Source organism: Martinezella sp. CNPSo 3795, assembly GCF_057784475.1.
The window spans coordinates 56,630-283,308 of record NZ_JBXSOQ010000001.1; the positions used below are offsets into that span (position 1 = coordinate 56,630).

The following is a 226,679-nucleotide window of genomic DNA, read 5'->3' on the forward strand; positions in this document are numbered from 1 at the left end:
TCTGTTTTGCATCTTTTGCATGTTCGCTTCGATTACGGCCCTCACTGATTAACATGAGAATCATTCAAAGCAAGGCGATCGCATGATATCGATCAAAGCCGACAACAAGGATCGTCGCCGCGCGGCGCGCTTTCTCGCAACGGATTACGGCACCTGTACCAGGCGGCCGCTGCCTCTGATTTCGGAACGCCGCAGCACCGGATGTCCGTAGAGTTCGATATTGCCGCTTCCGCTGATCGAGATGTCTGCATCCGCCGCAGCGGCGACTTCCGCATCGCCGCTGCCATGAATTCTGATCTTCACGGATTGAGCGGCCAGGTCCTTGAGACGTGCAGTGCCCGAACCCGATACATCCAGATCCACCGAGCGCGCGCTTCCCGTGGCCATGACGCTGCCGCTTCCGGATATCCTCAGGCGCAGATCTGCCTGATCGAGCTGCGACAGAGCGAGATCGCCGCTGCCCCGCACCCTCCAATTAGTGACGAGCGGCCCCGACAGGCTGACATCGAATTTGGCGTTGGACCAACCCGGATTGCAATCCATGCTCAGCCTTCCGCCATCGAGCCGCACATGATCGAGAAGCGCGGGATCGCCGGTGATGACGGCCTCCGCCTTTCCGCCCGGCTGATAGTGAACGGAGGCCGGGATATCGATCGTCAGGCTGCCACTGGAGCTGAAAGGCAGGATAACCTGCTGCCGGCCGGATACCGCAGATCCGCAGCTGGATTGCATGCCACCCCACCAATGCGCTGCGTTTGCCCAATCCGGCCCGGAAAGTCCGATGCCGAGCGCAAGAAAGACGGATGCACAAATCAGTCCGGTCGTCGCGACAGTCGCCAGCTTCCCGTTCATTGTCCTTTTCCTCCAACGATGTGCAGTCCGGCGCTCAAGCTCGACCTTCGTCCACTTGCGCCAGGCGGAAATGCAGGCGGGCATATTGCCCGAGCATGCGGATACCCAAACTCAAACCCATCAGCAGCAAAGCGCCGCCACCGATGAAGCAGCTCACCAGCCCGGCACCGACAAGCAGGCGGGCCAGCATGCCGACGGAAGGCAGGCCGATATGGAACAACACGGTCGTGACGATGATCTTCAGGCCAACGGCGCCGACGGCCACCAATGCGATCGCAAGGCCGAGCGTGACGAATATCGCCGCAAACAGCAAAGGCAGCAGGAAGAAGATATCGACGATGGCAAGGCCAGCCAGCGCCATCATGGCAGCCAGCAGGTTCGGCACGCTCCAATGCGCCTCGAAACGGCGCAGTCCGACATCCGCGCGCAGCTCTCGCGCAATCCTGGCGGGATCACCGAGAGCGGCGGAAACCTCCTCCTCGCTTCGGCCAGAGGCCTCGGATTCGGAAAAATGGGCGGCATAGTCGGCCACGATATCGTCGACCTCGTGAGGAGGCAGGCCTGCAAGTCCCAATCTCAGCGTGCGCAAAAAGGCTTCCCTGGTCATGGCAAATCCTCGAGTAGCTTGTCGACGGAGCCTGCTAGCGAGCGCCAGTCGCGGCGATGCGCTTCAAAAATCGAGCGCCCCAGCGGCGTGAGCCGATAATATTTACGCGGCGGCCCGTTGCTCGACTCGACGATGCGGGTCGCAACCAGTCCGTCATTCTGCATCCTGCGCATCAGCGGGTAGATCGTTCCTTCGCCCATGCCGACCGCAGCAACCAGCGTACTCGCAATTTCATAGCCGTAGCTTTCGCCCCGCGAGAGCACGGCTAGGACGCAAAGATCGAGCACGCCCTTCCGCAATTGAACTTGGATGGAGTCAGTCATGAACGCCTCAGCTTTACAGAACGAATATAACAAGCTATCTGTTTATGCAAGGTAGCTCGATGGCTTTCATAGCCGACATATGCCGCCTTCGCGTCAACTGACCTACCGACCGGCGCGCCTTGCCATCACAGCCCATCGCGCAGCGTATATTTCTGGTTAAATGGAGCAGTTGTCATGATCCGCTTTAGCCTTGCCCTCGCGGCCGCGCTCTTTCTTGTCGCGTCATCGGGATATGCGGCAGGTTTGAAATTCATTCGCATCTCCGGAGATACGGATAACCCGGCGATCGACGCCGCCATATGGTCTCCTTGCGCTACCCCTCCGACAGAAGTGAAGATCGGTGCTCTCGCAATACCGGCAACGCCGGATTGTCCAATTGCAGGCGAGGAGCTGCCGCTCATCATCTTCTCGCACGGCTATGGCGGCTGGTATCTCGGCCATCACGATACCGCCGAAGCGCTTGCCGACGCTGGCTTCATTGTCGTTGCCATCAATCATCCGCACGCCAATCATGCCGACATGAGCCGGGCAAACGGTCTTGGCGTATTGATCGAGCGACCTGCCGATATCAAGCGGATCGTCGATTTCATGCTTGGTGCCTCCCCCGATGCTGCGAGGATCGATCCGCAGCGGATCGGCTTCTACGGATTTTCCCAGGGCGGATATACCGGTCTCGTCGTTGCGGGAGCCAATCCGGATTTTACCAAGCGGCCTCCACGCTGTTCAGATCCAAAAGCAGCCGGCTGCCCGCCAGCGGACCATGCTCAGCCTCCGCGGCGACAACCGCTACCACAATCATTGACCCATGACCCCCGTATCAAGGCAGTCGTTGTAGCTGACCCGCTGAGCATCGTCTTCCAGACTGTGGACAGCGTGAAAGATGTCAGAGTTCCGCTTCAGCTTTGGGGCTCGGAACTTGGAGGGGGTGGTGGAGCATCTCCCGAAAATGTCGCGACGCTTGCGCGCCTATTGCCGGAAAAGCCTGATTTTCGGATCGTCCCCAATGCCGTGCATTTGTCGTTTCTGACACCCTGCCCGGAAATGCACCCATCGTCCGATGCCTGCATCGACGCGCCGGGGTTCGATCGCATCGCGTTTCATAGGCAGTTCAACGCCGCGGTCGTCGCATTTTTCCGCCAGCACCTGGTGAAACCGTAACAGCGAAGGTGCCCGCGTGTCGAACGCCGTCGAATTGTGCGCAGACATTATCAGTGTTGAAACTCGTCCGCGAATCCGATCAGATCAAGACATGACGAAAACGATACGCATTGCGGCGGCTCTGGTGTTGCGCCCGGACGGGAAGACATTGCTCGTGCGCAAGCGCGGTACCGCTGCCTTCATGCAACCCGGCGGCAAGATGGAGCCGCAGGAGACGCCGGAGACGGCGCTGATCAGGGAACTCTTCGAAGAGCTGGGGCTTACCGCGGAGGCTAAGGATCTGATTTTTCTTGGCGGTTTCCAGGCGCCAGCTGCCAACGAGCCGGACCATACCGTCGTTGCAGATATATTCCGGCTGCATGTGGGCGATACGGCAATCACGGCAGCGGCAGAGATCGAAGAGATCCGCTGGGTATCACCCCAAGATCCGGGAGATATCACCATGGCGCCGCTGACCGAACATCATGTCCTGCCATTCCACCGGCAACAGTCACATTCACGATGTGACTGACATCCAACCCAGGCACGGCGAAAGCCGGCAGGTCCCGCACCGTTCTTGGCAAACAGATATTTGAACGCCGGCACCTCGCATCTCCTGAAGGCGCGCAATCTGAATATTGTGGTAAAATGAGAATATAACAGTTCTAAACTTCTATCGCCTGATATTTACTATGAAAATAAACCAAGGACAAAGAATATCCAAAGTCACGTCAATTTTTATTGAAAGCAAAAACAACATTGGATACATAAATAAAAAACATTGCGTGAGGCCGAAAATGAAAAGGGAAAATACTGCCAGCCATGAAAGGTATATTGAGCTCACGAGCAAGATTGTCTCTGCCTACGTACTTCGCAATGCGACAACGCCGGAAGACTTACCCAGGCTCATCACGGAGACTTATTCTGCACTGACAGGCTCTCAGCAGGCCGCCTCAACAACGACGGCGATGGAAAAGCTGCTGAAGCCGGCCGTGCCGATCAAAAAATCCATAACAGACGACTATCTGATCTGCCTCGAAGACGGCGGAAAATACAAGTCGCTCAAACGGCACCTGAACAGCAAATACGGTCTGACGCCCGAAGAATATCGAAGGAAATGGGGCTTGCCCGCGGATTATCCGATGGTCTCGGCGTCCTATGCAGCCACAAGATCGACGTTGGCAAAGCAGGCTCTCCTGGGCCATACGAAAAACCTGAGCGACATTCCTCCGGCGGTCGAACCACCACGGCGCCAGCGGAAGGCCGGCTAATCCGGATCGTTTCGTCACGCACCATAACCATGCCGCCCGTTTTTTTGAACGGGCGGTTTGCTTTTTGCATGAACAAAATTGATCACGGGCTGGGGTATAAATTCAGGACCGCCCCTTGGCAGTGGGCTGGCACCTCATGATTTCGCTCGCCAGCCTGGATGCGATCCGCTCGCAGCCGTTAAGACGTTTCGATCGTCCTGGCATTGACCGTGATGGCGCGGCCGGCGAACCAACCGTTGATCGCGGCACCGAGGCCAAGCAGCAGGAATAGGACGGAGCTCCATGCGAAGCTTCCAGTCCAACCATGGATCATGCCGACCACCAGCGGACCGATCGCAGCAAGCAGGTAACCCACGAATTGCGCCATGCCGGAGAGATGCGCGGCAACATGCGCATCGGGCGATCGCAATACGATGACAGTCAGCGCCACCGCGATCAATCCGCCCTGCCCGATGCCCTGAAGCACGGCCCAGAACCAGACCGTCCAGAGCGGAGCAAAGAGCAGCCCCAGCAAGGCGACGACGGCAATTGTGCAGAGGATGACATTGATCGCGCGCTGATCTCTACCCTTGACGGCGATATGAGGCGCCACCAAGCAGGCGGCCGCCTGCACCATGACCGAGGCAGATACGATGACGCCAGCCGTCACGCCGTCGAGACCACGTTCACGCAGAATGGGCACCAGCCAACCAAAGACGCAATAGGCGAGCGCCGATTGCAGTCCCATGAAAAGCGTTACCTGCCAGGCGATGCGGTCGCTCCACAAACCGGTAACACGAAAGCCGGCGCGCCGCGCCTGGCTGCGCGCCCCGATTACCTGCGGCAGCCAGAGAAGTCCGACGGCAAAGGCAGGCAAGGCCCAGACGGCCAGCGCGCCGCCGAGCGAACCGCCGAGAGCATGCTCGACAGGAAGCGTAAAGCCGGCCGCACTCGCAGCTCCCGCGCATAGCGCCATCGTATAGCAACCGGTCATAAGCGCCGCCTTATCGGGAAAATCGCGCTTAACCACGCCCGGCAACAGGACATTGCCGATAGCAATGCAGGCGCCGGCCAATGCGGTGCCCAAGAACAGCAGCGAAATCGAAGAAAAGCCTCGCAGCGCCGTGCCCAGCGCGAGCAGGAGAATGACACCGAGCAGGACGCGCTCGGTCCCCACGCGCTGTGCCAGCCTTGGCGCAAGCGGTGAAAACAGCCCCATGCAAATGACGGGCAAGGTCGTAAGAATACTGGTGCCGAAGGCGGAGAGGCCAAGACCGGTCCGTATCTCCGGCAAGAGCGCCGATGCGCTGGAAAAAACCGGCCGCAGATTGAAAGCGATGAGCACAAGGCTCGCACCCAGCAAAAACCTGCCGATCGGCGACTTGCCTCCATGCGGCAGCGGTGCGGGAACTTCATCAGCCTCGGCATCGATCAATTCGACGGAGGCGAGATTTTGCGAGGACATGGTCATGACATAAGCAACCGATCAAGTGTAGCGACGATAGGGGCCATGAAGCGGCGCACAGCTCTATCGGCCGCTTCGGGGCTGCCGGTTTCGATGGCGTCGACGATAGCGATATGCGCCTGCATATCCGGCTCGGGGATATCCTCGCCGAGCGTCGCCTCGATGGTCTCGGCAATCGAGAGGGAGAAGAACTCATAGATTTCGATCATCGCCCTGTTCTGCGAGGCCGCGACGACAGCCTTGTGAAAGGCAAGATCACGCTCGACGAACGCCGCCTTGTCGCCGCCGGCATAGTTGCCGCGAGCAACCAGCAAGGCGCGCAATTGCGAAACGGCTTCAGGGGAATGACGTAAGGCTGCAAGCCTTGCTGCCTCGACCTCCAGCGCAAGCCGGGCCTCGAACTGGTCTCTCAATCCGGCGCGGCGGGCCATGTCCAGTGGCCGACCAACATCTGTGTTCGACCGGACATAGGTCCCGGACCCCTGCCGTGTCTCGAGATAGCCCTGAGATACCAGGACCCTCACCGCCTCACGAACCGTGCCGCGGCTGACGGACAGCATGGACGAGAGGGAGGCCTCGTTGGGCAGCTTTTCGCCAACGAGCCAGCGGCGGCTGGTAATCTCGCTGCGAATTGCCTCCACGGCCGTATCCGCAAGCGTCGTTTTGGTCAGAGCGCGCATGGTTGGATTTCATTAAGTCATCGGATGACTTTATCACTTAGTCAATCGATCGTCTTCAGTCAATCGTATTTTCAGCAAGGCGAACAATCGGTTGGCTACGGCGATGTGGCGGCGATGGCGAAACCGAAGGCGGGGATGCAAGTCATAGGCGGATCCGGGATCTGGCAGAGCACCCGAAATCATGGCGAAGGGCTTGCAGCAGATTTGACGCTGGCTGGAGCTTCTCGGAATGAAATAATGCCTGTCCTATGGCATGAAATCCCTATTTGATGGCGCCCGAACGAGCCATGGCCGCCAGGCCGATCGCCGCTACCAGAGAGAATGCCGCCGGGAGGTAGAAAACGTTCGGAAGCCCGAGATAGGCAACGCCGACACCTCCCACACCGCCGCCAAGGGCGCTGGCGAGCGCCGAGGAGCTCATGAAGATCGCCGAAGCCGTCGCGACTGCATTCGGGAGCAATCTTTGAGCAACGATCAGTCCGAGGACCATGTAGAGGCCCCAGACTCCGCCCATCAGAATCTGGCCGGCAAACATGCCCATGGCCGTTGGCCAGGCAGCAAAACAGAGGTTGGCCATGACGCCGCAAATCGCGGCGACACACATCATCCATAAGATGCCGATCCGTCGCGCCAGCACGACACTGAAGGGCATAAGGATGAGTTCGATGAATGGCTGCGTTCCTATCACCGAGCCTTGAATGGAGGGATCAAGCTTGAGCTGGTCCTGCATATAGAGCAGCAGGAATCCGTATTTGATCGGCTCGCCGGCATAGACGAGGACGTAGAGACCTGTAAAGGCCAGCAGCGGCAGCATCTCGGACCAGTCGACGTGACCAATGGCATCGGTCTTCTTGTCGGCTCGCTGCCCCGGACCAACAAGCGCATGTAGTGTTCCGAGCGGCAGGATCTGCGCGAAGAAACAGATCGCCGTTCCCCACAACATGGCGCGAAGCCCGATTTCGACAGCAAACCAGGCGCCAAGAAACGGCCCGATGACCCAGCCCGCGGTCAAAGCCATGCGGATGATGGCCACGACGCTGTCATTCGCACCGGCACCCTTGACTTTGAGATCGTCATGGATGGCGGTGAAGAGCTGCGAGGTGGCAGATCCGGAAAAACCCAGAATGACGGTGCCGATCACGAACGGCATCCATGGTTGCATCGAAAGGGCGATCCCCGCCCAACCAACAGCGCCGGCAACGGCACAAAGCCGAAAAAGACCAAGACGCCTTCCAGTTCTGTCGGAATAGCTGCCAACAAGATAGCCGGCAATCGGTGCGGTGAGACCGGTCAGATAATAGAGCCCCGCCACTGGCAAAGACGTCCCAAGTTCCTTGACGAGGAAAAGAACGATCTGCGGCAGCGAGGCGGATGTTGCAAGCCCGGAGAGAAACAGCGCAAGCGTCGCGCCGCGATACAGCGGCGAAACCCATACCTGCTGGATCGCCGTGGCCCTGCTGGAGGTCGTCGGGGATTGCGCGTCCATAGCCCCATCCGTCTTAACGGTTGTCGAAACGAGTTTGCCGGTTGATCGGCGGGACGCCCTGATCGATTGCAGCAAAAGCGAATTCTGCTGTCCGATGAACCTCACGCCTACGTCCGGGGTGTTGCATATCCTTCGATCAAAGCGGATCGGGAGGCAAATGGTTACATGGAGCTTGGACCCATCTCGCAGAGATTGTCCACACCATTCATCATATCAATTATAGTAACCGGACTCAGCCCGGCATTGCTCTCGAATAGGCTGCCAGAATGAAGCGTTCGGCCTGGAACAGATATTTCTCCAGCGCGTCGGCAGCACTCGCCGGCGCCCCCTCCTCCAGATGCGCAAGAATAGTCGCGTTTTGGCCGACATAGGGAGCATGCAGATATTCGGGATCGCGGATCAGCCCGAAGACAAGGCGCAGTTCAAGCGAGATCTGCGCATAGAAGGCTGAAAGCCGAGGACTATCAGCAAGCTCGACGATCGCGGCATGAAAGGCGATATCAGCGCTGCCGACCTCCAGCCATTCGCCACGATCACGATGCTGCACGGCAGCCTCGATGGCAGCACGCATCTTGTCGACGCTTGGATGGCGGTGATGCGCATTGGCAAGCGCCGAACACTCAATCAGGCGGCGAATATGGAAGATATCCATGATCGTGGAGATGCTCGGAGTGGACACGAAGACGCCGCGATTGGCTTCATGACGCAGCACGCCCTCTTTCGTCAGCAGCCGGAAGACTTCGCGCAGCGTGTTGCGCGAGACCTGTAGCTCCTCGCAAAGAGCTGCTTCGGACAGGTGGCTACCCGGCGATAGCATACCGCTGATCACGCGCTCACGAATGCGGGCAGCTGTCAGTTCCGCCAGCGTCTGCCCCGCCTCAGCGACCGATGTCGGCTCGATGCTCGCAAGATTTGTCTGCTTCATTTGCTCTCCCGGCGCCTGCACTCAATCGTCTTCGATGTCCGGCCATATCAGGCGTTTGCTGAGAAGCGTACAGCGTTCTCATGCTTGTCTGCAGCAGTCGCACCACCCCAACGGCAAGTCCGCTGGACGATTTTATGCAGATTTGTCCCCATTTTTGATTGGCAACACGAAAATTGTTGAACAATATAGACCAGATTGTTGTTTGATGCTATCTCATGCCTAACAAATATAATGGGAACGCGGATACAGATGTTCATAAGACGCCTGTTTTGTAGAAAAACATCGCCAGCCTTTGCCAGGCCGCAACGGGTGTCCGCATGAGCATGCTACTATCCGGCTGTGGCGGCGATCCCGGTGAGCGCACCTGCATCATCGACGCAAAGTGTGACACGGCAATCGTCTCCGATGTCATGAACGACCTGCCCAATATCGAGGTAAGCGCATGACGGCTGCTACAGGCGACAACAAACCGCTTCTGTCTGTAGCGGATCTGACTGTGCGGTTCGGCGAAAACCGCGTCGTCGAAGGACTTTCCTTTTCGGTCGAGCCGGGGCGAACGCTCGCCGTCGTCGGCGAATCCGGCTCCGGCAAATCAGTGACCTCGCTTTCGGTCATGCGGCTTGCCGATATGATGGGCGCGCGCTTCGAGACTGGCAGCATCCTCTTCAACGGCAAGGATCTGCTGAAGCTTTCGCAGAAGGAGATGCGCGCAGTTCGCGGCAAGGAGATCGCCATGATCTTCCAGGAGCCCATGACCTCGCTCAACCCTGTCTTCACCGTCGGCGACCAGATCTGCGAGGTCCTTCTCCTTCACGAGAAGATCGGCAAGTCCGCCGCAATGGCGGAAGCGCAGCGCCTGCTGGAGATGGTGCGTCTGCCGGATGCGCAGGCACTGTTGAACCGCTATCCGCATCAGCTTTCCGGCGGCATGCGCCAGCGCGTGATGATCGCCATGGCGCTTGCCTGCCGCCCGAAGCTGCTGATCGCCGACGAGCCGACGACTGCCCTTGACGTGACGATCCAGGCGCAGATCCTCAACATCATGCGGGACCTGCAGAAGGATCTCGGCATGGGCATGATCTTCATCACCCATGACATGGGCGTGGTGGCCGAAATGGCCGACGATGTCGTAGTCATGTGGAAGGGCAAGAAGGTCGAGGAAGGCCCGGTTCGCGAGATATTCGCCAATCCCAGGCACCCTTATACGAAGGCGCTTCTCGCCGCAGTGCCGAAGCTTGGCAGCATGACCGGTCAGGATTTTCCAAAGCGCATGCCGCTGACTGTCCTCGACGGCGGCGAGCCGAAGATTGTCGGTGAGGAACGGGTCCAGAATACTGCCCGCTACGACCAGCAGCCGCTCCTGTCCGTGCGCGACCTCTTCGTGCGCTTCGATATCAAGAAGAATATATTCGGCCAGGTCACGCATCGCTGCAGTGCCGTCCAGAAGGTCGCTTTCGATATTCATCCCGGTGAAACCCTGGCCCTCGTCGGCGAGTCCGGCTCCGGCAAGTCGACGATCGGCCGCACCATCCAGCAATTGCAGAAAGCGCGTTCGGGCGAAATCACCTTCAACGGCAAGAGTTTTGCCGCCATGTCGGCGCTGGAGCGATTCCGCCTGCGGCGCGACGTGCAATATATTTTCCAGGATCCGTTCGCCTCGCTCGACCCGCGCAAGACGGTGGGTTTCTCGATTGCGGAGCCGATCAACACCCATGGCATCATATCCGGATCGAAGGAGGTTCGCCGCCGAGTGGACGAACTTCTTGAGCGCGTCGGACTGACGCCGGCTCATGCCGATCGCTATCCGCACGAGTTTTCCGGCGGGCAGCGCCAGCGCGTCTGTATTGCCCGTGCCCTGGCCTCCGATCCCAAGCTCATCATCGCCGACGAGGCGCTTTCCGCGCTCGACGTGTCGATCCAGGCGCAGATCATCAATCTCTTGATGGATCTCCAGGCGGAACGCGGGCTCGCCTATCTGTTCATCAGCCACGACATGGCCGTCGTGGAAAAGATCAGCCATCGCGTTGCCGTCCTCTATCTCGGCCAGATCATGGAGATCGGCAGCCGCCGCCAGGTCTTCGAAACACCGATGCATGCCTATACGCAACGCCTTCTCTCGGCCGTGCCGATCGCCGATCCAACGCAGGAGCGCAGAACCACCTTGCTGGAGGGCGAGATCCCCAATCCCGTCCGCCGCGTCGGCGACGAGCCGCCGATCCTGGTTCACGAGGAAATCACCTCAGGCCACTTCATCGCCAAGTGCGCCTGAACGACCACCAACCACTGCATCGATCTGAAGAGGAAACAGGTTCAATGAAAACAATAAAATGGGGATTGAAGACCGCTCTGACGGCACTTGTCATGTCAGGCGTCGCGATCAGCGCCGCTCCGGCCTTCGCGGCCGGCAAGCTGACGGTTTCGTCGTCGCAGGATCCCGGCAGCTGGGACCCGATCGACACGTTCCTCGTGGCATGGGCTGCCGTTTCGACCAACATTTTCGACGGCCTTACCTATCGTGGCCCCGATCTCAAGCTGGTACCGGGTCTTGCCGAATCCTGGGAAGAGCTGGATCAGGGCAAGCGTATCCGCTTCAAGCTCCGCCATAACGTGAAATTCCATGACGGCGAGCCCTTCAATGCCGAAGCGGTGAAGTTCACCTTCGACCGCCTGCTCGGCGAACAGGGCGCCAAGGGACCGCAGCGCTCGAACTACACGGCTATCGAAAGCGTTGATATCATCGACGACTACACGGTCGATATGAAGCTGAAAACGCCCGATCCGGTGCTTTTGACGAAGCTTGCCGGCTATGGCGCGATGATCGTGCCGCCGAAATATATCAAGGAAAAGGGGGAGGATTACTTCAACCTCAATCCGGTCGGCACCGGCGCCTTCAAATTCGTTTCCTATACGCCGAAGGTGAACATCAAGCTCGAAGCCAACCCGGATTATTGGGGCGGCGCACCGAAGCTCTCCGAACTGGAATATCGCTTCATCAGCGAGCCGGCGACCGCCGTTGCCGAGCTTCAGGCCGGCCGCGTCGATATCGTCATCCCGCCGACCATCCCGATCGGCATGCTGCCGGTCATTCAGGGTGACTCCAAGCTGGAAATCGCCAGCGTTCCCGGCCCGACGGTCGATGCACTGCGCTTCAACACCCGCGACGGCATCACGGCCGATCCGCGCGTGCGCAAGGCGATCATCATGGCAGTCGACCGCGACACGATTGTCAAGTCGATCCTTGCAGGCCAAGGCACCGAGATCGTCAGCTTCCAGAATTCGCTTTCCTTCGGCTACGATGCCGATCTGAAGCCGCTTCCCTATGATCCGGCAGGCGCCAAGAAGCTGCTCGCCGAAGCCGGTGTGAAGCCGGGCGCGGCATTGCAGATCGACATTCGCGGCAACGACGCGACCATGAACGAGGTGGCGCAGGTCGTGGCAAGCTATCTGCAGATGGTCGGCCTCACCGCCACCATCAAGCCGTATGAAACCAACGTTCTGCTGAACGACATCATCCCGCAGGGCAAGACCGGCGCGATGTTCCAGCAGAAGTGGGGTGGCTGGACCTTCGACTACGACAACACTGCCTATTCCATGTATCACTCCGGCGAAAAGTGGAACCCTTACGAAAAAGATGCCGCTCTGGACAAGCTCTTGGAATCGCAGCGCCCGCTCACCGATCGCGCCGAGCGCGAAAAGGTGCTGAAGGACATCGGCAAATACGTCGCTGATAAGGCGCTCGAACTGCCGCTCTACAACAGCAATGCGATCTACGGCGTCAGCAAGCGCGTCAAGGGCTTCGTGCCCGCTCCGGATACCCGCATCAAGCTGAACGAAGTCACCGTCGACTAATCATCAAGCATGACGCCGCCGGCACGGCCGGCGGCGTCATCCGAAAGCTCTCGGGGTAAGAACGTGGCCGGTTTTCTCATCAAGCGATTGCTGCAGGCGATTTTCGTCGTAATCGCCATCACCCTTCTCGTCTCATTCGCCATCCGCCTCACCGGCGACCCGGCCGTGATGATGTTTCAGGGCGGCGGCAGCATGACCGAAGACGACCTGGCCCGTATCCGCACAGCCCTTGGCACGGATCAACCTTTCCTCGTGCAGTATTTCACCTTCCTGAAGGGGCTGCTGACGCTCAATTTCGGCCGCAGCTTCACCGGCGGTACACCGGTCTCGCAACTGATCGCCAATGCTCTGCCCGCCACGCTGCTGCTCGCCTTCATCTCGATGGTGGTATCGATCGCGCTCTCCATCCCACTCGGCATCAAGGCGGCGACGGCACGCGGCAAGACGGCGGACCAGGTGATCCGCGTTCTCTCGCTCCTCGGCCTCTCCTTCCCGAACTTCTGGCTGGCGCTGATGATGGTGCTATTGTTTTCCATCACGCTCGGCTGGCTGCCGCCGAGTGGCATGGTCGGCATTTCGAGCTACGTCATGCCGGCCGTGACGATGGGCGTCATCCTGACGGCGACCAATGTGCGCCTGGTGCGGACCGCCATGCTGGAGACGCTGCAATCGCAATATATCATGGTCGCGCGCGCCAAGGGCCTTAGCGAAAGCAAGGTGCTCTACAAGCATGCGCTGCGCAATTGCGCGATACCGCTCATCACCTATTTCGGCATTCAGTTCGGCGGGCTGCTCGGCGGCATCGTCGTCATCGAGCGCGTCTTCAACTGGCCCGGCCTCGGCACGCTGGCATTCGACGCCGTCGGCGCCCGCGACTACCCGGTCTTGCAGGGCGTAATCACCGTGCTGGCGCTCTTCATCATCGGCGTCAATCTCCTCGTCGACATCGCCTATGGCCTCGTCGATCCCCGTATCCGCACGGAGTAACGCTGATGGCCGCCACAGTTTCTCACCGTTCGCGCTTCTACAGCTTCGAATTCATATTCGGTGTATTGCTCACGGCTGTCATTTGCCTTGCCGTGCTGCTCTCTGACGTGCTTTTTCCAGGCGGCGCGGAAAAGATCGATCTGATGGCAAGGCTTGCAAGGCCCTTCGCCAGCCTCGCCCATCCTTTTGGCACTGATCCCCTCGGCCGCGATGTGCTAGCCCGCGTTGTCGCAGGCGGCAAGATATCGCTGACCGTCGGCCTGACTTCGGTCCTTGGCGGCGTTGTGCTTGGCGTGCTTGTGGGGCTTGCCGCAGGCTACTATCGTGGCATCTGGGATATGCTGCTGATGCGCTTTGCCGACGTCCAGCTTGCCATGCCCTTCATCCTGCTGGCGATCACCTTCATCGCCATTGTCGGCGGCAGTCTCACCAACACGATCATCCTGCTGATCGTATCGCAATGGGTGCAATATGCGCGCCTCGTGCGCGGTTCCGTGCTCAGCCTACGCGAGCGGGAATTCATCCTCTCGGCACGCGCGATCGGCGTCAAAGACTGGCGCATCATCTTCCAGCACCTGCTGCCGAACCTCATCGGACCGGTGATCGTATTGATGACGCTGAACATCGCCACCAACATTCTCCTGGAAAGCAGCCTGACCTTCCTCGGACTGGGCGTCGACCCGACAATTCCGAGCTGGGGCGGCATGCTGGCCGATGGCCGCACCTATCTGCAGACGGCGTGGTGGGTGAGCCTTTTCCCGGGCGTCGCAATCCTTTTGACCGTGCTCGGTCTCAATCTCCTCGGCGATTGGCTGCGCGACAGCCTCGACCCAACAGGCAGAACGACAAGGTAGATATCATGACCGTGATTTTCGAGAGACGTTTTGAGCGCACGCTATCGCGCCTTGTTGCCGATGCGAAGCCTGGCCAGAACTTCGAGGCATGGACTTTCGATGATCGTCAGAGCCGCCAGCAGGCTGAGCGTACGCTCGCGGAAAAAGGTATAAACGCTCGCATTCGCAGCGCCTACAAGCCGCTGATCAATGCCTTCATCGAGGAAATCGACCTGCATGATGTGAATGCGATCGAGATCCGCTACCCGGTTCATCCCAACGCACCTGACAATCGCTTCCGCCTAGAAGCCTATCCGCTCGCGGCAATGGTGGGAAATCGCAAGATCACCTTTACCGCGCGAGCCGACAGCGACTTTCATTACGACGTTCTGCTGAAAGGCAATGCCGGCCAAGAACGGCAATTGAAGGTGCTGACGCCCAATCGCGTCCATATCGATGCCGCCGGCGAAACGAGCGTTTCTCTGACCGGCTGGCTAGTGCGGGATGGCAATGCGACGGGCAACCGGCTCGCCACCGATTATGAACAACTCTTTGAGGAGAGCATTGCCGCGGTCACACACTTCGACTGGGGCACAAGCGAACCCTATTTCGAGGAACTGAACATTCGCGTTGCCCTGCCGGCGCTGGACGAGGCCTTGCCCGTCGGCGACGAAGTCATGAGCCTTCGCGAGGCGCTGCATGAAGACTTCTATTTCTCGCTGCTCGAATTCTTCCAGAAGAAATCCGGCCGCCCCCTCGGCGACCGTGGCTTGAAGCCGGGGCAGATCGTTCCGCAGATCCTGCAGTCCTCTGGCGAGATTTCCGTCCAAGTGGAAACGCAACCACTGACGTCTCGCTATTGGGATGGCCCGGAACAGCAGATCGAGATGGCAACGGAACCACTTGCTGTGCAGCAGATCGAGGCCGAGCTTGACAAGATCGGAGGCGAAGCATTCGAGGCCGTTACTCGCTCTGGCCGCACAGTTCGAGCGCGCTACATCAAGGGCAGCGACGCGGCCGTGATGATCAGCGGCGGGCAGCACGCCAACGAGACGACTGGCGGCGCGGGCGCGCTGCGGGCAGCGCGGCGGCTGGCAGGGGTCGAAGGCGCGCATTTCACCATCTCGCCGCTGGAAAATCCGGATGGCTACGCCCTTCATCAGCGTCTGCGCCAAGACAGCCCGCGCCACATGTATCATGCTGCCCGCTACACCGCGCTTGGCGACGATCTCGAATATCGGACCGAAGAGACTGCCGGCCCCTATCTCTTTGAAAAGAAAATCCGCTTCCAGGCGGAAAGGCTGAGCGGCGCGCGGCTGCACGTCAACCTGCATGGCTATCCGGCGCATGAATGGACGCGGCCGCTCTCCGGTTATGTCCCGCGCAACTTCGCCATGTGGACGCTGCCGAAGGGCTTTTTCCTGATTACCCGTTATCATTCCGGCTGGGCGGCTCAGGCAGAGCACCTTCTGGACAAGGTCACCAGGCACCTCGGCGCCATCCCGGCGCTGCTGGATTATAACAACCGCCAGATCGCACTCTATGAAATCCATGCCGGCGAAACCGGCTTCCGCATCATCAACGGCTTCCCGTGCCTTGCCAATATCGACGACCGCCACACGGTGCCCATGACCTTGATCACTGAATATCCGGACGAGACCATTTACGGCGACGCATTCATCGCGGGCCACACCGCGCAGATGGAAACCGTGCTTTCGGCCTATCGCGCCTGGCAGGAGATCATGGCTTCGAGTTAATCGGATGGGCTGATCGCAGCATGTCGAGAAGCGCGGTCATCGCACTGGACGTATAGGCGTCCTTCCGGCGCACGAAGAGCGTATCCACCAGCGACCGCTCCGGCGGGAGCTCGTGAATTGCAACCCTACCCTCCCGGACAGCGGCAGCGACGACGCCTTTCGGAAGGAGAGTGATGCCGACGCCGGCCGACACACAGCTGACGATCGTATCGAGAGAGCCGAACTCCAGCGGCTTCGAGGTGACGATCCCCATATCGGCAAGAAGCGACTCCAGCCGCTGCCGATAAGAACATCCGATCTGGAAGACGATGGTCTTGAGATCGACAATGCCGGCCAAATCTTCCATTCCGCGAATGGCGGGCGATGTCACGAGGACGAGCTCTTCCTTAAAGACCACCTCCTGCTCGAGATCGGGATGGCTGACGGGACCCGCGACAAAGGCACCCTCGACCCGACATGAAACGACATCGTCGATCAGTCGGCGGGTCGTACCGGTCGCGACGACGAGGCGCACCTGTGGATAGGTCTTGGCGAATTGGCCGAGGAGCGGCGACAATCGCAGCGCCGTGGTCGTCTCCAGGCTGCCGAGGGAAAGCGTCCCGCCCGGCTCACCATCATCCCTAGCGGCAGTACGGGCATCGGCCAGAAGCTTGGTGATGCGCCCGACAAATGGCAGAATTCGTTGCCCCGCCGGCGTGGTCGACACGCCCCTGGCATGCCGCTGGAACAAGCTGACGCCCAGCTCTTCTTCCAATGCCCGGATCCGCGCTGTCACATTCGATTGAACGGTATGCAGCTCCTGTGCTGCCCGGTTCATGCTGCCGTGCCGCGATACTGCTTCGAATACCCTAAGATCGGATAGGTCCATCTTCCTCTTATCTCCAATAGAGATAACTGCTCTCATAATAATTCATTTTTTATGATATAACGCGCGGCGTATTCTCTCAAGCACAGATAGTTGAGAGAGTTCCCATGACCGAAACCACCACGCACGAAACCGACAGGAACCATCATGATGCTCATATGGCATGGCGTGCCATCCTGTCGGCATTCTGCGCTTGCCTGATCGGCATCGGTCTTGCCCGTTTCGCCTATACGCCGCTCCTGCCCGCCATCGTCGATAACAATTGGTTCGAAGCCTCGGCGGCCGCCTATCTGGGTGCCGCAAATCTTTCCGGCTATCTGGTCGGCGCATTGCTCGGGCGGACGGTCGCCGCCCGTGCCTCCACGGTCCTGACGCTCAGGATCATGATGCTTGCCGCAACGACAGCCTTCTTCGCCTGCGCCTTTCCTGTCAACTTTCCATGGTTCTTTGTGTGGCGTTTTGCAGCCGGCCTTGCCGGCGGCGCCCTGATGGTTCTGGCAGCGCCGACCGTCCTGCCGCTGATCGCACCGTCTCGCCGAGGGCTTGCCAGCGGTATAATCTTCATGGGCATCGGCGCTGGCATCGCACTATCGGGCACATTGGTGCCCCTGCTGCTGCGACAGGGCTTGCGTGAGACATGGCTCGGCCTCGGCGCCTTATCGCTGCTGCTTACGATCATCGCCTGGACCGGATGGCCGCGCGAAATCGCCGGCCACACCGCCGCGAGCCATCATGCCACGCATGTCCCGAAACGCTGGACGCTGCGCGCGCTCTACATCGAATATGCTTTGAATGCCGCCGGCTGGGTTCCGCATATGATCTTCCTCGTGGATTTCGTTGCCCGCGGCTTGGGAGAGGGCTTGCAGGTCGGCGCGGAATACTGGGTGCTGTTTGGCCTCGGCGCGACCATCGGCCCCATCCTCGCCGGCCATTTGGCCGATCGCACGGGTTTTGCCGCAGCGCTGCGGTTTGCCTTCCTTCTCGAGGCCGTCGCAGTCGCCATTCCCACCTTTGGTCTCGGGCAGGCTTGGCTCATCGCGTCAAGCCTGATCGTCGGCGCCTTCGTAACCGGTACGGTTCCCCTGATGCTCGGGAGGATCGCGGAATTGCTGCCGCACCATCCGGCGCAGCAGAAGGTCGCATGGAGCCTGGCAACCGTATTCTTTGCCCTGTTTCAGGCGGCCGCGGCTTATGGACTTTCCTTCATCTTCGCCCGAACCGGCGGAAACTACAGGGTCCTCTTCTTGATCGGAGCCGGCGCAATGGTTCTCGCTTTGGCGATCGACCTCACCATTGCGGTGTTGGTCCGCGCTCCTCAGGAGAATGCCCAAGGTCCCGACGCCTAACAATAGGAGAACATGGCATGACAAAGCTTTTGACTGAAATTACCGGCAGCGAAAACATGATGGGGAATGGTGGTGCACTCGATGCGCTCATCGGCTTTTATCGCGCCTTCAACGCCGGTGACCTGGAAGCACTGGCCGCCAACTGGGCCGATGGCGGCAAGCCAAGCATGGACAATCCGATCGGCGGCATCCGGCGTGGATGGCCGTCGATCCGTGAAGGCTATGCAAAGCTGTTTGGTGGAAAGGCGAAAGTCCAAGTCGCATTCCATGATTTTACCAGCCAGGGCGGTGATGACTGGCATCTGTTCGTTGGCCGGGAGCGGGGAAGTTGCGTCACCGCCGACAGGAATATCGAGCTTCGCATCCGCACGACACGCTGGTTCACCCGGATCGACGGCGTCTGGCGTCAGCTCCACCATCACGGCTCCATTGAGGAACCTGCCCTGCTTGCTGCCTATCAGGAAATCATCTTCGGTGAGCCATTGGAGCGACCGGCGTAGATATTGGCACGAGATTTTGGCCCTCTGCGCGCTACCTTGCCCACATGGCGCCAAAGTTTCACGCGAGTTGGGATTCATGAGGCATTTTCTGCTGCTGTTCGCCAGCCTGTCCATTCTCTGCCTGGGGTCTTTTGCACCGCCGGCACAGGCCGAGGGATTCGTTCGCGCCGATCATCATTGGATCGTCGACGGCAAGGGCAATCCCCTCATCCTGCGCGGTCTCGGCCTCGGCGGCTGGATGGTGCAGGAAGGCTATATGATGGGGCTTTCCAATCTGAAGGCGCAGCACATCATTCGCCGCCGCATTTCCGAAGTCATCGGCGAGAAAAGGACCGAGCAATTCTATCGATCTTGGCGCGAGAATGCGGTAACGAAAGCCGATATCGACGCGATGGCCAAATGGGGCTTCAACAGCGTACGCCTGCCGATGCACTGGAACCTGTTCATCGAGGACAAGCACGGCAAGAACACCTCCAAGAACATTGTCTGGAACGAGGAGGGCTTTCGGCGGATCGACCTTTTGATCCGCTGGCTGAAAGCCAATGACATGTACCTGATCCTCGACCTGCATGCGGCACCTGGCGGCCAGGGTCACGACATCGCCATTTCCGATCGCAATCCGAATAAGCCGTCGCTCTGGGATAGCGACGAAAACCAGGCAATGATGATCGCGCTGTGGAGCGAGATCGCCCGTCGCTACAGGGACGAGCCGACGATCGCGGGCTATGATCTGCTCAACGAGCCGAACTGGGGTTTTCAGGACAAGAAAGACAAGGGCGGCTGCCGCGAGACCGAAAACCGGCCGCTGCGTGACATCTATCAGCGCACCATCCGCGCCATCCGCGCGATCGACACCAACCATATGCTTATCATCGAGGGCAATTGCTGGGGCAATAACTATGCCGGCATATTGCCGATCGACGATCGCAATACGGCGCTCAGCTTCCACAAATACTGGACACCGACGACGCAGGAATCGATCGAACCCTTCCTGAAACTGCGCGAACAATATGACATGCCGCTCTGGAACGGCGAATCCGGCGAAAACAACAATGAGTGGTACGCGCGCGCCGTCGCATTGCAGGAAAAGAACGGCATCGGCTGGTCATGGTGGCCATTGAAGAAAATAGGCGCCGGCAATCCGCTGGAGATCGAGACGAATGCAAACTATCGCCGCCTGACCGCCTATCTCCGCGGCAAGGGCAAGAAACCTTCCGCCAAGAGCGCCTTTGCCGGCTTGATGCAGCTTGCGACCGACAGCCGCTATGACAGGAATATCCATCATCAAGCCGTGCTCGACGCCTTGATGGGACCTTCGCGCAAATCAGGCATTGCCAAGTAGGATCACGGTCGATCCATTGGCGCGAGATGCCCCATATCTCCCGGAATCCAGCTATCCCATTGCATGCCTGATGGTCTTCGAGAGACGCAGGAGAAACGGAGGCCGGGATGAGGCCACAAGCTTCCACAAGAGGATGGTCTTTGCCATATCCCGAGGCAGGACACCGATCGAAAGAAACCATCCGGCCAGCATCAGGCGACGCTTTCGCGACGCATTCATCTTGAGACTGGCAACCGCGCCGGCCACGGCAAGAGAGAGCCTGGAATCATTCGCAACAGGATGTTGGTCCCTGTCGATGCAAAGCGATGCCAGACGCTCCTCCAGATGGACGGGATCGCGCAGGCCGGCATCATCGGGCATGTCCAATCCGATCTCCGTTGCCTGATCCGACAGGGCCTCCAACCGGCGGAAATCATGCGCTATGCGCCAGCGTGCGCGCTGACCGAGCTTTTCGGCAAAGACGGAATGATTGGCGCCATGTATGCGATAGGCGCCGAGGCAATCTTCGATGGAGGTCACTTCGCCATGGAGCGGCGCAACCGTGGCAAGATATCCATCGGCGCCCTGGCGAAACTCCGGTTCCGGGACCGGCATGACCTTGTCCAGCACCGAACGCTTGAACGCAAGACCGCTGGTGACCGTCGTCTGATAGCGGCCTTTCCGCAGTAACTCCGGAGTGACATCGCCGGAATCGAAGGGCAGTTCTACCGGCGGAAATACATCCTTTACATGCATCTGTTCATCAACGATATGCAGCCTGAACTGCACCTGGGCTGTCTTCTCTTCAAAGGCTTCAACAACCTCTGATACAGCATTCGGATAGAGATAATCATCCGCATCGAGAAACAGCACGATCTCGCCGTGGCTGGATGCGAAGCCGGTGTTGAATGCTGCAGCATGTCCACCGTTCACCTCACGCAGACATGTCTTTATTCGAGAGCCATAGGAGGCGATGACGTCAACCGTCGCATCCGTCGATGCATCATCGACTACAATGACCTCGGCATCGTCGTAATCCTGATCCAACGCGCTGTCGATACTGCGCCTCAGAAAATGCGCGTAGTTGTAGTTCGCAATGACGATGGAGACGGGAGTGCGGTCTTGGATGGAATACATCGCATTGAACCTCGCAGATCTGCTTTGGTCGCGGCGAACCTTCTCATTCAGGTCCTAATGAATGACGTCGATACTGGCCGGGATAGATCCTGACGCATAAGTGGTATTACGTGATATCCTATGCAGCCGATGCTTGGATCCTGTTGATCCGTCTTGCCTTTCCGAGCCTCACCAGTTTTATGGCTTTTGAATGACCGGCCGGCACGATGTGAATGCCGGCCACGCTATTCATTCGATAGATTCTTACTTCACTTGATAACGTCGAGCTGCGGTAGAGCGCGAAAGATTAGGCTTCAAGGCCTGCCGTGCATCTTCATAAGCCTTCTGCAAATCGACGTCTTCGAGAGCAGGGATCGTCGCAAGCTCGCCCCGATCAAAGCCAACCAGCGCTGCATCGACCATATCCTCGGTCGACATGACGATCTCCGATGGCAGATGTTCGACGGGGACACCGGCGACCGCCCAGAATTCCGTTGCAGTCGCGCCGGGCAGAACTGCCTGTACGCGAATATTCTTATCCGCCAGCTCATGCTTGAGGGACTGGCTGAAGGCAAGGACGAAGGCTTTCGTGCCGCCATAAACGCCATTCAGCAATTCCGGTGCGATTGCGACGATCGACGCAATATTGATGAGGGAGCCGCCACCACGCTGAACAAAGCCTGGCACCGCTGCATAGGTCAGCCGCATGAGCGCCGTGACATTCAGATCGATCATCTGCTGCATCTTGTCGACATCGGCCTCCAGCAAAGGTGCCGCCCCGCCAAAGCCGGCATTATTGACGAGAAGCGTAATCGCTTCATCCGTCTTCAGCACATGCTCGATACGCCGCAGCCCATTCGCCGAGCCGAGATCTGCGGCGATCACTTCGACCTTGCATCCCGTCTCTGTACGCAGCCGATCCGCAATCGCCGAAAGCCGGTCTTCATTGCGCGCCACCAGAATAAGGTCGTAGCCCCGGTGGGCGAGCCGGTGCGCATAGACGGCGCCAATGCCCGAAGAAGCGCCCGTTACCAATGCCTTGCCCGATGAATTTGTCATTGTTTCCATTCCTTGTCCTGCGGCGTCACTATTCCGCTGCAATAACAATACGCGCGGATGCCGATGACCTAAATGTCATATTCACCACGTTTTCAGACATTTCAGAACGGTAAATAATGGCTCGAATCGTAGAAAATTGATGCCGTTCGCGACCGATAAATGCTATAAGCACCTTTTCCAGCCGTGAGCTTTGCCATGCATTCCATCGGATTTCTCGTCTTCCCCGGCTTTCAGGTCATGGGATTTACCGCAGTGACCGCCTTCGAGGTTGCAAATCTGGCGAGCGAGAGGGAGCTCTATCGTGTAACGCTGCTATCGGAAACAGGAGGGCCTGTACGCTCATCGGCGGGGTTCTGTGTCGAAACGGAGGCATTTGGCGACGCTGCCTTTGATTCTCTTTTCATAGGCGCGGCGACGGAAGTTTCATCGACATCTCCGGCGATCCTCGACTATATCCGTCGGGCAGCAAAATCCGCCCGGCGCGTCGCGGCTCCATGCACCGGCGCCTTTGCTCTGGCTGAAGCCGGCCTGCTCGATGGTCGCCGCGCAACGACACATTGGGTCTTTGCGCGAGAGCTGCGGGATCGCTTCCCCGCGCTGAAGGTCGATGAAGACAAAATCTTCATCATCGATGGGTCCATCTGGACATCGGCGGGCATGACCGCCACCATCGACCTCGCCCTTGCGATGATCGAGAAGGATCACGGCGAGGAGCTGGCACGAGCAGTGGCCCGAAAGCTCGTCGTCTATCACCGCCGCGCCGGCGGGCAATCGCAATTTTCCACGCTTCTCGAGCTGGAGCCGAAGTCCGACCGTGTTCAACGCGCGCTCGACTTTGCCGGACGAAATCTGCGCAAAATCGTATCGGTCGAGGAGCTGGCAGAGGCGGCAAGCCTCAGCCCGCGCCAGTTCAACCGCGTCTTCCGCAGCGAGACCGGCCAATCCCCCGCCAAGGCGATCGAGAACATGCGGGTGGAGGCTGCGAGATTGATGATCGAAGACGGCCGCCATTCGATGGACGAAATCGCCACCGAAGTCGGCTTTGCCGATCGCGAGCGCATGCGTCGCGCATTCCTGCGCGTGCTGGGCCAGCCGCCGCAGACGATCCGCCGCAACGTACGCGCTTTCGGGTAGATGTAGCCGGCGAAGAACGAAGTCGCGGCCGCCATCAAGGCCCATAGCGAGAAGAGGTGAGATCGACCGAAAGGGGCGGCTTGTACCCGCTCCTTTCGGATTGCTGCACGGCATGGAATGAACCTTCTCCGAGCGGAGCGTCATTGCCCACTCGCCACGATCGCTCAGTTCAAGGAGAAGTCCTGCTCAACACATTTGGCCGTAGCGATCTTATGCCGCTGCCTCGAAGCATTCACTACAACGATTGCTGCATGGTCTGTCGGCCACATCACCGACCATCGGCAGGTTGATCCGATGCGCTAGGAGCTCCAATCAATATGTCAGCACCAATAGCCGCATAGTCCCTCATTGAGCGCGCGTCTCTCTTCCGGTTCAGTTTAACTCCTGGGGCCGGCAATGTCGAAGATACATCCGCCATGATGCTTGTTCGATGGCGCAACTACACACCCTCGATGACATCAGCATATCTCAGGCAAGAAAAAGCCCGCATGAAGCGGGCTTCTTAGTCTTATTCTGCTGCGCCTGCAGCTTTCGTCTTGCGCGTGCGCTTCGGCTTTGCTGCCTCTGCAGCAGCCGGTGCGGGAGCGGCAACCGAAGCGGCCTTTGTCCGGGTAGCTTTGGGTGCCGCAGCTTTTGGTGCTGCCTTGGTAGCAGCAGGCTTGGCGGCGGCCGACTTTACCGTTGCCGCGGGCTTGGCAGCCTTCGCCTTCGTCTTCGAAGCCGTTGCCTTGCCTCCAGTCTTTGCCGCGTTCAGGAGTGCGACGCGACGTTGGCGGTTCTGCTCGAGAGCCTGCTGGAAGCCGACATCATTCTCCGCATGAAAGGCCAGATCATCGAGAAACTCAGCCACGTCCTTGACCGTGTCGACAACGACGTAGCTCAATCCACGACCGGCATTGATGGAGTCGCGGCCGACCGTCACGCCAAAGCCACCGGGGACACGCTGGAACCAAGTAGAGCGCCACTTCTTGAAGCCTGCAGCGTCTCGCTCGTACTCCTCCAGATATGCCTTCTGTTCCGCTACTCGAGCACGAAATGTATCGACAACATTGCGTGCGCCAGCCTTCGGCTTATCAGCCTTTTTTGAAGTCCATTTCTCAAGAAAGTTTGCCATTGATCCGATCTCTTCAGGTTAGCGTTCTTTGTCAAGCCGCCGTTGCTTAGGAAGCGATGACGAAGCTCCTCCGCATGGATGCCCGCATATATGTAAAGGATAGATGTATAATGGCAACATAATACGTCATTATTGTCGACAATCTGGCCTTTGCAGCCGCCTTTGGAGAGCAAAGACGCTCAATTTTCGCAAATTTTCCGACCCGATTGGCCATTTCCGGACATGATCTGAAAACTTCGGCAAGGCGTGCTGCGGTGCATCCTTGCTTGGAAATGCTCTATGGCGATGCACAAACCTTGCGGGCGTGTCGAGGGGTAGTTGATGCCGTCTCTGGCTCTTGCCGCCACTTTGTTGTCCGGCAAACTCCTATGCATTCGCCTCTACGAGACCGAGGCCCGAGATAGCAACCTCTGCGCTCGGTCCGTATGCACCTCGGGATCACTCCATGATCCTGTGAGTTTTTCCTCTCTACACTGCCTTCGTCAGCTCGCCATACGGATCCAGCACGAACTTCGTTGCAGCACCTCGATTGAAATTCTCATATCCTTGTGCAGCATCTTCGAGCGAAATGATCCTGGAGTTGACAATATCTGCAATCGGCAGCCTGTCCTGCAGGATCGCCTGCTTGAGCTGGCGATTGTATTTCAACACCGGCGTCTGTCCCGTATGAAAGGATAGTACCTTTGCCTTGCCGAGACCGAAGCGCAGAGACAGGCTGCCCTGTTTCGCGGCACTGTCTACGGCACCGGGATCTTTCGTTACATACAGTCGGGGAATACCGATCGAACCGGCGGCTCCTGTCGTCTCCATCATTTGATTGAGCATGATCACCGGCTGCTCGCCGCTGAATGACCAGGCACCTCGGAGCCGACTGCATCGATCGCACTATCCACCTTATGGGTGCCGATGACTTCAGCGATCATATCGCCCAGACGATCGCTCCTGGAAAGATCGATGGTTCGAAGCCAACCTTGCATGTGCAGGGCGATCCTTGTCGAGCCTGACCGACGCTGTCCGCGCCGGTCAGGTCCGGAAATTATCAGACCGCCCGCTTCAACGCATCGCCAAGCATGGAGACGATCGTTTCGATCTCTGCGCGCTCGATGATGAGTGGCGGAGAAAGAGCGATAATATCGCCGGTTACGCGGATCAACAGGCCCTTCTGGAAGCAATCGACGAAGACGTCGTAGGCCCGCGTGCCCGGGGCGCCATCACGCGGCGCGAGTTCTACAGCGCCGACTAGGCCGAGATTGCGGATATCGACTACATGCGGCAGGCTCTTCAGTGAATGCAGCGCATTCTGCCAGTCCTCGGCCAGTTCGGCTGCACGCGTCAGCAGACCTTCCTCCTCGTAGATTTCCATGGTCGCAAGCCCCGCGGCGCAGGCGACCGGATGGCCGGAATAGGTATAGCCGTGGAAGAGCTCGATCTGGTTTTCCGGGCCGGTCATCAGGCCATCATAGATCTTGCGGCTGGCAAAAACGGCGCCCATCGGTATCGTGCCGTTGGTGATGCCTTTTGCCGTCGTGACAAGATCGGGAACAACGCCGAAATATTCGGTTGCAAACGGGGTGCCCAAGCGGCCGAAGCCGGTGATCACTTCATCGAAAATCAGCAGGATGCCATATTTGTCGGCGATGGCGCGCAGCCGCTCCAGATAGCCCTTCGGCGGCAGAACGACGCCGGCAGAACCGGACATCGGCTCGACGATGACGGCGGCGATCGTTTCAGCCCCGTGCAACGCGACCAGCCGTTCGAGGTCTTCCGCAAGCTCGATGCCATGGGCCGGCAGGCCCTTGCTGAAGGCATTGCGCTCGATATCGAGAGTGTGACGCATGTGATCGGCAGGGATCTGCGGGAAGACGCGGCGGTTGTTGACGAGGCCGCCGACGGAAATTCCACCGAAGCCGACGCCGTGATAGCCCTTTTCGCGGCCGATGATGCGGGTGCGCGTGCCCTGGCCGATAGCGCGCTGATAAGCGATGGCGATCTTCAGCGCGGTGTCGACCGACTCGGATCCGGAGCCTGTGAAGAAGACGCGGTCGAGCCCGGCCTCCGGACCGCCCGGCGCATGCGCAGCGAGCTTTGCCGCAAAGTCGAAGGCGATCGGGTGGCCCATCTGGAAGGTCGGCGCATAGTCCATGGTGGAGAGCTGGCGCTCGACCGCCTGTGCGATCTTCCTGCGGCCATGGCCGGCATTGACGCACCAGAGGCCTGCCGTCCCATCAAGCACCTTCTTGCCGTCGACATCGGTGTAATACATGCCGTCGGCGGCTGCGAGCAGACGCGGAGCCGCCTTGAACTGCCGGTTTGCCGTGAACGGCATCCAGAAATTTTCGAGAACAGGGGTGTTGGAATGCGTGATCTTGTCCATGGTCGCCTCCATTGCATTATCCCTGACATCAGCGATTTTCCTGTTTCGAACAAGACCTTTTCTTGCTGAATTTAACCCATTGATTTTGCTTATATCACATGAGATGTTTTCGATATTTCGAACATCTGAAACCCGAGACCGTCATGTCCGTCGATATCGGCAATCGCCTGCGTCATCTGCGCCTTGCGCACAATCTTTCTCAACGCGAACTCGCCAAGCGCGCGGGCGTTACCAATTCGACGGTCTCGCTGATCGAATCCAATTCGGCTAATCCATCCGTCGGTGCGCTGAAACGCATCCTCGACGGCATCCCGATCGGCCTTGCCGAATTCTTCGCCTTCGAACCGGAAGCACCGAAAAAGGCTTTCTACGCGGCTGAGGAGTTGGTCGAAATCGGCAAAGGCCCGATTTCCTATCGGCAGATCGGCGAAAACCTCTTCGGCCGCAGCCTTCAGATCTTGAAGGAGTGCTATCAGCCGGGCGCCGATACCGGCAAGGTACCACTGGTGCACGAGGGAGAGGAAGGCGGCATCGTGCTCACCGGCCGCCTGGAGGTGACGGTGGATGACGAACGCCGCATTCTCGGCCCAGGCGATGCCTACTACTTCGAAAGTCGCCGCCCGCATCGCTTCCGCTGTGTCGGGCCATATCCCTGTGAAGTCATCAGCGCCTGCACGCCGCCCAGCTTCTAGTGGACGGGTAGGCCGGATGGCCTGCGCTTACCATCGGCATCGATCACGACGTCGGCTACGAACGCCCGCACCCTGTTCTTGTCCGCAGTACCGATCGTCCTGATGAGATTGGCGATGTCCAGGCGATCTGGATGGAGGAAGACAACATCGGCAGCCGAGGCCACGGATGGGTTCTCGCCATGACGATACGCTGTCGCGACCACGGGCTGTCCCTGCGGCGGGCGCGGCGTGATCGAAGGACCGAGAACTTGAAAGCCACTGCCCTTGAAATTGATGTAATGCAGCTTCGAGCCATCCAGAAAGCGCTGACTTTCCTTATCTCGAATGACCGCTCCATCTTCCCAGCTGTCCCATAACCCCCGCACGACATCGACGACATCAAGCGCGTCCTGACGCAAGGCGGCGCTTCCCGCTGCAGGAAAGCCATTGAGGGCGCCAATAGCTTGCCGGGCATGCACGGCCCTCGATCCATCATAATGCTGAACCAGAAAACCCGCCCTGCCCTCGCTTACGAAATCCAGCGTCGCGATGGCGGTCGAGACATGAAACGGCTCGAGGAAATTGACCGCTGCGCCGGGGATGATTCTGATATTGCTGCTGCTCGCGGCAAGCCAGTTTGCAAGCAGCACGGCATCCAGCCCGTCGCCGTCAAGACGGGCAAAGCCGTCTTCCAGCGTCACAAAATCGACCACCGTGTCGAAACGCGCAACAAGCGCCCGCCAGAATTTCTTCTGAGCGTCGCGCGAATTGCGGTTTGCGCGGCAACATCTAATCCGATGCCGACCCTGAGACCATTTGGATGCGTCATGTGAAGTCCTGTTTCGCGATATTGTGGAACTCGAAGGCAGATCCGATTTCTTGTCAGGATCTGCCGATAGCCATCGGAGACGCCATGCCCGTCACGCAGCGGAGGTTTCGTGAGCCGCCAGGCGGGCGATAATCTGCTGCTCCTGCCCGGCCTTGAGCGCAGTCACGCGCGCCGTAGCCTCCTCAAAGGAGGCGGCAGGCGGATAGATCGGTGTCAGACCGGGTGCTCCCGCCTTTTTACCGATATGCTTTTCGAACGGCAGGGAGCGATAGAGGCTCGGGTCGACGGTCGGGTCGAAAAGAGGGCGATAACCGAGCGACAGATAGAAGGCCACGGCCTCCGGTTGGCGAAAGCCGGTGCTAAGGTAGGCCCTGTTATAGCCGAGTTGCCCGGCACTCTCCTCGAGCGCGATCATGATGCGGCGTGCCAGTCCCTGACGCCGGAGATCCGGATGCGCCCATATCCGCTTGAACTCAGCGGTTTCGTCGTCGTGGCTCATAAAGGCGCCGCCGGCAATGGTCTGACCGTCGCGCTGCAGCAGGAGAAAATCGCCAAGCGGCGGGGCGAACAGCGCACTCGGATAACGCATGATTTCCGCTCGCGCGCCGCCCGGGCGGCTGACGGCGCCATATCTGCTATCATACTCGCTGGCAAGACCATCGATCAGCGGTTCCGCCGCCGGGTCCAGCAATGACGACCGGACTATGATATCGTTCATGCATATGCCTCCAAACAATGTTCTGAAGGCTGCCCGGGATCGATCGTGAGGATCGCCGATCTTGCCGACCACTCTGCAAACTCCGCTCAGCGCTTCGCAGGCAGAGCATGCATGATCGATGGTGCGCTTCGCACGGCACGATCTTTCATTGTGCGGTCGATGATTGAAACATCGTTGCCCGATTCTTTTGTCTATTAAAATTATAGATTATATTGTCAAATTTATGCAACCAAAGAGCCGCACAAGCGCACCAGCTCACCGCCCTGTTTCGCGGCATACAAGAGAACATCGGGAGATCGAGCCACAGACGCCTGGATATTCGCGACCCGTTTATTCGCACCAAACCTAGTCAGCAGAAGATTGCTCCGCACCTCGAAAATGAAGTAACCGATGAAGAATAGCGATGCCCAGGAACGTAGGCATATTCGCTCTGAATGAAATGAGTTAGTGGCTCTCGCGCGGAACCTTGGCGCCGCGTCCGCCGACCAGGAAATCTAGGTCGGCGCCGGTATTGGCCTGCATGACCGTTCGAACGTAAAGGCCTTGGTATCCTGAGGTCATTTCCGGCACCGGTTCCTTCCAGGCCACGCGCCGCCGTGCAAGCTCATGGTCCGGAACGTCGAGAACCAATGTGCGGGCCTCGACGTCGAGTGCGATGAAATCCCCTTGCTCGACGAGTGCCAGCGGACCGCCGGCGGCGGCTTCCGGCGATACATGCAGCACCACGGTTCCGTAGGCCGTGCCGCTCATGCGGCCATCGGAAACGCGCACCATGTCGCGTACGCCTTTCTCCAGCAGTTTGCTTGGCAAAGCCATGTTGCCGACCTCGGCCATGCCGGGATAGCCGCGCGGACCGGCCCCCTTCAGCACGAGAACGGAATTCTCATCGACATCGAGGTTCGGATCGTCGATCCTGGCATGGAAATCCTCGATAGTCTCGAAGACGACGGCGCGGCCGCGATGACGCATCAGATGCGGCGATGCGGCCGATGGTTTGAGCACCGCCCCATCAGGCGCAAGATTGCCCTTGAGGACGGCAATTCCCCCGCTGTCGACGAGCGGATTTGACCGGCTGCGGATGACGTCCGGATTGCGGTTGACGACATCGGCAATATTATCTCCGACGCTCCCCCCCGATACGGTGAGTGCATCGAGATGGAGGAGGTCGGAAATTTCCTTCATCACGGCGGGAATGCCGCCGGCATAACAGAAATCCTCCATGAGGTATTTGCCCGACGGCATGAGGTCGACGATCGTCGGCACGTCGCGCCCGAGCCTGTCCCAATCCTCCAGTGACAGGTCGACGCCGATACGCCCGGCGATGGCGAGCAGATGAACGACGGCATTGGTCGATCCGCCGATCGCGCCATTGATCTTGATGGCATTCTCGAACGCCTGCCTCGTGAGAACCTTCGAAAGCCGCATATCTTCCTTGACCATCGCGACGGCGCGGCGCCCGGTCATCCGGGCAAGCCGCGCCCGTCGGGCATCGACGGCAGGCCATGCCGCATTGGTCGGCAGGGCAACGCCGAGGGCTTCGACCATCGACGCCATGGTCGAGGCCGTTCCCATTGTCATGCAGTGGCCGGGCGAGCGTGACATGGCACTTTCCGCATCCATGAACTCCTGCCGGCTCATGGTGCCTGCCCTCACTTCCTCGGAGAATTTCCAGACGTCCGTGCCGGAGCCGATCGGCTTGCCGCGAAAATTACCATTCAACATCGGCCCGCCTGAAATGACGATCGTCGGCAGATCGCAGCTTGCCGCACCCATCAGCAGCGATGGTGTGGTCTTGTCGCAGCCGGCCATCAGGATGACGCCGTCCATGGGATTGCCGCGGATCGCCTCTTCGACATCCATGGAAGCGAGATTCCTGAAGAGCATCGCAGTCGGCCGCAGATTGGACTCGCCGCAGGAGAAGACCGGAAATTCAAGCGGCAATCCGCCGGCTTCCAGGACGCCGGCCTTGATATGCGTGACCAGTTCGCGGAAATGCGCGTTGCAGGGCGTAAATTCCGAAAACGTATTGCAGATGCCGATGACGGGGCGGCCGTCGAACACATCATCGGGCAGGCCACCATTCTTCATCCACGAGCGATGGATGAAGCCATCCTTGTCCACTCCGCTGAACCACGCCTGCGACCGCCGCTTTGGATCCTTGGTCATGATTGCCTCTTTTGTATTATAATTTATTTTTTTGTTATACAAATAAGCCATAGCGGTCAAGCGCGGTAGCGCTTGTGACCACAGGCTGAAGACGCTAGACATGTCTCGATTTTTGGGAAAGGCAGATGGCCGGAATGACTTCGGACGCCGATGATGCAAGCCTCGGCACCAACAAGAGATACCACGACGCGATCGTGCACGCGCTGGGTGAGCGGATCGTCGGTGGCGCACTTGCGGCCGGAGCCTCCATCGGAACGGAACAGGAGCTCTGCGATCATTTCGGGACATCGCGTACCGTCATCCGGGAAGCCATCAAGATCCTGTCGGCCAAGGGCCTTCTCGAAAGCCGCCCGAGAAGCGGCACCAGAGTGACCGATCACTCGGAATGGCTGCTGCTTGACCCGCAGGTCCTCGCATGGAGGCTCGGCGCGGAAAACGGCAGCGAGAGGGCACGTATCGATCTCTATGAACTCAGGCAATCCTTCGAGCCGGCCGCGGCGGAGCTTGCCGCCGCGCGTGCGACGCCGCAGACGCTACAGAAAATGAAACATGCCTTGCTCGGCATGACCCTCGCCTCGACCGCGGACGAAAAGATCGAGCACGATCTCGCATTTCACACCGCCATTTTGGCAGCGACCGGCAATGCCTTCTATCTGGCATTGGGGTCGCTGATCTCAGTGGGGCTGAAGCATGTGTTCAAGGCGGGGCTGCAACGGACTGCAAAGGAGGACGAACGCTGGATACGCCGTCACCAGAATGTCTATGAAGCCATTGCCGGCGCCGATGGTCCGGGCGCTGCCGAGCAGATGAAGAACCTCCTGCGCGAGGCGCTGGAGGTCCAGAAGCTGGAATTGCCGCAATCCGAAAATTAGAAGCAGATCGGCTTCAGAAAGATCCGAGCCTCTTAGCATGCAAGGCGACAAGTTCCTCGCCGAACGGTGTCGGACGCATGGCAGGCGCGCGATCGCGAACCGTGAGCCCCGCCCGCTCGGCAAACAGCCGCTTGCCGTAGCACATCAGGTGCTCGATCCCCTGCATGACGGCAACGGCGGATGGGAGCATGGCACGATAGATTTCCTCGGCACGGACCTCATTCCCAGCGCGAAAGGCGGTGTATGCGTCGACCGCATAGTCGATGAGATCGGGAGCGAGAATGTAGCCGGCACAGCCTGCCCGCAGCCCGTCAAGCAATTCCAGGCCACCTCGACCGTTGAAAACAGGCACGCCCTCGCCGATCGCCTTCATCAACGCCTTGATCTCGATGGCCGAGCCCTCCGCCTTCAACACCTTTACATTGGGATGGGCAGCGCGCAATGCCGCGAGATCCGGTCCCGTCAGGCCGCGTCCGAGAAAGGCAGGGGCATTCTGGATCGCCACCGGCAGGTTCGTCGCATCCACGACGCGGCCGAAGAAGCCAATATATTCGCCCACGCCGAAAGTGCCGACCGGTGGCGGCTGGAGGATCACCCAGTCAGCGCCAACGGCTTCGGCGTGCCGCACCTGCTCGACCTGCTCGGCAACCGAAGTGCCGAAGATGGTGAAGGCGAGCGGCAGGCGGCCGGCATTGTCCTCGGCAAGCCATTCCATCACGGTCCGGCGCTCGGCGGCCGTCAATTTGAAGACCTCCGTAGCAAGGCCGAGCGCGGCAAGCCCATGCACGCCTGCCGCCACGCAAATCTCGGTCTGCCGCTTCATCGCCGACCTGTCGAGCTTTTCCTCCTTATCGAAGAGCGCGTAGAGGATCGCATGAATACCGTGCAGTTTCTCAGGTTCGAACGCCATCTCGTTTCGCCTTATTGTTTAGAAAGCCGAAGGGCCGGCGCACCTTTGCGGGCGATTGCGATGCCGAGGAGGCCACCCGCGATCAAGGCGGCAGCCACCAGCGTCAGCGCCACATCATAGTTTCCGGTCGAATCCTTGATCCAGCCGATCACCGGCGGCAGGGCGAGGCCTGCGACATTCGCCAGTGCATTGATGAGCGCGATCGATACGGCCGCCGCAATCCCCGAGACGAACTCGGTGGTGACAGCCCAGAAGATCGGAATAACCGCCCAGTTGAGTGCCACCGAAAGGACGAGCAGCAAGTAGGACAGCCGTGGATCGCCGGCATGGGTCGCACCGAGAAGGCAGACACCGGCCAGGGCGAGCGGAAGCCCGAGATGAAACGCGCGCTCGCCGGTTCGATCGGAATGCCTGCCATTGAAGAACATGAAGGTACAGGCAGCCAGAAACGGCACCGCCGAAAGCAGGCTTACCGCCAGATTGCCGCCGCCGGACAGGCTCTTGACGATCAGCGGCATGAAAAGCGTGATGCCGATCGTCCCGAAGGCCTGAAGCAGCCAAAAGACGGCAAGCATCCAGACGCGAGTGTTGGAAAAGGCGGCACTCCAGGATGCATGATGCGGGACAGGCGCCTTCTCCTCCTCGGCGGCGATGGTTCGCTCGAGGCCATCCTGCTGCTTGGTCGTGAGCCATGTTGCGTCTCGCGGGCGATCGGGCAGGAACTTCAACACGACGAAGCCCAACAGGATGGCGGGAATGCCTTCGATCAGAAACACCCAGCGCCATCCCGATAGGCCGAGAATACCGTGCGCATTGAGCAGCAGGCCGGAGAGCGGCAAGCCGATGACCGATGCGAACGCTGCGCCGATATAGAAGAAGGACATGGCGTTCGCCCTGTCGCGCGACGGATACCATTTCGCGAGATAGTAGATGATGCCCGGCGTGAAGCCGGCCTCGGCCGCCCCGAGAAGGAGGCGCATTCCATAGAGCTGATAGGCGCTGGAAATGAATGCCATGCCGGCAGCAATGATGCCCCAGCTGATCATGATGCGGGCAATCCAGCGGCGTGCGCCGAACCGGGCCAGCAGCAGCTGCTCGGTATTTCGAAGACGATATAGGTCGCGAAGAATATGCCGGCCGCCAGCCCGTACATCTGGCTCGTCAGGCCCAGCTCCTCATTCATTCCGAGCGCGGCGACGGAGATATTCGACCGGTCGATGTAAGCGACGAGATAAAGCAGCATCAGGAACGGCAGGATGCGCAGATTGATGCGTCGGACCGCCTCCGCATTGGTATCGAAATTCATTTCCCCCTCCACGACACTCATCGGCACCCTACAAACATCATACCTTTAACATATGATGTTTGTAGGGTGCAACAAGCTATTTGCTTTTGTCACCGCATTCTGGTTGGTCTCGTTGGCGATGGAGGCGAAGGACCGACGCATGACGAAGACAAAGCCGAACAGGACGACAGCCCTCGTGGAGGCCCTCGGCATCCGCATCGCGTCCGGACAGATCCTCCCCGGCGCCTATCTTCCCTCGGAAGGCGAACTGGAGCAGGAATTTGGCGTCAGTCGCACGGTCGTACGTGAAGCGGCGAAGATATTGTCGGCCAAGGGTCTCGTGACCGTCAGGCAGCGCACGGGCACGCGAGTAGAGCCGCGAGAGCGATGGCAATGGCTCGATGGGGAATTGATCGCATGGCTGTCGCGCGGACGGATCTCGCACGATGAGCTTATGGCTTTTGCCGAGGCCCGCAAGATCATCGAGCCTGGGGCCGCCGCGCTGGCGGCATTGCGGGCAACCGATCTGGAACGTCAGGCGATCCTCGACATCTATCGCCGCATGGAACGGGACCAGAAGGACCCGATCGCAGCCGTCGCCGCCGACAAGGCCTTTCACATGTCGATCCTTGCAGCAACGCATAATCCGGTGCTGCAAAGCCTGCGCCAGGCGATCGAATCCATTCTCGATGCCGTTTTCCCGCATACGGTCGGTGCATTTGCGGCCAATCTCGAAAACCACGCCGCAGTTGCCGAGGCAATCGCCGCAGGCGACAGTATCGCCGCCAGACACGCGATGGAGGCTGTTCTCGACCAGACGTCAGGCTTCCTTGGGCACGCGCGGGAGCGGGCGGCATCATAGCCATCAAGATTTGCTCGCCAAAGCGAGGACTGTGAGGACATGGATGACGGGGGAAGGACCGGACCGCGAAAGGGGGTTCGCCCCTCGTAAACGGAACGCTCTCACGGCCGGTCCCATATTTCCTGCAGGCCAGGCCCGCAAGAGGCGGCGCTTTTGCGCGCCCATTGCGGCAATATATTGTCTAACGCTAAAAAATGGAGACCAGACAAAATAGCGCGATATCGGTTCCCATTATCGCCTCGTGCGTAGATAGTGCCCTCGGGCGCCGCCTGTCGTTATCTCTCATTCGGCAAGACACCTCATATGATGACCGCAAGATCGATCCATCGCTCCTCCATAGAGACAGCACGCCTCCGTCTGCGGCCGACATCGGCCGCAGATACGAAACGCGCATCCGAAATTCAGAGCGATTGGGCTGTGACGCGCATGCTGAGCAACGCCTCATACCCGCCGAACGAAAACGATATCAAAGATTGGTTTTCCAGCCATGAGCGCGAATGGGCCGAAGGCTCCGCCTATCGCTTCGCCATCGAACAAGGGGAAAGAATGATCGGTGTCGTCGATGTCGATGGCATTGTCGGCAGCGCGGGCAGTCTTGGATATTGGCTGGAAAGGCAAGCCTGGGGAAAGGGCTATGCCTTCGAGGCGGCGCAGGCACTGATCGGCTTCATCTTCCACGAAGTCGGTCTCTTCAGCCTCGAATCCGGTCACGCATCCGACAACCCGGCCTCTGGACGGGTGCTGACCAAACTTGGCTTCCGCCAAGTCGGCAGCAGGGAGCTTTTCTCGCGGGCGCGCAGCGAAACCATCGTTCAATGCTGCTATGTGCTCGAGCGACAAATACCGTGAACCCACAGCGCGGTGCTAAGCCGCAGTGTCCTTAGAGCTCGATTTCGTAGACCCGCTCATGCGTCGCGACGAAACCCTTGCCTTCCGGCGTCACCCAGCCACGAAACATTCCCGGCGTATTGTAGGGCGCGACGGCAATACCCTGAGCATCTATAGCCACCAGGCCGGCGCCGATCTGATGCGGCGCCAGATCGTGGTTGATCAACCCCTCGGTCGCGGTCGCGATATCCTGCTTCAGATAGGCCATGCGGGAGGCAATCTCGTGTCCAACCACATAGCGGATGAAGAACTCGCCCTTACCCGTTCCAGACACCGCGCAGACGCCGTCGCGTGCATAGGTGCCCGCACCGATGACCGGGCTGTCGCCCACGCGCCCGTCAGGCTTGTTGTTGTAGCCGCCCGTCGAGGTGGCGGCGGCAAGATGGCCGGCGGCATCGAGCGCCACCGCCCCGACCGTACCATGCTTTTCGTTCTCGGTTCCTTCGGTGCCGTCAGCGGCATGGCGCTTCATCGCCTCCAGCGCCTCGACCCGCTTCAGTGTAGTAAAATAGGATTGCGGCTCGATCTGCAGCCCCTTGGCTTCGGCAAAACGATCGGCAGCCGGGCCGGTCAGATAGACGGCACGGCCATCCTCCATCAATGCGCGGGCAGCCTTGATCGGGTTGCGGATCGCGCGAGAGGCGCTGATGGCGCCCGCCTCCAGCGTCGTCCCATCCATGATCGAGGCATCGAGCTCGTGCACGCCGTTTTCGTTGAGCGCTGCGCCATGGCCAGCGTTGAAATGCGGGCTGTCCTCCATGATCACGACAGCTGCCTCGACGGCATCGACCGCACTGTCACCGGCCTGCAACCGTGTATAGCCTGCACGCAAAGCGGCAGCTAGGTCGCGGAGCGCGCCCTCCCATTCCTCTGGCGTCATGCTGTCTTCGGGCATGACACCGCAGCCACCGTGAATAGCCAGCGCAATCTTCGTCATTTTCCACTCCGATCCGGCGCCGGTGCAACCTTTATGCCCAACACCGCTCTCCTCACCAACGCCCGATCACCCTGATCGGGACGCCATTTCAGTTGAAGGCGATATCGCCGATGACCCTTACTCTTACGCGGCGCGCTCCGCCGGGAAGATAGGCAATCGGAATATCCTCGACTTCGAGCGTCTTCACGCTTTCCTGGCTCGCACCGGAAGCAACGGCTGCATCCTGCGCCTCCGCTTCTGCCTTGGCGATGGCTTCGTCGCGGCTCAACCCCGAAAACACCTGGTCGACTTCGCCCGACACCTGCGCCATCGCGGCGCCGAGCGCATTGGCAACGCCTGCATTTTCGACACGCAGAACTTCGGAAGCTCCCGCGATCTTTTCCGGGATCAGGAAGGCGCCGCCGCCGACGGCGATCAGCGGTACGTCCTCTGCCGACGTCTTCATCTGGTCGAAGCTGTCCGTCACCATATCGCGGATTCGTTCAAGGCTTGCCTTAACGAAGGCCGGATCGAGATCGCGAACGCGATCCCTGTCTCCCATCTCGATCAGACCGGCGGCGACGGCGACGTCCGAGGTGGTCAGGGTGTTCCCGCCAAAGACGCGTGCCTCCGTCAGGATGCGATAGCCGACCGAACGCGGGCCGATCTTGCCAGTTTCCGGATCGATGATCGTTCCGCCGCCAAGGGCGATCGGCAGAAGATCGGGCATGCGGAATAGGGTGCGCACGCCGCCGATGTGGACGATATTGTTGGCCTCGCGCGGAAAGCCGCCGACGAGGCAGCCGATATCCGAAGTGGTACCGCCGACATCGACCACCATGGCGTCGCTCAAGCCGGTCAGGAAGGCGGCACCCCGCATCGAATTCGTCGGACCGGAGGCAAAGCTGTGAACCGGATTGGCGGCCGCGACATCTGCCAGCGCCACCGTACCGTCGTTCTGCGTCAGGTAAAAGGGTGCGGCAACACCTGCTTCGCGCAGCGCGTCCGAAAACGCCTGCACCGTGGTCCTGCCGAGCGACTGCAGCGCCGCATTGAGAAGTGCAACATTCTCGCGCTCGAGCAGACCGATCCGACCGAGAGTATGAGACAGCGTGATCCTCGCATCCGGGATCACCGACCGAACGATCTCAGCCGCCTTGACCTCGCATTCGGTGGTCAGCGGCGAGAAGGTCGCGGATATCGCGATCGACGTGATGCCGGCATCGCGGATCTGCATCGCGGCTTCGCGGATCTCGTCGGGGATCATCGGCACGAGCGGGCTGCCGTCATATTCATGACCGCCATGAACCATGAAGATGAGCGGATCGACTGCCGCGCGCAGGTCGTTTGGCCAATCGCACATCGGCGGCAGGGAAGCGCCGGTCGGGAGTGCAATGCGGATCGCAGCCACCCTTTCCAGTCGCGCCCGTTCGACAACCGCGTTGGTAAAGTGCGTGGTGCCGATCATGACGGCATCGATCGGCCGGCTGGACGCGCCGGCATGGCCGGCGACATGGCTCAAGGCCGACTTCACGCCTGACATGACGTCCTGCGTGGTGGGAACCTTGATGGAAGCGATGATCGTCTCACCGTCGATCAGAACGGCATCCGTATTAGTGCCGCCAACGTCAATACCGATGCGTTTCATGCGAATACCGATCTGAATTCAATGTCGTAACCGAAGGCACGAGGACCGACCGCAGCGATCCCGGCAGGCGAGGTCAGGAGTTCGGGTGCCGGAAGAGCCACCACGGTCACGCGCTGGCCGTAACGCACGGATTCCGTGCCGATGGCACTGCCGGAAATCGTGTCGAGCAGGCAAAGGAGATCCGGCGTCATTGCCACCGGCTCGCCATCGCGGAAAGCGACCGCCCATTCATTCTGGAAAGCGAGCTCCATTCGGGAGCCCTTGTCGGTGTCAATGCCCTCGATCACGGTTCGCCCACGAAGGAAGCCGCCTGTGGTTTCGCGCGCCACGTCGATCACCTTGCCGCGAAACAATTGCTTGCCGCCCTCATGATCGAGAACTGCCTTTACCGGATCGTCATGACGGGCACGCGCCTCGATGACGGCGCGGCCAAGCTCTGTAGCCTTCGTTATGGTGTAATGAATGCCCCATTCCTTCACCTCGCGGCCGGTGCGCGGCGCCTTGCAGGTGGCGGCAGTCGAGCCAACCTCCGTGCAGACCTTGCGCGAAATTCGCTCCATCCATTTCCAGGATGCGGCCTTCGTGACGATAACCTCATTCTCGCGTACGTCGACGAGGGAAAGCGGATACATTGGCAGATTGCCAATGGCGAAGGAGGTCATCTGCGCCTCGGGATAGGCGCGTCCCATCGCATCGGCATTGACGACCGGCCGGCCCAGCATCGCGGCGGCGAGAAAAGAGGAGAGCGCATTCGAACCACCGATCTCCACGCTCATGATCGCGCGAAAGGGCTTGCCGAGATAATCCTCCATGACCTCGACGGCGCGCGCCAGATGCACGGGATCGCTGAGACGCTCCTGCCCGACCAGCGGCGCGCCCATCTTCGAGACGACCGCAACCATATCGTCGTCATCGAGCGCCATCGGATCCATCACCTGCACGCGACGCCCCTCGGCATAGAGTCTTCGAAGGTTAAGAGTCGAGATATAGGGATTGCCACCGCCGCCGGTTCCCAGAATCCAGGCTCCCGTTGCGAGCGGCTCGATATTGTCTTCGGAAAATTCCTGAAGCATGTTTCACCTTCGGCAGTAGCTCCCCCGACCCCGAATGGGGCCGGGTCTATGTCATGTGCAGGCGAAGGTCAGTTCGCCTTGCAGTCCCAATGAAAGTTCGAGAAGTTCAGATCCCAGCTCTGCATGGGAATGAACTCATAGCCCTGAAGGCACTTGTTCGCCGCATAGCGCCGGTTTGGCGACACCGCCCATACGTCGGGTTGCAGCTCGGCGAGCTTGACCTGCAGCTCCTTGTAGGTCGCGTTCTGCTCCTTGATATCGGTGGTCGACCTCGCCTTGTCGATCAGCGCATCGACCTCGGGATTCTGCAGCCATTCCATCGACATCCACGTGCCGGAAGCCTTGGAATGATACTGATTATAAAAAATCGCATCCGGCGACGGGTAGTTGGGCGAGATGTTGACCTGTGTCGAGGCCGGCGTGGTCTCGGGTTTGGAGGAGAGCTCGACGATGCGGTTCCAAGGCTCGGGCTTGATGTCGAGCGTGATGCCGATCTGTTCGAGATTGGCCTGCATCAGCAGCGCCACTTCGGATTCGAAAGCGAGCGAGGCGACATAGCTGTTAACCAGCGTGATCTTCTGACCGGCATATTTGGATTTGGCGAGCTCTTCCTTCGCCTTTTCGAGGTCGAAGACGCCGGGCTGGATATCGTCGTTGTGCGCATCCTTGAACACGGTCGAGAGCGGGCCGGTCATGTCGAAGCCCGGATAGATCGCTTCCTGAATGGTCTTGTAGTCGGTGGCATAGGCGATTGCCCGGCGCACATGCACGTCGTCGGTCGGATAGACCTTGCTGTTCAGCTTGATGACGAAGCCGCCGGCCGTCGTCGACTGGAGCAGCTTGTAGCCCGGCATCTTGCCGATGGTTTCATAGGTGTCGTTGCCGAGACCATGCGAAGAAAGTCCGAGCTCACCCTTTTCGGCAAGCGCCTTGACGGTGGCGTCGTCGCTCGTCTGGACGAAGCGCACCTCGTCGATCGGCGTTCCCTTGGTCCAGCCTAGGAAGTAATCGGGATTGCGCGCGATCACCATATCGGCGGAACGATTGTAGCTAACAAGCTTGTAGGGACCCGAGCCGGCCGAATGCTCGCCCACATAGGCTTCGCCCCATTTGTCGTCCGGCTTGGAATTGGCTTCGATCAGCTTCTCGTTCAGCGCCATCATCAGCGGCGTCACGGCCATGAACGGCGAGAACTGGCGATCGAGCCTGACGACGACGGTCTTGTCATCGGACGCGGTGACATTGTCGGGCTGCACGAGGCCGACGACGAGGTTCGATGGCCCCTTATTGATGCCGATCAGGCGCCGGATAGACCAGACGAAGTCGGAGGCCTTGACCGGCGTGCCATCCTGGAACTTGGCGTCATCGCGAATATGGAAGGTGTAGGTCAGCCCATCCTGGGAGATATCCCAGGATTTTGCCAGATGGGGCACGATCTCGCCCGAAGGGCTGACGGTCGTCAGCGCGTCATACATGTTCACGATCGCCATATAGCCTGTGTAGTCTGTGACCTTGGCCGGATCGAGCGAGCTGAAAATCTGCATCGTGTTGACGGCAATCGACACCTTGTCGGCCGCCGATGCAGCAACCGAAGTTAGCGGCAACGCCAAGGCGCTCGCAAGCAGAAGCGTGGAAAGACGCAGATTTCTGGAACCCATCTTCATTCTAGTTCTCCTCTTTGATGCGGGAACTGCCCCGCTTATGGTTAGGCTGCCTTCCGGCCCGGAGCCGGCAGCGGCGAATAGGTGATGTCCGGATAGCCGAAGGCGGCAGGACCGACGACCTCAAGCGCGCGAACGCTGCGCAGCAGCTCGTGGCAGGGAATGGCGACGACGGCGACGCGCTGGCCGTAGCGCAGCATTTCGGTTGTGATCGGATAGCCGGTATCGACATCGAGCAGCACGATCAGATCCGGCACGCAAACCTCGATCACGTCATCGCGGCGGAAGACCAGAAATTCGTTCTGGATCGCCACGTTCGCTGTCTGGCCGTTGCAATCATCGAAGCCGGCGAGCTCCATGTCGCCGACGACGAAGCCGCCGCGCAGATGGCGTTTGAGATCAGTGATCTTGCCGTTGAACACCCGCCGTCCGCCTTCCAGCGCGCAGACGGCAGCAATGGGATCTTCCTGCGCCTTGCGGGCACGGATCACGGCTTCGCCCAGCGCGATCGCCTTGGTGAAGCTTTTTGGAATACCATACTGATGGACATAGTGAGCCTGCATCGGCGCCGTCGCCAGCATGGCGCCGCCGCCCTGCGCGACCACGCAAGCGCGCGCCATGCGCTCATGCCAGACTTCCGATACGGCATGGCTGAAAATCACCGCATTGCCATGCAGGTCGCACATGACGGAAGGCGTCGAGCTGTGACCATAGATCGAAAAGGTCGTCATCTGCATTTCGGGGAATGCCCGACCCATGCCGTCGCAATCGAGGATGGGAAGACCGCCGAGAGCCGCCGTCACAAGCGGGTTCATCGAATTCGCGCCGCCGATCTCCTCGCAGACGATCGCATCGATCGGCGTGCGGATGAGTTCTTCCATGGCACGCAGGCAGCGCAGCCCTTCGCGTCCCTCACGGATGCGTTCGACGCCGACGACCGGTGCGCCGATACCGCCGATCGACATGCAGAGCGCGTCCGTTTCGATGGCGTCGGTCGCCAGAACCTTCATCTCGTAACCGGCCTTCATCGCCTCCAGAGCCAGAAGCTTGCCCTGGTAGGGATTACCGCCGCCGCCGGTGCCTAGGATGCCCGCTCCGATTTCCAAAGCATCGAGATCCTCTGATGTCAGCCGGCGCAGAGCGGCATCATCATATTTCTGCTTGCGCGTCTCAGGCATTATGGCCTCCCATTTCACCGACGACTTTGACGTGAATGCGCGTGGCGTTGCCTGGCAGATAGGCAAGAGGCGTATCCTCGCGCTCGATAACTTCCAGGGTTTCCGCGAGAGCGCCGGCTGCGATCGCCTTTTCGCGCGCCTCCGCTTCGGCTTCCGCAAGCGCGCTCTCGCGCGTGCGGCCATTGACGAGCGAGAAGACGCGATCCGTTTCGCCGCTGATCTGGGCGATGGCGGCGCCGACCGCGTTTGCGACGGCAAAATTCTCAGGCATGATCACTTCGAGATCGCCGATACGGTCGGGCATGAGAATTGAACCGCCACCAACAGCGATGACCGGCACCGGCGTCGAGGAAATTCGACTGCGTTCGACGCAGGCTTCGAGCATGGCGTTGATCTTTGCCACGGCCGCATCGATCAGACCCTTGTCGAGATTGGCAACCAAGGCGCAGTCACCGACGTCGGCCTTGCCGGAGGCAACCGCGATATCGGTTGCGGTCAGTATCGATCCGCCGAAGCAGAGCGCCTCCTTGCGCACCCGATAGCCGACCGACTTCGGTCCGATTGTAATGCCCGCTTCACCCCTGACGACGAGCGAACCGCCGCCGAGACCGATCGAAAAGACATCGGGCATGCGGAAATTGGTGCGAACCTCGCCGATATCGACGGTCGTGGAAGCCTGGCGTGGAAAACCGTGCGAGAGAGCCCCGACATCCGAAGTCGTGCCGCCGACATCGACGACGACGGCGTCCTTGAGCCCGGTCAGAAACGCGGCGCCGCGCATGGAATTGGTCGGGCCAGAGGCAAAGGTCAGCACCGGAAAGGCACGCACGACATCGGCGGCCATCAGTGTACCGTCGTTCTGGGTGATGTAGAACGGGCATGGTATACCAGCCGCCGCTAGCGCCTTGCCGAAGGCTGCAACGGTGCGATCCGCCAGCGACAGCAGGCTCGCATTCATGATCGCCGCACTTTCCCGCGCCAGCAGGCCGTGACGGCCGATGTCCTTCGACATCACCACAGGCAGGCCGGGGCAATGCTGCTGCAGGATTTCCTTGGCCCGCACCTCCATGGCATCGTTGATGCCGCTGAAGACGCAGGTCACGGCGGCAGCCTTTAAACCCTTTGCACGGATTTCACCTGCGATGCGCACGATGGCGTCTTCATCGAGCGGCGAAAGCTCGCGCCCATCGAACTCGTAGCCGCCTTTGACCTGATAGCCGTGATTGCCGACGATCTCGCGCAGATCGTCGGGCCAATCGACCATCGGCGGCAGACCGGCGCCGGACGGCAGGCTCAAGCGGATGGCTGCGACCTCATCCATGTGGCGGCGCTCGATGACCGCATTGGTGAAATGCGTCGTGCCGATCATGACGGCGGCAATACGGGCCCGATCGATGCCCGAGGCATCGATAACCTTCTCCAGCGCCTCGATCACGCCCGAAGTCACATCTTCGGTCGTCGAGGCCTTGACCCCAGCAAGAACGGTCTTTCCCTCCAGGACGACGGCATCCGTATTGGTGCCGCCGACGTCAATTCCAACGCGATACACGTCAGGCTCCTCTTCGATCAATCTGTGGTTTTGACGAGGAAGCGCATGCGCTCCTCCTCGGTCACGACGGGCTTCAGGCGTTCCTCTTCGTCGGTAACGACGGGGATCGCCGCGATCAGCGCGCGCGTGTATGGATGATTGGGGGCGGCGAAGACCTCTGGCGTCGGCCCTTCCTCGACGATCTCGCCGCGCAGCATGATGGCGATGCGCGAGCAGAAATTGCGCATCAGCGAAAGGTCATGCGAGATCATCAGATAGGTGAGACCCAGTTCCTCGCGCAGCTGCAGCAATAGCTCGATCACGGTTTTCTGCACCGACACGTCGAGCGCCGCAGTCGGTTCGTCGAGGATCAGGATCTTCGGCTCGGCCGCGAGCGCGCGCGCAATCGCCACACGCTGCTTCTGACCGCCGGAAAGCTCGTGCGGATACTTTGCCAGATAGGATTGCGGCAGCCGCACGAGATCCATCAGTTGCTTCATCCGTGCCTCGCGGGCCGGCCCATCCATACCTATGGATCTTAGGGGCAAGGCAAGAGTCTCCTGGACATTGCGCTTCGGATTGAGCGATGTGCCGGGGTTCTGGTAGACGATCTGCGTCAGCCGCCTGCCACGCCCTGGTGCCGGCGCATCGATGGTGACGCTGCCTGAGGTCGGACGTGACAGGCCCATGATGATGCGTGCAACCGAGGTCTTGCCCGAACCGGACTCGCCGGCCAATCCGAAGATTTCGCCCTGATGCAACGTCAGGTTCACGTCGCGAACCGCATGGAAGCCTGGCTTCCGGCCATAGATCTTGTTCAGGCCCTCGACCCTGACGATGGGCGCGCCGTCGCTCTGCGACAGATCGGTCACGCGCTCGCCGTAAAGCGGCGGCACGGCGTCGAGGAGCGCCTTCGTGTAGGGTTGATGCGGGGCAGTGAGTATCTCACGGCAAGGTCCCGCCTCGACGATATCGCCGTGATGCATGACCACCACCCGGTCGGCAACTTTGCGCACGACACCGAGATTGTGGGTGATCATCAGAAGAGCCATGTTCTCCTCGATCACCAACTGATTGATCAGATTGAGAATCTCATCCTGGGTCGTCACGTCGAGCGCAGTGCCCGGCTCATCGGCGATCAGAAGCTTCGGCTGGTGCAACAGCGCAAGCCCGATCAGAACGCGCTGACGCATGCCGCCCGAAAGCTCGGACGGATAGGCGTTCATCACTCTCTCAGCGTCAGCAAGCTGCACCCTCCGCAAGACCGCGGCAATTCGCGTCCGCCGCTCGGCCTTCGACGAGCGAATGCCATCACGCTTGTCCGCAAAACGCATGATATCATCGAGATGCGTGCCGATCTTGAAGACCGGGTTGAAGGACGAGAGCGGGTCCTGCATGATCAGGGAAAAGGCGGTGCCTTTCAGCGCCTCGCGTTCCCTTCGCTGCATTTTCAGAACGTCACGTCCTGCGACGGAAATGACGCCGGAGTTGATGGCGGCATTCTTCGGCAAGGTGCCGATGATTGCCTTTGCTGTCACGGACTTGCCCGACCCCGTCTCGCCAATCAGTGCGACGCGCTCCCCAGCAGCGACGGTGAGGGAAATGTCACGGAGCACCTGCCGGGTGCGGCCGTAGGTCGTGAACGAGACGTTCAGAGCCTCGATCTTGAGAAGCGGCTCGCTCATCGCTTAGCTCTCCACATCAAACATGTCACGCAAGCCGTCGCCCAGGAGATTGAAGCCGAGCGTCACGTAGAAGACCGCAGCACCAGGGCATACGACCTCCCACCAGTAATCGGGCATGAACTGGCGACCGTCGGCGACCATGGAGCCAAGATCCGGAATGGGTGGCTTCACACCGAAGCCGAGGAAGCTGAGCGTGGCACCGAACAGGATGACGAAGGCCGCATCCAGCGTTGTCTTGACGGAGATGACCGCCACGCAATTCGGCAGGATTTCGCGAAACAGGATGTGCATCGGCCCGGCGCCGGCAAGGCGGGCGGCCTCGATATAGTCTTCCGACGCGATAGACTTGGAAACGGAGTAGATCAGCCGCGCATGCCAGGTCCACCAAAGCAGCGTGATGGCGATCATCGCGTTCGTCAGGTTCGGCTCGAGCAGGTTCGACACGGCAAGCGCCATGACCAGCGGCGGCATTGCCAGCATCACATTTGTCAGGCCGGTTATGATTTTTTCGACCCAACCGCCGAAGTAGCCGGCGATAAGGCCGAGCACGGTACCGATCGGCACCGAAATGCCAAGCACGCCGATGACCAGAAGCAGTGAAACGCGCATGCCGAAGACCGTGCGGGAAAAGATATCCCGACCGACTTTGTCGGTTCCGAACCAATGAGCGGCATCCGGCGACACGTGCCGAGCGCGGAAATCGACCACGGCGCCGACATGTTTCGGATAGGGAGTAAGCCACGGTGCGAACACAGCCAGCACGAAGACCGAAATCAGGATCAGCGTGCCGATTACCGCGGCCGGATTGCGGCTGAAGCGATACCACATCATGTAACCGGTGCTCAGCGCGCGATCGGATGCATCCAGCATCTTCATATCGGCCATCAGCGTGCCTCCTTGCGGCGTTGGCGCGGGTCGATCATCGAGATCAAGACATCCACCACCAGGTTCGCAACGATGAAAAACAGGCCGGCGACCAGCACCACGGCGGTCACGGCATTGAGGTCCTTTTGCAGGATGGCGTTCAGCCCGTAGGAGGCGAAACCGCCCCATGCGAACACCATCTCGATGACGAAGGCATTGCCGATCAGCGACGCGAATTCGAGGCCCATGATCGTCAACGGCGCGATCGACGACAGCTTGAGAAGGTAGCGGAAAATGATGACCCGCTCCGGCACACCGAAACTCTGCAGGGTCAGAACGTGATCCTTGCGCTGGTTCTCCAGCATGGAGGAACGAGTGATGCGGGTAATCTGGCCGATGCCGGCCATGGCAAGCGCGAAAGCCGGCAGCACAAGATGCTGAAGCGCATCGACAAACACATCCAGACGTCCCGCCAGCAGGCCGTCGATCAACAGAAATCCGGTCGGTCCGGGCTGAAAGCTCAGAGAATGATCAAGCCGGCCGATGATCGGCCAATTCGGCAGACAGCGTGCGGCAAGCAATTGCAGGCTTATCGCAAACAGGAAACTCGGAATGGTCACACCGGTCAAGGACAGGATGCGGCCGATATGATCCAGCGCACGATCCCTAAAATGTGCGGTGACGACACCGAGCGGAATGGCCACCACGAACATGAAGACCACGGAGACGAGAACCAGTTCCACGGTGGCGGGCACCGTCTGTTCCAGATCGGTCGTGACGGGACGTTGCGAGACCAGCGACATGCCCAGATCGCCTTGCAGCGCCTTGCCGACATAGTCGACGTATTGAACCAGAAGCGGCTTGTCCAACCCCATCTGCACACGCAATGCATCGACCTGCCCCTGCGTTGCCGCCGGGCCGAGAGCCATGCGCGCGGGGTCTCCCGGCACGACGCGCGCCAGCGCGAAAATCATGATGGAAAGCGCGATCATGACCAGAACGAAGGTGCCAAGCCGCGTCAGGATCGCGACTAACGGATGTTGCTGCATCGACGGGAGTTTCCTTGTTCGTCAGCTAACTGACAAACAACAATCCTCATCTGCGGACGATGAACAACTGGCTGTGGGTATAGTTTTTTAGCCTTATGGTATAGGTTATTTTTCAGTACTCGCTTACGAACCCCCGCATGCACAGACTGATTGCCCGACCCCATCTTTGCCATCGCATCGCGACGGAACACGCCGGCGTCATCTTCCTGCGTGCCCCCGCGGGCGCCGGAAAGAGCACAGTCCTGTCCATGACTGCAAAGGCGATGGGCAAGGAGGTTTGCAACCTGCAGCAACCGCGCATGAGCGACGTGAGGGATGGATGGCTCTTATGGGATATACCGGTTTCCGCTCGATCGGCTCGTCTTTCCGCTCAGCTCATAGAGACCGTCGAGGTTCTGGTCATCGCCTGCCGTCCCGATCAGCGCATCAGCGGGCTGGCGCGGCTCATCCTGCATCGAGGTGCGGTGACGCTCGACGCCGCCGATCTGACATTTTCCGTTGAGGAATTGGGGGAACTGCCAGGCGAAGAAGCCAACAGGTTGATCAGGGATTATGCCGGCTGGCCGGTTTTCCTGCCGCTGACACGCCAAAAGGATCCTCGCCTATCCATCGACTATCTGCGCGAGAATTTTCTCGGCCACCTTTCGCCGGGACAGACCGCGCTGCTTTCCATCTGGCTCGAAACGCAATCTCCTGTCACCGTCGAGGAGTGGACGGGCCTTTTGCCACCACGCCTGATCGAGGCACCGGACGAACATCAGGAACTGCTGACACTCTTGACGGGCGCCGTCAGCGAACGCCTGGCAACCTTCGAAACCACCGTCGCCGTGATCGAGGTAGCCTCCGCTTACGAGCAGGCGGGACGTGCGCTTGCCGCCATGTCGCTGCTCCTCGACCATGGGCACGAGGCCCATGCGGCGCAGATTCTGGAGCGTGCCCGGGGTCTGGAGCTGATCTATCGAAACAGCCTCGGGACCTTTCGCGATATCATCATGCGCTTTTCCCACGAGATGATCGCGACCAATGAAGTCGTGCTTTTTGCCATGGCTCGCACGCTCCTGAAGCTCGGAGAATTGCAACGCGTGCGCCACCTCGTCGGCAAACATCTGGGTTCGGATTATCTCGATCCGCTGAAGGTCCTGCTGCGCGGATCGCGCTTTTCCTTCGCGGCGCGAACGTTCCGGCTCAACCTCATGATTTCCGAGGACCTGATGCCGACGGACGCAATGATTACCCGCCTCGGCGAGTTCATGGCGGATTATCCGATGGGCGATTACGGCAAGTGGGCCGCCTACTACAACGCGCTGCTGGAATTCGAGATTCGCCGCAGGAATTTCCGAGAAGCGGAAGCCGCCGCAGCCCGCGCCTTGATCTATCTCGGCCATATGGGCGGCCAGCCGCTGCTGGAATTCTTCATCCATCTGCATCAGACAGTGCTTCGACTGATGAGCGGCGATGCCCTTTTCGCGCGTCGTGCCGCCCAGGAAGCACGGCAGAAACTGGAACAGGTGCCGCACGCAGCAGAGGCTGAATTCCGTATGCTGCGGCTCGCCGAAGCCTGTATCTCCTACGAAGCCGGCCAGCCGCGCGATCTTCTCCAATTCGTTCAAAACGAATTCGATGATTTTGCCGCCGCAGAAATCTGGCCGAGCCTGATGCAGTTCGCTCTTCACTATGCATCGCAGGTGCTGGCCGACCATTTTCCGATGGTGATCAGGCCCGGCTTTCTCGACGGGCTCTGGATTCATCTGTCGGAGGGCCTGCAGTTTCACGCCATGATGGAGATCCGCACCGCCGTCGCCTACCAGAATGCCAATCGCTGGAGCGACGCGGCGGCAACGCTGTCCGCCGTCCGAATGCGTATCGGCCGTAACTGGGTGGAAAGCGCCAACGAGGAGCTGACGCGCCTGACCCGCCGGGACGAAATTTCCTACGCCATGGCATGGCTGCGCGACAGCGTGCGCCTCTCGACGCCGCGGCCCTATTTGTCGCGCCAGATCGACGCGCTGATCGCAAACCCGAAAGTCACCAACCGCGAGAAAGTCGCCCTGCAGCTATGGCAAAGCTATACCGCTTACCAGCGTCGCGACAATGCTGCGACGCGCGCGCATCTTCTATCCGCGCTTGAAGGCGCAACGCGCCTTGGCTGCAACGGCGTGCTCTCCGAGGAGCGGATCTTTCTCTCGCCGCTTCTCAAGAACCAGCGCATTCGCAGCTTCATCGAAACCTCATCCGAGGTCCGCACCGCACTTTCGCTCTTTGCAAGCTCCGTGAACTCGCCACAGGCGAAAGCCCTCCAGGGCGGTCTCTCGCAGCGTGAGGTCCAGATGATTCAGCTGATCGCGAGCGGCATGTCGAACAAGCGCATTGCTCATACCCTTAATGTCTCCGAGGTGACGGTGAAGTTTCACCTCGGAAATCTGTTCCGCAAGCTGGGCTGTCATCGCCGCGCCGAAGCAATCCGGGCGGCAACCGCACTCGGCTGGCTGTGAGCATCGAGCGGATGGGTTGAACGTTACGACGGGCGCCTTTCGACCGATGTCTCCTCGGGCGGCTGCTTGGGCGGAACGTTGCCGTTCTGCTCGGCGCGATCGCGATGCAGCGCGGCGCGGGCGAGGAGCATGAAGGTGATCGGCGTCGTCACCGTGATGAAAATACCGATCAGCAATTCATGAATGACGAGCGTCCGTGTCGCGGTCGAAAAGAAGATCATCGACGCGATCATGATTGCCCCGATGCCGCCGCTCGTTCCCAATGTCGGCGCATGAATGCGCTCGTAGAATGTTCCAAGCCTTAGAAAACCGATGGCGCCGATGAGCGTCAGGAAAGCGCCGATCATGAGAAGCGCACCGACGGGGATAGCGGCCCACAGAGGTATGTTTTCAAACGGCGTGCTCATTCGATCACCTCTCCGCGCATCAGGAATTTCGCCAATGCAACGGTTGCAACGAAGCCAAGCATGCCGATGACGAGCGCCGCCTCGAAATAGACGACGCGACCTGTGCCTATGCCGAAGGTCAACAACAACAGCATCGCATTCACATAAAGCGTGTCGAGCGCGATGATGCGATCCTGCGCGCGAGGGCCGCGAAACATGCGGATTGAAGCGATCGCCATGGCCGCTACGATCATCAGCTGCGCGACCGCCACGGATATCTGGATGATCATGGCGCTCATGCGAATATCTCCATCAGCAAGCTCTCGTAGCGATTGGCGACCGTATCGCGCCATTGTGCCTCGTTTTCGAGATCGAGGACATGAAGCAGCACGGTGTTGTCGTTGGAATCATATTCCAGCCACGCGGACCCCGGCGTGCTGGTCAGGATAACCGCGAGCAGCGCCAGCGGGATCTGATCCCGCACCCTGAGCTCAAGGACAACGAAGCCCGGCGTCGTCTTGCGCGAGCGTCCCCTCAGGATGATCCAGGCCACCTGAGCATTTGATTTCAAGACGTCGAAAACGACTCGGAAGAAGAGCTTGGGCAGCAAATACCATTTCCACAGCCTCGGTTTTTCGGGCCGCAGCGATGCCATGCCCCAGGAGGCGAAAACCGCGACGATGATGCCGAGGATAAGCTGACCAAGCGTGAAGCCGTTCAGCAGCAGCCACATCAGGATCAGGCTCAACGCCAGGAGCGGATAAGGCAGCATCACAGGCCTCCCGCTTTTGCGGGCGCAACGACCGCATTGCGAACCGCATCGACATAGATATTGGGGTCGCTGAGCGTGCGAATGGTCGCGTCCATATATTGCATGACGGGGCCTGCCCAAATGGTCAATGCGAGCGTCAAGGCGAGCAGGCCCATGACCGGGACTATCTCGATGACGAGCACACGGGGAACCGTGCCCTCCAGCGAGCTCCAGAATGTGCGTATGCCGGCCCGTGTCATGGCAATCAGCGCGGCTATGCCGGAGAGAATGACGAGCAGGATCAACGTCCAGACGGCTGTACTTGGCGGAATGCCGATCGCGCCGGTTCCCATCATGGCCGAGAGCATGGCGAATTTCGCGACGAAGCCGGAAAGCGGCGGCAGGCCGGCAAGTAGGATGCCGCAGGCGGCAAAGCAGATGCCGAGCATCGCCATGGTGCCGGGCATGGTCACCCCCTCTTCTTCCTCCGGCTCGCCGTCCTCGGCATCGCCATAGGCTTCCATCGTGACGGCCAGAACGCTGGCGCCGGCATCCTGCCCGCGCTCCACGAGCTCGATCAGCATGAAGAAGGCACTGATCGTCAGGGTCGAACTGACGAGATACATCAGCGCGCCGGACGAGATGGAGCCGTCATTGATGCCGATCACCATCAGCAATGTGCCCGATGAGACGAGCACTGAAAAGCCAGCCAGACGGCCGAGCGCCTGCGAGGCGAGCACGCCGACAATGCCGAAAATCAGCGTCGCCATGCCGCCATAGAGGAGCACCGTCGCGCCGAAGCCGGCGGACGGGCCGGTGCTGAACAGGAGCATCGTCAGTCGCAGGATGACATAGATGCCTAGCTTGCTGAGGATCGCGAATATGCCGGCGACTGGCGCCGAAGCCGCGCTATAGGCCGTCGGCAGCCAGAAGCAAAGCGGCCACATACCGGCCTTGATCAGGAACGCAATGCCGAGTACGCCGGCGCCTGCCTGCATCAGCATGCGGCGATCGGCGGACATTTCCGGGATGCGCACGGCGAGATCCGCCATGTTCAGCGTTCCCGCCGTGCCGTAGATCAGGCTGACGCCGATGAGAAAAAGCAGCGCGGCAGCGAGATTGACGGCAATGTAATGCATGCCAGCCTTGACGCGGAGCGGACCGGAGCCGTGCAGAAGCAAGCCATAGGACGCCGCCAGCATGATCTCGAAGAAGACGAAGAGATTGAAGAGATCGCCGGTCAGGAAGGCGCCATTGACACCCATCAACAGCAGCTGGAACATGGTGTGGAAATGCGCGCCAACCGCATGCCAGCGCGCCAGCGAGAATATCAGCGCGGCGGCGGCAACGATGGATGTCAGCAGCAGCATGAGGGCCGAAAGTCCATCGAGCACGAGCACGATACCGAAGGGCGCGCTCCAGTTTCCGAGGAGATAGGCACGCTCCAGCCCCGGTGATCCATCCTCCGCGCGGAAGAGCGCAAGTGCAATGCCTGCCAGCAGGAGCGTAGCCGCCAGACTAATGAATGCCTTCAGCGTGCGCGAACGCTCGTCGATGAACACGAGCAGCGCGCCCGCAATCAGCGGAACGAGGATCGGCGCGATGATGAGATGATGCAACCAGCCCGTCATTTCCGATCGCTCCTTCCATCGACATGGTCCGTGCCGGTCAAGCCGCGCGAGGCAAGCAGCACGACAAGAAACAGCGCCGTGGTCGCAAAACCGATGACGATCGCCGTCAGCACCAAGGCTTGCGGAACGGGGTCCGCCAGCGCATGCGTCGCAGTGCCGTCATCCAGCAGCGGCGGCACATTCGTCTTCACGCCGCCGACGCCGAAGATGAAGAGATTGACCGCATAGGAGAGCAGCGACAGCCCTATGATGACCTGATAGGTGCGTGGACGTAGTATCAACCAGACACCACAGGCCGTCATGACGCCGATCGCAATGGACAAGATGAGTTCCATCAATCCCCCTTCGCCTTGTCGGCATCGAGCGCGCGCAGACGGTTGATGCGGAGCGACTGGTGCGCCAGTGCAACGAGGATCAGGACCGTGGAACCGACGACCAGCAGGAAGACACCGAGATCGAAGAGCAATGCGCTTGCCGCCGGCACTTTGCCGATCAATGGCACGTCCAGATACTGGAAATGCGATGTCAGGAACGGATAGCCGAAGAACCAGGCGCCGATGCCGGTCGCCGTAGCGATCAGAAGCCCGGCGCTCATCCATCGCAGCGGCAGGATGCGGATGCGATCCTCCGCCCAGCGTGTACCGCCGGCCAGATATTGCAGCAGGAAGGCAATCGAAAGCGTCAAGCCAGCCGAGAAGCCGCCGCCGGGAGCATCATGCCCGCGCATGAAAATATAGACCGACAGGGCGATGACGAAGGGGAACATCCACTGCATGATGACGGAGGGCACCAGCAGATAATCCCGCACGGTATCACCGGCCGAACGCTCCGGCCGTTCCTCGTCGAAACGGTTCTGGATCTGCTGCTGCTCCGGCATCTCCATGCTGTCGGGCGCGGGGCGGAAGCGACGCAGCAGCGCATAGACCGTCAGAGCGACGACGCCGAGAACAGCGATTTCGCCCAGCGTATCGAAGCCACGGAAATCTACCAGGATGACGTTGACGACGTTACGCCCGCCACCCTTCGAATAGGCATTTTCGAGGAAGTAATTCGCGATGGCGTCAGGCACCGGCATGGTCATGACGGCATAGGAGACGAACATCATGCCGACACCACAGATGACGGCGAGCGCCAGATCGCGGAAGCGGCGGAAACGGGCGCGCAAATCGACCGTATCGTCGATCCCTTCCGTCCGCTTCGGCAGCCAGCGCAAACCCAACAGGATGAGAACCGTCGTGACGATCTCAACGAGAAGTTGGGTAATCGCAAGGTCCGGTGCCGACAGCCATATGAACGTCATGCAGACGATCAACCCGACACCGCCCAGCATCACCAAAGCGGCAAGCCGATGATATTTGGCAAAGAAGGCGGTGCCGATCGCCAGACAAATACCGATCGCCCAGACCGCGGCGAAGACCGGATCAGCACCCAGAAAGGAAAAATGCTTCGCTTCGAAACCGGACAGGTAAAGCGGCAGCAGGCCGGCGGCAAACCCTGTCACGACGACCCAGCGAAGCTGCGGCTGGAGCTTGCGCGTGCCGATCCGCTTTTCGGCCGTTCTCGCCCAATGCCAGGAGACTTCGACCAGCACCCGCTCGAAAATTCGCTGCCCTTTCAGGCGGCGGAAGATGGGTGGACCGTCGTCACATCGCGACAGATAATCCTTGAAGGCGAAATAGAACACCGTGCCGCCAACCAATGCGACAATGCTCATGATAACGGGCAGATTGAAGCCGTGCCAGAGCGAGAGGCTGTATTGCGGCGTATCGGCGTTAAGAACGCTGACAACGGCCGCATGCAGGAAGGGTGCCACCGAAAGCGCCGGAACGATGCCGACGACCAAGCATACCACGACCAGAAGCTCGATCGGGAAGCGCATCCAGCGCGGCGGCTCGTGCGGCTTGGCGATCGGCAGATCGGTCGGCGCGGGACCAAAGAAAACGGTTTGAATGAAGCGCAACGAATAGGCAACGCTGAAGGCGCTCGCCAGCGTCGCCACATAGGGAAGCATTCGATCGAGGATGGAATCCGCATGGGTTTCGATCGCTTCGGCGAAGAACATTTCCTTCGACAGGAAGCCATTGAGCAGCGGAACACCAGCCATGGCAGCACTCGCGACGATCGCAAGCGCGCCGGTGAACGGCATATAGCGGAACAGACCGCTAAGACGGCGCATGTCGCGCGTGCCGGTCTCGTGATCGATGATGCCGGCCGCCATGAACAGCGACGCCTTGAAGGTCGCATGGTTCAGCATGTGGAAGATGGCGGCAACCGTCGCAAGCGGGCTGCCGAGGCTGAGCAAGGTGGTGATGAGACCGAGATGACTGATCGTCGAATAGGCCAGCAGCCCTTTGAGATCCTGCTGGAACATTGCGAAGTAGGCGCCGAGCAGCAGCGTGATGATACCGGCGGCTCCGACGATGTAGAACCACTCATTGGTACCGGCGAGAACCGGCCAGAAGCGTGCAAGCAGGAAAACGCCGGCCTTCACCAGCGTCGCCGAATGGAGATAGGCGGAGACGGGCGTCGGCGCCGCCATTGCGTTCGGAAGCCAGAAATGGAAGGGAAACTGCGCGCTCTTCGTCAGCGCGCCGAGCAGGATCAGTATCAGCGCAGGCAGATAGAGCGGATGGTTACGGATGATATCGCCCGATGCCAGGATCTTGTCCAGATCGTAGCTGCCGACGATATGGCCGAGCAGGATCAGCCCGATCAGCAGGCAGAACCCACCGATCCCCGTGATCGTCAGCGCCATGCGGGCGCCGTCGCGGGCGGCGGCGGTATTGTGCCAATAGCTGATCAGCAGGAAGGAGAAGATGCTGGTCAGCTCCCAGAAGATCGAGAGCAGAATGACATTGCCCGAAAGCACGATGCCAAGCATCGCCCCCATGAAGGCGAGCAGGAAAGAGAAGAAGCGAGGAACCGGGTCTTCTTCCGACATGTAGTAGCGGGCATAGACGATGACGAGAAAGCCGATGGCGGTGATGACAAGCGAAAACAGCCAGGCAAAACCATCCAGCCTGAGGCTGAAATCAAGCCCGAGCTGCGGTAGCCATTCTATGCTATAGTGGACGATGCCGCCGTCCTTGACGGCAGGATAGAAGCTTGCGGAAATCAACAGCGCCAGAAATGTGACAGTCCCGGCGATCCAGGCCGGGCCACGCCGCGACTGTGTGCGCAAGAGGCATACGGAAAGAAGACTTCCGATAAACGGCAGAGCCAAAAGTGCTAGAATAAAAACAGGCTCGCCAGTTATCCCAAAACGTCATTCCTTCGCTTGGCCGGATCACGCCCAGACTGCCACGACGGCAAAACCCCTAGAAATCCGGTGTATTATGTCCTATATGATAGATATTGCCCAATATGGGCAGCTTCGAACCCTGCGTCAAGGTAAGATGGCGATGATTTTGACACCAGCACTCTGCCGGGCAGCCCGCGGCTTCCTCGATTGGACGCAGACGGATCTTGCCGACCGCTCCGGCGTATCGCGCAGCACGATCCGTGACTATGAAGGCAATCGCCATAGCTTGCATCGGGCGACGGAGGCGCAGTTGCGCCTGGCGCTCGAGACGGGGGGCATCGCCTTCTTCCGGATCGAAGGACATGAGATCGGCATTTGTACGAAGGCCCTGGTCGCCGAAGCGCCAGCGCCGACGCATACGGAAAGCTGCGAGATCCTTTCCAGCGCCGGCGAAAGAAACCGGACGCCGCCTAAGCCGGAACAATAGTGCCGGATAGCGCTGGACGCGGCCGGCACAATTTCCGACCATAAAGTCGCTTATGCAAGCCGAAGCCTTTCGCCGGCGTTACCTCGCGCGTAGCCGATAGAAGTCCGCTCGCGAGAAGGTGAACGGAAAGGTCCTCAATTCAGCCATATTCCAACCGATTACCGCATCCGCGCCGTACCCCCCAAGACGACCGGAGAAACCCATGCCCAATACGACAGCGACCACAGCAGAAACATCTACCGCCCGCTACCGATCGTCGCAACGGCTCCTGCATTGGCTTATGGCCATCGTCATCATTTCAGCGCTCGTCATCGGCCTTTATTGTTCCTACCTCACCCCGGGCATACCCCTGCGTCGCGCCCTCCTCGACATACACAAATCCCTCGGCATGACGGCGCTTTTTCTCATCGCCATCCGCCTGCCGCTCAGGCTTTCGCTGGGTGAACCTGCCTATCAACGGCCGCTTGGCGTCTTCAATCACTATGCCGCCCGCGGCGCGCATATCCTGCTCTACATCTTGATGATCCTGATGCCGCTTGCAGGCTACGCCACATCTGCTGCCGGCGGCCATGATCTGCCATGGTTCGGCCTCTTCCAATGGCCCAACCTGCTGCCACACGACAAGGGCCTGGAGCGAGCCGCCGCCGAGATCCACGAATATGGTGCTTATTGCCTGTATGCTATCGTCAGCCTGCATATCCTTGCAGCGCTCTGGCACCATTTCGTCCGCAAGGATGAGGTCCTGAAGAGAATGTTGTTCTGAATCGATCTTTGTAACGCAAGCAGCGCGCCGGCTTTGCAGTGGATGGCTCAGATCTTCGCCGTCCCCACCATATGCGGTTTTTATGCAGTTTCCGCAGCCTTCGGTTTGTCAGTGATGGCATTCCGACTGCTGATGCTCGCAAGACCCGCCAATCGCCTTAAAAGGCAGTTCTGCGCAGCAGCGACGGGGAACCGCCTGCAACATATTGTAATATTTTCTAACACGCCGCTATAATTCCTTCTGCTATGGACGGCCGAGGATATGATCTGCGAGATTTTCCTTCGAAAGTCATCGATCGCTGGTTGCTCTCGGCCCATCTTTCAGCCCTTTCAGGCAGCGTAAGGTTTACTCCGGCACGCGGATAACGGGCGAAGGATCAGGATCTACAAACATGGTTGCGCGCATGAGGACGGTTGAGCCTTCACATCATATTCTCGTCGTCGAAGACGATAACGAGATTGCAACCATGTTAGTCGAGCTGATCAAGGATCATGGCTTGCGCGCTTCCCCCGTACGAAGCGGCGCGGAGATGGACAGGATATTGCAAAGGCACCCGTTCGATCTCATCATTCTCGACGCCATGCTGCCCGGAGAAGATGGGTTCAGCATCTGCCGGCGCCTGAGATCGGCTGGAACGATCCCGATCCTGATGCTGACCGCGCTCACGGAGGATATCGACCGCATCATCGGCCTTGAGCTTGGGGCAGACGACTATGTCACCAAGCCGTTCAACCCGCGGGAACTCGTCGCCAGGATCAAAGCGCTTCTTCGCAGAGCTTCGTATGGTGCGGAGACATCGGAGCGGAAGCCGCTTACGAAGATGACCTTTTCAGGCTGGATGATCGACCCAAGAAGCAGGCGGATCGTGGACCCCGAGGGGGCCGAGGTGCTGATGACAACATCCGAATTCGATCTGCTGCTTGCCTTCTGTCACAATCCGAACCAGATCCTGACCCGTGAACAGCTGCTGTCGATGACACATGCGGGAACGGCCGGGCCGGTCGAGCGCAGCGTTGACGCGCAAATCAGCCGTCTTCGGCAGAAGATAGAACCAAATCTGAAGGAGCCGATCTTCATCAAGACCGTGCGGCTTGGGGGCTATCTTTTCGCCGCGAATGTCGAGTATCTGCCGTGAAGTGGCTATCCCGATCATCAGTCCGCACCCAGATCGCCATTCTCACCATTTTGCTTGCTACCATCGTCACGACCATAACGGCCGGCACCGAACCATTCGTTCGCGGCCGGTTCGACAAAGGTGTCGAAGTCGGACTTTTTGCAGGCCGCATCGAAACCATCGCAAAGGAGTTCGCGCTTTCGGCAGATGAAGCGCAAGGAGACGCCATCCTTTCAAGGTTCAGGGCGCAAGGCGTCAATGTCTGGAGGGCGACCGGTGAACAGACCGAAGGTTTGCCAATCACGACACAGGATATCGCCGCCGCCGTGCGCCGGCTGCTCGATTACAATCTCTTTCTCGATCCTTATGGCTTCATGGGCTGGAACAATCCGAAGACTTTGACGGTCAAAGCCGGAGATGGCAGCCTGGTATTTGCCTTGCCAGAATTTTCCACGACACGATGGGTCCTCCCCGCCGTGGTCGGCAATCTTGTGCTGATCGTTGCCCCCGCAGCCATTCTGGCAATCCTGACCGCATGGCTGATCGGAAGACCAATCGTCAATCTGGCAAAGGCAGCCGAAGGTGTGCGCTCCGATGACGAGCTTGACGAACCTTTCGACGTTCGTGGCTCGGCCGAGCTGCGGAGTCTCGCAACGTCGCTCAACCTCATGCGCAAACGCATCCGCGAGCTGGTGGCTGGGCGCACCCGCATGCTGACATCCATTAGCCACGACCTGCGCACACCGTTGACGCGGCTGAGAATGCGCACCGAGCGTTGCGAGCAAGCGGATTTGCGGCAACAAATGTTGAGAGACATCGATGTGCTTTCCGGCATGATCAACGAAAGCCTCGCTTATCTCGGCGGCGAGCTTGAGGCTTTGAAGAAAGTCGAGCTGTCCAGCCTTCTGCAAACCGTGACCGATGACTTTGCCGATACCGGCATCGAGGTCACTTTCGCCGGACCGCGGCGCTTGCCCTATATCTGCCGGCCGCGGGCGCTATCGAGAGCCATATCGAACCTGATCGACAACGCTTCCCGCCATGCCGGCCGCATCAATCTCACGCTTGCCGAGGACGAAGACGGTTCGGTCGTCATCACGGTTGCCGATGATGGCCCCGGCATCGCCGACGACTTGAAGCCGAAGGTCCTGGAGCCCTTCTTCAAGGCCGACAAGGCACGTTCGCCGAGCGGGAATGGCGGTGGTTTCGGCCTCGGGCTTTCCATTGCACATGGAATCATCACCATCGGCCATCGAGGCAGTTTCGAATTGCGCGACAGCAAGCCGAGCGGCTTGGCCGTCGTGATACGCCTGCCTGCCAATTCCGGCATCGGCAATGCCGCAACATTTTCATAAAAATCCGAACACAACCCAACAAGGGCAAACTTTACAAGGAGATCGCAAAAACACTCCAGGAGCTCTCCATGAAGTCCCTTCCCGCATGCCTTGCATTGGCGGCCATTTCCCTTGCTGCAGCAGGCTGCGCCACTTCCGAACCCATGGTCTATCAAGGCCTCGCATCAGCGGCGCAATTGAGACCTGATCCGAGCGACAGTTCCGGCCGGGCACCGTTCAGCTACAAGGTGGTCGTGAACTGGAACCATTATGACAAGATCATCGTCGAGCCTGTCTCCATCTATAGAGGCAAGGACAGCCAGTTCGCAAACATGCCCGAAGAGGACAAGCAGAACCTCGCGCGCTATATGCATGACAAGTTCAGCAGTGTACTTGCCCAACGCTATTCGATGACCGCCATTCCTGGCCCTAGCACGCTGCGTCTGCGCTTGACGCTTGCCGGTGCGGAGGCGACCAATACCGTGCTTGGCCCAGCCTCGCATCTCGATATCGCCGGCGGCGTCTACAATACCGTCCAGGCGGCGCGCGGAAAACAGGGATCGATGACCGGCTCGGCGACCTATGCGGTCGAGATCTTTGATTCGACATCCAACCGCCTGTTGCTTGCCTATGTCTCCAAGCAATATCCGGGCGCGCTCAATCTTGGAGCGTCGTTCGGAAATCTGAAGGCCTCCTATGTTGCAATAGACAAGGGCGCTGCAGATCTTCTGACCCGAACGAGGTAGACGGATGCAGGGTCGCAGGATGTGTATGATCCAATGAGATAGGAGCGAAAGGCAATGCATCTGCACTGCCTTTCGCCCGTCATAGACGTCCTCAGCCGCGGTCGTGAACCACGCCGACGATCTCGCCGGAACGCGAAACGCTCACCAACAAGTCGTCTCCGTCTCTCCATGCTCGAACCAGATAGCGTGGTCCGACGTCTTGCACATCCTTGACCCGATATCCCCGACGCACCAGGAGACGAATGACATCAGACGGGCCGAAATCGTCGGAGTTCTGCCCCCATTCGCGACGTTCTTCGTGGCGGCGGTTCCATCGCTGCAGAAAATCGGCTTCCGGCTGACCTTCTCCCGGAGAATAGGTTGACGATTGGTCCTCATGGAATACGACCTGGGCATAACAGGAGCTGACAGTTCCAATGGCAGCAGCCGATGCCGCCATCATTGTCAGTGCCGCGTAGTAGATCTTCATTGCTTGATCCTCTTGCTTCGCCGCCGCAAGCACAACGCCATGCAAGCCTCCTGCGAACGACCTCGCCAGTATGGCCAGTTCCAGTTTCGGCGGTGCATTTTTTTGTTGAGAAATATTGCGGCCGGCCAAACGGGCCATCGCATCGCTTGGCCGGCCGACCGCCGTGCCATTGCAGATGCCACCACGGCGCCACAGGCGCCTGGGAACTGGTCTATATCGGCCTCAAGGATGAAATTGCCTCAGACCGAAACATGACTGCTGACGAGATGACCATGTCTCAGATCATGAATCATCAAGGCGGGAGGGTCCGCTGCTTGCGGCACGCGAGATGCGTCGAGCATCAGCGGATTGGCCGGGCATATGGAACCGCAAGTATAGGCCGGAATGCCCGCAAACAGGCTCGACATGCTCCGATGAACATGGCCGCTACAAATGGCGGCCGGCGGTCTAATGCCGCTCTTCAGCAGACCCGCCAAGGCTTGCGTACCCTTGCACATGACCGCATCCAACGGGGGAATACCGCAAGGGAACACATGATGGTGGGTGAAAAGCAACGCCGTGCCATTCGGGCTACCCGCCAATGCCCGCCGCAACCAGGAAAGATGTTGCGTGACGTCGCCATAGGCTTCGCCATCCACGCAGGTATCGACCCCGATTATGACAGACCCGCCGCAGGGTTCGATAAAATGCATTGCCGGCCGGTCGTGCCAATAATCCGGTTGCGGCATGATCGTCCGCATGACGGCCCGATCGTCCGAATTGCCCGGAAGGATCAATGAGCGACAGGCAAGGCGATGGAGCGATGTCGATATAAGGCCGTAGCCTTCGAGCCATTTCCCATCAACCAGGTCGCCGGAGACCACCAGCAGATCTGGCTGAAGGACCGCTAACCAGGATACGGCACGGTCAAGCCGCGCCATGCTATCATTCGTCGGGCTGGCGTGAATGTCGCTAATCTGGGCGATAAGCATGAGATCCGTTTCATGATGATGTGATATGTCAAACAACGATCGGTGCGACGCAGACCATACATTCCCTTGACTTCGCGTGCAGCCAAACCGGCTCGCATTGGAGAACATGCTGCGATCGCATTTCCATTCTCCGTCGCTTCAGGTTAACGGCAGCAAGGATCAACCGGCCTTCAGGTCCCGCTGCGGTTCGCCGATCTCCACCGCATGACCGTCAGGATCATAGAAGCGGAATACGCGCTGCCCCCATTCCTGCCTTTCGACGGGATGAATGAGATTGACATGCGGCGCTATCGCCTCGAAGGCAGCATCCACGTCCTCATGTTCGAAATAGAGAAGGATGTTTCGCCGCCCATAGGGTTCGGATGCTTCGCTGCTTTCCCTCCAGACCGTTTGCTCCAGCGATTTTCCATCATGAATCGCAAAGCCGGTTTCAAACAGCACGAAGCTGCCAAAGTCATTCAAAACCCTGAGGCCCAACAGCTCACAGTAGAACGCCTTCGAACGCTCGATATCGCTGACGAAGGGAATTGGATTTACGAAACGCACCGCCAGGACCTGCTCGATTAGGGGAAACGAAGCAAACGAAAAACAACCTTCAAACTGCTTCACTATATCTGAGAACCGGATGCTGGTATCTGGCAAATGATTTCCATCTCGTCTCGCAATCGGAGGCCGCCCGTGGCAGAAACCGCACGAACCATGATCGTCATGGATTCGGGAGAATCCCGCTTTCAGTTGAGCGCCGGCGCATTGATCCGCCACGGCGATCATATCCTAATTCACCGCGCACTCACGGACAACTTCTGGTCTTTGCCCGGCGGCCGGGTGGAGTTTCATGAGGCAGGCGCCGAGACACTTGCCCGCGAGATCGAAGAGGAAATCGGCTGCAAGGCGACCATCGGACCTTTACGCTTCATCATCGAAAATTTCTTCGAATTTGCCGGACGACGTGTTCACGAAGTTAGCGTCTATTACGAGGCGGAGCTGCTGCAGCCATTTCCGTTTCACGAAACGGAAATCGTCCATCGGGTGAAGGATGGCAATGCCGACCTCGAATTTCGCTGGGCACCTTCCACGCTGGTCGGGCTCGACCGGTTCGACCTGGTGCCAACTCCCATACGCAACCTCATCGTCACCAATCCCGCTGGCATTCAGCATTTCGTGCGGCGCGACGCAGCCTGAGTCTCCTGCCGTCTGCATCAATTGCAACAACAAGGAAATAACTTCATAAAAGCTCCGGCATGTTTGCCGAGTTTCCGATAGGCCCGAATCGTCAGGTCGTCATCCAATGTCGCGCATCGCCATTTTGGGAAATGCAGGCGGTGGGAAATCCACCCTCGCCCGCAAATTGAGCGAGCGCCACGCGATTCCCCATTTCGAGATCGACAGGCTGCTTTGGCAGGAAGGCTGGATTCCCACACCGATCGAGACTTATGCCGAGCGGCATGAACGGATCCTATCGGGTGAGAATTGGGTCATCGATGGCCTGGGGCACAAGAATTCGATCCCGGCACGGATAGATCGCGCGACCGAGATCATCCTCATCGATATGCCGCTCTGGATGCATTTCTGGCTCGCGGCCGAGCGGCAGATCGCCTGGCAGTCGGGCACGATCGAAAACGCGCCCGGCGGACTTTCGGCCATGCCACCGACGCGAGATCTGTTCCGGACCATATGGGAAATCGAGCAAGACTGGATGCCCGGCATTCGCCGCCTGTGCACGGAAGCGCAAAATGCCGGCAAGGCGCTGACACGGATAGGCAGTGTCGATGAGCTGGATGCGCTTACGAAGGAATTGGGGTGAACTGCGGCCTTGATGACTATTCAGATAAGCGGCAGTCGCGAGAACGACGACCGTAAAACCATTCCAAAAGATCCGCGATCTTTGAGATTATCTTCTTTGCTTTGATAACGAAGGGCTTTTAGCCTTGTCTAAGCCCATAAGAGCCATTTGCAGGCTCGGACACGGCAGGCGATGGCATTGCGGTCCGAAAACAAAGACGAGCTTCGAAGAGGAAACCTCATTGCCCCGCCATACCACGCCGACTGGCTCCGATGCATCGCTTCCAACGCTTGATCTCCAGCGCCTCTATGCTTCGCCGGCAGAACATCAGGCCTTTATCGCAGAGCTTCGCACGGTGCTCTACGATCACGGCTTCTTCTATCTGACGGGGCACGGCGTCGATCCCAAGCTGATTGCCGATGTGGTCGCAACGGCCAAGCGTTTCTTCGCGCTGCCCATGGAAGAAAAGCTCAAGATCGAGATGGTCAAGTCACCGCACTTCCGCGGCTACAATCGCGCCGGCCAGGAGCGTACCCGCGGCGAACAGGATTGGCGCGAGCAGCTCGACATCAACACCGAAAGTACACCCTTCGAGATCGGTCCGGACACGCCGGCTTGGCGGCGCCTCCAGGGACCGAACCAGTGGCCGGAGGCGTTGCCGGAACTCAAGCCTCTGCTGCTTGCCTATCAGGCCGAGGTGACGCGCATCGGCATCGACGTGCTGAAGGCGATCGCCGCAGCTCTCGGCCAGCAGGAAAACGTCTTCGCCGATATTTATGAGCCGCAGGCCTCGCAGCTTCTGAAGATCATCCGCTATCCCGGCCGCGACGTCGCCGAAACGGACCAGGGTGTCGGCGCTCACAAGGATGGCGGCTTCGTCACCGTGCTGCTCCAGGACACCACGCCCGGCCTGCGCGTGCGCACGGAAGACGGCGTCTGGATCGACGCACCGCCGGTGCCGGGCACCTTCGTCATCAATACCGGCGAGTTGCTTGAGCTTGCGACGAACGGCTTCGTGCGCGCCGACGTGCATGACGTCATCGCACCGCCTGCCGGCGTCGAACGTTTCTCCGTCGCCTTCTTCCTCGGTTCCCGACCGGATGCGACGATCCCCGTCATCGAGTTGCCGGAAGAGCTGAAACGATCGGAGCGCGGCATCTCGGTCGACCCCTTGAACCCGATCTTCCGCGAAGTTGGTCAGAACCAGCTGAAGAGCCGCTTGCGTTCCCACCCGGATGTCGCTCGCGCCCACTATGCCGATCTCCTGGCATCGGAACAGCCGGTTTAGGCCGGATACTCTGAAAATTCGAACGAGGTCGCTAGCTCAGACATCTCGTCTGAAGGCCAGCTCCGAGAGCAATTCCAGGAAAAGTGCGCAGTGGTTTTCCGTCCGGAATTGCGCGAAACCAAAGAGATAGAGCGGTTCAGAGATTCCGTGAAAAACTGAACCGTCCCTAGTGCTGACTATCCGGCACGACGACACGCATGCCGTCGACGACGCTGCTTGCGAGAATCTGACAGCTCAAGCGGCTGTTCGGCGCCGGCTCCATCACGAATTCGATCATCGTCGCCTCTTCTTCGGAAGGCGGCGGCAGAAGATCGAGATGAGGTTGCTCGATGTAGCAATGACAGGTACCGCAGGCCAAGGCGCCGCCGCATTGTGCCACGATGCCATCGATGCCGCTCCTGACGGCCACAGCCATCAGAGTTTCACCCTCCTGTGCCTTAACACGCGTCTCACGACCAGCGGAATCGATGAACACGATTTCACACATTGCATTCTCCATATTTTTCGGTAAGCCCGTTCACGCGGCAATAAGACGAACATCCAGACGTTGCGGACCGCGCACCGAGAGCCCGCGCTTGTAGGCGGGACTGTCATCCAGCAGTTCTATCGCGCGGGTGCGTCGCAGGAGCGTCGAGAAAATGATCTCCATGTCCAGCCGCGCGAGATGATTGCCGAGACAGAAATGCGCGCCGCCGCCGAAGGCCAGATGGCGGTTGGGGGTGCGCTCGACATTGAACACATCGGGTGAGTCAAATTGCTCCGGATCACGATTGGCAGCGCCATAGAGCAGGCCGATCTTCGTGCCCTTAGGCAGCGGCGTGCCGGCAATCGTCTTTTCTTCCGTCAGGTAGCGATGAAAGAATGGCAGCGGTGACTCGAAGCGGAACATTTCCTGGATGGCAGTCGGCATCACGGCCTGGGTTTCCCGCAGCTTGCTCAGAGCATCGGGATATTGCATCAAAGCATGCATGCCGCTACCCAGCACATCGATGGTCGAGCCATGTCCGGCCATGAGGATCAGCATGCAGGTGGACACGAGTTCGTCTTCGGTCAGCTCGCCGGCAACATGCGCCTCGGTCAGCCGACAGAGAAGATCGTCGCGCGGATTGCGTACACGCTCGGCGATGAGTTCCTTGAGGAGTTCGTAGAATTCCGTCGTCGCGCGTTCGGCGATCGCCTTGCGCTCGGCGCTGCGATCGACATCGAAATACTGCACGACCTCTTCCGACCACTTGCGCAGCTGCCCGGCATATTCCTCCGGCACACCCAGCACGGAGCCGATGATGTGGCCCGGAACCTGTGAGGCAAGATCTTCGACGAAATCGATCGTACCTGCCTGTAGGAGACGGTCGAGCAGGCGGTCGACGAAATCCTGTATCATGCCGCGCTGGCGCGCAACGAGTGCCGGGGTAAATTCACGGAACACCTTGCGGCGCAGCCGGTCATGGGTTTCACCATCGGAATCCAGAAGGCTGAATTGCACGAAGCGCGAATGGTTCGGCATGTCGTGCCAATTCTGCCGAACCTTCTGCTCCTGTATCTCCTCCGGGGAAAGAAAGAATTCGAGCGAGCGCACGAGCGTCTTGTCAGCGGCGGCAACGGCCACATCCTGATAGCGCGACAGCAGCCATATGTCGAAATGCTCGTAATAGACGGGACCGGGAGTGGCGCGCAGCTCACGGTAGGCGACATAGGGATCGTCAGTGAACGCTTGGCTGAGCGGATCGAATGCTGGGGTTGCCGTCGGCATAATCAGGACCTTTGTCCATTCTGGTTTATCACCGTAGAATACAGCGGCACGGCATGAAAAGACATGGATGCCAACCGCAGCCATATGGATAAAACTCTCATTCCCCAATAGGGTTAGGTCGCCATGACCGATAAAGCGACTTCACCAGCAACCCTCCCCCTTGACGACGTCTTCTTTCAGACTCCGGGCAAGTTGTCCCGCGCCTTTCCCTACACGCTTCTCGCCGCCGGACGCCGGATCTGCACGCCAGCGGAAATGCCGATAGCCCACCGCTTCAACCATCACACTTTGATCCTTACTCTCAGCGGAAAAGGCCTGTTGCAGGTCAACGGAGTCTCCAGCCTGCTGCATGAGGGGACGATCGCCTGGCTGGACTCCTCAATGTTGTATTCGCATCGCTGCGAGCCACGCCATGCGCACTGGTCCTATCTATGGGTGGGCTTCGTCGGATACGGGCTCGATACCCTGTTTGACAGCCTTGGCGTGGTCGCCAATCCGGTTTTCGACATGAAGGCTGTGCACAATCTACAAGGCATCTTTGAGGGAATCCTCGGTGAAGTGGAAGGAAGAGGCTTCTTTGCAGAGAGCCAGTGCTTCGCCTTGCTCGCCCAGTTGATCTCTTCATTGGTATCGGAGCGGGCCTACAATAGTGACGTTGGCGGCGCCGTTCAGCGCCTGCAGCGGGTCATGGAGACGGTTCGAGCCGATCTGTCACGCGCCTGGACGGTGGCAGAGCTCGCGCCCGCCGCCAATCTGAGCCAAGCCCAACTGTTCCGACGCTTCCGTCAGAGAACGGGAACGACGCCTATCGACTGGCTACGGCACGAGCGCGTAAACGCCGCCAAGCGGCTACTGGTGGTAACGGATGAGCAGATCGGCAAGATCGCCGCCAGATGCGGCTACCCTGATCCATTCCACTTTGCCCGTGACTTCAAGAAGCTAGTGGGCGTCACGCCGAGCGAGTTTAGACGGCAGGGCGAGAACGACAGACCACGCCGATCCTAAGGTGATTGAGTGCCTCTCAGCTTACGCTTGAAGAGTATTTCATGACAGAACCATCTCGATTGGCTTGGGACATATGACGCGATAGAAGTCTGTCGTGCATGCCAGATTATTCGAAATGCATGCCGCGCTTTAGCTGGGGATTAAGAAGTGACGACCGAACAAAGCGTCCTGCGCATTTCCATCATCGTGACATTCGTTCTGGCCGTCGCCGGTATCGTCTTCGGCATTCTCTCCGGCTCCTATGCGATCGTCTTTGACGGCGTCTACGCGCTTACCGATGCGAGCATGACGATCGTGGCGCTGATCGTTTCCAATCTGATCATATCCTCCGCGACGAACACGACACCCGCCGGCAAATTCGCCAAGCATTTCACCATGGGCTTCTGGCACCTCGAGCCGATGGTGCTTGGCCTCAATGGCGTCCTCCTGATGGGAGCCGCGGTCTATGCCCTGATCAACGCCATCGGCAGCATCATGGCCGGCGGCCGTCATCTCTCTTTCGATCAAGCCATCATCTACGCGGTGCTGACCATGTTCATCGCCTTCCTGATGGCGGCTTATGGCAACCGCGCGAACAAGACGCTCAGATCCAATTTCATCGCACTGGACGCCAAGGCCTGGATCATGACCGGCAGCCTCAGCGGCGCATTGCTCCTCGCCTTCATCTTCGGCTTTTTCATTCAGGGAACGAAGCTGCAGTGGATGTCGCCTTATGTCGATCCGGTCGCTCTGGCTCTCGTCTGCCTCATCGTCATTCCCATGCCGATCGGAACGATCAAGCAGGCATTCGCCGACATCCTGCTCGTGACACCTGCGGATCTTCGGGAACATGTCGATCGCGTCGCGACCGACATAGTTCGACGCTACAATTTCTTATCCTACCGCTCCTATGTCGCGCGGGTCGGCCGCGGCAAGCAGATCGAACTCTACTTCATCGTTCCACCGGATGGACCGACGAAGAAGCTGGAGGAATGGGACCATATCCGCGACGAAATCGGTGAAGCGATCGGCGACGAAGGGCCGGACCGCTGGCTGACGATCGCTTTTACGACGGATCCGGAATGGGCGGATTGAGCAGCCGCTACCCCCGCCAATCCTTGAACACTTCGGCGAGAAAATCGACGAAACTGCGCACCTTTCGATCCGACGTAGCGCGTCTTGGAAAGAGTGCGTTGAGCTCGATATCATCGGCTCGCTGCCATTGCGGGAGAACCGCTTCGAGTTCGCCGCGCGCAAAGTGCTGCGCGGCCAGTTGAGGCGATACCAGCGCTATGCCTGCACCGGCAACGGCCTGGCGGATGATGGTGGTTACCTCGTTCGACATCAGGATCGGCTTGACGATGACCTCGGCCACATTGCTGGCTTCGTCGAGCAAGCGCACCGTCGCCAAAGATGTGCCGGCGCCCATCATCATCACGGCATGCTCTCTGAGATCCTGTGGACGTTCCGGTCGGCCGAACCTGTCGAGATAGGCGGGGCTTGCGGCTAGGTGGGCGCGAGACCGACCGAGCGTGCGCACAGAATAGCCGGAATCGGAGAGCGGCCCCGTTCGCAATGCCACGTCGAAGCCGTGCTCGATGAGGTCGAGGGGATAGTTATCGTAAGTCAGGGCCAGCTGCACCTTTTGATAGTTCTGCCGAAACTCGCCCAGTCTTGGCTCCACGACACTCAGGCCGAGGGTATAGGGCATGAGGACGCGCAGCATACCCTGCGGCTCGATGCGCACAGCGCGTGCTGTCTGGTCCGCCTCCTCCAGGATCTCCTCTGCCCTGATGCAGCGCTCGTAATAGTCGCGCCCGGCATCCGTGACCGATACACGCCGGGTCGTGCGATACAACAATTGAACGCCGAGATCGTCCTCGAGCTGTTTTACGCGGCGGCTGACGCTCGTCAAAGGCAGCCGCAGTTGTGTCGCGGCGGCGGTGAAACTGCCGCGTTCCGCAACGCGCAGAAAAATCCGAATGCTCTCGAGGTCTCTGGCCATATTCTACCGTTTTCAGCAACAATATATCCTGAATTTACGCCATTATCCTTATTCGTCCATACCGTTATGGCTACGCGCATGACCGTGGCACCTCTCAACTCAGCACGACTATTCAGCTCCTTGGCACATGGGCTTGCGTTGCCACCGTGGTTGACGCGACCGGCAGTGGGTTTCGCGCTACGAACGACCGCAGCCTCGCTCGTAGCGCTCTACATCGCCTTCCTGCTCAATCTCGACGATCCGAAATGGGCGCCGATGACGGTCTGGATCGTTGCTCAATCCAACCGCGGCATGAGCCTTTCAAAAGGCCAATACAGAATTTTGGGCACGATCATCGGGGCCGTTGCCGCGGTGGCCATGGTCGCGCTTTTCATGCAGGCGCCGGAGCTGTTCATTCTGTCGCTCGCCCTATGGCTGGGACTGTGCACGGCGCTCGCCACCGGCTTGCGCAATTTTCGCGCCTACGGTGCCGTGTTGGCAGGATACACCGCGGCTATCGTCGCATTCGATTCCATCGGTTCGCCGCTGGAGGTCTTCGACATTGCGGTGGCACGGGTAATCTACATCGCCCTGGGGATCATGACGGAAGCGGTTTTCACCACCGTCTTCGCGCCTGGCACGCCGCTGCAGGAGACCCAGAACCGCCTGACAACATATCTCCGCCAGGTCTCCGATCTCTGCGCGCGCGCATTGCGCGGCCAGAGCAACACTTCGGGTTTCCGAGGGCTACTGACGGGCGCGTTGGAACTGGATGCCGCTGCAGAATATGCCGCCGCAAGCTCCCGTTCCGTACGCAGCCGTTTGGGCCATCTACGCGGCGCCGCAGTCGCAATGCTGACCCAGATGGCGATCGCCCAGTCTCTGCGCGAGCATCTCGCGGAGCGACCGGATCTCGATGAACCTCTCGTCGAGAAAGCAGCTATGGCACTCGACGCTATCGGCTCGGCATCACCGGTCGCTCCCAATATCATTGCCGCATTGCGGGCAGATGTTCAGATTGCACTCTCCGAAACTACTGTTGACTCCGATCATGCGATCCCGCCTCGGCTTCTGATCCTGGATCACCTCGACAGGCTGCTTGAAGCCGCCCATGGCGCACTCACGCGCCAGGCCCTGTTTTCGGACGAGAAAGCCCCCTCCTCAAGGCTAAGGCTCTCCTTCCACGTCGATCATCGCGACGCAGTTCAAAACGGTATTCGCACCTTCGTCGCCATCGTCATCGGATCCTGGTTCTGGATCGCAACCGCCTGGCCATCCGGCCCGAGCTTCATTGTCATTCTCGGTGTCATCTGCGCCCTGTTTGCCACCCGGCCCAATCCGGTGGTCGGCGGAATGGGTTTCCTCAAGGGCGGGCTCGTCGCGGTGATTGCGGCAGCGATCTGCAATTTCGCCATCCTGCCGATGCTGTCGGACTTTACCGAACTGGCCATGGTCATCGGCATCATCATGTTTGCAACCGGGCTTGCCATGCGCAACGTCCGCACTGCCGCCCTGGCAACGAGCTTTGCCTTTCTGTTTCTGGATCTGGTCGGCCCAGATAATACCAGCCGTGCCGATGCGGCTTCTTTCATGAACGGTGCCCTAGCGCTGATCCTTGGTGTGGGATCGGGCGTACTCGTCTTCACGCTGCTCTTTCCATCCAACCTGCCGGCAAAGCGGCAGCGCCTGCAACGCGCCACGCTGCGCGATCTGGCGGATATCGGCCGGTCTCCGGGCCATTGGACGAGAGAGCATTGGCTGAGCAGGACGGCCGACCGCCTGGCGGGCCAGGCCGCAGCGAATGCCGGCGTTCCCGAGAAACAGGCGGAAGACGACCTAAGGGGAATGCTTGCCGCGCTTGCGATCGGCGAGGCTGCGATCACGCTCGCCGAACTGGCAAGAGAGCACCCTCATCTTGCCAAACCACTGAACGTCGTGCTGCGTCAGCTCGGCCGCGGCGATCCGGCTCGTCTTGCAAAAGTCTCGCGCGCGGCCGCCCAACATCTTTCCTACTGGATCAGCAAGCCCGACATCTCGACCCGCCACACGCTGATCCGTGCTGCGACCCAGCTCGACACGATCGCCTCGGCGGCATTGAACCACGTCGATTACCTTCGCCAAAAGCGAACCGCCTGAAAGCGTCAGGCACTCTCGGTATCCGCTGCCGGGAGCGCCCCAGCCGATATCCGCTTGCGCCGTGCCGAGCCGAGCACGACGCTCTGCACGCGGCGCGTAAGCGGCTTCTCGATACCTCTGAAGAGCGCCAGGGCAAGCAGGGCAGCAGCGAGCGTCGAGAAGCCAGCGAACAAACCAAGCGGCAGAGCCCCTCCGATCACTTTCGCCCAAATGGCTCGCATGGGTCGCAGGATAAAGGGATGGGCGAGGTAGAGGCTATAGGAGGCATCTCCCAAAGCGACACTCCAGAGTACAGGTCTCTTATGAGGCAAAACAGGACCGATTGCGGCCGCAAGAACGAACAGAGCCGCAGGCAAACCGCTTCGCAGGAATTGCGGCAAGGCCGCATCGTTCCAAAGCGTGGAGACATGAACGAAGCCAAGAAGCCCTATGGCCACGAGCCCGAACGCAATACCCTTGCCGATCCTCACGCCGCTGCGGAAAATCAGAGCGACATAGACGCCAAACAGGAACTCCAGAATGATCGGGCTCGTCCAGAATGCTATCTGGACATGGCTGGGGTCAACGAGATTTCCGACGAGCGCCATGCCGACCATGAGCACCGACAGCCAGATGACCCCCACCCTTATCGGCAAAAGGAGCGCCAGTGCGAAGAACACATAGAACAGCATCTCGTAATTCAGAGTCCAGCCAAGCGCGAGCACCGGCCTGATCTCCCCCACGCCACGCCCGGACGGAATGAAGAAATAGGAGGCGAGAACATGGGATATGGAGCCGACGGGAACGACGAGCAGCGAGGGTGCCGCGAGCGCGCCAAGCAGCATGATACTCGTCAAAAGCCAATAGAGGGGGACGACACGAGCGCAACGCCGTAAAAAAAAATGCAGCGGAGCGCCGCTCTTGCCGAACTCCGATGCTGCAGTGTGGGTCATGATGAAGCCGGAAAGAACGAAGAAGATGTCGACGCCGAAACCGAGATTCCAGGCAGAGCCATCGACCGCTGCACGTCCTGTCGCTGCTGCAAGGATCTCTGTTTCGTGCAGAGCATGGGCGATGACCACGGAAGAGGCTGCGAGCGCGCGCAGCACCTGAAGGTTCAAGAGCATATGAGCGGATTTGCCGGCGTTGCCGCCCGCATCTCGTCCCTCAGGTATTTCCTTATAAAACCTCACCGGAAAGCTCAGCGAATATTGCCCTGGATCTCCATTTGGTATCCACGACAATATAATAACTCGTCGCCGCATGCATAAATCGGCAGCCCTGCTTTAGATTATAGTTATTCTTCAGTTAATATTTCAGACGTTAGGCAGGATAAGCCGTCGCCAGGATGATATGTGCCTGAATTTTAGCAGCAACTTCGCCGCTACCGTGTCTGGCTTCGATTGCGGCGGCGACATAGTCGGTCGCAGCCTGCAGCTTCTCCGCTTCTCTGGCTTCGATTTCGTTACGGAGCAGAGTTCCCTGACAATAAGCTACGGCCGGAAGACGCGGCGAAGATGCCCGGCTTTGCTCGGCCCTCGTTTCAATCGCAATTTCGGAGAAACCAGCGTTCTCGAGATCGCCGCGAATCCGATCCACATCGTGATAGCCATGCGGAGTGCGCGCCAGAAAGCGTGGCGGATCGTTGGGAAAAATCCGGGCAAGCGCGTTCGTGACATCATCCGCGAATATGTTCTCTTCGATGCGGTCCCAGACGTTGAAGAGGAAATGCCCACCGGGCTTCAGAACGCGCTTTGCCTGGCGGTAGGCCGAGATACGGTCCGGAAAAAACATGGCGCCGAACTGGCAAAAGACGAGATCGAAGGATGCATTTTCGAAGGGCAACGACTGGGCATCCGCCTGCTGCCATGTGATGCGGCTGTCGGGAGCCTGCCGCGAAGCGGCGTAATCGAGCATCGGCTGGTTGAGGTCGGTGACGACGTAGTTTGCACCGGGGGATAATTTCGGCGCCAATGCGCGGGTGACAACGCCGGTGCCTGCAGCGATTTCCAACACTGCGTCGGGCCGCAAGGACGCTGCTCGCTGGGCTATATCTGCCGCATAAGGCTCGAAAATCAACGGCACCATATGGCGGTCGTAATTTTCCGGAATCGAGCCAGCGAATAGCTTGTCTGCTTCCAACATCGCATCACCCGCTGCGCGCCTGAGAAAGCCCGATACTAGCATATCGCAGCAGACGCGTCATTCAGCTCTGAAGAGACCCAATCGCACAGAACCGGTCTATTCAGCCCGCGTCACCGCGCGCAAGCACGTCCAGAAGCTGGCTGGTGTTGTCGATGGAGAATTGCACGCGCTCGCCCGGCCAGACGGATTCCGAATAGGAAATCGGCGTGCCCTTGAGATCGACATCCACCTTTCTCGACACAGCCACCGGCTGAGACATGGACTGGCAGAGCTGTTTCGCCTCTTCGCTTGTCGGCAGACGGACGACGATATCCGTGCGCAGGCGGATATAGTCGGGGATGCCGTATTCGGCCAGAATGACGGTGACGCTTCGCCCGCTGCGCCGCGCCTCGTCGAAACCTGGAAAACGGCGCACCGGATAGTAAGCATGCGAATAGTTGATCGGCTCCTCGTCGGCAAAGCCGCGGCGGACAATATGATAAACCGGCTCACCAAGTGGAAGCCGCAAAGCCTCTGCGATCAATTCCGAAGCCGGGACAACCTCCTCATGAATGGCCTGACCGAGCGGTTCTCTGCCTTGATCGAGCAGGTTCTGGGAAAAGCGCGTGCGTTCGGACAGGCGATAGTCGAGGCGACTATCCCTGACGAAGGTTCCGCGCCCCTGCTCGACCAGCACGAGCCCCCGGCTTTCGAGACGGGAAATGGCGCGCCGTATGGTGTGCCGTCCGACGCCGAAACGTTCCATCAGGTCGGATTCCGTCGGAAGCTGCGCCTTTGGTGACAGGCGACCGGTCAGGATATCCTCCGCAATATCGCTCTCGACCTGTTGCCATTGCCCGTGCAGCAATTTCTTCTCCATGCCTGCCTTCCGAATTCAACCATGTCATTCGAATGTCATATATCGGCTACAGCATCGATTTTCAATCTGTGCCCGATATCGGAAATCCAACAAACAGCAGCCAAAGTCAATTTTACCCTCGAGCTTTAGCGCTTAGCCACGCTTTCCTTCATATGGGTGTCACTCGCCATCGTTAGGTAAATATCCGAATGTTTTATTAATCATTCGGATATTGAGGATAAGATGGTAAGACTTGATCGTCGTCAATTTATCGCGGGCACGACCGCAGTCATCGGCACATCAATCGCTATGACCGGCAAGGCCCGGTCCGCCGACGCGGCTATCGAGATTTCGAGCACCTGGGGCTCCGACAAGCCGTTCCAGAAGGTTGTCGACGCTTTCAATGCTAAGCAGCTCGGCATAACCGTTACCAACCGTTTCGACGGCGACTATGAGGCCGTGACCGCCAAGGCGGTCGCGAGCGTCGCCGCTGGCCGTCCGCCGGCCATGATGATCACCGGCTGGAAGTTCGGCTATTTCGCCAAGCGCACGCTCGGCGCCCGCGACCTTCGCGAGATCAATTCCGCAAAGGCAGAGGCAATCCTCGCCAATTTCCGCCCGTCGGTCCTACCACTGGTCAGCATCGACGGCGCCGTCATCGGTCTTCCCTGGGCGATGTCAACGCCGATAACCTATATCAACAGCGACATGTGGAAGGCTGCCGGCCTCGATCCCAATCTGCCGGAAACGCCTGATACCAAGTGGCTCTACGAAGGCGCCCGCAAGCTCGATGCGGCCCTGAAAGGCAAGCATCCGACCTATCGCTCACCGATCTCCCTCTCCAACAACGAATGGACGAGCCAGTCCTTCATCCAGAATGCCGGCGGCTTCATCATCGATCCCGATGGCAAGTTGGCCCTAAACAGCGCGGAAGCCATCGCCGGCATGACCGAATATTGCGCCCCGGCCCATGAAGGGCTTTGGCTTCCCGTCAGCGACAAGGAGCAGACGGCCGCGTTTCAGTCCGGCGCACTTGCGATTTGCACAACCAGCTCGACCGCCGCCGTCACCTTCCCCTTCGGTGCGGCAAAGGCTGTCACGACCAAATTCCCGGGGCTTCCGGGACATCAGCGCAAGATGAACAGCGGCGGCAATTTCCTTGCCATTTACACGCGTAACAAGGAACAGGCGGAGGCCGCTCTAGCCTTCCTCGAATTCTGCGCATCGAAGGAAGGCCAGACGCTTTGGTCTCAGACCGGCTACCTCAACACCTCGACGCACGACATTCCGCTCATCAACGAGTTCATGAAGCCGGCGGCGGCTCAGCTCGGCGATGGCCTGACCGCAGAGACGATCTGGCCCGGCAAGCGCGGCCTCGAAGGACAGGCCGTGTGGCGCAAGTGGGTCTCGCGTATGCTGCTCAAGGAAACGACGGTTGCCGACGGTATCAAGGGTGCTCATGACGAGCTTGCTGGGCTGATTTCGGCATAGGTTCGCATCATGCCATTTCGTCTTCGATCGCTGGCCCCCTACCTCTTCGTGGGGCCAGCCGTTTTTTCCGTGGCGATATTCCTCTATGGCCCGCTGATAGCGTCGATGTTGTTATCGGTGGTCGACTGGAATCTGCTGTCGGCAGACATCCGCTTTGTCGGCGTCGATAACTACGCGTCCATCTTCGACAATCCAGATTTCCGCATGGCGGCCTGGAATACGCTGCTTTACTGCACCGTCCTCATCCCGGCCGAGATCGTCATCCCACTGATCTTTGCGGTCATGCTGCATTCGGTGCGCAAGAATCCGCTGCAAGGGCTCTATCGCGGCAGCCTGTTCCTGCCGACGATCGTCGCCTATTCAGTGGCAGGCGTTGCCTGGTCCTGGCTTTTCAATCCAGTCAACGGTCTCTTCAACGAGGTGCTCGGCCATTTCGGCTTTCCGCCGTCGCGCTGGCACACGGATCCGAACCTTGCGCTCCTCTGTGTCAGCCTCGTCACCTTCTGGAAGACCTTCGGCCTCAACATGCTTTTGTGGCTGGCAGCGCTCGCGAACCTGCCGCATCAGCTGCGTGAGGCGTCTGAGCTCGACGGTGCAGGTTCGACGCGGCATTTCTTCGACATAAGCCTGCCGCTGATGACGCCGACGGCCTTTTTCATCAGCGTCACGACCTTCTTCCATGTGCTTGACGACATTGTCGGCGTCATCGATGTGCTGACCCATGGCGGACCGGCGGGCAGAAGCTCGAGCCTTCTCTATTTCCTGTGGCAGCAGGGTCTGTTGTTCTTCCAGTTCGGGCCGGCAAGCGCCGTTGCCGTCATCATCATCGTTCTCGTGCTCGCCATCACCTGGCTGCAGTTCCGCGTCAGCGAGAAGCGGGTGCACTACAGATGAGCGATATCGGTCACAAGCTTCACAGGTTGCTGCTCCATGTCGTGCTCATGGCAATCTGCATCGTCACCGTGTTTCCGCTCGTCTGGATGGTGACGGCGGCCTTCACGCCAAACGACATGATCATGGCGAGAGCCGTGCGTTTCTGGCCGGAAAATCCGACGCTTTCGAATTTCGCCATCGCCGCAAGCCGTCATCCGATCTGGATGTGGCTTTGGAATTCCATGCTGACCGCCACCCTGATCACCGCCGGAAAGCTCGCTCTCTCCGTGCCGGCCGGCTTTGCCTTCGGGCGACTCGAATTCAAGGGGAGGCAGCCGCTGTTCTGGTTCGTTATCGCCACCATGTCCTTTCCAAACGTGCTGGCGATCATTCCGACCTATATCGCCGTGGTGAAACTCCAGGCCTTCAACACCTATGGCGCGATGATCATCCCATCGATCCCCTATATCGGCTTCTATGTCTTCTACATGCGGCAGGCTTTCCGGTCGCTTCCCGCTTCGATATTCGAGGCGGCACGCATGGATGGAAGCGGATTGTGGCGGCAATTCATCGAGATCGGCATCCCCAATGTCATTCCGGCAATATCCGCCCTTTCGGTGATTTCCTTCATGGGGGCCTGGAACATCTATCTCTGGGGTCAGCTTGTACTCGATGATGCCTTCAAGAAGACGCTGACGACGGGCATTGCCGCCTTCGCCGATTTGGAGGGTGCAGAGCGGGCCTGGGGACCGCTGATGGCAACAAGTCTGTTGTCGATCGTCCCCGTTCTCTTGATCTTCCTGCTGGCGCAGCGTTTCATCGTCGATGCGCTGGCACCAGGCATTGATGACAGATAGGCGGATGCATGCCCCGAGTAATCGTAATCGGATCGGTAAACCACGATCGCATATGGCAGCTGGATGCACCGCTGGTTCCGGGCGGACGCATACAATTTTCGTCCCGCACGACCCGCCTTGGCGGCGGCGCATTCTATACAGGCCTGCAATTGCTGGAATTGGGAGCGGACGTCGCGATCGTTTCGAGGCTGATGCAGGACGAACAAGGGCAAACCGCATTGCGATCCCTTTCCTCGGCCGGCTTCCATACCGACTACATCATGATGGCGCCTGGAAAGACGGCACCGCTGGAAATTTTCCTTGAGCCGAGTGGAGAGCGGACGATCCTCGCACCGACCGGGCGATCTCAGCAGCTGACGGCAGCCGGCAAACTGTCGGGTGCAGGCGTCTATATCAATGCCCTCGCGCTCGACGAAAGCCTCGTCGAACAGATTAGCGCGCAGCCGCTCGTCCTCTCGCAATTTCCGCTGCGGCCGGCAACGCCGCGACCGGCGGACTATGTCATCTCCTCGCGCGACGATGTTCCGGATGATCTCAATCTCGCCTGGCAGAGGGCCGGCCAAATCGCCGGTTCGCGCCTGAAGATGCTCGTGCTCACCGACGGCACGCGCCCGATTACGCTGTTTGACGGCTTGCAGGCGGTAGAAGTCGAACCGGCTACAAAGGTCGACACGACCGATACCATTGGTGCCGGCGACCGTTTCGCCGGTTCTTTTCTGTTCGCCTTGCTGCAGGGGCAGGCACCGGCGGCCGCTGCACGGGAAGCAAGCCGCATCACGGCGGAATGGCTGCGCCGGCGCAGCGCCTAGGGAATTCGCGGCACTCCGAAAATCTCTTCGAGCAAGACAAAATGCCATAGACAATTCATTCGAATGACTATAGTAATCATTCGAATATTTTAGAGCCCATTCCCCGAACAAATCCTGATGCCCGAGGAAAAGATGATGACTGAGGAGAAGACTGGTAACCCGGTCAACGCATCCTATACGCATGCGCAGGCTCTGGACATTCTCGCCGCAAGCCGCCCGGCGCACATCAAGGCTGCGGCCGAAAAGGTGCTCGACACCCTCGGCGAGGTCGATGTCGTCGTGAACCGTACCGGTCTTGCCATGCTGCCGCTGATCGATACCGTTCGCAGCACCGCCTTCCATCTCGGCGAAGTTCTGGTGTCCGAAGCGCATATCCGCGTGCCGGATCGCGCCGTGGAAGGCTATGGCGCACTGGTCGGCCGGGATCTCGAACACGCCATGGGAATGGCTGTGATCGACGCAGCGATCGCTGCCAATCATCAGGCCGCTCTCATCCTTGAGCTCCTGAATGCCGAACGGCGCCATCAGGAAGAGGAAGACCGGCAGCTCCTACAAAAAGTCGAGGCGACCCGCGTGCAGATGGAGACATTCTGACCATGGCCAACAATCTCCTGCCCACCCTCGACGATACCCGCACCAACGCCACCTTCGAAGAACTCATGTGGGCGCTGAGCCGACCCGGTCATCCGCGTGAACTACCCGCTGAAGGCTTCTGGCCGCTCGCCGAAAGCCTGCTCGATCGCGAATGCAGCTTCCATGTGACAAGCGATCCGGCGCTGGACCTAAAGATGACCTCAACCGGTGCGAGACGAATGCCGCTTGCCGATGCGGATTATGTCTTTACTGCTATCGGCTCCTCCGAAGCTGTCGAAGCCTTGTCGACATTGCGCATCGGCAGCCTACTGTATCCCGATGATGCTGCAACGCTGTTTGCGCCCGCGCGATTTGGTTCCGGACAGAGACTGCGTCTTACCGGCCCCGGCATTAAGGACAGCGTGACGATCGAGATCGACGGTATCGATCGTGCCTTCTGGCACATGCGCACCAAAGCAATCCGTTATCCGCTCGGCTGGGATCTCTATCTCATCGATGGAAGACGCCTGCTTGGTATTCCCCGTTCCACGACAATCGAGGTGCTCTGATGGCCTATGTAGCAACCCGCGGCGGCGAATATGCCATCGAGCAGGCGGAACGGCTTTTCCGCGCCGATCTCGGCCCGATCACGCGCGAGCGCGTCGAGGCGGTTCGAAACGGCCTCCCCTATCTCATCGACCGGCTGATGGGCGAAGCCTCGCTTTATGAGCCAGACCTTGCGGCGCTGGCGCTCGCCCAGGCCGGCGGCGATCTCTACGAAGCGATCCTGCTGCTGCGCGCCTACCGCACGACGCAGCCACGCATCGCCGTCGCCGAACCCGTCAATCAGCCGGATCTTCTGACGGTCCGCCGCATCTCAGCCGCCTTCAAGGATATTCCAGGCGGCCAGATATTGGGGCCGACGCTGGACTACTCCCACCGCCTGCTTCAGGTCGACGTGTTGCAGGGCAATGATTATGTCCCGGAACCGGTGATCCCGGCTGCCAAGCCGGCGCCGGCGACGCAACCGTCGCTCACCAGCTGGCAGAAAGCGCAAGGGCTTATTCCGGACCATCCGGTCGAAACCGTCGCGCCTGAGGAAATCCCCGATCTGACGCGCGAGCCGCTGCTGTTCCCGGCAGCGCGCGCCCACAAACTCCAGAGCTTGGCCCGCGCCGACACCGGCGGCACGCTGGCGCTCGGCTATGCCACCATGCGCGGCTACAGCGCTGTGCATCCGACCGTCAACGAGCTGCGTCTGACCTATGCGCCAGTTCGCCTGCGCCATCCCTCGGGTACAATCTTCAGCGCCGGCCGCGTTCGTGTGAGCCAGACCGAAGTCATTTCCAAGGCGAAGGAATTGCAGCTGGGCTTTTCGGCGACCTTTGGCTGGAACGAGGTAAAGGTGATCGCGGCGGCAACGCTCGACCTTGCCTCCAACCAGCCCGACCCGCACCCGGCTGCCAATGAGGAATTCGTACTCTATCACACCGAGCCGGTCGAAAGCTCCGGCTTCTGCATTCACTTCAAGCTTCCGCATTACGTTACGTTCCAATCGACCCTCGACGCGCTGCGCCGCGTCAAGACGGACGAGGACGCTGCCGCCGCAAAGCCAGCCGTGACAGAAAAGCTCGCCCCGCAACAGGAGGAGGCTGCGCTATGAAACTTCAGGAATTGACCAAGCCCTGGATGGCCTTCAACTACGGTTTCCTCGATGAATCCGCCAAGCGCGAAATGCGCCGCCGCATCCTGAAGGCGATTGCCGTTCCCGGCTACCAGGTGCCCTATGCGAGCCGCGAAGTGCCGATCGCCCGCGGCTGGGGAACCGGCGGACTGCAGGTGACGCTGACGCTGCTCAAGCCCACATCCGTCGTCAAAGTTATCGACCAGGGATCAGACGATTCAGTGAATGCGAGCAGCATCCGCAAGTTCGTGGCGCGGGTCGGTGGTGCCGTCGAGACGGAAGACACGATGGCCGCAACCATCATCCAGTCCCGCCACCGCATTCCGGAGGAAAAGCTGCGCGAGGATCAGGTCCTGGTGCTGCAGGTTCCGAACCCCGAACCACTGCGCCCTGTTCAGCCGGATATGTCCGTCGCCCGCGAAATGCATGGGGATGCCGATTATGGGCAGCTGTGGCTGGTGCTCTACGAACAGCTCGTCAAATCGGGACGGATCATGCAAGGGTCGAGCTATCCGAGCATGGTCAACGGCCGGCATGTGATGACGCCATCGCCGATCCCGCGCTGGGACGTGCCCAAGCTCAATCAGGCCGACCACCTGACAATCCTATCCGCTGGCCGCGAGAAGCGCATCTTCGCCGTGCCGCCCTATACGCGCGTCGAGCCGCTCGTTTTCGATGACGTGCCGTACCGCGTCGAAGATCACCAGGACAAAACCTGCTACCGCAGCAATGTCACCGGCTTCTTCATGAACGAGCTTCCGCAGGAAGACGGTTCCTCGCAATACGAATTGTCCGACAGCCATTTCGGCGTGAAGCACATCCGCAAGTCGGAAGCGGAAGCGGTCGAGATCGGCGAGACCTGGTACAAGAATGGAAGGATGGACTGATGGCCGCGCTTGACCCCACTCAAACGGCAGAGCTGACCCGCCAGCCGCCGCGGCTGATGCTGGCCGAGCCTATCCTGACCATGCGCGGCATTGCGCGCAACTATGGCGACGTCACCGCGCTCGGCGGCGTCGATGTGACTGTTTATCCGGGCGAAGTGCTCGGCATTGTCGGCGAATCCGGCTCCGGCAAGTCGACGCTTCTGAGGATGATGAACCTTGAGGATACGCCCGACACAGGCACCTATAATCTTGCTCTTCCCGGGCACGAGAGCCGCGACCTCTTTACGCTCGACCGCTTCGAGCGGCGAATGCTGCGGGCGCATCACATCGGCATCGTCTATCAGAACCCGCATCTCGGCTTGCTGATGAACCACACGAGCAGCGGCAACGTCGCCGAACGCCTGCTGATTTCAGGCAATCGCAATTTTGCCGAGCTGCGCGAACGGGCGCGCCAATCGCTCGACGCGTCGGAATTTCCGATCGAACGCATGGATGCCCGACCGAACGAGCTTTCGGGCGGCATGCAGCAGCGCGTGCAGCTCGCCAAGGCAATCGCGCTCGAGCCGGCCGTCCTGCTGCTCGACGAGCCGACGACCGGCCTCGACGTCAGCGTTCAGGCGCTGGTCCTCGATACGCTGAAGCGGTTGCAGCGCGAGCGTTCGATCACCATGGTTCTGGTCTCGCACGATCTCGGCGTCATACGCACGATGGCAGACCGGGTTATGGTCATGCGACGCGGCAAGGTTGTGGAACAGGGTCTGGCCGACCAGATCTTCCAGGATCCGCAGCACGCCTATACGCAGCAGCTCGTTCACGCCAAGCTTTGAGGAAACGCGAGAGATGAACATTCAGGTTTCCGCCCGGCAAACCACCCCCCCGGTGCTGCGCGTCCAGGGCCTTTCGAAGCAATTCGAAATGCACCATCTCAAGCGCACGCTGTTTGCCTTCGAGAATATCGATTTCGACCTTCACACAGGCGAATTCATTCTGCTGAAGGGCGAGAACGGCGCCGGCAAATCGACGTTGCTGCGCACGCTCTATCGCTCCTACCTGCCGCGGGCCGGCCACGTCTATTATCACACGCAGGAAGGGATCATAGATCTCGCGACAGCCGCCGATGTCGACATTGCCGTGCTGCGCCGCCGAGAAATTGGCTTCGTCACGCAGTTCCTCAATGCTCGCCCGCGCGTTGCCGCCGAAGAGATCGTGGCCGAGCCGCTGAGGCTTGCCGGCACGTCGCATTCCGAAGCCTTGGCCGAGGCGCGGCGTTGGCTCGATGCCTTCGGCGTCAAGAAGCAGCTCTGGTCGGCTTATCCTTCGACCTTCTCCGGTGGCGAGCAACAGAAGGTCAATCTGGCTCGCGCGCTCATCCTGCCGCAGCGTCTGCTGCTGCTCGACGAGCCAACCGCATCGCTCGATCATGCCGCCCGCAAGGCGCTGGTCGAAAGATTGGCGCAGCTCAAAACGTCCGGTGTTGCAATGATCGGTGTCTTTCACCATCCCGAAGATGTAAGGGCATTGATCGACCGGGAACTTCATCTGGAAGCCATCAAGATCGAGGACGAGCAAGACGATGTGGCTGAGTAATTTCGAAATTATATTGCAGGATCGCGTGATAGAGCGCGGTGCCATCAGGATCGAAGATGGGCTGATCGCTGAAATCAGCGAGCGGCCTGTCGACGGGGCTGAAATAGACGGCCACGGCCGGTTTCTATTGCCCGGTTTTGTCGACATGCATGGCGATATGATCGAAAAATGTGTGGAGCCGCGCGTCAATGTCCGCATGCCGCTCGAACTCGGCGTCTACGACCTCGACAAGATGCTCGCCGCCAACGGCGTGACGACAGCCTATGCTGCGGTCGCCTTCACACCGGCAACTTACGGCCATATCCGCTCCATCGAGCATACCCACGCCATGATCGAAAAGCTTGCATCGATGCGCGAAGAGCTTTTGATCGACCACCGCGTCCATGGCCGCTTCGAGGTGACCTTCCTGCCTGCGCTGAAAGAGGCAAAGACCCTAATCGATGCCGGCGCACTGCACCTGATTTCGCTGATGGATCACACGCCGGGCCAGGGACAATATCGCGATATCGAGCTGCATATCGCCAACACGGCAAAGGCCAAGAAGATCAGCGAAGCACAGGCGGCAGAACTCGTGAAACAGCGCATGGCGGCCCGCTCCGAGCATGGCGACAGCATGGACATCATCAACGGCTTGGCGGAACTGGCGCGCGAACATGGCGTCGTCCTTGCATCTCATGATGACGACACCATCGAGAAGGCAGTGCTGCTACACAGCCTCGGCGCGGCAATCAGCGAGTTTCCGATCAATATTGCGACGGCCACCGAAGCAAGGCGGCTGGGATTGGCGACGGCCATGGGCGCGCCGAATGCGCTGCGCGGCCTTTCCTATTCCGGCAATCTTTCCGCACGAGAAGCCTATGAAGCCGGCGTACTCGATATCCTTGCGAGCGACTATCATCCGTCGGCCATTCTGCCGGCCGTGATCGCGCTCGCGGAAATCGGTAAGGGCGGCCTTCCCGCCTCCGTTGCGCTGGCAAGCGCCAACCCTGCAAGGGCGCTGGGCCTGAATGATCGCGGCCGCATCGCCGAAGGATTGCGCGCCGATCTGGTCATCGCAGAACGCGGCCGGATACCGCGGGTGCGCGGCACGATCCGCGGCGGCAAGATGGTCTGGTCGGACGGAACCATTAAGAGCTTTTGAGGCACTGAGGATGCCTGTTGGCATTTCGCGCCAGCACGCAACCTGCCCATTGGCGGAAGGGTATTTCCCTCCCGCCAATCCGCGTGGCTTACATCGCTTTCTCCGGATGCGGCGAGCTCTCATAGGCGCCCCAGATCGATTGATCGAAATTGATCGTGGCGCCGGTCATCAGACCGGATTCGTCCGATGATAGGAAGGCGACGGCGCGTGCGACCTCGGCCGGATCGACCAGCCGGCCGAACGGCTGTTCGGCGGCGGCCTTTTCCAGCCAGTCTTCGGCGGCACCGTGATATTCGCGCTGGATGCGATCCTCGCCATCGCTCGACATCCAGCCGATATTGAGCGCGTTGACCCTGATGCGGTTCCTGAGCAACCCGAAGGCCGTATTTCGGGTCAGCGTATCGAGCGCGCCTTTGGAAGAGCAATAGGCGCTGATGAAAGGCTGCCCGGCCATCGCCGACATCGAAGAGATATTGACGATCGTGCCTTCGATGCCGTTGGCGATCATGTTCTTGATCGCGTCCTGCATCAGGAAGAACGGGGCACGCACGTTGACGGCGAACATCCGATCGAACAGATCCGGATCGGTATCGAGAATGGTGCCGCGATCGGTGATGGCGGCGACATTGACGAGCGCATCGATGCGGCCGAATTTTTCCACGGCGGTCGCGATGACCTTGCGGCAATCGTCCACCTTACCGAGATCGGCTGAAACGAAAGCGACCGGTATTTTATAGCGGTCACTTATCTCACGCGCCTTGGCCTCGCCCTTGGCGGTGCTGCGGCCACAGATCGTCAGGCCGGCGGCGCCGCGTTCGGCAAACAGCCGGGCAACTTCCGCGCCTAAGCCTTGCGTGCCGCCGGTCACGACGGCGAATTTTCCATCCAGTCGGCTCATACGATCTCAAGCCTCCCTGCGTGCGGCATGGGCGGCGATGAGTTCGGCAAATCGCTTCGCATCCGTCCCGGCATTGATCGCCTCCGCCATGATGGCCGCTTGCGTTTTCGGTGCCAAACCGCCAACGGGCGGATCGCTGTCGAGATTGGTCGGGAAGGCATAGCCCTCTGCCGTCGATGCGATCACGTTCGCAGCTTCTGCGCGGCTCAGCGCACCGGCATCGAGAGCGGCGACCAGCGCCGGATAGACTGCGACAGACATGCGGCTGCGGTTGACGCTCTCCATCGCCCGCCCGAAGGCCGAGGACACCTGCAGGAGGTTGGCCATGCGGTAGATGTCTTTTGAGACATTGTCGCCGGCCCCATGCATGACTGCCGGATTGAAGAAGACGGCATCGCCCTTCTTCAGCGGTAATTGCACGTAATGTTCGGCGAAATAGGCCTGAAATTCCGGCCGGCCGAAGGCGATATAGCCTTCGAAGAAGGTCTGCGAATAGGGTAGGAACAGCGTCGGCCCGCTTTCGAGCGGCATATCGCAATGCGCGACCGCGCCCTGCAGCGTCAACAGCGGCGAAACGGCATGGATGTGGCCCGGATAGGCCTGCATCTGCTGCGGCGACATGAAGCCGAGGTGATAGTCGCGGTGCGGCTTCTGCGCAGTGCCGCCCGGATTGACCCGGTTCATCTGCGCGGTCATCTGATAGCCGACGCCGAGCCAGGCCTCCGACACCATGGCGACCGCCGTCGAGGCGTAATAGCGAGCAAAATTCTCCGGGTCCGCCAGGCAATGCTTTTCCAGTGCGTTCCAGATGCGGTCGTTGGCGCCGGGTTTGGCAAAATGATCGCCGGCGCCCTTGCCCTTCTCTTTCTCCTCGCGGACGATGGCTTCGAATACGGTGGTTGCGCGATCGACAACCGCCGTATCCGGCATGGCGTTCTTGATGACGACGACGCCTGGGCCTGAGGTAAAGGCTTCCACCCACTCGGCCATCAGGGCGCGACGTTCGTCTTCATCCTCGGCGGCGCTGCGAACCTTGTCGCCATCATAGATGAGGATGTTTTTCTCGATCCCCGCCGCCAATGGCCAGTCGGCCGGATCGGCGGTCTTTTCCACCAGGCCTTTGAAAGTATCGAAATTGCCGCAATCGGCCGAAAGCCAGACCTTCCGGCTGCGCCGGCTGGCGAGCGTCTGAGCGTCCATGGTGTTCTCCTCCCAAAATGACGTTGGACTATGAGGTTGATCGTAGTCCCGCACCGGCCTATGAGAAAGACGGAAAACACCTCAAAAACACCTCAGAAAGAGTGACCGTGAAATCGCGCTTTCCCTTGAAAGATATTGCGCTACAGGCTGGGCTCAGCCTCGCGACCGTCGATCGTGTCATGCATGAACGCGAGGGCGTCCGTGCTGTGACCCGCACGCGGGTTGCAGCCGCGATTGCCGAGCTGGAGCGGCAATATGTGCAATCGGGCTTAGCAGGGCGGCGGCTCGTCATCGATGTCGTCATGGATACGCCGCAGCGCTTCTCGTCGGCCGTCCGCGAAGCCTTCGAGGCGGAATTGCCCGGCATGCGGCCCGCATCATTTTTCGCGCGCTTTCATGTGGCCGAGACGATGAGCGAGGCCGAGCTTTTATCCATCCTGCGCGCCATACGCCGGCGCGGCAGCCACGGTGTGGTGCTCAAGGCCGCGTCAACGCCGGCCATTGCCGATTTCGCTGCCCAACTCATGGCAGCAAGGATCCCGGTTGTTACGCTGGTGACTGACCTGCCTGAAAATTCCCGTATCGGCTACGTCGGCATGGACAATCGTATGGCTGGGGCGACCGCCGCCTATCTGCTCGGCCGCATGGCCGGCGAACGAGCGGGCAAAGTGTTGGTGACGCTCTCGAGCAGCCTTTTTACCGGCGAGGACGAGCGTGAGCGCGGATTTCGCGATACTCTTGCGGAGCGATTCCCCCATCTTTCGGTCGTTCGAATTTCCGAAGGGTTCGGCGTCGACCGCACGACGGAACTGCTCGTCCGCGATGCGTTGGAACGCGAGCCGGACATCCGCGCGGTCTACTCCGCTGGCGGCGGCAATCGTGCCATCCTGAAAGCCTTTACCGAGGCCCGGCGCGAATGCACGGTCTTTGCAGCCCACGATCTCGATCAAGATAATATCGGGCTGCTCGCCGCCGGCGAGATCACTCTCGTCATTCACCACGATCTGCGCCATGACGCCCGTAGCGCCTGTCAGCTCATGCTCGCCTATCACCGGATGCTGCCGGCAGATTTTCAGGTGGCACCATCGAGGGTCGCGATCGCAACGCCGTTCGAACCGGCGCATTGATCGAAAACCGCAGGCGTGCGCAGAAAGAGGGCGCGCGGAAAGACCGCTATTCGATCGCCGTGATCTCCAGCTCCTCCTTGCCAAGGGTCAGGATATCGCCAACCGTCTTTCCCATCAGCAATCTTGCGACGGGCGAGACGTAGGAAATCGATCCCGCCTTGGGATCGGCCTCGTCCTCCCCGACGATGCGATATTTTTGCACGCGGCCATCCTCACGGCTGTAGGTGACCGTGCTTCCGAAAACGACGACCTCGGACGAGGCCGGCGCCGGCATGACTTCGGCGGTTCGGACCCTTTCCGCGAAATAGCGCGCATCGCGCAATGGAATAGCTGTCTGCCGCCGGCGTTCGTTGATATCCTCGATCGCGCTTGCTGCTTCGTAGGCTTTGCGCGCATCCTGAAGCTGCAATTCCAGAGCCTTCAGTCCCGCCTCGGTGACGCGGTTCGGATGCGGAGAAATCGGCCGGTCGGGCAACACGGTTTCGGCGGCCGTTTCAGCGCTTTCTTCCTTCATGAACGCAGTGCTCAATTTCAAACTCCATTGCGAAGCGCTAAACCTTGAAATCCCGTCGGGATCTTTTTCCATGAACAATTTCGACGACCTGTCTTTAACCACAGGAAGCAAATCGACCCCGTACTATAGACCAGATGGCAATGCTGGAGGAATAGAACAGCCGATAGAAAGCCGAGATCACCGAAGAGGCCGGGTTCCCGCCAGCGGACATCGCCAACATGTTCGTTGCAACGATCTCTAAAACGACTAGTCTTCAAGCCAGCTAACAACGGCGGATACAAAGTTCCATGTCGCGGGGACTTTGAAACGGCACTCAACTTTAGAGAGATCGATGATCAGCCTCGGTGTATTGACGACTTATATATTGGTGGTGCTTGGTCTGATGGTCATTCCAGGACCTGCCACGTTACTCACGCTCGCCAGGGCAGTCAGTGGCGGCAAGCGCGTGGGATTGGCAACGGGCGTTGGAATAGCCGCCGGCGATCTCTTCCATACGATGATGGCGACCTTCGGATTGTCGGCATTGCTGGCCACATCCGCGCTGGCCTTCGAGATCGTCAAATATGCCGGCGTCATCTATCTGATCTATCTGGGTTTCAAGGCTTTTATCGAGAAAAGCGGCAGCATCGATCTGCCGACTGCGCAGGCTATTACCCCCATGCGCGCATTCCGGCAGGGTTTCTTCACGGAGATACTCAACCCGAAGACTGCGCTTTTCTTCCTGGCCTTCCTGCCGCAGTTCATCCATCCGGAAAGCGGATCCGTCATTGCGCAATTCGCGCTTCTGGGAGCCATTTTCGTGACCCTCAGCATCGGCGTGACCTCGCTTCTGGCGGTCGGTGCCGGCTCGATTGATGGCTGGCTGCGGCGCAACCGCACCATCGGCCGATGGCAGGGAAAGGTCATCGGCACAATCTATATGGCATTGGGCCTGAGGCTCGCGCTGCAACAGCAGTGACCGCCTTTACGGCAACAAAGGAAAATCAAACCTGCTGCCGTTTGACGACGCTGAAATTCATCTCCGAACGGATGCGGAAGCCCATCGCTTCGTATAGAGCGATGGCCGGCGTGTTTGTGGTATAAGCATGCAGATAGGCAGTCTCGCCGCGGGCCGCGATTTCACCAGCCACGAAACGGAAGAGCAAGGTGCCGAGGCCGCGCCCCTGAAAATCGGGATGAGTGCAGAGGCCGCTAAGTTCGGCAAATCCTGTCTGGCGCATGCGCTGACCTGCCATGGCGACAAGGCGCCCATCGATCTTCACGCCCCAGAAGGAGCCGAGGCTTTGGGCCTGCAAGGTGAAGGGGCCTGGCTTCGTCAGCGTAGCAAGCGCTAGCATATCCGCAGCATCGGCCTCCGTCAGCGGCACGACCCGACCGTCCGAGACTCGCTCGGAAGGGCGCTCCGCCATCATCTGCACGAGCCTGGCACTGGAAAGGGTCACCAACCCTTCAGGAACGATGATTGGCTCCGCCTCGACGATCGCCATGACCTCCTCTCCCGAAGGCAGCCTCGCCAGGGCCTCGAGACTTTCGGGCGAATTGTCCGCGGACGCCGCAAAGGGCACGATGGACGGTGGATAGCGGCGGGCAAGCGCATTGCCCTCCGCCAGTGATGCATGGGCAGTTTCAAGAGCACTCCAAATCGGACGATCGAGAATATGGCTCATCATTGCTGCTCCTTGCTGAGGGTGCCGCGTCGCCTGAGCGGAGCTTCCGCAAGTCCGTCCTCGATCGCGGCGAGTTGTTGCAATAGCGGCCCTGAAAGGTCACCGCAGAGCTCTCGGACCGCCTGTTCTATGCGCGGCCAGACGAATTTTTTCGAATAGTCGACGAGCTCCTGCCCCCTGGAAGTCAGCGAGATCAGACGGCGGCGCTGGTCTTCGATCGAGGCCTGCATGTCGACATAGCCCGCTTCCAGAAGCTGCGAGACAGTGCGTGTCGCGCCCGGCTGAGTGATGCCGACGGCCTGGGCAAGTTCGCCGATCGTCAGCGGCCCGGCGCGATCGATGGCGGCGAGAAACGGAAATTGGGCGGACTGCAAAGAAACGTCCAGCTCCTCCATGATCTGCTGCGTATCGGCCTGCAGACGCTCGCCGATCCGGCGAAACCGGCTGCCAAGACAGAGGAACCCCATCGCCCTCACAATATCTTCAGTCAAATCGACCCCCATTCCTCCATTTACATAAATTGTTATATAATGTGTTATTCAATTGCAATCAAGCCCGCTGGCGGTCACTTAGAGGATACGGATATACGATCTCAATGATTGTACTCATCGAGCAGTCCCGGCCTTTACACATCGCTGCCATTCGAAGGCAGACTAACGCTAAGGTCGTACACTGTTTGAATCTGGAACGCGCGACATAACCCTTCAAGGGAGAGGAATAGCTGACGCGCTCCTCCGTCTATGAGCTAGCCGCTGCGATACTTCCGATGTCCCACGCGAACGGGATTATTCAGCAACTAATTAACATATTGAAATACTTCTGAAATACTCGTTGTGTGACGAGAGATTTAACTTCACATTAAGTTCAGTTTATGCGCATATTATTTATTTAGAAATTTACATATTAACTGAATACTAATAAACGCCTTAACTTTCCAACTCATATTAGCTAACCATTACGCAAGCGGAGGTAATGGTTGTGCAAGATATTGGTACAGACTCTCAAAGATATTCAGGAAGAGCTTACTCAACCAAGAATGGCGTTCAAAAACCCGGCCACAACGGGTCGGACGCTACTGGTGCGCATCTTGTTTCCGAAGAGCAGATCTTAAATCAGGAGAGCCAAATGCAGCCGGCAGACGCGCCTGAACATGGAGCCGCCATTCCTGCGCAAGACTATCCGCCCACGCTTCCAAGCGTGTTGATCGGCGGGTTGCCCATCACTGTCGTCAATCGACGCAATGCTGCTTCCTTCATGATCGATGTCGCGCGCAGACGCCGCCGCGACAGCCGGCCCTATTATTTTACGTCAGCCAATGGCGAGGTCGTCGCACGCGTTCATGCCGATGCCAATATCGCCAAACTCTTCCAGCAGGCGGATCAGATCTTGGCCGACGGTCAACCCCTCGTGATGGCTTCACGCTTACTCTGCAGGGTGCAGCTTCCCGAGCGCGTGGCAACAACGGATCTCTTTCACGATGTCGCCAAACTGGCCGAAAGGGAAGGCATAAGCTTCTATCTCCTGGGAGCGACCGAGACGGCAAACCGCGAAGCCGTCGCCGCCGTGCAAACCCGCTATCCCGGCTTACGCATCGTGGGCCATTGCCACGGCTACCTTGCCGGAGAAGCCCTGGAACGGAAGCTTGACGAGATCAACACACTCGCCCCCGACATATTGTGGATCGGCCTTGGCGTGCCGCGCGAGCAGATTTTCGTGCACGATTTCGCCGCGCGACTTGCCAATGTCGGCATCATCAAGACATCAGGCGGCCTCTTCGACCATCTGGCGGAGAGAACGAAGAGGGCGCCCATCTGGATCCAGAGAGCCGGTTTCGAATGGTTCTGGCGGATGCTGATGGAACCTCGCCGCCTGTTCTGGCGCTACCTGACCACCAACCCCTACGCCATCTATGCGATCCTGAGGTATTCGAAATGATGAATAGGCGATATTCCGAACTGCCGACGAGCGAAACGGACACAGACATAGCCATTGTCGGCGGCGGGCTTTCCGGCACGCTAGCAGCCTGCCTGCTCGGCCGAGCGGGATATCGGGTGACACTCATCGATCGTCATCGCGTCTTTCCCCAGGAATTCCGCGTTGAAAGAATAGCCGGCGAGGCGATCGAAAAACTTCAGCGACTTCAGCTATTTGCACCTCTGTCGACTGCCGCCGTACCCTTCGATGAAATCGTCAACATGCACAAGGGGCGCGTGGTGGACCGGACATACGGCCAGCACTATGGATTTTTCTACAACAGGCTCGTCATGGCGATGCGGAGCGCGCTGCCTGAAACGGTGAATTTCGTCGTCGGCCAGGTCCGCGCTTTGCGGATCGGAGCAGCGCACCAACGGATATCGATCCTTGGTCAGGACGAAATCACCACGCGATTGCTGGTGGTCGCGACGGGCATGGGCGATACCCTGCGCCGGGATCTCGGGATTCTGCACCGACAGATTAGCGATAGACGCCCGCTGGCATTCGGCTTCAACATTCGTCCGCTGCGATCCAATAGATTTCGCCATACGGCCCTGACCTATCATGGCGACGGCGACGGAATCGCCCATCTCAATCTATTTCCGGTCCCTGGAACGACACGAGCCAATCTCTTTCTGTTCCGAGACCCGCGAGATCCATGGGTCAAGTCGCTGCATGACGATCCGAAAGGGATGCTCACGGCCGCCTTCCCGTCACTTGTCGATACCTTTGGCGATTTTGAAATCAGCAGCCGCGTCGATAGCTGGTTGACCGATATAACAGCTGCCGACAATTGCCGGCAGGATGGCGTCGTGCTGATCGGAGATGCCTATCTGACCTCCTGTCCGGCAAGCGGACTCGGCGTCAGCCGGCTTCTGACCGATGTAGAGCGTCTATGCTGCACATATATCCCGCAATGGATGACAGAAACTGCCATCGATCACACCAAGATCGCCGCTTATTATGACGACCCAGAAAAGCTTGATATGGACATCAGTTCGGTGCAAATGGCCGATCACCACTTCAATCTGACGGCGAAGACCGATGTCGGGTGGCATCTGCGCCGCCAGTTCCATTTCACGCGGCGGCGCATCCTATACGGCATCGAAAACATAAGCCCCGCTCTTGCAACAAAGCTTCATCAGCTGAAGGCGAAGGCGATACGCGCCAAGTCTGCACTGCGATCCGCTGCACTGAACTCGGAACCGATGGCATAGCCAGGCTCGCAAGTGCGAAATGCGGTCTCGGGAAACATTCACAAATAGTGCATGTTTCCAACATGTGAAAAACGCAATCCTATATCGATAATATTACGGAGTTGATCATGGCAGTTTTAGGCGCATTTCCTCCTGGACTTACTTGCCGACCAATCGAAGAGAGCGATTGGGATGGCATCATCGATTGTCTTCGCAGAAATTTTCCGACGCGCGATCGAAGCTATTGGGAGCGCGCTGTCGCGCGCATGGAAAAGCGGCCTTTCGTGCCCGACCTGCCGAAATACGGCTTCGTTCTGGATATGTCCGGACGCATTGTCGGTGTTCTGCTGGCGCTTTATTTTCGGCACGAGGGATTGGAAGGAGAAGAGCTCCGCTGCAATTTGTCGAGCTGGTCTGTCGATCCCGAATATCGCGCTTTCGCCGGCAAGATGGTGATTGCGGCGCTCAGACGAAAGAACGTCACCTTCATCAACGTTTCTCCGGCACCAGGGACTATAAAGGTCAATGAAGCGCTCGGCTTTCGCCGTTATGCGGACGGGCAGCTCGCCTTTCTGCCGATGCTGAGTGCTGTGAGGCGGACTTATCGTGTGCTTGAAGCCCGCTCCGATCTTCCGGAAATGTCGATGCTCTCGGAAGGCGATAGGGAGATCCTTCTCCAGCATGCGGCACTGGAATGCCTGTCGTTCATTTGTGTCGCCGGTGACGAAGCCTTTCCCTTCGTGTTCAAGACACGCCGTATCTTCCACGGCATCGTTCCAAGTGCCCAGGTGATTTACAGCCGCATCCCTGAGGAGCTTAGCCGGTGCGCCGGCGCGCTCGGGCGCCATCTTCTGCGAAAAGGCATATTTCTCTGCGTCGTCGATGCGAACGGGCCGGTGCCCGGTCTCATCGGGCGTTATTTCGCCGGAAGCGGGACGAAATATTTCAAAGGTCCGAAACCGCCATCGCTTGGTGACCTGACATTCACGGAACTCGTCATCTTCGGCTCCTGATCCCTGATAATGAGCTGTCGGCGGCTTTTTGGAGTTTACCGCTGGCTCAGTCCGATTGAAGATTAACCGCATTACGGCGAGGGCGATGGCATGTGTTCGCCCGACTGGCTGACCGTTCTTCGCGAAATGCCGAGCGAGCGCCAGCGCGTTCCAAAAGAAACACCAACAAGCAGGAGGCAGAAGCCGAGCGCAAGCGGAGAGAAGAATGCCTCCTCCTGCAATACGGCATTGGACGCGATCGTGACGACCGCGACGAAAGCGAAGAGAAAATCCGGATCGCCGGTAGCAATCAGCTGCTTGCGCGCCGATAGGGCCAGCGCGGCAAGAAAGCCGAAGAAGACAAAGCTGCCCACACCCATCTGATAGAGCATGACGCCGACCGCGCTTTCGACGGGCACGGAGGCAACGCCTTCATCCTGTGCCCGGTCCCAATCCAGATTGAGGCTCGTACTCGAAAGATTGCCGCCGATGCCGAGGCCCTGTCCGAACGGATTGTGCAGGAATTCGCGAACGCCCGCGATCAGGCCGAGAACATGGTAATCGCCATGGGTGGCGCCGAAGAGGATAGCGGCGGCCGTCCAGACGACGGCAAGCGCGATGACGGCAAGAAGCGTCAGTTCCGCGCGCGATGGATGATAGATCAGCCGGGCACCGATCGCCACCAGCAACATGAACGTCGCTCCTTTCGAGCCTATGACAAGCAATAGTGGCAGGGCAGCAATCGGCAGCAGCCAACGGCCTCTGAAGAGGAGCCAGGCAGACATGATGCTCAAGCCGTAGGCGTAGCTGATGGGGTGAAAGTTCGGGCCGCCATTGCGGAAGATCGGCGGAAACAGGTCACTGAACAGCTTGATGTTGAAGAAGGTCGTCATCATCGTGTCTTCGATGCCGCGAAGCACGAAGCCAGTCTCTCGCAGCTTCTTTTCCCATACACCGGCCTCGATCTGAGCCTTCAGGCCACGATGAATATAGAGATCGCCGTGAAACAGGCTCAGGAAATCCATCCGAAAGATCTGTTCCAGATAGCCGTATATGATGGCAATGGCGCAGAGCCAAAAGATGCCCTTGCGCAGATCAATTGGATAGAGACTGGCTGCCAGAATTGCGATGTGGAAGCATGCAAGCGGCGTGATCGTATTGCGGAAATAGATAACGGCATCCTTCGGTCCGCCGTGAACAGCCCCAAGCGCTAGATAGAAACAAACGATGCCGCACAGCATGAAGCTGAACATCAGCCAAGGCCGCAATTCCGTCAGAGCCCGCACGCGGTATTGGAAAGAGGCCATAATGAAGGCGCCAAACGCAGTCATGAGAATGACGAAATTGGCGCCGCGCAGCGCATCGAACGTATTGTGATCCGGCACGAAAGGCGTGAACCAGGCGACCACGAGGTTCTGGTAGAGAAAGGAGCAGGCAATGACGATCGGGATGCAGCCGGGCTGAGCAACAGACAGGACGAGCGTCAATGCGAATGTCGCGGCAACCCCAAAAGGCGTCCAGACGGCGAAGGCTGAAACGGAAGCAATGACCGCGAGAATGGCGATGCAGAGGTGGAAGACCGCATCTGAGCGCAGCGAACTAACGCCTCCCGCCGCGAAGCCGGCGCGATGTCCCGTAATGCTCATCGCCAAACTCCATTCGTCCGCATCAGTTGTCGTTCCTCACTGCCATATTCCTCAGCATTTCAGCCTCCGCCACGGCCATCCAGAAGTGCCGCGATCATGCCGACGTCAAAACCTTCGGCGCTGCGCCGGCTCTCGATGATGCCAAAACCCTGATCGAGCTCCCAATAGGCCCAGCCGACCTGATTGGCCTCTGCCGCTTGCCGCACGGCCCGAACCCAGAATTTGCGGCTTTCGGCATCGACACAGAAGTTGAGCACGCCGAACTCATTCATCATGACAGGGCAGTCATGCGTCTCGGACCAGCGCCTCAGCCTCACAAATTCGGAAGCGATCGCCGCTTCTGTCCAGGGCGTCGCCAATTGCTCCTCAATGAGGTTTGCGGCCTGCTCATCCCCGTTGGCGCGCAGCTTGCCGATGCTCTCCTGCACGAGAGGCGTTTCGATGGTAGCCGGAAAAGGCAAATTCGAAATCCGCGCAAGCGGAGACGCATCCCACGTCTCGCATTGATGAGTGAAGGCCGTGGGCGCATAGAAATGAATGGCGGCGATCTGGTTATCGTCGGCGAGCGGCGGCGTCTCGCCTATTTCCCAGATGCCCTGAGAGGGCGATGGCCCCCAGATCAGCGTATGGCTCGGGCATTTGGATCGTACGACCTCGGCAAGCCTATCCCGCAGTTGCAGCCACGCGTCACTCCGCATGGGCGGCTCATTCAAGAGCTCCGGATAGACCTTATCATCCGGGAGGTTCGCGACAACGCTGCTTAACGCCATCCAGGCTGCGGCCGCCCTTTGCGAGCCGGCCTCGAAATCTTGACGAAGAGCCTTGTGCAGACTTTCAGAGGGATGCATGTCCACAAGGATGGAAAAACCCAGCCGATTAAGGTCGGTCACGCCGGCCTCGATGCGACGGAGCGCGGCCGCATCAGTTGCCGTCAAGAGATCGCCATTGATCGGCAAGCGGATCGTCTCGAATCCCGCTTGGCGAAGCTTTTCGAGGACCGGCTCGCTGGGCGCTACTCCATCGCTGTTATCGAACCATCCGGGCAGATTGATGCCACGCGAGGGTACGATGGGCCTGGCCGCCGCACGCGCCGCGCCGGCAGCCGGGAGAGCAGCCAGAATGGAGCCGCCTGCCAGCTTGAGAGCGCTTCGGCGTGATATCATCGTCGATCGCGAGCCGCGTCCCTCGTTCATCCCCTTGCAGAGACTCGATCACCCTGCCCTCCATCGTCAGTCGAGCGGATGGGTCGCACCATCTGGCTACGGCGCGTATCGATGTTCTCCGGCGCAATTGTCAGCGTGGCGCTGCGCCCAATCTGATCGGCGTCGAGCCGTTGACGAAGCATATTGGCGATTTCCGCCGCTTCCTCGGCAGGGTTGAGCGCAAAAAGCATGAGATCCGCTTCAGCGAAAAGCGCTGGATCCCAATTGTCATCGACGATGGAAGGCCCCATCAGAAGCACGAAGTCGAACGAGCCGGCGGTGGTCAATATATCATCGAGGCCAAGGCGCACCCACGGTTCCGAATTCTCGGCCACGGGCCTGTTGTACACGACGGTCCGCAGGCCGCTCGCCCCGCTGATGAAGACGCTGTTACCGCTGCGCGCCGGCGCTCCCAAGCCAGGCAGGTCTCCGAACTCGACGACGAGCACATTCTGTTCGGCCTGTTGGAGGCCAAGGCCGACCATAGCACCCGCAAGTCTCGCCGCCAGCGGCGTGTGCAGCGAGGAGACCAGCAGCACATAGGGCTTCGGATGCTCTCTCAGATGCAGAATGATGCGCCGCATGAGCTGCAGCACATCCCGCGAAAAAGCTTCGTTTCCGGCCTGGAAAAAGCGTCTTCGCATCGCGCGGATGCTGAGATAGGCACCGATGCCGGCAACGCCCGGAAGCCGATATTCACCAAGATGGACCGGCGCCGGCTCCGTCTTTGCGATTTCCGACGAAAGGTCTTTGTGGGGCTCGACGTCAAGGAGGCTACGTCTTATGGGGCCTGTCGGATCCTGTTCCGGCTGATGTTTGGGTCCGCGCACCAGGGCAAGACCGCAGCCGATGATAAGACCGAGCGCGGCGCTGACCGGCAACAGGAGCAGCGGCTTCGGCCAGGTCGGCTGTACCGGCGGAGCGGCGGCGCTGATCACCCGGGCCTCCTGCAGCTGCAGGCCCTGCATCTGCGATGTTTCCTCGGCGCGTTTCAGGAAATCGTCGAGGACCGTGCGTGCCGCTTTCGTCTTCGCCTCCAGCTGCCGCAACTGCACCTGCGCAGCATTCGAACTATCCAGCTTCTGGCGGAGATCATCGAGCTTTGCCTGGAGTGCTGCGACGTTCTGTCCAGCGAGGTCGGACATTGCCTTCAATTCCCGAGTAATCCGCTGCGCCTCGACGGCCATAAGACCCTGCATCCTGTCCAACTCGGATCGCAATCTTTTAACGATCGGATGACGCGGCTGATACATGGCCTCGTAATTGGCGAGATCGGCGGCCCGTTGATTGTAGTTCTCGCGGAGTTTAACCGTGGCTTCGGAGGAAAGGATTTCCGAAAGCTTGGCAAGTCCGGCCGGCGAGGTGCCTGCGGCGACTGCCTGAGCATATTTATCCTTGGCCTGATCGGCCTCACTTCGTGCTCCGATCAGCTGATCCGTAAGCTTGTCGATCTGAGATTGCAGCGTGCCGCCCGCGGAAGCATCGAGGATCTGATGCGAGACCTTGAAATCTCCGACCTCCTGCTCGGCATCGCTGACGTTCTTCTGAAGATTGCCGATCCGGCTCGCAAGCAGGGAATTCACATCGCTGTTTGCAGTCTCCCGCTCACCCGACAGACCGGCCCTATAACGATTGACGATGGCGTTGGCGATCCGCGCCGCCTTGTCGGAATAGCGGGATGCGAAACTGACATCGATGACATAGGTAAGCCCGGCACGCTCTACGGTGACGGCGCGTTGGAAATTCTTGAAGATCGAATCCTTCGTGGGATGTGAAGCGAGACCAATACGCGACAGGAGGCCGCCTGCCGAAAATTCAGGGTCGTTCTCGATGTTCTCGCTCTCAAAAACCTTCATCAGAAGGTCACGCGATTCAATGACGAACACCTGGCTTGCGATGGCCGCGCTATCGCTGCCGATGCCGGGCAGGACATTGTTGAGATTCGTCGCGCGCGGATCACGCGGATCGATCATGACGGAAGCTGTCGCGGTATAGCTCGGCTTTGCCACGGCAAGGTAAGCCAGCGTCAGTAGAAGCACGGCAACGGTGCACGTCAACACGATCAGCCAGCGCTGCCAAAGGATGGTCCACACGGCACCGACATCGAACAGCGGCGGAAGCGAGCGCTCGTCAATGTTAAACGGCTTCATCCTGTTCCTCTCCGCGGGCCGCGGGTCTCCGGCTCATCGCACATCACTAAATTCAGTATTAGTGAATAATGTTAATCATCCGTTGAATTTACACCAGAGCGTGTGATCGACTTGAGACATCGCAAGTAACCATGTTGCGACTTCATTCTGGCGTAAGCATCAGTACTTACGATATTAGAGATACATTCTATTTCAGGCATTGCAGACCATTCGGTCGACAGCAATCAACACAGGATCAGGGCGTTGGGTGAGAAAGCTGGCAGCAGCGATACGATATCAGCCGAAACGCCGCCGCCTGCGAGCAACCTGCGCTTGTCGATCGGCGCGCTTGCCAGGAGCGGCGCCGTTGCCGGTGCCATCAAGCTCGCCAGTGCCGGCCTTTCGTTCCTGATGTTCGTCGCCGTCGCCATGACGACCGATGAGCGGCAGTTCGGTCTTTATAGCGCCGCCTATGCCGGAGCGAGCCTGGTCTCCTTCTTCGCCATCGTCGGCCAGCAAAGCGCAGTGCTCAGGTTCTGGCCGCAATATGCCGGCAATAACGATCTGAATTCGGCAAACGGCATGATGGCCCGTTCCATCCTTGTCGCACTGATGGGGCTCGCGAGCTTCAGCCTGCTCATTCTCGTCATCGGCTTTTTGCCATTCGCCGGCAGACAGACGCCCGAATGGCTGGCGATCTGCGTGGCGACCATGGTGTTGGCCTTCGCGCTCGGCTGGTCGGAATTCGTCGCCTGCGCCCTTCGCGCCAAGAATGCGCTCATCTTCGCCCTGCTGCCACGCGATGTCATTTGGCGGGCAGTAGCAATCCCCGTCTTCGTGCTTGCCCATTTCATGCAGATGAGGATGAGCGCGGTTACCGCAACCTACCTGACAGCCGGGTTGCTGCTCCTCATGATCGCGCCGCAAACATTCGTGCTTTTTCGCGATACGATGCGCGCGCAGCGCGGCCCGCTTACGACAGAACAGAAGGATGAATTCAAGACGGTGACGTTCGGGCTCTGGGGCGTCACGGCGCTGCCGCCTGCGCTCAGCCAGGCGAGCACCTTGCTTGTCGCGGCCATTCTAGGCCCAGGGGCCGCTGGCGCGATTTTCGTCGCGGATCGAACGATGCGGCTGGTCGTCCTCGCACTCAACGGCATCAACCAGGCGCTGGCGCCGCAGATCTCGGCCGCCTTCTACACTGGGGACAGGGCACATGTGCAGCGTATCACCAGTCTCGCAGCTCTGGGCGGCTTCATCATCGCCTTATGCGTACTGGTATCCTTCCTGGTCTTCGGCAACCTGATCCTGTCGATCTTCAATCACGCCTATGCCACGCCGACGATGCAGGTGACGCTGATTATCTTCGGCATCGGCGCGACCATCGGCACCGCCTGCGGGCCGACCGAAATCCTCATGCAGTTGACGGGCCTCCAGCACGCGCTTTTCAAGCTGCTTGTTATCGTCAACACCTTCGGGCTCTGTGCAACGGCGGTGCTGACCTATTGGCTCGGCCCGATCGGCGCAGCGCTCGCCATCGCCGGTACGATCATCGTTTGGTGCGTGACCGCCGTGTTCATCGCGCGCCGCACCATCGGCATCAACCCGTCAATCCTCGGCTTTCTTGCCGGCGAAGACGCGCTTGCCGCTCGCTCCTTCCTGAAAGGCCGCTCATGAAAATCATCCAGGTCCAGACCCAGGCAGAAGCGGGTGGCGCACAGCGGATTTCCGATATGGTCGGCGAGGGACTGCGCGCGCGTGGCCATGATGTGCGGACAGTCTTCATGTATAGGAAAACCGAAGTCTACGACGGCGATCCGCACGCTGATTTCATCCTCACCACGCCACCGCGCGGCGTGCTCGGCCAGATGCGGGCCACCATCGGACTTGCCGGTTATCTGCGCAAGACTCGGCCGGATGTGGTCATCACCTTCCAGCACTACGGCAATATTTTCGGCACCATCGGCGCGCGGTTCGCCGGTGCAGACCTCATCATCGCAAACCAGAGCGGCGCCCCCCAGACCCGAGGCGTCAGGGGGATCCTGACGCAGATTGACAAGTTGATGGGCACGCTCGGCGCCTATCATGCCAACGTCGTCAATTCGCGCTGGACGGAGGCACAGTTCGACACCTTCCCGAAAGCCTATCGGCGGCGGACATTACGCATCGACCATGGCGTTTCCGCACCCTCGGCCGCCTTCGACAAGGGAGCGGCGCGCGCCGCCTTTGACCTTCCCCGAGAGGCATGGCTCGCCGTCTCTTCTGGCCGCATGGCGCCATCGAAAAACCAGATCGCGCTCGTCGGTGCCCTCGCCCATCTGCCCGACATTCATATCGCTATCGCCGGCACCGGCCCCGAGCAGGATGCGATCGTCGCTTTTGCTAAGGACAATGGCATCGCCGACAGGCTGCATCTCGTCGGCGAGGTGCCTCCCTCGCGTATCTTCGAATTCCTCGCAACGGGAGACGCCTATGCTTTTTCGTCCTTGACGGAAACCTTTGGCCTTGCCGCCGTCGAGGCAGCCATTTCCGGACTGCCGGTGGTCACCAGCAAGCTCGATGTCCTGCGGGAAGTGCTGACCACGGATGATGGCGAAGCTGCAGCGCTCTTCGTCGAAGCCGATGCCAAGGGCATGGCTGATGGACTTGCTGAACTTATCGCCAGGCCCGAGCTTGCAGCTCGGCTTGCCGCTGCCGGACGGCAGCTGAAGGAACAATATTCGCCGGCGCGCATGTGCGCCGGCTACGAAGCGCTGCTTCCTTCCCGCTCACTTCCGCACGGCTGCAATCCCGTCGATAACCTCCAGTCGGCCTGAGCGATTGAGCGTATGGATTTTCGGATAGGGCCAATCACCATGCGCCGCGATGGGTCGGGGCGAGGACAGTCGAACCGTCTTTTCATCCAGCTCCAGCAATTGCGAGATACCGAGCCCGCCGCCGTAGCCGAGCGTTCCGTCTTGGACCGGCAGATAGATGCCATCCCACTCGCGGACAAAGGCGCCGCCCGGGCGCGCCATGCGACGATCGATGAGAACCGGGTTCAACATATGCGGTGTCCAGGGGCCGGCAAGCCGGTGTGCATGGAAGACCGCGAGCGTATCGGAGGTGCTGCCATAACCATCGCGGTCAGTCGCAAACAGCCAGAGTCGGCCACCATGCTCGAGGAGTGTCGCATCGGAAATCTCGCCTTCGATGAGTACGGCTTCGGGGGCCCAGCGATCCGGAAATTGGATGGAGCGATAGAGGACGAGCTTTCCGCCCGAACTTGCTTCAGGCAGCATCCAGATTGCGCCGTCGCGTTCGAAGACTTGCGGATAAGAGAGATGATAAGGCTCTTCCAGCACGCATCGCGGCTCTCCGGGCTTCCCGGCAGCATCGAACGGCACGACCGAGATGACTGCCTTGCCGGTCGCGTGCGGATAATCCTCCACGAACAGGAAGAAACGATCCTGCCATTGAAAGGGAAAGGGATCGGCATAGAAACGGTCTCCCGCATCCGGCAGCACCGACCAGCCTTCGCCGAGTCCACAGGTGCTTGCCACACCCGGCCCGTCGGTAAAGCGATAGCCGACGCGCCAATGCGCATGACGAAAACGTGCGCGCCGTATCACCTCCCGACCCAGGCGTGGCAGGGCGCGGGCCGTATATGAAGATGCAAACTCCAGCATTCCAGCAGCGGGATTTTCAGGCGCTGTGGACACGGGTTCGTTCATAGCGAGGCGGTTTTCGGCAAGGGCACGAACGGTGGAAACGGCAAGCGTGATAGCACGCGCCAAGACATCTTCGACGCCAAGCGAGGCGGATTCCCGCTTGTCGATCATCGGCCGCGCTCGGCCTATCACCCTCTTTCCATCCAGGACGGTTTCGATGACGGGCAAGGCGCCGGCGGCGACGGATATCGGGACCGAGAGGTCCGACCGCGATCCGTCGAACTGCAACGTGATGGTCGGAATATCCGATGGCGCAGCATTGCCGGCAAGATCCAGCCGAAATGCAGCAGGGCGAATGCGAATACTCGTGGGAATTTCCGATAGAGGAGCGGCAAGCGCCGGATCGCGCCGGCGGAAGATCGTTCGCTCGAGAGCCAAAGCGGCATTGACCGCTGCCGGCCACACTTCCGGCCCGGCTGCGTGCGAGACGGCAATGTCGTGGCCGTCTGCCTGCAGGCGCCGGATCACGATCTCCTGCCAGCGGCGAGGCGCGGACTTCGGCACGATGATATCGATCGATGGCATGACGCTCCCATCCGCCGCAGCATCGGCGAAGCTTCTGAGGCCTGGGAACTACATTTATTCGGGAAAGCTTACTTTCCCGTTATTCTAAGGTTGTATTGGAGAATTGCACGTCAGTACCGGTCAAGAAAAATTTCCGTAAGTAAATTCGGACGACCGCAGCACCCATGGTGGAACGTCGCGATCTTTCAGAGTCGTTTCCCGCGCTTTAGGCCTTTGATTTTGTGCATGTCGTTGTCGCAAAACCGCTGCACACTTTTGCGCGACATGCTTCAGTTTCACTTCCGCTCCGGCGCCAGCACGAAATCGTGCTCGACCTGCCAGAACGCGCCCCGGAAACCCAGGTCTTTGGCGCGGGTGGGATCTTCGGTGAGCTTGAACTCGGCAAGCAGGCTCTCCTTGACACCGAACACCGCATCGGAATGGATGTGCGGCCGCTGATCACCATGTCCTCGCCCTTCTGGTCGAGGCAGATATTGGCGCCCATCGGCAATTCCGGGGCATCTGCGGCATGGAAGGGGCCAAGGACAGTGCTTTCCGATGCACCCGACGGCTTGCGGTTGTTGATCGCGTCGACCAGCATCGAGACGCCGAGCACATCCGATAGCAGGATGAATTCCTGCCGCCAGTCGGTGCAGGTATGGCCGGTGCGGGTGGGGAAGAAGATTGCCTCCATCCACTCGTCCTGTGTCGGCTCCAGCTCCTTCACCGCCGATGCCGGTCAACACCGTGAAGATACCGTGGCCTGTCAGATCTGGGGATCTGTGACGACGGCGGCCAACATGCCGAAGACAAAGCTGCCTTGGAATTGTCTTTGGATGGCAAGGACCTTTTCAGGCCCACTCTTCCGTCAATTCTCCATCCGCGATCACCACCGATTTTTCGGAGGTAGGCACCAGAGCCGACAAGGCATTGGTAAACGCGTCATCGAGAATGAGCAGCTTGCGGGCGTGCGCGTGCGCATACTCCTCATAAAAGCCGCGCGAGATCCACAGCCGAGAGCGACCACGCCGGCCACTCCAGCCGACGCCTCCGATCGATTCCGCCGCGGCAAGCTTGCGGCTGGTATGGGCTCGCGACAAACCGAATGATTGAGCCAGATAGGAAATCGAGCTCACATCCGTCAGGAGCTTGTCTTGTCCCGCCAGCATCTCAGGCTCTATTCCGGCGATCAGCCGGTCCATCAGCAGCCCGCCGGCATCCGCCCAGGTGAAGATCGTATAGAGCGGACCGGGGCTGCGTATTGCGGGACTCGTCAGAAGTGCGTGCGCCGCAATCGGCTGCACCAATGCCAGCAGGCTTTCCGGCTCGGCGTGGAATCTGGCCGTCCTGCCGCCGCCGCCGATGAGGTCGAGAGCTTGAAAATGTACGCTATACCAGTGGGCCAGCATCTCCAGTATGAACGGCGCCGGCGCTACCTGCTCCGATGGCAGACCATTGGCAGCGACGATCGGGCGAACGACATCATATTGCAAGGCTTCGTCAAAGAAAGCATAGGCCGTATTGCGGCTGGCGATCGCATATTGCAGAGCGAGATTTCCTAGACCCCGCCGGGTTAGTCCTGCTCCGGACTCGCGAATTGTTCGAAAGTAATTTCCCAGTGCTGCATGGCAGAGGAGCCAGCGTTGCTGTGTTGCGAAAAGTGCTGCAGTTCGCGGCGAAGCCTCGTGAACCGCAACGAAACTACGGGCCAACAGTAAGACTGCTTGGGAAAATACCACCGGCTCGAACAGACCGTCCGCCTCACCTGCCGGCCGCTGCACCAGAAAATCAAGCACCTTTCCCATGGAAAGCTCTCTCAAGATTGCCGACTGGCTGGCGTCCAGGCCATTGCTATGCCGTTCCGGGACAATCATGCTTGTGAGGAATGCGCAATCGGAAGAAGCGCGGGTTGCAACAAAGAATATCCCCACAGTTCTTGCCGATATTGAGCACTTCCTCTCACATCATGAATAACCGCCGTAATTTTTCATTATCTATTCAAATAATAGTCGGAGCAGGCGGCGAGGTCCTGATAAGGCCATGCCAAGGTTCTGATATTTTCTGATATTTTTCTGATATTGATGATTTTGTTGCAAAAACTGGCACTTAGCCAATTCCGTTTGAACTTGCCGCGCGACGAAGCAAGCGGCGTCATCCCTTTCTCGATAGCGGCGTCGGCACGTTGACTGTCGAGCAAAGCTCTCTTTATATTGCGTCATATTTTAAATGGTACAATTGAGGATCATTGGGAGCAGGTGTTTTATTTTGCTGGATTCGGTCTCGATCCAGATCGTGCCGAGCTTCACAGGCCTGACGGTTCCGCGATCCGGCTGCGCCCAAAGACCTTTGAACTGCTGAAACTCCTCGTCGCGAATAACGGGCGCGTTGTCGGTAAACAGGAACTGATGGAAGCTGTCTGGCCCGGGATCTATGTAGGGGAAAACAGCCTGTTTCAATGCATTCGTGAAATCCGCACGGCGCTCGGTGATACTGAGCGGCATATGATCAAGCTTGTATCTGGTCGTGGTTATCTATTCACCGCTCAGGTAACCACAAGGCAGGAGAGTTCGGCACCGCAGCCTGCGGAACCGGATATGCCGGTCTCCGATACAAGTGTCATGGCGAATGGTGCTGGGACACCCGGTCGACGCGGGTCGCGCAAGGTTTTGGCGCTCGGCGCGTTGGCAATGCTTTGCATGATCGCCGTCGTCATTGGCCTCGCTTTGTTTTCCTCTCGCCTTGGCAAGGTCTTGGGAGCGGGGCCATCGGTCATCGAAGTTCTGCCTGTTATCGATACTGTTGGCGATGCGCAGAGCGCCGTTTTGGCGCAGGGCATCGCTGCGGAGATGATCAACGGCCTCGCCGCCATCGACAATATCCGTCTGATAGCGCCGAAGGAACAGAGCCCGGCGGCAGCCGCCAAACCCACATCCGGAGTTGGCGGCGAAACCGATTTTCTCTTGCAGAGTGAGCTGCAAAGAAGCCCGGAATCCTGGATCCTTCAAACACGGCTCATCAAGGTGAGCAGCCGCGAGATCGAATCGGTCGCCGAAGTGACGCTGGATGCCACCGAAGCCGACGGGCAGCGCCTTGCCTCACGGCTCGCTGCGGGAGCCGGCTACGATGTTGCCAACCGTCTCAACAAACTCGAAGAAGCAGGTAGCCCTGCAGCCCAAGCCGGCGCCGCCAATGTCGCGATCCAACAGGCAACCGCGTCAATCAATCAGACGACGAAGGAACGCTTCGCGACGGCACGATCGATTCTTGAAAAATATCTGCGCGATCAGCCTGATAATGCCGATCTGCAGATCGCGCTTGCCACGCTGCATCTGCGCGGCATTCAGCTCGACTGGTATGATCCGGCCGAGAGCAGGTCAGCAGAGAACGAGGCAAGATTCCTGATCGAGCACGCGCTACGAACAAGACCGAACTCTCTGCCGGTGCTCGACACCTATTGCCGTTTCCTGACCGCAACCAACCAGTTTTCCGAAAGCCTTGTGACTTGCGCAAGAGCGCTGAGCCTCAACCCGTGGGATGGCGCGGCGCTCTTCCAGCTGGGCCTGACGCAGATCCAGCTCGGGCGTTTCGAAGATGCGCTTGCGACATTCGAGCTGGCGGACCGCTTCGACACGCCGGCAGTGTCTCGCTGGACCTGGCTGCTGGGCGCGGGATGGGCGGATATCCTTCTCAATCGCAATGAAGATGCCATTGGATGGCTGCAACGCTCCATCGCGATCACCTCCGGGACGGGCCGGGCGCATATGCTTTTGGCGACCGCTTATCAACGATTGGGCCGAACGGACGAAGCCAGACTAGCTCTGGCGAAGGGGTTGGAACTAAGGCCAGGCTCGACAGCCGCGAATATCGCCCTGCCCGCTCGCAATACCAGCCCGATCTACCTCGCAGCGCGCCGGGACATCAGCCAAACGCTGATCGATCTCGGCCTGCCGGCTGACGACGAAGCGCAAAAACCAGACGACCCGAATTGACGAGAATGTATGGCGAATGCGTGCCGCAGATTGCCGAGATGCTCAATATCTACCCTAGATAAATCCCCGTAGACACAGCATCATCAAAGTATCAGAAAGTCTTTTCCACCTGAACATCAGCATAAAAATGCTGCCTATGGCTACAACTTGAGTCTCCTTCTAAACCACGTCTTTATATATTTTGCCCATTCTCCGACCAAAGTTCAGGCTTTTTTCTGGTAGGAATAATGAGCACTCGCTTTTTGCGGCGATTTGACCGCCTGACAAAGGATCGTGCTGGCAATTTCGCGACATTGACGGCGTTGATCGCAGTCCCGCTGGCTGCAGCTGCAGGCTTGGCAGTGGATTACGCATCTGCGGTACATCAGCGAACGAATTTGCAGGAAATCGCCGATGGTGCCGCTCTGGCCGGCGGCAAGATCTTCGATGGTACCAACCTTGCCGCGGCGCAGGCAGAAGCCACACGCTTCATCACCGCCTACGCGGACACGACACCTGCCAACCTTAGCTATACTATCACGGCAAACGGACGCATCCTTTCGGTGAATTTGACCGGAGCGGTGCCGACAAATCTGATGCGCATCGTCAATATCAACAGCGTCGACATCGGCGTGAACTCCCAAGCCACGGCGCCGGCAAAGCCTGACATCGTGACCATCACCCCGACACAGGCGCAAGGATGGTACTACAAAGTCATCACGATCCGTGTCGTCAGACCCAATGCAACGGCCGAAACCGTGGTCGGCACCGTAACCTATCAGCCGACAACCCATAACAACGGTGGCCAGGGCACCATGACGGCCGTCCCGTCCGGCCCGATTACGCTGGGCCAATATACCAAGCTCGTACTGCAGATGGACGTCAAAGATGATGGCTGTCCACCTGGCCAGGCCGCGACCATCTCGAACAACAACGCCGTGAACTGCAACAGCAAGAACTCGGCCGGCACAAAATACGATCTGACCCTGCGGACAGATGATCCGAATACGTCGAATTATCTCTTCGTCGACGGCAGCCAACTTCCCAAAGGCGTCACCTTGCCGATCGAGAATTATTTCGGCTGCCAGGCCGCACAAAAGCACGCCTGGGAAGATGGCGGCGGTTGGGATCGACAGGACTTTTTCTATACGATCTCGTCGCAATGTTCCTCGGCCGACGGCGATGCCGTGCGCCTCACGAACTGATGCGACGGCAAGCTGACGACCGGCCGCATCGATGACCCTAAGCCGGCGCCATGGGCGCCGAGCTTGTCGCAAAACCGCATGGCTTAACGGCGCGCGCCGAAGGGACGAAGCGCCATATGGCGATTGACGTCCTTATAGAGCAGATAGCGGAACGGACCTGGACCGCCGGCATAGCACGCCTGCGGGCAAAAGGCGCGCAACCACATGAAGTCGCCGGCCTCGACTTCGACCCAATCCTGGTTCAAGCGATAGACGGCCTTGCCTTCCAGCACATAGAGGCCGTGCTCCATGACATGGGTCTCCGCGAAGGGAATGACAGCACCGGGTTGGAGAGTGACGATCGTCACGTGCATGTCATGCCGCAGGTCGGACGGATCGACGAAGCGGGTCGTTGCCCAGCGCCCCTCCGTGCCCGGCATGGCGGACGGCGTAATATCCTTCTCGTTCAAGATGAGCGGTTCAGGATGAGCCAGCCCCTCGACTGTCTCATATGCCTTGCGCACCCAGTGGAAACGGGCATGAGCGCCGGAGCGGTTGTGCAGCGACCATTTCAGGCCCGGTGGCAGGAAGGCATAGCCGCCCGGCTGGAGAACATGCTTGCCGGAGGGCAAGGTGAGTTCGATCTCGCCGTCGACAACGAACAACACGCCTTCGGCCTCGGCATCCTGCTCCGGCCGGTCGCTGCCGCCGCCCGGCGCCACTTCCATGACATACTGCGAAAAGGTCTCGGCAAAACCCGAAAGCGGCCTTGCGATCACCCAGCAGCGCGTATCGTTCCAGAAGGGCAAATAGCTGGTGACGATATCCTGCATCACTCCCTTGGGGATGACCGCATAGGCCTCCGTGAATACGGCCCGCCCCGTCAGCAGATCGCTCTGCGGCGGATGGCCGCCAAGAGAGGAATAGTATTTTCTTTCCATTGTCCAAGCCCTTCATTCTCATCGTTTCGGGAGACCGAGGCATGTGCCTCCCCGTGGTATTGCATAGTGCCGGAAGTCGGAACGTCTCGTTACGTCGCCCCCGCCACCTCCAATAATTTCACGATCCCATCATACCCGCGACTACGAGCATGATGCAGCGGCGTCACGCCGTCATTGTCGGCCAGATTGACGTTTGCGCCTGCATCTATCAACAGCCTGACGATCTCAACATGACGCGAACCGCCATTGCCGAGAATGATAGCCTCGATCAGGGCAGTCCACCCCAGCCGGTTGACGTGATCGACGTTGACACCCGCCTTGATCAACGTGTCGACGGCTTCGACGTGACCGCGTTCGGAGGCGGGAATAAGCGCCGTGCCGCCATAGCGGTTGATGCTCTCGAGATCCGCCCCATGCGCGAGCGTCAGCTTGAGAATATCCAGATGGCCGCGAGCGCCGGCATAGAGATAGGGACTGTCTTGAATATCGTCCTTGGCATTGACGTCGGCACCCGCCTCGATCAATGCTCGCGCGGCGTCCACCCTGTTGGCGTGCGTCGCGACCAACAGCGGCGTTGCGCCCTTTGCATCCCGAGCCTCGATGGCGGCACCGCTATCGAGCAATTGTTGGATGGCCGCGACGTCACCGGTTGCGGCAGCCTTATGCAGTCGAAGATCCATCGTGTCGCCGAAGGCAAGAAAAGAAGTGCAGGCAGCCGTCAGGAAGAACAAAGCCGACAATAAAAGTTTCAACATGCCTTATCCCGGTGGTGCCTCTCCCCGAAACCTAGCAGGGAACCCGGCGTCGGAAAATCAAATATCCGAGCCCTGACCGCTGAGAAAATAAAAACAGTTTCAGGATTTTGCGCTGCAATAGCCGGCATCCGCGATTTAGGATCGACATTTAGCGCTGTTGTCGCCAGCCCATGTCCGCCACCACGACCGACGGCGGTATGGAGCCGATCTGCAGCCGCACGCAAAAACCATGGCCGGTGTCTAGAAACGAAACCCGTCCACCATGCAGTTCGGCGGCCTTCTTGACCAGATTCAACCCCAGCCCCGCGCCGGATGAACTGGCATTGATGCGGCGAAACGGCTCGAAGACGCGACCGCGCTCCGCCAGCGGTATGCCGGGACCTTCGTCGCAGACATCGATGGTGCCGCCGGCGCCGACGCGAACGACGATCGAGCCCTTCCCTCCGGCATGGTCGATCGCATTCCGGATCAGATTGACCACAGCCATTTCTATCGTCGAGGTCTGGATCACGAAGACCGCTTCCTCGGGGCTCGGCTCGAAGTCGAAATCATAGCCGGCGTCCATCGCAATCGGCGCAAGATCGGCGGCGATGGTTTCGACCAGCACATTCAGATCCTTCTTCTCTGCACGCAATTCGACCACGCCGATCGCCTGCATCTCCAGGAGTTGATGGGCGACGCGGGACAGCCGGTCGATATCGTCCCGAAGCTGGTGACTGATTTCGGCATCGGGCAGAAGGTCCGCCCGTGTCCGTGCAATCGCGATCGGCGTCCGCAGCTCATGGGCGGCATCGGCAAGAAAGCGATTGTGCCTGTTATACCCTTCATCCAGCTTCGAGAGGGCATGGTTGAACGCGTCGACCAGAGGGATGATCTCGGTCGGCACCTTCGAGCGCTCGAGGCGGGCCGAACGGCTGTCGAAATCGATCGCCTGCGCCTGCGTTGCCGTCTCCACCAGCCCGCTCAACGACCGGCCGACGGCACGTGGCGTGACGAGCAGCGTCGCGACGCCCGTCAATGCCAGTATGGGAACGACGCCGATCAAGGTGACGAATGCAAGCGCCGGCAATACTTTGAGCCATTCGATTTCGCCATGGGGTCCCCTGGCCATCTCGACACGCATGTTGATCCACACATTCAAGCCATCATTGTCAAAGCCGCGTTCGGTAGCCGCCATGATCTGCAGCTGGCCGATGGACGTCTCCCGGTTTTCGACCGTGGCATGCACGCCGTTGGCGGCTTCGACCCTGATTCGCTCGATCGTCCACGGAAAGCTCTCGTTGAGAGCGGCGGCCGGCATCTCTCCATATTGGAAGAGTACTCCCTTATGGTCGCGGATCATGAACCAGAGGTCCGGATAGCGCTGCTTCAGCTCTATCACCTCCTGCGTCTCGGCCACCTGCAACTGCCCGTCATCATCCCTTGTAATCTGCTGAGCGACAACGCGAACGGCCTCTTCATTGGCATCTTCCAGCTCCGGATTGATGATCCAGAGCCAGGCAACGAGAAGGACGAAGAAAAGAACAAGAAGAAAGGCCTGCAGGACGATCAGGCGTTTTATCAGTCCCCAGCGTAGCGATCGGCTGCGTTCCGGGTTCATGCCTTCGCCCGGATCAGATAGCCGATGTTCCGCACCGCTCTTATCTCGACCGTGGCTTCGGCCAGAAGCAGCTTCTTTCGAATGCGCGAGATATGCGCATCCAGAGCGTTCGATCCGATTTCGTCCTCAAGGGCGTAAACCGCTTCGATCAGGTTCGGTCTCGTCACGATGCGATTCGGACGGCGCATCAGCGTCTCCAGCACCAGATATTCGCGTCGCGGGAACTCGACGAGCGCGCTGCCGACGACGATCTCATTGGTGCGCGGATCGACGCTCAGATTGCCGAAAGTCAGATATCTGTCGGAAACCGTCGGCCCTCGTCTCTGGAGAGCTCTCAAGCGCGCCAGCAATTCCTCGATCGCGAAAGGCTTTGCAAGATAGTCGTCGGCACCGCTGTCGAGCCCGTCGACGCGGTGATCGACGCTGCCAAGCGCCGTCAGCACGAGGATCGGGACGGGATGCTTGCGCTGACGCAGCGCCGCCACGAGATCCAGTCCTTCGCCGTCAGGCAGGCGACGATCCAGCACGAGGACGTCATAGGTTCCAACGCGGGCCATGGCATCGGCATCCGCAATCGTTCGGACATGGTCGGCGAGCACATCGCGACGCCGCAACGCTTCAAGCAGCGCGCGGGCCATTTCGGGCTCATCCTCAAGCAGCAGAATTCGCAATGACTTTTCCCCAAAGGACGGCGATTGCCATCCTTCGCCCCCACTGACAGCCAAAGATTGCGGCTACATTACACGCAGATTGCGGAAGTGGCATCAGGATGGAGCCAATGGGTCGCAACCAATAAGAAATGACCCTGCTCGAAGCCGGAAACCCCATTCGAGCAGACAATTGAAGCCTTATCGCTGCAGCATGCGCGCCAGCATCCGCCTGATATGATCCTGACCGCCAAAAAAAATCGCCGCAACAACGATCGTTTTGCGTTCCTCGATCGGCAGAAACCAGACGGCTGCCTTGTCGCGCCGCAGGAAACGGATGCCAGGATAGATATCCGGCCGCAATGTTCCGATATATGGGGTCTCGACCAACCGATCGATTTCCCGACGGAGTTCACGAATACGGCTGGCCGCGCGCTCTAGAGCTTCCCCAGACGAGTCTCCAAGATCGAGATAGGCCGCAAACAGATGATCGAAGGTCAGTTCGAAATCGAGATCGGCATCCCTGGAATATTCAAGGCTCCACACGAAGAGCTCGCCGTTTGCGTTCGATCATGCTCTCGATCCGCTCTTCCATGTCCTGAGCCGGAATCTTCGGTCCGTCGACGCGGCGCTGAATGAGCCTGCGCAGCCCTTCCGTCTCGGCCGCTTCCGCTTCCGTTTTCTGTCGCAGCAGTTCCAGGCCCTGCTGGAGAACCGAACTCAGGCTGGAATAGCGGCCCGTCTCGACAAGCGAGCGAGCAAATGCATCCTGCTGATCGGTTAACGATATCGACGACTTGACGCTCACGGGATAATCTCCTTCAGGAGCCTAAGGTGCTACTCAGTCGCACACATGTCAAGACTTCGCGGCGAGACGATTGAAGGCGGCGAGGGATTATTGCCGCCGCTTTGCCACATCGTTGACCCCATCCAAATCCGGCGCCTGTCCATAGCTCATGTTCTTCATCTGCTGGATGACGCGCGCCATTTCCTCGTCGTCAAGAATGGGCGGCTCGCCAAGTGTCAGCGCCTGCACATAAAGGCGGGAGAGGGTTTCGACCTCGATGGCAAGCGCAAGGGCGGCGGCCGGCGTCTTCCCGAGCGAGATCTGTCCGTGCTGACCGAGCAGGCAGGCTAGCCTATCCTGCAGCGCTTCGATCGCAGCATCCGAAAGCGCCTGGGTGCCGAAGGTGGCGTAGCGAGCGCAGCGGATCGTCGTGCCGCCCGCTACACCGGTCATATAGTGAAAGCTCGGAATGGTCTTATGGTGTACGGCGAGCGTGGTCGCATAAACCGAGTGGCAATGGAGCACGCAATCGATATCCTCGCGGGACGCGAGAATATCGCGATGGAATCGCCACTCGGACGATGGCCGGCGCTCGCCCTCGTAGCTGCCATCGAAATACATCTGCACCAGGTCTTTTGGCTGCATCATGTCATAGGGCAGAGAGGTTGGCGTGACCAGAAATCCCTTGGGATTCCGCACCGAAACGTTGCCGGCCGTTCCCTGGTTGATGCCGGATGCGTTCATCCGGCGGCAGATCGCCACCATGTCTTCGCGCAGGGCATTGTCGTCATAAGTCGTCACGATCTCACTCCATTGTCTTGATCTGGGTTTGCCAGCGGTGCCGGTAGGATGAAAGTTCGGGAAGGCTGGAGATATCGGGTGCTTCGGCCGTCAGCGCTGCAGGTGAGGCACGCTTTTCATGGGATGCCAGCATGGCGGCGCCAGTCGCCGTTCCGGTCGTACTGCGGCTGACGAGCACGCGTCGATTATGCAGGAAGGCCGCGACGATGGCGCCATAAAGGGGATCGACGACGAAATTGCCGTCCAGCACGACCGTCTCCGTGGGCGGAAGGTCCTGAATGCAGGCGGCTGTCAGCAGCGCCGAATAGAGCACTGCGAGCGTGAACCGGACGCCTTCCTCCTCCGCAAGCGGGCCTTCGAGACGGCCGCGGTGGGCCGTGCCGGGAAAGAGCCCGTCGTCCAAGCCGAATGTCGGAAGTGCAAAGGTACCTGAAGCCACGATCCTCCGAAGGGCCTGCAACGAGGCGGGACCCGAAGCCTTTGCGGCGACGGTCGAAAATTCCCGACCGCCCATGGTCAGCATACCGGGCGTCGGGTTTCCGAAGACATCGGCATTGCAGGAATGGCCGGGTCGCTCGACGCTGAAATCGACATCGCCGCGATCGCTCAATGCAACGATCCAGGTGCCTGTGGAGACAACGGTAAAATCAGACAGACCGGCCGCCTGATAACGGTATAGATTGGCCGAGGAATCATGCACGCCGCATAGGATACGCGTCGTCGCTTTCAGGCCGCATCGCTCAGCAAGCTCAGGCTTCAACGGGCCGAGCGTTTCCCATGCCCGCCGCATCGGCGGCATGAGACGCTGCCATCCGCGGCTTGCGACGAGCGATGCCGGCCGGCCATCGGCCGATGCCCACAGATGAGATTGCGCCGCCAGACTCGTCACCTCGCTTGCCAGCACGCCGGACAGGCGAAACGCCCAATATTGCGGCGTGGCGAGATAGGCGCTGGCCGCGCCAAAGGTCTCCGGCCAATACATTTCCTGCCACAACATCTGCCGCGCGAGATGCGCCGCGCCCAGCATGATGGCGCTTGCCCTCTCGCGATAGGAGCCGGCAATTGACCTGTACCGCGCATCGACATCTGCGGGGATCGGCTGCTCATAGTCGATCATCGGCATTGCAGCACCCTGTCCGTCGACCAGCACGCCGCCGGACCCATGTGCGCAGGTAACGATCGCGCCTATATCGTGCCTGCGTCCCAGCTCCGTCAGGCTATCGATGAGCCAGTCTTCCAGACTGTCGAGATCGTGATGGCGGTAGGGCGGACCATCCTTCACGATATTCGGCGTCGACAGCGTTTCTAATACGCGGCCGTCATCCGTTGCCGCCGACAGCTTCACATTCGTCTTGCCGATGTCGAAAACCGCAACGATGCTCATTTTGGACCGAAGAAACGTGTCGGCAGCAGCCACATCAGGTAGGGCCGAGCCGTCTGAACCGCAGCGACGAAGATGAGAATGCCGCCCCATATCGCAACAGTCAGGTAATTGCTGAGGCCGAACTGGTTGAAACCAGAGGAGATGACCTGCAGGATCGCCAGCGCCAGCATCAACCCGCCGGCCGTGCCGAAGCCGCCGAAGGGATCGACGCCGCCAAGCACAGCCGCAAGGATCGTTACCAGCAGATAGGATTGCGCATAATCCGCGCTTGCCGAATTGAAGGTTGCCAGCATGACCAGGGCGGCGAAGAAGCAGATCAGGCTCGACATGGCATAGACGCCAACCAGAACCCGGCGCGTATCGATCGCCGAATAGCGCGCCGCCTCAATATTGGAACCTATCATGGCGCAGGCGATGCCGAAGGCGGTACGTCGCAATATGAGGCTGACGATGACAGCAACCACGATCAGCAGCAGGAAGATCAGCGGCACTCCTACTATCGTCGTCGTCCCGATGCGGCTGAAGCCCTCCGGTATGCCAGACAGTGCCATGCCGCGGGTCAGATAGATGCTGATACCGTCGATCAGCGATTTCGTGCCGAGCGTGATGAGGATGGGGTGAACGCCGGTATAGGCAATGAGCGTGCCGGTGATAAGGCCGATGAGCAGGCAGAGCACAAGGCCGACCAGAAGCGCCAGTATGATCACGGCGAGCGCCGCTCCCGTGCCGCTATCAGACGTGATCAGGCTCTGCATGATGAAGGCCATCAGCAGCGCGCATTGGTTGGTCGTCGCGATGATCGCCAGATTGAGGCCGCCCGTAATCAACGGCGCCATCATCGCCAGGGACAGAAGGCCCAGCAGCGGCAGCTGGTACATGAAGGATTGCAGCGTGCCGAGTGAGGCAAAATTCGGAATGAACAGGGAGAAGCCGGCAACCAGAAAGACCAGAAGGACGACAAGCCCGGTGTGGGCACCGGGAATGCCTGTCCGCATACGCGTCATCAGGTCTGCCAGGCTGTTGTTGATGTTATAGAGAAGCGGAGGCTCAGCCATTGGACGACGCTCCCGCGATGATGCGATGGCGGCGGCCCGGTCGCGAGCTGATGACGGTGATCGAGGTCGAGACCAGAATGGTGATGCCGATGACGATCTGGAAGAAATAGGAGGAGACGCCGAGCAGATTGAGCCCATTCTGCAGCACGGCCAGAAGCACGATGCCGAGCAGCACGCCGGGCACGGTGCCGATGCCGCCGGTTAGACTGGCACCTCCAAGGACAGCGGCGGACAGTACCGCAAGTTCCGTATTGTACATGGCGTTGGGCACGCTTTCGCCGACCCGATGGGCCTGCAGCAGGCCGGCAACCGCCGCCATCAGCCCGAGATAGCCATAGGCGACGAATTGCAGCCGGCCGATGTTCATGCCGATGCGCCGTGCAGCCTCCGCATTACCGCCCATTGCGTAGAGCTGCCGCCCGACCGATGAGCGCGTCATCCATGCCCAGGTGAACAGGGTCACCACCACCATGGCGACGATCGGCAACGTCACGCGGACGATATCGCCCGATGCCGTTTCCATGCGCCAGAAGACGATGCGGTTCGTCCACCAATCCGGCAACGTATAAATCGACTTGCCACCGGAAAAATACATCAGCAGCGAGAAACTGACACTCATCATGGCGATCGTGGCGATGATCGATGTGATGCGTACATAATGAACCAGAAGTGCATTCAGGCAGCCCAGGCCAACGCCGATCGCCAGGCCAAAACCAATAACGATGGGCGCGGAGAAGCCGAACTGCGTTGCCAGCAGTGCCGCACAATATTGCGCTACGGAGGCGGTCGCCGCGAAGGATATGTCGATACCGCCCGAAACCAGCACGACGAAGAGGCCCATCGCCATGATCGCCTGCACGGAATAGGTTTCGAGCAGATCGATAATATTGGCGAGCGTCAGGAAATCGCGCGCCGTCAGGGAAAAGACGATCACGACCCCGGCAATGACGGCCAGAAGCCACGCTTCGGGACGCCGCTTCAATTGCACGATAAAGGATGGTCCAGCCGTTTGACTGTGCTCACGCATAGATGCGCTCCTTCATGTTGGCCTCGCTGACGTCACCCGGCACCGCTTCGCCGACGATGCGGCCGGCGCGCATGTGCAGGATGCGATCGCAGGTCGCAAAGAGCTCGGAGACCTCGTCGGAAATGAGGATGATGGCGACGCCCTGGCGCGCCAGTTCGGCCACCACATCATAGATGCCCTGCTTGTTCTTGATGTCGACGCCGACTGTCGGAGAATCGAGGATCAGCACCTTCGGCCGCGTCGCAAGCCACTTCGCCAGCACGACACGTTGCTGATTGCCGCCCGAAAGGGTCTGCACGGCACGATCGGCCGAGGGAACCTTGATGGCGAGCCGCTTGATCCAATCCTCAGCGAGTTGCCTGCGGGATTTATCGGGAATGAGCCCCAGCCGGTTTGCCATGCCCCGCATGATCGCGAGCATGATGTTGTCGCCGATCGACTGCTGCAGGATGACGCCGAGGCTCAGACGATCCTCGGAGACATAGGCGATACCCGCGCGTACGGCATCACGATTGGAGCGAAGCACAAGCTCCCTGCCCTCAAGACGAATGCTGCCGCTTTCGGCCCGATGCATGCCGAACAGCGTCAGTGCAAGCTCGGTGCGGCCCGATCCCAGCAATCCAGAGATGCCGAGCACCTCGCCGCGGCGCAGAGTGAAATCGATATCGGCAAACTCACCACGGCGCGACAGACCATGGACTTCCAGAATAGGCGCCGCCTCACCCATATTGCGGGCAACGATCGCGTGATCGATATCGAGCCCCGTCATCAGATGAGCGATCTTCTTTTCATTCATTTGATCGGCGGGCCAGGTGCCGACCTTGCGGCCGTCGCGCATGACAGTGACCCGCTCGGCGATCTCGACGACTTCGTCGAGCCGGTGGGAAACGAAGACGACGGCGATACCGTCCGCCTTGAGCCGTCCGACGATCCCCAAGAGGCGGTCGACCTCGGCCCGCGTCAGCGACGCTGTCGGTTCGTCCATGAAAATCAATCGCGCCTCGGCTGCCAGGCCGCGTGCGATCGCGACGATCTGACGCTCGGCCACCGAAAGATCGGAAACCACGAGATCGAGGTTGAGCGCAAAACCAAGCCTGGTAAGGACAGCGCTTGCCTTCTCCCGCATTCGCTTCCAGTTGACCGGTTTTACCAGCCGGTCGAGATGACTTTCGATGGCGATATTTTCAACAACGGACAGGTTGGGAAACAGAGACAGGTCCTGGAAAATCACCTGAATTCCCAGAGCCTTGGCGCGTGCTGGATCAAGCGGAAGAACCGGCCTTCCCTCGATCTCGATCATACCCGCCGAAGGCGGATGCACGCCGGCTACGGCCTTGATGAGGGTCGACTTGCCGCAGCCGTTTTCGCCGACCAGGCAATGAATCTCGCCGGACCGCACGTCCCAGTCGATCTCTTCCAATGCCCGCACGCCGCCGAACCGTTTGGACAGTCCGGTCAAACGCAGAAACGGAATTTCATCGCTCATCGATCCACTCCGATTGCCATGAATCGGCCGGCGGCGGCTTGAAGCCTGCCGCCGGCCCTCGGGAGGAACTGTCAGAACTTTTCCGCTTCTCTTCTCATCGCGGAAAAGCTCTATCCTCTTGGTTCCTTACGCATTCCGGACGGAAAACCGCTGCGCACTTTTCCTGGAAATGCTTTAGAGACCAAGCGCTACGAGCCGGTCGATATTTTCCTTATCGAGCGACTCGAGCTTCTGGGCCTGGATGAGTTTCTTGTCTGGATAGACACGCACCTTCCCGACGCCGGTCAGCTCCATATTGTCGGTGGGCTCCTTGCCAGCCGCCAGCAGGGAGGCGAGCTGAACGAAGATTTCGCCCGCCGTCATCGGATTCCAGATGAAGCCACCGCGGATGGTGCCGGACTTGACGTATTTGACGCCCTGCCCCGGAGAGAAGCCACCGACGAGCGCGATCGACTTCGCCTTTTCGCGATCGTCGAGAACGCGCGCCGCACCGATCGGACCTTGCGAGCCGAATGTCAGGATGCCCTTAAGATCCGGATGAGCGCGAAGCTGGTCCTGCGTGGTCTTGATGCTGTCATCCAGGCTCTCGGCCACGCCGAAGCGGTCGCCGAGCATTTCCATCTTCGGGTACTTCTGCTTCTGATAGGCGATCGCGGCATCGGCCCAGGCATTATGCAGGGGAACCGTCAGCGATCCGACATAGACGATATATTTGCCTTCTTCGCCCATCTGCTTGGCAAGCAGGTCCATATGGGCCTGGCCATAGCCTTCGATGGTTGTCAGCTCGAAGTCCCAATCGGCTTCCTTCTGGTTCGGCCCTTCATGGGCCAGCACCTTGATGCCTGCGGCCCGCGCGCGGCCGAGAACGGGATCGAGGGCAGCGGAGTCGTTCGGCACGATGCCGATGACAGCGACCTTGCGGGCGATCAGATCTTCGATCGCACGCACCTGCTGGGCGGCATCGGCCTGCGTCGGCCCGACCATCCAGGCATTGGCCTTGTATTCCGGTGCCGCCTTCTTGATGCCGACTTCCATGGCATTGAACCATGGAATGCCGCCAATCTTGACCACGACGCCGACTTGCGGCTCGGCCGCCTGTGCGACGCCGATCGTGCCGCCCAGAGTGCCGGCGACGACAGCTCCACCTATTCCGACGAGTAGGGTTCGTCTTGTAACTTCCATTTTTCTCCTCCCAGTTTCGTGTTACCCGCCTCCTCAAGCGGGCTCCGCGGCGTCGAACCGCGGATCTCGACGGCGCAGCGCAGGCGCCGCGTAACCGGCTTTCCTCCGGAGCCGGTCATACGTCGCAACAACAGCGCCCAGGCCTGCTCGGCCATTTCCTCAACGGGCTGGCGCACCGCCGTAATGCCGGGTGCGACCAGCCTCATCCATTCCATCTCGTCGAAGCTCGCAAAGGCGAGATCGCCAGGCACCGAAAGCCCGATCTCCGCCATGGTGCGGTACGTCAGAAGCGTCGTGCCGTGGTCGAGCGAAAACAGCGCGCCAGGCAAAGGGCGCTGACGCAGACGCCCCTCAAGGCGCTGCGCGCCATTGGCATCGTCTATGCCGATTTCCAGCATTTCGACATGCATACGGCCGGCCGCAGCGCGCACGCCCTCCCAGCGTTCGCGAACATTGGTGATCGAAAGGCTGCTGCCCAGAACCAGGCAATCACCATAACCCTGCCTGTCGAGATGGGCGGCGATCGCGCCGGCAGCCGGGCCATTGTCGACTGCGATCAAATCGAAGCCGGCCGCGTCGGGTATACGGTCGGCCAATACGACCGGCGCAAAGAAGCCGTTCGGCAAGCGTTCCGCAAAGGCGCCATCACAGGGGATGACAATCAGGCCGGCCGGACGCCATGAGCGGATCTTGCGCAGCCGGTCGGCCTCTTCCTCGGCATTGTTGCGCGCGGAGACGACCACCAGATCGTAATCGTCGAGGCGCGCCAGATGCTCCAGCGTGGAAACGAAGGAGGCAAACATCGGATTGGTGAGATCCGGCACCACGACACCGGCAAGCTGTGCCTTGCGCGAGCGCAGCCGCGATGCGCCGAGATCGACGACATAGCCAAGCTCACGCACCGCGTCGTTCACGCGCCTGGCGAAATCCGGAGAGACCGTGGGTTTGCCATTGAGGACGTTCGAAACGGTCGCTACCGAGACGCCTGCTTTGTCGGCCACCATCTTGATGGAAGGGGTTCGCGATTTCGACATTCTGCCCTCCCTTCAACAATCTCAGATTGATAATACGAAAATCCTGGTGAAACGTTTTATTGTAAGCTATACCAGCATAGATGCGGTGTCAACGTGAGCGTTTCTAAGTATAAAACGATTCATGTCTTTCGCATTGCAGCAATGTTTTTTTTGCATCCACGAAATCGGGAGGACGAGCATGAACAAACTGGGAGTTCACGCGCTGGTATGGGAGGCCGGCTGGAGCCGCGACGAATGCGCCCGCGCAATCGCAAACAGCGCCGAGGTGGGTTACGATTTCATCGAGGCACCAGCGCTCGACCCAAGCCTGATCGATCCGGAATTCACCCGCCGGCAGCTGGAGAAAAACGGCATCGGTATTAACTTCTCGCTTGGTCTCGATTTTGAAACCGATATCTCAAGCGGCGACAAGGAGAAGGGTCGGCGCGGCAAGGAAAGGCTGGAACAGGCGATCGCCGTCTGCCGCGATTGCGGCGGCGAATATATCGGCGGCATTCTGCATTCCGCTTTCGGCAAATATAGCGAGCCGACGACAGCTGCCGGCGTCGCGCAATCGGTCGACATCCTGCGAGAGGTGGCCGAGACGGCGGCGAAAAGCAACATCACGCTGGTTCTGGAGGTGGTAAACCGCTACGAATCCAACGTGCTGAACACGGCCGCCCAGGCCGTGGAGATGTGCAAGCGCATCGGCATGCCGAACGTGAAGGTGCATCTCGATGTCTATCACATGAATATCGAGGAATCCGATATTCAGGCCGCCATTCTCGAAACCGGCGATTATCTCGGCTATTTCCATACCGGCGATTCCCATCGCGGCTATATGGGCTCGGGCACGATCGATCTTACCGGCGTCTTCAGGGCTCTCGTCCGTTCCGGCTACCAGGGGCCGATCACTTTCGAATCCTTCTCCTCTCGCGTTGTCGGCCAGCCGCTCGAAGGCATTCTCGGCATCTGGCGCAACCTCTGGGATGATGGCCGCGACCTTGCCGAACATGCGCTGATGTATACGAAGGCGCAGCTCAAGGCCGCGCAGGAGGCCCAGCGTCAAAGCCAGCAGCGCAGCCGTCTTCCGTGATACGGCACTCCATCGTGCCGAAGCATCGGCTCGCGCCTATCGAGGGAGCCGATTTCGCTCAGGCAGAAATCGCCTTGCTTTGAAGCGGCGCCTGATGAACGACGATGCGCGCGTGGTATGGAATGCGTTCGTAGAGGTCGATGACGTCCTGATTGATCAGGCGAACACAGCCGGACGACGCTGCCTTGCCGATCGAGCGCCATTCCGGTGAACCATGCAGACGATAGAGCGTGTCCTTGCCATTCTGGAAGATATAGAGCGCGCGGGCACCCAGCGGATTCTTGATTCCCGGGTCCATGCCACCATTGGCAACCGAATATTTCGCGAGTTCCGGCTTGCGGGCAATCATGTCGCCCGGCGGCTTCCAGCGCGGCCAATGCTGGCGCCAATGGATGATCCCTTCGCCCTGCCATGCAAAGCCGTCGCGGCCGATGCCGACACCGTAGCGCATGGCCGTGCCGCCGCGCTCCACGACATAGAGAAATCTCGACGCCGTATCCACGACGACCGTACCGGGCGCCTCGCCGGTCGGATCAGGAACGCGCTGCCGATAAAACTTCGGGTCCAGCTTTCGGTAGGGAACCGCCGGAATGACATGACCGCCATCGACCACGGAGGCATAGCGTGCTTCGAGTTCGGGATCGGGTGTGACGACGCTCTGAGGTTCCGACGCCACGGGAACGACAGGTGGCGTACGAACCGGAGCTGCAATGGGAGTTGGAACCGGGGCGGTGGTGGCACAGCCCGCAAGCGCTGCCGTCGCAGAGATAGACCCCAGCATGAAAGCCCGGCGGGAAAGAGTCTTTTCATTCTTGTTTGAGCGCATTCCTATCCTAACAAACCCCGCATATTGATATCGCCTCTTCGACGGATGAGACCGAAAGAGGCGACATGTCTCATCATTAAGTGGTGATGACCTCATAGCCACTCGGGACCTGTGATGACAAGTTCGCCAATACCATGACCCTGCAAACTCAATCGACGAGTGTGGGCCAGAAGCCACAGCGATCTTGTGTTTCCGCGAGTTTATTGGGCGCTTGCCGCCTTACCGATGCGCAAACGTGCTGATTGCACGGAGGCACTTGCTCGCCGCGACATTGCGATATGTATCGGCTAGATATTGAAGGAATGGCTGGACAGGACATTGTATCCCATGTCCTGCCAATCCTCATGCCGGGCTGCAAGTGGTTTCTAAAGGTTCCGCGAGGATTCGCCTCCGGATTGATTTTGCTGGCGGGATTTGCGCTCGTCATGCAAGGTCAGATCTCGCCTTGCCCGCGCGCTCGCAGCTTCGATAGGCCCTGCCCTCCCTTGCTCGGCAATGACAGCCCGCGCCCGCTCGATATCGACCATATAGTCACGGGCCAACGGCAGAGCGGAAACGTTCTTCGTCAGTTGCAGTTGCCAGTTCATGTGACCCATACGCCGGAAGGCAAGCTCGGACCCGACAAGATAGAATTCGAACATCCGACAGAACCGCTCGTCATAGAGTTTTGCCAGGGTGCTTCTGTTCTTCATGAAGCGGTCGCGCCACTGCTCGAGCGTCTTGGCATAATGGAGGCGCAGGATTTCGATGTCGGTCGCCCAGAGACCGGATTTCTCAACCACGGACAGGACCTCGGAGACCGCCGGCGAATAGCCGCCAGGGAAGATATATTTCGCGATCCACGGATTCGTGCTGCCGGGACCATCAGCCCGACCGATTGCATGGATCAGCGCGACACCGTCCTCCTTGAGCACGGAGCAGATCTTGTCGAAGAAAGTCTTGTAATGGTTGATGCCCACATGCTCGAACATGCCGACCGAGACGACGCGGTCGACCGGACGCGTCCAGGAGCGATAATCCAGCAGTTCGAACGTGACCATATGCTCCAGCCCGGCATCCTTCGCGCGGGCTCGTGCGGCCAGCAATTGCTCTTCCGAAAGCGTAAGACCCGTCACCCGAGCACCGAACTCCCTGGCGAGATAGAGCGCCATGCCGCCCCATCCGCAGCCAATGTCCAGAACCTCGAGGCCCGGGCGGTCGAGCATGAGTTTCGATGCGATATGCCGCTTCTTCTTGAGCTGTGCCTCCTCCAGGGTCTCGTCGCCGACCGGGAAATAGGCGCAGGAATATTGCCGGTCTTCATCCAGCATCAAGGAGTAGAGCCGCGCATCGAGATCGTAATGATGCGCGACATTGCGCTTCGAGCGACCGGCGAAATTCAATTGATCGAGATTTCGGCGCAGCCAGCGGACCTTTTCCATCAGCTTCTCGAAGGGATGGCTCCCGCCTTCCATCATGTTGAGGGCGAGCAAGTCCACCATCTCGTAAAGATCGCCGGAAGCCGGTTCGACTTCCCCGTCCATATAGGCCTCGCCCAGCGCCAGAGCCGGATTGAGGAGCAGACGGCGTTTTGCACGGGCGGTGTTGATTTTCATCGCTGCACGCGGTTCCGATCCCGTACCGAAACTGCGCGTGGAACCGTCCGGAAAAGTGACCGTGAGCGTTCCGATTTTGATCAAGCGGGAAAGAGCTGCTTCTAGGAACATGACAACTACCTGTTTATCGTTTCCTTGACGGTGATCTCCTGGCCTGAGGGGTGGCGAAGAATCCCGTACCGGTATCGAAAGCGTACTACTTAATCTGGTAAAATATCCAGATCATTTGCGACATCAAGGTTGAGTAAGCTCAAACGCGCCTACAAGGATGCTCGCCCCCTCCGCAGGATCACTGCTTCGGCTATATATAGCCAGCCGGCTGCCGGAATGTGAGACCTCTCCCGGCGGCAAAGGGTGCGCGACAGCCGAATGCAAGCCGTATAGCATCGCCTCTGCCGAGCAGCATTACGCGGAGGGAATGCACTCCGACGCGGGACACACCTACCAGCAGGTGAAGCCGGCGTCCACGTTGACGATCGCGCCCGTCATCAGGCTGGCAGCGCCCGATGCAAGGAAGAGAACCGCGCTGGCGACTTCCTCTGGCGTTCCCATCCGCCCCATCGGCGTATCGGCAAGCCAGACCGGAATGCGTTCATGATTGGCCTCGACCGCCATCACCATAGGCGTTTCAATATAGGTAGGAGCCACGGCATTCACCCGGACGCCATGCTCCGCCCATTCCGCCGCCATCGACCGTGTGAGATGATGGACCGCCGCTTTGGAGACGTTGTATGGCGTCTGTGGTTGCGGCCTATTGCAGATGATTCCAGACATCGAACCGAGATTGACGATGGCGCCGCGTTTTTGAGCAATCATGTGGCGGCCGAAGGCGCGCGAGCACCAGAACACGCCATTGACATTGACATCCATCATTCGCAGCCAATCGGCGTCGCTGACATCCTGCGAGGGTATGCCGCTCTGACCGATCCCAGCATTGTTCACCAGGATCGTCGCGGCACGGCCGCCATCGACGAGTTTCGTGGCGATCGCCTCCATTCGCGCGGAGTCCGTGACATCGCCGATCCGTACATCGATGTCGTAACCCTTCTCTCGTAAAGCGAGAGCTCCCCGTGCGTCGGCCTCGTCACGCTCGATGACGACGACTGCAGCGCCAGCTTCAGCCAGTGCCTCTACGCAGCAAAGGCCGATGGCGCGGCCACCGCCCGTAACCACAGCCCGCTCGCCATCGAGCCGGAATTTCTCCTGATAACCCATGGCTTTGCTCCTCAAATATCGAAGGCGCTCGGCAGAACCACGACGTCGCGGATCGTCACGTTGCGCGGACGTGTCAGCATGAACATGATGGCATCTGCGACTTCCTTGGGCTCGATCAAGGCGCCGGCCTCCTTGGCCTTGCGCAGGTTTTCTTCGGGCCAGTCGGCGAGCAAGGCACTGATGACCGGGCCCGGAGAGACAGAACCGACTCGAACACCGCTCTTCAGAAGCTGGCGCCGCATGGCCTGGACAAAGCTGGTCATTGCCCATTTCGAGGGCGAATAGACGGGCTCCCAAGGAATGGCCGAATGGCCTGCGACCGAACTCGTGACGATGATATCGCCCGTACCGCGCCCGATCATATGCGGCGCGACGGTACGGACATTCTTGATGACGACATTGACGTTGAGGTTAAGCATCCTGTCTATGGCGTCGAGATTGGCTTCCACCAGGTCACCGCCAATATAGGTGCCGGCATTCGCATGAAAGATGTCGAGATGATCGACTTTGGCAAGGATGCCCTCTAGCAGCCCGGCGCACTGCTCCGCGTCGAGCAGATCGACGACCAGCGGAATGGCAAGTTCGCCCAGGCGCTCGCACACCGATGCCAATGCTCTCTCATCGCGATCGATCAAGACGACCTTCGCTCCCGCCGCAATCATGGCCTCGCTCGAAGCGAGCCCGATCCCCGATGCCGCACCGGTCACCGCGGCGATTTTCCCCTTCAATTCGTCCATGGTCTCCTCCTCCTTGGATTAAAACAGCTATCATTTACCGGCACTGCAGACCGGGTATTCATTGGCAAAGCTCGAGACAGTCTGCGAGATCCACAGTGCGATCAGGTCAATCGCGCCTATGGAGCGGCCGTCGTCGAACCACCTGGACCTCCAAGCCCGCCCCTTCGACGGAACGGATCCGCATCAGGAACGTCTTTCCGTGGTTGCGATGAACGCGTCGAGTTGCTCTCGGGTGCCGGCCCCCTCCATCGGACCGACGACTGTGACATTGCGGGCACCCGCAGCAGCCGCATAGGTCAGGGCGTCTGCTGCCGGCATGCCGAGCCGTCGGCAAGTGAGGTAGGCGCCACCGAAGCAATCGCCAGCACCCGTCGGATCGATTTCCGCGACGATGAAGGCCGGCGCATCGATGCGCTCGCCTTCCCTGCTGTAATAAGTCGCGCCATCAGCCCCACGCTTCAGCACGATTTCCTTGACGCCGATTTCAAACAGGCGGCGGATCGCATTGGTTTCGCCCTCGACGCCGGCCGCGCGCTCAAGCTCCTCCCCGGAGGGCAGCAGCAGATCGGCCATAGCCACAAGCCGGGCAAACCGGCGTTCGGTCGCCTCGTCGAGCTTGAGTTCCTTGCGAATGTTCGGATCGACGGAAAGCGTGCCGCCGCGGGTCTTGACGATATCGACGGCCTTGTCGATCACCTCACACGCGCTCGGAACGGATAGCGCCGAACCCATCACATGCAGGTGTCCGGCACGGTCGATGAGATTGCTGACGCCTTCGCTCCAGCCAAAGCGAGCAGCCGCTGACGTCGCGATATTATAGACGAAGTCGCGGGAACCGTCCTCGCGGTAGCGAACGAAGGCGCTGCCTGTCGGATAATCCGGGTCGATGGATATTGCCGAGATATCGACGCCATCGCCCTTGAGCCTTTCGAGGTTCACGCGGCCGAAATCATCGGTGCCGACGGCGCCGATCATTGCTGCGCTGCCGCCAAGTCGCCCGCACTGGGAAATGAAGATCGCCGGGGCGCCGCTCGCAAACGGTCCGACGAGCGGTTGTGCCTCCATGAAACCATTGCCGACCGTCGTGGCGACGATTTCCACAAGGATTTCCCCGGCGCAGACCGTTGGGCCAAGCTGGTCGGGTGCCAGTATTGAACGCATTGCAATCCTGCTTTCGATACCTGTTGTTCTCAATCCGCGACGGCGTGTCGTTGCGCTCCATCCTCATCGCAAGACTGATTGTTTTCCAGCAAAGAAATACTGGCGAAACATATATGCCGCGTTGAGCGTCGGACCAGAAGCATTCTTCTCTTTCGTGGCGATTTCAGCATTCGCAATGAATTCAAGCATGATTCCAGCTGCTTGCGGGCGCGACCCTTCGACGCGGCAATTATGGGTCGCCGGAACAGACGCCGTGAAATTCGGCGGCTTGCGCTGTTTGCGGATGCCTCCGCCCGGCGAGAAATTCGGTTCGCTTCGGATAGAACGCTGCATTTTCATGTTGACCCCCGCCGCATTCGCATCTTCGATCGGCAAACAGGCAGGAGATCGAAAGAGGAAGTTCCGATGAGTTTCGAAGGCAAGAGAGTGATCGTCACCGGGGCAGGCAAGGGCATCGGTCGAGTGACGGCGGAAATGCTGATAAAGCGCGGCGCACATGTCGTGGCGCTGACCAGAAGCGCAGCGGACGTCGCTTCCTTGCGCAATGAACTGGGTTGCGAAGCCATTCAGGTCGATCTTGCCGACGCCGACAGAACACGTGAGGCAGCAATCGCTGCGCTTCCGGCAGATTATCTTGTCAACTGCGCAGGCACGACCGAGCTGCAGCCGTTCCTTGAGACCACGGTCGAAGCCTTCGACCATCTGCATGCGGTCAACACCCGCGCGCCGATGATCGTGGCCCAGGAATTCGCTCGCTCATTGATCGGCAGAGGCCTTCCCGGCGCAATCGTCAATGTCTCCTCCATTGCCGCATTTATCGGCATACCGGATCATGCGTCCTATTGCGCATCGAAGGGCGGCCTGGACGGCCTGACGCGCGTGATGGCCAGGGAACTGGCGCCCAAGGGTATTCGCGTCAACGGCGTGCACCCGACGGTGACGCTGACACCGATGGCGGTCAAGGCATGGAGCGATCCCGAAAAGGCAGCACCCATGCGCGATCGCATTCCGGCCGGCCGCTTTGTCGAACCGGCAGAGGTTGCGGAGGTAATCCTTTTCTTACTTTCCGACGCGGCGGCCATGGTGAACGGCATCTCCATGCCGATCGATGGCGGCTATATGATCGCCTGAGATCATATCCACGGCATCCTGATAGAGATCAAACACCCGATGGAAGCCGCCGAAGAGGCTGAGATATTCGACGGGGAGCTGATGCTATGGAACGCCTGGAAGGCTTGGCATCAGGCTGCCGCCTCATAGATCAGATCTGGCGCGACGATCCATTCTCCCTTCCTGAGCGTCAGGACGTCGAGCCTGCCTTCGCGATCCCGGACGGCAATGCCGACGAACCGGTAGCGGCTGCCGTTTCTATCCACGACGGCAGCCGAAATAGGTTTGCCGTTGACATAGCCGACAACAGGGCCTTCCTCCCTTGTTGCGGAAAGCATGAAATATTCGTGAGGAATGTTCCGACTGACCATCAGCTCCGATCCCCACGCTGAAGGGTCAGGCCCACACTCGCCCCAGCACCTTTCTGCGCGCGCGTGCGCTCACGCGTCGCTTGCTCAAGAGAGGATTTCGAGCGCGGACGCCTGTTCTTCTTGATCTCGACCACGAATGGCTTTCGCTGCGGCCGCATTATCCGTCCTTTCGACTTTTGATTCATTTTAATTGAAGACACATTCGACCTGGCCGAGCGGCCCGAAGTCGACGGCCAAATGCTGGCCGGCGCAGACCTGGAGGACCGCAGTGCAGGAGCCGGTCGCCACGATATCGCTCGGCTCGAGCCGCCTGCCATTTGCCGCAAGCGCCGCGGCAAGCCACGCAACCGCGTTCAGCGGATTGCCCATGACCGCCGACGAGCTGCCGGACACCATGGTCTGCCGAAACAGAAACGCCGTGACCTCGATTCTCGAAAGAGCGCCGATGTCCACATTTGCGGCATGGTCGCCGCAGAGCGTCGCGACATGCAGGCCAAAATCCGCAATCGCAGCGTTTGCGCCGGCAAACGCTCGCCGCGTCCGGCGGCCGACGACCCCGATTGCAGGGCGGCAGCTCATGACCGCCTCAGCCACGCTATCGAGGGAGATTTGCTCGCCCTCGTCCGGAAATGGCCTCAGCATCGTGAAAACGAACTCGCTTTGTATTCCAATGGTTCCCGGCGGCAGACGGAAGCTTTGCGCCCTCTTTTGCAGGGCGGAAGACGGAATTTCTGAATAAATCGGCCCCTTAAGGCCGAGCGTCCGGCAAGACAGATCGCTCGTTCCCACAATCGCATAGCCCTTGCGCTCAAAGCCGAGTGCATCCTGCGCCGCGGCTTGGATGTCGTAAGCCTCATCTTCAGAGACGATCAGATCGAGCGGAAGATCGCAAAGTTCTTCGTGACGGCGACACTTCGCCAGAAGATCGGCTGTGGTATCCTTCAATTCGAAATACATCTTCGCGCTCCAATCTCGACAACTGGCTTTCACGCGAAAATGGCTCGACACGCATAGCCGTTCCATTCGGCGCAATGCGCGAAAAGATTAAAATCTCATAGTGATTGCTTTTTCTCGTTGAATGATATGTGGCATCCCGTCGTTCCGTGCCTTACCGCTGCCGCTTTGGCTGAGACCGCCAGGCGGCGAAGCGACGCTCGAAGTGGAAGCCGTATCGGTCAGGAGACTGCGGCAAGGACGCGGACGTCATGGCATCGAACAGCATAATAGGTGCGCGGTCCGAGAGCATCGAGCCGCAGCCGCTATGGCTTCAAAGCCGACATAGCCATATTGGATGCCATCGGCCGCAGCGTTTCAGATCGTCCTGCTGGCTATGACGCCAGGGTCCGCTCAGGATTTCTTGCGCGCGGCCTGAAGGCAATCCATCCACACCGCGACCGGGCAAGCGCAGGCGGATTCTGCCGGATCGTACAACGGGACCAACCAGTACCGGCAGAGCACCGAATGCACGATCGAGGCCGACGCTAAGGAGAATCGACCCGCCTGTCTGCGTCCATTTTTGAACGCACCTATGTTGTTTCGCTCCTCTGTTCACGGCATCCGGGAAAGGAGGTAACGGAGTTTTGGCGCGAATAGGAGAAGCGGATAAGGTAGCGGGATCCAGCGAAATTGACCGTCCTCGTTCCGGGAGGCGCCCTTCCCCAGGATTTTGATGACCTCAATCATGTTTGAGGTCGCCGCGCAGTGTATCTTTCGGCATGATCGGCTGGAAAATCGCTGCCAATCCTTCACGAACCGATCAATGCTCTTCATTCCATTTCCATTTGTCGTCGCCATTTTGCTCGTCGTTCTCTTTGCAGCCGTAAAGGCTCGAGACGATGAAGCACCACCCAATTTGCCTTTCCAGACACTGATCCTTCTCAGTGCGTTTCAATCCACGCTTTCCGGTCTGCGATGGGGCTATGCCGTTCAGCCCGCCATGTATATCATGCCGGTGGCGGCCGCGATGGTGGCGCCACTTGCCTATCTCGGCGTCTCGAGACTGGTGCGCAAAAGCTCGCTCTCCCCACTTCAGCAGATCTGCCTGCATGCGCTGCCGGCCGGGCTCATTATCGTGCTGATCGCGGTGTGGCGCGACGCGATTGATATCGCCATCGTACTGATCGACATCGGCTATGCCGCGGCGATCCTGCTTCTCATGCGTTCGGGCACGGACGCGCTTCGCCTCGCGCCATTCGAAAATGCCGGTCCGACCTATCGGGCCGTCCTCTTTGCTGCCGGCGCTCTTCTTTTATCGGCGATGGTCGATATCTTCATCTGGCTGGACTTCGCCTGGGCCGGTGGTGAATATGCGTTGAAGGTCATCAGCCTCGGAAATCTCGTGGGACTGGCCATCCTGGCCACAGCCGCCGCTGCAGCCAGCCGCAGCCACGCGCCCGTCGACAAGGGAGGGGCTGTCCAGCCGCCTGAAATCCTGCAGGACACCCAGACGCTTGATGCCGTACAGACGCTGATGAAGGAAAGACACGCCTATCGCGATGTCGATCTCAATCTCGACCGGCTGGCGCGCAAGCTTGCGATTCCCGCCCGGCAGATTTCCACAGCCATCAACCGCGCGACCGGCAAAAACGTCTCGCAATATGTCAACGAGTACCGGATCGCGGAAGCTTGCACGCTGCTGGCCGAAACCGGGAAGCCGGTGACGGAAATCATGTTCGATGTCGGCTTTCAGACCAAGTCGAACTTCAATCGCGAGTTCCGGCGCGTCACTGATACCACACCGCTCGAATGGCGCGACAGGTCGCGCAGGTCCGTCAAGTCCACGGCCGCACCACAGGCTGAGTGAATCGCGTTCGGGCACAATCCGGAACGTGTTTAACCTCTCTCCAATCCGGCCGGCATGGCTTTAACCAGTTTTTAATCATCAAGTTGAAGCAACCGCCATTCCCGGATAAAGGGAGGATATCGCTTCCTCCGTCGTTCCGTGGATAGCAAATTGACAATGGAAAATTTGCTTCAATTGCTTGATTTCATGGAGGAGTACACCGATCGCATCCTTCCGGTCGCGTTCCTGTTGCTCGCCGCAGAGATCATCTTTCCGAAGTCTCGCTATACCTATGTATCGAGACTTCGCGGCGCCATCTTCTGCGTGACGAACATCCTCATAACCAAGGCAAGCCTGACACTCTTCTACTGGTTTTGGGCGGGCATCGGCATAAAGCCGCTGTTTGCAATCGACCTAACATTCCTCTCGAAGTTTTCGAACGCATGGCCACTCCATCTGCTGGGCGCCATAGCTGCTTCTTTTCTCGTTCTGCAGGTCAGCGAGTTCTTCTACTATTGGTTCCACAGGCTACAGCATAGCAATAGCTTCTTCTGGCGCTTCCATGCCGAGCATCATTCGCTCGAGGAAATGAGCGCCTTCAACAGCAACCACCATTTCAGCGAGGAGATCTTCAGGATTCCGTTTCTGATCATTCCCGTCTCGCTGCTCTTCGATTTCAAACAGGACTATGTTCCCTGGATCTGGGTGTTCTTCGTGCGCTGGCAAGGCTATTTCGAGCATAGCTCGACGCGACTGAATCTGGGCTGGGTTCGTTACGTCTTTCCCGACAATCGCTTTCACCGTATTCACCATTCGGTCGAGCGACAGCACTTCAACAAGAATTTCGGCAGCGGCTCGGCGATCTGGGACATTCTGTTCGGGACCGCCTATTATCCGAAGGCCGCGGAATGGCCCGATGTCGGCTTGCCCAATATCCGGGAGCCGCAAAACTTGACCGAATTTCTCGTCCGACCGTTTCGACGCGGCAGGCATAGCTAGAACGCAGGCTGTTTCAATTCCAGGATTTTCCTCACGCTTTCAGCCCAATGCTCGGTCTAAAAACACGCCTCCGTTAGAATTTTAGATAAACCTAAAAGCGGTCATCAAGACCACGGCTCTACCATCGACGTGTCTGGCCGAACAAGGTTCGGCGGCACCATGACAGTGCCAAGGCATCCTGGAATGGGTTTCGCCTCAGACGATTGCACTTTTGAATGGGGAGTCCCGAAGGGGACAAAGTGCTCAATGCCTCTATCAGCATTTCTTCGTCGCCGTGCAGCGATGGCGGTCCGCGTGCATGACACCTTATGTACATTCATCGACGGCACGATTGTCGCCCGGGCGGATAATTGGCGCCCAGTTCGCGATAGCGACGATACGCGCCGCGCGCTCGGTCATACCTCATATCGTGGCGAATTGGTGCCGGTCTACGATCTGGCGACGAAGATGGGCAACAAGCCCTCAAGGAGCTGTGAAATCGCCATCATCAAGACGACTGGCGGCTACGTCGCATTTCTGATCGACGAATTCATCGGCAGCACGTCGGCGGCGAGCGAAGCCATCCGCCTTTCGGAACTCGACATTTTTGGCCGCGAGCGTGTAGCCGTATAGCGTCGCTTTCCCGATGCCAAAGAAGGCGGCTGGGAACGCGCTTCCGCAAGCCATGAAGAAAGTCATCTCTTCGCAGGAGCCACCTGCCGCACTTCCTGTACACTATGACCAGCCGCGGCCAAATTCCGGAACAGATTTTCAACATGGCGCACGACTGAAGCCATGCACGCCTTTATGTCTCAGCAATAACGGCCAATCTCGGAAATATTTTCTCCATACTTCACTTAAATTGGCAGATCCAGCAATCGCAAGGGGCTTCGTTACCAGATATTGTCGATCAAGGTACTAGACATTCGGAATTCGACGGACATAAACTTGATAGATGAACGCGTGCCAGAAAAAGAGAGCGATCATAGCCTTGATCTCAACCGGAACGGCCACGTCGATGCTGACGGCTCTCCCTTGGATATGGAGCCGATGAATGCTGTATGATCCAAACATATCCCGATCGCGCTGGCCGCTGCCGTTTCGCCGGCAGTCATGGGAGACATTGGTTGGTTTGGTCTCCGTAATCCTGCTGGTCGGGATCATATGTACAAACCTGCCGAGCACCTGGACCACGGAGCGAAACGTATCGGTGGCTTCTTCGAGCCGCGCCGCACATTGACGGATTGAGATCGCTCCGCCGTGAATGTGCGGCGATCGCAAGCCTTTGTCGGATTGACTTCCTGTATTCGTCGACATCCAGTAGCCGGTTCCGGTATTTGCGAACAGAGGGCTGCAGGCAGTCAATCCCTGTATTCCATCACCGGAATCAGCTTTGAGCGTGATGAATTTCCACATATTCCCGATGAAGACCGTCCGCGTGAGCCTTTGGTCCAGTGCATCGCGCGACCCTCGCCCCAATGTCACTCGACTGAAGCCCATGGAAAGGAACCGACTGCGCCGAAGCTCTGTTTTACCGACAGCTCCGTCAATGACGGACGAAGAGAAGGTGAAAGGAGATTCTGATGAAAACGAAAGTACTTAGTATTGCGGCACTCGCGCTAGGCCTGACCGCCGGATGTGCCTTTGCCCAATCGTCGACCGTCACCGGCGCTGCAGGTGGCGCGGTTACCGGAGCCGTTGTCGGTGGTCCGGTCGGGGCCGCCGTGGGCGGCGTGGCTGGCGCCATTGTCGGCACCGCCATCGATCCGCCGCCTCAGAAGGTGGTCACCTATGTCCGCGAACAGCCCTTGCCTGAAGAGGGCACGGTTGTCCACGAGAGAGTGGTCGTCGGCAGGTCTCTGCCGGATACGGTCGTTGTTCGCACAGTTCCGCAGAATCCGCGATATGCCTATGCAGTCGTCAACCACGAGCGCGTGATCGTCGAGCCTTCCTCACGCAAGGTTATCCAGATTCTGAACTAATCGTCGTGGGGAGCGGGAAGCCGCTCTCCACCCTTCCCCCTGTTCCCCATGGGCGACCGAAACGAGAAAGCGGCCGGTCTGCAGCGCTACCCGAAGCTCCGAGTTTTTCACAGTGGCTTCCACAGGCTGCACCCCCTTGCGCACCATATTCTAAACTTGGCCGCCTGCATCACGCAGCAAATTGCCTATCGCCGGATCGAGCAGCGTCTGGGGCGGAAGGCCCGACCCGGCGATAGAGCCGGTGGGCGGACCGGCTAGGGAAAGGCGTGCATCGACGCCAAACTCGTGAACCCAAACTTGTGAGCGATGATCGCAGAAACCTCGTGTCGCAAAGTGCCCGGCGACCGGCATGCTCACCTCAAGACGCTGCTGGTACAGCGCCATTCAATTGACAGTCGCCGCACTGCTCTCGGAGGGCGCCGCGGCTTCGGATTTCCTTTCCAGGGCATCACGGACTTCGGCGATTTTGCCGCTGTTTGTTCCGATGCCGAGAATGCTCTTTGCTTCAGCGAGTGTCTGGTCCGTTACCGGCTTGTTCGACAGCTGCGCGAGCGCCGAACGCAGGGCGTTGTCGCTGAGGGCTGGATCCGTCGGCACTGCCGTCGTTCCATATTGCATTTCGAATTCCGCATATGCCTTCACATAGGCCGAGAGTGCCGCCATCTTGGGGTCTTTCGAGTTCAAGTAGGCGTGATAGTCTCTCCTGAGCGAGCTAAGCCTGCCCTCGTCGGGCTTCGAAACATGCGTCTTCGAGCTTGCACTATGAGCTCCGGAATGTTTGTCCGGGTGATGTGCCTGCAATGACGATGAGGCAGCCTGCGCAGTCGCCGCGCTCGTCGACGTGCTGCTTGAATCGTCGCTCCCGGACTTTTCATGACCGGAATTTCCTTCGCCATGGCCGCCGCCATTACCATTACCGCCGCCGTTTCCGCCCTTGGCGAATGCCGTCTGCATGAAACCGACCGTAGCTCCTCCCATGGGAGCGACTGCAAGCACCAGGCCGAGACTTGTTGCACCGATTATGGAACGGATTTTCATGCGCATTTCCTTCATAAAGCGTCCACCACTCGCAGCAGCGGCCGTATCCAGCAAATCACTGCGCACTAGAATATTGCCGAAATCCCAGGTTTCTACATGGGTCCGACCTATGCTTTGAGCATTAGGACCATTGTCTGATTGATCCTGCCCGATGGTCCCTTAGATTGTGCGCGCCGGATAGCAATACCCTCTTCACGGGACGAGGCGACCGGTGCCAACGTTGCAACAGTTGACACTCCATCCCACTGGGATAGCTATACAGGGTTGGGAGATCAGTGCTGATTATGCCAGTTCTGCGAGCAAACCATAAATACAAACTATCTCTGGCAAGTCTTATCGAACGCTGGAACTCCCAATCTTTGGCCAGACAGTTCCTGCTCGCCGGCGGCCTCGTCGCGCTCTGTGCGATGCTCGTGGTCGGCTCTTTCGTTGCCGCCCTCATCGAGAATGCGGTGACGCGCAATTCCGCGGCGACGACGGCGCTCTATGTCGACAGCGTTATCGCCCCGCTTCTGCCGGATATGCAAACCACCCAGGCTCTCGACGATACCGTCACCCGCGCTCTCGACGAAACGCTCGGCCAGGGCGCGCTTGGCACACGGCTGTTTTCGTTCCGATTATGGCGGAATGACGGGACGATCCTTTACTCCAACAACAAGGATCTTTCCGGAAAGCGATTTCCGCTGTCAGATAGCCTGAAGATGGCCTTTTCCGGCCGAATGGTTGCCAAATTCAACCGGATCGACGACGTGGAAAGCGTCGCCGAACGCAATAGCGGCAAACCGCTCCTGGAAATCTACAATCCCGTACTGCAGCCCTGGTCGGGCAAAGTCGTTGCCGTTTCCGAATTTTACGAGATTGCCAACGATTTCGAAGGGAGTCTCACTCAGGCCCGCCTGCTGAGCTGGCTTGTCGTTGCCTTGTTCACTCTGACATTCTTCGCTCTTCTGTCGATCATCGTCCTGCGTGGCAGCCGCACCATCGACAATCAGCGCAAGGCGCTCAACGGCCGCATCGGCGAACTGTCGACGCTTCTTCAACAGAATGAGGCGTTGCGAGCCCGGGTTCAACGTGCGACCCAGCGTGCGGCCGCACTTAACGAGAGCTATTTGCGCCGTATCGGCGCCGACCTGCATGACGGCCCCGCCCAATTGGTCGCCTATGCCTCATTGCGGCTGGACAGCCAGACCCTCATCAGCTCCACCACCTCGCCAGAGGAGCGCGAGGCGTCGCTGCAGACCATCAAATCCAGCCTTGACGACGCCATGACCGAAATCAGGAGCGTCTGCAGCGGCCTGATGCTACCGCACATCGAGACGGACAATCTGACCGATCTTTTGAAACGGGCAATCCGTGCCCACGAACAGCGCACAGGCGTCGCTGTCGCGCTGATGGTCGCGACAACGCCGACAGACCTTTCGACCTCCGCAAAAATATGCGTCTATCGCTTTGTGCAGGAAGCCTTGAACAACGGTTATCGCCACGCCGGCGGAATCGGGCAAAAGGTCGTGCAGACCTTCAAAGACGGCCAGGTCGTGATCGAGGTTGCCGATGAAGGGCCGGGATTTGACCCGAAGGAGGTCGGCCCGCAAAAGCTTGGCCTTGCCGGCCTCAGGGACCGGGTCGAAAGTCTCGGCGGTATTTTTCAACTTTTGTCGTCGAACCGGGGAACCATCGTTCGCATGTCCCTGAACATCGAGGAAATGGAGCAGGCATGACAGCTGCAATCAGTTTGGCGGTCGTAGACGACCACCCTCTCTTCAGGGAGGGCGTTATTCGGAGCCTGACCGAAATGGATGGGTTCAGTATTGTGGGTGAGGGCAGCAGCAGGGAGGATGCGCTGCGCATAGCAGCGGAACACCGCCCGGATATCCTGCTGCTCGACATTTCCATGCCGGGAGGAGGGCTGGATGCCATCTCTCTCATCCTCGAGCAGATACCCGATCAGAAGATCGTGATGCTGACAGTCTCCGAGGCAAGCGACGATGTCATGGCGGCGCTCAAGAGCGGCGCGAAAGGCTATGTTCTCAAAGGCGTCGGATCACGGACCCTCGCCGATATTCTTCGCAGCATTGCTGCGGGTGACAGCTATGTCGCACCGACGCTATCGGCGCGTCTGATCTCGGATAACGGATCTGGTGCCCAGATCAATCCCTTCAGCGCATTGACGGAGCGCGAGCGGGAGGTCCTTGAACTGGCTTCTGCCGGATTGAGCAACAAACATATCGGGCTAAAGCTCGATCTGCATGAAAAGACCATCAAGCATCACATGACCCAGATCTTCGCCAAGCTGGAAGTGAGCAACAGAACGGAAGCTGCGATGGCATTCAGGGATGAACTCGAAAGGCGCCGTCAGTGAAGGAACGCTTTAAGCCGCTGCTCGTCGGCGATCGTCGCATTGCGGTTGACGATGGTGCGGCCCTTTGAATCCTTCATCACATACCGCCCGCTCTTTATATTTTCGCTCATGCCATCCTTGTGTTGAACGGTAATCGATCCGTCGCCATCATCGGAGGATTGGTCGGAATCGACCTGAGTTTGGGTAGCGCTCTTGGTTGCGGATGAACGGCCATTGGCATTACCGTTTCCGTTTCCATTTCCATTCCCGTTGCCGTTGTTGCCGTTCCCACCCCCATTGCCGCTGTTGCCACCGCCGTTCCCGTTGCCTCCCCCATTGCCGTTTCCGCCGCCGTTACCATTGCCACCGCCATTGCCGTTACCCCCTTTTGCCTCCACTATTTGTTGTGCAAATATCGCGGAAGCGCCGTGAATTTTAATGGTGTAGGGGAGTGCTGTGCTGACCATAGTCAACAACAGGCATGGCAAAACAGCAATGAGCTTTCGACGCAATGACACCTACGGCCTCCTGAGGCTCCGGTTGGCTTCGGCGACGAATGTTCGTCGCTCCCTGGCCCGAAAGCGCCGCCATTTATCGCCGACTGGCAAATATCTCTGATCCCATATCAAATCGCCGCAACACCGCGAGGGGTCAAGTCTTATCAAACGGAGAGACCTCTGCTTGGACTTCAGCAATCGAAGCCAAGACCTTTCGCCGGGATATCGTCAGACTAACGTCCAGGAAGGAGCTGGACCGAAGCCCAATTGCATGATTGCATTATTGAAAACGACTTCCTCTGGTCGATATGACTGCGGATACGCCGACGCCTTGCCAATGCAAAATGCCATGGTTGGGAACCCAATATTGCCCTTGCAAAAATTGGCACTCAATATATCGATGCCCGCGCGATCGATCCGAAAAGAGGGGTACTGCGATGACCCAACACTGGAGGATATTTCTAGCTCGCTCCGCGCCGCCAGGCGCGATATTGGATTTCTCGGCAACCGAGTTCGCTCTCGAGGTCGCGATCAATTTGCGATATTGCCTGAACCTTGTCCGACCAACGCCGGAATGCATCGCTTTGGCTGACCTCGTTTTGCTGCGAGCCAGAAACTACGGCGAAGCGAGAATGGGGCATAAGCCACAGCTATTCGCAGAGGCCGAGGATGCACTTGCCAAGGCAATAAGGCTGCTCGAGATCGAACTCGAATATTGCGCAAAACAGAACATGAAAGGCAGCTGCGAAAAAGCCGCCTGAAAACTTCGCCATAGCAGCCGCGACGATAATAGCGAAAAAACCTTCGCAATCAGCTGCGTTCCGGATCGTCTGCCGACTTGGCGACTGGCATGAATTGCCAATGCCGCGGCAAGAGAAAGTGCCGGGCGATCGCCTTCGATGCCACCAGGGATCACGGCACGAGCTGCTGCTTCTACTGGCTATTGCTTGTCAAAGAGAGGCGATGACGGCGCGCGCCCAAAGGTCTCTTGCGGCGGCGCATACCTCGGGTATGCGCTCGAAAAGATGGTTTAGTTGCCGCGGGCGCCGCTGACGGCGTAGGGGATATGCGAGCGGGCAATACCGAGATCACGAAGGACATGATCGTCGAGGGCGGAAAGCTCGCGTATGGCTCTGCGCTGTTCGCTAAAGCGCTTGATCTTCTCAAATACTCTCATTTTTACGGTCTCCTTTGCTGATGCGCAGGAGATAGGCATTTATCCGCCTAAATAAAATGCACATGCCTGCACGATAGCCATGCCGGTTTTGCAAGGCTCATGACCATAAGATTGGCGGGATGAACACGTGCTGGTTCTTACCACCATATTCGAGAGTGCGATCGGCTCTGGATTTCACTGACAGATCGCCACCTTCTGCGACTGTTGCGGCCCCGATGAAGCGAACTTAGCTCTTGAACCGTCAATCTCTATCCTACGGCCTATGCATCCTGCCATTTGGAAAAGGTTGCAGCCTGCCCGCGCAAATTGCCATCTCGGTCCACGAGCTGCCAGACGATACCGGCATCGATCCAGAAACGTCGTCCGGATTTCGCAATCCTCAGACCGCGATAGTCGGAGATGAAGCCGTTACGGGTCACCGCGTCCAGCAACTGCTGACGCTCCGCCCGATTGGGAAGCTCGGCCGAAAGCCGCGAGGGCAGCGTTATGAACTCGTCCCATGAGTATTCGAAGCAATTCTGCGCAGCCTTGTTGGCGTAGACGAAACGCGGATCGGCATCCGTATTATGGGCGAGGACCACAAACGGCGCGTCGCGATAGAGCCAATCCGGCCCCGCGCCCTCGCCAATCAAGGAAGAGCCGACAATGCGTTGAAAACTGCCGGTCAGAAGTTCAAAAAAGGCTTCGTCAACCGATAAATCGACAGCGTTGCTTTCAGGCCTATCAGTCATCTCTTCCCTTCCTAGCATTCTGGGCATCGACGGGAGCGATACCTATCAAATTGCGTGGGAGATCAAAAGCAGGGCAAGCGGGAAGACGCGAATATCCATCATCAACCACACCGCGAAGCCAGGGTCTCCAGAGTAAGCGCGAACAAGTTACCGATAGCGTGCTCAAGGACGAGATTGCCGCAACGGAGCCCTGCCAGCTCTGAACACCAACCAAATTACGGTCGTTCGCCGGCGCCCAGCCGACGTTCGATATCATCGATGACAGGCAGCAGATCGGCAACTGTATCGATGACATAATGCGCGCCCCGTGCGTTCAGAACGCCGGTTGCACGTTCACGAACCTTGGCGAGCGCATCCGGCGCCATAGCGGCGATCTCTTGCGGAGTGAGACCCGCCTCATTGCCGCTCAATGCGACGCCGACCGTCCAGCAGCCGGCCGCAACGCCTTCATCGATGCCGACACCAGTATCGTCGACCTTGACTACCGCATGCGCCGGCCAGACATCGAGATCGAGGAAGCACTTGTACATGTTCATCGGCGTCGGCCGGCCATGCGGCAGGTCGCCGGCGCAGACGAGATTGTCGACCTCATAGCCCTGCTCTTTCGCGAGCGGCAGGACGCGCTCCATGATCGAGCGTGTGTAACCCGTCGTGGAACCGATCTTCATCCCGCGCTGGCGCAGCGTCCCGACAACTTCGGTCGTGCCCGGCACGAGATCGGCGAACTTATGCACCACCTCCTCGTTCATCGGCACGAAGACCTCGTAGACCGCGTCGACATCGGCTGCCGTCGGTGTCTTGCCATGACGCGTGGCCCACAGCTCGCGGATGCGAGGCTGCTTCAGCATGGCGTCGATATGATCCCATTTCGGCCGCCCCATCGGCTCACGCGCTTCCGCGATGGTGACCTCGATGCCGAAGCGGCTGAAGGCTTCGACGAAGACGCCCATGGGGGCGAAGGATCCGAAGTCGATGACCGTTCCAGCCCAGTCGAATACAACGGCTTTCAATTGGCTCACTGATTTCACTCCCAAGACCGAGATGTCGAAGCGTAGAGGTCGTCGATGACCTGCTCACCGAGGGCGAAGCCGGTCGAGGCGCCGGTTCCGCCCGTCACCATCACGAGGCGGATATGATCGGCGGGGCGCTCGACCAGCACCGTCCGCTCCTTCGACGAGGCATAAGTGCCGATCCAGCGGTTGACGACGGTGCGGCCCGGCAGATCGAATACGCGATCGAACTCATCGAGGATCAGCCGGTCGAAGCGCTCGCTGGCGAATGGCTGTTGTGCATTGCCGTAGACATGGCTGTCCCCGACGACGAGAGAACCGTCGGCCGACTGGACCGCGATCAGGTGGATGCCGGCGGCGCGGCTTTCGGCCTCTTCGCGATCGAGCCGCTTTCCAAGCGCTTCCGCTTCCGGCAGCTGAGCAAAGCCTTCGTAACGGGCAAGGCTCATATCCGACATGACGGCCGCGCCGAACCTGCTCGGCTGAGCGGGTGCCACCCGCAGCATCTGCAATGTGCAGATCATGAGATTATGCTTGGCGATGACATCCGGGAAAAGCGTCGAGAAATCGTCACCGGGACAGACGACGACGGCTTCCGCCTCGATCGCGCCGTGGCTGGTCTCGATCCGCATTCCCTCGATGGCACGGACGGCTGTGTTCCAGCGAAAATCGACCTTGTGCCGAGCCTCAAGCCAGGCTGCGAGCTTCGGCAGCGCTTCCGAAGATTCGACACGCAGCTCATGCGGGCTATAAAGAATGGTCTCGACGCCATCCAAACGCAGGCTCGGCACGAGATCGCCAGCCTCGGCCTTGGTCATCAGGCGGCACTTCTCGCCCATCGGTGTCTTCAAAAAGGCGTCGACAACCACGGCGGCTTCCGAGCGACGCGCCGGCATGACCAGGCCGCGATGGATGACCGCGATGCCCGCCTCGTCGACAATCTCGGCCCAGATGTCACGCGCCCGCATGGCGCGCTCCCAATGGGCACCCGCCTTCTGCCCGCTAATGGTCACGAAGCCGAAATTGCGAATGGAGGCACCGACCGCCTTGGCATTGCGCTCGATGACGACGACCTTCTTGCCCTGGCGCACAGCCGCCAATGCCACGCCGATGCCGACAATACCCGCACCGACAACCGCAAGGTCATATCCATTCACCATATCGTTACCCTTCCTCGGCCGGCATCAAGCCTAACCGTCAGCCTATAGGGCAAACACTAGCAAAATGATATGACAGAATTATAAATCATAAAAAATTATATGATTTGCCTATAGTTTAAAATCAACTCGAAGGCATCCCGCCATCGACTTCGCGCGCGTGCTCCTTGGCAACATCGAAAAAAGCCTGGATGGCCGCGTGATCGCGGCATTCCGGCAGGGTGACGAGGTAATGGCCGATGGCCAGCTCCGGCTCGACCAACGGCACGACCTCGATATGGTCATCGGGCGGAACCTCGCCTTCTATAGAGATCGCCAACCCAATTCCGGCAGCCGCCGCAGCATAGGCAACGTCAAGTGTCGCGACTTCAAGCACCGGCTTCAGGCGTATGCCCCGCTTGTTCGCCGCATCCTCCAGCAGCGTGCGAGTGCCGGACGCCTTGTTCCAGAGCACCATGTCGCGGCCATCGAGATCGCCAAGCGTCAGCCGGCCCTTGGCCAGCATCGGATCGCCTCTGCGGCCATAAATCGCCACGCGCGATTCATGCAGGCGCAGGGAGGAAAAACGGCCGTCGGATGCCACCTGCGAGATAGCGGCGACATCGAGCTCGCCGCGCAGCACGGCGTCTGCGAGATCGAGCGAAGGCCCGCCCCGTGTCGTCAGGCGCAGCGAAGGATATTCGCGGACGAACGCCATCAGGACCGGCATGATGAGGCGATGCGCACTGAAGCCGATCGAGATCGTGCCCGAGTTCAAAGACGTGGTGTCGGTGATCGCGCGATCGACCTCGTTCAGGCATTTCAGCGTGATCCGGATCTTGGCGATCAGATCGACTGCCGATGGCGCGACGCTGACATTATGCCCATCCCGAATGAAGACGCGCGTGCGGCACAGCTCTTCGAATGACTGGATCTGCGTCGAAACCGAGGGCTGGCTGATGCCCAAATCCTCGGCTGCACGGGAAAACTTTCCCGTGCGCGCCAAAGCTTCGACGGCCTTCATTTGCGCAAGCGTGACAGACGGCATTCTACAAAGCCTCACCTGGAGAAATCGCACAGCTGTCCGTTTCAATAAGTCGCGTATCCCGAGGAGGCAACCGGCTTTGGGCTGGATGTCCATGCGAAATAGCTTCAGCGCAGCACCGACCTGTTGGAAAGCCGCGACAGTCCCCATAGCGCGATCAATGTCGCCGCCCCTAGGATCATTGTCGCCAAAAGCCCGCAGCGCATCAATTTCTAGCGGGGATCATATCCGCATGTAGCGAGGCAATTTCGCGTATTCGCTTGGCTGAAAGGCTGTGATGGAAGCCTGAGCAATATCCTAGTCGTCCTTGTTTCGGGTTTGCCGCACCTCTTCCACAATCGCGTCGGTGTTATCCTTACGCTCCCGTGTCTCCTTTCTGCGGCGGCCGGAATCCGCCAATTGCCACAGGACAATACCGGCAGCACCGAGGCTGCCGATGATGGCCACAATGACTTCGAAATTCCAAATCATTGCCTCCCCATTTATTCAGGCGCATCCGCGCGTCGTGCTTGGCTGTGCAGCACAGGCGTCAAGCGATCCCGGCTTCAGTTCGCCTTCGTCATCAGCCCATGCTTCTCTCTGCAAAAGTGCGGTAGCGGTCATTCCAAAACGCCACCATGTGGGCGGCAGCGAGAAGACCCACCGTACCGACCATCTGCGCAATTGGCCCTGCCGAGACAGACATCATATGCACTGCTTTTTCCTCCGCGAAGGGGCGTGCTTCCATTCGTCCAACGTCTCTCGCCGCCATTTCTTTCGTCTTAGGGGCTGACGGCGCGTCGGCAGAAGTCGGTAACGGCTGCCACCAGCCTCCGCCGGTCGACATCCGATCCATCGGCCAGACAGTCATCCACCGCACTGTGCATGGAATTGAACAGCATGACGGCCGTGAGCCGGGCATCGACGAAGGCGAACGCGCCGGCAGCATGACCTTCGACAAGGAAGGACGTGAGGCGACTAACAAGAGGATTGGCACGTTTCATGTCCCGCTTCGTCGGCTGAAACTGTTGAAATACCAGATCGTGAAGCGCGACCTCGTCGAGATAGCCGAGAACACAGGCCTCCATCAAAACGTCGAGCCGCCGCACCCAACTGTCAGAGGCGGACGCTCTGGCGACGGCATCGATCCTCTCGCAAAAGAGCTCGACGAACCGCGCTTGCAGGGCTTTAAGGACATCGTCCTTGGTCTGAAAATAAAGGTAGAAAGTACCCTTGGCGACGTCTGCGGCATCGACGATCTCCGCAACACTGGTCGCGGCAAACCCCTTCTCCAGAAACAGTCTCTGCGCGGCATCCATCAATTCCTCACGGCGAATTTCCGGCGGCTTGGTGCGCGGACGCGGACGATCTGTAACGGTCACGGGTTCTCCTCGCTGTTCATAGGCTGTCGATGATGATACCCGCTGGCGAGAGAGCGGATGCGCACAACCACCTTACCGCAAGCGAGCCCTTTTCAAAGACTTCTAACGGCATATCGAGCGGAAGACGAGCAAGACTGCGCCGAGCGTCATCGAGCGCGGATGCGGGGGCGACAACTGCGACCCCGAGAAGGGAGCGGCAAAGCGCCTCGCGAACAAGATCCAGCCGCTGCGCCAGCATGGGCAGCACAGCCACATCTCTTTGAAACGTGCATCCGCAAGCCGCGACCAGGAGGAGAACAAAAGGTTGTTCGCGTCTCAGCCAGCTCTCGATCATATCGAGGCCCGCGCGCATGCCGTCGACATCAAGCGGCGTTTCCGCGACCAGTATCGCGAGCGGCCAATGAGTCTCATCACCCTCAGGCAACATCGATATATGCTCGCTCATGACAGCCCACGCAAAGCTGCCAGACCTCGCAGCGCCCCACCGACGTCCAGTGGTCTTCCTTGCGCTGCCGAAAGGGAAGCAAGCCACATCGCCGCCTCATTGACGTCATCGAACATCTGCGCGGGAATTCCGAATAGCTTTTCTGCATCCATGCGGCTCAACTCTTCGAGAGCCTCCGACGGTATGACGGTCGCCATGCCGATGACGAACTGCCTGATCCGCTCGCCATTGGCCTGAAGCCAGACCTTTGCATCCTTTGCGCCGCCTTCAGGCCGCTTGAGCGCCTCGGCATCGGTAAAGACACGCAATGTCGAAAACGATTCGCCGCGATCGAGCCAGGCGTCCCAATCCGAAAAGAAGGCGAGCTGCTCATCGAGCGACATCGCGCCGCGAGCGGCGGAAAGCACGAGCGGCCAATGGCTGAGATCGTGACGGATCATGACCGGATACCCCTCGATGCGGCAAATCGGAAGCAGGCGTCGCTCTGTGTTGCGCCTCCCACATTCTCAATACGGACGACCATTCGCATGCCCCTTAAAACCTGACAGTGATAGCCCACATATATGACTGACCGTCGGTCATTTGTAAAGGAAGGACATTCTTCGAGCCTGATATTATGGAGCTTGCACCCTGCCCGGCCTTAAAGCCGGCATGGTCGCGAGGGAAGCAGCGGCGCTTAGCGAAACGTCATATGGCGCGTATGCACATATGGCGAGGGGACTGGACCTGTATCTTCCGCGTGTATCCAAAGATGCAGCAACACAACCCTCATATGATTGGCAGCGACTATGTTTTCGACAATTTTAAGAGCCCAATCATGCCCGCGAAAAGTTGGCTTCTGAATAGCTGAGAGTGCGGCGGGAGCGCCAGGATGACCTTCAAACTTTGAAAGACATCCCAGACGCGCTGCGCGTGGCCCGAGCACCGCTTTCACTTCGGCTTTTATGGTGAGACTATGTTGACAGGATCACGCCAATCTCATTGCTTGTCTGAGATCGCTCAGGCAAATGACATCGATGAATTGCGACAGTTCTTATTCAAGTTCTGTTCTTTATACGGCCTGGCAAACGCAGCCTTTCATGTGACGCAAATCGCCGCCCTGTCGCAGCAAAACCCGCTTCTCCTGCTGACCTACCCGCCGGAATGGATAGACACATATATAGCGCACGATTACTTCTCGATCGATCCCGTTGTTCAAGCCGGACGCAACGGATTTCTGCCCTTCGACTGGTCGACCCTCGATCTGAAGTCGCCGCAAAGCATCTCCTTTTTCCGCGAAGCCGAAGCCTTTGATGTCGGGCGCTACGGCTTGACGCTGGTCGTTCGAGGGCCTCACGGTGAGCGATCGCTTTTTACAGTTACCTCAAATCTGAAAAGCGGCGACTGGGAGCAATTGCGAAACAGCATAATAGGCGATCTGCAGGTGATCGCCTATTATCTGCATGAGCAGTCATTGATCGTGTCCGGTCTGCGAGAACAAAGCATCGGACGCAAGCTTTCGAAGCGGGAAACCGAGTGCCTGGAACTGCTGGCGCACGGCCTGCTTCCGAAGCAGATCACATCCATTCTTGGAATTTCTGAAAGCGCCGTGCGCCTGTATCTCAGCTCCGGCCGCCGCAAACTTCACGTCAGCACCACAAATCAGGCCATTGCGAAAGCAATTTCGCTTGAGCTCATCAAAAGCTGAACTGAATATTCCCCGGCGACGAAGATGCGAATTGCAAGGTGGGGGTCCTGTCATCCTTGCCGCGCATCATCCTCAGCCGCTGCTCAAGCCGCTGATCGGACTCCTCGTTCACCTCCCAGAGGCCGACATAGAGGTTGCCGATCTCCGGCCGCGAACGCGCAAGCGGCGTCGGCGACCATCCGATCTTTCGGTAAACCCCGATCATCGATGCATCATAGACGCCCATGATGTGCTCGATGCCCGATTTCAAGCTCAGGCGGCAAAGACCGGAGAGCAGTTCGACGGCGGCTGTCTGCGACGACGGATGTCCGGCCTGAAGCGGAGGATGCACGCAAAACCGGGTGCACTCCCAGATCGAAGGGCTGCAGATATCGAGATCCTCGTTGAAAAAATGCTGGAACTCGCTCGAAAGCATCGTCTCGCTCGTTGTCGGCAACAGCCGCAGCGAACCCGTAAGCTCGTCGTCCTCTTCCTTCACGGCCAGGTAGATGGGGTCGTGCTCGTCGTCGAAGCGGTCGATCTCCAAACCACCTTCAACGTTGACATCCCACCCCATTCGATCACGGAAGACGAGCGCGCGGGCGCGGAACATCTGAGTGAAATACGAGGACGCCGCATTGCGGTCTCGTCGGGTCAGTATCTGTAGCATCAGCGTCTCCAAATTTTGCCTTAACAAAGCACCTTGGAGCCAGGCTTCAATATATCGATTCCGCCAGATTGCGTGACCGCGAGTACCCTTTAGAATCGAGGGGTACGGAGCAAGGCAGAGGTTCAACCGCTCCCGCGGCCCCTCCTGTCGGCATGCAAAGGTCGGCATGCAGGGGCTTGCGGGCATTCGGCGCGCTAACGCCTTTCAAGCGCAACGATTTCGGCAAGGCCGCGGGTTTGCCCATAATACATCGGGCCGCCGCGCCAGTGTTAAGCCGATCGCCAGGACTTCCGTGACCGTTTTCCCGGCCGGCACAATCTTCAGAAGCTTCGTGACATAGGCAGGCCCGAAGAAATGCAGCCTCACGAAGCGCTCCGGCTGCACAAGTCCTTCGCTAATTTCATCCGGATCAAGATAGGACGATGAGGGCCATCACACCTTCATACGTGAACGTTGACGGTCATGATCCTCATGTCAATCATTGCATTTATAATTGACTGACCGGTCGGTTTATGCAAGAGTTTTGCGTCGCCATCGAAAGGGCGGCAGGGAGGAAACATGTCCGAATCCGACACCATTCTGTCGGCGCTCGCCGATGGCGTCTTGAGCCTCACGCTCAATCGACCCGACAAACTCAACTCCTTCAACGAAGAAATGCATCTTGCGCTGCGCGCCGGCTTCGAGCGTGCACATCAGGATGCGGATGTTCGCGCGGTTCTCCTGACGGGAGCCGGTCGTGGCTTTTCGGCCGGCCAGGATCTCGGCGATCGCGATCCGCGCAAAGGCACTCCGGATCTCGGCCATACGATCGAGACTTTCTACAATCCCCTGCTGCGCCTCATTCGCAGTCTGGAAAAGCCAGTAATCTGCGCGGTCAATGGCGTTGCCGCCGGCGCCGGCGCCAATATCGCATTCGCCTGCGATATCACGATTGCAGCCCGTTCCGCCCGCTTCATCCAGGCCTTCGCGAAAATCGGCCTCGTGCCGGATTCCGGCGGCACCTGGAACCTGCCGCGGCTGATCGGCGAAGCCCGCGCCAAGGCGCTGGCGCTGACGGCTGAGCCTCTGGGTGCGGAAACGGCGGCCAGTTGGGGCCTGATCTGGCGCGTGGTAGACGATGAAACGCTGATGGATGAGGCAAAGGCGCTTGCCATCAGGCTCGCCGCCGGCCCTACAAAAGGCCTCGGCCTGACGAAGCGCGCCATTCAGGCGGCAGCGACAAATTCGCTCGACGAACAGCTCGATCTTGAACGCGACCTTCAGCGCGAAGCAGGCCGCAGCGCCGACTATGCCGAGGGCGTCACGGCTTTCCTCGAAAAGCGCAAGCCGGAGTTCAAGGGCAAATGAGCATGGCCGACACGCTTTCCCCAGAGGCGCTTGCAGAAGCATGCGCAAAAGCCATGTGGGACGAAGACAATGCCAGCCGCCATCTCGCAATGGAGTTGCTTGCAGTAGCACCGGGTGAGGCTACGCTCTCGATGGCGATCACCGAAGCGATGACGAATGGTCACGGCACCTGTCATGGCGGTTACATATTCACGCTTGCCGACTCGGCATTCGCCTTCGCTTGCAACAGCTACAACCAGCGCACCGTCGCCCAGCACTGTTCGGTGACCTATATCGCGCCGGCCTTCAGGGGCGACCTGCTGACGGCGACGGCGCGGGAGGTGTCGCGCCGCGGCCGCGGCGGAATTTACGACATTGCGATCACCAATCAGCAGGGCGAGCAGATTGCGGAATTCCGCGGCCACTCGCGAACGGTCAAGGGCACGCTGCTGCCGGAATAGGGTTCATGCCGGCAGCGCCCAGCATTACCCGGAAAAATGCGCAGCGGTGTTCCGGCCGGAATGGGGAAGAGACAAGAGGATAAGCATTTCTGGAGGAGACATTCATGGAAAACCTTTCTCCGCGAGCCAGCGAGCTGGAAGCGATCGAGATAGCCTCGCGCGACGAGATTTCCGCGCTGCAGCTCGAACGCATGAAGTGGTCACTCACCCATGCCTATGAGAATTCGCCCTTCTATAACAAACGCTTCGATGAAGCCGGCGTGCATCCCTCCGATCTGAGGGCCTTGTCCGATCTCGCCAAATTCCCCTTCACCACCAAGAAGGATCTTCGCGACACCTATCCTTTCGGCATGTTTGCGGTGCCGCGCGAAAAGCTTGCCCGGCTCCATGCTTCCTCCGGCACGACAGGTAAACCGACCGTCGTCGGCTATACCGCCAAGGACGTCGATACCTGGGCGAGCGTCGTTGCGCGTTCGATCCGGGCCGCTGGCGGCCGGGCCGGCGATCTGGTGCATGTCGCCTATGGCTACGGCCTGTTCACCGGTGGCCTTGGTGCACATTACGGCGCGGAAAAGCTCGGCTGCACGGTAGTCCCTGTCTCCGGCGGCATGACGGAACGGCAGGTGACGCTGATCCAGGATTTCAAGCCGCGCATCATCATGGTTACCCCCTCCTACATGCTGTCCATCCTCGATGAATTCCGCCGCCAGGGCATCGACCCCCGAGAAAGTTCGCTTGTCGTCGGCATCTTCGGCGCAGAGCCATGGACCAACGCCATGCGCGAGGAAATCGAACACGCCTTCGACATGCATGCCGTCGACATCTATGGCCTGTCTGAGGTCATAGGTCCGGGCGTTGCCAGCGAATGCGTCGAGAGCAAGGACGGGCTGCACATCTGGGAAGACCATTTCTATCCGGAGATCATCGATCCCGTCACCGGCGCGATCTTGCCAGATGGCGAACTCGGCGAGCTGGTGTTTACGACGCTGACCAAAGAAGGGTTGCCAATCATCCGCTACCGCACGCGCGACCTGACGCGGCTGCTGCCCGGCACGGCACGCTCGATGCGCCGCATGGAAAAGGTGACGGGGCGCTCCGACGACATGATGATCCTGCGTGGGGTCAATGTCTTCCCGACACAGATCGAGGAGCAGATCCTCAAATGCCGCGGGCTTTCGCCGCACTTCCAGATCGAGCTGACGCGCTCCGGCCGCATGGACAACATGACCGTTCATGTCGAATGCACGCTGGAGGCGGCGGACGAAATCGCGCGCGGCGTTTCGGCAAAGGAACTCACCCATCACATCAAGAGCGTGGTCGGTGTCTCGACGAAGATCGCCGTGCATCCGCCGGGCGGCGTTGTCCGCTCGGAGGGCAAGGCAAAGCGTGTGGTCGACAACCGCCCGAAAGAATGATTGGTGTCGTAGCGGATAGCCCGACAAGGATTTGATCGTGTATAGGAAGCATCGACCATTAGGCATGGATAATGTCAACCGGCAATGAGCAGAGCAGGATCACATGGCACGCACGCGCGCAGTTGATTTCGAGGAAAAGCAGCGCGGCATCCTGGCAAGCGCTGCGGCGGTCTTTGCCGAGGTCGGCATGGAGAAGGCCTCCATGTCGATGATCGCCTCGCACAGCAACGTCTCGAAGGCCCTGCTCTATCATTACTATCCCGGCAGAGATGCGCTGATCTTCGATATCGTGCAGACGCATCTGACAGAGCTGGAAAGCGCGATCGAAGCAGCCGATCGCACCGATGCAACGCCGCAGGAACGGCTGCGCCTGCTCGTGAAAGCCGTATTGAAAAATTACGAAGGCGCGGACAACGAACATCAGGTTCAGCTTAACGGCACGCATGCGCTCTCGCCGGAACAGCTGTCGGAGATCAGGACGATCGAGCGACGCATCGTCAAGCGCTTCTCCAGTGTGATCCAGGACCTCAACCCTGATCTCAACAAGAACAAGCCATTGCTGATGCCGGTCACCATGTCGCTCTTCGGCATGATGAACTGGGTCTATATGTGGTTCCGTCCCAACGGCCCGATCACCCGCGACGAATATGCCGATATCGCCACCACCCTCATCCTTGAAGGGGTCAAGGCCGTCCGTTGATATCGCGCCTCAATCGCCGAGCTTCATCCGTTCGAGAATAAGAGGATCATATTCCGGCGCGCGGATGCGACGGCGATCAGGCTCGGGCGCGGTGAGCGGCTCGACGGCCGCCAGCTTCTCCTTTGCCTCCAGTGCGAGGCGCTGATAGATGGCGGTACCCTGGCGCTTCCACGCAATCTCATCTGCCGTAAGCTCACGCACCGCTCGGGCCGGCGATCCCAGAGCAAGGCTGTTAGCCGGAATTTCGGCACCGGCCTTGACGAAGGCCATGGCAGCGACGATCGCATTCTCGCCGATAACGGCTTCATCCATGATGACGGCATTCATGCCGACCATGACATTGGCGCCGATGCGGCAGCCATGCAGCACAGCGCCATGGCCGATGTGCCCCGCCTCGCCGATCACAACTTCCAGATTCGGGAAGCTATGGACGACGCAGGTCTCCTGCACGTTCGAGCCGCGCTCGAGCACGATGCGCCCGAAATCGCCGCGCAGCACGGCGCCCGGCCCGACATAACAGGCCGGGCCGATGATAACGTCGCCGATGACGGTTGCGGCCGGATGCACGAAGGCTAAGGGATCGATGACCGGGATCAAGCCGTCATAGGAATAGATCTGCGCCATTCAGTCGGCTCCCAAACCTTCCACGTCGCGACCGGTTTCGGCTACGGCTTCCAGCCGCTGCGCGAATTCGCGACGCAAGGTGCGGCGAAGCTGGGCTGCCTTGTGACGGCGGATATCTGTCGGCGTGACCGGAACAAGCTCGGGCACGCGGACCGGTCGACCGGCCTCGTCAACGGCAACCATGGTGAAATAACAGGAGTTGGTGTGGCGGCGCTGGCCGGAACGGATATTCTCCGCTTCCACCCTTATGCCGACTTCCATGGAGGTACGGCCGGTATCATTGATAGAGGCCCGGAAGGTGACGAGTTCGCCAACATTGATCGGCTCCTTGAACAGCACCTGATCGACCGACAGCGTTACGGCATATTGCTTGGAATAGCGCGACGCACAGGAGAAGGCAACGCGATCGAGCAGGTTCAGAAGGGCGCCACCATGCACCTTGCCGCTGAAATTCGCCATATCGGGCGTCATCAGCACGGTCATTTCCAGGCGATGCGGGTCTTGCTCAATCGTCGTCATGCATTCACTCTCTTGTTTTCGCTACCATCGTCAGAACGTCATATTGCGCGACGACGGCATCCAGCTGGTTGGTCACCTTGCAATCCCAGCGCACCTCGCCGTGCTCGGCATTGATGCGGGGATTGATCTCCTTGCAGGTCAACTGCACCTGGAGCGTATCACCCGGATTGACCGGTGTCAGGAAGCGCAGATTATCGACCCCATAATTTGCGAGAACCGGGCCTGGAGCCGGATCGACGAAAAGGCCTGCCGCGAAAGAGACGATAAGATAGCCATGCGCCACCCGGCCCTCGAAGAACGGATTGGCCTTGGCTGCCTCCTCGTCCATATGGGCATAGAATGTGTCGCCGGTGAAACTCGCAAAATGCTCGATATCGTCGAGCGTGACGGTGCGCGTGGTGGTGACGAACTGATCGCCGACCGTTAGCTCGGCAAGCGATTTGCGGAACGGATGCTCGCTGCCGGTGCGCGCATCCGCCCCATCCATCCAACGTCCCGTCACGGCCGAAAGCAGGCGCGGAGTGCCCTGAACTGCAGTGCGCTGCATGTAATGCTTGACGCCACGGATACCGCCGAGCTCCTCGCCGCCGCCTGCGCGGCCGGGACCGCCGTGAACGAGGCCCGGCAAGGGTGAGCCGTGCCCGGTGGAACTCTTGGCACTCAAGCGGTTGCCGATCATGACGCGGCCGTGGAACGGTGCCAGACCGAGAACCACTTCCTCGGCAAAATGCGGATCATTGGTGAAGACGGAGGCCACGAGGCTGCCCTTGCCGCGTCGTGCTAGATCGACCGCCTCTTCCGCCGTATCATAAGGCATGACGGTGCTGACGGGGCCGAAGGCCTCGACATCGTGAATGGCACGCGCCGAGCCCGGCTTGTCACAATAAAGCAGAACCGGATTGAGGAAGGCGCCGGCGCTGGCATCGCCGGACGTGACGCGCGGATTGTCGGGATCGCCGCCGACGATCTCGGCCTCGATAGCGAGATCCCGAATGCGAGCGCGGACTTCCTCACGCTGGTCGAGGCTTGCAAGCGGCCCCATACGAACAGTCTCATCGGCCGGATTGCCGATCACCGTCTTGCCGAGGCGATCGTTCAAGGCGGCAATCAGCGCTTCACTATAGGAACGGGGCGCAATGACGCGGCGGATGGCGGTGCACTTCTGTCCGGCCTTGACCGTCATCTCACGGGCGACCTCCTTGACGAAGAGATCGAACTCCTCCGTGCCAGGAGCAGCATCGAGACCGAGAACGGCCGCATTGAGGCTATCGGCCTCCATGGTGAAACGCACGGAGTTTTCGATAATCGACTTGTGCATCTTCAGACGCTGGCCGGTTGCGGCAGAGCCGGTAAAGGTCACCACATCCTGGCCTTCGACATGATCGAGGAGATCGCCAACCGAGCCGCAAACAAGCTGCAGCGCACCTTCCGGCAGCAGGCCTGTTTCAATGATACGGCGAACCATCAGCTCGGAGAGATAGGCTGTCTGGCTCGCCGGTTTCACGATGGCGGGAACGCCGGCAAGCAAAGTCGGCGCGATTTTTTCCAGCATGCCCCAGCAGGGGAAGTTGAAGGCATTGATGTGAACGGCAACACCCTGTAGCGGGCTTAGGATATGCTGGGCGGAAAAGCTTTGATCCTTGGAGAGCTGCTCCGCATCGCCATCGAGCAGCACGCGTGCATTCGGCAGCTCGCGCCGACCTTTGGAGGCATAGGACAGCAGAGTTCCGATGCCGCCTTCGATATCGACCCAGCTGTCCGCACGCGTGGCACCCGTCGCCGTAGAGAGCGCGTAGAACTCTTCTTTCCTCTCGAGCAGCGCCTGCCCAAGCGCCTTCAGCATTGCGGCACGCTCATGGAAGGATAGGCGCCGCAGTGCCGGTCCGCCCTTGTCGCGGCCATGGGCTAATGTCTGCTTGAAATCGATACCGGAGGAATCGATGAACGCGACGGGTGCGCCGGTCGACGCATCAAGCAGCGGCACGCCTTCCTTGGCGCCGGCGACCCAGGTGCCCCCGACATAGCTTTCAAGCCGGCGCGGCTGTTTTGCCATGATGTTCATCCGTTTTTCCTTCCTTCATCTTTTCCGGCAATCCTGAAAGGCAAATAGCCGTTTGCTTTCCGGGCGTGGCTAAGCCAATCCGAGCGCAGAGAGCTGCGCATCGACATCGGCTCGCCATTCGGCCAGCAGGGTCTCGTTGGGCTGATGACGCAGGCCGAAGCGCGACAATGTCTCGAAGCGGGTCGAGCCGGCATGACCAAAGCTCGCGGCAACACGAGGGTACCAGTAGGCCATCGAAGGTCGCGCCTTGGCCCGCCCCTCATCATCGGCGACGATGCGGGCAAGACCGGCGGCGCCGAGTTCGGCGTGCCGCTTTTCGCGCGGCAGAATGGCACGGAAAGTTTCTGCCAGCGGCTGGTAGGAGACGCGCGCCAGCTCCTTCAACTGCACGACACTGGCAGCACCCATGAGCACATTCATGACGACAGCATCCACCCAGCCTTCGAGCGGGTAGTGGAATACGGCAAGCCGCATGTCGCCGCCGTGCCTCACAGCGCCTATATCGGCATCGCGGGCGAGCCGTGCCGCCCATGGATGCTGGACGGCATAGCGCTCGCCATCAACGCCGAAAGTCTCCATGATCTTCAGGACCTGACCGGCATGGTCGGTCTTTTCCAGCACGATGCGTGCCGCAGAAATGCGCTCCTGAATACCTGGGGCGTCGTTGATGATATCGGCAAAGCCGGCGGAACCGGCCAGTTCGCTATCGACAAAGCTCGCCATCAGACGCAAGAGTTCGCCGCGATAGCGCGGAGGCGCATTGTCCGGCGAGGAGAGCATCCCACCCTCCTCCAGATATTGCTCGATAGGCATCGTCTCGGACATCTTGTTCCTCCCTTCGACCCACACGCGCCTACTGGTCGTAGCTGACGGCGATGCGGTCGGTGAGCGGGTAGCACTGGCAGGTCAGCACATAGCCCTGGCGCACCTCGTAATCCTCGAGCGCGTGGTTGACCTCCATCTCCACCTCGCCTTCGAGAATCTTGGCGCGGCAGGTGGAGCAAACGCCGGCTTTACATGCGTAAGGCACGTCCATCGCATTTTCGAGCGCGGCATCGAGCAGGCATTGGCCATGCTTGGGAAATTTGAACGTTCGCGTCGCGCCGTCGAGCGTGACCGTTGCCTCGCACGCCGCGTCCTGGTCCGCGCCGGCGGCCTGTTCCACTTTGCGCCGCGCGCGGCCGGGCTGCGCGGAGGCGAAAAGTTCGAATTTAATCTGGTCGTCGCGCATGCCGTGCTCGCGCAGCGCCGCGGCAATTGCCAGCATCATCGGCTCGGGACCGCAGATGAAGGCTGTCGCAACCGACTTAATATCGATCCAGCTCTTGAAGAGCGCCTTGCATTTTTCCGCATCGATCCTCCCCGTAAAAAGATCGATTTCCTGCGCTTCGCTTTCAAGAATATGCAGCACCGATAGGCGGCCGAGATAGAGGTTCTTCAGATCATCGAGCTCTTCGCGGAACATGATCGAGCTGATCTGCCTGTTGGCATAGACCAGCGTGAAGACCGAGCGTGGCTCGCGCGCCAGCACGGTCTTGATGATCGAGAGAACCGGTGTGATGCCGCTGCCGCCGGCAAAGCCGAGATAGTGTTTTGCCGCGTCCGGCTCGATCGCCGTGAAGAAGGCTCCCATCGGCGGCATGGCTTCCAGCGTGTCGCCCGCTTTCAGTTTTTCGTTGATCCAGGTCGAGAAACAGCCGCCGGCCACGCGCTTGATGCCGACTTTCAATACGCCCTCGTCCTTGCCGGCGCAGATCGAATAGGAGCGGCGCAGCTCCTCATCATCGAACTTGCGGCGGAAGGTCAGATACTGGCCCTGCGTGAAATCGAAGATGGCTCGGTCCTCCTCGGATGGCGCAAGCGTGACGACGACCGCATCGCGCGTCTCGCGGCGCACATCGGTGACGGTCAGCGAATGGAAACGTGCCATGGATGCGGGCCTTGTCCTGTTGGGGTCAAATGCACTTGAAGTAATCAAAAGGTTCCAGACACTCGGTGCAGCGATAGCTTGCCTTGCAGGGCGTCGAGCCGAACTGGCTGATCTTTTCCGTGTCCGTCGATCCGCAGTGCGGGCAAGCGACAACGAGGTTGGATCGGCCTGCAAGCCGGTCAATGCGTTTCATCAGCACGCCATCGGCAGCGGTGCCATCGATCGGCGGGGCGATTCCGTAGGCGCGCAACTTCTCGCGGCCTTCCGCGCTGATCCAATCCGTCGTCCAGGCAGGCGACAGCCGGCGCTCAAGGCGCACATGGTCGAGGCCTTTTTCGGCAAGCGCCCGCTCGATATCGAGATTGATGACCGTCGTGGCGGGACAGCCCGAATAGGTTGGCGTCACCGTCACCACAAGCGTATCCTCGTGCCAGCCGACATCGCGGATGATGCCGAGATCGGTCAGCGAGATCACCGGGATTTCCGGATCCGGCACCTCAGACAGCCAGTGCCAGACCTCGTCGACCGAGGGATGCAGCGCGGTCACCATGTCAGCCTCCTACCAAGTCGCGCCCGGATAGGCGCGCTGCAGGAACTGCATCTCGGCCAGGAGATAGCCGAGATGCTCGGTGTGAACGCCGCGCCGGCCGCCCTTGTGCATGTAGCCATCTGCCTGGCGTTTCAGCGTCGCTTCGGTAAGTGTATCGGAGACGATCTCGTCCCAGCCCGCCTTGAGGCTTTGCGGTTCCGGGATCACGCCGGCCTGTGCCAGTGCCGCATCGGCGGCATCGCCAACGAACATTTCACCGGTGAAGGCCCAGAGATCGTCGAGAGCCTCCTGCATGCGACGATGGCTTTCGGCCGTGCCGTCGCCAAGGCGGATAATCAGGTCGCGGCTGCGATCGAGGTGATAGGAGACTTCCTTGAAAGCCTTCTCGGCGATCTCGGCGATGCGTCGGTCGGCAGATCCTTTCAACGCTTTCAGCAGCAGATAGTGCCAGGCGTCGAAGAGAAATTGTCGCATCAAAGTCTTGCCGAAATCGCCATTGGGGCGCTCAACCAGCAGGACATTGCGAAACTCGTAGCCATCGCGCAGATAGGCGAGTTCGTCGGCCGAACGGCCCTTGCCTTCCACCTCGCCCGCCAGAGCGAGCCAGAGTTGCGTCTGGCCAATGAGATCGAGTGCGGTGTTGGCAAGCGCGATATCCTCTTCCAGCGCCGGTCCGCGGCCGCACCATTCGGAAACGCGGTGGCCTAAGATCAGCGTGTTGTCGCCGATGCGCAGGAGGAATTCGACGAGAGCGGCCTGAGCGGCCGCCGGCTCAAGGGTAGCGGTCGCCATCACATGTGCCCCACTTCATCCGGAATGTCGAAAAACGTCGGGTGACGATAGACCTTGGAATTAGAGGGATCAAAGAGCGGGCCTTTTTCCGAGGGTGCGCTGGCGGTGATCTCAGACGAGCGCACCACCCAGATACTGATGCCTTCGTTGCGGCGGGTATAGACATCGCGCGCATTGTTGATCGCCATCTCGGCATCGGGTGCATGCAGGCTGCCGACATGGCGATGGTTGAGGCCATGCTGACCACGGATGAAGACTTCCCAAAGCGGCCATTCGCTGGACATGTTTCTCACTCCCTGAACTTTCGAGCCGCCTTATTCGGCGGCAATCTTTGCGGCAGCGCGGCGCTCGGCCACCTTTTCGGCATGCGCCGTCAGACCGTCGCGGAACCAGGCGCCATCGTCCCATGCCTGCTTGCGGGCATTCAGCCGCTCCGCATTGCAGGGGCCGTTGCCGGCGATCACGTTGAAGAATTCCTCCCAGTCCGGTTCGCCGAAATCGTAGCCACCCTTCTCCTCGTTCCACTTCAGATCGGGATCGGGGACGGTCACGCCGAGGTACTCCGCCTGCGGCACGGTCTGGTCGACGAATTTTTGCCGCAGCTCATCATTGGAATTCTGCTTGATCTTCCAGGCCATCGACTGGGCCGAATGCACGGAGGCATCGTCTGAAGGGCCGAACATCATCAGCGACGGCCACCACCAGCGGTTCAAAGCATCCTGCACCATGGCTTTTTGCACCGGCGTGCCCTTCACCATTTTCATCAGGATGTCGAAGCCCTGGCGCTGATGAAAGCTTTCCTCCTTGCAGATGCGGATCATGGCCCTGGAATAGGGGCCGTAGGAACAGCGTTGCAGGGGAACCTGGTTCATGATGGCAGCGCCATCGACCAGCCAGCCGATCGCGCCGATATCGGCCCAGGTCAGCGTCGGATAGTTGAAGATCGAGGAATATTTGGCCTTGCCGGAGTGCAACTGCTCATACATTTCATCGCGGCTGATGCCGAGCGTCTCGGCGGCACAGTAGAGATAGAGGCCGTGGCCGGCTTCGTCCTGCACCTTGGCAAGCAGGATCGCCTTGCGTTCTAGCGTCGGAGCACGGGTAATCCAGTTACCCTCCGGCAGCTGACCGACGATTTCGGAATGAGCATGCTGGCTGATCTGGCGGATCAGCGTCTTGCGGTACCCTTCCGGCATCCACTCCTTCGGCTCGATCTTCTGGCCGGCATCGACGCGCTCCTGAAAGGCGCGCTCCTGGGGATCCATCTCGTCGAGGGAGCGGATGCGGGCGTCGTCGGTTTTCACCATCTGTGCATACATTGATCTTTCCTCCGTCTTCGCGCGTCCGACGCGCTCGAGAATGATCGCAGGCCCGGGGTTGTCTCGAAGCGCATCAGCAAGGCCGCCGCGTTACGGCACCGCCAGTATAAGCCTGTTTCTCGTTCTCCTCCACGAAACAGCGATCCCGCGGCAAATGCATTAACCGACCGATCGGTCACTGTATTAACATGAGATATGTCACAGTACAAATGAATTTTCCAAATTTTTTGTGACATTTTAGACTATCATTTTTTGTGACATTTTAGACTATCAAAGAGTGCAGCGAGGCAACTGCTTCGCTATGTTACTGAGAGGATTGACCCTTCAGAGGGACTTGAGACGTTCGTGCCGATTTTGGCTCGCCGGCGTGGTCTCTTGAAGCTTGCCTGCCTCATTGATGAAATGGCGGCCAACATAAGCATCGGCTTTTTTCGACAAAAGCAGATAGAGATCGGCGAACAGCCGCCGTGCCTCCTCGCCCGGCCAATTATCCGGCAGCGCAGACTTGGGAAGATGCGGCTCACGCAGCATGATCAGGCGATATTGATGCACGAGCAACAGCCGCGCAATCAGGCAATCGAACGGCGATAGCGCGGCACAATTTCCGACGCGTTTGAAAAATGAACCGAACCGGGCAATGAATTCGCGATAGGCCTCTGCGAAACGCGGCAGGTTCCAGGCCTCTTCGGCAAATTCCCGCAATGCGCCGTTCTCGGTCGCCAGCTGCGCGTCGAAGACGACGACGTTGCTCGGCAGGGGCGGTGCTGGATGCGTTCCCACTGCCAGGCGCGGGTTCAACCTCGCAAACCCCTCCCGCTCAAGGCCCTGCATAATCTCTTCCGGCGCAGGTCCGTTGATGAGGACGAACTGCCATCGAACCGCGGGCTGCGGCCCATAAAACAGGCTGGCAGCCTCGACGAATTCGGCTTGAGCGGCGTCGGTCAGCCGATAGAAGCTGCGGCGCCCTTCGCGCTCGCCCACAAGCTGACCCGCCATAACCAATCGCGACACGGCGGTCCGCACCAGTGTCTCGGTAATCCCGACGCTCTTGCACGTCTCGATGAGGTTGCCGATCCAGACGACGCCTCCGCGCGGCTCGATGACATCGCCGTAGATCGTCACGATGAAGCTCGCCGCTTTTATCGGCAAGTTGATAAGGAGCGCCGCAACCGCTTCGCTCAAATCATGGCCGAGCTTGACGTTATCAGCCGACACTCCAACCCTGCTCCGCATCTGAAATTATTAGAGTTTATTAGCGTGAGACGCTCGCACTATTCAAGGCGAGTACGGACAGAGGCTTTATCGTGACACATTCGTCGGCAACGCCGTGGTGTATTTGACGCATTTCAGCGAGAAGTGCGACGATGAGCTCAGCACGGCTTCATGGGTCAGGATACCCCGCATCAAAAGCCCCTCATATTCCCTGACATCGGCAACGACCGCGCGGATCAGGTAATCCCACTCCCCCGACATGGAGTAGCATTCCAGCACCTCGCGATAGCTGGCGATGAACTGTTCGAAGTCGCGCCGCGTCGGCGGATCATGGGTCTTCATTTTGACCTGGCAGAAGACATTCAGCCCCTTGCCGATTTTGTCGGGATCGACAAGGCGAACCGTCCGGCCGAGCACGCCCGCGCTTTCCAATGCCTTGATCCTTCGCCAGCAAGAGGCAGGCGATGCGCCGACCTTTTCTGACAGCGCCGCCTGACTGATATCGCCTTCCTCCTGCAGGACGCGCAGAATCGCTCTGTCGACGTGATCAAGATCGAAATCTTCCATTCAGAAATCCGCCACTTATGAAACATATCTTTCAAAAGCTACGGCAAAGCCTGTCAAATTGAAAGGAATAGAGCTGACGCTTGAATTAAAATAGTTGAGCCATCTGTAGGAGGATCACATGGCCCAGCTTGCCTTCAAAAGCCACGAGCGGAACTCGCCCGACGATCACATCGACTGGCGCAAGGTTGCCTATCTCGTTCATCTCTCCCGGGCTCTCGACGAGATGGAGGAGAAGCGCCTCGTTCCGGAAAAGAAGGTTCTCTACCAGTTTTCCGCACGCGGCCATGACATGGCGCAAATCCTTCTTGGAATGCAGCTGACCGGCCTGCACGACGCGACCTGCGGCTATTATCGCTCGCGGCCACTTCTGCTTTCTCTCGGCGTCGACCCGGCCGATGCGCTGGGTTCAGCCATGGGCCGCGCCGGCGGCTATTCCGACGGCCGCGACATCGGTGTCGTCTTCAACTATCCAAACCGTTCCGGCGCCTCGGCCTTGCCCATGTGCGGCGGCGTCGGTGCGCAATACACGCCGACGGCCGGCTGGGCACAGGCGATGAAATACTATGCCACCACGCTCGGGCGCACGGAATACGCACGCGACATCGGCGTCGTGCTTGGCGGCGACGGCTCGGTTGCCTCGAACGGCTTTTGGTCGGCGCTGACCGCTGCAACCACGCAAGCACTGCCGATGCTGTTCTATATCGAGGACAATGGCTTTGGCATCTCGGTGCCTTCGACGGTGCAGACGCCGGGAGGGAATATCGCCGCCAATCTCGCGAGCTGGAAAAACCTCGCAATCTTCGATGGCGACGGCTGCAACCCCGCCGAAGCTGCGCATCTGGTGCAGGATGCCGTCTCCTTCGTTCGTGACGAACGCAAGCCGGCGCTTCTCAGGCTCACGGTTCCGCGCCTTGAGGGCCACAGTTTTCAGGACACGCAGGCCTACAAGAGCGAGGAAACCGTGAGGCGCGAATGGGAGCGCGATCCCCTGCCGCGCCTGAAAGATTTCCTCGTTCCCGCCGTGATGACAGCACAGGAATGGGATGTCTGCGAAAGCGACGCGCGCGAGACAGCCGAAAACGCCCGTGCGCAAGCCGAAAAGAGGCCGGTCGCCGACCCCTCCTCCGTGACCCGCCATGTGTTCTTCGACGGCGACATGCAGACGATGGGCGGCCAGCATCCCATGGGTTATTCCGCACCGGCCACGACAAGCGAACCGGAGACATCCGGGCCGCGCATCAACATGGTCACAGCAATCCGCAGAACGCTCGAACACGAGATGTCGATCAACGAGCGCGTCGTAATCTTCGGCGAAGATGTCGGCCCAAAAGGCGGCGTTCACGCCGTCACCCTGGGCATGCAGGAAAAATTCGGCAACGAGCGGGTCTTCGATACCTCTCTGTCCGAAGAGGGCATTATCGGCCGTGCGGTTGGCATGGCGCTCGCCGGGCTCGTCCCCGTTCCCGAAATCCAGTTCCGGAAATATGCCGAACCAGCGACCGAACAGCTGAACGATTGCGGCACTATTCGCTGGCGCACCAACAACCGTTTTGCCGCCCCCGTCGTGGTGCGCATGCCCGGCGGCTTCTTCAAATGCGGCGACCCCTGGCACAGCCAGACCAACGAAGTGGCCTTCGTACACCAACCAGGCTGGAAGGTCGCCGTTCCCTCGAACGCCGAAGATGCGGTCGGCCTGCTGCGTACCTCGATCCGCGGCAACGACCCGGTCATCTTCTTCGAGCATCGGGCGATGCTCGATCACGCTTGGGCGCGGCGCCCCTATCCCGGCGACGATTTCGCGCTGCCCTTCGGCAAGGCGAAGCTGACGCGGACCGGCAGCGACATCACCATCGTCACCTGGGGCGCCATGGTGCAGCGCTGCGAGGAAGCAGCCGAGGGTATCTCCGCCGATATCCTCGATCTCCGTACATTGATGCCCTGGGATCGGGAAGCCGTGCTTGCATCGGTCGCCAAGACCCATCGCTGCCTCATCGTCCACGAAGATCTCGAAGCCGCAGGCTTCGGCGCGGAAATTGCCGCCGTGATCGCGGACAAGGCCTTCACGGATCTCGATGCGCCGGTCTCGCGCCTGACCATGCCGGATATCCCCAGCCCGCATAACCCCGTGCTTCTCGACTGGGCCGTCCCGTCCAGCGAGCGGATCGCCAAGCGCATTGCCGAAATCCTGGAGTTTTAGGGATGACTGGTATCATCGAGATCACGGCTCCGATCGAGCAAGAGGGCACGAAAGCGGTTGTCCGAAACTGGCTGAAGCGGATCGGCGACCATGTCAAGGAAGGCGATGCGCTTGTCGAACTGGAAACCGACAAGGTGACCCAGGAGATACCGGCGCCATGCGACGGCATCCTGAGCGAAATCGCGATGGCGGATGGCGATGATGCCGCGCCCGGCGCGATCCTCGGACGGATGAGCATCGAAAATGCAAACGGTGGTGCAGCGCAATTGGCCCAGGTTCCGTTGCAGATACAGCCGGCTTCACCTGCCACGGCCTCCGCCGCCGCTTATTATTCACCCGCGGTTCGCAAGGCCGCCGAGGAATACGGGATCGACCCGGCCAGTCTGAAGGGCAGCGGCAGGGACGGACGGGTCACACGAGCCGATATGGATCATGCGCTGGAAACCGCCAGGCCGCATCCATCTGCGTCGGTGTCGCGGCAGGCTGAGGCTGGACAGACCTCGCCGGCAGCCGCGGTGGACGGCAAATCTCGCATCGTTCCCCATTCCGCCATGCGGCTTTCGATCGCCAGGCATATGGCCCAATCCCTGGCGACGGCACCGCAGGTCACCGCAATCTTCGAGGCGGATTTCACCGCGATCATGCGCCATCGCGAAAGTCACAAGGATCGTCTGAAGGCTGAGGGCGTAAACCTTTCCTACACCTCCTATTTCGTGGCGGCATCGATTGCGGCCATGAAGATCGTACCGGGGGTCAACAGCCAATGGCATGATGACGGCCTCGAGATCTTCGAAGACGTCAATATCGGGATCGGCATTGCATTGGCTGACAAAGGCCTGGTGGTTCCCGTGATCCGGCAGGCGCAGAAACTTTCGTTGGAGGCCATTGCCGTGCGACTTCAGGATCTGACGGATAAAGCGCGATCGAATGCGCTCAAGACCGACGACTTGAAGGGAGGAACCTTCACCATCTCCAATCACGGCGTTTCCGGCTCGCTGGTCGCATCCCCGATCATCATCAATCAGCCACAATCCGCCATCCTCGGCATCGGCAAGCTGGAAAAGCGCGTCGTGGTACGGGAGGTCGACGTGGTCGATACGATACAGATCCGCCCGATGGCTTACGTGTCCCTGACGATTGACCATCGCTCCCTGGATGGGCATCAAACGAATGCCTGGCTGACGGAATTCGTACGGATTCTGCAGAACTGGCCGCAATGAGCACGAGGGAGGAGCAAATGAACAAGACAGCGTTTTTCGATAGCCTTACGGAACAGAAGCCCGACCCGCTGCTTGAACTGATTGCCAAGTTCGCGGCGGATCCGCGATCCGGAAAGATCGACCTCGGGGTTGGCGTCTATCGCGATGAAACGGGCCGAACACCGGTCATGAGAGCCGTCAAGGCGGCCGAGCACCATCTTTGGGAAACCCAAGAGTCCAAATCCTATATCGGCCCTGAGGGCGATCATGCTTTTCTGCGCGCGCTGGCCCGCGAAATCTTCGGTGAACGCCACGGCGGCAAGCCGGTCGCGGGAATTCAGACCCCTGGGGGCACCGGCGCTCTGCGTCTGGCTGCGGAACTGCTTGCCCTCGACAAGCGGCGCAAGATCTGGATGGGCACGCCGACATGGGTCAACCATCATGCGATCTTTGCCGCGGTCGGCCTTCAGGTCGAAACCTACCGCTTCTTTGACATCGGCAAGCAGGCTATTCTCGTTGACGAGATGCTGACGACCCTGCGCAACGCAGCATCCGGCGATGCCGTGCTGCTGCAAACGAGCTGCCATAATCCGACAGGTGCAGGATTATCATCGCAGAACTGGCGAGACATCGCCGAGATCGCCGCCGACAAAGGATTGCTGCCGCTCTTCGACAATGCCTATCAAGGCCTCGGTCACGGCCGGGTCGAAGATGCGGCAGGCATGATCGATGTCATCGAAGCGGTCGGCGAGGCGATGGTTGCCGTCTCCTGCTCCAAATCCTTCTCACTCTATCGGGAGCGCACCGGCGCGGTCTATCTCTTCGGCGATCAGCAGGCGCCGTTGAACAAGGGCATCGGCAATCTGGCGAGCTATGCCCGCGCCAGCTATTCCATGCCGCCAGCGCATGGGGCTGCTATTGTTGCCGCGATCCTGCAGGACCCGTCGCGGCGCCAGGCCTGGGTCGATGAACTCAGCGAAATGCGCAACCGCATAGCCGAAATCCGCCGCGCCGCCGCCGAAGCCTTTGCGCAATTCCGTCCCGATCTCGCCAATATCGCTTCGCAGGAAGGCATGTTCTCCCTTCTGCCGATCCCTCCGGAAAATGTCCGGCAACTTCGGGCCGAACACGGCATCTACATGCCGGATTCCGGCAGGATCAACGTGGCAGGGATGCGTGTTACGGATGTCGCATCCGTCGCGAAGCGCATCGGTCCCTATCTTGCCTGAACATACGCCAAAATAGCCCGGCGTTTCGCGTAGAGACGTGATCGGGACGCGCCAATCGGCTCGCCGGCCGTAGCTTTTGCCGCGCATCCAACTCGGCAAAAGCACCCGGATTCCACTGCTGCCCGAACGCTATGCTCTGCCCTTAAGCGGACCGAGCGCGTGTGGGCTCGCGCCTATTGACCTTTTCATACATAAATATAATCTGCGTATATGCAAGATGGCGGTCAGGCTTGGCTGTCACGTCAATAGCCAGATCGAGATCCGGTTTAAGCATGAAGGCATGCCTTGTCCGCGAGGGTTTCGCTACGAGGCATTCTGCCTTTGGGAGGAGTAACTTATGACAAACGACAATCCGGCGCTGCAAAGCGCCGTGCGCAAGGCGACGATTCGTCTCCTGCCCTTTCTGGGCTTGATGCTGATCCTGAATTTTCTCGACCGATCCAATGTCGGCTTCGCCAAGGTGGCTTATCAGGCCGATACCGGTATTTCGGATGCAGCCTATGCCTTCGGCGCCGGCATTCTCTATCTCGGCTACGCCACCTTCGAAGTGCCGAGCAACCTGATCATGCAGCGCGTTGGCGCCCGCCTTTGGCTGAGCCGGATCATGATTACCTGGGGTATCGTCTCCGCCTGCATGGTCTTTGCCCACACACCAACGAGCTACTACATCGTGCGCTTTCTGCTCGGCGTTTGCGAAGCCGGTTTCTATCCGGGCGTTCTCCTCTATTTGACCTACTGGTTCCCCGCCAAGCAGCGAGCGCGCGCCACCGGCCTGTTCTATCTCGGCATTCCCCTATCGCTGGTGATCGGTGCACCACTCTCCGGCTGGCTGCTCACCCATCACGACGTCCTTGGCCTCACCAACTGGCAATGGATGTTTGCGGTCGAAGGCCTGGCGGCAACCGTCGTCGGCATCGCAGCCCTCTTCTTCCTGACGAGCCGCCCAAACGAAGCAAAATGGCTGACGGCGGAGGAGAAAAACGCGCTGAATGCCGTTATCGAGGCAGAAGAGCGCAGTAAGCTTTCCGAAGTGAAGCACTCGGTCTTCAGCGTGCTGAAAGACTGGCGCGTCCTCGCCTTCATCGGCATCTACCTGTTCATCCAGATCGGTGTCGGCCCGATCACCTTTTACCTGCCGGCGCGGCTAGCGCAGGCGCTCGGCGGCGGCGTCAATACCTGGGTCGGCGTGCTGCTCGGCCTACCCTGGCTTTGCGCGCTTTTCGCAACCCGCTTCTTCACCGTCTATGCCGACAAGCATGACAACCATCGCATCGTCTGCATCGCCATGCTGACGGCAGGCACCATCGCGCTAGGAACGATCGGCCTAACGATGAATCCGTGGGTGATGGTGATTGCGGCCTGCATCGCGGTTCCGGGCCTTGCCTCTTCGCAGCCGGTCTTCTGGAGCCTGCCGACCCGCTATCTCGGGGGCGTCGGTGCCGCTAGCGGCATAGCCTTCATTGTCTCGCTCGGCAATCTCGGCAGCTTCGCCTCGCCGCAGATCAAGGCCTATGTTGACGCAGCCACAGGCAATGGCGATATCGGCTTCTACATCCTCGCCGGCTGCTGCTTCCTGTCTGTCGTGCTGCTGATCGCGCTCGGCCCGCACCGCCGCTGGATCGTCGACGCCGAGCCGACCGCCGGTGGCAGCCGTTCGCATTGAAGGAAGAGAGCTTTCGATCCTCCCCCGCGATAGTGGGCGAGGATCGATAGGATGCGGCAAATCCGCCGCGCAACGTTAGCCCGCGACGATCTCTTCCAACGCCAGCGCCGCGCCCAACAGCCGCTCGTCATGGTTTCTCGGCGCCGACAGCAGGAAGCCAACCGGCATGCCTGCTTCACCCGTGCCGCAAGGCAGGGAGACGCCGCACCAATCGAGGAAATTGCCGATCGCTGTATTGCGCAGTGTTCTGCCATTGATCTTTACGAACAGCTCGTCATCCGCCTCCAAGGGGCCAAGCGCCGGCGCAACATGGGCAACCGTCGGATAGGCGATGAACTCGTTTGGCCCAAGCGTGTCAGTCACTTCCTTGACCAGTTGCTTGCGCACTTTGAGCGTTTCCAGATAGCCGACCAGTGTCGTCTTCTCTCCAAGGCGTGTCCGCGCGACAACACGCCGATCCATGGAAGCGGCTTCCGGTCCTGCCAGACGGCGGTGATGCAGCACGAAGGCCTCGGCAGTAACCAACGGCCCGTACTCAGCCATCAGCTCAAAGAGCCTTTCGAAAGCCGGAAAGGCAGCTCGCCGGATCTTAACGCCAGCGGCGCTCAATCTCGCCAGCGTCGCCTCGAAAGCTGCAAGAACACCATCCTGCGCATCATCCATGACGATATTTGTCGGCACCACGATAGAAAGCCCGGCGGCTTCGGCTCGCTCCACCTCGGGGACAAAGCACCCACGCATTGCGGTATCGACCCAGATCGCATCCTGGACGCTGCGGCACAAAGGCCCAAGCGAGTCGAGGCTGGTCGACAGTGGAAAGACACCGTCCATGCTGTAGCGACCATGGCTTGCCTTATAGCCGACAAGGCCGTTGAAAGCAGACGGTATGCGCACTGAACCGCCCGTATCCGTGCCGATCGAAACCGGCACGAGACCTGCTGCAACCGCGACGGCAGAACCGGAAGACGAACCGCCCGGAATGCGCGCGACATCGATCGCCCGCGGGTTTAGCGGGGTACCGTAATGCGGATTGAGGCCGAGGCCGGAAAAGGCGAACTCGCTCATATTGACCCGACCGACAGCCACCATGCCCGCAGCCTTCAATGCCTTGACGACCTCGGCATCGTCCTGCGCGGGCTTTGCATCCGCAAGTACGATCGACCCGGCTGTGGTCGGCAGGCCGGCGATTGCAAACAAATCCTTCCATGCGACCGGAATACCATCCAGCAGCCCGCGCGAACGCCCCTGACGCAGCCGTCGGGACGAAGCCGCCGCCTCTTCCTTCGCGCGCGTTTCCAACAGCCGCGTGAAGATCGCCTGATCCTTGTAGGTCCGGATCGCATCGAGGGTCTCCTCGGCCAGCGCGATCGGATCTAGACTGCCGGACTGGATCAGGACCGAGAGTTGGGCGATCGATTTGCCGAGATGTGTCTGTGTCATAGTCCCTGCTCTCCTTCTCAGCCGACCAGCTGCATCCAGCGGCGCACGAGATAATTGTGCTCATCCATTGTCGTATTCCAGACGGCAATACAATTGGCGCGCTGCCAATAGGATCCGCCGCTGCGCACAGAACCCTTTCTGATCCGGATCTGCCCATCCGGGCCGGGCAAATCCTCGGCCGCAGCAGCGCCCTCGTACCAATAATCCCATTCCGCCTGGGTCATGAACTGCCGCGAGCGCTGCGGTGTCGAAATGTAATAGCCCTGCCGTGCAACCACGGCACCCGGCCATCCCGAGATCCACCAATTCAGATAGTCATAGGCGACATCGAGCAGGCGGCCGTTCAAGTGTTTCGAAAGGCAGAGGCCGCCATGCCAGGCGCGATAGCCTTCGGCGGGCACGGCCTGCTCGACCGGCACACCCTTCGAATTCAGGATGCCGATGCCAGGCGACCACATGCTCTGCACGCTGGTCTCACCAGCGATCATCAGCCGCGCCGCATCCTCGGCGGTCTTCCAGAAATCCCGGAAGAAGCCGGCTTTCTTGCGCTCCTCCAAGAGATCAATCAGCTGGTCGATCTCCTGAATGGACATATTACCGATATCGCCGAAGGACATGAGGCCGGCGGCCTGTGCTGCGAGCGCAGCGTCAAATATTCCGATGGCGGGCTCATCCACCAGCGCCACCCTGCCTGCCCAGCGCTCGTCAAAGAGCGCGCCCCAGGAATGCATGCCAACACCATTCGGCGCCAGATCCGTCCGATAGGCGAAGCTGTCGAAATTATGCGTCGTCGGCAGCATCGAGATGAAGCGCGACGGCGTATCGCCGAGAGCGAGGTTCGGCTGCACGAAGAGCTTTTTCGCCGGCACATCGCCAAGCCCCATTCGCGGGTTGGGGCCGATATGGCCGGTCTTCGTCAGATCGTTGACCTCATCCCAGAGCACGATGCGCTGCGTGTCCACAGGCTGGATCGCGCGCCAGTGCCAGACGATATCGAGATTGTGGAAGCACTGGTCGTAGATATCGTAGGTTTCCGGCTCGCGGGCCGCCTTGTACTGCGTTGTCAGGAAGTCGTTATTGTCGAATGTCACGTCGATGCCGAGATCCTCCTGCGCGCGCAGGCGCAGTTCCTCCAGCAGTGAAATCGCTGTGCCGAGTACGCGCAGGCGCGGCCGGCCCTTCAGATGCAGGGCGGGAGCAGACATGCTTTTGGCGACGGACTCATGCTTGTTCATGGAGATCCCAATTGTCTCATCGCGCCGCAGCGATCGGGTAAGACGCGGCGGGCACGCGCGCCAATGTGAAGGCTTCGAAGGAGCGTTTCAATAGCGCGCCGTCGAGCCCATCCAAGATGAAGACCAGCCGCGAGTTACGATCTTCCGAAGGCCAACCTTCCATGTGCATCGGTGTATGAACCAGATGCTGGACACCATGAACCGCAACCGGGCGCTCCTCACCGCTGAGATTGAGAATACCCTTCACACGCAGCACCCGTTCGCCATGCCGATTGAGCAGCATGGTCAGCCAGAGCCCGAAAGCGGTCCAATCGACAGGCCTGTCTATGACGAGCGAAATCGAAGAAATGGCGGCCTGATGCGGCGCGCCGCCCGATGAGACGAGCTGCATCGGCTCATCGCAGTAAAAGCCGCTTTGCGAAAGGCTGCTTGTTGAGGCGTTGCTCTGGACCGCGACAAGCGAGGAAAGATCGAGATGCGGATCAGCCGCGATGAGGATCGGGGCATCGGGATTGAGCGTTCGAAGGCGAGCTTGGAGGTCGTATTCGCTACGATCCGCCTCAAGATCCGTCTTGGTCACGATCAACCGGTCCGCGACCGCCGCCTGCCTGTTGGATTCGATATAGGTGTCGAGCTGACGCAGCCCGTTCACCGCATCGACCGTCGTAATCACGTTGCCGGCGCAGAAATGGTGCCTGAGCACCGGATCGGCCTTGATGGTCGAAAGCACGGGGAAAGGATCGGCAAGGCCGGTGCTTTCGATGATGACGCGCCGGAATGGTGGCACCAGCCCGCGCTCGCGGCGGGAGTAGAGTTCCTTGAGTGCTGTGGCAAGGTCGTCACGCACCGTGCAGCAGACGCAGCCGGAGCGCAGCAGCACCATCTCGCCCTCGACGCTTTCGACGAGATCATGGTCCAGCCCAATCTCGCCGAATTCGTTGATGAGCACGGCGGTATCGGCAAAGGCCGGATCCGCCAGGATGCGCTTGAGCAGTGTCGTCTTGCCGGAACCGAGAAAGCCTGTCAGCAGATTGATCGGCAGGAAGCCGCCCGCCTCAATCGACATGCCGAGCCTCCATCCTTGCGACGAAAGCAGGGTCGAGCGGGTCACAGGGCCGGCCGACGAGCCTTTCGGCCGCCGGCCAGAGATGACCGAGATCCTCGATGATCTCACTCCTGCCTGTTCGCGTCGACAGGACGAAGGAGGCGCCCTGCCAATCGGAGAGGACAAGACCGAAACCCGAAAGCATTTCGTTGGCGGCACGCACGCGCTCGACTCGCTCACGCCGCCGGTCGAAGCTTGCGTGATTGCGGGTGAAGACGCCTGGCCGTGCCGCGGCATCCGTCCAGTGCTCATTGCCGCCGAGCACGCCGCACAGTGAACACATGGCAATCGCCTCCAACCTGATGCTTCGATACTTCAGCCTAGCCGGCTATTTCTTGCGCGGAAAGCGGGCTGCGAAATCGTCGGCGATCTCGTTCATCGTGACAAATTTGACGCCGGGATGCTTGACCATATGCGCATAGAGCCGCTCCAGCATCATCAGCACCTGCGGCCGGCCGGCGACGTCGGGATGGATGGTGATCGGGAAGACGGCATAATCCATCTCGCGATAGACCCAGTCGAACTGATCGCGCCACATCTGCTCGATGTGATGCGGATTGACGAAGCCATGGCTGTTCGGCGATTTCTTGATGAACATCATCGGCGGCAGGTCATCGAGATACCAGGATGCCGGGATTTCGATCAGATCGGTCTCCTGGCCGCGTTTCAGCGGTACCATCCAGTCCGACGGCTTGCGGGAATAGTCGATCTTCGTCCAGCTATCACCGACGCGCACATAATAGGGCGTGAAGTCATTATGCATCAGCGAGTGATCATACTTGATGCCGCGCTCCAGAAGCAGCTCGTTCGTCACGTTGGAGAATTCCCACCAGGGGGCGACATAACCGGTCGGGCGCTTGCCGGAAAGTTTTGTCACCAGCTCGATGCACTTATCGAGGATTTCCGTCTCCTGCTCGCGTGTCATCGCAATCGGGTTTTCATGGCTGTAGCCATGGATGCCGATTTCATGGCCGGCATCGGCCACGGCCTGCATCTGCTCCGGGAAGGTCTCGATCGAGTGGCCGGGAATGAACCATGTGGTCTTGATGCCGAAGCGTTCGAAGAGCTTCACCAGACGCAGACTGCCGACTTCACCGGCAAAAAGGCCGCGCGAGATATCGTCAGGCGAATCCTCGCCGCCATAAGAGCCGAGCCAGCCGGCGACGGCATCGACGTCGACGCCAAAACTGCACAAGATTTCCTTTGCCATGGGATGACCTCCTTCAATTTAAGTTTCTGTAATCAGTGAGCCGGGATGACGGTCGCATCGGCCGGATCCCAGGTAAGCATGACCTCGGCGCCTGGGGGAAAGGCGCCGGGCCGGTATTTGTCGACATGCGCCTCCAGCGCCAGGCCTCGGCCATCAGGCAGGCTGATGCCGATCTGCGAGATATGGCCGACCACGTCGAAGCGCTCGACGCGTGCGCCAACCACATTGCCGCCGAAGGTCCGGGCGAGATTTTCGCGCGCCGAGCCGCCCGCTGCGTGAACCTCGATCGCTTCCGAGGGGATGACGATGTTGACCTTGCTAGAGAGGCCGCCATTGGCACAGCCCGACAGCGTGCCAAATGCGGTGGAGACAAAAGTGTTGTCGGCCTCGGTGCCGGCAACCTCACCTTCGAAGATGGTGTTGCGACCGATAAACTGTGCCACGAAAGGCGTGTTCGGGCGTGTGTAGAGCTGAGCGGGCGGACTGATCTGCTCCACCCTGCCCTGGTTCATGACGACGATGCGGTCGGACAGCGCCAGCGCCTCCGACTGGGCATGCGTGACAAAAACGAAGGTCACCCCGAGCTTCTTCTGCAGCAGCTTCAGCTCATTCTGGATGGCCTTGCGCAGATTGGCATCCAAAGCACCCAGCGGCTCGTCGAGAAGCAGCACATCCGGCTCGACGACAAGGCCGCGGGCAAGCGCGATGCGCTGGCGCTGGCCGCCGGAAAGCTTGTCCGGCTTGCGATCGGCAATATCCTCCAGCCCGAGAGTCGCGAGAATACGATCGACCCGGACATCTCGTTCGGCCTTCGCCATGCCCTTGACCTCAAGACCATATCCGACATTCCGCCGGACGGTCATATGCGGGAACAGCGCATAGTTCTGGAAGATCATCGATGTCGGCCGCCTCTGCGGTCTGACATCGTTCATACGCTCGCCCTTGATCATCATGTCGCCGGAGGAAATGCTTTCAAAGCCAGCGATCATACGGAGCGTCGTCGTCTTGCCGCAGCCCGACGGGCCGAGGAAGGCGATGAATTCGCCCTTTCTGATCGATAGATTGAAGTCGATGACGGCGGGCGTGCCATTGTCATAGACTTTGCCGACATCGATGAGTTCCAAGTCATATATCATGGGAGATCTCCGGGCGTGGAGGAGGAGGCGGACATCGCCTCCTCGCGCGGCATGGGATAGCTGGCAGCAGCCATCGGATCAGGCATTGAGGAATTCATCCCACTTCTGGACGAGATGGTCGTATTCATCCGGCCACTGGTGCCAGTAGGCAACGTTCTTGGCGCGTTCCGCCAGCGAGCCGCCGTCGCGCAGGTCGCCTTCCTTGATGCCGCGCTCGGCAGCACCGACCCAAGGCTTGCCCTCGTACCAGAAGGCATACTTATCCGGCGCCATGACCTTCTGGATATTGGTCGACGGCGAATAATAGCCCTGTTCCGAAACGGTGATGCCGGGCTCGCCCGAGAGCCAGTAATCGGCATAGGCGATCACGGCTTCCTTGTTCGGCGTGCCTGCGATCATCGACGGGCCGATCGCCCAGCCACGATAGCCTTCCTTCGGCACGGCATATTTGCATGCCTTGCCCTGGGCTTTGACCGCCATGACAGCCGGCTGCCAGGCGTCGCAGACGACCATCTCGCCCGATGCCATCAGATTGACCAGCTCGCCGAAGTCACCCCACAGAGCGCGGAACTGCCCGTCCTTCTTCTTCGAAACGAGGAACTTCGCCGCTTCGTCGATCTCGGCCGTGCTCGGATTGCCGGGATTCTTGACGTTCAGAAGGCCAAGCGTGTTCATGGCCATGATCGCCTGACCGAAGGCGATCAGCGGATCGGTATTGAGACCTGATTTGCCCTTCCACTTCGGATCGAAGATCGCCGACCATGTATTGGCTTCCTCGGCGGAGAGAACGTCCGGATTGTAGCCGATGGAATCGTAGTTGTAGACCGCAGGCACCATGTTCAGCGTGGTCTTGGCATCATCGGCCCAGATCTGGCCGACGATCTGTTGCTTCGGCTCCCACTTGTCGGAAGGCGTGGTGAAGGTATCGCGGATATTGGCCCAGTTCTTCAAGGAAGCGGCCGGAACCGGCTCGACATTGTTGGTCATGACGATCGAGGGCAAGCGCTCACCGATGATCTCCCAGCAATCGTAATCCTTGGAGCCGGACAGGATCTTGGTCTGCGCGTCCGGAAAGGTCGCCGCTGTACCCGAGGTCTGGCCGACGCCGCTCACCTTGCGGAATTCATCAAGGATACGCTCCTGGACCGTGACCGAGAGACCGATGGTGCGCAACTGTTCCTTGGCAAGGTTCGCAGCCTGGGCGTAGGCCGCTCGCGACGACAGGAAGGGCGTGCCGCCTCCAATCGCGAGCGCCATGACGCCGGCGGAGTGCTTCAACAGAGAGCGTCTGTTCATTTCCATCTTGGACATATCTGTTCTCCAGTGCTGATTGCTGTTCCCTTGTGCCCTTCGCGGGCCTGCTTCATTGCCGTATCGCCCTTGACCCAGTCGTTGCCGGGACGATGGCGATCAGTACCGCCCCACAAGGAGGCCGCCATCCACGACCAGAACCTGGCCGGTCATGTATCTCGCGCCCTTCGAGGCGAGGAATGCGATCACGTCGGCGATGTCTTCCGCTTCACCTAACCGGCCCATCGGAATGAACTCGGCTGCCTTCTCCGCGCCTGCTGGGCCGAGCGAATTTTCTTCCGAAAGAAGCTGGGCTGTGCGGATATAGCCCGGCGCAATGCCGTTGACCCTGATGCCGTCCTTCGCCAGCTCGACGGCGAGCCCGCGCACCAATCCCACGACCCCGGATTTCGCCGCCGAATAATGGACATGCTCGTCCCAGCCATAGGCGACGCCCATGATCGAGGAGAGCGCGACGATACTGCCCGATCCGCGGGCACGCATGCCGGGTACCGCGGCACGCACCAGCTTGAAGATGCCCTTCAGGTCGACATCCATGGTCAGGTCCCATTTGTCGTCGGTGAGCTTCTCAAGAGGTGTGCGATGGGCGATGCCGGCATTGGCGACGATGACATCGATCTTGCCGAAGCGTGCCTCGACATTGGCGACAAGCCGGTTGGCGGCCTCCGTCGAGCGGACGTCGTAGAGATGGAATTCGGCAGAGCCGCCGCTGGTGAGGATGTCGCGGACGGTCTCCTCACCTTCCTTTTCGAGGATATCGGTGACGACGACATGGTCACCGAGCGCTGCAAACGCCTTTGCTGTCGCTTGGCCGATACCGATGCCCGCGCCTGTGACGATGACGATCCGCTTTTCCAAACTATCCATCTGCTTGTCTCCTTCAGAGCATCACATCGCCGGAATTCGGCCCAAGGGTCTGGCCGACGAAAAGGCTCGCTGCCGGCGACGCCAGAAACGCCACGGTCGCCGCCACCTCTTCCGGTTCGCCGAAGCGGCCGAGCGGCAGTTCGCGCTTCTTACGTTCGCGCCATTCTTCGGAAAGACCCCGCACCAGCGGCGTGTTGATCGGCCCCGGCGCTACGGCGTTGACGCGCACTCCGCAGCTCGAAACCTCGCGGGCGAGTGCCTTGGTCATGCCGATGATCGCCGCCTTGGCGCCGGAATAGTGGACCAGCTCGACACCGCCGATCTGCCCGAGCTGGGAGGCGACGTTGACGATGACGCCCTCGCCTCGCGCCAGCATCGACGGCATGACGGCCTTGGTCATCAGGAAGGTGCCGCGCACATGCACCGCAAACATCCGGTCGAAATCCTCAAGCTCGAGGTTTTCGAATGCTGCCTGATGCGCAATACCGGCATTGTTGACGAGAAGGGCGACGTCGCCGTGCGAGGCCTTGGCAGCCGCATGGATAGTCGCCACATCCTCGGGCCGTGCTACGTCGCCGGCGATCGCGGTTGCCACACCGCCCGCCTTGGTGATTTCCGAGGCAACAGTCTCGGCCCGGTCGCCCGAGAGGTCGTTGACCAGAACAGCATAGCCGTCGGTGGCCAGGCGAAGGGCGATAGCTCGACCAATACCCGAGCCGGCGCCGGTGACGATGGCAGAGATCGGAACGGAAACCTTCTCAGCCATCACGCGTCCTCCTGGATGCGGACGCGCTTGGCGCGCCTAACCGACAGACCCATCAGGATCGCGTAGGTGCCGAGAAGCGCGAAGGAAAACAGCGTGGTCAGCACCCCGAAAGCGAAAACGTTCGGATGCACCTCGACGGAGAAGGTGCCGTAGATGGCAAGCGGCAGCGTCAGCTCGCGGCCGGAAGCAAACAGGGTGCGCGAGAACTCATCATAGGAGAGCGTGAAGGCAAAGAGCATGGCCGAAAGCACGCCCGGGAAGATCAGCGGAAAAGTGACCTTGCGGAAGGTGCGTGCCGGCGTGACGCCGAGCGACCATGAGGCCTCCTCCATGCTCGGATCGAACCTGTTGAAGATGGCGAGCATGACGAGGAAAGCAAAGGGGAAGGTGTAGACGACGTGCAGGACGAAGGCCGTGCTCCACCAGTGACGATCGATGCCGAAGGCATTGGCGACAAGCGCCATGCCGAGGCCGACAAGCACGCCCGGCACCATCATGCCGAGAACGATCAGATAGAAGGCGACGCCCGAGCCGCGGAACTTGCGGCGAAAGGCCTGGGCGGACATGACGCCGAGCACGGTCGAGACGATCATGGTCATCAGCGCCAGAAAAAGCGAGCGGATCAGCGCCTGATCGATCGGCAACGGTGCGATGCGCGACGGCGGCGTGAGACCGAAGAGATGCCGATACCAGTAGGTCGACCATTCGATGATCGGAAATTGCGGACCGCCCTCTGGACCGGTCTGGAACGACAGGATCGCCAGGACCGCGAGCGGTCCGTAGAGGAAGATCAAAAAGAGGGTCGTATAGACACCCAGGCCAAGCTTGATGCCGCCGGCATTCATGATCAGAGCTCCTTTCTGAGGTCGACGACCTTGAGCAGCGCTGCGACGACAGCACCCATGATGATCGTCAGCACAACGCCGGCGACTGCGGCAAAGGCCCATTTCAGCGAGCCGACCTGGGTGACGATGATATTGCCGAGCAGATTGACCTTGCGGCCGGACAGGGCAGCGGACGTTGCGAATTCACCGAGAACCATGACGGAGACGAAGATCGCGCCGACCACCACGCCCGGCATGGACAACGGCAGGATGATGGTGCGGAAGATGCGCCAGAAGCCGGCACCGAGATCCTGCGCCGCCTCGATGACGGAGGCGTCGATGCGACCCATCATGAAGGCGATCGGCCCGACCATGAAGACGCAATAGATCTGTGTCATGCCGATGATCACGGACAGCTCCGAAAACAGCAGCACCTCTATCGGCTGCTGCACGATGCCGAGCTTCATCAGGATCATGTTGATGGCGCCCTCGGTGCCGAGCATCGGCCGCCAGGCAAGCACGCGGATCAGGAAGGACGTCCAGAACGGGATGACGCAGAGCACGAGCAACACCGTCTGCAGCGTCTTGTTCTTGATGAGAAGCCCGACGAAGAGCGCCGCCGGATAGCCGACGACAAGCGTCGATACCAGCACCAGCAACCAGATGCGGATCGTCGTCCAGAGCGCGCCGAGATAGGTGGGGCTCGTCAGGAAGGCGACCCAGCTCTGCAATGTTAGCGTCGGCTCGATCTTGAAGGTTGTCTGTGTCCAGAAGGAAACATAGACCATCATCAGCATCGGCAGGACGAGGAAGGCCACCATCCAGATCATGCCCGGCGCCAGAAGCAAGAGTGTCTTATTCGATTTCCGGCGCACGGTTGCGCCTTCCTGCACGGCTTCCTCTGATGTCGCGACCATGGTCATCTCTCGCTCTCCTTGGGGGGTCCGGCGGAAGGGTTGGAAAAAGTCACATCAGCCGAAGACAAGGGCATCCTCCTTCTTCCAGACGAGCGCATAGCGATCCTTTTCGACAAAGGCGGGCGGGCGGGCATGGCTCAGATGAGATTCGACCTCGAAGACGTGGCCGCCATCGAGCGCAAAGAAGGAGTTGACCGCCGCACCGGAATATTCGCTGGCGATGAAATCCGCCTCGATGCGCACTTCGCCATCCGAGAGCACCGCATCGCGGGAGCGGATCGAAACGCGGTCGTAGCGGATCGCATAAGCCGGCTGCGGCGCTTTTCGGCGCGATCCATTCAGAGGGAAGCGGCCGGCCGGTCCGACAAAAGCATCCTCGACGACATTGCCGGCAAAGAGATTGTAGCAATTGAGAAAGCGGGCGACCGAGGCCGTTGCCGGGCTGTTGTAGACCACATCCGAGGCGGCGGCCTGCGCGATGCGGCCGCGATCGAGCACGAGCACGAGATCTCCCATCGCCAAAGCTTCGCTCTCGCTGCCCGTAACATGCAGGAAGGTTACGCCGCAGCGCTCGCGGATGATCTTGAGCTCGCTGCGCATACGGCCGCGCAGATTGGCGTCAAGCGCACCGAGCGGTTCGTCCAGCAGCACCATCTTCGGCTCCGTCACCAGTGTACGTGCCAGGGCGACGCGCTGGCGCTGACCACCTGAAATCTGCGTCACGGCGCGGTCGTCAAATCCCTTGAGACCGACCAGCGACAGCATGTCCTGAACGCGCTTTGCCAGGATGCGCGCATCCGTCACCGGATCGACCCTGCGATTGCGCAGGCCGAAGGCAACGTTCTCGGCAACGGAAAGATGCGGAAACAGAGCGAAGTTCTGAAAGACGAAGCCGATGCCGCGATCATGCGGCTCGACGCCATCGAGCCGTTTGCCATGGAAGAGGATCGAGCCGGCATCCGGCTCCTCGAAGCCGGCAATGACGCGCAGCAGTGTCGTCTTGCCGGAGCCGCTGGGGCCTAGCAGCGAGATATACGCATTGTCGGGCAAAGAGAAATCTATCCTGTCCAGCGCGGGCGCCGCGCCATAGGACTTGGTGACTTGACTAAGCTGAAGAACGGTCGACACCGAATTCCCACCAGTTTCAAGGCAAGGACCATCCTTCGGGCAGAGCTCCGCCTTCGCCCGGATCACAAGTATCCGGACCTTCAGACGTCTGCCTGCGTTCGCGCATGATCACATGCGCGTCAAAGAGATGTTCCTTGGCGTTTCAAAGAGTTCCGCCTGCGGCGCTTCTGACGAGCACCTTGATGTTGAGAGCATTACATAAATGATTTTTGTATTCAATAGACTTTTTCGTGAAAATGCCGAACCCAGAAACACAAGTCAAACGAGGGCGACCGGCGGAAGGCCGCGACGCTGGCGAGCACCCTCGCCTCCGCGTAGAATTGGCATCAACGCAGCCGTTACGGGCGCCAAAGCGTGACGCGCCGCACCCGGATAACATTCGGAAAATAGCGCCAATCGCGGCGCTATGGGTCAGCAACCAGCGAAAAGAGATTCATCGCACTCGAGCGCAAAAACATATTTTGTATTCAATAGTCATTTATTTTTGCGCTATGTTAGAATTACAAAACGCGTAAGAGTGAGGTATCAGAACGACGTGAGTCCATTGCACCAGATGACCGAAAACCGTGCGCGCCCCAATGCGCAAAAGCGCTACGAGATCGCCGAGGATGTTCTGCGTGGCAATATCGAGGACAACACGCTGCCGCAGGGCGTGGTGCTGCTCGAAGGGCCGATCGCCGATATCCTGCAGATTTCGCGCGCGCCCGTGCAGAGGGCGCTGCAGACGCTGGAGAGCGAAGGTCTGGTGCATCGCTTCAACGGACGCGGCTATCTCGTCGGCCCCGCCGGACAAGGCATCGAGCCGAAGCGCACCGATATCAAGACCCTCGGCCTGACCATCCCGCGCCACGCAGACGAAGCCTTGCAGAGCCGCGCCTCCTGGGAACGCATCTACAATACCGTCGAGGCCGATGTCGCCGGCTGCGTCGTCTTCGGCCAGTACCGCATTATCGAGATCGAGCTCGCCGACCATTTCAACGTCAGCCGCACCGTCGTCCGCGATGTGCTGACGCGCCTGCGCGAGCGTGGCCTCGTGCGCAAGAACCAATCGTCCCACTGGATCGCCGGCCCGCTGACGGCGCAGATGATCAAGGATCATTACGGCCTGCGTGGTATGCTGGAACCGCAGGCGCTTGTCGCGGGAGCCAGCCGCGTCGACCGGGAGCGGTTGAACGATTTGTTTCTGCGCCTTTCCGATCTCGAACGGCACGAACCGGCGGATCATCTTGCGGCGCTGGAAGCTATCCATGCCGACTTCATCGACATCTGCATCCTTGCGACGCCGAACGAGCGGCTGAAGGAATCCATCCGCAATAACCTGCTGCCCGTCACGGCGACGGAGCGATTGCTGCGGCGCCTCGGGCTGCCCGGAGATCCTGCCATCATCACGGAGCTCCGCCTGATCGCGGAACTGCTTCTGCGGGGCGCCGTCAAGGCGGCGGCGGCGATGATGGAAAACCATCTCGAAGCCTCCGTCGACCGCACGATCGCACAGATGAAGATCGTCGCGATCGTCCCCGGTCCCGGCGTGACGGCTGCTTATCTCACCCGCGTTCTCGAGTGAGATGCAGGCACGCCCTAACCTATTCGATCTGTGTCGGAAACGCGGGATCGAAGGAGCAGCCATCCGCTTGATCCCTTACGCCAGAGCAGCACGAAGGCGCGCAAGCAATGCCTGCCGGTCCGCCCGGGCCGCCAGCGCCTGATCCATGGTGACCTCCACGAATTGCGTCGGCGTATGCGGCTGCAGTTGCGCGATCAGATCCATGTCGGCGGAGATCACCGTTCCCAGCATGAAATAGCCGCCGCCGGAGACGGCATCGCGATGCAGGATGATCGGCTCCGTTCCGCCCGGCACCTGGATCGAGCCATATGGATAGCAGCTGTCAACGATATTCGACGGATCCGAGCCTGCACCGAAAGGCTGCTTGCGCTCGACGAATTCGAGCTTGCGACCGCCGCGGAAGCGATACCCCATGCGATCGGCCTCCGGCGCAACCTTCCATTGGTCGGCAAAGAAGTTGCTCTTCGTTTGCTCTGTCAACCGATCCCAATAGAGCCCCGGCAGAACCCGGAGCTCCGCCGGGGTACCGGGCTTGCGGCGCAGCTCCTCGGCAATGGATAGCCCCTCGTTCTTCATGGAACCGGAGCCAACGGGAAGCTCATCTCCGGCAGCGATAGCCTTACCATTCAGGCCGCCGAGGGCGCCGATCACATAGGTCGACCGGCTGCCCAGCGCTTCGGGAACATCGATGCCGCCCGACACCGCAATGCAGATCCGCGCCCCGGACCTCAGAAAGTCGAAGCTTACGGTCTGCCCTGCCCTGACCTTGAGTGCCGTCCATCCCGGCTGCAGCTCGTCATCGATCCTGACGGGCATGTCGGCGCCGGTAACCGCAATCAGGGCATCGTCGAGAAATTCGAGCTTAGGCCCCATGAAGACGGCTTCGAGCCCGGCCGCACCCTCATCATTGCCGACGAGAAGATTTGCCGCCCGCATGGCGTAACGGTCCATGGCGCCGCCCACGGGAATGCCGAGATGGAAATAGCCGGGCCGTCCGAGATCCTGAATCGTGGTGGAAAGGCCGTGATGAAGAACCTTAATGGCCATGCAGCGCGCCCTCCAACCTGGCGTTGTAGCCGTCGATATCGGCCTGGTATTGCCTGAGATCGAATTTGACCTCGCGGATCGGCGGAGCGAAGCGGCCCTTGTCGACATCCTCGACCGCCTGGTCGTATCCGTCGCGCTCGATCGGCCGGAACTTCACGATGTCGCCCGGACGGAAGAACACCATGAAATCGCGGAGATAGCTCGTCGTTTGCTTGGGGTCGAAGATCGGCATCGGCGTGATGCCGAACATCTGATAGCCGCCGGCCCCGCGCACCGAATAGATGCAGCCGAAGCAGCCGCCGTGTCCCACCGTCAACCGTGGCGTGTCGGTTCGCGGGCGCAGATATTTCGGCACCTCGATCTGCCGCTGCCGCTCCACCATCTGATACATGAACGGCAGGCCGGCAACGAAGCCGACCATCGAAACGAACCAGGGCGAGCCGGCATGAGCCGAAATGAAGTCCTCGACCGCATCATAGCCATTGATCCTGGCAGCGTAGTCGAGATCGGTCCCCGTCGGCTCCTGATGCCGCTCGCGGAAGCGCATCAGCGTCTCATGCGTCCAGGGATCATTGTAGAAAACAGGGATTTCGACGATGCGGGTGGTAATGACGGGATCGGCCTTTTCGGCAGTACCCTCGATCGCCTTGACCTCGCGCAGGAGATCGTCCGGCTTGATTATGTCGGGATCGAACTTGATCTGAAAGGAGGCGTTGGCAGGGCAAATTTCGGTGACACCTTTGATGGCGCTCTCGCGCACCCCCTTGGCCATAGACAGGCTCTTGAAGAAGGCTTCGAGGGACATCTCGTCGCTGCATTCGACGAAGAGATGCTCGTCACCTCCGAACGTAAAGCGAGCTGGCATCAGGCAACCTCCGCCGATACGCCGTCAACCGCGGCAAAATCGGTCTCCAGCCAGGTTTCGAGAAAACGCGTGTGGAATGCCCCCTTGCGCACGGATGGATCGCGGGCGAGCGCGAGGTGCAGAGGGATCGTCGTCGGCAAGCCTTCGATCGTCAGACTGGAAAGGGCGGCGACCAACCTGTCGAGGCAGGCATCGCGATCCTCGGCCCAGACGATGAGCTTGCCAAGCAGGGAATCGTAGAAGGGCGGCACGGTATAGCCGGCGTAGAGCATTGTATCGAAGCGGATGCCTTCGCCTTCCGGAATCGAGAGCCGCGTCACAGTGCCGGGCGCCGGCAGAAAGCCTCTGGCCGAGTCTTCGGCATTGATCCGGCACTCTATGGCGTGACCGCGCGTCCGGATATCGGATTGCGTCAGTGACAAGGAAGCACCGCCGGCCACCTTGAACATCTCCTGCACCAGATCGATGCCGGTAATCATTTCGGTCACCGGATGTTCGACCTGGATGCGGGTATTCACTTCGATGAAATAGAACTGCCTGCTATCCTCGTCGTAGAGATATTCGACGGTGCCTGCGCCACGATAACCGACTTCCGCCGCAAGGGCGACGGCGCTGGCGCAAAGGCGCTGCCTGATGTCATCGGGCAGCGTGGAGGCCTGCGCTTCCTCCCACACCTTCTGACGGCGACGTTGCAGCGAGCACTCACGTTCGAAGCAATGGACGAAATTCCGTCCGTCGCCGAAAATCTGCACCTCGATATGGCGGGCGCGGGTGACGACCTTCTCCATGTAGAGGCCGCCATCGCCGAAAGCGGCCGCCGCCTCTGCAGAGGCAAGCGGAAACTGCTCCCTGAGCTCAGTGAGCGACTGCACGATACGTATGCCACGTCCACCGCCGCCGGCGGCCGCCTTGATCATGACGGGAAAGCCGATGCGTTCGGCAATCGCCTCTGCAGCCGCAATATCTGCCACGCGACCATCACTTCCCGGTACTGTCGGAACGCCGGCCCGTTTCGCAATCTCGCGGGCTGCCACCTTGTCGCCAAGCAATCGAATGGCTTCGCCGCTCGGCCCGATGAAGATCATGCCCGCAGCCTCGACGGCATCGGCGAAATCTCCGTTTTCGGACAGAAACCCATAGCCCGGATGAACGGCATCCACGCCCGCCGACCGCGCCGCCGAAAGGATGGCTTCGATGTTCAGGTAGGATCTCTTCGGGGCCGGCGAGCCGATATCGATTGCCTCGTCCGCAAGCTTGACCGCCAGCATGTCGGCATCAGCGGCACTATGCACCTGCACGGTGCGTATGCCGAGCGCTTTGGCGGCCTTTATGATCCTGACGGCGATCTCGCCGCGATTGGCAATGAGGACCGAGCGGATGGTCATGGATCCACCTCCGCTATGATCTGGCCGGCCATGACGGGCTCTTCATTATCGACGAGAAAGGTGATGTTCTTGCCATCGAGCCCAGCAGGGATCTGCTGGAAGGTTTTCATGACCTCGATGAGACCGATCGTATCGCTGGCCACAACGGCGTCGCCATCGACCTTGAAGGGAGGCGTGTCCGGAGAGGAAGCCCGATAGAAGGTTCCCGGAAGGGGTGATCTGATCTCAAGCTTGTTCATGGGACCTCCGCGCTGCGTCGCTGTTCAAAATCTGTGAAACGGGTGCAATCCTGATACCCTCGGCAATGAGCGCTTCGCGCATGTGGCGCACGATATCGAGCGCACCCAAAGTATCGGAATGAAAACAGATAGAATCGAAGACGATCGGAATATCCGCACCGTTGACGGTCCGCACGACGCCTTCGGTGCAGGCTCTCACGACCTTGCGGGCAATTGCCTTGGGGTCGGGGCGACCGACATCCCTGGTAAAGACGATCCAGCCCGTATCGCCATAATCGCGATCGGCGTAGAACTCGCGCACGACAGGCTGGCCCGCCTCTTCAGCAGCAAGGCAAGTGGCCGACCCGTCCATGCAGAAGACGAACATATTCGGCGCCACGGTGCGCATATATTGTATGAATATCTGCGAGAGATCGGCGTTCGCCGCCAATTCCATATAGAGAGCGCCATGCGGCTTCACATGCTGCACGGGCACGCCATAGCGTCTGGCGAACTCGCGCAGCGCACCGACCTGATAGATCAGATCGTTGACGATCTCGCGGCTAGTACCGTTGATCTTGCGCCGCCCGAAGCCCTGGAGGTCATTGTAGCCGGGATGAGCACCGACGCCGACGCCGTGGGCGGCTGCCAGCCGCACGGTCTCGTCCATGAGATTGGGATCGCCGGCGTGAAACCCGGTGGCAATATTGGCCGAACTGACGAGTGAGATAAGCTCCTCGTCATGCGCATCGCCGATCCGCCATCGGCCGAAGGCCTCCCCCATGTCGCAATTGATATCGACAACTTCCTTCAAATGCCTTCCCTCGCACCTGCGCCCCAACCGGGACCGATATGTGAACGCTAGAGGCAAAGGCCGCCTTTGAAAAATACAATTTTCAAAGGCATGATATCTGATAAACTGATATCTATGCTTAAAATTGCGTCAAGAAATATCTTGTAGTATCAATTACATATTAAAATTGCGCACGCTTTTGTCGAAAATCAGCTCGTTTTAGATCCATGAAATCTGAATCGCAGCTGGTGTTTTCAGATAAATAGATAGGAAGAACATCATGAGCTTGAGCCTGCGGCAGCTTCGCTACTTCGTCGCGACGGCGGAATATGGACAAATCTCGCACGCGGCCGTCAGCCTGTCGATCTCCCAATCCGCCGTCACTGCGGCGATCAAGGATCTCGAACTTACCGTCGGCGTCTCTCTGTTCAACCGCACGCCACAGGGTATGGATCTAACCACGGCAGGCCGGCAATTCCTGTCCCATGCCTATGAAATTCTGGCCAAAGTCGACGAGGCGACCCATCTCAACCTCGTCAGCAGCGACATCGAAGGCGAGCTTGTCGTTGCCGCGACCTATACCGTTATCGGCTATTTCCTGCCGATGCATATCGAGCGTATCCGCCGCCTCTATCCGAAGCTGAAAATCCAGCTCTACGAGGTCAATCGCGAGTCAATCGAGGAAGGCTTGCTGACCAACCGCTACGACATTTCGGTCTTGCTGACCTCGAACATCCTCAATCCGATGCTGATGACCGAGACGCTTCTGAGTTCGGTCAGACGTCTCTGGCTGCCGGCCGGCCACGAGCTGCAGCGTCGCGACGGCATCGGTCTGCGTGAAATCGCCGAGGAACCCTACATCATGCTGACGGTCGATGAGGCGGCACATTCTTCGCTGCGCTACTGGAGCCGAAGCCCCTATCAACCAAAGGTGCTCCTGCGGACCAGTTCGATCGAAGCCGTCAGATCGATGGTGGCGAACGGCCTCGGCGTCGCTATTTTGTCGGACATGGTGCATCGCCCCTGGTCGCTGGAGGGAAGACGCATCGAGACCGTGAACATACAAGACCCGGTTCCGCCCATGGATGTGGGACTCGCGTGGCGAGCCAATGTCGAGTTCAGCCAGCCCATGCTTGCCTTCAGGCGTTATTTCCAGCAGGCCTACAGCCTGCCGGGTACGAATTCCTGATCCGATCGGTTGGCAATCCAGCCCCTCGTTCGAGGCACAACTGGATTTAGAGCGTGCGGCTCGACCATACGCACCGCGAAGCCATTACTGTACCAGCACCGGCTGCGTGCATCTTGCGTCAGTAACGCTCACGTCGGCTTGACCAATACCAAGCCCGAGAAGGCCGAGTAGGCCGTACAGAACCTGATCGAGGGGCGCGGTCACGACCGACAGCGTATCGGCAACGGCTGAAAGCACTCCCGACGGCGTTCCAATGGTCAAGATGAGCAATTGGATAGTGATCGTCGCGTTTTTCAGAAGCGACGAGACCGTGGACGTGAGGACTGTACTGGTGGAAACCGTCTTGATTGTACCTGCCGAGATCTCCGACGGCTGAAAGTTCAATCGTGTCGGGCTCATATTGGCGATATCGACCTGCGCACTCGCAATCACTTTGAGAAGAAGGGAATCGATGATCGCAGCCGGCGTTACCCGCGGCTCAGAGCCGAAGTTTACGAAAGCAGACGTATTGACGTCACCAAGATCTACCTCGGCAACACCGGGCACGGCGTCTATCCCGACGACCGCGTTTGGCATGGAACCGCCGACACAGGTGATCGAGGCAAGCTTGGCTTCCGCGGGAGCAAGCTCGATATAGAGGGGAACCCTGAGCTTCAACCCGGCGATCAGCGACAGGCCGGTGACGGCGACTTCGAGCGCGGCACGGACTTGCGGCGTACGAACGATCGTGCCCGGAGCGCCCACGGCAAGGGCCGGCGTCTGCTGGGACATTTCCCCGATCGCCAGCGTCAGCTTCGCCGTCGCGACGCCTGGCAGAGCGGCCCCGAGATCGATCGCGATCTGCTTTTGCTGGTTGGCAGCCATTGCGGTCGCCGAGATCAGATCCAGCACGTTCATGGTGGCCGTCAGATTGGGGGAGGTGCCGACGACATTGCTCCCCAACGGACCGAGATTCACGATATCCTGCAGCTTGACGGTCAGCTTCGTTGTGGCAAGCGTCTTGCCGAGATTGTTGATGAGGGTGACGACTCCGGTCGAAAGATTGGTCGACTTGCCAAGAGCGCCGAGAATCTTGTCATAGGTGACGTCAGTTGCCAGAAGCTCGTTATAGCTCACGCCAGTAAGCTTGAGATCCGTAGCCAGCAGATTGAGAAAGCTCAGAAGATTGACATTCGCGCTGACAAGCGACTGATAATCGGCGACTTTCAGAGAGATTTGCGTCCCTAGCAACGTGCCAAGGAGCTGGTTCAGAATACCGCCATTGAGGCTCGCAAGCCGCGATCCCACCGAAAAGGCAGCCAGGCGCTCGCTGGACGCGGTGCCCGTCGCGCTCAAGGTCGGCGGCGTGGCAAAGGCGGAAGCGAAAGGCATCACCGCCTTTTGGGTCAATGTCACCTTAACGGAATCATACGGCGAGGTTCCCGTAGAGGAGAAGCGGTTTGCAAGCGGGATCGATGTATCTGCCGTGTAGGTGCCGAGGACCAGATTGGCCATGGTCTCATATTGACCGGAGTTGGCCGCAGCTGCGGTGACGAGCCCGTTGCTCGTCATATAGTTGCTGCCCGAGGCAACTGCCGCGGTCGTGCCATTGCTCTGGAGATTGTTCAGAAGCGCAGTCCGCGCATTTGCGATATCGGAAGCAGCCGATATCGCGCCGATGTCGCTCAATTGCTGCAGGCGCCGTTGCTGCAGCGTCATCATGCCGTAATCGATGCCGAGGCCAAGGCAATAGAGGATGAGGGGCGAGACGAGCGCAGTCGTGATGGCGACGTTTCCTCGCCTGTCCCGCAGAGAAGCGAGCCGACCGAGAAGCCGCTGCATCAGAGACCTCCGAGCCGGATGGTCGAATAGCGGCGGATGGTTTGATCCGGCATCGCAAAGGTATAGAGGTTCCAGATCGGAAGAGCCGACGCGTCATAGCTGGCGCTGACCGTGAATTGATTGACATTGGTCGGGTCGGTGGCGACGGTTATCGTCAACTTGCTCTTGTCGATGAAAGCGTCGTTGATCGTCGAATTGGTGACGAAGCTTTGAACCAGCTGGCTTCGCTCGTCCGCCGACAACCCGGCGATTGCCGTGCGGGCAGCGTCGGCCGTCAATTGCTGCAGCGAATGAGCGGCGGTAAGATAGATGGCAAAGGCAACCAGCGTGAGAAGCAGAAGGAAAAAAAGCGGCGCGATGAGAGCGAATTCAACTGCTGCAGCGCCCTCTTTCTCCCTGTTGAAATGAGAAACACGATACATGGTCCTGTCTCCTTCAATCGACCTTCATCTGCGCGATGACAGTCGAGGAGACCTTAGGCTTCGGATGTTAATTTTATATTTCTAAATAAGATATTTTCTAATATTATTTACATCTTAAAGATACCGAATACTTAACCAAATCATTATTTCACTGGGGAATAGCTGTCTTGGCAAAATTCCGAGCATGAAAAGCTTGCCAGAATATTGGCACCATGACCTTCCATTTGCAGTCGATGGAAATCTGTCCTTTCCAACCGCTGCGTCTCGCCCGCGCCGCACCTTCGACAGCGCTGGCCTGTTGGATGCCCCGATCAACAGCAGACATCTACTTCTTCTTCGGCACCAGATCCCAGCCGCCCTGAATGTTTCTCACGAAACGGCAGTTTCCTTTGTAATAGGTGACGGCGCCTGTCCGATCCACCTTGATAGACGTCGGCAGCAATTGCGTCGCCGCCTTCAGCCGCTCGACCATGTCAAGTGCCTCCTGCCTCTTTCCCGCGCGGATCAGCGCCATCAGTTTCGACTCTTGTTTCATCCTCTATACTCCCGTTGATGGAGGTCTAAGGGCAGGCGGAACTTGCGACTTGTCAGTCCTATTTGCATATCGATCACCCCACTCGGCGTTGCATGAGCAGCGAACGCAGTGCCACGGCCACCACGCAGACGCTGGAAACAAGGAAGATAGCGCCGGACATCGCATAGATTGTCGGCGACGCACCGGCATTCATCTTGCCGAACAGCACGACCGGCAAGGTGTTCTGGCGGCCTGCCAGATAGAAGGCGCGCGTGAATTCGTTAAGGGACAGCAGGAACGAAAAGATGAAGGCGCTGACGAGACCCGGCCGGATCAATGGCAGGGTAATATCCCAAAACTGCCGGAAGCGGCCGGCACCGAGATCGTCCGCCGCCATCAGATAGGTCCGCTTGACCGCGGCAAAGCTCGTCAGGATGACGATGAAGGCAAAGGGCATTGCCCATAAAAGATGGCCGGCAATGACAGTCAAAGCCGATGCCTTCACGCCGGCGCGGCTGATCACCGTCGATAACGCCAGCCCCTGGATGACGCCCGGTACGAACATCGGTAGCAGCACAGTCAAAAACCACAGGCTGCGTCCGCGATGAAGCTCGCGATGCGCCAGCGCCGCGCCGAGCGACAGCAGCGTCGCAATGAAAGCCGTCGCAAGCGCAATGACGATCGACTGGCCGAGCGCGGCGACGAGCGCGCTTTCGGAGCCGAGTGCAAGGTACCATTTCAGGGTGATGTCGGAGAAATGCGGCAGCCCCGGCTGCAGTGCAGGATTGAACGAGACACCGAGCAGGTAAAGCGGCGGCGCATAGATCACTATGAGGCCGAAGATGGTCAGCGCCCAAATGACGATGCGCGGGGTCGCTCCTTCTCTGACGATCATTGGCCTCGCTCCTCGAATAGTGAGGAGAGGCCGAACAGGGCATCCCCGATCAGCACCAGCCCAAAGACGATGGCGAGCATCAGCGTCGAAATCGCAAAGGCGAGCGGAAAATTGGCGACGCGCATGACGTCGTTGATCATCACCGAGACGATTGAAGCGCCAGCGCCGCCGAGCATCTGCACCTCCGTCGAGGAGCCGGCAACCATGACGAAGACGAACAGGAAGCCGGCGAAGACGCCGGAATAGGTCAGCGGCAGCAATACCGTGCGGACCATCGTCCAGAATCCGGCACCGAGATCGCGCGACGCCGCCAGCGCGATCGGATCGACACGGCGCATGGAAAGCAGGATGGGGAAGGTTGCGAACGGCAGGTAGGAGGCGATCAGTCCGACGATGACAGCAAAATCGCTGAACAGCAGCCAGTCGAGCGGCGCATCCGTGATGCCGGCCTGCTGAAGGAGCGTGTTGATGACACCGGTGCGGCCGAGCAGCAAGCGCCAGGAGAAGGAGCGAATGAGATAGGACGTGAAAAACGGGATCGTAAGCAGGGCCGCAAGCACCACAGACAGGGTGCGGCCCGCCAGGAAATACATCGCATAGGCGGTGGGATAAGCGATGACGAGGCAGATAGCCGATGTCAGAAACGCCTTGCCAAGGGTGGACAGGAACACGCTCCAGCGCCCGGCCTCCAGAATGGCGCCATAGGCAGCGAGGCTGAATTCCGGCTTGATCCAGTAGGTGGCGGAATCCCAGGCGCAGAAGCTCCAGACCACGACAAGAACGAGCGGCGCAAGGCCGAGCAGGATGATCGCCGCGAGCGGAGCAGCAAGCAATAGAACTGGTGTTTTCATCGTCTAACCCTCCTTCTCTCGGCGTTGATCCTATCGGCTCGGGGCCGGCCTCTCCCTCGGCAGATACGCCAGCCCCGATCCATCATGTTAAATCAGGCGTTGCGCAGCTTCTGCCACCACTCCTCGTAGAGTTGGAAATTGTCCGGGCGGCAATTCTGCCAGTAGACCTTTCCGGAGAACTTGGCCTTCACATGTTCGGCAAGCTTGGCAACGTCCTCGGCCCTATATTCATCCGGATGGGCCTTGGCGTAGGCGAGGTTGTTGTCGGTCGGCACGAGATAGCCGCGCGCCTTGCCGAGCTCGCAACCGTAGAGACCGGCAAGCAGACCATCGACGAACTTGTGGGCGACGTCGGCCTTGCCGCGCTCCGTGGCGCCCTTCAGCAGTACCGTATTGTTGCCCCAGCCTTCGTAGCCTTCGACGGGAGCTGCATACTCCACTTGCAGCCCGCGCTTGCGGCCTTCATAGACGATCGGCTCCCAGCCGGTCATAGCGTCGACTTCCTCGTTCGCCACCAGCTGCACGCCCTGTTCCCATCCGTTCCAGAAAGTGCGGAACTGGCCATCCTTCTTGTGCTTGATCAGGAACTCCATGACGAGGCCGAGCTCGGATTCCGTCAGGTTGCCGGGCTCCTTGATCGGCTTGTTCTCGGCTTCCTTCAGATAGATGGCGGTGAAGATGGCACTGTTGATCCACGCATCTTCCATCGCGACCCGGCCCTTGAGCTTGGGGTCGAAGATGACGCCATAGCTGTCGACTTTGCCGAGCTTGTCGGGGCGATAAATGATAGAGTCGGCGTTGACGACGGTGGGAATACCGTACTGCTTGCCCTCATAGGTCAAGGTCGGGATATCTTTGGCCCATTGCCAGATGCCGGCGAAATTCGAGATCTTGGAGACGTCCCAGGGGGCAATCAGGCCCTGCTTGGCGAGCTCGCGCTCGGCGCCGCCCTGAAAGCCGCCGACATCGAAGAGATCGTTGGCATTGCCGGCGGCAAGGCGCGCGACCACCGGCCCGACATCGTTGCCGTTATCGGTAAACTCAGGCGAAACGCCACTTTGGCGAGTAAACTCCTGCCATTTGTCGCCGATATCGAGCGTGGCGGTACCCCAGAATGCAACCGAAGCATCATCGGCCATTGCACTCGTTGCAGAAAGCCCGCCGACGGTGAGTGCAGCCGCACCCGCACCCATCAGCTTGAGCATGTCACGGCGCTGCATGTTACTCCTCAAGGCAGAGGAGACGAGATTATTGCTCTTGTTCATCGTGTCATTCCCTTCCCTCATTTTTCGCTTGTGTCAGCTATTCGGGTTCTACTCATCGCCTCCAGCCAGAGCCGGTATTCCGGAACGATCGATCAGGAGCGCAGCGCCCGGCTTCAGACACACGCGCACGCTTTCGCCCGGCAAGGGCGGAGTTGCGTCCGCGCTAGTCGTTAACACCACGCGCTGGCTGTCGGCGAAAGCGAGCGTAACGTCATGGCTGAGTCCGCGATAGATGCTTTCGACAACCTTAAGTTCAATTATTTCGGCAGCCTCTTCGGCAGCCGGGATCAGCTCAATTCGGTCCGGGCGGATTGCGACAAGCGCATCGGACGGAGGCGCGGCTCCGGAAAAGCTCGCACCGATGCGCTGTCCCGCAATCGTAACGAGAGCCCTGCCGCCTGAAACCGAAATGCTTTCGGGCCTGAGGAGCGTATCGATGCCGACAAAACGGGCAACAAAGGCATTGGCCGGTGCCTCGAAGAAGCGCGACGGCACGTCGGTCTGCTCGATCCGCCCCTTGTGCATGACAGCCATCCGATCGGAAAGGCTGAGCGCCTCGTCCTGATTGTGGGTGACCAGGATAAAGGTCGCACCGGTACGCTTGTGAAGGCGGCCGAATTCGTCGCGCATCTGCTGGCGCAACCGCTCGTCAAGCCCGGTCAGAGGTTCGTCGAGCAGAAGAATGCCCGGTTCCATGACGAGCGCGCGAGCCAGCGCAACGCGCTGGCGCTGGCCGCCTGAGAGAAGATTGACGTCGCGATCCGCAAAACCCGAAAGTTCGACGAGGTCCAGTGCGCCATCGACCTTGCCTTTCAGGGCGGCACCGGACAACCCGCGCAGCTTCAGCCCATAGCCGATATTCTGGGCGACATTCATATGCGGAAAGAGCCCGAGCGACTGGAAGACGGTATTCACCGGCCGGCGATTGGCCGGAACATCGGCCATGTCCCTTCCATCGAAAAGCACACGGCCCGAGGTCGGCTTATCGAAGCCGCCGATCAGCTTCAGCAGAGAGCTCTTGCCGCAACCGGACGAACCGAGCAGCGTAAAGAACTCCCCTGCCCTGATGTCGAGCGTCACGTCGTCGACGGCGCGCGTCGGCCCGTAATTTCTGACGATATGGTCGAGACCGATCGCTATCGCCATACTAGACGCGTCCCCCATCACATTCGCGGATGAGCAGCAAGCCTTCCTCGCTCACTTCCAGTTCCTGTCCGGCAACAACCAGCGATGTCGCGGTTGCCTCCTCGATGATGAGCGGGCCGGCAATCCTCTCGGAAGACGGGAGCCGCGTGCGCTCGTAGACGGGGCAGGACACCCAACCGGTCGTTCCGCCGAAATAGACGTCGCGGCACCCCTTGAAGGCTGCATCCAGCGACCGGCCGGCGCCATCGAGTTTCGGAATGGCGATGACCGGGCCGTGGAGTACTGCCTCCAGATGGATCATGGTAATCTCGACCGGCGAACCGGGCAGGCAGAAGGTATAGGCGCGCTCATGCGCGGCATGGAAGCGTTCCGCAAAGCTTTCAGCATCGTCCTCCATTTCGAAGGGGGCGAAGACTCCGTGCTCCTGTCCGCGATACCGAGCTTCGACGCGGCAGGCGTAGCGTATCTCCGCCGCATCGCCTTTGGAGAAATATCTGACTGCCTCACGCTTCAGCTCGTCGAAACGACGCTTCAGATTGCTGACGGCTTCAGGACCAAGGGGCGAGAACCACGTGCTGCGGAAATCGGCCCGTGGCTCCGCCGCCAGCATTCCCCAGGCCGAAAAGATGCCGGGATGCGGCGGCACCACAGTCATCTTAACGCCGAGATCGCGCCCGAGGCGGGCGGCAAGCGCCGGCCCTGCGCCCCCGGAAATGACGAAAGCGGCATCGCGCGGATCGTGTCCGCGCTGGACGGTTACCAGCTTCAACGCGTTGATCATCGACGCATGCGCGATCTCGACGATCGCGAGCGCCGCATCCTCGACCGATAGCTCCATCGGCTTGGCAACCGTCGCGATTGCCGCCGCAGCCTTGGACTTATCGAGCTGCATCTGGCCGCCCGCGAAGCTTGCCGGATCGAAGATGCCAAGCGTCAGCAAAGCATCGGATAGCGTCGGCTTGTCGCCGCCACGGCCATAGCAGGCAGGCCCGGGTGTCGAGCCAGCACTTTCCGGGCCGACGCAGAGCGCTCCGCGCTCATCGATGCGGGCAATCGAGCCGCCGCCGGCACCGATTTCGACGATATCGACCACCGGCACCTGCACCGGATAGCCGGGTGCGATGCGGGTGTGCTCGAGCTTGTATTCGCTGTCAAGCGTCGGGCGGCTATCGTGGATCAGCGAGCATTTCGCCGTCGTGCCACCGACGTCGAGCGACAGCACTTCGGATTCGCCAAGCACAGTGCCGATACGCGCGGCACCCGCCACACCGCCGGCCGGCCCGGATTCGACCAATGTCAGCGGGCTCGTCTGCGCCTGATCGAATGTGGAGATGCCGCCGTTCGACTGCATGGCATAATAGGGGCAGGTGAGATCACGCTCGGTCAGCGCGCTTTCAAGCCGCGCAAAATAGCGCTTGATGATCGGCTGCACATAAGCGTTAAGCACGGCCGTATTGGAACGCTCATATTCCCGCCATTGACGGGAAACCTCGTGGCTGGCGCAAACCGTGACATCCGGCAGCGCTTCGGCGATCGCCTTGGCACAGACGATCTCATGCTCGGGATTGGCATAGCTGTGGAGGAAGACGACGGCGACCGCCTCGACCTTGCGAGCGCGGCATTCACGGACGATCGGCTCGATATCGCCAAGCTCGATGGGCGTCAGCACCCGGCCTTTGGCATCCATGCGTTCGCGCACCTCGAAGCGCAGGCTGCGCGGCACAAAGGCTTCCGGGCTCTTGAACTGGAGATTGTAGAGATCGGGGCGATTGCCGCGACCGATTTCCAAGACGTCACGAAAGCCGGCGGTCGTCACGAGCGCCGTGCGGACGCCCTTTCGCTCCGTAATCGCGTTGATGACGGTTGTCCCGCCATGCGCAAAGAAAATCACGTCGCGCGCCGAAAGCCCGTCCTTCTTCTCAGCAAGCTCGATTGCCGCAAGTACACCTTCGGATTGGTCGTGAACGGTCGTCAGGCTCTTGGCGGTAAAGATCTCGCCCGTGCGCTCATCATAACCGACGAGGTCCGTAAAGGTACCGCCTACATCCGTAGCCAGTCTGATCATGACGCCATACCCTCTTCATATGCATAGAGGCTGCGCGCCATCTCGCTGGTGATATAGCCATCTTCGACATCGCGGCGGACCTGTTCCCGTTCGCGAGCACGCGGGTCACCCCAGCCACCGCCGCCGCCTGTAATGATCCGCACGAGATCGCCGCGCTTCAGCTCGATATGCGGTTCGCGGCCGAAATTTCGGACCTTTCCGCCGCTCTCTTGCAGCTGCAGAAGATTGATGCTGCCGGATTTACCACCTTCTATTCCCCAAGGAGGCGTGTCGGTCCGCCCAAAGCTGCAATAGGCGGAAGCACCGTCTCCGAGGATTTCATAATCGCGAATGACACCGAAACCTCCGCGACGGCGGCCCGCACCCGATCCCCCTTCCACGTTCAGCCCATAACGGCGAACGAGCAAGGGAAAGCGCGCTTCGATGACCTCGACGGAGTAATTGTAGGTATCGCCATCGGTTAGCGCGATCAGCGCATTGGCGCCATCGCCGTCCCTGCTCGCGCCCCAGCCGCCGTGTTGCGGCTCGATATGGATGAATGGCTGCCCCGCCTCGTCCTTGCCGGAAACATAGAGGACGCAGAGGCTTGTATAGGAACCGGCGGAAAAGCGCTCGGGCATAAGCTTTGCAAGGGCCTTCCAGACGAGTTCGGAAGCATGCACCGAACCCTCATAATACCAGCCCGTCGGAGAAGGCTTCTCGGCGGTGAAAACCGAACCCTTCGGCGCAATGACGGAGAGCGGCCGGAACCAGCCCTCATTGGAGGGTGCCTGTGGTGCGACCAGCGCCTTGAAGATGGTGCGCACCGCCGACTGCAGCGCGCCCGCCGCACAATTGATCGGGCCTGCGACGGCTGGCGGGCAACCGGTGAAATCCGCCGTCAGGCGATCTCCGGAAATCGTGACGGCAACCTTGACCGAAATAGGATCGGTAGTGACGCCATCGCCGTCAATGATATCTTCCGCCTCATAGATCCCGTCCGGCAATGCGGTTATGGCGGCGCGCGCCTGCTTCTCGCTGACCGACAGGAGGTGATTAAACGCGGCTTCGACGACATCGGTGCCATATTTGTGCGCAAGCTCGCCCATCCGGCGCGCAGCAACACGGACGGTCGCCACCTGAGCCGTGAGGTCGCCGATCGCGACTTCCGGCAGACGGACATTCTCGCGGATGATGCGCAGGACTTCGCCCGAGAAGCGATCGCTGCGCACCACTTTGACGCCCGGCAGCCTCAGTCCCTCTTGGAAGACGGAGGTGGCGTTCGGCGCAAGAGAACCTGGAACCGAGCCACCGACATCGAGATAATGGGCGACATTGATGGCATAGGCCAATATCCGGCCACCGAAGAAGATCGGCTTGACGATGGCGAAATCGCAGGCATGCGTGCCGCCGGAATAGGGATCGTTCGTAAGCAGGATGTCGCCATCTTCCAGATCATCGCCGTAGAGCGCGATCAGCGATTTGACCTGCGTGCCGAAGGTGCCGGTGAACAGGGTGATGCCGTTCATCTGCGCCACGAGTTCACCGTCACGGGTGAGGAGACCGCAGGCGAAATCAAGCACTTCATAGATCACCGGGCTCATCGAGGTCCTGGCCATGACCAGGCCCATCTCGTCGACGGTGGCTGCCAGCTTGCCCTCGATAATCTCTTGCGTCACCGGATCGACGACGATCACGAATCTTCCCCTCATTATTATATTCGCACGCGTGCAGATTAGGTGTTTTTTCGTCCGTCGATAGCCTTCCCGATGGGTGGGCGGGCGCCTCAAAACCCACCCGAACGGGTAGGTTAGCGATCGAGCATGCCCTTTTGACGCGCTGCCGTCACGGCCGCAGTCCGCGTCGAGACATTGAGCTTGGCAAAGATATTGCGCAGGTGAAACTTGATCGTATTGTCGGACAAGGCCAGATTCCGGCCGATTTCCTTATTGGAAAGCCCAGAACTCAACAGCTCCAACACCATGCGTTCCCGGCCGGTGAAGGCATAGCCGCCATCATCGGCGGCAGGTTCGTGCACCGTCTCACCACTCATGAGCAGAGACTGGAGACGCTTTCGAGGAACGTTTGCGATAGTTGGATGATTGGCGAGTGCGCGAAGCTCGCCCAGTCCCGCGGAGTGATCGAGATGAAGCAGCGCCCGGTAGTCGTCGAGGGGGGTCGTCAACACGAGATCGGAAAGGCTGGCGGCGGCGAGATCCGCGCGGCCTTCCGCAAGAAGGATCCCTATTTCGATGAGAGCAAGCTCGATCGCGCGCGGGACATGCGGACGTTGCGACTGACCCATCCTGAACTGATCAAAGACCTCGCGCGCCTTGGCCTTCTCGCCAAGAGCCAGGTAGGCGCGTGTCCAGAAGATCGCCGGCGTGGCTCCGCGCAGATGGATGGCCAGCGCATTGGCGCGGTCTGAAACGATTGCCTGCATGCCGAAGCCGTTGGCCTCGGCATGCCGGATTGCCTGATCGAGATCGCCCGATGCCATGAGCAGCATGGCACGCTCGCCGTCAATCAATCGCGTCAGCCGATCGAAGCCGCGCCGCCGTGCCACGGCGCGAATGCGATCCATCGCTGCATGGGCGGAAAGCAAATCCTCGCGCATGCGCAGGATCCGTTGCTCGGCCATGAAGCCCGCAGCCAGAAGATCAAACCAGGTATCATGAAGCTCAAGGTGAGGCAGCGCCCATCCGAGCATCTCTGCCGCTGGCTCCGCCTCGCCGCGCATCGACAGAACCTCGGCCTTCAACACCTGGCCGACGGCATCGAGATCGCTGCCCGGACCGATATTGGTCTGCGCTTCGCAGATCAGCTCTTCGTAGGCCGACAGAGCGCTCGCACAATCGCCGGAGAGAAAGAAGGCCTGGCCGATATGGGTATAAAGGTGCATGGCGCCGAAATCGGCGCCGCCGTCGCGAAAGGCTCGAATGGCCAGATGCCCGTAGTGCAACGCCCGGTCGAGCTCGCTGCGGATCAGGAAATTGTAGGAAAGCATGTTAAGGGCCAGCGCCCGATGAATGAGCTCCATTCCATCCGGCTGCCGCAAATCATCTTCAAGTGCGGAAAGATCGGCCGCCGTCGCCCAGTGATCCGTATAAAGTGCCAGAAGGATGCGCACGACGCGCAGGTCCTTTGCCAAGGTCGGGTCTGCAGCAGCGGCCCGTTCGGCGATGACAAGATAATGATTGGCCGCAGCAAGCTGCGCCGCCTTGGCGTTGAAGATCGAGAGCCCAAGTGTTGCAAGCGGAAAGCGGACGAGATCGATTTCCGAGGCGCGTCCGCTCAAGGCCTGAAAGAGCGTCGCGCCGCCGCGGGTGGTGGCATAGACACGCCGCCAGCCGCCAGCTGTTTCGACGATGCGCGCGGCAAGATTGGCGTCGCCCGCCGCAAGCGCATGATGCACGGCCCGATCTATGTCGCCCTGCGCCTCAAACCAGTGGGCTGCACGATTGAGTGCAAGATTGGCATCGATACCCCTGCGGCTGGCGGTCTTCTTCAGGAACTCGTTGAAGACCGGATGAAACCGCATCCAGTTGCCGGGGCCTGCCAGCAATGTGACCGGAAGCGCATAGTCAGCCAGCCTCTCGCTGAGATCCGCCTGCTCTCTGCTTTCCAGCACGGCTTCAAGCAACGAATGATTGAAGGCCGGAAGGGCGGCCGTGCCGATGAGAAACTCACGTATGTCTTCAGGCAGATGTGCGAACACCTGCTCCGACAGGTAAGAGCCCATGTCAGCACCGCCGCCATCGAACGAAGCCAGAATGCTGTCGCTCTCCTCCGATTCCGATACGAGCAGACTCACCATCTGCAGCGCGACCGCCCAGCCTTCGGTCCGGCGATTGAAGGAACCCACCTGTTCCTCTGTCAGATGAGTGCCCTTACCGGCGAAAAGCTCTCCCGCTTCGGCATCGGTAAAGCCAAGCTCGGCAACACCGAACTGTTTGAACTCACCACGCAACCGCAATGCGGAGAGCGGAAAGCGCGGCGGGCTGCGGCTGACCAGCACCAGCTTGACATGTTCGAGCGAGAGGTCCGCGAGGATCTTCGCCATCAGCGCCTCGGTCGCATCCGTCTGAGCGAAATGATAGTCGTCGAGAAAGGCGACGAGTGGCCCCTCGATCTTGCGCAGGCGCGTCGCCAGCACCGAAAGCAATGCCGCCGCAGGCAGGTTGCCGGCGTCCGCGCCATCCTCATGAAGCAGCGTCTGCAGGGCATCGATCAACGCGAGCAGAAAGGCTTCCTGATTGGTATGTTCGGCATCGAGCGACACCCAGCAGAGCTTGACACCATCCTCCTTCAACAACTCGTACCATTGGACGGCAAGCGAGGTCTTGCCATACCCGGCAGGTGCGACAATGGTCGTCAAACGGCGCAGTCCGGCCCGCCGAAGCTGCCGCAACAGGTCGCTACGTCTGATTGTTTGCTGCCCGCTTGAAGGGGGAGCAAATCGATTCTGTCCACTCATGGGGCGGGATGATGCTGTCTTGGCCGGCAGTTTGCAACCCACGCGAAAACGTTTGCAAAGCCGGGTTTCCCCATCTTTCGAAAGACGGCGCCTTACAGGCACTGGTTGATGCCCTCACAAAATTGCAACGGCACAGCTGAAGCTTTCCGGAATAAGGGTCGCCAGGGCTGGAGGTGACTTCCGCCGCCTCATCAATGCGCTCGAACGGACAAAATTTTGCCGTTTCCGCCTATAAACGGTCCGTTAGGGATTTGTTGACCATAATTGGAGGGTATAGCGATGCCGCAGACGCGGCGCCTCTGATTTCTGTTTCTCTTAGCAAGGCGAAAGTCGTATCCGTGCATCACGTGATCTTTTCCATTCCGGCGACGGTTTTCGCCACGACTTTCTCATTCGTCGCTTGCCGGGTGGCGCTGATCGCAATGCTGGTGCTCGGTGCTTTTGCCGGCACCGCGGCGGCCGAGGATCGGGCACTCAAGCTCTTCTTCACCCATACGGGGGAAAGAGCGACCATCGTCTTCAAACGCGGCGGCAAATATGACCCGCGGGGCCTTGCTCAAATCAATCGTTTCTTACGCGACTGGCGAAAGAACGAGCCGACCAGGATCGATCCGGAATTGCTCGATCTCGTCTGGGAAGTCTATCGCCGCAGCGGAGCCAACGAGGCCATTCACGTCGTCTCGGCCTACCGCTCTCCTTCGACCAACAGCATGCTGCGCAACCGCTCGCGCAGCTCCGGCGTTGCCAAACACAGCCAGCATACGCTCGGCAAGGCGATGGATTTTTACATTCCCGGCGTGAAGCTTGCGAGCCTGCGCGCGATCGCCATGCAGATGCAGATCGGCGGCGTGGGTTTTTATCCCAATTCCGGCTCGCCCTTCGTGCATCTCGATGTCGGCAGGGTGCGGGCCTGGCCGAGAATGTCGCGCCAGGAACTCGCGCGGCTTTTCCCGAATGGGCAGACGCTTCATGTGCCGGCAGACGGCAGACCGCTGCCGGGCTACGATGTGGCGGTCGCACAATCCAAAAAGCGGCCATCTCAAATGAGCAGCAGGATCGCAGCCGTCATGGATGACGATGACGACGCCGGGTCATCGATAGCGCCGCGCAATGACACGCCCGACCGCAGCCTTCTCACCAGCATGCTGCCGACGCCCAGGAGCCGGGCCCTGACCGGGCTGGAGCTTCAGCTCGGTAAGCGAGTGACCGAAGAGAACAAGAGCCAGCCCTTTGCCGATCTTGCGGCCTATGCCGTTCCGCTGCCGGCTTGGCGGCCAACCAGCAGCATCGTCGTTGTCCCGACGGCCGCACCGGAGAGACCCGCCCCTCCTGCTGTGTTCGCCAGCCTGATCGTGGGACGCAACGACGCCGGAAAGCTCGTAGTTTCGGATAATGCGAAGAATACGGCCGATAGCGCTATGGCAAAGATGCAGCCAATGGAGCGGCTGCCGAGCTCTGCCGTGCAGGACGTATCCGGCGGCGTCGGAGCCATGTCGACCGGTGCCATCGTCGCCTGGGCCTTGCAACCGCCGGGCATGGCAGTCGACATGACGCTCCCGAGCCTCGTCAGCGAGCCCATTCCGATGCACGATGATATGGCGGAGGCCCAGGCCGGAGCTTACGATGGCGACGACTTCGATGTCGAACGTTTCGGTTTCGAAGGCTGAAGCGATCCCCCAAGGCGCGGTTTGCCATGGATCAGCTCGGCTGTTCCGGTGATCCCGCCGCCTGTACTGGCAGGGAGAGTTGGGCAAGCCCACCAAGCGTAAAGCGAAAGAGCCGGTCCGCCAGCTCCTCATCCGTGGTCGTTTCCCGTCCAAGCGCCGGAATGATCTCGGACACGCGCTTTTCGGCCACCAGCAGCATGAAGCACGGCGCCATTGTCGAAAGCGCCGCCTGAGCAACGAGCGGATGGTCCGGCGCCACGCCGATGATCTGGGCAATGACGCCGAACAGCAAGGCTTTCTTAGGCTCGATTTCCTCGCGCCGCAGTTTGTCGATGTGCGGCGTCGGCGCAATCAGTTCGCGGACGATCACCTTGGCCGGCCATGAGTGCTCATTGCCGGTTCGGACGACTTTGACCAGCAACCCGATAAATCGGCGCAGCTTTTCCTTCGGCTCGATGTCCGCGCTCACCGTGCTGGCAAGCACATCGTAGCTCATCAGGCGGTGATGCGCCTCGGCAAGGACATCTTCGTACAAGGCCTCTATGCCGCCGAAATGATAGTTGACCGCCGCCGCATTCGTCCCCGCACGCAAGGCGATTTCCTTTGCAGTCGCGCGATCGAAGCCGAATTCGGCGAAAACGGCTCCGCCCGCCTCAAGCAGGCTTATCCGCGTGGCAGCCCCGTCCTGCCGATCTCGAGATCTCGCCGTTCGTCTTATGCCTCTAGCCATTGCTTTCGCTTTCCACTAATTCAAATATTAATTTGAAATTTGAATTTTACAAGTGTTATAATCGTCCCGCGGATCGATATGTGTCACCGTTCGTTTCATCAAAGCTGGCATCTCTTTGGAGTTCAAATACAGCATGCAGCGTGTCATCATCATCTTGCTCCTGTTGATCGCCGCCGCGGGCGGAGCCTGGTGGTATTTCCATCGGGATGACGGCTCGAAGGAGCTTGTTCTCTATGGAAACATCGACTTCCGGCAACTTACCCTCGCCTTCAACGGCAGCGAACGTGTCGCCGAAGTCCTTGTCGAAGAGGGCGCGCAAGTCAAGAAAGGCCAGGTCGTCGCCAGGCTGGATACGAGCCGTCTTCAGCCCCAGGTCGCCCAGGCCGAGGCTCAGGCTGCGAGCCAGCGTGCCAATCTCGAGCGCCTCAAAAACGGCAATCGTCCCGAGGAGATCGCCCAGTCCCGTGCCAATCTCGAATCCGCCAAGGCGGAAGCGGTCAATGCCCGCGCCCAGTTCGAGCGCCAGAACGCGCTTGCTCCCAAGGCCGCCGTCAGCCAACAGGCTTTGGACGAGGCGCGCTCTGCCGCAGCCGTTGCCGACGCCAAGGTCGTCGCCAATCAGAAGGCGCTCGATCTGCTTGTCGTCGGTTCCCGCGTCGAGGACATTCAGGAAGCGGAAGCGCAGCTGCATGCATCGGAAGCCAATGTCGCGCTCCTGCACCAGCAGCTTGCCGATGCCGAGCTGAAAGCGCCGGTCGATGCGATTGTGCAGTCCAGACTGATCGAGCCCGGCGAGATGGCCTCGCCTACGCGAGCGGCATTCTCGCTTGCGACGATCAGCCCGAAATGGGTGCGCGCCTATGTCTCGGAAACCCAGCTTGGAATGCTTCGTCCCGGTATGAAGGCTAACGTCAGCGTCGATTCGCTGCCGGGACGGGCGATCCCCGGGTGGATCGGCTTCATCTCCTCGGTTGCCGAGTTCACGCCGAAATCGGTGCAGACGGAAGAGCTGCGCACAAGCCTCGTCTATGAAGTCAGGGTCTTCGTGGACGATCCCGATAACGCGCTGCGGCTCGGAATGCCGGCAACCGTCCGGCCGCTTCCCGGCGAGCAGGCGAATGTCGCGACCGCGCAGCAGCAATAGAGCGAGAATGCCATGAGCGACGGAGATCTCTCGGTCACAGCAAGGAATGTCCGCAAGACCTTTCGCCGCGATACCGGCGAGGTGGTGGAGGCGCTTGCCGATGTCTCCCTCGACGTCCGCAAGGGAGCGCTGACCGCCCTTGTCGGCCCCGATGGCGCCGGCAAGACGACATTGCTGCGCCTGGCATGCGGCCTCATCACGCCGGATGACGGCAGCCTGCAGGTGATCGGCGTCGATATTGCTAGGGAACCGCAGCGCGTTCAGGACCGGATCGGCTATATGCCGCAGAAGTTCGGCCTCTATGAAGACCTGAGCGTTCAGGAGAACCTCAACCTTTACGCCGATCTGCATGGCGTGACGCAATCCCAGCGTGACGAGACCTATCCGCGCCTCTTCGAAATGACGCAGCTCGGTCGCTTCAAGGAGCGGCCGGCGGGAAAATTATCCGGCGGCATGAAACAGAAGCTCGGCCTTGCCTGCACGCTGGTGCGGGCGCCCGAACTGCTGCTGCTCGACGAACCCACGGTCGGCGTCGATCCCTTATCGCGGCGCGAGCTCTGGGAGATCGTCTTCAAGCTTGTCAAGGAGGACGGGCTCTCGGTGATCGTGGCAACTTCCTATCTCGATGAGGCCGAACGCTGCGAACATGCCGTGCTCATGCATGCGGGAAAGATCCTCGATCAGGGGCCGCCGGCGGAGATTACGGCAAAGGCCGATGGCTGCTGCTTCATGGTCAGCACCCCCGATGACATGCCAGCCCGGTCCCTGCAGGCCCGCCTCTTCGCACAGCCCGGTATCGTCGATGCCGTGCCGGAGGCCGGGCGCGTCCGGATCGTGCGCAAGCCGGAGCAGACGCACGAACCGCTGCGGCTGGATGAGACTGAGCTCGAGACCGAAAGCGTCGCGCCCCGGTTCGAAGACGCCTTCATGATGCTGTTTTCCGCCGTCGTCGGCGACGCCGAGCGCCAGACGCACACCGGCCAGCCGTCCGACCGTCGCAACGGCGATGAAACGGTCGTGCAGGTGCGCGACCTCCTCCGCAAATTCGGGGACTTCACGGCCGTCGACCATGTGAGCTTCAGCGTCCGCAAAGGTGAGGTCTACGGCCTCCTCGGTCCGAATGGCGCAGGAAAGAGCACGACGTTCCGGATGCTCTGCGGCTTGCTTCCGGCCACTGGCGGCACCTTGATGGTCGCCGGCTCCAATCTGCTGACGGCAGGTGCGAAGGCACGAGAAAAGCTGGGTTATGTCGCGCAGAAATTCTCGCTCTACGGCCAGCTCAGCGTCGACGAAAATCTGGAATTCTTCGCGAGCGCCTATGGCTTACGTGGCCGGCGCAGAAAGGACAGGATCGTCGCCCTGAAGAGCCAGTTCGAACTCGACCAGTTCTCAAAGCTGCCGAGCGGACAGTTGCCAGGCGGATTCAAGCAACGACTGGCGTTGGCCGCCGCGCTGCTGCACGAGCCCGATATTCTCTTCCTGGACGAAGCGACCAGCGGCGCCGATCCGCTGGCACGCCGGCAATTCTGGGGACGGATCACTGCCCTCTCCGAACAGGGCGTCACCATCATCGTGACGACCCATTTCATGGAAGAGGCCGAATATTGCGACCGGATCATCATTCTCGATGCCGGCAAAAACCTGGCCGAGGGAACACCGGTCGAAATCCGGGCCCGCGCGGGAGCGCACGGCGAGGCGGCAGCGACGATGGAGGAGGCCTTTATTGCGATCGTCGAGAAGGAGCGCCATAGGAAAATGGAGAAGGCGGCATGAACCAGTCCAAAGACAGCTCCGGCCAAGGATTGCGCGCAGCCTTGCGCCGCATTCGCGCCCTCATCCGCAAGGAAACCTGGCAGCTCCTGCGCGATCCGAGCAGCATTGCGATCGGTATCGTCATGCCCGTGGCCCTGCTGATCTTGTTCGGATACGGCATCAATCTCGACGTCAAGAACGTTCCCGTCGCGATCGTCATGGAAGAAAATTCAGCCGAGGCGCGCGGCCTCGCCTCCTCCTTCGAACTCTCCAGCTATTTCTCCCCGAAGCGCGTCAAGACGATGGCCGAGGCGGAAAAGATGCTTCTGTCCTCCGAAGTTCAGGCGATCCTGCGCATTCCCTCGGATTTCTCGCGGAAGGTTGCTCAAGGCAGTGGCGAGGTTCAGGCCGTCGTCAACGGCAGCGATGCCAATACGGCGCGCATCTCGCTGAGCTATGCCGAAGCGGCCGTTGGCGTCTGGGCCGCCAAGGAAACCTCGCGCAAAGGGACGGCCGGCGGCAGCGGCGTCACGATCGAATCCCGCCTGTGGTTCAACGAGGCCAACGACAGCAGCTATTTCCTCGTCCCTGGTCTCGTCGTCCTCGTTATGACGCTGATCGGCGCGCTGCTGACCGCCCTCGTCATGGCGCGGGAATGGGAGCGCGGCACCTTTGAAGCGCTGTTCGTAACGCCGGTGCGCTCGACGGAGATCCTGCTCGGCAAGACCGTCCCCTATTTTCTTCTGGGGCTTGCGGGCCTTGCGCTCTGCGTCGTCGGCAGCCGGCTTCTCTTTGGCGTGCCGCTTCGCGGATCGTTGCTGGTCCTGACCGTCGTATCCATGCTCTATCTTCTCGTCGCGCTGGGACTCGGCCTTGCCATATCCTCGATCACGAAGAGCCAGTTCATTGCCAGCCAGGTCACCGTTCTCGTGACCTTCCTGCCAGCCATGATGCTTTCCGGCTTCATGTTCGATCCGAGGAGCATGCCTTGGGCCGTACAGATCATCACCTACATCTTCCCCGGCCGATATTTCGTTACCCTGCTGCAAACCCTGTTTCTCGCCGGCAATATCTGGAGCGTCATCCTGCCCAATGCCGCAGTGCTTGCCGGCATGGCGACAGCGCTTTTGGCCCTTGCCGTGCGCATGACCCGCAAGAGGATCGCATAGCCATGTTGATCGCATCGCTTCTGCGCATCCTGACCCTGATCCGCAAAGAGCTTCTCGTTATCCTGAAGGACCCGAGAAGCCGGGCAAGCCTTGTCGTGCCGCCGATCCTGCAATGCCTGATCTTCGGTTACGCCGCCACCTACGATCTCAATCATGTTCCCTATGCGCTCGTCGACCAGGACAGGACGACGACATCGAGAAACCTCGTCGCAAAGCTCGAGGGATCAGGCATTTTCGAAAGGGTAGCGACACTGACGCAGACCGGCCAGGCCATCCGCTTGCTCGATACCAAGCAAGCCGTACTCATCATCGTCATCGAGCGCGATTTCGAACGGCAATTGGAAGCCGGCACCTCAGGCACGGTGCAGGTCGTCGCGGATGGCAGGAATTCCAACACCAGCGGCATTGCGCAAGGCTATGCCAACACGATCGTCAGCGACTTCACCTCCGACTGGCTGGCACAAAAGGGGAATTCCAACGGCAGCATGAGGGTCACGACGCGGGCATGGTATAACCCGCAACTGGAAACGCGATGGAGCATGGTCCCCTCGCTCATCGGGACCATCACCATGCTGATGACGATGATGCTGACGGCCATGTCCGTTGCGCGCGAACGCGAGGAAGGCACCTTCGATCAATTGCTTGTCGCACCGTTCACGCCGACCGAAATCATGATCGGCAAGGCCGTTCCCTCGATGATCGTCGGCATTACCCAGGCATCGACGATCCTGCTGGTGGCCTTGTTCTGGTTCCGTATCCCGTTTGCCGGTTCGTTCCTGACGCTTTATCTCGGGCTCAGCCTCTTCCTTGCCGCGGCCATCGGCTTCGGGCTATTCCTATCGTCGATTGCCGCCAACATGCAGCAGGCGATGATCCTCTGCTTCGTCTTCCTGATGCCGTTCATGCTGCTCTCCGGTCTGATGTCGCCGACCGACAACATGCCGGAAGTCCTGCAATATGCGACGATGATCAATCCGCTGAAATACGCGATCAGCATCACGCGCGGCGTCTATCTCGAAGGTGCCGGCATCGACGCGCTGTTTCCGGATATGCTGGCACTCGTCGCCATCGCCGCCGCGACGATGCCGGTTGCCGCCTGGATGTTCCGCCACCGCTTGAACTGAACCACATCGCGTTTTTCCCGCGATCGCTCCGAGGGATCGAGCGCGACGAAATCATGCATTGCCTGCCGGGATGCTTCCTGCAGCAGATCCTCGCGCATGCGAGTTGCCGGGAAATGCGGGAAAGCACGACGTGCTCATCGCCGAAGAATGACAGCCGACCTATGCGGCCTCTGCCAGTTCAACCCGATTTCTTCCACTCGCCTTCGCTCGATAGAGTGCCTTATCGGCAGCCTCGAGCACATGCTTGAAATCCGTCGTCGGCTCAAGGGAACAAGCAATACCGATGCTAACGGTGACATGGACGGCTTCCTGCTCAAACATCAGGCTTGTGCCCTCGATGTCCTTGCGAATTTTCTCCGCGACGGCAGCCGCAGCCCTCATATCCGTGTTCGGCAGCAACACGACGATCTCCTCGCCGCCATAGCGGGCCGCAATATCGGTCTTGCGCACGGTTTGCCTGATAACATCGGCCAGCCGAGCCAGAACGGTGTCGCCGAAGGAATGGCCCCAGCTGTCGTTGATCTTCTTGAAATGATCGATATCGAGCATGATAATCGAGAAAGGGATGCGCCGCGTACCCGCTTCTTTGCTGCATCGATCGCCTTCGCGCTGCAGCACGCGGCGGTTGGGCAGCCTTGTGAGTGGGTCGAGGCTCGCTTCATTCTCCAACGCACGCTGTATGCCGATGCGATATTGCTCCCGCTGCAGCAGGTCTGACAGCAGCATGACGCCGAGGATATTGACGATCGTCACCGGAAGTGTCGCCGAGAGGAGCAGGGCGTGCGCAACCGCCCACGGCAAAAGGAAGACAACCACAATGGATGAGCAGGTCGCCAGACCGAACAGGGCCGATCGCCTCCATCCCGTGCCAGTCCATTGTCGCGGCAGCAGACTGAGCACATAGCCCACGGCCGCAACAATCACGATGCCGGCAACGCCGACCACGGCGCCCATGCCGCCCACCATGAACCGAAACAGGGCCATCATCACCGCAGCGACAATGGTTCCTAGAAGGCCACCATAGATCGGCGTAAGAACAAGGAGGATCGACCGGCCATCCTGGATCACACCTGGCATCCATTGGATGGGATCGCCCATGGACAGGATGCCGACCAGCCCGAACAGCAGCCCGACGGCCACGGATTTCAAAGCGCCGCGCTCGACGATACGGATGACCCAGGAATAGGCATAGACAATGATCGCCACCTGGCCGAGGACACGTATTAGCGAGATCAAATGTGTTTCGATTTCCATGGCTATTCCCAGTCTTCGCTACGCGCCGCAATGGATGAGCTGTGGCGGCATGGTCGAAGTCCTTACGAGATACCATGCGATCTCTAAAAATAGTTTATATGCTTCTCATCGATCGGCAGTGCGGCAGGATCACGGCACGAATTGACGCATTGCGCTTGTGATAGGCCTGCCCTATGAGTGAAACCTTATCCGCGAATGCGGTGGTGGGGACAAGAATGCGGAAGACAATTTCGCGTATAGGACAGTGGAGCACGCGCATTCTTTGCGCCGTTGCATTGTTGCTTGTCAGCTTCGCCCATCAGCCGATCGTGGCAATAGCGGACGAAGTATCCCCAATCGAGCTTGCCCAGTACAGGCTTCCGGACGGATCGCTGCCCATCCTCTGCGTCACCTACAAGGATGCCGACGGCAAGGTGCATGGGAAAGCCTATGCGCCTGGATGCGAGGCATGCCGGATCGCGTCCGCTGCGATGCTGCCCACGCCTCCGACCGACATTTGCGAGTGCCTTGCCTCACCGCGCGGAGAAACCGTCATCGCAAGATCGGAGGCTTTTCACCGCCAGCTTTATCCGCCGAATACAGGACCGAGAGCGCCTCCCCTCCTCGACATCGTTGGCTGAACCGGCGCTGCGGCCTCGCCGTGACGCCCGCCGTCAACGCTGCCGCATCGCGACCCCTTGGTCGTAAAATCTGAGGATTGGTGTTCCTGACTGTACTTTGCCGAAGAAGGCGGGGCCGATTGGTCCGGCTGCTTAAGTGAAGCAAGCTCACCTCAAATGGCGAACCATCGCCGCCCCTCCCCAGATCGATCATGGCAGCCTACCGATCTTCGGAGGATTTCATGTCTGCCCTTACCGCTGCAGAGCCTGCAGCCGCAGCACACCATAATATGTCGCTCTATCGTGCGATCTGGCGCTGGCATTTTTTTGCTGGCCTTCTCGTCATTCCCTTCATGCTCAATCTGGCGATCACCGGTTCGCTCTATCTGTTCAAGGATCAGATTGCCGACACTTTCTATTCGCATCGCTACCTTGTTGCCGAGACCGGCACGATGCTACAGCCACAGCAAATCGCCGATGCGGCGCTCGCAGCCTTTCCCGGCACCCGCGCAACCTCCTATCACGAAGCGTCGGCACCGAACCGCTCGGCCTGGGTAACGGTATCCAAGGACGGCCAATCAACCATCGTCTACGTCAACCCTTATGACGGCAGCATTCTGGGAGCGGTCGGCTCGAAACAGGAATTCGGCTGGGTCGTTAAGCGTATCCACAGCCTCGAATATTTCGGGACATGGACCAATCGCCTCATCGAGATCGTCGCGGGCTTTGCCCTCATCCTCGTGGTGACCGGCATCTATCTTTGGTGGCCGCGACAGCAGAGCGGCGGCGTGCTCACGGTTCGCGGCAATCCGTCCCGGCGCGTCTTCTGGCGCGACCTGCATGCCGTGACGGGGGCCTTTGCCGGCATCCTGATCTTCTTCCTGGCCTTCAGTGGCATGCCGTGGTCCGGTTACTGGGGCGCCAACGTCAACGCCTGGCTGACTGCAAACAATCTCGGCACGCCGGCAGCCGTGTGGGACGAGGTGCCGAAATCGACGAAAGTCACACAGGATATTGTCAGCCGCGCCGGCTGGGTGGTTGAGAATGCGCCCGTTCCGCTCTCTGATATCGCCGCAGCGCAATCTGCAAGGCCGATCGGCCTGAACAAAGCGGTCCACATCATGCATGGCCTAGGCATGGTTGCAGGCTCCGATCTTGCGATCCCATCAGATCCGACCGGCGTCTATACCGCAAGTCACTATTTCGGCGACCTCGGCGAGGAGCGAACGGTCCACATCGATCAATATTCCGGCAAGCCGCTCGTCGACATTTCCTATGACCAGTATCCGGCGCTCGGCAAGGCGATCGAATGGGGCATCAACCTCCATCAGGGACAGGAATGGGGGCTTTTCAACCAGCTCCTGATGCTGGCCACTTGTCTCGCCATCATTCTTTGCTGCGTGACGGCTGCCACCATGTGGTGGAAGCGAAGGCCATCGGGCCGTCTCGGCGTGCCGCCGATGCCGCCGCAGAAGTCCGTCTATGTCGGCCTCTGGCTCATCGCCATTGTCTTCGGGGTGGCCTTCCCGCTGACGGGAGCCGCCATCGTCGCGATGCTGCTCCTCGACCAGTTCGTGGTTCGTTTCGTGCCGCCGCTCCGGCGTTTCTTTTCCTGACGAGATCGGGCGGAGCCCAAAGGCTTCGCCTGCCCACTTCTTTTCCGGATCAAGGATATCGATCATGCTGAAACAGATTTTTGCCCTTGCCGCTTTCGGGCTGGCATTCCTGTCTTCCTCCCTCGTCTTTGCCGAGGATGTCAAAATCGGCAACCTCACCATTTCCGCGCCCTATGCTCGCGCCATGGTGCCGGGAGCTCCCGTCGGTGGCGGTTATATGACCATCACGAATACGGGCGGCACCGACGACCGGCTGGTGGCTGCGAGTTCACCGCGCGCCGCGACAGTCCAGATTCACGAGATGAAGATGGACAACGACGTCATGATCATGCGCGAGCTTGCCGGCGGCCTGCCGATACCGGCCGGCCAGACCGTCGAACTCAAACCCGGCGGCTATCATCTCATGTTCATGAAGGTTGCCGAGCCCTTCCTTCAGGGCCAGACGGTGAAAGCAACGCTCAAATTCGAAAAAGCCGGCTCTGTCGACGTCGATTTCCCGGTCGGATCGATAGCGGCGAACAAGGAGACGTCCCATGTCAAATAGACGACGTTTCGTTGCAGCCACCGTCGCCCTTATGCTTGTCGCCGGTGGGGGCGCGATCGGCTACGCAACGTTCCTCGTGCTGCCCCGGGTGCAGGCCACGGGCGGGCCCGGCGCAGCCTTCACGCTCACGGACGATCGCGGCGAGCCCATCACCGAAAAGGCCCTGTCGGGCCATCCCTCGCTCGTCTATTTCGGCTACACGCATTGCCCCGACGTTTGCCCGACAACGCTTTACGACATGGCGGGCTGGTTCAAGACGCTCGGACCGCAGGCCGATGGATTGAAAGCTTATTTCTTTACCGTCGACCCGGAGCGCGACACGCCGGAGATCATGCACAGCTACACGGGCAATTTTACCGACCGCATCACCGGGATCACGGGTGATCCCACCGAAATGCAGAAGGCCATCAAGGGCTGGCGCATCTATGCCAAGAAGGTACCGAGCCCAGACGGTGGATATACCATGGATCATACCGCCTCCGTGCTGCTCGTCGATGCCGGCGGCAATCTCAGAGGCACCATCGCCTATCAGGAAAACAACGATGTCGCGCTGCAGAAGATCCGAAATCTGCTGCGGCAGGATTAATTCCGTGGCGCGTAAGCACCACTGGGAAATGGAAATTCCGTCCGGCTCTGCCCGTAACGGATATCGGCGATCGAGCGATCGCCATCATACGATCCGCAGACCTTCTTCGGATCATCAACAGGATGAGGAAACCAAATGCCCCCGATCAAGAAATTGCTCCTCGCTGCCGGCGTCATCAGCATCGCCTTTGCCGGCCAGGCCATGGCACACGCCCATCTGAAGTCGGCCGTTCCGGCAGCCGACGGCACAGTCAAGGCCGCACCATCCGAACTCGACCTGACTTTCTCGGAAGGCCTCAATCTGAAATTCAGCAGCGTCAAGGTCACCGGCCCCGACAAGGCGAGCGTAAAGACCGGAGAAGGCATGCTGATGAACAGCGGCACCACGCTGATGGTGCCCTTGACCGACAAATTGCCGGCCGGCAAGTACACGGTCGAATGGCATGCGCTCTCCACGGACGGCCACAAGACCAACGGGAGCTACAGTTTCACCATTGCGCCTTGACCGGTCCGAAGGCTGCCCGCAATTGCGCGGACACCATTCGCCCTTCCATTTCCGGCTCAAGCCGAGCCGGAAATGCAGCCCTGCAGGAAGATCGCCGCACATTCGGTTGCGCGAGTTCTTATTTCCTCGTCGTCAGGAGCCTCGCGCTGGCCCAGCATGACAGCCCGCTGCGGCTCCATGGTCATCATGCCCCTGAGGAAGCCGGCTGCGAGGGGGATATTGGCAATTCTAATCGCTCCCTTATCGTGCTGGCTGCGCAGCCATACCTCGAAAACCACGGTCGAGGCCCTGATCGCCCGTTCGTAGAAGGAGGCCGCGATTTCGGGAAAGCGATCAGCCTCCGCTACGGCCAGACGATTGATCGCGATGGTTTCCGGGTCCAGTGCCAGACGGCCGTAGGCAATCAGGATCTGTTCCAGCCCATGATGCAGATCCGTGTGCCTGAGCAAGCCCTGATCCACCTCGACGTTGAAGCGCGCGATGCGATCCGTAATCACGGCATTGAAGATCTCGCCCTTGCTTTCGAACAGCCGATAGACTGTTTTGGTCGATACTCCCGCATCCTGCGCGATGTCGTTGACGCATGCAGCGGCATAGCCCGCCTCCAGAAAACGCTTGCGCGCAGACGAAAGCACGATCGCCTTGGTGTCGTCATCACAGCGGACTTGCGGCCGTCCTCGTGGTCGTTTCGTGGCTTTTTGATTTAGGACCATAGATATTTTCCAAAATCCAGTTGACTTGGATTTTATAGCGCTTATTTTGGAAAACAGCAAGTTTCTAAAATGAACTTGGCCGCTACCCCTGCCCGGCAGCGACCGTTGTCAGGAGCAAGTACATGGCTAACAATCTGCATATCGTAACGTCCGAAGGCGCTTCCAGTGAGGCCCAGGGGACTGTTGAGGCGAAAGCCAAGGAAGGCATAACAGCCGAGCCTCGCCCGGAGGTACCGCAGGGCCAGGCGGGCGGCAATGCTGCAGCAAAGCGCAGCAAGACGCCGCGCCGGCTGATGTATGGCGTGGGCGCGATCGCCATTATCGCCGCCGTGGGCTATTACGGGCACGACTATTGGCAGAACGGCCGTTTCGAGGTGTCGACCGACGACGCCTATGTCCAGGCCGACAACAGCTCGATCGCCCCGAAGATCTCAGGCTATCTGGCGGAAGTGCTGGTCAAGGACCATGAGACAGTAAAGGCCGGCCAGCCGCTCGCCCGCATTGACGACCGTGACTTCCGGGCCGCACTCGACCAGGCAAGGGCCGATGTCGCCGCGGCTCTGGCGACCATAGAGGCCGAGCAGGCCTCGCTGGATATTCAGCAGTCGACGATCGCCGCAGCCCGGGCAACGCTGGATGTGGACAAGGCCAACGAAACCTTCGCAGAGCAGAACAACAAGCGCTACGCCAGCCTCGCCTCCAACGGTTATGCGGCCGTGCAGACCGCGCAGCAGGCCGCATCGCAGATCGCCGCGGCGCAGGCTTCCATCGTCAGGGATACCGCAACGCTGGAAGGTGCCGTCAAACAGGTTGCACTTCTGAAAGCCCAGATCGCACAGGCAACTGCCGCCCTGCAGAAAAGTCAGGCCGTCCAGCACCAGGCCGAGCTGAACCTTTCCTATACGACCATCACGGCTCCCGTCGACGGCACCGTCGGCAACCGTACGCTGCGCATCGGCCAATATGTCCAGGCGGGAACGCAGCTGATGTCGCTCGTGCCGACCGACCAGGCCTATGTCGTCGCCAATTACAAGGAGACGCAGCTGACGAACGTCCATGCCGGCCAACCTGTCGATATCGAAGTCGACATGTTCCCCGGCAAGGTCTTCCATGGTCATGTCGACAGCCTTGCGCCGGCAAGCGGACAGGAATTCGCCCTGCTGCCGCCGGACAATGCGACCGGCAACTTCACCAAGGTCGTTCAGCGAATTCCGGTCAGGATTGCGCTTGACCCGCAGACCATGAATAGCGGTGAACTTCGCCCGGGAATGTCCGTCGAGCCGAGTATCAACACCAAAGCAGACGCCGCACAGCGGAACTGACGGCGGGAGCCCCACAATGTCCACCATCACAATGGATGGCCGCGTGATGCCGGCCGCAGCGGCAGAGCCGCGCGCATCGACAAGAGAGTGGATCGCAGTGCTGGCCGGCATGATCGGCGCGTTCATGGCGATCCTGAACATCCAGATCACCAATGCGTCCCTCCTTGATATCGAGGGGGGCATCGGCACCGGAGTTGATAATGGCGCCTGGATCTCGACCTCCTATCTGATCGGCGAGATCGTCGTCATTCCGCTCACCGCCTATCTCAGCAGCGTCTTTTCGTTTCGCCGTTATATCCTGGTGAACTCGGTTCTGTTTCCGCTGTTATCTCTCTCCTGCGCCTTTGCCCACGATCTCGGAACGATGATCGTACTTCGCGGCCTGCAGGGATTTGCCGGCGGCGTGCTGATCCCGATGGCTTTCACCATGGTGCTGACAAAGCTTCCTAAGCCGCAGCAGCCCTTGGGGCTGGCGATCTTCGCGCTGTCCGTCACCTTCGCTCCGGCTATCGGCCCTACGATCGGCGGCTATCTGACCGAGAATTACGGCTGGCAGACGATTTTCTTCATCAATGCCGGCCCCAGCGCCATCATGGTCGTGGCACTTGCCCTGACGCTGGACAAACGGCCCATGCAGCTGAAGCTGCTACGCGAAGGCGACTGGGCCGGCATTGTGACGATGGCGATCGGCCTCTCCGCCCTGCAAACCGTGCTTGAAGAAGGCAACAAGGACGACTGGTTCTCCTCGCCCTTCATCGTCAGGCTCAGCATCGTCGCGGCCGTGTTCCTGACACTCTTCATTATCATCGAATTGAAGGTTTCGAAGCCGCTGGTGAAATTGCGGCTGCTGAAGCAAAGGAATTTCGGGCTGGGCGTGCTTGCCAATATTCTCGTCGGTGTCGCGCTGTTCGGGACGGTCTACATCCTGCCGCAATATCTCGGCCAGGTGCAGAAGTACAATGCCGAGCAGATCGGCAACGTCCTTGCCTGGACGGGCTTGCCGCAGCTGCTGTTGATCCCCCTTGTTCCGCTGATGATGAAGCGGGTGGATGTGCGCTGGCTTGCCTTCTTCGGCATTGCGGTCTTTGCGCTTAGCTGCTTCATGAACGTCACGCTTTCCGCCGATAATGCCGGAGACCAGTTCTTCATTCCGAACATCGTTCGCGCTATCGGCCAGGCCTTCGTCATCACGCCCGTCACCGCGATCACGACAGCAGGAATTGCTCCGGCGGACGCCGCCGCGGCCTCGGGCCTGACGAACATGCTGCGCAATCTCGGCGGCGCCGTGGGCACTGCCTCGCTTGGGACCATCCTGACCAAACGCGAGCAGTTCCACTCCAACATCATCGGCCAATCCGTAACCCTTGCCCGTGACGAGGTTCGCGAGCGGATCAACCAGATAACCGGCTACTTCCTGTCGCATGGAGTTTCGGACCATCAGGCAGCCCAGCAGAAGGCGATCATCGCCCTCGGCCAGATCATCAAGAGACAGGCGCTGATCATGGGCTTCAGCGACACCTTCGCCGTCATCGGCGTGGTGCTTGCCATCGCAGCGATCACCATGCTGTTCACCAAGCGTCCGCAAGCCGGCGGCGGCGCAGGTGCCCACTGAACCATGCGGGTTCATGCACGCGATACCGTATGGCCTGAAGCTGGTAAGAGCGATCTGCGTCTGTACCATGACAATCATACGATGCGCCTCAATGGCGTCCGGAAACCCCGGGCGCTATTGTTCAATCCCCGTCAGTTTGCCGAACAGAGACGCAAGCGGTCTTGCCGGGACGACAGGGAAACGGTGAACTGAAGAAGCAAATCGCGCGATGCTGGTTCTTCAGGCGCCGAAAGCGGCTACCTGTTCATGTCCTCGACGACCCAGCGGAAAAATAACAATATAACGGCTGCAAATAGTAATAGCTGCATCAATTTAGGCAAATCAAGCATATCATAGCTCTCTAATTTAACTGCTGCATCATGCAGGCGAGCCACAATATCTCAACATGTATTAATTATTCTCTATTTTACGCAGAATAATTATGATTAATACATCGTTAATCTATTTTATACATCGCACATCTATACAGATATGGAGAAAATTACACTCAATACGCATCACGCCATCAAGTTGAGGAAGTAAACTATACTCGCCCTCTCACTCTCGACTTGCGACTGATCTCACTTACGGTAGGCCGATGGATTGATGCCGTGGCGTTGCAGACGGGCATAGAGACTTCGGCGCGGCAGTTTGAGCGCCTGCGCAACCTCGGAAATATCCCCCTCATATCTCTCCAGCGTGGCCCGCAGAATGTTTGCCTCGAAGTGATCCATCTGATCGGAGAGGCCGAGCTCCACGGAAGGTTGGCTGCGAGCGGAGGCAAGGCCAAGCGCCACTTGGGTCGCATAATTGCGCAGCTCCCGGACATTGCCCAGCCAGTCGTCGGTTAGAAATCGCGCCTCCATCGCGGCATCGATGGGCGGACGCGGCACGCCGTGCAGGCGGGCGGCCTCGTCGAGGAAGGCGCTGAACAACAGTCCGATATCAGCCCGGCGCTCCCGCAGGGGCGGAATACGGATCCGCACGGTTTCCAACCGATAGAGCAGATCGGCGCGAACGCGGTTTTCAGCCACCGAGCCATGCGGAGCGTTCTTCGTCGCAGCGACAATGCGAAGATCGACAGGGGTCGACTCGCCGCTCACCGAAGGCAGCTCGCGTTCCTCGGCAACGCGCAGAAGCCGTCCCTGCAGCATAGGGGACATGCTATCGATCTCGTCGAGAAACAGCGTGCCGCGATCTGCCTCGGCAATACGTCCGCGCCGGGCGCGGTTTCCGAACAGGACCTCGTCGGCGATCGCGTCCGGCAGGGAGGCACAATCGACCGAGACGAAGCTGCGGGCGCGCCGCCTGCTCCAGCGGTGGATGAGCCGAGCCACGAGTTCCTTGCCGGTCCCCGTTTCGCCTTCGATCAGGACATCCACGTCGGCATTTGCAACCTGGCGGATCGTCTCGCGCAACCGTGCCATGACCGCCGTCTGGCCGAGAAGCGGCGCTGCGTCCTCCGCCTCTGCGGCTGCTTGTCGCAAACGCCGGTTTTCCAGCACCAGGCGGCGCGTTTCCAGCGCCCGGCGCACGGATGCGATCAGGTGATCGGTGGCAAAGGGCTTGGCAATGAAATCGTAGGCGCCCTGTTTCAGCGCGCCGACCGCCATGGCGATATCGCCGTGGCCGGTCATCAGGATAACGGGCAAATCCGGATCGCGCGCAAGCACGGCTTCCAGCAAATCGTGCCCATCGATGCGCGGCAGGCGGATATCGCTGACGATCACACCGGGCAATGCGGTTGCAAGACTTGCCAACGCAGATTGCCCATCACCATGCGTCTCCACGTCGAAGCCCGCTATGACGAAGGAATCGGTAAGCGCTGCATTGAAGGGACCATCGTCCTCGACCAGAAGAACTTTCTGCGACGCTTCCAGGGTCATGCCCGCCTCATCGTCATTATGAAAGCCGCGCCACCAAGCGGCGAAGGGCCGGTGGTCAACGATCCTCCGAGATCGTTCATGATGTCCTGCGCAATCCCTAACCCGAGACCAAGCCCATCGGGCTTGCCGGTAACGAACGGACGGAATATTTCCTTGGCCAAGGCCGGATCGATGCCGGGGCCATTATCGGCGACGGTCAGTTTCACCATATCCTTTCCGGCCGCGTCCACGAGCAGCGCAACATGCGGATCCTCGAGACCGGCAACTGCATCGATAGCGTTCTGCAGCAGATTGACGATAACCTGCTCCAGCCGCACCCGCTCGGCAAGCACATGCGGCAGCCCTTTCGCCGGCAGATCCAGCCGCACGCCGGCTTTGCGAAATCGATTCCCCACCAGCAGCAAGGCGCCCGCGATGATGGTATCGAGCGGTTCCGCTGCTGCTGCGCGCCGCCCCCTGCGCGAAAACCGTCGCATCTCCTGCGTAATCGTCCCGATACGCGCCGTCACCTCGACCGCGGCAGCGAGATTGGCGCCAACGCGATCGAGACGATTGGCCGCGAGATGGTGGCGCGCATTCTCGGCAAGGGTGCGGATGGTCGCGACAGGCTGGTTTATTTCATGCATCAACCCCGCCGTGATCGAACCGACAGAAGCAAGCCGGTTCGCCTGGGCAAGTTCCTCCCTAGCATCGCGATATCGGTCCTCGGCGCGCGCACGTTCAGCCATCTCCTCGTGCAGCTCGGCCGTGCGTGCGGCGACGGCCTCCTCAAGCGCTCGCCGATCAGCCGCTGCCCTGGCCGCCCGGGTCATCCGCCACCAGATCGCAGCAACAACGACGGCCAAACCGACGATGACGGGTAAAGCCAGCAGCCAGGCGCGCGCCTGTGCCTCCTGCAGCGCCGCGCGGGTGTCGAGAAGATGCAGGAGACGCAAATGTGTCCCGCCCACCGGCTGCTCGGCAGCGATCATGATCCGACCTCGTGGACCGCGTATGCGACCGGCATCCTCGGCGAGATAATTTCCCTGCCCAAGGGCGGCGTCGCGATATTGGCCGCTTGCGGCGATGCCAACCCGGACTTCGGACGATAGAGGTGCAAGCGTCGTCAGCACCTGTGACGGCTCGGATGCGGCAAGGATGATCTGATGTTCGTCAACGACAAACGTTTTTCCGGGATCGTTCGCCCAGATTCGCGATACCGCATCGAACTCGAATTTGACTACGACGACTCCGACCGGAGCGGCAGCATCGCCGACCCTGCGGGCCAGAAACAGACCTGGCCGGCCGCTGATCGCTCCAGCGCCGTAATATTCCGCCGTGCCGTCTTTCAGCGCCTCGGAAAAATAGGGGCGGAAGCTGAAGTTCTTGCCAACGAAACTATCTTCGGTCCCCGCATTCGATGCGGAAATGACAAGCCCCTTCTGATCGACGAGATAGATGATATAGGCGCCGGTTTCCCGCGCCAGGAAACCAAGCTTTTCATCAAGCCGCCGGGCAGCGTCCGTCGTGGGGCTAGCGAGCGCCTCGCCAAGATCACGATATTCGCCAAGCACGATTGGAAGAAGCCGAAACCGCGCGAGCTCACTGTCAAGCAGGCGAATGTGCTGGACCGCGAGCCCGTTCGCCTCCGCATCCAGCCGCCTCAGCGCATCCTGACGCGCAAGCAAAAGGGCCGAACACCAAATGGCCGCGGCAGCGGCCAAACTGGCCACCACCAACAGCACAATTCGCTTCAGACTTGATCCCCTCATATGTGCAGAATATTGCACAAACCCCGAAATAGTCATGCAAAATCTTGCGCATCATATCCCCGCAATCGGCAGTACGTCCGAGGAAAAGTGAATTATATCAATAGAATATCCTGACCTCTCCTAAAATCTCGCACCTCGCGTTTTCCCCACTTATCAATAGGATCACTGGGAGAGTGGACCTTCAATACGCAGAACAGTTGGCTACTGGGGTCGAGCTACGGTATTGCCGATGGCGCCTTAAATGGCCGACCGCCAGCCGCCCAAATGCATAGGGCTCTCCTGACAAACCTGTCGTTTGCTGCGCCATCGCCGCGTAACGACGATCCGAAGTGAGAACGGGAGGAGAGGAACAATGCTGAATACATTAGAAGATACCATCACGACGACGGCGGCGACCGAAGGAGCCGCGCGGCGTCAACGTCTGAAATCGATCATCGGCGGTTCCACCGGCAATCTGGTCGAATGGTTCGACTGGTATGTCTATGCTGCATTCGCGCTCTATTTCGCACCGCATTTCTTCCCCGCCGGCGACCAGACGGCGCAGCTGTTGAATTCGGCAGCTGTCTTTGCCGTCGGCTTCGTCATGCGGCCGATCGGCGCCTGGATCATGGGGCTCTATGCCGACCGCAAGGGCCGCAAAGCCGGCCTCGCCCTTTCGGTGACGCTGATGTGTGCGGGGTCGCTAATTATCGCGCTGACGCCGGGATATGAGACCATCGGCGTGCTGGCACCGGCACTTCTGGTTCTCGCCCGCCTAATGCAAGGCCTGTCGGTCGGCGGCGAATATGGCGCCTCCGCGACGTACCTCTCCGAGATGGCCGGTCGCCAGCGTCGCGGTTTCTTCTCGTCCTTTCAGTATGTCACGCTGATCTCAGGTCAGCTTCTTGCCATTGCACTGTTGATCCTGTTGCAGGCCGCGATGACGACGGAAGCGCTGAATGCCTGGGGATGGCGCATTCCCTTTTTCATGGGAGCAGCGCTTGCAGTCGTGGTCTTCTGGCTGCGCCGCGGCCTGGCAGAAACCGAAAGCTTCAAGAATGCACGCGCAAGCGATACACAGAAATCCGGCTTCTGGATGCTCATCACCCGGCACCCCAAGGAAACCGCGCTCGTCATGCTGCTCACGGCTGGCGGCACGCTCGCCTTCTACGCCTATTCGATCTACATGCAGAAATTCCTGGTCAACACCTCGGGGTTCAGCCGGGAAACGTCGAGCGAGATAAACGCAATCACGCTGTTCATTTTCATGCTGCTGCAGCCGATTGCAGGTGGCCTCTCCGACAAGATCGGCCGCAAGCCGCTGATGATCGGTTTCGGTCTCTGCGGTATGCTGTTTACCTATCCGATCTTCTCGGCGCTCGAAACCACGAGGGATCCATTCCTCGCCGGGCTGCTCGTCATGGGCGCACTGGTCATCGTCACCGGCTACACATCGATCAATGCCGTCGTGAAGGCGGAACTGTTTCCTGCTCATATCCGGGCTCTCGGCGTCGCATTGCCCTATGCGCTGGCCAACACACTCTTCGGCGGCACAGCCGAATTCGTGGCGTTGAAATTCAAGAGCAGCGGCTGGGAACAGGGTTTCTATTGGTACGTGACCGCGATGATCGGCATTTCGCTCATCGTCTATCTCTTCATGCGGGATACGGCCAAAGACAGCGCCATTCAGGAAGATTGAGGCGATCGCGCCAACCGTCGTCATGTCGGCCGGAGAAGGCCGGCCCGATGGTACGGGAAACCAAACCGCGCAAAGCATCCATCCGTACGTCCTGAATCGGATGGATGCAGCCGGGCCGGCCATTTATTGCGTCAATGCAGCAGCCCACGACCTTTCTTACGCCCATTCAGCAGATGGATGAAGGTGATCCCCTGCTCCAATAGCAGTTCCGCGGCTTTGAGATCATTCAGCCCGAGATCGGACGAACAGCCGCGCAGATTACATGCCAGGAACAGCGAATTGGTGACGGCAAGCGTATCGCCATCCTCCTCGGCCTCTTCGGCGGTGGCTTGCAGTACATCCGCGACGGCCGCCATAAGATCGGCGCGCTCCTGCAAGTTCATTTCGCCAAGACTTTTCGTGATCTCACTCATGACTTCTCCTTGGCGCGCCTGACCATTCACGACATCCGTCAGGATCGGCGCGGCTCGCAACTTGGAATGATTGAAATGCGGTTGGTAAGTGAAATATGGCAATGAAAGCCGGGGCCGGCAAGGCATGGCTTCCATGTTGGAAACGCATGGCATTGCGGTTGGTTCAAAATGCGTGAGATGGCGATCGCAGGATCTAGCCCGAGCTCCGTTTATGGCTCGTCGAACTTCAAAGTCGCGCTATCCGGTCGTGATCGGGATGCGATCTTTTAAGCCGGAGACGTAAGTCAACTCTTGCCAAACCGAGCGCCTGGGATCGATCGACCGATTCCAGGCGCAGGATGTCTTCGTTGCCGCCACTCAGCGCGGACGGCGGATTGCTCGCACTTTGCCGCTGCCGCCACCACCGGCATAGAAACGGTCCTTGCCATCGGACTCCAGCCCCGAAACGCCGGTACCCTCCGGCATTTCGAGCCGCTCCAAAACTTCGCCGGTCACCGGATCGACGCGGCGGACATCGCTTTCGTCGCCCTCCCAGGTGCCGTGCCATAGCTCGCCATCCACCCATGTCACGCCTGTGACGATACGGTTGGATTCGATGGTTCGGCGGATGGCGCCGGTCTCCGGGTCTATCTCGTAGATCCTGCGGCCGCGATGCTGCCCCACCCACAGACTGCCGTCGCTCCAGGCAAGACCTGAATCACCGCCATTGCCCGGTGCGGGAATGGTGGAGAGTATATTGCCCGTTCCAGGATCGACCTTATGAATCTTGTCCTCGGCGATCTGATAGAGATGGTGACCGTCGAAAGCGGTGCCAGCGTGCGAGGCGACGTCGATCGTGCGCACCTGCTCCCCGCTTTCCGGGTTCAGGGCATGCAGCTTTTCGCCAGAGGCGAACCAGACGTGCTGCCCGTCGAAAGTGACGCCGTTTACACGCGGCGCATTGTCGAAGGGGCCGTATTCGCGAATGATTTCCGCTCGGGATTTTTTCATGGATGCATCCTCCAGTCGGGATTGGTTGAGTGTCGATGATGCAAAAGCTTAGTCGCTCGGCAGTGGTCCCGGGAGTAACAATGTTGACGGGAAGTCAAGAACCGGCGGCATCATCCAGCGGCGAGCCCGGCCGTTGCCGACGCCCTGCACCATCCCATCCGCGGCAAGTGCGTCGAGCGCGCGCTGCACCGTGCGCGGACTTATCGCGAGCGCGATAGATAGCGCCGAACTCGACCAGGATTCTCCATCCGACAGCAGGGCAAGCAGCGAGGCATTCTCGACTTCCACAGGCGGCACCAGCACCACGACATCTCGCTTTCCTCGCGGCGTCAGCGCAAAACCGTGCTGTGTCGCATTGATATCGGCAAGCAGCTCTAGGGCGGCGCGAAGCCTGCCAATCTCAACCCTCAGTCTGGCCCGATGGGATTCATCGGCGTGACGGGCGCGAAATGCCCGGGAAAGCAGCAGCTCCCGCGGCGCATCGTCGGGTGCCGCCTCGGCCAGCGCGCGTGCCAGGGCAAAGAGCACCGGCCGGCTCGCAAGCGAGATGATGTCTCCACCGCTGCGCACGACATTGCGGCAGGCATCGACAACCAAGGTATCGGACGCCAGAAGCGTCTCGACTTCGTCAAGCGACAACAGCTTTTCCCGCCCCTGCGCAAACAGGCGTGCCGCCGGCTCATCGAGCGCGCGCGCCGCATCGCGGACCTCGACCATAAGCGCGGGGATTCCCGCTTTGCCGGCCGCTTCCTCGGCGCGCGCCAGAGCGGCGCGTGCCGGCTGAATACGCAGGCGGCGGATGGCGATGCCGGCAGCCGCCAGTTCATGGCTTGCCTTTGCAGCGGGCGGCAGCGGCGACGCATCGAGTTTTGCCAGCAGCCGTTCGGCCTCGTCCAGATGACCGACCAGCAGCAGACGCCGTATCTGCAGATTGCGGGCATGGGCGGCGTTGATTTGATCGCCATGTTTTTCGAGAACGGCCCGTGCCGTCTCCAGCGCTTTCTCGGGCCAGCCGAGGTCGCGCGAGACAAGGGCGATCTCGGCTTCGGCCACGATGCAGCGAGCACGGGCAACCGCCTCGCGCGGGCCGAAAGCGCGCGCGGCATTCTTCAGCAACACCTTCGCGCGGGCAAGGTCGCCCAGCTGCGCCATTGCGATGCCGCGCAGTGCCAGCGCCGGGGCGTCGTCGCGCAGCGCGACGCGCTTCAGCGCGCCCAGCACGTCGCCTGATGCAAGCGCCTGGGCAGCCGCGACGATCAACGAATCCATCGAAATCCCGTCACACTTGTAACTCCCACCCCTTACGCCCCTAGCGGTAAGTTATCGCATATCGGCTGGCAAGATGCAGCGCCGACAAGGACAGACCTGACACAAAGAGGAGATGAACCATGACGACGCATAGGACCGGAACGCGCAAGGAATGGCTTTCGGCACGGCTTTCCCTGCTGGAGCAAGAAAAAGAGCTGACGCGGCGTAGCGACGAGATCGCCGCCCGTCGTCAGGAATTGCCATGGGTGAAGGTGGAAAAGGACTATCGGCTCGAGACCGACCAGGGTGTCGTTCCGCTCTCGGGCCTCTTCAAGGGGCGCTCGCAGCTTCTCGTTTATCACTTCATGTTCGGACCGGACTACACGGCCGGCTGCCCATCCTGCTCATCGATCGCAGACGGCTTCAACGGCATCGCCGTACATCTTGAAAATCACGATGTCGCCTTCTCGGCCATCTCCCGTGCCCCGTTCGCGAAGCTGCAGGAGTTCAAGCGGCGCATGGGCTGGGCTTTCGATTGGGCTTCTTCCGCCAACAGCGATTTCAACCATGATTTCAATGTCTGGTTCACGCCGGAGGAACAGCGCGACGGCGGCATCGAATATAATTATCGCCGCGAGCCTCCAATACCTGACGCTCAGGTGGGCAAGACGATGCAGCAATGGGAGCTGCGCGGCAGCGAAGGCCCAGTCGAACTGATGGCGTCAATGACGGGGACGGATGTCCCGACCTACACGCGCGACCGGCCTGGCGTCAGCGCCTTCGCCATGCAGGACGGCGACATCTATCATACCTACTCCTCCTATGCCCGCGGGCTTGACGGGCTCTGGGGCATGTATCAGTGGCTGGACCGCGCCCCGCTCGGACGCAACGAGACCGGCGTATGGTGGAAGCACCACGATCGGTACGGAGCAAACTGATGTCCGTCTCGTCCGAAATCGGTGAGAGGGGCGGCCGCACCGCCCCTACCCTGCCCGTCATCGCCGGCCGGCTGCTGGCGTTGGCCGCCGCGCCGAGCTTCGCCCTGATGACCGTGTTATCCGCTTATGGTTCAACCGGCGACATGATCTGTTCCACACAGGGCAGCTCGATGCTCGGCGGGATGGTGCCGATGTATCTGCTCATGACCTTCTTCCATTGCGGTCCCTGGCTGAAGCTGCTTGCGAGAGATGGAAATGGTGCGCGGATGTCGGGCTAGAGTCTCGACCGAACTATGCGAGATTCTTGAGATAGAGCGAAAGCAGCTGGGTCTGGGATGAAATGCCGAGCTTGCGATAGACGTTGCGGCGGTGAACCTTCACCGTCCCCGTCGAGATATTGAGCTTCAGGCCGATCGATTCCGACGAATGCCCCTGTAAAACGAGCTCGACGATGGCAGTCTCCCGGCTCGTCAGATTGAGATCCCGCCAGACGGCTTCCGCTGGCGGGAGGGTCTCGTTCTCACCCTTCCTGCGCCGGCCCCTGCTGCCGGCCGCCAATTGCGCATCGAAGCGCGAGGCGAGGCCGGACCAATAGTATCTCACCATGTTTGCGACCAGCGGCTCGACCTTCTTCAGCATCGCAAACTCCGCAGGCGGAAAAACCCCGGTCCTCTCGCGTCGCATCAATGAGAGGACGATCGTAATGTCGTCGTCGGCATTGACAAAGAAGCCGATTTCCTCGGCCAA

217 protein-coding genes and 5 pseudogenes (2 of these 222 running past the window's edge) are annotated in these 226,679 nt (G+C 59.7%); 84 read left to right on the top strand and 138 right to left on the bottom strand.

What is annotated here, in order from left to right; translation table 11 throughout:
• The 4 genes from hpaR to AC13QY_RS00300 form a co-directional block, all read right to left on the bottom strand.
• On the bottom strand, positions 1-12 hold the start of the coding sequence (gene hpaR / locus AC13QY_RS00285) for a homoprotocatechuate degradation operon regulator HpaR (protein ID WP_113351071.1). The gene continues 510 nt to the left of window position 1, outside the view; 12 of the gene's 522 nt are visible here — the first part of the coding sequence; the start codon lies at positions 10-12; the stop codon falls past the left edge of the window.
• A gap of 132 nt (positions 13-144) precedes the next feature.
• Complete coding sequence (locus AC13QY_RS00290) at positions 145-852, bottom strand: GIN domain-containing protein (protein WP_113350886.1); 708 nt, start codon at positions 850-852, stop codon at positions 145-147.
• 34 nt (positions 853-886) lie between these two features.
• On the bottom strand, positions 887-1,459 hold the full coding sequence (locus AC13QY_RS00295) for a DUF1700 domain-containing protein (protein WP_113350885.1): 573 nt from the start codon (positions 1,457-1,459) through the stop codon (positions 887-889).
• Entirely contained in the window at positions 1,456-1,782 is a 327-nt protein-coding gene (locus AC13QY_RS00300) for a PadR family transcriptional regulator (protein WP_092707768.1), read from the bottom strand. The genes AC13QY_RS00295 and AC13QY_RS00300 overlap by 4 nt, the downstream gene beginning before the upstream one ends.
• 174 nt (positions 1,783-1,956) lie before the next feature.
• Between AC13QY_RS00300 and AC13QY_RS00305 the strand changes: the two genes are divergently transcribed.
• The 3 genes from AC13QY_RS00305 to AC13QY_RS00315 all read left to right on the top strand — a co-directional run bounded on the left by AC13QY_RS00305 (position 1,957) and on the right by AC13QY_RS00315 (position 4,190).
• Positions 1,957-2,940: an alpha/beta hydrolase gene (locus AC13QY_RS00305; protein ID WP_113350884.1), complete on the top strand. Its 984-nt coding sequence runs from the start codon at positions 1,957-1,959 to the stop codon at positions 2,938-2,940.
• A 91-nt stretch (positions 2,941-3,031) separates the two neighbouring features.
• A complete protein-coding gene (locus AC13QY_RS00310) occupies positions 3,032-3,451 on the top strand; it encodes an NUDIX hydrolase (RefSeq protein WP_113350883.1) in 420 nt (139 codons plus the stop codon).
• Positions 3,452-3,716: 265 nt separating this feature from the next.
• Positions 3,717-4,190, top strand: coding sequence for a Ros/MucR family transcriptional regulator (locus tag AC13QY_RS00315; RefSeq protein WP_488492746.1), 474 nt, complete (start codon positions 3,717-3,719; stop codon positions 4,188-4,190).
• Between the two features lie 178 nt (positions 4,191-4,368).
• Here AC13QY_RS00315 and AC13QY_RS00320 read toward each other — a convergent pair whose 3' ends face one another.
• The 4 genes from AC13QY_RS00320 to AC13QY_RS00335 form a co-directional block, all read right to left on the bottom strand.
• Positions 4,369-5,640: a CynX/NimT family MFS transporter gene (locus AC13QY_RS00320; RefSeq protein WP_113329307.1), complete on the bottom strand. Its 1,272-nt coding sequence runs from the start codon at positions 5,638-5,640 to the stop codon at positions 4,369-4,371.
• On the bottom strand, positions 5,637-6,314 hold the full coding sequence (locus AC13QY_RS00325) for a FadR/GntR family transcriptional regulator (RefSeq protein ID WP_113329308.1): 678 nt from the start codon (positions 6,312-6,314) through the stop codon (positions 5,637-5,639). The genes AC13QY_RS00320 and AC13QY_RS00325 overlap by 4 nt, the downstream gene beginning before the upstream one ends.
• Positions 6,315-6,576: 262 nt before the next feature.
• The gene (locus AC13QY_RS00330) at positions 6,577-7,800 is read right to left on the bottom strand and encodes an MFS transporter (protein WP_152092997.1); all 1,224 of its coding nucleotides are present in this window, start codon (positions 7,798-7,800) and stop codon (positions 6,577-6,579) included.
• Positions 7,801-8,032: 232 nt separating this feature from the next.
• Positions 8,033-8,725 carry a GntR family transcriptional regulator gene (locus AC13QY_RS00335; RefSeq protein WP_113329310.1) on the bottom strand — a complete coding sequence of 231 codons (693 nt, stop codon included), beginning with the start codon at positions 8,723-8,725 and terminating at the stop codon, positions 8,033-8,035.
• A gap of 317 nt (positions 8,726-9,042) precedes the next feature.
• Between AC13QY_RS00335 and AC13QY_RS00340 the strand changes: the two genes are divergently transcribed.
• The 6 genes from AC13QY_RS00340 (at position 9,043) to AC13QY_RS00365 (ending at position 16,151) form a co-directional block, all read left to right on the top strand.
• The gene (locus tag AC13QY_RS00340; protein WP_267904814.1) at positions 9,043-9,171 is read left to right on the top strand and encodes a hypothetical protein; all 129 of its coding nucleotides are present in this window, start codon (positions 9,043-9,045) and stop codon (positions 9,169-9,171) included.
• Entirely contained in the window at positions 9,168-10,994 is a 1,827-nt protein-coding gene (locus tag AC13QY_RS00345) for an ABC transporter ATP-binding protein (RefSeq protein WP_152092998.1), read from the top strand. Before AC13QY_RS00340 ends, AC13QY_RS00345 begins: the two co-directional genes overlap by 4 nt.
• Positions 10,995-11,038: 44 nt before the next feature.
• Positions 11,039-12,574, top strand: coding sequence for an ABC transporter substrate-binding protein (locus AC13QY_RS00350; protein ID WP_152092999.1), 1,536 nt, complete (start codon positions 11,039-11,041; stop codon positions 12,572-12,574).
• 63 nt (positions 12,575-12,637) lie between these two features.
• A complete protein-coding gene (locus AC13QY_RS00355) occupies positions 12,638-13,561 on the top strand; it encodes an ABC transporter permease (RefSeq protein WP_152093000.1) in 924 nt (307 codons plus the stop codon).
• 5 nt (positions 13,562-13,566) lie between these two features.
• On the top strand, positions 13,567-14,415 hold the full coding sequence (locus AC13QY_RS00360) for an ABC transporter permease (protein ID WP_113329314.1): 849 nt from the start codon (positions 13,567-13,569) through the stop codon (positions 14,413-14,415).
• Positions 14,416-14,420: 5 nt separating this feature from the next.
• Positions 14,421-16,151, top strand: a complete 1,731-nt coding sequence (locus tag AC13QY_RS00365) for a M14 family metallopeptidase (RefSeq protein ID WP_488492664.1) — start codon at positions 14,421-14,423, stop codon at positions 16,149-16,151.
• On the opposite strand, the gene AC13QY_RS00370 is transcribed toward AC13QY_RS00365, so the two are convergent.
• Positions 16,135-17,019, bottom strand: a complete 885-nt coding sequence (locus AC13QY_RS00370; RefSeq protein WP_113329316.1) for a LysR family transcriptional regulator — start codon at positions 17,017-17,019, stop codon at positions 16,135-16,137. The genes AC13QY_RS00365 and AC13QY_RS00370 overlap by 17 nt on opposite strands.
• 104 nt (positions 17,020-17,123) lie before the next feature.
• Here AC13QY_RS00370 and AC13QY_RS00375 point away from each other — a divergent pair, with 104 nt between their 5' ends.
• The 3 genes from AC13QY_RS00375 (at position 17,124) to AC13QY_RS00385 (ending at position 20,204) form a co-directional block, all read left to right on the top strand.
• A complete protein-coding gene (locus AC13QY_RS00375) occupies positions 17,124-18,362 on the top strand; it encodes a YbfB/YjiJ family MFS transporter (protein WP_488492665.1) in 1,239 nt (412 codons plus the stop codon).
• A 17-nt stretch (positions 18,363-18,379) separates the two neighbouring features.
• On the top strand, positions 18,380-18,862 hold the full coding sequence (locus tag AC13QY_RS00380; protein WP_113350873.1) for a YybH family protein: 483 nt from the start codon (positions 18,380-18,382) through the stop codon (positions 18,860-18,862).
• A 76-nt stretch (positions 18,863-18,938) separates the two neighbouring features.
• A complete protein-coding gene (locus AC13QY_RS00385) occupies positions 18,939-20,204 on the top strand; it encodes a glycoside hydrolase family 5 protein (RefSeq protein ID WP_113350872.1) in 1,266 nt (421 codons plus the stop codon).
• Between the two features lie 51 nt (positions 20,205-20,255).
• Here the strand turns inward: AC13QY_RS00385 and AC13QY_RS00390 are convergent, their stop codons facing one another.
• Together AC13QY_RS00390 and AC13QY_RS00395 are read right to left on the bottom strand one after the other, a co-directional pair.
• Positions 20,256-21,320 carry a glycosyltransferase gene (locus AC13QY_RS00390; protein ID WP_488492666.1) on the bottom strand — a complete coding sequence of 355 codons (1,065 nt, stop codon included), beginning with the start codon at positions 21,318-21,320 and terminating at the stop codon, positions 20,256-20,258.
• A gap of 243 nt (positions 21,321-21,563) precedes the next feature.
• Positions 21,564-22,358 carry an SDR family NAD(P)-dependent oxidoreductase gene (locus AC13QY_RS00395; protein ID WP_113389504.1) on the bottom strand — a complete coding sequence of 265 codons (795 nt, stop codon included), beginning with the start codon at positions 22,356-22,358 and terminating at the stop codon, positions 21,564-21,566.
• Positions 22,359-22,553: 195 nt separating this feature from the next.
• Between AC13QY_RS00395 and AC13QY_RS00400 the strand changes: the two genes are divergently transcribed.
• A complete protein-coding gene (locus AC13QY_RS00400; RefSeq protein WP_113329321.1) occupies positions 22,554-23,492 on the top strand; it encodes a GlxA family transcriptional regulator in 939 nt (312 codons plus the stop codon).
• A 508-nt stretch (positions 23,493-24,000) separates the two neighbouring features.
• On the opposite strand, the gene AC13QY_RS00405 is transcribed toward AC13QY_RS00400, so the two are convergent.
• The 3 genes and pseudogenes from AC13QY_RS00405 to aptA all read right to left on the bottom strand — a co-directional run bounded on the left by AC13QY_RS00405 (position 24,001) and on the right by aptA (position 26,980).
• Positions 24,001-24,606 carry a hypothetical protein gene (locus AC13QY_RS00405; protein ID WP_113329322.1) on the bottom strand — a complete coding sequence of 202 codons (606 nt, stop codon included), beginning with the start codon at positions 24,604-24,606 and terminating at the stop codon, positions 24,001-24,003.
• 468 nt (positions 24,607-25,074) lie between these two features.
• A pseudogene (locus tag AC13QY_RS00410) lies at positions 25,075-25,579 on the bottom strand (MDR/zinc-dependent alcohol dehydrogenase-like family protein); the annotation flags it as partial.
• 66 nt (positions 25,580-25,645) lie between these two features.
• Positions 25,646-26,980, bottom strand: coding sequence for an omega-aminotransferase AptA (gene aptA / locus AC13QY_RS00415; RefSeq protein WP_113351070.1), 1,335 nt, complete (start codon positions 26,978-26,980; stop codon positions 25,646-25,648).
• A 143-nt stretch (positions 26,981-27,123) separates the two neighbouring features.
• Between aptA and AC13QY_RS00420 the strand changes: the two genes are divergently transcribed.
• Positions 27,124-27,672, top strand: coding sequence for a cupin domain-containing protein (locus tag AC13QY_RS00420; RefSeq protein WP_069610031.1), 549 nt, complete (start codon positions 27,124-27,126; stop codon positions 27,670-27,672).
• Here AC13QY_RS00420 and AC13QY_RS00425 read toward each other — a convergent pair.
• The 3 genes from AC13QY_RS00425 to AC13QY_RS00435 all read right to left on the bottom strand — a co-directional run bounded on the left by AC13QY_RS00425 (position 27,669) and on the right by AC13QY_RS00435 (position 31,364).
• On the bottom strand, positions 27,669-28,352 hold the full coding sequence (locus AC13QY_RS00425; RefSeq protein WP_162748764.1) for an LLM class flavin-dependent oxidoreductase: 684 nt from the start codon (positions 28,350-28,352) through the stop codon (positions 27,669-27,671). The genes AC13QY_RS00420 and AC13QY_RS00425 overlap by 4 nt on opposite strands.
• Positions 28,353-28,571: 219 nt before the next feature.
• Entirely contained in the window at positions 28,572-29,198 is a 627-nt protein-coding gene (locus AC13QY_RS00430) for a GNAT family N-acetyltransferase (RefSeq protein ID WP_113350869.1), read from the bottom strand.
• A gap of 444 nt (positions 29,199-29,642) precedes the next feature.
• Complete coding sequence (locus tag AC13QY_RS00435; protein ID WP_113389503.1) at positions 29,643-31,364, bottom strand: IlvD/Edd family dehydratase; 1,722 nt, start codon at positions 31,362-31,364, stop codon at positions 29,643-29,645.
• A 125-nt stretch (positions 31,365-31,489) separates the two neighbouring features.
• Between AC13QY_RS00435 and AC13QY_RS00440 the strand changes: the two genes are divergently transcribed.
• Positions 31,490-32,236 carry a FadR/GntR family transcriptional regulator gene (locus AC13QY_RS00440; RefSeq protein ID WP_113329324.1) on the top strand — a complete coding sequence of 249 codons (747 nt, stop codon included), beginning with the start codon at positions 31,490-31,492 and terminating at the stop codon, positions 32,234-32,236.
• A 13-nt stretch (positions 32,237-32,249) separates the two neighbouring features.
• Here the strand turns inward: AC13QY_RS00440 and AC13QY_RS00445 are convergent, their stop codons facing one another.
• From AC13QY_RS00445 to AC13QY_RS00455, 3 genes are read right to left on the bottom strand one after another with little or no spacing between them, the layout of a single operon-like run.
• Positions 32,250-33,146, bottom strand: coding sequence for a dihydrodipicolinate synthase family protein (locus tag AC13QY_RS00445; protein WP_113350867.1), 897 nt, complete (start codon positions 33,144-33,146; stop codon positions 32,250-32,252).
• Between the two features lie 11 nt (positions 33,147-33,157).
• Positions 33,158-34,192 (bottom strand): MFS transporter, encoded by a 1,035-nt coding sequence (locus AC13QY_RS00450; RefSeq protein WP_210248387.1) that lies wholly within the window; start codon positions 34,190-34,192, stop codon positions 33,158-33,160.
• Complete coding sequence (locus tag AC13QY_RS00455) at positions 34,189-34,452, bottom strand: hypothetical protein (RefSeq protein ID WP_210248386.1); 264 nt, start codon at positions 34,450-34,452, stop codon at positions 34,189-34,191. The genes AC13QY_RS00450 and AC13QY_RS00455 overlap by 4 nt, the downstream gene beginning before the upstream one ends.
• Before the next feature lie 139 nt (positions 34,453-34,591).
• On the opposite strand from AC13QY_RS00455, the gene AC13QY_RS00460 reads away from it, so the two are divergent.
• Both AC13QY_RS00460 and AC13QY_RS00465 read left to right on the top strand, forming a co-directional pair.
• A complete protein-coding gene (locus tag AC13QY_RS00460; protein WP_113350866.1) occupies positions 34,592-35,293 on the top strand; it encodes a FadR/GntR family transcriptional regulator in 702 nt (233 codons plus the stop codon).
• A gap of 303 nt (positions 35,294-35,596) precedes the next feature.
• Positions 35,597-36,142 carry a GNAT family N-acetyltransferase gene (locus AC13QY_RS00465; RefSeq protein ID WP_113329328.1) on the top strand — a complete coding sequence of 182 codons (546 nt, stop codon included), beginning with the start codon at positions 35,597-35,599 and terminating at the stop codon, positions 36,140-36,142.
• Positions 36,143-36,173: 31 nt separating this feature from the next.
• Here the strand turns inward: AC13QY_RS00465 and AC13QY_RS00470 are convergent, their stop codons facing one another.
• The 9 genes from AC13QY_RS00470 to AC13QY_RS00510 all read right to left on the bottom strand — a co-directional run bounded on the left by AC13QY_RS00470 (position 36,174) and on the right by AC13QY_RS00510 (position 47,783).
• On the bottom strand, positions 36,174-37,118 hold the full coding sequence (locus AC13QY_RS00470; RefSeq protein WP_113350865.1) for an isoaspartyl peptidase/L-asparaginase family protein: 945 nt from the start codon (positions 37,116-37,118) through the stop codon (positions 36,174-36,176).
• 88 nt (positions 37,119-37,206) lie between these two features.
• Positions 37,207-38,745: a hydantoinase/oxoprolinase N-terminal domain-containing protein gene (locus AC13QY_RS00475; protein ID WP_113350864.1), complete on the bottom strand. Its 1,539-nt coding sequence runs from the start codon at positions 38,743-38,745 to the stop codon at positions 37,207-37,209.
• Positions 38,742-39,818, bottom strand: coding sequence for an S-methyl thiohydantoin desulfurase family protein (locus AC13QY_RS00480; protein WP_113329331.1), 1,077 nt, complete (start codon positions 39,816-39,818; stop codon positions 38,742-38,744). The genes AC13QY_RS00475 and AC13QY_RS00480 overlap by 4 nt, the downstream gene beginning before the upstream one ends.
• Positions 39,819-39,886: 68 nt before the next feature.
• Positions 39,887-41,482, bottom strand: a complete 1,596-nt coding sequence (locus AC13QY_RS00485; RefSeq protein WP_145634731.1) for an ABC transporter substrate-binding protein — start codon at positions 41,480-41,482, stop codon at positions 39,887-39,889.
• A gap of 41 nt (positions 41,483-41,523) precedes the next feature.
• A complete protein-coding gene (locus tag AC13QY_RS00490) occupies positions 41,524-42,657 on the bottom strand; it encodes an S-methyl thiohydantoin desulfurase family protein (RefSeq protein WP_145634733.1) in 1,134 nt (377 codons plus the stop codon).
• Positions 42,650-44,206, bottom strand: coding sequence for a hydantoinase/oxoprolinase N-terminal domain-containing protein (locus AC13QY_RS00495; RefSeq protein ID WP_145634735.1), 1,557 nt, complete (start codon positions 44,204-44,206; stop codon positions 42,650-42,652). Before AC13QY_RS00495 ends, AC13QY_RS00490 begins: the two co-directional genes overlap by 8 nt.
• 17 nt (positions 44,207-44,223) lie before the next feature.
• On the bottom strand, positions 44,224-45,870 hold the full coding sequence (gene nikE, locus AC13QY_RS00500; protein ID WP_145634738.1) for a nickel ABC transporter ATP-binding protein NikE: 1,647 nt from the start codon (positions 45,868-45,870) through the stop codon (positions 44,224-44,226).
• A 3-nt stretch (positions 45,871-45,873) separates the two neighbouring features.
• A complete protein-coding gene (locus AC13QY_RS00505) occupies positions 45,874-46,755 on the bottom strand; it encodes an ABC transporter permease (RefSeq protein WP_113389492.1) in 882 nt (293 codons plus the stop codon).
• Entirely contained in the window at positions 46,755-47,783 is a 1,029-nt protein-coding gene (locus AC13QY_RS00510) for an ABC transporter permease (protein WP_113389491.1), read from the bottom strand. Before AC13QY_RS00510 ends, AC13QY_RS00505 begins: the two co-directional genes overlap by 1 nt.
• A 137-nt stretch (positions 47,784-47,920) precedes the next feature.
• Between AC13QY_RS00510 and AC13QY_RS00515 the strand changes: the two genes are divergently transcribed.
• Positions 47,921-50,275, top strand: a complete 2,355-nt coding sequence (locus tag AC13QY_RS00515; protein ID WP_113350859.1) for a helix-turn-helix transcriptional regulator — start codon at positions 47,921-47,923, stop codon at positions 50,273-50,275.
• A gap of 23 nt (positions 50,276-50,298) precedes the next feature.
• On the opposite strand, the gene mnhG is transcribed toward AC13QY_RS00515, so the two are convergent.
• The 6 genes from mnhG to AC13QY_RS00545 are packed head-to-tail and all read right to left on the bottom strand — an operon-like array spanning position 50,299 to position 56,299.
• Positions 50,299-50,682 carry a monovalent cation/H(+) antiporter subunit G gene (gene mnhG, locus AC13QY_RS00520; protein WP_113350858.1) on the bottom strand — a complete coding sequence of 128 codons (384 nt, stop codon included), beginning with the start codon at positions 50,680-50,682 and terminating at the stop codon, positions 50,299-50,301.
• Positions 50,679-50,960, bottom strand: coding sequence for a K+/H+ antiporter subunit F (locus tag AC13QY_RS00525; RefSeq protein WP_113350857.1), 282 nt, complete (start codon positions 50,958-50,960; stop codon positions 50,679-50,681). The genes mnhG and AC13QY_RS00525 overlap by 4 nt, the downstream gene beginning before the upstream one ends.
• Positions 50,957-51,433 carry a Na+/H+ antiporter subunit E gene (locus AC13QY_RS00530; RefSeq protein WP_113350856.1) on the bottom strand — a complete coding sequence of 159 codons (477 nt, stop codon included), beginning with the start codon at positions 51,431-51,433 and terminating at the stop codon, positions 50,957-50,959. The genes AC13QY_RS00525 and AC13QY_RS00530 overlap by 4 nt, the downstream gene beginning before the upstream one ends.
• The gene (locus tag AC13QY_RS00535) at positions 51,433-53,043 is read right to left on the bottom strand and encodes a monovalent cation/H+ antiporter subunit D (RefSeq protein WP_113350855.1); all 1,611 of its coding nucleotides are present in this window, start codon (positions 53,041-53,043) and stop codon (positions 51,433-51,435) included. Before AC13QY_RS00535 ends, AC13QY_RS00530 begins: the two co-directional genes overlap by 1 nt.
• Positions 53,040-53,378, bottom strand: a complete 339-nt coding sequence (locus AC13QY_RS00540) for a Na+/H+ antiporter subunit C (protein WP_113350854.1) — start codon at positions 53,376-53,378, stop codon at positions 53,040-53,042. Before AC13QY_RS00540 ends, AC13QY_RS00535 begins: the two co-directional genes overlap by 4 nt.
• Complete coding sequence (locus AC13QY_RS00545; RefSeq protein WP_331275827.1) at positions 53,378-56,299, bottom strand: monovalent cation/H+ antiporter subunit A; 2,922 nt, start codon at positions 56,297-56,299, stop codon at positions 53,378-53,380. Before AC13QY_RS00545 ends, AC13QY_RS00540 begins: the two co-directional genes overlap by 1 nt.
• Positions 56,300-56,378: 79 nt before the next feature.
• Here AC13QY_RS00545 and AC13QY_RS00550 point away from each other — a divergent pair.
• From AC13QY_RS00550 to AC13QY_RS00570, 5 genes and pseudogenes are all read left to right on the top strand, one after another.
• A pseudogene (locus AC13QY_RS00550) lies at positions 56,379-56,663 on the top strand (helix-turn-helix transcriptional regulator); the annotation flags it as partial.
• Between the two features lie 310 nt (positions 56,664-56,973).
• Positions 56,974-57,534: a cytochrome b gene (locus AC13QY_RS00555; RefSeq protein ID WP_113350851.1), complete on the top strand. Its 561-nt coding sequence runs from the start codon at positions 56,974-56,976 to the stop codon at positions 57,532-57,534.
• Positions 57,535-57,937: 403 nt separating this feature from the next.
• Positions 57,938-58,669 carry a response regulator gene (locus tag AC13QY_RS00560; protein WP_233788651.1) on the top strand — a complete coding sequence of 244 codons (732 nt, stop codon included), beginning with the start codon at positions 57,938-57,940 and terminating at the stop codon, positions 58,667-58,669.
• The gene (locus AC13QY_RS00565) at positions 58,666-60,003 is read left to right on the top strand and encodes an ATP-binding protein (RefSeq protein ID WP_113350850.1); all 1,338 of its coding nucleotides are present in this window, start codon (positions 58,666-58,668) and stop codon (positions 60,001-60,003) included. Before AC13QY_RS00560 ends, AC13QY_RS00565 begins: the two co-directional genes overlap by 4 nt.
• A 68-nt stretch (positions 60,004-60,071) precedes the next feature.
• Complete coding sequence (locus tag AC13QY_RS00570) at positions 60,072-60,728, top strand: DUF3313 domain-containing protein (RefSeq protein WP_113350849.1); 657 nt, start codon at positions 60,072-60,074, stop codon at positions 60,726-60,728.
• Positions 60,729-60,819: 91 nt separating this feature from the next.
• Here the strand turns inward: AC13QY_RS00570 and AC13QY_RS00575 are convergent, their stop codons facing one another.
• The 3 genes from AC13QY_RS00575 to AC13QY_RS00585 form a co-directional block, all read right to left on the bottom strand.
• The gene (locus AC13QY_RS00575; protein ID WP_246661161.1) at positions 60,820-61,335 is read right to left on the bottom strand and encodes a hypothetical protein; all 516 of its coding nucleotides are present in this window, start codon (positions 61,333-61,335) and stop codon (positions 60,820-60,822) included.
• A 101-nt stretch (positions 61,336-61,436) separates the two neighbouring features.
• Entirely contained in the window at positions 61,437-62,168 is a 732-nt protein-coding gene (locus AC13QY_RS00580; protein ID WP_113329349.1) for a phosphodiesterase, read from the bottom strand.
• Between the two features lie 159 nt (positions 62,169-62,327).
• A complete protein-coding gene (locus AC13QY_RS00585; RefSeq protein ID WP_113351068.1) occupies positions 62,328-62,714 on the bottom strand; it encodes a VOC family protein in 387 nt (128 codons plus the stop codon).
• A gap of 132 nt (positions 62,715-62,846) precedes the next feature.
• Here AC13QY_RS00585 and AC13QY_RS00590 point away from each other — a divergent pair, with 132 nt between their 5' ends.
• From AC13QY_RS00590 to AC13QY_RS00600, 3 genes are all read left to right on the top strand, one after another.
• The gene (locus tag AC13QY_RS00590; protein WP_113351067.1) at positions 62,847-63,350 is read left to right on the top strand and encodes an NUDIX hydrolase; all 504 of its coding nucleotides are present in this window, start codon (positions 62,847-62,849) and stop codon (positions 63,348-63,350) included.
• 106 nt (positions 63,351-63,456) lie between these two features.
• Positions 63,457-63,972: a P-loop NTPase family protein gene (locus AC13QY_RS00595; RefSeq protein WP_113350848.1), complete on the top strand. Its 516-nt coding sequence runs from the start codon at positions 63,457-63,459 to the stop codon at positions 63,970-63,972.
• A gap of 220 nt (positions 63,973-64,192) precedes the next feature.
• Positions 64,193-65,239 (top strand): isopenicillin N synthase family dioxygenase, encoded by a 1,047-nt coding sequence (locus tag AC13QY_RS00600; RefSeq protein WP_113350847.1) that lies wholly within the window; start codon positions 64,193-64,195, stop codon positions 65,237-65,239.
• Positions 65,240-65,405: 166 nt separating this feature from the next.
• On the opposite strand, the gene AC13QY_RS00605 is transcribed toward AC13QY_RS00600, so the two are convergent.
• Together AC13QY_RS00605 and AC13QY_RS00610 are read right to left on the bottom strand one after the other, a co-directional pair.
• Positions 65,406-65,726 carry a 2Fe-2S iron-sulfur cluster-binding protein gene (locus AC13QY_RS00605; RefSeq protein WP_112721834.1) on the bottom strand — a complete coding sequence of 107 codons (321 nt, stop codon included), beginning with the start codon at positions 65,724-65,726 and terminating at the stop codon, positions 65,406-65,408.
• A gap of 30 nt (positions 65,727-65,756) precedes the next feature.
• Positions 65,757-66,989 carry a cytochrome P450 gene (locus AC13QY_RS00610; protein ID WP_113351066.1) on the bottom strand — a complete coding sequence of 411 codons (1,233 nt, stop codon included), beginning with the start codon at positions 66,987-66,989 and terminating at the stop codon, positions 65,757-65,759.
• Between the two features lie 123 nt (positions 66,990-67,112).
• Between AC13QY_RS00610 and AC13QY_RS00615 the strand changes: the two genes are divergently transcribed.
• Both AC13QY_RS00615 and AC13QY_RS00620 read left to right on the top strand, forming a co-directional pair.
• Positions 67,113-67,994: a helix-turn-helix transcriptional regulator gene (locus AC13QY_RS00615; RefSeq protein WP_246661162.1), complete on the top strand. Its 882-nt coding sequence runs from the start codon at positions 67,113-67,115 to the stop codon at positions 67,992-67,994.
• 147 nt (positions 67,995-68,141) lie between these two features.
• The gene (locus tag AC13QY_RS00620; RefSeq protein ID WP_113350846.1) at positions 68,142-69,068 is read left to right on the top strand and encodes a cation diffusion facilitator family transporter; all 927 of its coding nucleotides are present in this window, start codon (positions 68,142-68,144) and stop codon (positions 69,066-69,068) included.
• A 7-nt stretch (positions 69,069-69,075) separates the two neighbouring features.
• Here AC13QY_RS00620 and AC13QY_RS00625 read toward each other — a convergent pair whose 3' ends face one another.
• Positions 69,076-69,978 carry a LysR family transcriptional regulator gene (locus AC13QY_RS00625; protein WP_113329355.1) on the bottom strand — a complete coding sequence of 301 codons (903 nt, stop codon included), beginning with the start codon at positions 69,976-69,978 and terminating at the stop codon, positions 69,076-69,078.
• Between the two features lie 165 nt (positions 69,979-70,143).
• Between AC13QY_RS00625 and AC13QY_RS00630 the strand changes: the two genes are divergently transcribed.
• Positions 70,144-72,093 carry an FUSC family protein gene (locus tag AC13QY_RS00630; RefSeq protein ID WP_162751538.1) on the top strand — a complete coding sequence of 650 codons (1,950 nt, stop codon included), beginning with the start codon at positions 70,144-70,146 and terminating at the stop codon, positions 72,091-72,093.
• 5 nt (positions 72,094-72,098) lie between these two features.
• Here the strand turns inward: AC13QY_RS00630 and AC13QY_RS00635 are convergent, their stop codons facing one another.
• From AC13QY_RS00635 to phnF, 3 genes are all read right to left on the bottom strand, one after another.
• Positions 72,099-73,265, bottom strand: a complete 1,167-nt coding sequence (locus AC13QY_RS00635; protein ID WP_246661739.1) for an acyltransferase family protein — start codon at positions 73,263-73,265, stop codon at positions 72,099-72,101.
• Positions 73,266-73,395: 130 nt separating this feature from the next.
• Positions 73,396-74,217, bottom strand: a complete 822-nt coding sequence (locus AC13QY_RS00640) for a class I SAM-dependent methyltransferase (protein WP_113350844.1) — start codon at positions 74,215-74,217, stop codon at positions 73,396-73,398.
• Positions 74,218-74,317: 100 nt separating this feature from the next.
• Entirely contained in the window at positions 74,318-75,076 is a 759-nt protein-coding gene (gene phnF, locus AC13QY_RS00645; protein WP_069610056.1) for a phosphonate metabolism transcriptional regulator PhnF, read from the bottom strand.
• 222 nt (positions 75,077-75,298) lie between these two features.
• Between phnF and AC13QY_RS00650 the strand changes: the two genes are divergently transcribed.
• The 11 genes from AC13QY_RS00650 to AC13QY_RS00700 all read left to right on the top strand — a co-directional run bounded on the left by AC13QY_RS00650 (position 75,299) and on the right by AC13QY_RS00700 (position 84,957).
• Positions 75,299-76,546 carry an extracellular solute-binding protein gene (locus tag AC13QY_RS00650; protein WP_113329358.1) on the top strand — a complete coding sequence of 416 codons (1,248 nt, stop codon included), beginning with the start codon at positions 75,299-75,301 and terminating at the stop codon, positions 76,544-76,546.
• A 9-nt stretch (positions 76,547-76,555) separates the two neighbouring features.
• Positions 76,556-77,440: a carbohydrate ABC transporter permease gene (locus AC13QY_RS00655; protein ID WP_113350843.1), complete on the top strand. Its 885-nt coding sequence runs from the start codon at positions 76,556-76,558 to the stop codon at positions 77,438-77,440.
• Positions 77,437-78,276 (top strand): carbohydrate ABC transporter permease, encoded by an 840-nt coding sequence (locus AC13QY_RS00660; protein WP_233788647.1) that lies wholly within the window; start codon positions 77,437-77,439, stop codon positions 78,274-78,276. The genes AC13QY_RS00655 and AC13QY_RS00660 overlap by 4 nt, the downstream gene beginning before the upstream one ends.
• Positions 78,277-78,284: 8 nt before the next feature.
• Entirely contained in the window at positions 78,285-79,085 is an 801-nt protein-coding gene (locus tag AC13QY_RS00665) for a PfkB family carbohydrate kinase (RefSeq protein WP_186450327.1), read from the top strand.
• Positions 79,086-79,220: 135 nt separating this feature from the next.
• Positions 79,221-79,679: a phosphonate C-P lyase system protein PhnG gene (locus AC13QY_RS00670; protein WP_113350841.1), complete on the top strand. Its 459-nt coding sequence runs from the start codon at positions 79,221-79,223 to the stop codon at positions 79,677-79,679.
• Between the two features lie 2 nt (positions 79,680-79,681).
• Positions 79,682-80,227, top strand: a complete 546-nt coding sequence (phnH, locus tag AC13QY_RS00675; RefSeq protein WP_113350840.1) for a phosphonate C-P lyase system protein PhnH — start codon at positions 79,682-79,684, stop codon at positions 80,225-80,227.
• Positions 80,227-81,321, top strand: a complete 1,095-nt coding sequence (locus AC13QY_RS00680) for a carbon-phosphorus lyase complex subunit PhnI (RefSeq protein ID WP_113350839.1) — start codon at positions 80,227-80,229, stop codon at positions 81,319-81,321. The genes phnH and AC13QY_RS00680 overlap by 1 nt, the downstream gene beginning before the upstream one ends.
• Positions 81,318-82,229, top strand: a complete 912-nt coding sequence (locus AC13QY_RS00685) for an alpha-D-ribose 1-methylphosphonate 5-phosphate C-P-lyase PhnJ (protein WP_113329363.1) — start codon at positions 81,318-81,320, stop codon at positions 82,227-82,229. The genes AC13QY_RS00680 and AC13QY_RS00685 overlap by 4 nt, the downstream gene beginning before the upstream one ends.
• Positions 82,229-83,056 (top strand): ATP-binding cassette domain-containing protein, encoded by an 828-nt coding sequence (locus AC13QY_RS00690; RefSeq protein WP_113350838.1) that lies wholly within the window; start codon positions 82,229-82,231, stop codon positions 83,054-83,056. The genes AC13QY_RS00685 and AC13QY_RS00690 overlap by 1 nt, the downstream gene beginning before the upstream one ends.
• Positions 83,057-83,069: 13 nt before the next feature.
• Positions 83,070-83,816: a phosphonate C-P lyase system protein PhnL gene (locus AC13QY_RS00695; protein ID WP_113350837.1), complete on the top strand. Its 747-nt coding sequence runs from the start codon at positions 83,070-83,072 to the stop codon at positions 83,814-83,816.
• Positions 83,803-84,957 carry an alpha-D-ribose 1-methylphosphonate 5-triphosphate diphosphatase gene (locus AC13QY_RS00700; protein WP_113350836.1) on the top strand — a complete coding sequence of 385 codons (1,155 nt, stop codon included), beginning with the start codon at positions 83,803-83,805 and terminating at the stop codon, positions 84,955-84,957. Before AC13QY_RS00695 ends, AC13QY_RS00700 begins: the two co-directional genes overlap by 14 nt.
• Positions 84,958-85,045: 88 nt before the next feature.
• Here the strand turns inward: AC13QY_RS00700 and AC13QY_RS00705 are convergent, their stop codons facing one another.
• Both AC13QY_RS00705 and AC13QY_RS00710 read right to left on the bottom strand, forming a co-directional pair.
• Entirely contained in the window at positions 85,046-85,855 is an 810-nt protein-coding gene (locus tag AC13QY_RS00705) for an SDR family oxidoreductase (protein WP_113350835.1), read from the bottom strand.
• Positions 85,856-85,861: 6 nt separating this feature from the next.
• Positions 85,862-87,055, bottom strand: coding sequence for a phytanoyl-CoA dioxygenase family protein (locus AC13QY_RS00710; RefSeq protein ID WP_113350834.1), 1,194 nt, complete (start codon positions 87,053-87,055; stop codon positions 85,862-85,864).
• A 107-nt stretch (positions 87,056-87,162) separates the two neighbouring features.
• Between AC13QY_RS00710 and AC13QY_RS00715 the strand changes: the two genes are divergently transcribed.
• Positions 87,163-88,182 carry a LacI family DNA-binding transcriptional regulator gene (locus tag AC13QY_RS00715; RefSeq protein WP_113351062.1) on the top strand — a complete coding sequence of 340 codons (1,020 nt, stop codon included), beginning with the start codon at positions 87,163-87,165 and terminating at the stop codon, positions 88,180-88,182.
• 46 nt (positions 88,183-88,228) lie between these two features.
• Here the strand turns inward: AC13QY_RS00715 and greA are convergent, their stop codons facing one another.
• Positions 88,229-88,711 (bottom strand): transcription elongation factor GreA, encoded by a 483-nt coding sequence (gene greA / locus AC13QY_RS00720; protein ID WP_113351061.1) that lies wholly within the window; start codon positions 88,709-88,711, stop codon positions 88,229-88,231.
• 316 nt (positions 88,712-89,027) lie between these two features.
• Between greA and AC13QY_RS00725 the strand changes: the two genes are divergently transcribed.
• Positions 89,028-89,654, top strand: a complete 627-nt coding sequence (locus tag AC13QY_RS00725; protein WP_173004604.1) for a LysE family translocator — start codon at positions 89,028-89,030, stop codon at positions 89,652-89,654.
• 25 nt (positions 89,655-89,679) lie between these two features.
• Here AC13QY_RS00725 and AC13QY_RS00730 read toward each other — a convergent pair whose 3' ends face one another.
• Both AC13QY_RS00730 and AC13QY_RS00735 read right to left on the bottom strand, forming a co-directional pair.
• Entirely contained in the window at positions 89,680-90,363 is a 684-nt protein-coding gene (locus AC13QY_RS00730; RefSeq protein ID WP_113351059.1) for a GNAT family N-acetyltransferase, read from the bottom strand.
• Positions 90,363-90,854 carry a MarR family winged helix-turn-helix transcriptional regulator gene (locus tag AC13QY_RS00735; RefSeq protein ID WP_113351058.1) on the bottom strand — a complete coding sequence of 164 codons (492 nt, stop codon included), beginning with the start codon at positions 90,852-90,854 and terminating at the stop codon, positions 90,363-90,365. Before AC13QY_RS00735 ends, AC13QY_RS00730 begins: the two co-directional genes overlap by 1 nt.
• Positions 90,855-91,488: 634 nt before the next feature.
• On the opposite strand from AC13QY_RS00735, the gene AC13QY_RS00740 reads away from it, so the two are divergent.
• The 3 genes from AC13QY_RS00740 to AC13QY_RS00750 all read left to right on the top strand — a co-directional run bounded on the left by AC13QY_RS00740 (position 91,489) and on the right by AC13QY_RS00750 (position 94,546).
• Positions 91,489-92,298 (top strand): WecB/TagA/CpsF family glycosyltransferase, encoded by an 810-nt coding sequence (locus tag AC13QY_RS00740; protein WP_113350833.1) that lies wholly within the window; start codon positions 91,489-91,491, stop codon positions 92,296-92,298.
• A complete protein-coding gene (locus AC13QY_RS00745) occupies positions 92,295-93,554 on the top strand; it encodes an FAD-dependent oxidoreductase (RefSeq protein WP_113350832.1) in 1,260 nt (419 codons plus the stop codon). The genes AC13QY_RS00740 and AC13QY_RS00745 overlap by 4 nt, the downstream gene beginning before the upstream one ends.
• 107 nt (positions 93,555-93,661) lie before the next feature.
• Positions 93,662-94,546, top strand: coding sequence for a GNAT family N-acetyltransferase (locus AC13QY_RS00750; protein ID WP_233788554.1), 885 nt, complete (start codon positions 93,662-93,664; stop codon positions 94,544-94,546).
• Between the two features lie 71 nt (positions 94,547-94,617).
• Here AC13QY_RS00750 and AC13QY_RS00755 read toward each other — a convergent pair whose 3' ends face one another.
• The 3 genes from AC13QY_RS00755 to AC13QY_RS00765 are packed head-to-tail and all read right to left on the bottom strand — an operon-like array spanning position 94,618 to position 99,523.
• The gene (locus tag AC13QY_RS00755) at positions 94,618-96,171 is read right to left on the bottom strand and encodes a hypothetical protein (RefSeq protein ID WP_113350831.1); all 1,554 of its coding nucleotides are present in this window, start codon (positions 96,169-96,171) and stop codon (positions 94,618-94,620) included.
• Between the two features lie 59 nt (positions 96,172-96,230).
• Entirely contained in the window at positions 96,231-97,334 is a 1,104-nt protein-coding gene (locus AC13QY_RS00760) for a glycoside hydrolase family 5 protein (protein ID WP_233788555.1), read from the bottom strand.
• Between the two features lie 26 nt (positions 97,335-97,360).
• Entirely contained in the window at positions 97,361-99,523 is a 2,163-nt protein-coding gene (locus AC13QY_RS00765) for a GumC family protein (protein ID WP_113350829.1), read from the bottom strand.
• A 243-nt stretch (positions 99,524-99,766) separates the two neighbouring features.
• On the opposite strand from AC13QY_RS00765, the gene AC13QY_RS00770 reads away from it, so the two are divergent.
• Together AC13QY_RS00770 and AC13QY_RS00775 are read left to right on the top strand one after the other, a co-directional pair.
• Complete coding sequence (locus tag AC13QY_RS00770; protein WP_488492667.1) at positions 99,767-101,179, top strand: lipopolysaccharide biosynthesis protein; 1,413 nt, start codon at positions 99,767-99,769, stop codon at positions 101,177-101,179.
• Positions 101,176-102,318 carry a glycosyltransferase family 4 protein gene (locus AC13QY_RS00775; protein WP_113350827.1) on the top strand — a complete coding sequence of 381 codons (1,143 nt, stop codon included), beginning with the start codon at positions 101,176-101,178 and terminating at the stop codon, positions 102,316-102,318. Before AC13QY_RS00770 ends, AC13QY_RS00775 begins: the two co-directional genes overlap by 4 nt.
• Here the strand turns inward: AC13QY_RS00775 and AC13QY_RS00780 are convergent.
• The 3 genes and pseudogenes from AC13QY_RS00780 to AC13QY_RS00790 all read right to left on the bottom strand — a co-directional run bounded on the left by AC13QY_RS00780 (position 102,271) and on the right by AC13QY_RS00790 (position 105,521).
• Positions 102,271-103,737, bottom strand: a complete 1,467-nt coding sequence (locus AC13QY_RS00780; RefSeq protein WP_113350826.1) for a glucosamine inositolphosphorylceramide transferase family protein — start codon at positions 103,735-103,737, stop codon at positions 102,271-102,273. The two genes, AC13QY_RS00775 and AC13QY_RS00780, sit on opposite strands and share 48 nt — an antisense overlap.
• A 275-nt stretch (positions 103,738-104,012) precedes the next feature.
• Positions 104,013-104,446 (bottom strand): annotated as a pseudogene (locus tag AC13QY_RS00785) (dioxygenase); the annotation flags it as partial.
• Between the two features lie 121 nt (positions 104,447-104,567).
• Positions 104,568-105,521 (bottom strand): hypothetical protein, encoded by a 954-nt coding sequence (locus AC13QY_RS00790; protein ID WP_186450328.1) that lies wholly within the window; start codon positions 105,519-105,521, stop codon positions 104,568-104,570.
• Positions 105,522-105,971: 450 nt separating this feature from the next.
• Between AC13QY_RS00790 and AC13QY_RS00795 the strand changes: the two are divergent.
• The 3 genes and pseudogenes from AC13QY_RS00795 to AC13QY_RS00805 form a co-directional block, all read left to right on the top strand.
• A pseudogene (locus tag AC13QY_RS00795) lies at positions 105,972-106,193 on the top strand (winged helix-turn-helix domain-containing protein); the annotation flags it as partial.
• Positions 106,194-106,310: 117 nt separating this feature from the next.
• Positions 106,311-107,705 (top strand): tetratricopeptide repeat protein, encoded by a 1,395-nt coding sequence (locus AC13QY_RS00800; RefSeq protein ID WP_371864855.1) that lies wholly within the window; start codon positions 106,311-106,313, stop codon positions 107,703-107,705.
• A 227-nt stretch (positions 107,706-107,932) separates the two neighbouring features.
• A complete protein-coding gene (locus AC13QY_RS00805) occupies positions 107,933-108,889 on the top strand; it encodes a pilus assembly protein TadG-related protein (RefSeq protein WP_113350824.1) in 957 nt (318 codons plus the stop codon).
• 83 nt (positions 108,890-108,972) lie between these two features.
• On the opposite strand, the gene AC13QY_RS00810 is transcribed toward AC13QY_RS00805, so the two are convergent.
• The 13 genes from AC13QY_RS00810 to AC13QY_RS00870 form a co-directional block, all read right to left on the bottom strand.
• The gene (locus tag AC13QY_RS00810) at positions 108,973-109,809 is read right to left on the bottom strand and encodes a bifunctional allantoicase/(S)-ureidoglycine aminohydrolase (protein ID WP_113350823.1); all 837 of its coding nucleotides are present in this window, start codon (positions 109,807-109,809) and stop codon (positions 108,973-108,975) included.
• An 89-nt stretch (positions 109,810-109,898) separates the two neighbouring features.
• Positions 109,899-110,489: an ankyrin repeat domain-containing protein gene (locus AC13QY_RS00815; RefSeq protein ID WP_210248388.1), complete on the bottom strand. Its 591-nt coding sequence runs from the start codon at positions 110,487-110,489 to the stop codon at positions 109,899-109,901.
• 223 nt (positions 110,490-110,712) lie between these two features.
• Positions 110,713-112,164 carry a sensor histidine kinase gene (locus tag AC13QY_RS00820; RefSeq protein ID WP_113350821.1) on the bottom strand — a complete coding sequence of 484 codons (1,452 nt, stop codon included), beginning with the start codon at positions 112,162-112,164 and terminating at the stop codon, positions 110,713-110,715.
• The gene (locus AC13QY_RS00825; RefSeq protein WP_113329383.1) at positions 112,161-112,835 is read right to left on the bottom strand and encodes a response regulator transcription factor; all 675 of its coding nucleotides are present in this window, start codon (positions 112,833-112,835) and stop codon (positions 112,161-112,163) included. The genes AC13QY_RS00820 and AC13QY_RS00825 overlap by 4 nt, the downstream gene beginning before the upstream one ends.
• Before the next feature lie 177 nt (positions 112,836-113,012).
• Positions 113,013-113,357, bottom strand: coding sequence for a type II toxin-antitoxin system RelE/ParE family toxin (locus AC13QY_RS00830; protein ID WP_113350820.1), 345 nt, complete (start codon positions 113,355-113,357; stop codon positions 113,013-113,015).
• Positions 113,344-113,619, bottom strand: a complete 276-nt coding sequence (locus AC13QY_RS00835; protein WP_095437326.1) for a ribbon-helix-helix domain-containing protein — start codon at positions 113,617-113,619, stop codon at positions 113,344-113,346. Before AC13QY_RS00835 ends, AC13QY_RS00830 begins: the two co-directional genes overlap by 14 nt.
• An 87-nt stretch (positions 113,620-113,706) precedes the next feature.
• The gene (locus tag AC13QY_RS00840; protein WP_069610444.1) at positions 113,707-114,363 is read right to left on the bottom strand and encodes a class II aldolase/adducin family protein; all 657 of its coding nucleotides are present in this window, start codon (positions 114,361-114,363) and stop codon (positions 113,707-113,709) included.
• A gap of 40 nt (positions 114,364-114,403) precedes the next feature.
• Complete coding sequence (locus AC13QY_RS00845; protein ID WP_145634749.1) at positions 114,404-115,783, bottom strand: FGGY-family carbohydrate kinase; 1,380 nt, start codon at positions 115,781-115,783, stop codon at positions 114,404-114,406.
• Complete coding sequence (locus tag AC13QY_RS00850; protein WP_145634752.1) at positions 115,780-116,838, bottom strand: ABC transporter permease; 1,059 nt, start codon at positions 116,836-116,838, stop codon at positions 115,780-115,782. The genes AC13QY_RS00845 and AC13QY_RS00850 overlap by 4 nt, the downstream gene beginning before the upstream one ends.
• Positions 116,831-117,865, bottom strand: a complete 1,035-nt coding sequence (locus tag AC13QY_RS00855) for an ABC transporter permease (protein WP_145634755.1) — start codon at positions 117,863-117,865, stop codon at positions 116,831-116,833. Before AC13QY_RS00855 ends, AC13QY_RS00850 begins: the two co-directional genes overlap by 8 nt.
• Positions 117,858-119,351, bottom strand: coding sequence for a sugar ABC transporter ATP-binding protein (locus tag AC13QY_RS00860; protein ID WP_145634758.1), 1,494 nt, complete (start codon positions 119,349-119,351; stop codon positions 117,858-117,860). Before AC13QY_RS00860 ends, AC13QY_RS00855 begins: the two co-directional genes overlap by 8 nt.
• Before the next feature lie 174 nt (positions 119,352-119,525).
• Entirely contained in the window at positions 119,526-120,533 is a 1,008-nt protein-coding gene (locus AC13QY_RS00865; RefSeq protein WP_145634761.1) for a substrate-binding domain-containing protein, read from the bottom strand.
• Positions 120,497-121,567, bottom strand: a complete 1,071-nt coding sequence (locus AC13QY_RS00870; protein WP_145634765.1) for a LacI family DNA-binding transcriptional regulator — start codon at positions 121,565-121,567, stop codon at positions 120,497-120,499. Before AC13QY_RS00870 ends, AC13QY_RS00865 begins: the two co-directional genes overlap by 37 nt.
• A gap of 178 nt (positions 121,568-121,745) precedes the next feature.
• On the opposite strand from AC13QY_RS00870, the gene AC13QY_RS00875 reads away from it, so the two are divergent.
• The gene (locus tag AC13QY_RS00875; protein WP_113329392.1) at positions 121,746-122,642 is read left to right on the top strand and encodes a sugar phosphate isomerase/epimerase family protein; all 897 of its coding nucleotides are present in this window, start codon (positions 121,746-121,748) and stop codon (positions 122,640-122,642) included.
• A gap of 58 nt (positions 122,643-122,700) precedes the next feature.
• Here AC13QY_RS00875 and AC13QY_RS00880 read toward each other — a convergent pair whose 3' ends face one another.
• From AC13QY_RS00880 to AC13QY_RS00905, 6 genes are all read right to left on the bottom strand, one after another.
• Positions 122,701-123,423: a L,D-transpeptidase gene (locus AC13QY_RS00880; protein ID WP_371864848.1), complete on the bottom strand. Its 723-nt coding sequence runs from the start codon at positions 123,421-123,423 to the stop codon at positions 122,701-122,703.
• A 410-nt stretch (positions 123,424-123,833) separates the two neighbouring features.
• Positions 123,834-125,174 (bottom strand): SAM-dependent methyltransferase, encoded by a 1,341-nt coding sequence (locus tag AC13QY_RS00885; RefSeq protein WP_145634768.1) that lies wholly within the window; start codon positions 125,172-125,174, stop codon positions 123,834-123,836.
• 330 nt (positions 125,175-125,504) lie between these two features.
• The gene (locus AC13QY_RS00890) at positions 125,505-126,278 is read right to left on the bottom strand and encodes an SDR family NAD(P)-dependent oxidoreductase (RefSeq protein WP_145634771.1); all 774 of its coding nucleotides are present in this window, start codon (positions 126,276-126,278) and stop codon (positions 125,505-125,507) included.
• A gap of 11 nt (positions 126,279-126,289) precedes the next feature.
• Positions 126,290-127,015 (bottom strand): SDR family oxidoreductase, encoded by a 726-nt coding sequence (locus AC13QY_RS00895; protein ID WP_113329395.1) that lies wholly within the window; start codon positions 127,013-127,015, stop codon positions 126,290-126,292.
• Positions 127,016-127,198: 183 nt separating this feature from the next.
• Entirely contained in the window at positions 127,199-128,176 is a 978-nt protein-coding gene (locus tag AC13QY_RS00900) for a tagatose kinase (protein ID WP_145634774.1), read from the bottom strand.
• A 63-nt stretch (positions 128,177-128,239) separates the two neighbouring features.
• Complete coding sequence (locus AC13QY_RS00905; RefSeq protein ID WP_145634777.1) at positions 128,240-128,515, bottom strand: hypothetical protein; 276 nt, start codon at positions 128,513-128,515, stop codon at positions 128,240-128,242.
• 66 nt (positions 128,516-128,581) lie between these two features.
• On the opposite strand from AC13QY_RS00905, the gene AC13QY_RS00910 reads away from it, so the two are divergent.
• Positions 128,582-129,307, top strand: a complete 726-nt coding sequence (locus AC13QY_RS00910; protein ID WP_069610097.1) for an SDR family oxidoreductase — start codon at positions 128,582-128,584, stop codon at positions 129,305-129,307.
• Positions 129,308-129,417: 110 nt separating this feature from the next.
• On the opposite strand, the gene AC13QY_RS00915 is transcribed toward AC13QY_RS00910, so the two are convergent.
• Positions 129,418-129,624 carry a hypothetical protein gene (locus AC13QY_RS00915; protein WP_233788556.1) on the bottom strand — a complete coding sequence of 69 codons (207 nt, stop codon included), beginning with the start codon at positions 129,622-129,624 and terminating at the stop codon, positions 129,418-129,420.
• Positions 129,625-129,843: 219 nt separating this feature from the next.
• The gene (locus AC13QY_RS00920) at positions 129,844-130,614 is read right to left on the bottom strand and encodes a hydratase (RefSeq protein ID WP_113350807.1); all 771 of its coding nucleotides are present in this window, start codon (positions 130,612-130,614) and stop codon (positions 129,844-129,846) included.
• 802 nt (positions 130,615-131,416) lie between these two features.
• Between AC13QY_RS00920 and AC13QY_RS00925 the strand changes: the two genes are divergently transcribed.
• From AC13QY_RS00925 to AC13QY_RS00935, 3 genes are all read left to right on the top strand, one after another.
• The gene (locus AC13QY_RS00925; RefSeq protein ID WP_145634780.1) at positions 131,417-132,460 is read left to right on the top strand and encodes a helix-turn-helix domain-containing protein; all 1,044 of its coding nucleotides are present in this window, start codon (positions 131,417-131,419) and stop codon (positions 132,458-132,460) included.
• Positions 132,461-132,616: 156 nt separating this feature from the next.
• The gene (locus AC13QY_RS00930) at positions 132,617-133,438 is read left to right on the top strand and encodes a sterol desaturase family protein (protein ID WP_113329400.1); all 822 of its coding nucleotides are present in this window, start codon (positions 132,617-132,619) and stop codon (positions 133,436-133,438) included.
• A 294-nt stretch (positions 133,439-133,732) separates the two neighbouring features.
• The gene (locus AC13QY_RS00935) at positions 133,733-134,050 is read left to right on the top strand and encodes a chemotaxis protein CheW (RefSeq protein WP_233788557.1); all 318 of its coding nucleotides are present in this window, start codon (positions 133,733-133,735) and stop codon (positions 134,048-134,050) included.
• A gap of 285 nt (positions 134,051-134,335) precedes the next feature.
• Here the strand turns inward: AC13QY_RS00935 and AC13QY_RS00940 are convergent, their stop codons facing one another.
• The gene (locus AC13QY_RS00940) at positions 134,336-134,833 is read right to left on the bottom strand and encodes a hypothetical protein (protein WP_246661164.1); all 498 of its coding nucleotides are present in this window, start codon (positions 134,831-134,833) and stop codon (positions 134,336-134,338) included.
• A gap of 167 nt (positions 134,834-135,000) precedes the next feature.
• Between AC13QY_RS00940 and AC13QY_RS00945 the strand changes: the two genes are divergently transcribed.
• Complete coding sequence (locus AC13QY_RS00945) at positions 135,001-135,399, top strand: DUF1236 domain-containing protein (RefSeq protein WP_113329403.1); 399 nt, start codon at positions 135,001-135,003, stop codon at positions 135,397-135,399.
• A gap of 384 nt (positions 135,400-135,783) precedes the next feature.
• Here AC13QY_RS00945 and AC13QY_RS00950 read toward each other — a convergent pair whose 3' ends face one another.
• Positions 135,784-136,437, bottom strand: a complete 654-nt coding sequence (locus AC13QY_RS00950) for a hypothetical protein (RefSeq protein ID WP_145634783.1) — start codon at positions 136,435-136,437, stop codon at positions 135,784-135,786.
• Positions 136,438-136,721: 284 nt separating this feature from the next.
• Between AC13QY_RS00950 and AC13QY_RS00955 the strand changes: the two genes are divergently transcribed.
• Together AC13QY_RS00955 and AC13QY_RS00960 are read left to right on the top strand one after the other, a co-directional pair.
• The gene (locus AC13QY_RS00955) at positions 136,722-138,155 is read left to right on the top strand and encodes a sensor histidine kinase (RefSeq protein ID WP_113350804.1); all 1,434 of its coding nucleotides are present in this window, start codon (positions 136,722-136,724) and stop codon (positions 138,153-138,155) included.
• Positions 138,152-138,796: a response regulator gene (locus AC13QY_RS00960; RefSeq protein WP_113350803.1), complete on the top strand. Its 645-nt coding sequence runs from the start codon at positions 138,152-138,154 to the stop codon at positions 138,794-138,796. Before AC13QY_RS00955 ends, AC13QY_RS00960 begins: the two co-directional genes overlap by 4 nt.
• Here the strand turns inward: AC13QY_RS00960 and AC13QY_RS00965 are convergent.
• From AC13QY_RS00965 to AC13QY_RS01010, 10 genes are all read right to left on the bottom strand, one after another.
• Complete coding sequence (locus AC13QY_RS00965) at positions 138,790-139,293, bottom strand: hypothetical protein (protein ID WP_186450329.1); 504 nt, start codon at positions 139,291-139,293, stop codon at positions 138,790-138,792. The genes AC13QY_RS00960 and AC13QY_RS00965 overlap by 7 nt on opposite strands.
• Positions 139,294-140,302: 1,009 nt before the next feature.
• On the bottom strand, positions 140,303-140,449 hold the full coding sequence (locus AC13QY_RS00970) for a DUF1127 domain-containing protein (protein ID WP_083258017.1): 147 nt from the start codon (positions 140,447-140,449) through the stop codon (positions 140,303-140,305).
• Positions 140,450-140,709: 260 nt separating this feature from the next.
• Positions 140,710-141,180, bottom strand: coding sequence for an MEKHLA domain-containing protein (locus tag AC13QY_RS00975; protein WP_069610109.1), 471 nt, complete (start codon positions 141,178-141,180; stop codon positions 140,710-140,712).
• A gap of 215 nt (positions 141,181-141,395) precedes the next feature.
• Positions 141,396-142,199 (bottom strand): phosphonoacetaldehyde hydrolase, encoded by an 804-nt coding sequence (gene phnX / locus AC13QY_RS00980; protein ID WP_113350800.1) that lies wholly within the window; start codon positions 142,197-142,199, stop codon positions 141,396-141,398.
• Positions 142,200-142,204: 5 nt separating this feature from the next.
• Entirely contained in the window at positions 142,205-143,350 is a 1,146-nt protein-coding gene (locus AC13QY_RS00985) for a TIGR03364 family FAD-dependent oxidoreductase (protein ID WP_113350799.1), read from the bottom strand.
• 121 nt (positions 143,351-143,471) lie between these two features.
• Entirely contained in the window at positions 143,472-144,374 is a 903-nt protein-coding gene (locus AC13QY_RS00990) for a LysR family transcriptional regulator (RefSeq protein WP_162748761.1), read from the bottom strand.
• A 294-nt stretch (positions 144,375-144,668) separates the two neighbouring features.
• Positions 144,669-144,842: a hypothetical protein gene (locus tag AC13QY_RS00995; protein ID WP_162748760.1), complete on the bottom strand. Its 174-nt coding sequence runs from the start codon at positions 144,840-144,842 to the stop codon at positions 144,669-144,671.
• A gap of 290 nt (positions 144,843-145,132) precedes the next feature.
• Entirely contained in the window at positions 145,133-145,732 is a 600-nt protein-coding gene (locus AC13QY_RS01000) for a TetR/AcrR family transcriptional regulator (RefSeq protein ID WP_246661165.1), read from the bottom strand.
• A 16-nt stretch (positions 145,733-145,748) separates the two neighbouring features.
• On the bottom strand, positions 145,749-146,177 hold the full coding sequence (locus tag AC13QY_RS01005) for a hypothetical protein (RefSeq protein ID WP_113350796.1): 429 nt from the start codon (positions 146,175-146,177) through the stop codon (positions 145,749-145,751).
• Positions 146,174-146,617, bottom strand: a complete 444-nt coding sequence (locus AC13QY_RS01010) for a hypothetical protein (protein ID WP_145634785.1) — start codon at positions 146,615-146,617, stop codon at positions 146,174-146,176. The genes AC13QY_RS01005 and AC13QY_RS01010 overlap by 4 nt, the downstream gene beginning before the upstream one ends.
• A 515-nt stretch (positions 146,618-147,132) precedes the next feature.
• Here AC13QY_RS01010 and AC13QY_RS01015 point away from each other — a divergent pair.
• The gene (locus AC13QY_RS01015) at positions 147,133-147,864 is read left to right on the top strand and encodes a helix-turn-helix transcriptional regulator (RefSeq protein ID WP_113350794.1); all 732 of its coding nucleotides are present in this window, start codon (positions 147,133-147,135) and stop codon (positions 147,862-147,864) included.
• Here AC13QY_RS01015 and AC13QY_RS01020 read toward each other — a convergent pair.
• Both AC13QY_RS01020 and AC13QY_RS01025 read right to left on the bottom strand, forming a co-directional pair.
• Positions 147,854-148,681 carry an acyl-homoserine-lactone synthase gene (locus AC13QY_RS01020; RefSeq protein ID WP_246661166.1) on the bottom strand — a complete coding sequence of 276 codons (828 nt, stop codon included), beginning with the start codon at positions 148,679-148,681 and terminating at the stop codon, positions 147,854-147,856. The genes AC13QY_RS01015 and AC13QY_RS01020 overlap by 11 nt on opposite strands.
• 36 nt (positions 148,682-148,717) lie before the next feature.
• A pseudogene (locus AC13QY_RS01025) lies at positions 148,718-148,927 on the bottom strand (3-hydroxyacyl-CoA dehydrogenase NAD-binding domain-containing protein); the annotation flags it as partial.
• A gap of 144 nt (positions 148,928-149,071) precedes the next feature.
• Between AC13QY_RS01025 and paaG the strand changes: the two are divergent.
• The 4 genes from paaG (at position 149,072) to AC13QY_RS01045 (ending at position 152,415) form a co-directional block, all read left to right on the top strand.
• A complete protein-coding gene (paaG, locus tag AC13QY_RS01030) occupies positions 149,072-149,860 on the top strand; it encodes a 2-(1,2-epoxy-1,2-dihydrophenyl)acetyl-CoA isomerase PaaG (RefSeq protein ID WP_113350791.1) in 789 nt (262 codons plus the stop codon).
• Entirely contained in the window at positions 149,857-150,300 is a 444-nt protein-coding gene (gene paaI, locus AC13QY_RS01035) for a hydroxyphenylacetyl-CoA thioesterase PaaI (RefSeq protein WP_113350790.1), read from the top strand. Before paaG ends, paaI begins: the two co-directional genes overlap by 4 nt.
• Positions 150,301-150,404: 104 nt before the next feature.
• A complete protein-coding gene (gene paaK / locus AC13QY_RS01040) occupies positions 150,405-151,715 on the top strand; it encodes a phenylacetate--CoA ligase PaaK (RefSeq protein WP_113350789.1) in 1,311 nt (436 codons plus the stop codon).
• A gap of 103 nt (positions 151,716-151,818) precedes the next feature.
• Positions 151,819-152,415: a TetR/AcrR family transcriptional regulator gene (locus tag AC13QY_RS01045; protein ID WP_113329420.1), complete on the top strand. Its 597-nt coding sequence runs from the start codon at positions 151,819-151,821 to the stop codon at positions 152,413-152,415.
• Between the two features lie 9 nt (positions 152,416-152,424).
• Here AC13QY_RS01045 and AC13QY_RS01050 read toward each other — a convergent pair whose 3' ends face one another.
• From AC13QY_RS01050 to AC13QY_RS01100, 11 genes are all read right to left on the bottom strand, one after another.
• A complete protein-coding gene (locus tag AC13QY_RS01050; RefSeq protein WP_113350788.1) occupies positions 152,425-153,039 on the bottom strand; it encodes a transferase hexapeptide repeat family protein in 615 nt (204 codons plus the stop codon).
• A complete protein-coding gene (locus AC13QY_RS01055) occupies positions 153,040-153,558 on the bottom strand; it encodes an acyl-CoA thioesterase (protein ID WP_113329422.1) in 519 nt (172 codons plus the stop codon).
• Positions 153,559-153,562: 4 nt separating this feature from the next.
• Positions 153,563-155,620 carry a phenylacetic acid degradation bifunctional protein PaaZ gene (gene paaZ, locus AC13QY_RS01060; protein WP_113350787.1) on the bottom strand — a complete coding sequence of 686 codons (2,058 nt, stop codon included), beginning with the start codon at positions 155,618-155,620 and terminating at the stop codon, positions 153,563-153,565.
• A gap of 69 nt (positions 155,621-155,689) precedes the next feature.
• Positions 155,690-156,445, bottom strand: a complete 756-nt coding sequence (locus AC13QY_RS01065; protein ID WP_113350786.1) for a Phenylacetic acid catabolic protein — start codon at positions 156,443-156,445, stop codon at positions 155,690-155,692.
• 28 nt (positions 156,446-156,473) lie between these two features.
• On the bottom strand, positions 156,474-157,550 hold the full coding sequence (gene paaE / locus AC13QY_RS01070) for a 1,2-phenylacetyl-CoA epoxidase subunit PaaE (protein WP_113350785.1): 1,077 nt from the start codon (positions 157,548-157,550) through the stop codon (positions 156,474-156,476).
• Between the two features lie 25 nt (positions 157,551-157,575).
• Positions 157,576-158,100 (bottom strand): 1,2-phenylacetyl-CoA epoxidase subunit PaaD, encoded by a 525-nt coding sequence (paaD, locus tag AC13QY_RS01075; RefSeq protein WP_162748759.1) that lies wholly within the window; start codon positions 158,098-158,100, stop codon positions 157,576-157,578.
• A gap of 9 nt (positions 158,101-158,109) precedes the next feature.
• Positions 158,110-158,892 carry a 1,2-phenylacetyl-CoA epoxidase subunit PaaC gene (gene paaC / locus AC13QY_RS01080; protein WP_145634792.1) on the bottom strand — a complete coding sequence of 261 codons (783 nt, stop codon included), beginning with the start codon at positions 158,890-158,892 and terminating at the stop codon, positions 158,110-158,112.
• Entirely contained in the window at positions 158,892-159,176 is a 285-nt protein-coding gene (gene paaB / locus AC13QY_RS01085) for a 1,2-phenylacetyl-CoA epoxidase subunit PaaB (protein ID WP_113350783.1), read from the bottom strand. Before paaB ends, paaC begins: the two co-directional genes overlap by 1 nt.
• Positions 159,177-159,206: 30 nt before the next feature.
• Complete coding sequence (gene paaA, locus AC13QY_RS01090) at positions 159,207-160,211, bottom strand: 1,2-phenylacetyl-CoA epoxidase subunit PaaA (protein ID WP_113350782.1); 1,005 nt, start codon at positions 160,209-160,211, stop codon at positions 159,207-159,209.
• 324 nt (positions 160,212-160,535) lie between these two features.
• A complete protein-coding gene (gene paaX / locus AC13QY_RS01095) occupies positions 160,536-161,426 on the bottom strand; it encodes a phenylacetic acid degradation operon negative regulatory protein PaaX (RefSeq protein WP_113350781.1) in 891 nt (296 codons plus the stop codon).
• An 84-nt stretch (positions 161,427-161,510) separates the two neighbouring features.
• The gene (locus AC13QY_RS01100; protein WP_069610127.1) at positions 161,511-161,990 is read right to left on the bottom strand and encodes an Lrp/AsnC family transcriptional regulator; all 480 of its coding nucleotides are present in this window, start codon (positions 161,988-161,990) and stop codon (positions 161,511-161,513) included.
• 118 nt (positions 161,991-162,108) lie between these two features.
• Here AC13QY_RS01100 and AC13QY_RS01105 point away from each other — a divergent pair, with 118 nt between their 5' ends.
• From AC13QY_RS01105 to AC13QY_RS01120, 4 genes are all read left to right on the top strand, one after another.
• Positions 162,109-164,187 carry an alpha-ketoacid dehydrogenase subunit alpha/beta gene (locus AC13QY_RS01105; RefSeq protein WP_113350780.1) on the top strand — a complete coding sequence of 693 codons (2,079 nt, stop codon included), beginning with the start codon at positions 162,109-162,111 and terminating at the stop codon, positions 164,185-164,187.
• Positions 164,188-164,189: 2 nt separating this feature from the next.
• A complete protein-coding gene (locus AC13QY_RS01110; RefSeq protein ID WP_145634799.1) occupies positions 164,190-165,407 on the top strand; it encodes a dihydrolipoamide acetyltransferase family protein in 1,218 nt (405 codons plus the stop codon).
• Between the two features lie 17 nt (positions 165,408-165,424).
• On the top strand, positions 165,425-166,615 hold the full coding sequence (locus AC13QY_RS01115) for an aromatic amino acid transaminase (RefSeq protein WP_113350778.1): 1,191 nt from the start codon (positions 165,425-165,427) through the stop codon (positions 166,613-166,615).
• Positions 166,616-166,952: 337 nt separating this feature from the next.
• Positions 166,953-168,278 carry an MFS transporter gene (locus AC13QY_RS01120; protein WP_113350777.1) on the top strand — a complete coding sequence of 442 codons (1,326 nt, stop codon included), beginning with the start codon at positions 166,953-166,955 and terminating at the stop codon, positions 168,276-168,278.
• Between the two features lie 75 nt (positions 168,279-168,353).
• Here the strand turns inward: AC13QY_RS01120 and AC13QY_RS01125 are convergent, their stop codons facing one another.
• The 12 genes from AC13QY_RS01125 to AC13QY_RS01180 form a co-directional block, all read right to left on the bottom strand.
• Positions 168,354-169,718: an amidase gene (locus AC13QY_RS01125; protein ID WP_113350776.1), complete on the bottom strand. Its 1,365-nt coding sequence runs from the start codon at positions 169,716-169,718 to the stop codon at positions 168,354-168,356.
• Positions 169,719-169,735: 17 nt separating this feature from the next.
• Positions 169,736-170,953, bottom strand: a complete 1,218-nt coding sequence (locus AC13QY_RS01130; protein ID WP_113350775.1) for an ABC transporter substrate-binding protein — start codon at positions 170,951-170,953, stop codon at positions 169,736-169,738.
• A 16-nt stretch (positions 170,954-170,969) separates the two neighbouring features.
• Positions 170,970-172,019, bottom strand: coding sequence for a CobW family GTP-binding protein (locus AC13QY_RS01135; protein WP_113350774.1), 1,050 nt, complete (start codon positions 172,017-172,019; stop codon positions 170,970-170,972).
• On the bottom strand, positions 172,009-172,341 hold the full coding sequence (locus AC13QY_RS01140; protein ID WP_113350773.1) for a hypothetical protein: 333 nt from the start codon (positions 172,339-172,341) through the stop codon (positions 172,009-172,011). Before AC13QY_RS01140 ends, AC13QY_RS01135 begins: the two co-directional genes overlap by 11 nt.
• A gap of 45 nt (positions 172,342-172,386) precedes the next feature.
• Positions 172,387-173,268 carry a polysaccharide deacetylase family protein gene (locus tag AC13QY_RS01145; RefSeq protein WP_113350772.1) on the bottom strand — a complete coding sequence of 294 codons (882 nt, stop codon included), beginning with the start codon at positions 173,266-173,268 and terminating at the stop codon, positions 172,387-172,389.
• A 32-nt stretch (positions 173,269-173,300) separates the two neighbouring features.
• The gene (locus AC13QY_RS01150; RefSeq protein ID WP_113350771.1) at positions 173,301-174,404 is read right to left on the bottom strand and encodes an ABC transporter ATP-binding protein; all 1,104 of its coding nucleotides are present in this window, start codon (positions 174,402-174,404) and stop codon (positions 173,301-173,303) included.
• A gap of 78 nt (positions 174,405-174,482) precedes the next feature.
• Entirely contained in the window at positions 174,483-175,715 is a 1,233-nt protein-coding gene (locus tag AC13QY_RS01155) for an ABC transporter substrate-binding protein (RefSeq protein WP_113329440.1), read from the bottom strand.
• 99 nt (positions 175,716-175,814) lie between these two features.
• The gene (locus tag AC13QY_RS01160; RefSeq protein WP_113350770.1) at positions 175,815-176,582 is read right to left on the bottom strand and encodes an SDR family NAD(P)-dependent oxidoreductase; all 768 of its coding nucleotides are present in this window, start codon (positions 176,580-176,582) and stop codon (positions 175,815-175,817) included.
• Between the two features lie 13 nt (positions 176,583-176,595).
• Positions 176,596-177,348: an SDR family NAD(P)-dependent oxidoreductase gene (locus AC13QY_RS01165; RefSeq protein ID WP_113350769.1), complete on the bottom strand. Its 753-nt coding sequence runs from the start codon at positions 177,346-177,348 to the stop codon at positions 176,596-176,598.
• Entirely contained in the window at positions 177,348-178,193 is an 846-nt protein-coding gene (locus AC13QY_RS01170; RefSeq protein ID WP_113350768.1) for an ABC transporter permease, read from the bottom strand. The genes AC13QY_RS01165 and AC13QY_RS01170 overlap by 1 nt, the downstream gene beginning before the upstream one ends.
• Before the next feature lie 2 nt (positions 178,194-178,195).
• Positions 178,196-179,095 carry an ABC transporter permease gene (locus AC13QY_RS01175; protein ID WP_145634806.1) on the bottom strand — a complete coding sequence of 300 codons (900 nt, stop codon included), beginning with the start codon at positions 179,093-179,095 and terminating at the stop codon, positions 178,196-178,198.
• A gap of 48 nt (positions 179,096-179,143) precedes the next feature.
• Positions 179,144-180,217: an ABC transporter ATP-binding protein gene (locus AC13QY_RS01180; RefSeq protein WP_145634809.1), complete on the bottom strand. Its 1,074-nt coding sequence runs from the start codon at positions 180,215-180,217 to the stop codon at positions 179,144-179,146.
• A 553-nt stretch (positions 180,218-180,770) separates the two neighbouring features.
• Between AC13QY_RS01180 and AC13QY_RS01185 the strand changes: the two genes are divergently transcribed.
• Positions 180,771-181,781: a GntR family transcriptional regulator gene (locus tag AC13QY_RS01185; RefSeq protein WP_145634812.1), complete on the top strand. Its 1,011-nt coding sequence runs from the start codon at positions 180,771-180,773 to the stop codon at positions 181,779-181,781.
• Positions 181,782-181,856: 75 nt separating this feature from the next.
• On the opposite strand, the gene AC13QY_RS01190 is transcribed toward AC13QY_RS01185, so the two are convergent.
• From AC13QY_RS01190 to AC13QY_RS01210, 5 genes are read right to left on the bottom strand one after another with little or no spacing between them, the layout of a single operon-like run.
• On the bottom strand, positions 181,857-182,828 hold the full coding sequence (locus AC13QY_RS01190; protein WP_145634815.1) for a 5-oxoprolinase subunit C family protein: 972 nt from the start codon (positions 182,826-182,828) through the stop codon (positions 181,857-181,859).
• A complete protein-coding gene (locus AC13QY_RS01195; RefSeq protein WP_145634818.1) occupies positions 182,818-183,693 on the bottom strand; it encodes a 5-oxoprolinase subunit B family protein in 876 nt (291 codons plus the stop codon). The genes AC13QY_RS01190 and AC13QY_RS01195 overlap by 11 nt, the downstream gene beginning before the upstream one ends.
• Positions 183,693-185,078: an acetyl-CoA carboxylase biotin carboxylase subunit gene (locus AC13QY_RS01200; protein WP_145634821.1), complete on the bottom strand. Its 1,386-nt coding sequence runs from the start codon at positions 185,076-185,078 to the stop codon at positions 183,693-183,695. The genes AC13QY_RS01195 and AC13QY_RS01200 overlap by 1 nt, the downstream gene beginning before the upstream one ends.
• A complete protein-coding gene (locus AC13QY_RS01205; RefSeq protein WP_145634824.1) occupies positions 185,075-185,317 on the bottom strand; it encodes an acetyl-CoA carboxylase in 243 nt (80 codons plus the stop codon). The genes AC13QY_RS01200 and AC13QY_RS01205 overlap by 4 nt, the downstream gene beginning before the upstream one ends.
• Positions 185,304-186,110 (bottom strand): 5-oxoprolinase subunit PxpA, encoded by an 807-nt coding sequence (locus tag AC13QY_RS01210; RefSeq protein ID WP_145634827.1) that lies wholly within the window; start codon positions 186,108-186,110, stop codon positions 185,304-185,306. Before AC13QY_RS01210 ends, AC13QY_RS01205 begins: the two co-directional genes overlap by 14 nt.
• 259 nt (positions 186,111-186,369) lie before the next feature.
• Between AC13QY_RS01210 and AC13QY_RS01215 the strand changes: the two genes are divergently transcribed.
• On the top strand, positions 186,370-187,278 hold the full coding sequence (locus tag AC13QY_RS01215; protein ID WP_113329450.1) for a LysR family transcriptional regulator: 909 nt from the start codon (positions 186,370-186,372) through the stop codon (positions 187,276-187,278).
• 84 nt (positions 187,279-187,362) lie between these two features.
• Here AC13QY_RS01215 and AC13QY_RS01220 read toward each other — a convergent pair whose 3' ends face one another.
• The 11 genes from AC13QY_RS01220 to AC13QY_RS01270 form a co-directional block, all read right to left on the bottom strand.
• Positions 187,363-189,099: a pilus assembly protein TadG-related protein gene (locus AC13QY_RS01220; RefSeq protein ID WP_145634830.1), complete on the bottom strand. Its 1,737-nt coding sequence runs from the start codon at positions 189,097-189,099 to the stop codon at positions 187,363-187,365.
• Positions 189,099-189,521 carry a TadE/TadG family type IV pilus assembly protein gene (locus tag AC13QY_RS01225; RefSeq protein ID WP_113329452.1) on the bottom strand — a complete coding sequence of 141 codons (423 nt, stop codon included), beginning with the start codon at positions 189,519-189,521 and terminating at the stop codon, positions 189,099-189,101. Before AC13QY_RS01225 ends, AC13QY_RS01220 begins: the two co-directional genes overlap by 1 nt.
• Before the next feature lie 148 nt (positions 189,522-189,669).
• Positions 189,670-189,846, bottom strand: coding sequence for a hypothetical protein (locus tag AC13QY_RS01230; RefSeq protein WP_162748758.1), 177 nt, complete (start codon positions 189,844-189,846; stop codon positions 189,670-189,672).
• A complete protein-coding gene (locus AC13QY_RS01235; protein WP_069610151.1) occupies positions 189,847-190,056 on the bottom strand; it encodes a hypothetical protein in 210 nt (69 codons plus the stop codon).
• Between the two features lie 73 nt (positions 190,057-190,129).
• Complete coding sequence (locus tag AC13QY_RS01240) at positions 190,130-190,930, bottom strand: ABC transporter permease (protein ID WP_113350759.1); 801 nt, start codon at positions 190,928-190,930, stop codon at positions 190,130-190,132.
• The gene (locus AC13QY_RS01245) at positions 190,927-191,781 is read right to left on the bottom strand and encodes an ABC transporter permease (protein ID WP_113350758.1); all 855 of its coding nucleotides are present in this window, start codon (positions 191,779-191,781) and stop codon (positions 190,927-190,929) included. Before AC13QY_RS01245 ends, AC13QY_RS01240 begins: the two co-directional genes overlap by 4 nt.
• A gap of 92 nt (positions 191,782-191,873) precedes the next feature.
• Positions 191,874-193,046: an ABC transporter substrate-binding protein gene (locus tag AC13QY_RS01250; RefSeq protein ID WP_269244833.1), complete on the bottom strand. Its 1,173-nt coding sequence runs from the start codon at positions 193,044-193,046 to the stop codon at positions 191,874-191,876.
• Between the two features lie 48 nt (positions 193,047-193,094).
• Complete coding sequence (locus tag AC13QY_RS01255; protein ID WP_145319242.1) at positions 193,095-194,192, bottom strand: ABC transporter ATP-binding protein; 1,098 nt, start codon at positions 194,190-194,192, stop codon at positions 193,095-193,097.
• A gap of 1 nt (position 194,193) precedes the next feature.
• The gene (locus AC13QY_RS01260) at positions 194,194-196,257 is read right to left on the bottom strand and encodes a hydantoinase/oxoprolinase family protein (RefSeq protein WP_488492668.1); all 2,064 of its coding nucleotides are present in this window, start codon (positions 196,255-196,257) and stop codon (positions 194,194-194,196) included.
• Positions 196,254-197,948 (bottom strand): hydantoinase B/oxoprolinase family protein, encoded by a 1,695-nt coding sequence (locus AC13QY_RS01265; RefSeq protein WP_152095388.1) that lies wholly within the window; start codon positions 197,946-197,948, stop codon positions 196,254-196,256. Before AC13QY_RS01265 ends, AC13QY_RS01260 begins: the two co-directional genes overlap by 4 nt.
• Positions 197,949-198,046: 98 nt before the next feature.
• Positions 198,047-200,614 (bottom strand): winged helix-turn-helix domain-containing protein, encoded by a 2,568-nt coding sequence (locus tag AC13QY_RS01270; protein ID WP_233788561.1) that lies wholly within the window; start codon positions 200,612-200,614, stop codon positions 198,047-198,049.
• Positions 200,615-201,051: 437 nt separating this feature from the next.
• Between AC13QY_RS01270 and AC13QY_RS01275 the strand changes: the two genes are divergently transcribed.
• Complete coding sequence (locus tag AC13QY_RS01275) at positions 201,052-202,380, top strand: peptidoglycan L,D-endopeptidase MepK (RefSeq protein ID WP_488492669.1); 1,329 nt, start codon at positions 201,052-201,054, stop codon at positions 202,378-202,380.
• A gap of 31 nt (positions 202,381-202,411) precedes the next feature.
• Here the strand turns inward: AC13QY_RS01275 and AC13QY_RS01280 are convergent, their stop codons facing one another.
• On the bottom strand, positions 202,412-203,110 hold the full coding sequence (locus AC13QY_RS01280) for a TetR/AcrR family transcriptional regulator (protein ID WP_488492670.1): 699 nt from the start codon (positions 203,108-203,110) through the stop codon (positions 202,412-202,414).
• A 133-nt stretch (positions 203,111-203,243) separates the two neighbouring features.
• On the opposite strand from AC13QY_RS01280, the gene AC13QY_RS01285 reads away from it, so the two are divergent.
• Genes AC13QY_RS01285 through AC13QY_RS01300 form a run of 4 tightly spaced genes read left to right on the top strand, consistent with a single transcriptional unit; the run spans position 203,244 to position 208,299 of the window.
• Complete coding sequence (locus AC13QY_RS01285) at positions 203,244-204,254, top strand: HlyD family secretion protein (RefSeq protein WP_488492671.1); 1,011 nt, start codon at positions 203,244-203,246, stop codon at positions 204,252-204,254.
• Between the two features lie 12 nt (positions 204,255-204,266).
• The gene (locus AC13QY_RS01290; RefSeq protein WP_488492672.1) at positions 204,267-206,027 is read left to right on the top strand and encodes an ATP-binding cassette domain-containing protein; all 1,761 of its coding nucleotides are present in this window, start codon (positions 204,267-204,269) and stop codon (positions 206,025-206,027) included.
• On the top strand, positions 206,024-207,175 hold the full coding sequence (locus AC13QY_RS01295) for an ABC transporter permease (protein WP_152093089.1): 1,152 nt from the start codon (positions 206,024-206,026) through the stop codon (positions 207,173-207,175). Before AC13QY_RS01290 ends, AC13QY_RS01295 begins: the two co-directional genes overlap by 4 nt.
• Positions 207,176-207,177: 2 nt before the next feature.
• Positions 207,178-208,299, top strand: a complete 1,122-nt coding sequence (locus AC13QY_RS01300) for an ABC transporter permease (RefSeq protein WP_152093090.1) — start codon at positions 207,178-207,180, stop codon at positions 208,297-208,299.
• A 159-nt stretch (positions 208,300-208,458) separates the two neighbouring features.
• On the opposite strand, the gene AC13QY_RS01305 is transcribed toward AC13QY_RS01300, so the two are convergent.
• Positions 208,459-209,553 carry a GGDEF domain-containing protein gene (locus AC13QY_RS01305; RefSeq protein ID WP_488492673.1) on the bottom strand — a complete coding sequence of 365 codons (1,095 nt, stop codon included), beginning with the start codon at positions 209,551-209,553 and terminating at the stop codon, positions 208,459-208,461.
• A gap of 215 nt (positions 209,554-209,768) precedes the next feature.
• On the opposite strand from AC13QY_RS01305, the gene AC13QY_RS01310 reads away from it, so the two are divergent.
• From AC13QY_RS01310 to copC, 5 genes are all read left to right on the top strand, one after another.
• A complete protein-coding gene (locus tag AC13QY_RS01310; RefSeq protein ID WP_488492674.1) occupies positions 209,769-210,173 on the top strand; it encodes a hypothetical protein in 405 nt (134 codons plus the stop codon).
• Between the two features lie 221 nt (positions 210,174-210,394).
• The gene (locus AC13QY_RS01315) at positions 210,395-211,768 is read left to right on the top strand and encodes a PepSY-associated TM helix domain-containing protein (protein ID WP_488492675.1); all 1,374 of its coding nucleotides are present in this window, start codon (positions 210,395-210,397) and stop codon (positions 211,766-211,768) included.
• Positions 211,769-211,832: 64 nt separating this feature from the next.
• On the top strand, positions 211,833-212,312 hold the full coding sequence (locus AC13QY_RS01320; RefSeq protein WP_488492676.1) for a copper chaperone PCu(A)C: 480 nt from the start codon (positions 211,833-211,835) through the stop codon (positions 212,310-212,312).
• A complete protein-coding gene (locus AC13QY_RS01325) occupies positions 212,302-212,898 on the top strand; it encodes an SCO family protein (RefSeq protein WP_488492677.1) in 597 nt (198 codons plus the stop codon). Before AC13QY_RS01320 ends, AC13QY_RS01325 begins: the two co-directional genes overlap by 11 nt.
• A 135-nt stretch (positions 212,899-213,033) precedes the next feature.
• Complete coding sequence (gene copC / locus AC13QY_RS01330; protein WP_488492678.1) at positions 213,034-213,402, top strand: copper homeostasis periplasmic binding protein CopC; 369 nt, start codon at positions 213,034-213,036, stop codon at positions 213,400-213,402.
• Between the two features lie 56 nt (positions 213,403-213,458).
• On the opposite strand, the gene AC13QY_RS01335 is transcribed toward copC, so the two are convergent.
• Complete coding sequence (locus AC13QY_RS01335) at positions 213,459-214,115, bottom strand: TetR/AcrR family transcriptional regulator (protein WP_113329471.1); 657 nt, start codon at positions 214,113-214,115, stop codon at positions 213,459-213,461.
• 122 nt (positions 214,116-214,237) lie between these two features.
• Between AC13QY_RS01335 and AC13QY_RS01340 the strand changes: the two genes are divergently transcribed.
• Together AC13QY_RS01340 and AC13QY_RS01345 are read left to right on the top strand one after the other, a co-directional pair.
• Positions 214,238-215,437: an HlyD family secretion protein gene (locus AC13QY_RS01340; RefSeq protein WP_488492679.1), complete on the top strand. Its 1,200-nt coding sequence runs from the start codon at positions 214,238-214,240 to the stop codon at positions 215,435-215,437.
• 16 nt (positions 215,438-215,453) lie between these two features.
• On the top strand, positions 215,454-217,049 hold the full coding sequence (locus tag AC13QY_RS01345; RefSeq protein WP_488492680.1) for a DHA2 family efflux MFS transporter permease subunit: 1,596 nt from the start codon (positions 215,454-215,456) through the stop codon (positions 217,047-217,049).
• Positions 217,050-217,609: 560 nt separating this feature from the next.
• Here the strand turns inward: AC13QY_RS01345 and AC13QY_RS01350 are convergent.
• Both AC13QY_RS01350 and AC13QY_RS01355 read right to left on the bottom strand, forming a co-directional pair.
• The gene (locus AC13QY_RS01350) at positions 217,610-218,914 is read right to left on the bottom strand and encodes a sigma-54-dependent transcriptional regulator (protein WP_488492681.1); all 1,305 of its coding nucleotides are present in this window, start codon (positions 218,912-218,914) and stop codon (positions 217,610-217,612) included.
• On the bottom strand, positions 218,911-220,626 hold the full coding sequence (locus AC13QY_RS01355; RefSeq protein WP_488492747.1) for a sensor histidine kinase: 1,716 nt from the start codon (positions 220,624-220,626) through the stop codon (positions 218,911-218,913). Before AC13QY_RS01355 ends, AC13QY_RS01350 begins: the two co-directional genes overlap by 4 nt.
• Before the next feature lie 391 nt (positions 220,627-221,017).
• On the opposite strand from AC13QY_RS01355, the gene AC13QY_RS01360 reads away from it, so the two are divergent.
• Positions 221,018-222,343 carry an MFS transporter gene (locus tag AC13QY_RS01360; protein WP_113350739.1) on the top strand — a complete coding sequence of 442 codons (1,326 nt, stop codon included), beginning with the start codon at positions 221,018-221,020 and terminating at the stop codon, positions 222,341-222,343.
• A gap of 131 nt (positions 222,344-222,474) precedes the next feature.
• On the opposite strand, the gene AC13QY_RS01365 is transcribed toward AC13QY_RS01360, so the two are convergent.
• The 3 genes from AC13QY_RS01365 to AC13QY_RS01375 form a co-directional block, all read right to left on the bottom strand.
• Positions 222,475-222,756 (bottom strand): hypothetical protein, encoded by a 282-nt coding sequence (locus tag AC13QY_RS01365; protein ID WP_145319188.1) that lies wholly within the window; start codon positions 222,754-222,756, stop codon positions 222,475-222,477.
• A gap of 357 nt (positions 222,757-223,113) precedes the next feature.
• Positions 223,114-223,746, bottom strand: coding sequence for a Vgb family protein (locus tag AC13QY_RS01370; RefSeq protein WP_488492682.1), 633 nt, complete (start codon positions 223,744-223,746; stop codon positions 223,114-223,116).
• A 48-nt stretch (positions 223,747-223,794) separates the two neighbouring features.
• A complete protein-coding gene (locus AC13QY_RS01375) occupies positions 223,795-225,015 on the bottom strand; it encodes a helix-turn-helix domain-containing protein (protein ID WP_152093097.1) in 1,221 nt (406 codons plus the stop codon).
• Between the two features lie 119 nt (positions 225,016-225,134).
• Here AC13QY_RS01375 and AC13QY_RS01380 point away from each other — a divergent pair, with 119 nt between their 5' ends.
• Together AC13QY_RS01380 and AC13QY_RS01385 are read left to right on the top strand one after the other, a co-directional pair.
• Positions 225,135-225,932 (top strand): DUF899 domain-containing protein, encoded by a 798-nt coding sequence (locus tag AC13QY_RS01380; protein ID WP_488492683.1) that lies wholly within the window; start codon positions 225,135-225,137, stop codon positions 225,930-225,932.
• Positions 225,932-226,210, top strand: coding sequence for a hypothetical protein (locus AC13QY_RS01385; protein WP_113389446.1), 279 nt, complete (start codon positions 225,932-225,934; stop codon positions 226,208-226,210). The genes AC13QY_RS01380 and AC13QY_RS01385 overlap by 1 nt, the downstream gene beginning before the upstream one ends.
• A 13-nt stretch (positions 226,211-226,223) precedes the next feature.
• Here the strand turns inward: AC13QY_RS01385 and AC13QY_RS01390 are convergent, their stop codons facing one another.
• Positions 226,224-226,679: the 3' portion of a helix-turn-helix transcriptional regulator gene (locus AC13QY_RS01390; protein ID WP_488492684.1), read on the bottom strand. Its footprint extends 357 nt past the window's final position; only the last 456 of its 813 coding nucleotides appear in the window; its start codon lies beyond the right edge, outside the window; the stop codon is at positions 226,224-226,226.

Excerpts from the sequence above, each read along its gene's own strand:
- AC13QY_RS00290 (WP_113350886.1), bottom strand. The coding sequence starts at position 852 with ATGAACGGGAAGCTGGCGACTGTCGCGACGACCGGACTGATTTGTGCA.
- AC13QY_RS00295 (WP_113350885.1), bottom strand. The coding sequence starts at position 1,459 with ATGACCAGGGAAGCCTTTTTGCGCACGCTGAGATTGGGACTTGCAGGC.
- AC13QY_RS00300 (WP_092707768.1), bottom strand. The coding sequence starts at position 1,782 with ATGACTGACTCCATCCAAGTTCAATTGCGGAAGGGCGTGCTCGATCTT.
- AC13QY_RS00305 (WP_113350884.1), top strand. The coding sequence starts at position 1,957 with ATGATCCGCTTTAGCCTTGCCCTCGCGGCCGCGCTCTTTCTTGTCGCG.
- AC13QY_RS00310 (WP_113350883.1), top strand. The coding sequence starts at position 3,032 with ATGACGAAAACGATACGCATTGCGGCGGCTCTGGTGTTGCGCCCGGAC.
- AC13QY_RS00315 (WP_488492746.1), top strand. The coding sequence starts at position 3,717 with ATGAAAAGGGAAAATACTGCCAGCCATGAAAGGTATATTGAGCTCACG.
- AC13QY_RS00320 (WP_113329307.1), bottom strand. The coding sequence starts at position 5,640 with ATGACCATGTCCTCGCAAAATCTCGCCTCCGTCGAATTGATCGATGCC.
- AC13QY_RS00325 (WP_113329308.1), bottom strand. The coding sequence starts at position 6,314 with ATGCGCGCTCTGACCAAAACGACGCTTGCGGATACGGCCGTGGAGGCA.
- AC13QY_RS00330 (WP_152092997.1), bottom strand. The coding sequence starts at position 7,800 with ATGGACGCGCAATCCCCGACGACCTCCAGCAGGGCCACGGCGATCCAG.
- AC13QY_RS00335 (WP_113329310.1), bottom strand. The coding sequence starts at position 8,725 with ATGAAGCAGACAAATCTTGCGAGCATCGAGCCGACATCGGTCGCTGAG.
- AC13QY_RS00340 (WP_267904814.1), top strand. The coding sequence starts at position 9,043 with ATGAGCATGCTACTATCCGGCTGTGGCGGCGATCCCGGTGAGCGCACC.
- AC13QY_RS00345 (WP_152092998.1), top strand. The coding sequence starts at position 9,168 with ATGACGGCTGCTACAGGCGACAACAAACCGCTTCTGTCTGTAGCGGAT.
- AC13QY_RS00350 (WP_152092999.1), top strand. The coding sequence starts at position 11,039 with ATGAAAACAATAAAATGGGGATTGAAGACCGCTCTGACGGCACTTGTC.
- AC13QY_RS00360 (WP_113329314.1), top strand. The coding sequence starts at position 13,567 with ATGGCCGCCACAGTTTCTCACCGTTCGCGCTTCTACAGCTTCGAATTC.
- AC13QY_RS00365 (WP_488492664.1), top strand. The coding sequence starts at position 14,421 with ATGACCGTGATTTTCGAGAGACGTTTTGAGCGCACGCTATCGCGCCTT.
- AC13QY_RS00370 (WP_113329316.1), bottom strand. The coding sequence starts at position 17,019 with ATGGACCTATCCGATCTTAGGGTATTCGAAGCAGTATCGCGGCACGGC.
- AC13QY_RS00375 (WP_488492665.1), top strand. The coding sequence starts at position 17,124 with ATGACCGAAACCACCACGCACGAAACCGACAGGAACCATCATGATGCT.
- AC13QY_RS00380 (WP_113350873.1), top strand. The coding sequence starts at position 18,380 with ATGACAAAGCTTTTGACTGAAATTACCGGCAGCGAAAACATGATGGGG.
- AC13QY_RS00385 (WP_113350872.1), top strand. The coding sequence starts at position 18,939 with ATGAGGCATTTTCTGCTGCTGTTCGCCAGCCTGTCCATTCTCTGCCTG.
- AC13QY_RS00390 (WP_488492666.1), bottom strand. The coding sequence starts at position 21,320 with ATGTATTCCATCCAAGACCGCACTCCCGTCTCCATCGTCATTGCGAAC.
- AC13QY_RS00395 (WP_113389504.1), bottom strand. The coding sequence starts at position 22,358 with ATGACAAATTCATCGGGCAAGGCATTGGTAACGGGCGCTTCTTCGGGC.
- AC13QY_RS00400 (WP_113329321.1), top strand. The coding sequence starts at position 22,554 with ATGCATTCCATCGGATTTCTCGTCTTCCCCGGCTTTCAGGTCATGGGA.
- AC13QY_RS00405 (WP_113329322.1), bottom strand. The coding sequence starts at position 24,606 with ATGGCAAACTTTCTTGAGAAATGGACTTCAAAAAAGGCTGATAAGCCG.
- aptA (WP_113351070.1), bottom strand. The coding sequence starts at position 26,980 with ATGGACAAGATCACGCATTCCAACACCCCTGTTCTCGAAAATTTCTGG.
- AC13QY_RS00420 (WP_069610031.1), top strand. The coding sequence starts at position 27,124 with ATGTCCGTCGATATCGGCAATCGCCTGCGTCATCTGCGCCTTGCGCAC.
- AC13QY_RS00430 (WP_113350869.1), bottom strand. The coding sequence starts at position 29,198 with ATGAACGATATCATAGTCCGGTCGTCATTGCTGGACCCGGCGGCGGAA.
- AC13QY_RS00435 (WP_113389503.1), bottom strand. The coding sequence starts at position 31,364 with ATGACCAAGGATCCAAAGCGGCGGTCGCAGGCGTGGTTCAGCGGAGTG.
- AC13QY_RS00440 (WP_113329324.1), top strand. The coding sequence starts at position 31,490 with ATGGCCGGAATGACTTCGGACGCCGATGATGCAAGCCTCGGCACCAAC.
- AC13QY_RS00445 (WP_113350867.1), bottom strand. The coding sequence starts at position 33,146 with ATGGCGTTCGAACCTGAGAAACTGCACGGTATTCATGCGATCCTCTAC.
- AC13QY_RS00450 (WP_210248387.1), bottom strand. The coding sequence starts at position 34,192 with ATGATCAGCTGGGGCATCATTGCTGCCGGCATGGCATTCATTTCCAGC.
- AC13QY_RS00455 (WP_210248386.1), bottom strand. The coding sequence starts at position 34,452 with ATGAATTTCGATACCAATGCGGAGGCGGTCCGACGCATCAATCTGCGC.
- AC13QY_RS00460 (WP_113350866.1), top strand. The coding sequence starts at position 34,592 with ATGACGAAGACAAAGCCGAACAGGACGACAGCCCTCGTGGAGGCCCTC.
- AC13QY_RS00465 (WP_113329328.1), top strand. The coding sequence starts at position 35,597 with ATGATGACCGCAAGATCGATCCATCGCTCCTCCATAGAGACAGCACGC.
- AC13QY_RS00470 (WP_113350865.1), bottom strand. The coding sequence starts at position 37,118 with ATGACGAAGATTGCGCTGGCTATTCACGGTGGCTGCGGTGTCATGCCC.
- AC13QY_RS00475 (WP_113350864.1), bottom strand. The coding sequence starts at position 38,745 with ATGAAACGCATCGGTATTGACGTTGGCGGCACTAATACGGATGCCGTT.
- AC13QY_RS00480 (WP_113329331.1), bottom strand. The coding sequence starts at position 39,818 with ATGCTTCAGGAATTTTCCGAAGACAATATCGAGCCGCTCGCAACGGGA.
- AC13QY_RS00485 (WP_145634731.1), bottom strand. The coding sequence starts at position 41,482 with ATGAAGATGGGTTCCAGAAATCTGCGTCTTTCCACGCTTCTGCTTGCG.
- AC13QY_RS00490 (WP_145634733.1), bottom strand. The coding sequence starts at position 42,657 with ATGCCTGAGACGCGCAAGCAGAAATATGATGATGCCGCTCTGCGCCGG.
- nikE (WP_145634738.1), bottom strand. The coding sequence starts at position 45,870 with ATGAGCGAGCCGCTTCTCAAGATCGAGGCTCTGAACGTCTCGTTCACG.
- AC13QY_RS00505 (WP_113389492.1), bottom strand. The coding sequence starts at position 46,755 with ATGGCCGATATGAAGATGCTGGATGCATCCGATCGCGCGCTGAGCACC.
- AC13QY_RS00510 (WP_113389491.1), bottom strand. The coding sequence starts at position 47,783 with ATGCAGCAACATCCGTTAGTCGCGATCCTGACGCGGCTTGGCACCTTC.
- AC13QY_RS00515 (WP_113350859.1), top strand. The coding sequence starts at position 47,921 with ATGCACAGACTGATTGCCCGACCCCATCTTTGCCATCGCATCGCGACG.
- mnhG (WP_113350858.1), bottom strand. The coding sequence starts at position 50,682 with ATGAGCACGCCGTTTGAAAACATACCTCTGTGGGCCGCTATCCCCGTC.
- AC13QY_RS00525 (WP_113350857.1), bottom strand. The coding sequence starts at position 50,960 with ATGAGCGCCATGATCATCCAGATATCCGTGGCGGTCGCGCAGCTGATG.
- AC13QY_RS00530 (WP_113350856.1), bottom strand. The coding sequence starts at position 51,433 with ATGCTGCCTTATCCGCTCCTGGCGTTGAGCCTGATCCTGATGTGGCTG.
- AC13QY_RS00535 (WP_113350855.1), bottom strand. The coding sequence starts at position 53,043 with ATGACGGGCTGGTTGCATCATCTCATCATCGCGCCGATCCTCGTTCCG.
- AC13QY_RS00540 (WP_113350854.1), bottom strand. The coding sequence starts at position 53,378 with ATGGAACTCATCTTGTCCATTGCGATCGGCGTCATGACGGCCTGTGGT.
- AC13QY_RS00555 (WP_113350851.1), top strand. The coding sequence starts at position 56,974 with ATGCCCAATACGACAGCGACCACAGCAGAAACATCTACCGCCCGCTAC.
- AC13QY_RS00560 (WP_233788651.1), top strand. The coding sequence starts at position 57,938 with ATGAGGACGGTTGAGCCTTCACATCATATTCTCGTCGTCGAAGACGAT.
- AC13QY_RS00570 (WP_113350849.1), top strand. The coding sequence starts at position 60,072 with ATGAAGTCCCTTCCCGCATGCCTTGCATTGGCGGCCATTTCCCTTGCT.
- AC13QY_RS00575 (WP_246661161.1), bottom strand. The coding sequence starts at position 61,335 with ATGGCCCGTTTGGCCGGCCGCAATATTTCTCAACAAAAAAATGCACCG.
- AC13QY_RS00580 (WP_113329349.1), bottom strand. The coding sequence starts at position 62,168 with ATGCTTATCGCCCAGATTAGCGACATTCACGCCAGCCCGACGAATGAT.
- AC13QY_RS00595 (WP_113350848.1), top strand. The coding sequence starts at position 63,457 with ATGTCGCGCATCGCCATTTTGGGAAATGCAGGCGGTGGGAAATCCACC.
- AC13QY_RS00605 (WP_112721834.1), bottom strand. The coding sequence starts at position 65,726 with ATGTGTGAAATCGTGTTCATCGATTCCGCTGGTCGTGAGACGCGTGTT.
- AC13QY_RS00610 (WP_113351066.1), bottom strand. The coding sequence starts at position 66,989 with ATGCCGACGGCAACCCCAGCATTCGATCCGCTCAGCCAAGCGTTCACT.
- AC13QY_RS00615 (WP_246661162.1), top strand. The coding sequence starts at position 67,113 with ATGACCGATAAAGCGACTTCACCAGCAACCCTCCCCCTTGACGACGTC.
- AC13QY_RS00625 (WP_113329355.1), bottom strand. The coding sequence starts at position 69,978 with ATGGCCAGAGACCTCGAGAGCATTCGGATTTTTCTGCGCGTTGCGGAA.
- AC13QY_RS00640 (WP_113350844.1), bottom strand. The coding sequence starts at position 74,217 with ATGTTGGAAGCAGACAAGCTATTCGCTGGCTCGATTCCGGAAAATTAC.
- phnF (WP_069610056.1), bottom strand. The coding sequence starts at position 75,076 with ATGGAGAAGAAATTGCTGCACGGGCAATGGCAACAGGTCGAGAGCGAT.
- AC13QY_RS00650 (WP_113329358.1), top strand. The coding sequence starts at position 75,299 with ATGGTAAGACTTGATCGTCGTCAATTTATCGCGGGCACGACCGCAGTC.
- AC13QY_RS00655 (WP_113350843.1), top strand. The coding sequence starts at position 76,556 with ATGCCATTTCGTCTTCGATCGCTGGCCCCCTACCTCTTCGTGGGGCCA.
- AC13QY_RS00660 (WP_233788647.1), top strand. The coding sequence starts at position 77,437 with ATGAGCGATATCGGTCACAAGCTTCACAGGTTGCTGCTCCATGTCGTG.
- AC13QY_RS00665 (WP_186450327.1), top strand. The coding sequence starts at position 78,285 with ATGCCCCGAGTAATCGTAATCGGATCGGTAAACCACGATCGCATATGG.
- AC13QY_RS00670 (WP_113350841.1), top strand. The coding sequence starts at position 79,221 with ATGACTGAGGAGAAGACTGGTAACCCGGTCAACGCATCCTATACGCAT.
- phnH (WP_113350840.1), top strand. The coding sequence starts at position 79,682 with ATGGCCAACAATCTCCTGCCCACCCTCGACGATACCCGCACCAACGCC.
- AC13QY_RS00680 (WP_113350839.1), top strand. The coding sequence starts at position 80,227 with ATGGCCTATGTAGCAACCCGCGGCGGCGAATATGCCATCGAGCAGGCG.
- AC13QY_RS00685 (WP_113329363.1), top strand. The coding sequence starts at position 81,318 with ATGAAACTTCAGGAATTGACCAAGCCCTGGATGGCCTTCAACTACGGT.
- AC13QY_RS00690 (WP_113350838.1), top strand. The coding sequence starts at position 82,229 with ATGGCCGCGCTTGACCCCACTCAAACGGCAGAGCTGACCCGCCAGCCG.
- AC13QY_RS00695 (WP_113350837.1), top strand. The coding sequence starts at position 83,070 with ATGAACATTCAGGTTTCCGCCCGGCAAACCACCCCCCCGGTGCTGCGC.
- AC13QY_RS00700 (WP_113350836.1), top strand. The coding sequence starts at position 83,803 with ATGTGGCTGAGTAATTTCGAAATTATATTGCAGGATCGCGTGATAGAG.
- AC13QY_RS00705 (WP_113350835.1), bottom strand. The coding sequence starts at position 85,855 with ATGAGCCGACTGGATGGAAAATTCGCCGTCGTGACCGGCGGCACGCAA.
- AC13QY_RS00710 (WP_113350834.1), bottom strand. The coding sequence starts at position 87,055 with ATGGACGCTCAGACGCTCGCCAGCCGGCGCAGCCGGAAGGTCTGGCTT.
- AC13QY_RS00725 (WP_173004604.1), top strand. The coding sequence starts at position 89,028 with ATGATCAGCCTCGGTGTATTGACGACTTATATATTGGTGGTGCTTGGT.
- AC13QY_RS00730 (WP_113351059.1), bottom strand. The coding sequence starts at position 90,363 with ATGAGCCATATTCTCGATCGTCCGATTTGGAGTGCTCTTGAAACTGCC.
- AC13QY_RS00740 (WP_113350833.1), top strand. The coding sequence starts at position 91,489 with ATGCAGCCGGCAGACGCGCCTGAACATGGAGCCGCCATTCCTGCGCAA.
- AC13QY_RS00745 (WP_113350832.1), top strand. The coding sequence starts at position 92,295 with ATGATGAATAGGCGATATTCCGAACTGCCGACGAGCGAAACGGACACA.
- AC13QY_RS00750 (WP_233788554.1), top strand. The coding sequence starts at position 93,662 with ATGGCAGTTTTAGGCGCATTTCCTCCTGGACTTACTTGCCGACCAATC.
- AC13QY_RS00755 (WP_113350831.1), bottom strand. The coding sequence starts at position 96,171 with ATGAGCATTACGGGACATCGCGCCGGCTTCGCGGCGGGAGGCGTTAGT.
- AC13QY_RS00760 (WP_233788555.1), bottom strand. The coding sequence starts at position 97,334 with ATGATATCACGCCGAAGCGCTCTCAAGCTGGCAGGCGGCTCCATTCTG.
- AC13QY_RS00765 (WP_113350829.1), bottom strand. The coding sequence starts at position 99,523 with ATGAAGCCGTTTAACATTGACGAGCGCTCGCTTCCGCCGCTGTTCGAT.
- AC13QY_RS00775 (WP_113350827.1), top strand. The coding sequence starts at position 101,176 with ATGAAAATCATCCAGGTCCAGACCCAGGCAGAAGCGGGTGGCGCACAG.
- AC13QY_RS00780 (WP_113350826.1), bottom strand. The coding sequence starts at position 103,737 with ATGCCATCGATCGATATCATCGTGCCGAAGTCCGCGCCTCGCCGCTGG.
- AC13QY_RS00790 (WP_186450328.1), bottom strand. The coding sequence starts at position 105,521 with ATGGGAAAGGTGCTTGATTTTCTGGTGCAGCGGCCGGCAGGTGAGGCG.
- AC13QY_RS00800 (WP_371864855.1), top strand. The coding sequence starts at position 106,311 with ATGCCGGTCTCCGATACAAGTGTCATGGCGAATGGTGCTGGGACACCC.
- AC13QY_RS00805 (WP_113350824.1), top strand. The coding sequence starts at position 107,933 with ATGAGCACTCGCTTTTTGCGGCGATTTGACCGCCTGACAAAGGATCGT.
- AC13QY_RS00810 (WP_113350823.1), bottom strand. The coding sequence starts at position 109,809 with ATGGAAAGAAAATACTATTCCTCTCTTGGCGGCCATCCGCCGCAGAGC.
- AC13QY_RS00815 (WP_210248388.1), bottom strand. The coding sequence starts at position 110,489 with ATGGATCTTCGACTGCATAAGGCTGCCGCAACCGGTGACGTCGCGGCC.
- AC13QY_RS00820 (WP_113350821.1), bottom strand. The coding sequence starts at position 112,164 with ATGAACCCGGAACGCAGCCGATCGCTACGCTGGGGACTGATAAAACGC.
- AC13QY_RS00840 (WP_069610444.1), bottom strand. The coding sequence starts at position 114,363 with ATGGTGGCGATCTGCCGCCGGATGAACGCATCCGGCATCAACCAGGGA.
- AC13QY_RS00845 (WP_145634749.1), bottom strand. The coding sequence starts at position 115,783 with ATGAGCATCGTTGCGGTTTTCGACATCGGCAAGACGAATGTGAAGCTG.
- AC13QY_RS00850 (WP_145634752.1), bottom strand. The coding sequence starts at position 116,838 with ATGGCTGAGCCTCCGCTTCTCTATAACATCAACAACAGCCTGGCAGAC.
- AC13QY_RS00855 (WP_145634755.1), bottom strand. The coding sequence starts at position 117,865 with ATGCGTGAGCACAGTCAAACGGCTGGACCATCCTTTATCGTGCAATTG.
- AC13QY_RS00860 (WP_145634758.1), bottom strand. The coding sequence starts at position 119,351 with ATGAGCGATGAAATTCCGTTTCTGCGTTTGACCGGACTGTCCAAACGG.
- AC13QY_RS00865 (WP_145634761.1), bottom strand. The coding sequence starts at position 120,533 with ATGGAAGTTACAAGACGAACCCTACTCGTCGGAATAGGTGGAGCTGTC.
- AC13QY_RS00870 (WP_145634765.1), bottom strand. The coding sequence starts at position 121,567 with ATGTCGAAATCGCGAACCCCTTCCATCAAGATGGTGGCCGACAAAGCA.
- AC13QY_RS00875 (WP_113329392.1), top strand. The coding sequence starts at position 121,746 with ATGAACAAACTGGGAGTTCACGCGCTGGTATGGGAGGCCGGCTGGAGC.
- AC13QY_RS00880 (WP_371864848.1), bottom strand. The coding sequence starts at position 123,423 with ATGCTGGGGTCTATCTCTGCGACGGCAGCGCTTGCGGGCTGTGCCACC.
- AC13QY_RS00885 (WP_145634768.1), bottom strand. The coding sequence starts at position 125,174 with ATGTTCCTAGAAGCAGCTCTTTCCCGCTTGATCAAAATCGGAACGCTC.
- AC13QY_RS00890 (WP_145634771.1), bottom strand. The coding sequence starts at position 126,278 with ATGGGTTATCAGGAGAAATTCCGGCTCGATGGCGAGCGGGCTGTGGTT.
- AC13QY_RS00895 (WP_113329395.1), bottom strand. The coding sequence starts at position 127,015 with ATGGACGAATTGAAGGGGAAAATCGCCGCGGTGACCGGTGCGGCATCG.
- AC13QY_RS00900 (WP_145634774.1), bottom strand. The coding sequence starts at position 128,176 with ATGCGTTCAATACTGGCACCCGACCAGCTTGGCCCAACGGTCTGCGCC.
- AC13QY_RS00905 (WP_145634777.1), bottom strand. The coding sequence starts at position 128,515 with ATGAAAATGCAGCGTTCTATCCGAAGCGAACCGAATTTCTCGCCGGGC.
- AC13QY_RS00910 (WP_069610097.1), top strand. The coding sequence starts at position 128,582 with ATGAGTTTCGAAGGCAAGAGAGTGATCGTCACCGGGGCAGGCAAGGGC.
- AC13QY_RS00915 (WP_233788556.1), bottom strand. The coding sequence starts at position 129,624 with ATGCTTTCCGCAACAAGGGAGGAAGGCCCTGTTGTCGGCTATGTCAAC.
- AC13QY_RS00920 (WP_113350807.1), bottom strand. The coding sequence starts at position 130,614 with ATGTATTTCGAATTGAAGGATACCACAGCCGATCTTCTGGCGAAGTGT.
- AC13QY_RS00925 (WP_145634780.1), top strand. The coding sequence starts at position 131,417 with ATGCTCTTCATTCCATTTCCATTTGTCGTCGCCATTTTGCTCGTCGTT.
- AC13QY_RS00930 (WP_113329400.1), top strand. The coding sequence starts at position 132,617 with ATGGAAAATTTGCTTCAATTGCTTGATTTCATGGAGGAGTACACCGAT.
- AC13QY_RS00940 (WP_246661164.1), bottom strand. The coding sequence starts at position 134,833 with ATGTGGAAATTCATCACGCTCAAAGCTGATTCCGGTGATGGAATACAG.
- AC13QY_RS00945 (WP_113329403.1), top strand. The coding sequence starts at position 135,001 with ATGAAAACGAAAGTACTTAGTATTGCGGCACTCGCGCTAGGCCTGACC.
- AC13QY_RS00950 (WP_145634783.1), bottom strand. The coding sequence starts at position 136,437 with ATGAAAATCCGTTCCATAATCGGTGCAACAAGTCTCGGCCTGGTGCTT.
- AC13QY_RS00955 (WP_113350804.1), top strand. The coding sequence starts at position 136,722 with ATGCCAGTTCTGCGAGCAAACCATAAATACAAACTATCTCTGGCAAGT.
- AC13QY_RS00960 (WP_113350803.1), top strand. The coding sequence starts at position 138,152 with ATGACAGCTGCAATCAGTTTGGCGGTCGTAGACGACCACCCTCTCTTC.
- AC13QY_RS00970 (WP_083258017.1), bottom strand. The coding sequence starts at position 140,449 with ATGAGAGTATTTGAGAAGATCAAGCGCTTTAGCGAACAGCGCAGAGCC.
- AC13QY_RS00975 (WP_069610109.1), bottom strand. The coding sequence starts at position 141,180 with ATGACTGATAGGCCTGAAAGCAACGCTGTCGATTTATCGGTTGACGAA.
- AC13QY_RS00985 (WP_113350799.1), bottom strand. The coding sequence starts at position 143,350 with ATGGTGAATGGATATGACCTTGCGGTTGTCGGTGCGGGTATTGTCGGC.
- AC13QY_RS00990 (WP_162748761.1), bottom strand. The coding sequence starts at position 144,374 with ATGCCGTCTGTCACGCTTGCGCAAATGAAGGCCGTCGAAGCTTTGGCG.
- AC13QY_RS00995 (WP_162748760.1), bottom strand. The coding sequence starts at position 144,842 with ATGATTTGGAATTTCGAAGTCATTGTGGCCATCATCGGCAGCCTCGGT.
- AC13QY_RS01005 (WP_113350796.1), bottom strand. The coding sequence starts at position 146,177 with ATGAGCGAGCATATATCGATGTTGCCTGAGGGTGATGAGACTCATTGG.
- AC13QY_RS01010 (WP_145634785.1), bottom strand. The coding sequence starts at position 146,617 with ATGATCCGTCACGATCTCAGCCATTGGCCGCTCGTGCTTTCCGCCGCT.
- AC13QY_RS01015 (WP_113350794.1), top strand. The coding sequence starts at position 147,133 with ATGTTGACAGGATCACGCCAATCTCATTGCTTGTCTGAGATCGCTCAG.
- AC13QY_RS01020 (WP_246661166.1), bottom strand. The coding sequence starts at position 148,681 with ATGCCGACCTTTGCATGCCGACAGGAGGGGCCGCGGGAGCGGTTGAAC.
- paaG (WP_113350791.1), top strand. The coding sequence starts at position 149,072 with ATGTCCGAATCCGACACCATTCTGTCGGCGCTCGCCGATGGCGTCTTG.
- paaI (WP_113350790.1), top strand. The coding sequence starts at position 149,857 with ATGAGCATGGCCGACACGCTTTCCCCAGAGGCGCTTGCAGAAGCATGC.
- paaK (WP_113350789.1), top strand. The coding sequence starts at position 150,405 with ATGGAAAACCTTTCTCCGCGAGCCAGCGAGCTGGAAGCGATCGAGATA.
- AC13QY_RS01045 (WP_113329420.1), top strand. The coding sequence starts at position 151,819 with ATGGCACGCACGCGCGCAGTTGATTTCGAGGAAAAGCAGCGCGGCATC.
- AC13QY_RS01050 (WP_113350788.1), bottom strand. The coding sequence starts at position 153,039 with ATGGCGCAGATCTATTCCTATGACGGCTTGATCCCGGTCATCGATCCC.
- AC13QY_RS01055 (WP_113329422.1), bottom strand. The coding sequence starts at position 153,558 with ATGACGACGATTGAGCAAGACCCGCATCGCCTGGAAATGACCGTGCTG.
- paaZ (WP_113350787.1), bottom strand. The coding sequence starts at position 155,620 with ATGAACATCATGGCAAAACAGCCGCGCCGGCTTGAAAGCTATGTCGGG.
- AC13QY_RS01065 (WP_113350786.1), bottom strand. The coding sequence starts at position 156,445 with ATGTCCGAGACGATGCCTATCGAGCAATATCTGGAGGAGGGTGGGATG.
- paaE (WP_113350785.1), bottom strand. The coding sequence starts at position 157,550 with ATGGCACGTTTCCATTCGCTGACCGTCACCGATGTGCGCCGCGAGACG.
- paaD (WP_162748759.1), bottom strand. The coding sequence starts at position 158,100 with ATGGTGACCGCGCTGCATCCCTCGGTCGACGAGGTCTGGCACTGGCTG.
- paaC (WP_145634792.1), bottom strand. The coding sequence starts at position 158,892 with ATGGCGACCGCTACCCTTGAGCCGGCGGCCGCTCAGGCCGCTCTCGTC.
- paaB (WP_113350783.1), bottom strand. The coding sequence starts at position 159,176 with ATGTCCAGCGAATGGCCGCTTTGGGAAGTCTTCATCCGTGGTCAGCAT.
- paaA (WP_113350782.1), bottom strand. The coding sequence starts at position 160,211 with ATGTATGCACAGATGGTGAAAACCGACGACGCCCGCATCCGCTCCCTC.
- AC13QY_RS01100 (WP_069610127.1), bottom strand. The coding sequence starts at position 161,990 with ATGGAAGATTTCGATCTTGATCACGTCGACAGAGCGATTCTGCGCGTC.
- AC13QY_RS01105 (WP_113350780.1), top strand. The coding sequence starts at position 162,109 with ATGGCCCAGCTTGCCTTCAAAAGCCACGAGCGGAACTCGCCCGACGAT.
- AC13QY_RS01110 (WP_145634799.1), top strand. The coding sequence starts at position 164,190 with ATGACTGGTATCATCGAGATCACGGCTCCGATCGAGCAAGAGGGCACG.
- AC13QY_RS01115 (WP_113350778.1), top strand. The coding sequence starts at position 165,425 with ATGAACAAGACAGCGTTTTTCGATAGCCTTACGGAACAGAAGCCCGAC.
- AC13QY_RS01120 (WP_113350777.1), top strand. The coding sequence starts at position 166,953 with ATGACAAACGACAATCCGGCGCTGCAAAGCGCCGTGCGCAAGGCGACG.
- AC13QY_RS01125 (WP_113350776.1), bottom strand. The coding sequence starts at position 169,718 with ATGACACAGACACATCTCGGCAAATCGATCGCCCAACTCTCGGTCCTG.
- AC13QY_RS01130 (WP_113350775.1), bottom strand. The coding sequence starts at position 170,953 with ATGAACAAGCATGAGTCCGTCGCCAAAAGCATGTCTGCTCCCGCCCTG.
- AC13QY_RS01135 (WP_113350774.1), bottom strand. The coding sequence starts at position 172,019 with ATGTCGATTGAGGCGGGCGGCTTCCTGCCGATCAATCTGCTGACAGGC.
- AC13QY_RS01140 (WP_113350773.1), bottom strand. The coding sequence starts at position 172,341 with ATGTGTTCACTGTGCGGCGTGCTCGGCGGCAATGAGCACTGGACGGAT.
- AC13QY_RS01145 (WP_113350772.1), bottom strand. The coding sequence starts at position 173,268 with ATGGCAAAGGAAATCTTGTGCAGTTTTGGCGTCGACGTCGATGCCGTC.
- AC13QY_RS01150 (WP_113350771.1), bottom strand. The coding sequence starts at position 174,404 with ATGATATATGACTTGGAACTCATCGATGTCGGCAAAGTCTATGACAAT.
- AC13QY_RS01155 (WP_113329440.1), bottom strand. The coding sequence starts at position 175,715 with ATGTCCAAGATGGAAATGAACAGACGCTCTCTGTTGAAGCACTCCGCC.
- AC13QY_RS01160 (WP_113350770.1), bottom strand. The coding sequence starts at position 176,582 with ATGGATAGTTTGGAAAAGCGGATCGTCATCGTCACAGGCGCGGGCATC.
- AC13QY_RS01165 (WP_113350769.1), bottom strand. The coding sequence starts at position 177,348 with ATGGCTGAGAAGGTTTCCGTTCCGATCTCTGCCATCGTCACCGGCGCC.
- AC13QY_RS01170 (WP_113350768.1), bottom strand. The coding sequence starts at position 178,193 with ATGAATGCCGGCGGCATCAAGCTTGGCCTGGGTGTCTATACGACCCTC.
- AC13QY_RS01175 (WP_145634806.1), bottom strand. The coding sequence starts at position 179,095 with ATGACCATGGTCGCGACATCAGAGGAAGCCGTGCAGGAAGGCGCAACC.
- AC13QY_RS01185 (WP_145634812.1), top strand. The coding sequence starts at position 180,771 with ATGACCGAAAACCGTGCGCGCCCCAATGCGCAAAAGCGCTACGAGATC.
- AC13QY_RS01190 (WP_145634815.1), bottom strand. The coding sequence starts at position 182,828 with ATGGCCATTAAGGTTCTTCATCACGGCCTTTCCACCACGATTCAGGAT.
- AC13QY_RS01195 (WP_145634818.1), bottom strand. The coding sequence starts at position 183,693 with ATGCCAGCTCGCTTTACGTTCGGAGGTGACGAGCATCTCTTCGTCGAA.
- AC13QY_RS01200 (WP_145634821.1), bottom strand. The coding sequence starts at position 185,078 with ATGACCATCCGCTCGGTCCTCATTGCCAATCGCGGCGAGATCGCCGTC.
- AC13QY_RS01205 (WP_145634824.1), bottom strand. The coding sequence starts at position 185,317 with ATGAACAAGCTTGAGATCAGATCACCCCTTCCGGGAACCTTCTATCGG.
- AC13QY_RS01215 (WP_113329450.1), top strand. The coding sequence starts at position 186,370 with ATGAGCTTGAGCCTGCGGCAGCTTCGCTACTTCGTCGCGACGGCGGAA.
- AC13QY_RS01220 (WP_145634830.1), bottom strand. The coding sequence starts at position 189,099 with ATGCAGCGGCTTCTCGGTCGGCTCGCTTCTCTGCGGGACAGGCGAGGA.
- AC13QY_RS01225 (WP_113329452.1), bottom strand. The coding sequence starts at position 189,521 with ATGTATCGTGTTTCTCATTTCAACAGGGAGAAAGAGGGCGCTGCAGCA.
- AC13QY_RS01230 (WP_162748758.1), bottom strand. The coding sequence starts at position 189,846 with ATGTCTGCTGTTGATCGGGGCATCCAACAGGCCAGCGCTGTCGAAGGT.
- AC13QY_RS01235 (WP_069610151.1), bottom strand. The coding sequence starts at position 190,056 with ATGAAACAAGAGTCGAAACTGATGGCGCTGATCCGCGCGGGAAAGAGG.
- AC13QY_RS01240 (WP_113350759.1), bottom strand. The coding sequence starts at position 190,930 with ATGATCGTCAGAGAAGGAGCGACCCCGCGCATCGTCATTTGGGCGCTG.
- AC13QY_RS01245 (WP_113350758.1), bottom strand. The coding sequence starts at position 191,781 with ATGAAAACACCAGTTCTATTGCTTGCTGCTCCGCTCGCGGCGATCATC.
- AC13QY_RS01250 (WP_269244833.1), bottom strand. The coding sequence starts at position 193,046 with ATGAACAAGAGCAATAATCTCGTCTCCTCTGCCTTGAGGAGTAACATG.
- AC13QY_RS01255 (WP_145319242.1), bottom strand. The coding sequence starts at position 194,192 with ATGGCGATAGCGATCGGTCTCGACCATATCGTCAGAAATTACGGGCCG.
- AC13QY_RS01260 (WP_488492668.1), bottom strand. The coding sequence starts at position 196,257 with ATGATCAGACTGGCTACGGATGTAGGCGGTACCTTTACGGACCTCGTC.
- AC13QY_RS01265 (WP_152095388.1), bottom strand. The coding sequence starts at position 197,948 with ATGAGGGGAAGATTCGTGATCGTCGTCGATCCGGTGACGCAAGAGATT.
- AC13QY_RS01280 (WP_488492670.1), bottom strand. The coding sequence starts at position 203,110 with ATGGCTAGAGGCATAAGACGAACGGCGAGATCTCGAGATCGGCAGGAC.
- AC13QY_RS01285 (WP_488492671.1), top strand. The coding sequence starts at position 203,244 with ATGCAGCGTGTCATCATCATCTTGCTCCTGTTGATCGCCGCCGCGGGC.
- AC13QY_RS01290 (WP_488492672.1), top strand. The coding sequence starts at position 204,267 with ATGAGCGACGGAGATCTCTCGGTCACAGCAAGGAATGTCCGCAAGACC.
- AC13QY_RS01295 (WP_152093089.1), top strand. The coding sequence starts at position 206,024 with ATGAACCAGTCCAAAGACAGCTCCGGCCAAGGATTGCGCGCAGCCTTG.
- AC13QY_RS01300 (WP_152093090.1), top strand. The coding sequence starts at position 207,178 with ATGTTGATCGCATCGCTTCTGCGCATCCTGACCCTGATCCGCAAAGAG.
- AC13QY_RS01305 (WP_488492673.1), bottom strand. The coding sequence starts at position 209,553 with ATGGAAATCGAAACACATTTGATCTCGCTAATACGTGTCCTCGGCCAG.
- AC13QY_RS01310 (WP_488492674.1), top strand. The coding sequence starts at position 209,769 with ATGCGGAAGACAATTTCGCGTATAGGACAGTGGAGCACGCGCATTCTT.
- AC13QY_RS01315 (WP_488492675.1), top strand. The coding sequence starts at position 210,395 with ATGTCTGCCCTTACCGCTGCAGAGCCTGCAGCCGCAGCACACCATAAT.
- AC13QY_RS01320 (WP_488492676.1), top strand. The coding sequence starts at position 211,833 with ATGCTGAAACAGATTTTTGCCCTTGCCGCTTTCGGGCTGGCATTCCTG.
- AC13QY_RS01325 (WP_488492677.1), top strand. The coding sequence starts at position 212,302 with ATGTCAAATAGACGACGTTTCGTTGCAGCCACCGTCGCCCTTATGCTT.
- copC (WP_488492678.1), top strand. The coding sequence starts at position 213,034 with ATGCCCCCGATCAAGAAATTGCTCCTCGCTGCCGGCGTCATCAGCATC.
- AC13QY_RS01335 (WP_113329471.1), bottom strand. The coding sequence starts at position 214,115 with ATGGTCCTAAATCAAAAAGCCACGAAACGACCACGAGGACGGCCGCAA.
- AC13QY_RS01340 (WP_488492679.1), top strand. The coding sequence starts at position 214,238 with ATGGCTAACAATCTGCATATCGTAACGTCCGAAGGCGCTTCCAGTGAG.
- AC13QY_RS01345 (WP_488492680.1), top strand. The coding sequence starts at position 215,454 with ATGTCCACCATCACAATGGATGGCCGCGTGATGCCGGCCGCAGCGGCA.
- AC13QY_RS01350 (WP_488492681.1), bottom strand. The coding sequence starts at position 218,914 with ATGACCCTGGAAGCGTCGCAGAAAGTTCTTCTGGTCGAGGACGATGGT.
- AC13QY_RS01360 (WP_113350739.1), top strand. The coding sequence starts at position 221,018 with ATGCTGAATACATTAGAAGATACCATCACGACGACGGCGGCGACCGAA.
- AC13QY_RS01365 (WP_145319188.1), bottom strand. The coding sequence starts at position 222,756 with ATGAGTGAGATCACGAAAAGTCTTGGCGAAATGAACTTGCAGGAGCGC.
- AC13QY_RS01370 (WP_488492682.1), bottom strand. The coding sequence starts at position 223,746 with ATGAAAAAATCCCGAGCGGAAATCATTCGCGAATACGGCCCCTTCGAC.
- AC13QY_RS01375 (WP_152093097.1), bottom strand. The coding sequence starts at position 225,015 with ATGGATTCGTTGATCGTCGCGGCTGCCCAGGCGCTTGCATCAGGCGAC.
- AC13QY_RS01380 (WP_488492683.1), top strand. The coding sequence starts at position 225,135 with ATGACGACGCATAGGACCGGAACGCGCAAGGAATGGCTTTCGGCACGG.
- AC13QY_RS01385 (WP_113389446.1), top strand. The coding sequence starts at position 225,932 with ATGTCCGTCTCGTCCGAAATCGGTGAGAGGGGCGGCCGCACCGCCCCT.